The organism is Atlantibacter subterraneus, assembly GCF_007570865.1.
GTDB classification, from domain to species: domain Bacteria; phylum Pseudomonadota; class Gammaproteobacteria; order Enterobacterales; family Enterobacteriaceae; genus Atlantibacter; species Atlantibacter subterraneus.
Genome location: NZ_VLPS01000003.1, coordinates 461,374 through 692,059 on the forward strand (window position 1 = coordinate 461,374; position 230,686 = coordinate 692,059).

At 56.1% G+C, this 230,686-nt stretch carries 194 protein-coding genes, 1 pseudogene and 1 riboswitch (2 of these 196 running past the window's edge); of the genes and pseudogenes, 116 read left to right on the forward strand and 79 right to left on the reverse strand.

Annotation, left to right across the window (positions count from 1 at the left end; genetic code table 11):
• Positions 1-625: the 3' portion of a catecholate siderophore receptor CirA gene (cirA, locus tag FND52_RS07900; protein ID WP_144130364.1), read on the forward strand. It extends 1,340 nt beyond the left edge of the window; 625 of the gene's 1,965 nt are visible here — the last part of the coding sequence; its start codon lies off the left edge, out of view; the stop codon is at positions 623-625.
• A gap of 52 nt (positions 626-677) precedes the next feature.
• Here cirA and fghA read toward each other — a convergent pair whose 3' ends face one another.
• Positions 678-1,520, reverse strand: coding sequence for an S-formylglutathione hydrolase (gene fghA, locus FND52_RS07905; protein ID WP_144130366.1), 843 nt, complete (start codon positions 1,518-1,520; stop codon positions 678-680).
• Positions 1,521-1,645: 125 nt separating this feature from the next.
• Between fghA and FND52_RS07910 the strand changes: the two genes are divergently transcribed.
• The 7 genes from FND52_RS07910 (at position 1,646) to mglC (ending at position 9,816) form a co-directional block, all read left to right on the forward strand.
• The gene (locus FND52_RS07910) at positions 1,646-2,794 is read left to right on the forward strand and encodes a YbfB/YjiJ family MFS transporter (protein ID WP_144130368.1); all 1,149 of its coding nucleotides are present in this window, start codon (positions 1,646-1,648) and stop codon (positions 2,792-2,794) included.
• 103 nt (positions 2,795-2,897) lie between these two features.
• Positions 2,898-3,566 (forward strand): GTP cyclohydrolase I FolE, encoded by a 669-nt coding sequence (folE, locus tag FND52_RS07915; RefSeq protein ID WP_125291632.1) that lies wholly within the window; start codon positions 2,898-2,900, stop codon positions 3,564-3,566.
• A 15-nt stretch (positions 3,567-3,581) separates the two neighbouring features.
• Positions 3,582-4,739, forward strand: coding sequence for a DUF418 domain-containing protein YeiB (gene yeiB / locus FND52_RS07920; RefSeq protein ID WP_144130371.1), 1,158 nt, complete (start codon positions 3,582-3,584; stop codon positions 4,737-4,739).
• 153 nt (positions 4,740-4,892) lie between these two features.
• Positions 4,893-5,918 (forward strand): HTH-type transcriptional regulator GalS, encoded by a 1,026-nt coding sequence (gene galS / locus FND52_RS07925; protein ID WP_125291634.1) that lies wholly within the window; start codon positions 4,893-4,895, stop codon positions 5,916-5,918.
• A gap of 272 nt (positions 5,919-6,190) precedes the next feature.
• Entirely contained in the window at positions 6,191-7,186 is a 996-nt protein-coding gene (gene mglB, locus FND52_RS07930) for a galactose/glucose ABC transporter substrate-binding protein MglB (RefSeq protein ID WP_144130373.1), read from the forward strand.
• Positions 7,187-7,269: 83 nt separating this feature from the next.
• Positions 7,270-8,790 (forward strand): galactose/methyl galactoside ABC transporter ATP-binding protein MglA, encoded by a 1,521-nt coding sequence (mglA, locus tag FND52_RS07935; RefSeq protein ID WP_125291636.1) that lies wholly within the window; start codon positions 7,270-7,272, stop codon positions 8,788-8,790.
• 15 nt (positions 8,791-8,805) lie between these two features.
• A complete protein-coding gene (gene mglC, locus FND52_RS07940) occupies positions 8,806-9,816 on the forward strand; it encodes a galactose/methyl galactoside ABC transporter permease MglC (RefSeq protein ID WP_125291637.1) in 1,011 nt (336 codons plus the stop codon).
• Between the two features lie 45 nt (positions 9,817-9,861).
• Here the strand turns inward: mglC and FND52_RS07945 are convergent, their stop codons facing one another.
• The 5 genes from FND52_RS07945 to FND52_RS07965 form a co-directional block, all read right to left on the reverse strand.
• The gene (locus FND52_RS07945) at positions 9,862-10,977 is read right to left on the reverse strand and encodes an AI-2E family transporter (RefSeq protein ID WP_144130375.1); all 1,116 of its coding nucleotides are present in this window, start codon (positions 10,975-10,977) and stop codon (positions 9,862-9,864) included.
• Between the two features lie 140 nt (positions 10,978-11,117).
• Positions 11,118-11,831, reverse strand: coding sequence for an outer membrane permeability protein SanA (gene sanA, locus FND52_RS07950; protein ID WP_125291639.1), 714 nt, complete (start codon positions 11,829-11,831; stop codon positions 11,118-11,120).
• A gap of 118 nt (positions 11,832-11,949) precedes the next feature.
• Entirely contained in the window at positions 11,950-12,834 is an 885-nt protein-coding gene (cdd, locus tag FND52_RS07955) for a cytidine deaminase (RefSeq protein ID WP_144130377.1), read from the reverse strand.
• Positions 12,835-12,965: 131 nt separating this feature from the next.
• Positions 12,966-13,661 carry a CidB/LrgB family autolysis modulator gene (locus FND52_RS07960; RefSeq protein WP_144130379.1) on the reverse strand — a complete coding sequence of 232 codons (696 nt, stop codon included), beginning with the start codon at positions 13,659-13,661 and terminating at the stop codon, positions 12,966-12,968.
• Positions 13,658-14,056 carry a CidA/LrgA family protein gene (locus tag FND52_RS07965; protein ID WP_125291642.1) on the reverse strand — a complete coding sequence of 133 codons (399 nt, stop codon included), beginning with the start codon at positions 14,054-14,056 and terminating at the stop codon, positions 13,658-13,660. The genes FND52_RS07960 and FND52_RS07965 overlap by 4 nt, the downstream gene beginning before the upstream one ends.
• Before the next feature lie 272 nt (positions 14,057-14,328).
• On the opposite strand from FND52_RS07965, the gene dusC reads away from it, so the two are divergent.
• Positions 14,329-15,285 (forward strand): tRNA dihydrouridine(16) synthase DusC, encoded by a 957-nt coding sequence (dusC, locus tag FND52_RS07970; protein WP_144130381.1) that lies wholly within the window; start codon positions 14,329-14,331, stop codon positions 15,283-15,285.
• Positions 15,286-15,294: 9 nt separating this feature from the next.
• Here dusC and yohP read toward each other — a convergent pair whose 3' ends face one another.
• Positions 15,295-15,378: a small membrane protein YohP gene (yohP, locus tag FND52_RS22085; RefSeq protein ID WP_085949451.1), complete on the reverse strand. Its 84-nt coding sequence runs from the start codon at positions 15,376-15,378 to the stop codon at positions 15,295-15,297.
• Positions 15,379-15,552: 174 nt separating this feature from the next.
• Between yohP and FND52_RS07980 the strand changes: the two genes are divergently transcribed.
• Complete coding sequence (locus tag FND52_RS07980; protein ID WP_144130383.1) at positions 15,553-16,320, forward strand: SDR family oxidoreductase; 768 nt, start codon at positions 15,553-15,555, stop codon at positions 16,318-16,320.
• Here FND52_RS07980 and FND52_RS07985 read toward each other — a convergent pair.
• Positions 16,311-16,883 carry a DedA family protein gene (locus tag FND52_RS07985; protein ID WP_125291646.1) on the reverse strand — a complete coding sequence of 191 codons (573 nt, stop codon included), beginning with the start codon at positions 16,881-16,883 and terminating at the stop codon, positions 16,311-16,313. The genes FND52_RS07980 and FND52_RS07985 overlap by 10 nt on opposite strands.
• Before the next feature lie 202 nt (positions 16,884-17,085).
• On the opposite strand from FND52_RS07985, the gene FND52_RS07990 reads away from it, so the two are divergent.
• Entirely contained in the window at positions 17,086-17,673 is a 588-nt protein-coding gene (locus FND52_RS07990) for a Yip1 family protein (protein ID WP_125291647.1), read from the forward strand.
• Between the two features lie 173 nt (positions 17,674-17,846).
• A complete protein-coding gene (pbpG, locus tag FND52_RS07995) occupies positions 17,847-18,791 on the forward strand; it encodes a D-alanyl-D-alanine endopeptidase (protein WP_125291648.1) in 945 nt (314 codons plus the stop codon).
• Here the strand turns inward: pbpG and FND52_RS08000 are convergent, their stop codons facing one another.
• Both FND52_RS08000 and dld read right to left on the reverse strand, forming a co-directional pair.
• Positions 18,792-19,346 carry a GNAT family N-acetyltransferase gene (locus tag FND52_RS08000; protein WP_144130385.1) on the reverse strand — a complete coding sequence of 185 codons (555 nt, stop codon included), beginning with the start codon at positions 19,344-19,346 and terminating at the stop codon, positions 18,792-18,794.
• A 106-nt stretch (positions 19,347-19,452) separates the two neighbouring features.
• Entirely contained in the window at positions 19,453-21,198 is a 1,746-nt protein-coding gene (dld, locus tag FND52_RS08005) for a D-lactate dehydrogenase (RefSeq protein ID WP_144130387.1), read from the reverse strand.
• 199 nt (positions 21,199-21,397) lie between these two features.
• Between dld and bglX the strand changes: the two genes are divergently transcribed.
• The 5 genes from bglX to FND52_RS08030 all read left to right on the forward strand — a co-directional run bounded on the left by bglX (position 21,398) and on the right by FND52_RS08030 (position 27,579).
• Entirely contained in the window at positions 21,398-23,695 is a 2,298-nt protein-coding gene (gene bglX / locus FND52_RS08010; RefSeq protein WP_125291651.1) for a beta-glucosidase BglX, read from the forward strand.
• Positions 23,696-23,839: 144 nt separating this feature from the next.
• Complete coding sequence (gene osmF / locus FND52_RS08015) at positions 23,840-24,748, forward strand: glycine betaine ABC transporter substrate-binding protein OsmF (protein WP_144130389.1); 909 nt, start codon at positions 23,840-23,842, stop codon at positions 24,746-24,748.
• A 24-nt stretch (positions 24,749-24,772) separates the two neighbouring features.
• Complete coding sequence (locus FND52_RS08020; RefSeq protein ID WP_280114064.1) at positions 24,773-25,936, forward strand: ABC transporter permease; 1,164 nt, start codon at positions 24,773-24,775, stop codon at positions 25,934-25,936.
• Complete coding sequence (locus FND52_RS08025; RefSeq protein ID WP_144130391.1) at positions 25,923-26,864, forward strand: ABC transporter ATP-binding protein; 942 nt, start codon at positions 25,923-25,925, stop codon at positions 26,862-26,864. Before FND52_RS08020 ends, FND52_RS08025 begins: the two co-directional genes overlap by 14 nt.
• A complete protein-coding gene (locus tag FND52_RS08030; protein ID WP_125291655.1) occupies positions 26,848-27,579 on the forward strand; it encodes an ABC transporter permease in 732 nt (243 codons plus the stop codon). Before FND52_RS08025 ends, FND52_RS08030 begins: the two co-directional genes overlap by 17 nt.
• Here FND52_RS08030 and FND52_RS08035 read toward each other — a convergent pair.
• The 3 genes from FND52_RS08035 to metG form a co-directional block, all read right to left on the reverse strand.
• Entirely contained in the window at positions 27,557-27,667 is a 111-nt protein-coding gene (locus FND52_RS08035; RefSeq protein WP_125291656.1) for a protein YohO, read from the reverse strand. The genes FND52_RS08030 and FND52_RS08035 overlap by 23 nt on opposite strands.
• Before the next feature lie 77 nt (positions 27,668-27,744).
• The gene (gene mlrA / locus FND52_RS08040) at positions 27,745-28,488 is read right to left on the reverse strand and encodes an HTH-type transcriptional regulator MlrA (RefSeq protein WP_125291657.1); all 744 of its coding nucleotides are present in this window, start codon (positions 28,486-28,488) and stop codon (positions 27,745-27,747) included.
• A gap of 150 nt (positions 28,489-28,638) precedes the next feature.
• Entirely contained in the window at positions 28,639-30,669 is a 2,031-nt protein-coding gene (gene metG, locus FND52_RS08045) for a methionine--tRNA ligase (protein WP_144130393.1), read from the reverse strand.
• A gap of 155 nt (positions 30,670-30,824) precedes the next feature.
• On the opposite strand from metG, the gene apbC reads away from it, so the two are divergent.
• Entirely contained in the window at positions 30,825-31,934 is a 1,110-nt protein-coding gene (apbC, locus tag FND52_RS08050) for an iron-sulfur cluster carrier protein ApbC (RefSeq protein ID WP_125291659.1), read from the forward strand.
• Positions 31,935-31,939: 5 nt separating this feature from the next.
• Here the strand turns inward: apbC and FND52_RS08055 are convergent, their stop codons facing one another.
• Complete coding sequence (locus FND52_RS08055; protein ID WP_144130395.1) at positions 31,940-32,437, reverse strand: GNAT family N-acetyltransferase; 498 nt, start codon at positions 32,435-32,437, stop codon at positions 31,940-31,942.
• Between the two features lie 62 nt (positions 32,438-32,499).
• Here FND52_RS08055 and FND52_RS08060 point away from each other — a divergent pair, with 62 nt between their 5' ends.
• From FND52_RS08060 to FND52_RS08075, 4 genes are all read left to right on the forward strand, one after another.
• Positions 32,500-34,188: a sensor histidine kinase gene (locus tag FND52_RS08060; protein ID WP_144130397.1), complete on the forward strand. Its 1,689-nt coding sequence runs from the start codon at positions 32,500-32,502 to the stop codon at positions 34,186-34,188.
• On the forward strand, positions 34,182-34,901 hold the full coding sequence (gene btsR, locus FND52_RS08065) for a two-component system response regulator BtsR (RefSeq protein ID WP_144130399.1): 720 nt from the start codon (positions 34,182-34,184) through the stop codon (positions 34,899-34,901). The genes FND52_RS08060 and btsR overlap by 7 nt, the downstream gene beginning before the upstream one ends.
• A 75-nt stretch (positions 34,902-34,976) precedes the next feature.
• Positions 34,977-35,450 (forward strand): YehS family protein, encoded by a 474-nt coding sequence (locus FND52_RS08070; protein ID WP_144130401.1) that lies wholly within the window; start codon positions 34,977-34,979, stop codon positions 35,448-35,450.
• Between the two features lie 112 nt (positions 35,451-35,562).
• Positions 35,563-37,362, forward strand: a complete 1,800-nt coding sequence (locus FND52_RS08075; RefSeq protein ID WP_167509342.1) for a carbon starvation CstA family protein — start codon at positions 35,563-35,565, stop codon at positions 37,360-37,362.
• Between the two features lie 68 nt (positions 37,363-37,430).
• Here FND52_RS08075 and allS read toward each other — a convergent pair whose 3' ends face one another.
• Positions 37,431-38,351, reverse strand: coding sequence for an HTH-type transcriptional activator AllS (gene allS / locus FND52_RS08080; RefSeq protein WP_144130403.1), 921 nt, complete (start codon positions 38,349-38,351; stop codon positions 37,431-37,433).
• 201 nt (positions 38,352-38,552) lie between these two features.
• Between allS and FND52_RS08085 the strand changes: the two genes are divergently transcribed.
• The 9 genes and pseudogenes from FND52_RS08085 (at position 38,553) to FND52_RS08125 (ending at position 49,168) form a co-directional block, all read left to right on the forward strand.
• Positions 38,553-39,035 (forward strand): ureidoglycolate lyase, encoded by a 483-nt coding sequence (locus FND52_RS08085; RefSeq protein ID WP_144130405.1) that lies wholly within the window; start codon positions 38,553-38,555, stop codon positions 39,033-39,035.
• 124 nt (positions 39,036-39,159) lie between these two features.
• A complete protein-coding gene (allR, locus tag FND52_RS08090; protein ID WP_125291667.1) occupies positions 39,160-39,975 on the forward strand; it encodes an HTH-type transcriptional repressor AllR in 816 nt (271 codons plus the stop codon).
• A gap of 126 nt (positions 39,976-40,101) precedes the next feature.
• Positions 40,102-41,883, forward strand: coding sequence for a glyoxylate carboligase (gcl, locus tag FND52_RS08095; protein WP_144130407.1), 1,782 nt, complete (start codon positions 40,102-40,104; stop codon positions 41,881-41,883).
• Positions 41,884-41,894: 11 nt separating this feature from the next.
• On the forward strand, positions 41,895-42,671 hold the full coding sequence (gene hyi, locus FND52_RS08100) for a hydroxypyruvate isomerase (protein WP_125291669.1): 777 nt from the start codon (positions 41,895-41,897) through the stop codon (positions 42,669-42,671).
• Between the two features lie 80 nt (positions 42,672-42,751).
• Positions 42,752-43,630, forward strand: coding sequence for a 2-hydroxy-3-oxopropionate reductase (gene glxR, locus FND52_RS08105; protein ID WP_144130409.1), 879 nt, complete (start codon positions 42,752-42,754; stop codon positions 43,628-43,630).
• Positions 43,631-43,738: 108 nt separating this feature from the next.
• Complete coding sequence (locus tag FND52_RS08110; protein ID WP_144130411.1) at positions 43,739-45,208, forward strand: allantoin transporter; 1,470 nt, start codon at positions 43,739-43,741, stop codon at positions 45,206-45,208.
• 72 nt (positions 45,209-45,280) lie between these two features.
• Positions 45,281-46,642, forward strand: a complete 1,362-nt coding sequence (gene allB / locus FND52_RS08115; RefSeq protein WP_125291672.1) for an allantoinase AllB — start codon at positions 45,281-45,283, stop codon at positions 46,640-46,642.
• A gap of 64 nt (positions 46,643-46,706) precedes the next feature.
• Entirely contained in the window at positions 46,707-48,008 is a 1,302-nt protein-coding gene (locus FND52_RS08120; protein ID WP_144130570.1) for a uracil/xanthine transporter, read from the forward strand.
• 25 nt (positions 48,009-48,033) lie between these two features.
• Positions 48,034-49,168 (forward strand): annotated as a pseudogene (locus tag FND52_RS08125) (glycerate kinase).
• A gap of 73 nt (positions 49,169-49,241) precedes the next feature.
• Here FND52_RS08125 and allE read toward each other — a convergent pair.
• Genes allE through allD form a run of 3 tightly spaced genes read right to left on the reverse strand, consistent with a single transcriptional unit; the run spans position 49,242 to position 52,335 of the window.
• Complete coding sequence (gene allE / locus FND52_RS08130) at positions 49,242-50,024, reverse strand: (S)-ureidoglycine aminohydrolase (protein WP_144130413.1); 783 nt, start codon at positions 50,022-50,024, stop codon at positions 49,242-49,244.
• Between the two features lie 6 nt (positions 50,025-50,030).
• Complete coding sequence (gene allC / locus FND52_RS08135; RefSeq protein ID WP_144130415.1) at positions 50,031-51,269, reverse strand: allantoate deiminase; 1,239 nt, start codon at positions 51,267-51,269, stop codon at positions 50,031-50,033.
• A gap of 16 nt (positions 51,270-51,285) precedes the next feature.
• Entirely contained in the window at positions 51,286-52,335 is a 1,050-nt protein-coding gene (gene allD, locus FND52_RS08140) for an ureidoglycolate dehydrogenase (protein ID WP_144130417.1), read from the reverse strand.
• Between the two features lie 314 nt (positions 52,336-52,649).
• On the opposite strand from allD, the gene fdrA reads away from it, so the two are divergent.
• The 3 genes from fdrA to FND52_RS08155 all read left to right on the forward strand — a co-directional run bounded on the left by fdrA (position 52,650) and on the right by FND52_RS08155 (position 56,544).
• Complete coding sequence (gene fdrA / locus FND52_RS08145; protein ID WP_144130419.1) at positions 52,650-54,308, forward strand: acyl-CoA synthetase FdrA; 1,659 nt, start codon at positions 52,650-52,652, stop codon at positions 54,306-54,308.
• Between the two features lie 9 nt (positions 54,309-54,317).
• Entirely contained in the window at positions 54,318-55,577 is a 1,260-nt protein-coding gene (locus FND52_RS08150) for a YlbE family protein (RefSeq protein WP_144130421.1), read from the forward strand.
• A gap of 67 nt (positions 55,578-55,644) precedes the next feature.
• Positions 55,645-56,544 (forward strand): carbamate kinase, encoded by a 900-nt coding sequence (locus FND52_RS08155; RefSeq protein ID WP_144130423.1) that lies wholly within the window; start codon positions 55,645-55,647, stop codon positions 56,542-56,544.
• Positions 56,545-57,079: 535 nt separating this feature from the next.
• Here the strand turns inward: FND52_RS08155 and FND52_RS08160 are convergent.
• Entirely contained in the window at positions 57,080-58,066 is a 987-nt protein-coding gene (locus tag FND52_RS08160) for a YadA C-terminal domain-containing protein (RefSeq protein WP_144130425.1), read from the reverse strand.
• Positions 58,067-58,820: 754 nt separating this feature from the next.
• Positions 58,821-58,918, forward strand: a riboswitch (TPP riboswitch).
• 34 nt (positions 58,919-58,952) lie between these two features.
• Between FND52_RS08160 and thiM the strand changes: the two genes are divergently transcribed.
• The 3 genes from thiM (at position 58,953) to FND52_RS08175 (ending at position 61,351) form a co-directional block, all read left to right on the forward strand.
• Positions 58,953-59,738: a hydroxyethylthiazole kinase gene (gene thiM, locus FND52_RS08165; RefSeq protein ID WP_144130427.1), complete on the forward strand. Its 786-nt coding sequence runs from the start codon at positions 58,953-58,955 to the stop codon at positions 59,736-59,738.
• The gene (gene thiD / locus FND52_RS08170; RefSeq protein WP_125291683.1) at positions 59,738-60,538 is read left to right on the forward strand and encodes a bifunctional hydroxymethylpyrimidine kinase/phosphomethylpyrimidine kinase; all 801 of its coding nucleotides are present in this window, start codon (positions 59,738-59,740) and stop codon (positions 60,536-60,538) included. Before thiM ends, thiD begins: the two co-directional genes overlap by 1 nt.
• A gap of 66 nt (positions 60,539-60,604) precedes the next feature.
• Positions 60,605-61,351, forward strand: a complete 747-nt coding sequence (locus tag FND52_RS08175; protein WP_125291684.1) for a GntR family transcriptional regulator — start codon at positions 60,605-60,607, stop codon at positions 61,349-61,351.
• Here the strand turns inward: FND52_RS08175 and FND52_RS08180 are convergent.
• From FND52_RS08180 to FND52_RS08190, 3 genes are read right to left on the reverse strand one after another with little or no spacing between them, the layout of a single operon-like run.
• Positions 61,325-62,302 (reverse strand): PfkB family carbohydrate kinase, encoded by a 978-nt coding sequence (locus FND52_RS08180; protein ID WP_144130429.1) that lies wholly within the window; start codon positions 62,300-62,302, stop codon positions 61,325-61,327. The genes FND52_RS08175 and FND52_RS08180 overlap by 27 nt on opposite strands.
• Entirely contained in the window at positions 62,299-63,303 is a 1,005-nt protein-coding gene (locus tag FND52_RS08185) for an ADP-ribosylglycohydrolase family protein (RefSeq protein WP_144130431.1), read from the reverse strand. The genes FND52_RS08180 and FND52_RS08185 overlap by 4 nt, the downstream gene beginning before the upstream one ends.
• Positions 63,300-64,577 carry a nucleoside permease gene (locus FND52_RS08190; protein ID WP_144130433.1) on the reverse strand — a complete coding sequence of 426 codons (1,278 nt, stop codon included), beginning with the start codon at positions 64,575-64,577 and terminating at the stop codon, positions 63,300-63,302. The genes FND52_RS08185 and FND52_RS08190 overlap by 4 nt, the downstream gene beginning before the upstream one ends.
• A 243-nt stretch (positions 64,578-64,820) precedes the next feature.
• Between FND52_RS08190 and fbaB the strand changes: the two genes are divergently transcribed.
• From fbaB to FND52_RS08230, 8 genes are all read left to right on the forward strand, one after another.
• Positions 64,821-65,873, forward strand: coding sequence for a class I fructose-bisphosphate aldolase (gene fbaB / locus FND52_RS08195; protein ID WP_125291688.1), 1,053 nt, complete (start codon positions 64,821-64,823; stop codon positions 65,871-65,873).
• A 450-nt stretch (positions 65,874-66,323) separates the two neighbouring features.
• The gene (locus FND52_RS08200; protein ID WP_144130435.1) at positions 66,324-66,878 is read left to right on the forward strand and encodes a fimbrial protein; all 555 of its coding nucleotides are present in this window, start codon (positions 66,324-66,326) and stop codon (positions 66,876-66,878) included.
• A 21-nt stretch (positions 66,879-66,899) separates the two neighbouring features.
• Positions 66,900-67,622, forward strand: coding sequence for a fimbrial biogenesis chaperone (locus tag FND52_RS08205; protein ID WP_244290558.1), 723 nt, complete (start codon positions 66,900-66,902; stop codon positions 67,620-67,622).
• Between the two features lie 2 nt (positions 67,623-67,624).
• Positions 67,625-70,138: a fimbria/pilus outer membrane usher protein gene (locus tag FND52_RS08210; RefSeq protein WP_244290559.1), complete on the forward strand. Its 2,514-nt coding sequence runs from the start codon at positions 67,625-67,627 to the stop codon at positions 70,136-70,138.
• Positions 70,135-71,481 (forward strand): fimbrial protein, encoded by a 1,347-nt coding sequence (locus FND52_RS08215; protein WP_144130437.1) that lies wholly within the window; start codon positions 70,135-70,137, stop codon positions 71,479-71,481. Before FND52_RS08210 ends, FND52_RS08215 begins: the two co-directional genes overlap by 4 nt.
• Positions 71,453-72,157 carry a fimbrial biogenesis chaperone gene (locus tag FND52_RS08220; RefSeq protein WP_144130439.1) on the forward strand — a complete coding sequence of 235 codons (705 nt, stop codon included), beginning with the start codon at positions 71,453-71,455 and terminating at the stop codon, positions 72,155-72,157. Before FND52_RS08215 ends, FND52_RS08220 begins: the two co-directional genes overlap by 29 nt.
• A gap of 54 nt (positions 72,158-72,211) precedes the next feature.
• Positions 72,212-72,985 (forward strand): winged helix-turn-helix domain-containing protein, encoded by a 774-nt coding sequence (locus FND52_RS08225; protein WP_125291692.1) that lies wholly within the window; start codon positions 72,212-72,214, stop codon positions 72,983-72,985.
• The gene (locus tag FND52_RS08230) at positions 72,972-73,445 is read left to right on the forward strand and encodes a hypothetical protein (RefSeq protein WP_244290560.1); all 474 of its coding nucleotides are present in this window, start codon (positions 72,972-72,974) and stop codon (positions 73,443-73,445) included. Before FND52_RS08225 ends, FND52_RS08230 begins: the two co-directional genes overlap by 14 nt.
• Here FND52_RS08230 and yegS read toward each other — a convergent pair.
• From yegS to FND52_RS08270, 8 genes are all read right to left on the reverse strand, one after another.
• Positions 73,442-74,341: a lipid kinase YegS gene (yegS, locus tag FND52_RS08235; protein WP_144130441.1), complete on the reverse strand. Its 900-nt coding sequence runs from the start codon at positions 74,339-74,341 to the stop codon at positions 73,442-73,444. The two genes, FND52_RS08230 and yegS, sit on opposite strands and share 4 nt — an antisense overlap.
• A gap of 253 nt (positions 74,342-74,594) precedes the next feature.
• Entirely contained in the window at positions 74,595-75,956 is a 1,362-nt protein-coding gene (gene trhP / locus FND52_RS08240; protein WP_125291694.1) for a prephenate-dependent tRNA uridine(34) hydroxylase TrhP, read from the reverse strand.
• Positions 75,957-76,092: 136 nt separating this feature from the next.
• On the reverse strand, positions 76,093-76,815 hold the full coding sequence (gene baeR, locus FND52_RS08245; protein WP_125291695.1) for an envelope stress response regulator BaeR: 723 nt from the start codon (positions 76,813-76,815) through the stop codon (positions 76,093-76,095).
• On the reverse strand, positions 76,812-78,218 hold the full coding sequence (gene baeS / locus FND52_RS08250; RefSeq protein ID WP_125291696.1) for an envelope stress sensor histidine kinase BaeS: 1,407 nt from the start codon (positions 78,216-78,218) through the stop codon (positions 76,812-76,814). The genes baeR and baeS overlap by 4 nt, the downstream gene beginning before the upstream one ends.
• Positions 78,218-79,624, reverse strand: coding sequence for an MFS transporter (gene mdtD / locus FND52_RS08255; RefSeq protein WP_144130443.1), 1,407 nt, complete (start codon positions 79,622-79,624; stop codon positions 78,218-78,220). Before mdtD ends, baeS begins: the two co-directional genes overlap by 1 nt.
• A gap of 3 nt (positions 79,625-79,627) precedes the next feature.
• Complete coding sequence (gene mdtC, locus FND52_RS08260; RefSeq protein ID WP_144130445.1) at positions 79,628-82,717, reverse strand: multidrug efflux RND transporter permease subunit MdtC; 3,090 nt, start codon at positions 82,715-82,717, stop codon at positions 79,628-79,630.
• Entirely contained in the window at positions 82,718-85,840 is a 3,123-nt protein-coding gene (locus FND52_RS08265) for an MdtB/MuxB family multidrug efflux RND transporter permease subunit (RefSeq protein WP_144130447.1), read from the reverse strand. It lies immediately after the preceding gene.
• Complete coding sequence (locus tag FND52_RS08270) at positions 85,840-87,066, reverse strand: MdtA/MuxA family multidrug efflux RND transporter periplasmic adaptor subunit (RefSeq protein WP_144130449.1); 1,227 nt, start codon at positions 87,064-87,066, stop codon at positions 85,840-85,842. Before FND52_RS08270 ends, FND52_RS08265 begins: the two co-directional genes overlap by 1 nt.
• 227 nt (positions 87,067-87,293) lie before the next feature.
• Here FND52_RS08270 and FND52_RS08275 point away from each other — a divergent pair, with 227 nt between their 5' ends.
• Positions 87,294-87,647 (forward strand): type II toxin-antitoxin system RelE/ParE family toxin, encoded by a 354-nt coding sequence (locus tag FND52_RS08275; RefSeq protein ID WP_144130450.1) that lies wholly within the window; start codon positions 87,294-87,296, stop codon positions 87,645-87,647.
• Positions 87,644-87,940, forward strand: a complete 297-nt coding sequence (locus tag FND52_RS08280) for a helix-turn-helix domain-containing protein (RefSeq protein WP_144130452.1) — start codon at positions 87,644-87,646, stop codon at positions 87,938-87,940. The genes FND52_RS08275 and FND52_RS08280 overlap by 4 nt, the downstream gene beginning before the upstream one ends.
• Positions 87,941-87,962: 22 nt before the next feature.
• On the opposite strand, the gene yegD is transcribed toward FND52_RS08280, so the two are convergent.
• Positions 87,963-89,315 carry a molecular chaperone gene (yegD, locus tag FND52_RS08285; protein WP_144130574.1) on the reverse strand — a complete coding sequence of 451 codons (1,353 nt, stop codon included), beginning with the start codon at positions 89,313-89,315 and terminating at the stop codon, positions 87,963-87,965.
• Between the two features lie 131 nt (positions 89,316-89,446).
• Between yegD and alkA the strand changes: the two genes are divergently transcribed.
• On the forward strand, positions 89,447-90,301 hold the full coding sequence (gene alkA, locus FND52_RS08290; protein ID WP_144130454.1) for a DNA-3-methyladenine glycosylase 2: 855 nt from the start codon (positions 89,447-89,449) through the stop codon (positions 90,299-90,301).
• On the opposite strand, the gene FND52_RS08295 is transcribed toward alkA, so the two are convergent.
• Entirely contained in the window at positions 90,283-93,612 is a 3,330-nt protein-coding gene (locus FND52_RS08295) for a diguanylate cyclase (RefSeq protein ID WP_125291703.1), read from the reverse strand. The two genes, alkA and FND52_RS08295, sit on opposite strands and share 19 nt — an antisense overlap.
• A gap of 339 nt (positions 93,613-93,951) precedes the next feature.
• On the opposite strand from FND52_RS08295, the gene udk reads away from it, so the two are divergent.
• From udk to asmA, 3 genes are all read left to right on the forward strand, one after another.
• Positions 93,952-94,593, forward strand: a complete 642-nt coding sequence (udk, locus tag FND52_RS08300) for a uridine kinase (protein ID WP_125291704.1) — start codon at positions 93,952-93,954, stop codon at positions 94,591-94,593.
• A gap of 89 nt (positions 94,594-94,682) precedes the next feature.
• Positions 94,683-95,264 (forward strand): dCTP deaminase, encoded by a 582-nt coding sequence (gene dcd / locus FND52_RS08305; RefSeq protein ID WP_144130456.1) that lies wholly within the window; start codon positions 94,683-94,685, stop codon positions 95,262-95,264.
• Positions 95,265-95,287: 23 nt separating this feature from the next.
• The gene (gene asmA, locus FND52_RS08310) at positions 95,288-97,132 is read left to right on the forward strand and encodes an outer membrane assembly protein AsmA (RefSeq protein WP_144130458.1); all 1,845 of its coding nucleotides are present in this window, start codon (positions 95,288-95,290) and stop codon (positions 97,130-97,132) included.
• Between the two features lie 38 nt (positions 97,133-97,170).
• Here the strand turns inward: asmA and FND52_RS08315 are convergent, their stop codons facing one another.
• Complete coding sequence (locus tag FND52_RS08315; RefSeq protein ID WP_144130460.1) at positions 97,171-99,537, reverse strand: glycoside hydrolase family 31 protein; 2,367 nt, start codon at positions 99,535-99,537, stop codon at positions 97,171-97,173.
• A gap of 14 nt (positions 99,538-99,551) precedes the next feature.
• Entirely contained in the window at positions 99,552-100,853 is a 1,302-nt protein-coding gene (locus FND52_RS08320; protein WP_144130462.1) for an MFS transporter, read from the reverse strand.
• Between the two features lie 299 nt (positions 100,854-101,152).
• On the opposite strand from FND52_RS08320, the gene FND52_RS08325 reads away from it, so the two are divergent.
• Positions 101,153-102,223 (forward strand): LacI family DNA-binding transcriptional regulator, encoded by a 1,071-nt coding sequence (locus FND52_RS08325; RefSeq protein WP_144130464.1) that lies wholly within the window; start codon positions 101,153-101,155, stop codon positions 102,221-102,223.
• Here the strand turns inward: FND52_RS08325 and moeB are convergent.
• Complete coding sequence (gene moeB, locus FND52_RS08330) at positions 102,220-102,969, reverse strand: molybdopterin-synthase adenylyltransferase MoeB (protein ID WP_144130466.1); 750 nt, start codon at positions 102,967-102,969, stop codon at positions 102,220-102,222. The genes FND52_RS08325 and moeB overlap by 4 nt on opposite strands.
• A 2-nt stretch (positions 102,970-102,971) precedes the next feature.
• Positions 102,972-104,204: a molybdopterin molybdotransferase MoeA gene (moeA, locus tag FND52_RS08335; RefSeq protein WP_144130468.1), complete on the reverse strand. Its 1,233-nt coding sequence runs from the start codon at positions 104,202-104,204 to the stop codon at positions 102,972-102,974.
• 206 nt (positions 104,205-104,410) lie between these two features.
• Between moeA and iaaA the strand changes: the two genes are divergently transcribed.
• The 5 genes from iaaA to gsiD are packed head-to-tail and all read left to right on the forward strand — an operon-like array spanning position 104,411 to position 110,673.
• The gene (iaaA, locus tag FND52_RS08340; protein ID WP_144130470.1) at positions 104,411-105,373 is read left to right on the forward strand and encodes a beta-aspartyl-peptidase; all 963 of its coding nucleotides are present in this window, start codon (positions 104,411-104,413) and stop codon (positions 105,371-105,373) included.
• Positions 105,318-107,216, forward strand: coding sequence for a glutathione ABC transporter ATP-binding protein GsiA (gsiA, locus tag FND52_RS08345; RefSeq protein WP_167509345.1), 1,899 nt, complete (start codon positions 105,318-105,320; stop codon positions 107,214-107,216). The genes iaaA and gsiA overlap by 56 nt, the downstream gene beginning before the upstream one ends.
• 38 nt (positions 107,217-107,254) lie before the next feature.
• Positions 107,255-108,793 (forward strand): glutathione ABC transporter substrate-binding protein GsiB, encoded by a 1,539-nt coding sequence (gene gsiB, locus FND52_RS08350; RefSeq protein ID WP_144130473.1) that lies wholly within the window; start codon positions 107,255-107,257, stop codon positions 108,791-108,793.
• 45 nt (positions 108,794-108,838) lie between these two features.
• Positions 108,839-109,759 carry a glutathione ABC transporter permease GsiC gene (gsiC, locus tag FND52_RS08355; RefSeq protein WP_125291715.1) on the forward strand — a complete coding sequence of 307 codons (921 nt, stop codon included), beginning with the start codon at positions 108,839-108,841 and terminating at the stop codon, positions 109,757-109,759.
• A gap of 2 nt (positions 109,760-109,761) precedes the next feature.
• Positions 109,762-110,673 carry a glutathione ABC transporter permease GsiD gene (gene gsiD, locus FND52_RS08360; protein WP_125291716.1) on the forward strand — a complete coding sequence of 304 codons (912 nt, stop codon included), beginning with the start codon at positions 109,762-109,764 and terminating at the stop codon, positions 110,671-110,673.
• Between the two features lie 41 nt (positions 110,674-110,714).
• On the opposite strand, the gene rimO is transcribed toward gsiD, so the two are convergent.
• Entirely contained in the window at positions 110,715-112,040 is a 1,326-nt protein-coding gene (rimO, locus tag FND52_RS08365; protein ID WP_125291717.1) for a 30S ribosomal protein S12 methylthiotransferase RimO, read from the reverse strand.
• A gap of 194 nt (positions 112,041-112,234) precedes the next feature.
• Between rimO and FND52_RS08370 the strand changes: the two genes are divergently transcribed.
• Positions 112,235-112,435, forward strand: coding sequence for a hypothetical protein (locus FND52_RS08370; RefSeq protein WP_125291718.1), 201 nt, complete (start codon positions 112,235-112,237; stop codon positions 112,433-112,435).
• On the opposite strand, the gene FND52_RS08375 is transcribed toward FND52_RS08370, so the two are convergent.
• Positions 112,432-113,466, reverse strand: a complete 1,035-nt coding sequence (locus FND52_RS08375) for a LysR family transcriptional regulator (RefSeq protein ID WP_244290561.1) — start codon at positions 113,464-113,466, stop codon at positions 112,432-112,434. The genes FND52_RS08370 and FND52_RS08375 overlap by 4 nt on opposite strands.
• Before the next feature lie 164 nt (positions 113,467-113,630).
• Between FND52_RS08375 and FND52_RS08380 the strand changes: the two genes are divergently transcribed.
• Both FND52_RS08380 and FND52_RS08385 read left to right on the forward strand, forming a co-directional pair.
• Positions 113,631-114,014: a biofilm formation regulator BssR gene (locus tag FND52_RS08380; RefSeq protein WP_125291719.1), complete on the forward strand. Its 384-nt coding sequence runs from the start codon at positions 113,631-113,633 to the stop codon at positions 114,012-114,014.
• Between the two features lie 101 nt (positions 114,015-114,115).
• On the forward strand, positions 114,116-115,225 hold the full coding sequence (locus FND52_RS08385; protein WP_144130475.1) for a PQQ-dependent sugar dehydrogenase: 1,110 nt from the start codon (positions 114,116-114,118) through the stop codon (positions 115,223-115,225).
• Here FND52_RS08385 and FND52_RS08390 read toward each other — a convergent pair whose 3' ends face one another.
• Positions 115,226-115,852, reverse strand: coding sequence for a glutathione S-transferase family protein (locus FND52_RS08390; RefSeq protein ID WP_144130477.1), 627 nt, complete (start codon positions 115,850-115,852; stop codon positions 115,226-115,228). It lies immediately after the preceding gene.
• Between the two features lie 259 nt (positions 115,853-116,111).
• Between FND52_RS08390 and dacC the strand changes: the two genes are divergently transcribed.
• On the forward strand, positions 116,112-117,323 hold the full coding sequence (gene dacC, locus FND52_RS08395; protein WP_125291722.1) for a serine-type D-Ala-D-Ala carboxypeptidase: 1,212 nt from the start codon (positions 116,112-116,114) through the stop codon (positions 117,321-117,323).
• Between the two features lie 41 nt (positions 117,324-117,364).
• Here dacC and deoR read toward each other — a convergent pair whose 3' ends face one another.
• Positions 117,365-118,129: a DNA-binding transcriptional repressor DeoR gene (deoR, locus tag FND52_RS08400; RefSeq protein ID WP_125291723.1), complete on the reverse strand. Its 765-nt coding sequence runs from the start codon at positions 118,127-118,129 to the stop codon at positions 117,365-117,367.
• Positions 118,130-118,209: 80 nt separating this feature from the next.
• A complete protein-coding gene (ybjG, locus tag FND52_RS08405; protein ID WP_144130479.1) occupies positions 118,210-118,818 on the reverse strand; it encodes an undecaprenyl-diphosphate phosphatase in 609 nt (202 codons plus the stop codon).
• 282 nt (positions 118,819-119,100) lie between these two features.
• Between ybjG and FND52_RS08410 the strand changes: the two genes are divergently transcribed.
• Positions 119,101-120,336, forward strand: coding sequence for an MFS transporter (locus tag FND52_RS08410; RefSeq protein WP_144130481.1), 1,236 nt, complete (start codon positions 119,101-119,103; stop codon positions 120,334-120,336).
• A gap of 29 nt (positions 120,337-120,365) precedes the next feature.
• Here the strand turns inward: FND52_RS08410 and FND52_RS08415 are convergent, their stop codons facing one another.
• Positions 120,366-121,178, reverse strand: coding sequence for a Cof-type HAD-IIB family hydrolase (locus FND52_RS08415; RefSeq protein ID WP_144130483.1), 813 nt, complete (start codon positions 121,176-121,178; stop codon positions 120,366-120,368).
• A complete protein-coding gene (locus FND52_RS08420) occupies positions 121,175-122,386 on the reverse strand; it encodes an MFS transporter (RefSeq protein WP_125291727.1) in 1,212 nt (403 codons plus the stop codon). Before FND52_RS08420 ends, FND52_RS08415 begins: the two co-directional genes overlap by 4 nt.
• An 88-nt stretch (positions 122,387-122,474) precedes the next feature.
• Between FND52_RS08420 and FND52_RS08425 the strand changes: the two genes are divergently transcribed.
• Positions 122,475-123,035 (forward strand): TetR/AcrR family transcriptional regulator, encoded by a 561-nt coding sequence (locus FND52_RS08425; RefSeq protein ID WP_125291728.1) that lies wholly within the window; start codon positions 122,475-122,477, stop codon positions 123,033-123,035.
• A gap of 162 nt (positions 123,036-123,197) precedes the next feature.
• Here FND52_RS08425 and FND52_RS08430 read toward each other — a convergent pair whose 3' ends face one another.
• Complete coding sequence (locus FND52_RS08430) at positions 123,198-124,886, reverse strand: aspartate:alanine antiporter (protein WP_125291729.1); 1,689 nt, start codon at positions 124,884-124,886, stop codon at positions 123,198-123,200.
• Between the two features lie 290 nt (positions 124,887-125,176).
• On the opposite strand from FND52_RS08430, the gene ybjM reads away from it, so the two are divergent.
• On the forward strand, positions 125,177-125,539 hold the full coding sequence (ybjM, locus tag FND52_RS08435; protein ID WP_125291730.1) for an inner membrane protein YbjM: 363 nt from the start codon (positions 125,177-125,179) through the stop codon (positions 125,537-125,539).
• 41 nt (positions 125,540-125,580) lie between these two features.
• Here the strand turns inward: ybjM and FND52_RS08440 are convergent, their stop codons facing one another.
• Entirely contained in the window at positions 125,581-125,847 is a 267-nt protein-coding gene (locus FND52_RS08440; protein WP_125291731.1) for a GrxA family glutaredoxin, read from the reverse strand.
• 196 nt (positions 125,848-126,043) lie between these two features.
• Here FND52_RS08440 and FND52_RS08445 point away from each other — a divergent pair, with 196 nt between their 5' ends.
• The 10 genes from FND52_RS08445 (at position 126,044) to rlmC (ending at position 134,897) form a co-directional block, all read left to right on the forward strand.
• Positions 126,044-126,334, forward strand: coding sequence for a DUF1418 family protein (locus FND52_RS08445; protein WP_125291732.1), 291 nt, complete (start codon positions 126,044-126,046; stop codon positions 126,332-126,334).
• Complete coding sequence (gene nfsA / locus FND52_RS08450; RefSeq protein WP_125291733.1) at positions 126,318-127,040, forward strand: oxygen-insensitive NADPH nitroreductase; 723 nt, start codon at positions 126,318-126,320, stop codon at positions 127,038-127,040. The genes FND52_RS08445 and nfsA overlap by 17 nt, the downstream gene beginning before the upstream one ends.
• Before the next feature lie 77 nt (positions 127,041-127,117).
• Entirely contained in the window at positions 127,118-128,020 is a 903-nt protein-coding gene (gene rimK / locus FND52_RS08455; RefSeq protein ID WP_125291734.1) for a 30S ribosomal protein S6--L-glutamate ligase, read from the forward strand.
• Between the two features lie 134 nt (positions 128,021-128,154).
• The gene (locus FND52_RS08460; RefSeq protein ID WP_125291735.1) at positions 128,155-128,634 is read left to right on the forward strand and encodes a type III secretion system chaperone family protein; all 480 of its coding nucleotides are present in this window, start codon (positions 128,155-128,157) and stop codon (positions 128,632-128,634) included.
• 371 nt (positions 128,635-129,005) lie between these two features.
• Positions 129,006-130,118: a spermidine/putrescine ABC transporter substrate-binding protein PotF gene (gene potF / locus FND52_RS08465; protein WP_125291736.1), complete on the forward strand. Its 1,113-nt coding sequence runs from the start codon at positions 129,006-129,008 to the stop codon at positions 130,116-130,118.
• 119 nt (positions 130,119-130,237) lie between these two features.
• Positions 130,238-131,371, forward strand: coding sequence for a putrescine ABC transporter ATP-binding subunit PotG (potG, locus tag FND52_RS08470; protein ID WP_125291737.1), 1,134 nt, complete (start codon positions 130,238-130,240; stop codon positions 131,369-131,371).
• 9 nt (positions 131,372-131,380) lie between these two features.
• Positions 131,381-132,334: a putrescine ABC transporter permease PotH gene (gene potH, locus FND52_RS08475; RefSeq protein WP_125291738.1), complete on the forward strand. Its 954-nt coding sequence runs from the start codon at positions 131,381-131,383 to the stop codon at positions 132,332-132,334.
• Positions 132,331-133,176 carry a putrescine ABC transporter permease PotI gene (gene potI, locus FND52_RS08480; protein ID WP_125291739.1) on the forward strand — a complete coding sequence of 282 codons (846 nt, stop codon included), beginning with the start codon at positions 132,331-132,333 and terminating at the stop codon, positions 133,174-133,176. Before potH ends, potI begins: the two co-directional genes overlap by 4 nt.
• Positions 133,177-133,257: 81 nt before the next feature.
• Positions 133,258-133,728: a YbjO family protein gene (locus tag FND52_RS08485; RefSeq protein WP_144130485.1), complete on the forward strand. Its 471-nt coding sequence runs from the start codon at positions 133,258-133,260 to the stop codon at positions 133,726-133,728.
• A 41-nt stretch (positions 133,729-133,769) separates the two neighbouring features.
• Positions 133,770-134,897 (forward strand): 23S rRNA (uracil(747)-C(5))-methyltransferase RlmC, encoded by a 1,128-nt coding sequence (gene rlmC, locus FND52_RS08490; protein WP_144130487.1) that lies wholly within the window; start codon positions 133,770-133,772, stop codon positions 134,895-134,897.
• Between the two features lie 355 nt (positions 134,898-135,252).
• Here the strand turns inward: rlmC and FND52_RS08500 are convergent, their stop codons facing one another.
• The 7 genes from FND52_RS08500 to FND52_RS08530 all read right to left on the reverse strand — a co-directional run bounded on the left by FND52_RS08500 (position 135,253) and on the right by FND52_RS08530 (position 140,131).
• Positions 135,253-135,444 carry a hypothetical protein gene (locus FND52_RS08500; protein ID WP_144130489.1) on the reverse strand — a complete coding sequence of 64 codons (192 nt, stop codon included), beginning with the start codon at positions 135,442-135,444 and terminating at the stop codon, positions 135,253-135,255.
• A 118-nt stretch (positions 135,445-135,562) separates the two neighbouring features.
• Positions 135,563-136,297 carry an arginine ABC transporter substrate-binding protein ArtJ gene (gene artJ, locus FND52_RS08505; protein ID WP_125291743.1) on the reverse strand — a complete coding sequence of 245 codons (735 nt, stop codon included), beginning with the start codon at positions 136,295-136,297 and terminating at the stop codon, positions 135,563-135,565.
• A gap of 209 nt (positions 136,298-136,506) precedes the next feature.
• A complete protein-coding gene (gene artM, locus FND52_RS08510; protein ID WP_144130491.1) occupies positions 136,507-137,175 on the reverse strand; it encodes an arginine ABC transporter permease ArtM in 669 nt (222 codons plus the stop codon).
• Positions 137,175-137,891 (reverse strand): arginine ABC transporter permease ArtQ, encoded by a 717-nt coding sequence (gene artQ, locus FND52_RS08515; RefSeq protein ID WP_125291745.1) that lies wholly within the window; start codon positions 137,889-137,891, stop codon positions 137,175-137,177. Before artQ ends, artM begins: the two co-directional genes overlap by 1 nt.
• Positions 137,892-137,898: 7 nt before the next feature.
• Positions 137,899-138,630, reverse strand: coding sequence for an arginine ABC transporter substrate-binding protein ArtI (gene artI / locus FND52_RS08520; protein WP_144130492.1), 732 nt, complete (start codon positions 138,628-138,630; stop codon positions 137,899-137,901).
• Between the two features lie 20 nt (positions 138,631-138,650).
• A complete protein-coding gene (gene artP, locus FND52_RS08525) occupies positions 138,651-139,379 on the reverse strand; it encodes an arginine ABC transporter ATP-binding protein ArtP (RefSeq protein ID WP_125291747.1) in 729 nt (242 codons plus the stop codon).
• A 215-nt stretch (positions 139,380-139,594) separates the two neighbouring features.
• Positions 139,595-140,131 carry a lipoprotein gene (locus FND52_RS08530; protein WP_125291748.1) on the reverse strand — a complete coding sequence of 179 codons (537 nt, stop codon included), beginning with the start codon at positions 140,129-140,131 and terminating at the stop codon, positions 139,595-139,597.
• 168 nt (positions 140,132-140,299) lie between these two features.
• Between FND52_RS08530 and FND52_RS08535 the strand changes: the two genes are divergently transcribed.
• Together FND52_RS08535 and FND52_RS08540 are read left to right on the forward strand one after the other, a co-directional pair.
• Positions 140,300-140,623, forward strand: coding sequence for a heavy metal-binding domain-containing protein (locus FND52_RS08535; protein ID WP_125291749.1), 324 nt, complete (start codon positions 140,300-140,302; stop codon positions 140,621-140,623).
• Positions 140,620-141,450, forward strand: a complete 831-nt coding sequence (locus FND52_RS08540) for an N-acetylmuramoyl-L-alanine amidase (protein WP_144130494.1) — start codon at positions 140,620-140,622, stop codon at positions 141,448-141,450. Before FND52_RS08535 ends, FND52_RS08540 begins: the two co-directional genes overlap by 4 nt.
• Here the strand turns inward: FND52_RS08540 and FND52_RS08545 are convergent.
• From FND52_RS08545 to poxB, 4 genes are all read right to left on the reverse strand, one after another.
• Complete coding sequence (locus FND52_RS08545; protein ID WP_144130496.1) at positions 141,447-142,457, reverse strand: NAD-dependent epimerase/dehydratase family protein; 1,011 nt, start codon at positions 142,455-142,457, stop codon at positions 141,447-141,449. The two genes, FND52_RS08540 and FND52_RS08545, sit on opposite strands and share 4 nt — an antisense overlap.
• Before the next feature lie 87 nt (positions 142,458-142,544).
• Positions 142,545-143,993, reverse strand: coding sequence for an SDR family oxidoreductase (locus FND52_RS08550; RefSeq protein ID WP_144130498.1), 1,449 nt, complete (start codon positions 143,991-143,993; stop codon positions 142,545-142,547).
• A 12-nt stretch (positions 143,994-144,005) separates the two neighbouring features.
• Positions 144,006-145,007, reverse strand: coding sequence for a low-specificity L-threonine aldolase (gene ltaE / locus FND52_RS08555; protein ID WP_144130500.1), 1,002 nt, complete (start codon positions 145,005-145,007; stop codon positions 144,006-144,008).
• Between the two features lie 38 nt (positions 145,008-145,045).
• Complete coding sequence (gene poxB / locus FND52_RS08560) at positions 145,046-146,764, reverse strand: ubiquinone-dependent pyruvate dehydrogenase (RefSeq protein WP_144130502.1); 1,719 nt, start codon at positions 146,762-146,764, stop codon at positions 145,046-145,048.
• A 145-nt stretch (positions 146,765-146,909) separates the two neighbouring features.
• Between poxB and FND52_RS08565 the strand changes: the two genes are divergently transcribed.
• Positions 146,910-147,338, forward strand: a complete 429-nt coding sequence (locus FND52_RS08565) for a DoxX family protein (RefSeq protein WP_144130503.1) — start codon at positions 146,910-146,912, stop codon at positions 147,336-147,338.
• A 36-nt stretch (positions 147,339-147,374) separates the two neighbouring features.
• Here FND52_RS08565 and hcr read toward each other — a convergent pair whose 3' ends face one another.
• The 4 genes from hcr to aqpZ all read right to left on the reverse strand — a co-directional run bounded on the left by hcr (position 147,375) and on the right by aqpZ (position 151,865).
• Positions 147,375-148,343 carry an NADH oxidoreductase gene (gene hcr, locus FND52_RS08570; RefSeq protein WP_144130504.1) on the reverse strand — a complete coding sequence of 323 codons (969 nt, stop codon included), beginning with the start codon at positions 148,341-148,343 and terminating at the stop codon, positions 147,375-147,377.
• 9 nt (positions 148,344-148,352) lie between these two features.
• Positions 148,353-150,005, reverse strand: coding sequence for a hydroxylamine reductase (gene hcp, locus FND52_RS08575; protein WP_125291757.1), 1,653 nt, complete (start codon positions 150,003-150,005; stop codon positions 148,353-148,355).
• 141 nt (positions 150,006-150,146) lie between these two features.
• Positions 150,147-151,046, reverse strand: coding sequence for a LysO family transporter (locus FND52_RS08580; protein WP_125291758.1), 900 nt, complete (start codon positions 151,044-151,046; stop codon positions 150,147-150,149).
• 123 nt (positions 151,047-151,169) lie between these two features.
• Entirely contained in the window at positions 151,170-151,865 is a 696-nt protein-coding gene (gene aqpZ, locus FND52_RS08585; RefSeq protein WP_125291759.1) for an aquaporin Z, read from the reverse strand.
• Positions 151,866-152,247: 382 nt separating this feature from the next.
• On the opposite strand from aqpZ, the gene FND52_RS08590 reads away from it, so the two are divergent.
• On the forward strand, positions 152,248-153,906 hold the full coding sequence (locus FND52_RS08590) for an ATP-dependent endonuclease (RefSeq protein WP_125291760.1): 1,659 nt from the start codon (positions 152,248-152,250) through the stop codon (positions 153,904-153,906).
• Here the strand turns inward: FND52_RS08590 and FND52_RS08595 are convergent.
• Positions 153,903-154,862 carry a VirK/YbjX family protein gene (locus FND52_RS08595; protein ID WP_144130505.1) on the reverse strand — a complete coding sequence of 320 codons (960 nt, stop codon included), beginning with the start codon at positions 154,860-154,862 and terminating at the stop codon, positions 153,903-153,905. The two genes, FND52_RS08590 and FND52_RS08595, sit on opposite strands and share 4 nt — an antisense overlap.
• A 153-nt stretch (positions 154,863-155,015) precedes the next feature.
• Here FND52_RS08595 and macA point away from each other — a divergent pair, with 153 nt between their 5' ends.
• Both macA and macB read left to right on the forward strand, forming a co-directional pair.
• Positions 155,016-156,131, forward strand: coding sequence for a macrolide transporter subunit MacA (gene macA, locus FND52_RS08600; RefSeq protein ID WP_144130506.1), 1,116 nt, complete (start codon positions 155,016-155,018; stop codon positions 156,129-156,131).
• The gene (gene macB / locus FND52_RS08605) at positions 156,128-158,068 is read left to right on the forward strand and encodes a macrolide ABC transporter ATP-binding protein/permease MacB (RefSeq protein WP_144130507.1); all 1,941 of its coding nucleotides are present in this window, start codon (positions 156,128-156,130) and stop codon (positions 158,066-158,068) included. Before macA ends, macB begins: the two co-directional genes overlap by 4 nt.
• 72 nt (positions 158,069-158,140) lie before the next feature.
• Here macB and cspD read toward each other — a convergent pair whose 3' ends face one another.
• On the reverse strand, positions 158,141-158,365 hold the full coding sequence (cspD, locus tag FND52_RS08610; protein ID WP_125291764.1) for a cold shock-like protein CspD: 225 nt from the start codon (positions 158,363-158,365) through the stop codon (positions 158,141-158,143).
• A gap of 325 nt (positions 158,366-158,690) precedes the next feature.
• Between cspD and clpS the strand changes: the two genes are divergently transcribed.
• Together clpS and clpA are read left to right on the forward strand one after the other, a co-directional pair.
• Positions 158,691-159,011 (forward strand): ATP-dependent Clp protease adapter ClpS, encoded by a 321-nt coding sequence (gene clpS / locus FND52_RS08615; RefSeq protein ID WP_002463110.1) that lies wholly within the window; start codon positions 158,691-158,693, stop codon positions 159,009-159,011.
• Between the two features lie 28 nt (positions 159,012-159,039).
• Positions 159,040-161,313: an ATP-dependent Clp protease ATP-binding subunit ClpA gene (gene clpA / locus FND52_RS08620; RefSeq protein ID WP_125291765.1), complete on the forward strand. Its 2,274-nt coding sequence runs from the start codon at positions 159,040-159,042 to the stop codon at positions 161,311-161,313.
• Between the two features lie 91 nt (positions 161,314-161,404).
• On the opposite strand, the gene infA is transcribed toward clpA, so the two are convergent.
• From infA to trxB, 5 genes are all read right to left on the reverse strand, one after another.
• Positions 161,405-161,623: a translation initiation factor IF-1 gene (gene infA, locus FND52_RS08625; protein ID WP_001040187.1), complete on the reverse strand. Its 219-nt coding sequence runs from the start codon at positions 161,621-161,623 to the stop codon at positions 161,405-161,407.
• A 264-nt stretch (positions 161,624-161,887) separates the two neighbouring features.
• Positions 161,888-162,595, reverse strand: a complete 708-nt coding sequence (gene aat, locus FND52_RS08635; protein WP_125291766.1) for a leucyl/phenylalanyl-tRNA--protein transferase — start codon at positions 162,593-162,595, stop codon at positions 161,888-161,890.
• Between the two features lie 31 nt (positions 162,596-162,626).
• A complete protein-coding gene (gene cydC / locus FND52_RS08640) occupies positions 162,627-164,360 on the reverse strand; it encodes a heme ABC transporter ATP-binding protein/permease CydC (RefSeq protein WP_144130508.1) in 1,734 nt (577 codons plus the stop codon).
• Positions 164,361-166,127 carry a heme ABC transporter permease/ATP-binding protein CydD gene (cydD, locus tag FND52_RS08645; protein WP_144130509.1) on the reverse strand — a complete coding sequence of 589 codons (1,767 nt, stop codon included), beginning with the start codon at positions 166,125-166,127 and terminating at the stop codon, positions 164,361-164,363.
• Between the two features lie 114 nt (positions 166,128-166,241).
• On the reverse strand, positions 166,242-167,210 hold the full coding sequence (gene trxB / locus FND52_RS08650; RefSeq protein ID WP_125291769.1) for a thioredoxin-disulfide reductase: 969 nt from the start codon (positions 167,208-167,210) through the stop codon (positions 166,242-166,244).
• Positions 167,211-167,775: 565 nt separating this feature from the next.
• On the opposite strand from trxB, the gene lrp reads away from it, so the two are divergent.
• The 5 genes from lrp (at position 167,776) to serS (ending at position 175,621) form a co-directional block, all read left to right on the forward strand.
• Entirely contained in the window at positions 167,776-168,270 is a 495-nt protein-coding gene (lrp, locus tag FND52_RS08655) for a leucine-responsive transcriptional regulator Lrp (RefSeq protein WP_000228469.1), read from the forward strand.
• Positions 168,271-168,390: 120 nt separating this feature from the next.
• Positions 168,391-172,128, forward strand: a complete 3,738-nt coding sequence (locus tag FND52_RS08660; RefSeq protein WP_144130510.1) for a DNA translocase FtsK 4TM domain-containing protein — start codon at positions 168,391-168,393, stop codon at positions 172,126-172,128.
• A gap of 147 nt (positions 172,129-172,275) precedes the next feature.
• Positions 172,276-172,887, forward strand: coding sequence for an outer membrane lipoprotein periplasmic chaperone LolA (gene lolA / locus FND52_RS08665; protein WP_125291771.1), 612 nt, complete (start codon positions 172,276-172,278; stop codon positions 172,885-172,887).
• Positions 172,888-172,895: 8 nt separating this feature from the next.
• The gene (rarA, locus tag FND52_RS08670; protein ID WP_144130511.1) at positions 172,896-174,239 is read left to right on the forward strand and encodes a replication-associated recombination protein RarA; all 1,344 of its coding nucleotides are present in this window, start codon (positions 172,896-172,898) and stop codon (positions 174,237-174,239) included.
• An 89-nt stretch (positions 174,240-174,328) separates the two neighbouring features.
• Complete coding sequence (serS, locus tag FND52_RS08675) at positions 174,329-175,621, forward strand: serine--tRNA ligase (protein ID WP_144130512.1); 1,293 nt, start codon at positions 174,329-174,331, stop codon at positions 175,619-175,621.
• 47 nt (positions 175,622-175,668) lie between these two features.
• Here serS and ycaC read toward each other — a convergent pair whose 3' ends face one another.
• Positions 175,669-176,292: an isochorismate family cysteine hydrolase YcaC gene (gene ycaC, locus FND52_RS08680; RefSeq protein WP_125291774.1), complete on the reverse strand. Its 624-nt coding sequence runs from the start codon at positions 176,290-176,292 to the stop codon at positions 175,669-175,671.
• A gap of 301 nt (positions 176,293-176,593) precedes the next feature.
• On the opposite strand from ycaC, the gene FND52_RS08685 reads away from it, so the two are divergent.
• Positions 176,594-177,742 (forward strand): MFS transporter, encoded by a 1,149-nt coding sequence (locus FND52_RS08685; protein ID WP_144130513.1) that lies wholly within the window; start codon positions 176,594-176,596, stop codon positions 177,740-177,742.
• A gap of 51 nt (positions 177,743-177,793) precedes the next feature.
• Here FND52_RS08685 and pflA read toward each other — a convergent pair whose 3' ends face one another.
• The 4 genes from pflA to ycaO all read right to left on the reverse strand — a co-directional run bounded on the left by pflA (position 177,794) and on the right by ycaO (position 184,091).
• A complete protein-coding gene (gene pflA / locus FND52_RS08690) occupies positions 177,794-178,534 on the reverse strand; it encodes a pyruvate formate lyase 1-activating protein (RefSeq protein ID WP_125291776.1) in 741 nt (246 codons plus the stop codon).
• A 198-nt stretch (positions 178,535-178,732) separates the two neighbouring features.
• Entirely contained in the window at positions 178,733-181,015 is a 2,283-nt protein-coding gene (gene pflB, locus FND52_RS08695) for a formate C-acetyltransferase (protein ID WP_125291777.1), read from the reverse strand.
• Positions 181,016-181,066: 51 nt separating this feature from the next.
• Complete coding sequence (gene focA, locus FND52_RS08700) at positions 181,067-181,924, reverse strand: formate transporter FocA (RefSeq protein ID WP_125291778.1); 858 nt, start codon at positions 181,922-181,924, stop codon at positions 181,067-181,069.
• Between the two features lie 403 nt (positions 181,925-182,327).
• Entirely contained in the window at positions 182,328-184,091 is a 1,764-nt protein-coding gene (gene ycaO / locus FND52_RS08705) for a 30S ribosomal protein S12 methylthiotransferase accessory factor YcaO (RefSeq protein ID WP_144130514.1), read from the reverse strand.
• Between the two features lie 138 nt (positions 184,092-184,229).
• Here ycaO and FND52_RS08710 point away from each other — a divergent pair, with 138 nt between their 5' ends.
• The 13 genes from FND52_RS08710 to FND52_RS08770 all read left to right on the forward strand — a co-directional run bounded on the left by FND52_RS08710 (position 184,230) and on the right by FND52_RS08770 (position 199,015).
• Positions 184,230-184,922: a DUF421 domain-containing protein gene (locus FND52_RS08710; RefSeq protein ID WP_144130515.1), complete on the forward strand. Its 693-nt coding sequence runs from the start codon at positions 184,230-184,232 to the stop codon at positions 184,920-184,922.
• Positions 184,923-185,083: 161 nt separating this feature from the next.
• Entirely contained in the window at positions 185,084-186,169 is a 1,086-nt protein-coding gene (gene serC, locus FND52_RS08715; RefSeq protein ID WP_125291781.1) for a 3-phosphoserine/phosphohydroxythreonine transaminase, read from the forward strand.
• A gap of 71 nt (positions 186,170-186,240) precedes the next feature.
• Positions 186,241-187,527 (forward strand): 3-phosphoshikimate 1-carboxyvinyltransferase, encoded by a 1,287-nt coding sequence (gene aroA / locus FND52_RS08720; protein ID WP_144130516.1) that lies wholly within the window; start codon positions 186,241-186,243, stop codon positions 187,525-187,527.
• Positions 187,528-187,701: 174 nt separating this feature from the next.
• Positions 187,702-188,388 carry a (d)CMP kinase gene (gene cmk / locus FND52_RS08725; RefSeq protein WP_125291783.1) on the forward strand — a complete coding sequence of 229 codons (687 nt, stop codon included), beginning with the start codon at positions 187,702-187,704 and terminating at the stop codon, positions 188,386-188,388.
• A 110-nt stretch (positions 188,389-188,498) separates the two neighbouring features.
• A complete protein-coding gene (gene rpsA, locus FND52_RS08730) occupies positions 188,499-190,172 on the forward strand; it encodes a 30S ribosomal protein S1 (protein WP_125291784.1) in 1,674 nt (557 codons plus the stop codon).
• Between the two features lie 90 nt (positions 190,173-190,262).
• Entirely contained in the window at positions 190,263-190,547 is a 285-nt protein-coding gene (gene ihfB, locus FND52_RS08735; protein ID WP_125291785.1) for an integration host factor subunit beta, read from the forward strand.
• A 200-nt stretch (positions 190,548-190,747) separates the two neighbouring features.
• Positions 190,748-193,009: a ComEC family protein gene (locus FND52_RS08740; RefSeq protein ID WP_144130517.1), complete on the forward strand. Its 2,262-nt coding sequence runs from the start codon at positions 190,748-190,750 to the stop codon at positions 193,007-193,009.
• 36 nt (positions 193,010-193,045) lie between these two features.
• The gene (gene msbA, locus FND52_RS08745; protein ID WP_125291787.1) at positions 193,046-194,794 is read left to right on the forward strand and encodes a lipid A ABC transporter ATP-binding protein/permease MsbA; all 1,749 of its coding nucleotides are present in this window, start codon (positions 193,046-193,048) and stop codon (positions 194,792-194,794) included.
• Positions 194,791-195,768, forward strand: coding sequence for a tetraacyldisaccharide 4'-kinase (gene lpxK, locus FND52_RS08750; protein ID WP_144130518.1), 978 nt, complete (start codon positions 194,791-194,793; stop codon positions 195,766-195,768). The genes msbA and lpxK overlap by 4 nt, the downstream gene beginning before the upstream one ends.
• 29 nt (positions 195,769-195,797) lie before the next feature.
• On the forward strand, positions 195,798-197,021 hold the full coding sequence (locus tag FND52_RS08755) for a winged helix-turn-helix domain-containing protein (protein WP_144130519.1): 1,224 nt from the start codon (positions 195,798-195,800) through the stop codon (positions 197,019-197,021).
• A gap of 47 nt (positions 197,022-197,068) precedes the next feature.
• Positions 197,069-197,251: a Trm112 family protein gene (locus FND52_RS08760; RefSeq protein ID WP_125291790.1), complete on the forward strand. Its 183-nt coding sequence runs from the start codon at positions 197,069-197,071 to the stop codon at positions 197,249-197,251.
• Positions 197,248-197,994 carry a 3-deoxy-manno-octulosonate cytidylyltransferase gene (gene kdsB / locus FND52_RS08765; protein WP_144130520.1) on the forward strand — a complete coding sequence of 249 codons (747 nt, stop codon included), beginning with the start codon at positions 197,248-197,250 and terminating at the stop codon, positions 197,992-197,994. The genes FND52_RS08760 and kdsB overlap by 4 nt, the downstream gene beginning before the upstream one ends.
• Positions 197,995-198,121: 127 nt before the next feature.
• Positions 198,122-199,015, forward strand: a complete 894-nt coding sequence (locus FND52_RS08770; protein WP_125291792.1) for a YcbJ family phosphotransferase — start codon at positions 198,122-198,124, stop codon at positions 199,013-199,015.
• On the opposite strand, the gene elyC is transcribed toward FND52_RS08770, so the two are convergent.
• Positions 198,992-199,771, reverse strand: coding sequence for an envelope biogenesis factor ElyC (gene elyC, locus FND52_RS08775; protein ID WP_144130521.1), 780 nt, complete (start codon positions 199,769-199,771; stop codon positions 198,992-198,994). The genes FND52_RS08770 and elyC overlap by 24 nt on opposite strands.
• A gap of 133 nt (positions 199,772-199,904) precedes the next feature.
• On the opposite strand from elyC, the gene cmoM reads away from it, so the two are divergent.
• The 7 genes from cmoM (at position 199,905) to FND52_RS08810 (ending at position 210,652) form a co-directional block, all read left to right on the forward strand.
• On the forward strand, positions 199,905-200,684 hold the full coding sequence (cmoM, locus tag FND52_RS08780) for a tRNA uridine 5-oxyacetic acid(34) methyltransferase CmoM (RefSeq protein WP_144130522.1): 780 nt from the start codon (positions 199,905-199,907) through the stop codon (positions 200,682-200,684).
• A 3-nt stretch (positions 200,685-200,687) separates the two neighbouring features.
• The gene (mukF, locus tag FND52_RS08785) at positions 200,688-202,010 is read left to right on the forward strand and encodes a chromosome partition protein MukF (RefSeq protein ID WP_125291795.1); all 1,323 of its coding nucleotides are present in this window, start codon (positions 200,688-200,690) and stop codon (positions 202,008-202,010) included.
• A complete protein-coding gene (gene mukE / locus FND52_RS08790; RefSeq protein ID WP_144130523.1) occupies positions 201,991-202,701 on the forward strand; it encodes a chromosome partition protein MukE in 711 nt (236 codons plus the stop codon). The genes mukF and mukE overlap by 20 nt, the downstream gene beginning before the upstream one ends.
• Positions 202,694-207,142, forward strand: coding sequence for a chromosome partition protein MukB (gene mukB / locus FND52_RS08795; RefSeq protein ID WP_144130524.1), 4,449 nt, complete (start codon positions 202,694-202,696; stop codon positions 207,140-207,142). The genes mukE and mukB overlap by 8 nt, the downstream gene beginning before the upstream one ends.
• Positions 207,143-207,409: 267 nt before the next feature.
• Positions 207,410-209,242: a L,D-transpeptidase gene (ldtD, locus tag FND52_RS08800; protein WP_144130525.1), complete on the forward strand. Its 1,833-nt coding sequence runs from the start codon at positions 207,410-207,412 to the stop codon at positions 209,240-209,242.
• 178 nt (positions 209,243-209,420) lie between these two features.
• A complete protein-coding gene (mepK, locus tag FND52_RS08805; RefSeq protein WP_125291799.1) occupies positions 209,421-209,969 on the forward strand; it encodes a peptidoglycan L,D-endopeptidase MepK in 549 nt (182 codons plus the stop codon).
• A 35-nt stretch (positions 209,970-210,004) separates the two neighbouring features.
• Positions 210,005-210,652 carry an MBL fold metallo-hydrolase gene (locus tag FND52_RS08810; protein WP_144130526.1) on the forward strand — a complete coding sequence of 216 codons (648 nt, stop codon included), beginning with the start codon at positions 210,005-210,007 and terminating at the stop codon, positions 210,650-210,652.
• Positions 210,653-210,696: 44 nt separating this feature from the next.
• Here FND52_RS08810 and aspC read toward each other — a convergent pair whose 3' ends face one another.
• The 4 genes from aspC to pncB all read right to left on the reverse strand — a co-directional run bounded on the left by aspC (position 210,697) and on the right by pncB (position 216,539).
• Positions 210,697-211,887, reverse strand: a complete 1,191-nt coding sequence (aspC, locus tag FND52_RS08815; RefSeq protein ID WP_144130527.1) for an aspartate transaminase — start codon at positions 211,885-211,887, stop codon at positions 210,697-210,699.
• 184 nt (positions 211,888-212,071) lie between these two features.
• Complete coding sequence (locus tag FND52_RS08820) at positions 212,072-213,184, reverse strand: porin (protein WP_280114065.1); 1,113 nt, start codon at positions 213,182-213,184, stop codon at positions 212,072-212,074.
• 580 nt (positions 213,185-213,764) lie between these two features.
• Positions 213,765-215,165: an asparagine--tRNA ligase gene (asnS, locus tag FND52_RS08825; protein WP_144130528.1), complete on the reverse strand. Its 1,401-nt coding sequence runs from the start codon at positions 215,163-215,165 to the stop codon at positions 213,765-213,767.
• 171 nt (positions 215,166-215,336) lie between these two features.
• The gene (gene pncB / locus FND52_RS08830; protein WP_144130529.1) at positions 215,337-216,539 is read right to left on the reverse strand and encodes a nicotinate phosphoribosyltransferase; all 1,203 of its coding nucleotides are present in this window, start codon (positions 216,537-216,539) and stop codon (positions 215,337-215,339) included.
• Positions 216,540-216,806: 267 nt separating this feature from the next.
• Here pncB and pepN point away from each other — a divergent pair, with 267 nt between their 5' ends.
• A complete protein-coding gene (gene pepN, locus FND52_RS08835; protein ID WP_144130530.1) occupies positions 216,807-219,419 on the forward strand; it encodes an aminopeptidase N in 2,613 nt (870 codons plus the stop codon).
• A gap of 37 nt (positions 219,420-219,456) precedes the next feature.
• Here the strand turns inward: pepN and ssuE are convergent, their stop codons facing one another.
• Entirely contained in the window at positions 219,457-220,032 is a 576-nt protein-coding gene (ssuE, locus tag FND52_RS08840; protein WP_144130531.1) for an NADPH-dependent FMN reductase, read from the reverse strand.
• A gap of 235 nt (positions 220,033-220,267) precedes the next feature.
• Here ssuE and pyrD point away from each other — a divergent pair, with 235 nt between their 5' ends.
• The gene (gene pyrD / locus FND52_RS08845) at positions 220,268-221,278 is read left to right on the forward strand and encodes a quinone-dependent dihydroorotate dehydrogenase (RefSeq protein WP_125291806.1); all 1,011 of its coding nucleotides are present in this window, start codon (positions 220,268-220,270) and stop codon (positions 221,276-221,278) included.
• A 162-nt stretch (positions 221,279-221,440) separates the two neighbouring features.
• Positions 221,441-221,983: a cell division protein ZapC gene (locus tag FND52_RS08850; RefSeq protein WP_167509346.1), complete on the forward strand. Its 543-nt coding sequence runs from the start codon at positions 221,441-221,443 to the stop codon at positions 221,981-221,983.
• Here FND52_RS08850 and FND52_RS08855 read toward each other — a convergent pair.
• Positions 221,980-223,092 (reverse strand): YcbX family protein, encoded by a 1,113-nt coding sequence (locus FND52_RS08855; protein ID WP_144130532.1) that lies wholly within the window; start codon positions 223,090-223,092, stop codon positions 221,980-221,982. The genes FND52_RS08850 and FND52_RS08855 overlap by 4 nt on opposite strands.
• 112 nt (positions 223,093-223,204) lie before the next feature.
• Between FND52_RS08855 and rlmKL the strand changes: the two genes are divergently transcribed.
• The 5 genes in view from rlmKL to pqiC are tightly spaced (at most 16 nt apart) and all read left to right on the forward strand, a layout consistent with a single transcriptional unit that may run on beyond the window.
• Positions 223,205-225,322: a bifunctional 23S rRNA (guanine(2069)-N(7))-methyltransferase RlmK/23S rRNA (guanine(2445)-N(2))-methyltransferase RlmL gene (gene rlmKL, locus FND52_RS08860; protein WP_144130533.1), complete on the forward strand. Its 2,118-nt coding sequence runs from the start codon at positions 223,205-223,207 to the stop codon at positions 225,320-225,322.
• 6 nt (positions 225,323-225,328) lie between these two features.
• Positions 225,329-227,236, forward strand: a complete 1,908-nt coding sequence (locus FND52_RS08865) for an ABC transporter ATP-binding protein (RefSeq protein WP_144130534.1) — start codon at positions 225,329-225,331, stop codon at positions 227,234-227,236.
• A gap of 16 nt (positions 227,237-227,252) precedes the next feature.
• Positions 227,253-228,524: a membrane integrity-associated transporter subunit PqiA gene (gene pqiA, locus FND52_RS08870; protein ID WP_144130535.1), complete on the forward strand. Its 1,272-nt coding sequence runs from the start codon at positions 227,253-227,255 to the stop codon at positions 228,522-228,524.
• A complete protein-coding gene (pqiB, locus tag FND52_RS08875; protein WP_125291812.1) occupies positions 228,511-230,151 on the forward strand; it encodes an intermembrane transport protein PqiB in 1,641 nt (546 codons plus the stop codon). The genes pqiA and pqiB overlap by 14 nt, the downstream gene beginning before the upstream one ends.
• Positions 230,148-230,686 carry the 5' portion of a membrane integrity-associated transporter subunit PqiC gene (gene pqiC, locus FND52_RS08880; RefSeq protein WP_125291813.1) on the forward strand. The gene runs 28 nt beyond the window's last position, so only the first 539 of its 567 coding nucleotides appear in the window; it begins with the start codon at positions 230,148-230,150; the stop codon falls past the right edge of the window. Before pqiB ends, pqiC begins: the two co-directional genes overlap by 4 nt.

Below are 230,686 nucleotides of genomic sequence, written 5' to 3' on the forward strand. Positions count from 1 at the left end.
AACCAGCGAAAGCTACGAGCTCGGCCTGTACTACGCAGGAGAAGAAGGGTGGCTGGAAGGCGTCACCGCCAGCGTCACTACCTTCCAGAACGATATTGACGACATGATCAACATCGACCGTACGCAAAGCCGCACGCTGGCACCGAGCTACAGCAACTTTGTAGGGTTCAACAGCGACGGCGAACCGATCTTCCGCTATTACAACGTCAACAAAGCACGGATCCGCGGCGTGGAAACCGAGCTGAAAGTGCCGTTCAACGACCAGTGGAAACTGACCCTGAACTACACCTACAACGACGGGCGCGACCTGAGTGGCGGCGGCAACAAACCGCTGTCATCGCTGCCGTTCCATACCGCCAACGGCACCGTGGACTGGACGCCGCTGGAAGACTGGTCGTTCTATGTGTCCGGTAACTATACCGGCGAGCAGCGCGCCACCACGACCGCCACCACTGCAACCGGCGGCTACGTGATCTGGAACGCGGGCGCGGCCTGGCAGGCCACAAAGAACGTCAAGCTGCGTACCGGCGTGATGAACCTCGGCGATAAAGACCTGAGCCGCGAAGACTACAGTTATAACGAAGATGGCCGTCGCTACTTTGTAGCGATGGATTACCGCTTCTGATGGGTAGCTGAGAAGTGAGAAGGGTATCCCGGGCGGGATACCCTTTTTTTACTTATGCCTCAGCAAAAAGATGCTCAGCGTGAAAACGCAGGTGATCTTCAATAAACGAGGCAATAAAGAAGTAACTGTGATCGTAGCCCGGCTGAATGCGCAGGGTTAACGGCCAGCCGGTCTGGCGCGCCACTTCCGCCAGCTGCGCTGGCTGGAGCTGATCGGCAAGGAACTGATCGTTATCGCCCTGATCCACTAAGGTCGGGATCTGCTGTTCGGCGCTTGCCTGCGCCATTAGCGCACAGCTGTCCCATGCCGTCCACTGGCTTTGATCTTCGCCCAGATACGCGCTGAACGCTTTCTGGCCCCAGGGTACGCGCACCGGGTTCACAATGGGCGCAAACGCCGAAACCGACGTAAAGCGTCCCGGATTTTTCAGCGCCATGATTAACGCCCCGTGGCCGCCCATCGAGTGGCCGCTGATAGCGCAACGATTGCTGACGTTAAAGTGCTCCTGCACCAGCGCCGGTAGCTCATCGCGCAGATAGTCGTACATCCGGTAATGCGCCGCCCACGGTGCCTGAGTAGCGTTCAGGTAAAAGCCCGCGCCTTTGCCCAAATCGTAGCCTTCGGCATCCGCCACATCGTCGCCGCGCGGGCTGGTGTCCGGCATCACCAGCACAATGCCGAGTTGCGCCGCGATGCGCTGGGCGTTGGCTTTAGTGGTGAAGTTTTCATCATTGCAGGTCAGGCCCGAGAGCCAGTACAGCACCGGCGGCGGATTGGCGGAAACCGGCGGCGGCAAAAATACGCTCAGGGTCATGGTGCAGTTGAGCACCTCTGAATGATGACGCCAGCGTTGTTGCCAGCCCTCAAAACAGCGGTGCTCTTCAATCATCTCCATAATGGCTCCTTGGTGTATCGAAAGGGTACGCAGGTTATTCATTTTACAGTGAAGAAATTTCAGTTCAGCTTTATTCGGCTATCCTGCATCATCAATATAACCGAATTGTAACAAATGGAGTGACCGTGGCGCTGCGAATTGCGATAACGGGTTTTCTGGTTTTAGTGGTGGCAATGGGTATTGGCCGTTTTGCCTTTACGCCACAGGTGCCGTTAATGATAGCTGAAGGGCAGCTCACCCTGACCAGCGCGGCGCTGGTGGCGGCCATTAACTATCTGGGCTATCTGGCAGGGGCATGGGACGCGATGCGCGCCCACCGCCACGTAGAGTGCCGGTTGCACCTCGGCGTCTGGGGCGCGGTAGGGCTGACGTTACTCTCTGCGCTGGCCCCGGAGGCCTGGAGCCACGCGATAATTCGCTTTGTGATTGGCGGTATGAGCGGCTGGGCGATGGTATTAATCGCCGCCTGGACCAACGAACAGCTGGCGCATTTCGGTAAACCGGGGTTAAGCGCGGCGGTCTTCGCCGGGCCGGGCGCGGGTATCGCCATCAGCGGGTTGCTGGCCGTCGCCATTCAGGCGGGGGATTTGCACGCCTGGCAAGGTTGGCTGGTGTACGGCGTACTGGCGCTGGTCCTGATTGGCCTTATCGCGCGTAATTTGCCCCGCAAAGGGCAGCTCCATCGCCCGGAGAGCCAGCCGCAGCCGCTGACGCTGACGCCTGGCCTGAAACGGCTGGTCTGGAGCTACAGCCTTGCCGGTTTCGGCTACATTCTGCCCGCCACGTTTCTTTCGCAAATGGCGGCGGCGCGCTTTCCCGGCAGCTTTATGGCGCAGTTTGTCTGGCCGGTATTTGGCATCGCGGCGGTGTGCGGCATTGCGTTAAGCATCGCTCTGCGCCATGTGGGCTCCAGCAATCAGCGGCTGGCGGTGGTGCTGTTTTTACAGGGCATCGGGGTGCTGGGCGCGGCGTTATTGCCTGCGATGGCGGGGCTGGTGGTCGGTGCATTGCTGGTGGGCGGCGGGTTTTTATGCGCGGTGCAATTGTCGCTGCTGTACGGACGCGAACTTGCGCCCCAGCATACGCGCTATATGGCGGGGCTATTAACCACCGGCTATGCCGTTGGGCAGTTGGGGGGACCGATCACTTCGGCGCTGTCCACCGCCTTTACCGGCAGGCTGGAGCCCGCGCTGTGGATTGCCGGCGTGGCGCTGTTTATCGCCGCCGGGCTGGTCTGGAAGCGTGAGCCTGAAAGGCCAGACCAATTTCAATAATTATCATGGTGAATACTGGATTATGTGCACCGGCTCACGCACAATGAATGCGCACTTTGCCCCTGGAGGGCAGAGGTACGCCACACCTGCAGGAGAAAAATAAATGTCATCACTCAGTAAAGAAGCCGCCCTGGTTCATGAGGCGCTGGTCGCCCGCGGTCTGGAGACGCCGCTGCGTCCGCCATTGCGCGAACTGGACAACGAAACCCGCAAGCGCCTCATTTCCGAACATATGAGCGAAATCATGCAGCTGCTCAATCTGGATCTGAGCGATGACAGTTTGATGGAAACGCCGCACCGCATCGCCAAAATGTATGTCGATGAGATTTTCTCCGGGCTGGATTACGCCAATTTCCCGAAAATCACCGTCATTGAAAATAAAATGAAGGTTGATGAAATGGTCACCGTGCGCGACATCACCCTGACCAGTACCTGCGAACACCACTTTGTGACCATCGACGGGAAAGCCACCGTGGCCTATATTCCCAAAGAGTCGGTGATCGGCCTGTCGAAAATTAACCGTATCGTGCAGTTCTTCGCCCAGCGCCCGCAGGTGCAGGAGCGTTTGACCCAGCAGATCCTGGTGGCCCTGCAAACCCTGCTTGGCACCAACAATGTCGCGGTGTCTATTGATGCGGTGCATTACTGCGTGAAAGCGCGCGGCATTCGCGACGCGACCAGCGCGACGACCACGACCTCACTCGGCGGGCTGTTCAAGTCCAGCCAGAATACGCGTCAGGAGTTCTTGCGCGCGGTGCGTCACCACAGCTAACAGAAGGCCGGATGCATGGAACGAAATGTCACGCTTGACGCGGTTCGTGGCGTTGCCATTCTTGGCATCCTGCTGTTGAATATTATGGCTTTCGGCCTGCCGAAAGCCGCCTATCTGAATCCCGCCTGGTATGGCGATATCACCTCCCGCGACGCCTGGACCTGGGCGCTGCTTGACCTGTTTGCCCAGGTAAAATTCCTGACCTTATTTGCGCTGTTGTTTGGCGCGGGCCTGCAATTGCTGCTGGCGCGCGGTAAACGCTGGATCCAGTCGCGTCTGACGCTGTTAGTTTTACTCGGCTTCGGCCACGGCCTGCTGCTGTGGGATGGCGACATTCTGCTGGCTTACGGGCTGGTGGGGCTGATTAGCTGGCGGCTGATCCGCGACGCGCCCAGCGTCAGGTCGTTATTCAATACCGGCCTGATGCTGTTTCTGGTGGGGCTTGGGGTATTGATATTGCTGGGCCTGATTTCCGGTGATCAGCTTAACCGCTCCTGGATCCCTGACGAGTCGGCCCTCCAGCTGGAACAGTTCTGGCGAACAGAAGGGGGAATGACCACCATTCGCTACCGGGCGGATTTACTCTCCTCCACGCTGCTGGCTTTGGGCGCGCAGTACGGTTGGCAGCTGGCGGGTCTGATGCTGATCGGCGCGGCGCTGATGCGCAGCGGCTGGCTGAAAGGGCAGTTTAGCCTGGGGCATTACCGGCGCACCGGCGTCATTCTGATCCTGATTGGCGTGACGATTAACCTGCCGTCGATTCTTCTGCAATGGCATCTCAACTGGGCCTACCGCTGGTGCGGTTTCCTGTTACAGGCTCCGCGTGAGCTGAGCGCGCCGTTTCAGGTGCTGGGCTACACCGCGCTGATTTACGGCTTCTGGCCGCAGCTTTCCCGCTGGCGCATCACCGGCGCGGTGGTCTGCGTCGGGCGGATGGCGCTCAGCAACTATCTGCTGCAAACTCTGATCTGCACCACGCTGTTCAACCGCTTCGGTCTGTTTATGAAATTCGACCGCCTGCAGCTGCTGGCCTTTGTCCCGGCGGTATGGGCCGTGAACCTGCTGTTCTCCGTCTGCTGGCTGCGCTATTTCCGCCAGGGACCGGTGGAATGGCTGTGGCGGCAATTAACCGCACGGGCATCAGGGGTTAGCCTTTCCCGCACAGACAGATAACGATCCAGATCACAATCATTAACATTTTGGATGTAACCGTTTTCAGCGGTGTGATGCGCTTCACGCAGCATCTATTCACGCGCTGACACAATATCCTGAGCTTAACACAGGGGGTATTCGTGAGTTGCTGCCAAAATAAACAGGATGAGGGTTATGATCACCATTCGTGATGTCGCACGTCAGGCGGGTGTATCCGTCGCCACCGTTTCCCGGGTTCTGAACAATAGCGCGCTGGTCAGCCCAGAGACGCGCGAACTGGTGCTACAGGCCGTAAACCAGCTGGGATACCGCCCGAACGCTAATGCCCAGGCGCTGGCTACCCAGGTCAGCGATACTATTGGCGTGGTAGTCATGGACGTCTCCGACCCCTTCTTCGGCGCACTGGTAAAAGCGGTGGATACCGTGGCCCAGCAGCATCAAAAATATGTGCTGATCGGCAACAGCTATCATGAAGCGGAAAAAGAGCGCCACGCTATTGAGGTGCTGATTCGCCATCGCTGTAACGCATTGATTGTACATGCAAAAGAGCTGTGTGACGACGAGCTGGCGCAGTTTATGGATCACATTCCCGGCATGGTGCTGATTAACCGTATTGTCCCGGGCTATGAGCACCGTTGCGTCGGGCTGGACAACATCACTGGCGCGATGATGGCGACGCGGATGCTGCAAAGCAACGGTCATCAGCGCATCGGCTATCTGGCTTCAAGCCATGCCATTGAAGATAACGATCATCGCCGTGAAGGCTGGCAGCGCGCGCTGGCGGAGCAGGGGATTGTCGCCCCGGAAAGCTGGGTCGGCACCGGTTCGCCAGATATGCAGGGCGGTGAGGCGGCAATGGTGGAGCTGCTGGGCCGCAATCTCCAGCTCACGGCGGTATTCGCCTATAACGACGGGATGGCGGCGGGGGCGTTAACGGCACTGAAGGATAACGGCATTGCGGTGCCGCAGCATTTGTCACTGATTGGCTTTGACGACATTCCCATGGCCCGTTACACCGACCCGCAACTAACCACCGTGCGTTACCCGATTGTTTCAATGGCGCGGCTGGCGACAGAGCTGGCGTTACAGGGTGCGCAGGGGCTGCTCGATAATGCAGCAACCCACTGTTTTATGCCGACTTTAGTGCGCCGCCATTCGGTAACCGGGCGTCAAATTGTGGCTCCGATCACTAGTTTGTAAATATGCGTGATGTAACCGCTTTCAATCTGTGAGTAAATTCACAGTATCTTAACAAGCCGCTGACTATGATGTCAGCGGTTTAGGGGCTGAAACACTATGTAACGATAACCATAGACGACAAGCCCGAAAGCGCAAATAACACGCAGTACTGGAGCGTTACCTGTCACGGAAGAAATTTTTCATAAGTGAACTTAGGCAGTCAGTAACGTGAACTCCACGCTGTCCTGCCGTCCATTATTCACAAGAACTACCCTGCAAATACCGGAGATACCATGAATAAGAAGGTGTTGACCCTGTCCGCTGTGATGTCGTGCATGCTGTTTGGCGCTGCTGCTCAGGCAGCCGATCGTATCGGCGTGACCATCTATAAATATGACGATAACTTCATGTCTGTAGTACGTAAGGCGATTGAGAAGGAAGCTACCGCCTCTCCGGATGTTCAACTGCTGATGAACGACTCGCAGAACGATCAGTCCAAACAGAACGACCAAATTGACGTCCTGCTGGCGAAAGGCGTGAAGTCTCTCGCTATCAACCTGGTTGACCCGGCTGCTGCGGGCACCGTGATTGAAAAAGCGCGCGGCCAGAACGTGCCAATCGTATTCTTTAACAAAGAACCGTCCCGTAAAGCGCTGGACAGCTATGACAAGGCCTTCTACGTCGGTACTGACTCCAAAGAATCCGGCATCATCCAGGGCGACCTGATTGCCAAACACTGGGCGGCTAACCAGGCCTGGGATCTGAACAAAGACGGCCAGATCCAGTTCGTACTGCTGAAAGGCGAGCCGGGCCACCCGGATGCTGAAGCGCGTACCACTTACGTGATCAAAGAGCTGAACGATAAGGGCATCAAAACCCAGCAGCTGCAGCTTGATACCGCAATGTGGGATACCGCAATGGCGAAAGACAAGATGGACGCATGGCTGTCTGGTCCGAACGCGAACAAAATTGAAGTGGTTATTGCCAACAACGACGCCATGGCAATGGGCGCGGTTGAAGCGCTGAAAGCCCACAACAAATCCTCTATTCCGGTGTTCGGCGTTGACGCCCTGCCAGAAGCCCTGGCGCTGGTTAAATCCGGTGCGATGGCTGGTACCGTGCTGAACGACGCCAACAACCAGGCGAAAGCGACTTTCGATCTGGCGAAAAACCTGGCAGCAGGTAAAGGCGCCGCCGACGGCACTAACTGGAAAATCGACAACAAAGTTGTGCGTATTCCTTACGTCGGTGTTGATCAAGCCAACCTGGCTGAGTTCACTAACAAATAATAAGCCGTACTTAAAGGGCGCAAGCTGCGCCCTTTTTTAAACTCGTCATACGCCGTCAACCTATTACGCCACCAGGTATAACTATGGTCAGCACGAACACGCAATCCTCAGGCGAATACTTGTTAGAAATGAGCGGTATCGACAAGTCATTCCCGGGCGTTAAGGCACTGGATAATGTTAATTTGAAAGTACGCCCACATTCTATCCATGCATTAATGGGTGAAAACGGGGCGGGTAAATCGACATTATTAAAATGCCTTTTTGGGATCTATAAAAAAGATTCCGGCAGCATTCTTTTTCAGGGGAAAGAGATCGATTTCCAGTCAACCAAAGAAGCGCTGGAAAATGGCATCTCAATGGTTCACCAGGAATTAAACCTGGTATTACAACGTTCCGTGATGGACAACATGTGGTTGGGGCGTTACCCAACTAAAGGCGTGTTTGTCGATCAGGATAAAATGTACCGCGATACCAAAGCGATTTTCGATGAGCTGGATATTGATATCGATCCACGCGCTCGCGTAGGGACGCTTTCTGTATCGCAGATGCAGATGATTGAAATCGCCAAAGCGTTTTCCTATGACGCTAAGATCGTGATTATGGATGAGCCCACTTCTTCCTTAACGGAAAAAGAGGTTAATCATCTGTTCAAAATTATTCGTAAATTGAAAGAGCGCGGCTGCGGCATCGTGTATATCTCCCACAAAATGGAAGAGATCTTTCAGTTGTGCGATGAAATAACCATTCTGCGTGATGGTCAGTGGATTGCCACCCAGCCGCTGGAAGGGCTGGATATGGACAAGATCATCGCCATGATGGTGGGTCGTTCCCTGAACCAGCGCTTCCCGGATAAAGAAAACGTCCCGGGTGAAGTGATCCTCGAAGTGAAAAACCTGACCTCCCTGCGTCAGCCGTCGATTCGCGACGTCAGCTTCGATCTGCACAAAGGCGAAATTTTAGGTATTGCCGGGCTGGTGGGTGCCAAGCGTACCGACATCGTGGAAACCTTATTCGGCATCCGCGAAAAATCCGCCGGGACCATTAAGCTGCACGGCAAGCAAATTAATAACCATAACGCTAATGAGGCAATTAACCACGGTTTCGCCCTGGTCACCGAGGAGCGACGCTCTACGGGTATTTATGCCTATCTGGATATCGGCTTTAACTCGCTTATTTCCAACATTCGCAAATACAAAAACAAAGTCGGGCTGCTGGATAATTCCCGCATGAAAAGTGATACCCAGTGGGTTATTGATGCCATGCGCGTAAAAACGCCGGGCCATCGCACCCAGATCGGTTCGCTTTCCGGTGGTAACCAGCAAAAGGTCATTATCGGGCGCTGGCTGTTAACCCAGCCAGAAATTCTGATGCTTGATGAACCGACCCGCGGTATTGACGTCGGCGCGAAGTTTGAAATTTATCAGCTGATTGCTGAACTGGCGAAAAAAGGCAAAGGGATCATTATTATCTCCTCCGAAATGCCAGAGCTGTTAGGAATAACCGACCGTATCCTGGTTATGAGCAATGGTCTCGTTTCCGGAATTGTTGACACCAAAACGACGTCGCAGAATGAAATTTTGCGTCTTGCGTCTTTGCACCTTTAATATCAGGGGCTCCTCATGAGTGCGTTAAATAAGAAAAGTTTTCTCACTTATCTGAAAGAAGGCGGTATTTACGTCGTCCTTTTAGTTTTGCTGGCCATTATTATTTTCCAGGACCCGACATTCTTAAGCCTGTTGAACTTAAGTAACATTCTGACCCAGTCTTCGGTGCGTATTATCATCGCGCTGGGCGTGGCGGGCCTTATCGTCACCCAGGGTACTGACCTGTCTGCCGGTCGTCAGGTTGGCCTGGCGGCGGTTGTGGCGGCAACCCTGTTACAGTCGATGGAAAACGCCAACAAAGTGTTCCCGGAAATGGCGACCATGCCGATTTTCGTGGTGATCCTGATTGTCTGCGCTATCGGCGCGATCATCGGCCTGATAAACGGCATCGTTATCGCTTACCTGAACGTGACGCCGTTTATCACCACTCTGGGCACCATGATCATCGTGTACGGTATTAACTCCCTGTACTACGACTTCGTGGGCGCATCGCCGATCTCCGGTTTTGACAGCGGCTTCTCGACGTTTACCCAGGGCTTTATCGCGTTGGGCAGTTTCCGGCTCTCATATATCACCTTCTATGCGCTGATTGCGGTGGCCTTCGTCTGGATCCTGTGGAACAAAACCCGCTTTGGTAAAAACATCTTCGCCATTGGCGGCAACCCGGAAGCGGCGAAAGTGTCGGGCGTAAACGTGGCCCTGAATCTGCTGATGATTTATGCGCTGTCCGGCGTGTTCTATGCCTTCGGCGGTTTGCTGGAAGCGGGCCGTATCGGCTCCGCCACTAACAACCTCGGCTTTATGTACGAACTGGATGCGATTGCCGCGTGCGTGGTGGGTGGCGTTTCCTTCAGCGGCGGCGTGGGGACGGTGATTGGCGTGGTAACCGGTGTGATCATCTTTACGGTTATCAACTACGGCCTGACCTACATCGGCGTGAACCCGTACTGGCAGTACATTATCAAAGGCGCAATCATCATTTTCGCGGTTGCCCTGGATTCCCTGAAATACGCCCGTAAGAAGTAATATTGACCTGCTTTGTCCAGCCCCCGGTTTCGGGGGCTTTTTTTATTAGCGTTTTGTTTCGGTCACTTCCTGCTGCGCAGGCACCTTCGAATCATCCCCGTTCAGCCGTCGTTTCTCCTGGTCGGCCTGGTAGAAATAATTCCAGCAGGTAACAAACAGCGCCGCGACCATCGGGCCGATTACAAAGCCGTTGATGCCGTAAATGCTCAGCCCGCCCAGCGTGGTGATCAGGATCAACCAGTCCGGCATGCGGATATCTTTACCCACCAGCAGCGGGCGCAGAATATTGTCCGACAGGCCCACCACCACCACAAACCACAGCGTCAGCAATAAGCCTTTAATAATCATCCCGGTGGCAAACAGGTAAATCGCCGCCGGGATCCACACCAGCGCCGTACCCACCGCCGGGATCAGCGACAGGAACGCCATCAGCGCGCCCCACAGCAGGCTGGCTTCAATGCCCGCGAAGTAAAATGCGATACCCCCCAGCGCGCCCTGAACCACCGCGACGACCACGGTGCCTTTCACCGTGGCGCGCGCTACGGCGGCGAAGCGGGCGAACAGGCGGTATTTCATGTTGTTTTCCAGCGGGATGGCTTTAAACGCCAGCTCCACCAGCCGTGCGCCATCTTTCAGGAAGAAGAACAGCAGATACAGCATCACGCCGAATCCCACCGCCAGGCCGAAGGTGTTTTTACTGATCAGCAACACGCTGCCAGCGGCATACTGGCTGCCTTTCATGGCGACTTCAGAGAGTTTGCTGCGGATGTCGGTAAGGTTATCGAGCTGATATTCCGCCAGCAGACCGCGCGCCCAGTCCGGCAGATAGCCAAGATATTCGTAAAACAGCCGCGCGATATTGGCGTTATCGGTTTGCAGGTTCTGGTAGACGGTATTAAATTCCCGCGCCAGCGAAGAGGCGATAATTGCCAACGGGGTGAAAACGATTAAACAGATCACCAGCAGCGTCAGCAGCGCAGCCAGCCCGTTGCGGCCACCGGTGGTGCGGCTCAGCCAGATTTTGGTTTTATAAAAAATAACGGCGAGGATAACGGCCCACAGCAGTGAGGAGAACCAGGGACGTAAAATGCTGCACAATGCCAGCGTGACCAGCGCCAGAATCAGCGCGAAAAGTATTTTCGAAGTTTTTCCCATCAGCATAGTTATTCCCTTTTGACGGCGTGAGAGACACGCGTTGCGCATAAGTCAGTGTAGACGCTGTATAAACGAGGACAGTTTCCGCGAACGCCGGAAGTGAAGAATTCAGAATGGAGGAAGACGGTGCGGTTAACAAAACGCCGTTATTTCGCCTTTTGCAGTTCGAGCAGCTGTTCCGCCGTCACTGCCGGGTAGCCCTGCGCATCGTCCGGCACGTCATGCAGCGCCGGGATAGGCACTAATGGCCCTAAGAAGCGGGGTTCACGTTTGAAAATATACAGATCGGCAAGCGCGCCCAGCCGCGCGCCGAATTCACGAACCCGCACCGTCAGCATATCTTTCGGCGAAGGCACTGCGTAGCACTGGGCCTGGATGCCCATATGCAGGGCGATAAACAGCGCGCGCTCGCAGTGGAAGCGCTGGGTGATAATAATAAAGTCGTTGGTATCGAACACCTTGCGGGTGCGAACGATGGAATCCAGAGTGCGGAACCCGGCGTAATCCAGCACGATGTCTGCCGGATCGACGCCCGCGGCAATCAGATCCTTACGCATGGTCATCGGCTCGTTATAGCTTTGCAGCGCGTTATCGCCGCTCAGCAGCAGATAGTTCACTTTGCCGCTGTTATAAGCGTTAATCGCGCCCTGAATGCGGTAGCGGTAATACTGGTTGATCACCCCGGTGCGGTAATACTTGGCGGTGCCCAGCACCACGCCTACCTGGCGATAGGGCAGGTCCTGCAATTCGTCATAGACGTAGGGGGCGGTTCTCCAGCTTATCCAGCGATCGAGAAGCAGCGCCGCTAACAGCAGTAAGCCGATAAACACAACCAGGCTGTACAACAGGCGCTTCAACATGCAGGTGGCTCAGAACAGGAAAATTGTCACCAAGGCTACTTTACCCGCCAGGCGAGCGCAACCGGTGACCGTGCGGGTGGATTAAAATTAAGCATTCCGCACGGTGCAGCGCAAAGCATCAGGCCAGCAGCACCCGATCGACATTCTGGCAGCCCAGGCCATTGAGAGTGGAAACCGTCGGTGCCCACTGGCTGATATTGCCATTCGGCAGCTCAGCGAGGATAGCGCGCTGGATATCCGCAAAGCCGTAGCCTTTCAGGATCACCAGATTCAGCGTCGCCTGCAACGGCGGCAGGGACGGGTTGAAGGCGGCGTTTTCGGCATAGCTACCGGTCAGGATGGTGCCGTCGCGCAGTTCCATCGCCAGGCCGCACGGCGACTGGGTATATGGCGCGTGGCTGCGGTTGGCCGCTTTAATCGCCTGCTGGCTCAGCTCATCGCCTTCCAGCGCGAAACCGTGATCTTCGGCATCGAAAATGGTGGTTTTGATATCCAGATCGCGCGGGCCAAAGGCGTCAGGCAGATAGTCTTTCAGCCTGGCGGCGGCGCGGCCCGGTAAATGGATGTGCAAATCGAGGCCGCTGTTTAGTTCGTTCATAAACTGGCGGCAGTGCCCGCATGGCGTGTAATTAACGGTAATCGCCCGCAGGCCCGTTTCACCGCTCATCCACGCGTGGGTAATAGCGCTTTGTTCGGCGTGGACAGTTTGTTGCAGCGCGATGCCGGGGTACTCCATATTCGCGCCAAACCATAAATTGCCGCTGATGCCGCGCGCGATAGCACCGACGTTAAAATGGGAAATAGGGGTTTCTGCATACGCCGCCGCGAGCGGCAGTAAGGCGAACGCCAGTTCGTCTTCGTTAAGCCCGCACTGGCGTTGGATCTGTTGCGACTGCTCGGCAGTCAGCATCGCCGGAAAATGTTCGTCATCCAGCAGGGGAGCAAGCGCGGTTTGCAGAGGCTGAGAAAGCCCGGCAAAGGCGGTATGAAATCGTGAATGCATGGCAAAGCCTCTCTATATCGGTTACTGGATCCGTAGTTTACGGAGCCAGTAAGGCCCGATATGTGATGAGTGTCTCGTTATTTATGCAACGAATTTTCTTTCATACAAATTTGCGCGACATCTCGCAAATTTTACGCCCAGAACGCCAGAATTAACGGGAATAAAAACGGCGCGATCAGCGAAGTGATAATCCCGCAGATCACCAGCGCCAGCGAACTGAACGCCCCTTCCTGATAGTCCAGCTCCGCGCAGCGGGCGGTGCCGAGGGCGTGGGACGCGGTGCCCATCGCCAGGCCGCGTGCCGATTTAGTATGGATACGCATTACATTCAGCAGGCTATGGCCAAATACCGCGCCGAGAATGCCGACAAAAATCACGCATACCGCGCTGATCGCCGGAATACCGCCGAGGCTGCCGCCCACCGCCATGGCAATCGGCGTGGTCACGGATTTCGGTAATATCGATGCGGCGATTTCTGGCGACGCGCCCAGCAACAGCGCGACCGACGTGCCGGTTAACATCGCCACCATGCTGCCGATAAAACAGATGGTAATAATCGATTTCCAGCGGGCGCGGATCTGATGGAGCTGCTCATATAGCGGAAACGCCAGCGCCACCACGGCGGGTTGCAGCAGGTCATTAAGGATTTTGCTGCCCTGGAAATAGTGCTCATAAGGTGTATGGGTAAACACCAGCAGCGGGATAATCACCACCATCGACACCAGCAGCGGGTTTAACAGCGGAGTTTTTAACTTTGCCGCCAGTTTGCGGGCCGCAAAAAATACCACCAGGGTTAACGGCAGCGACCACCAGATATTCTCAATCATTGTTTTGGCTCCTGCTGCCCAATCACTTTGCGCTGGCCGTGTACCAGATGCGAACTCCAACTGACCACCAGAAACACCACCAGGGTGCTGATAAAACATGACACCACCACCGGGCCAAACTGCGCTTTCAGGACGTCGACATACTGCATCACGCCAATCCCCACCGGCACAAACAGCAGCGCCATATAGCGGATCAGCACATTACAGCCGGGCTTAACCCATTTCGCCGGCAGGATTTGCAGCGACAGCAGGATAAACATAATCAGCATACCGATAATACTGCCGGGAATGGTGATGGGCAGCAGCGCCGCCAGGGCGATACCCGCATACAAGCAGGCATAAATCAGGATAAACGCACGGACAAAGTGCCAGAGGGTGGTCAGCATAGTGCTCATATCAATAACCTTGTTGGAATGCATTCATCATACAATTAATGAAAATTGTGTGCTACAGATCACATCATGATTTTATGGCATCAAAAGTATGCCTGACGTGCACAGTTGCAAGCCTTATCAGGTATGAGAAAGAGTGAAAGCAGGTGCGGCATATTCTATTTTTTTGCCAGCATACCCGGCGTGGCGAGCGGGCTCAATGGCAGCACGTAAAATGCGTTTCCCTTATTGCCGCCAGGCGCTACCATAGCGCCTCTTTTTTACTGAGGTCGGCTATGCGTGTGTTACTGGCGCCAATGGAAGGCGTACTGGACTCTCTGGTGCGTGAACTGTTAACGGACGTGAATGATTACGATCTGTGCGTCACGGAATTTCTGCGCGTGGTGGATAGCCTGCTGCCTGCCAAATCCTTCTATAAACTTTGCCCGGAGCTGCATCATCAGAGCCGCACCCCGTCGGGCACGTTAGTGCGTATCCAGCTTTTAGGCCAGCATCCGCAATGGCTGGCGGAAAACGCCGCGCGCGCGGTGGAGCTGGGCTCCTGGGGCGTTGACCTTAACTGCGGCTGCCCGTCGAAGCTGGTTAACGGCAGCGGCGGCGGGGCGACGTTGCTGAAAGATCCCGATTTGATTTATCGCGGCGCAAAGGCGATGCGTGAAGCGGTCCCGGCTGAGCTGCCGGTGACGGTGAAAGTGCGCCTCGGCTGGGACAGCGACGCTCGCCAGTTTGAAATCGCCGATGCGGTACAGCAGGCCGGCGCGACGGAGCTGGTGGTGCATGGCCGTACCAAAGAGGATGGCTATAAAGCGGAACGCATCAACTGGGCGGCGATTGGCGAAATCCGCCAGCGCCTGTCGATCCCGGTGATTGCTAACGGTGAAATTTGGGACTGGCAGAGCGGCCAGTCCTGTCTTCAGGCCACCGGTTGTGACGCGCTAATGGTCGGGCGCGGCGCGCTTAATGTGCCGAACTTAAGCCGGGTCGTGAAGTACAATGAAGCGCCAATGTCCTGGCACGAGGTAGTGGAATTGCTGCAACGGTATACGCAGCTGGAGAAGCAGGGCGATACCGGAATGTATCACGTCGCGCGCATCAAGCAGTGGTTGGGGTATTTACGCAAGGCCTATCCGCAGGCGACTGAACTGTTTACCACTATCCGTACCTTAACGGATTCGCCGTCGATTGCCGCGGCGATTGACGGGTACGCCCGACGGGCGTACCACGCGGTATAACGCGGCGATTTAGAAAATCGCTTTAAACACACCCGTAACCACCAGCAGCCCAATCAGGAAGATAATCAAAACGGCCCATAGAATAATTTTCATCGCTTTCCCTCTGTTTAGTAACCAGTACATCCGTTACTGAGTATAGGAAAGATTGTGAAAGTGGCGAGGCAGTTTCCCGCTTCGCCGATCTCTCCCCGGCTTTACCCTTGCTTACGCTGCTCTCTGGTTCCTTTTCTATACTTACCCTTTCTTCGCATCCAGAGAGGACGACCTATGACCCAACGAGTTGCAATAGTGACGGCTTCCGATTCCGGCATCGGCAAGAAATGCGCGGAATTACTGGCGCAGCAGGGTTTCGATATCGGTATTACCTGGCACAGCGACGACAAAGGGGCCAAAGAAACCGCCGAACAGGTGCGGTCGTTTGGCCGCAAAGCGGAGTTAATCCAGCTTGATCTGGGCAATCTGCCTGACGGCGCGAACGCCATTCAGGAGCTGATTGACCGCTTCGGGCGCGTTGATGTGCTGGTGAACAATGCCGGGGCGATGTCGAAAGCAGCGTTTCTGGATATGCCGTTTGAGGACTGGCGCAACGTCTTCACGGTCGATGTGGACGGGGCGTTTTTATGTTCGCAAATTGCCGCGCGCGCGATGGTGAAGCAGGGCGAGGGCGGGCGCATCGTCAATATCACTTCGGTCCACGAACATACGCCCTTGCCGGAAGCCAGCGCCTACACCGCTGCCAAACACGCCCTCGGCGGCCTGACGAAATCAATGGCGCTGGAGCTGGTGAGCCACGGGATCCTGGTGAACGCCGTTGCGCCGGGGGCTATCGCCACGCCGATGAACGATATGGATGAAGGGGACGTCAAGCCTGGTTCGCTGCCAACGGTGCCGCTGGCGCGCCCGGGCAGAACCGAAGAGATCGCCAGCCTGGTGGCCTGGCTGTGTTCTGAGCACGCGGCTTACGCCACCGGCCAGTCGTTTATCGTCGACGGCGGCTTTATGCTCGCCAACCCGCAGTTTAAGCCTCAGGAGTGAGGTTTCTTGCGCTGGCGGCGTTTAAAGCCGTAGCGCAGCAGCGCCACAAATCCCACGGCCAGCGCCAGCCAAATCCAGTGTTTCAGGTGCTGGTCGAGGGAGTGCAGCCACGGCGCAATCACTTCGCCGCCGACGTAGCCCAGCGCGGTAAACAGCGTCGCCCACACCAGTGCGCCGAGGATATTCAGCGGCAGAAAAACCTTCGGCGGCACGTGACTGGCACCGATCAGTAGCGGCCCGATAATGCGAAACCCGTACATAAACCGGCAGCCAGGCACAAACAGCAGCGGATGGCGGGCGATTAACTTTTGCGCCGAGGCGATTTTGTCCTGATGCTTATTAAAGCGTTTCAGAATCCCGTTACCATAGCGCCGCCCCAGTAAGTAGAGCACCTGGTCGCCAATCATCCCGCCCAGCGCCACCACCAGCACCACCAGTGGGAACGACAGTAAACCCTGGTGCGCCGACACGCCCCCCAGCAGGGTGATGGTTTCTCCCTCTGCCATGCTGCCCACCAGCAGCGCGGCATAGCCATATTGCGAAATGAGTGCTGAAACATCCATCGTGGGTCTGTTCACTCCATGTTATTCATTGCATTAAGAATACACCCCGATGCCGGGTTCGCCTCGTCCGGCGGTGATTTTCACGGGGTTCGCTAAATCGTGCTGTTCAATAATTAATCATTCGACCTGCGTTATACTTACTGCATCCTTCCGGGAGCCAGCGTCGCCGCTGGCGTGAGCGTGTTACCAAACAGGGGGCGTTATGAACCATGTCTGGGGGCTTTTTTCCCATCCTTATCGTGAAATGCAGGTTATTAAGGGCGAAAACGAAACCGTTTCGCATCATTACACCCACCACGTGCTGATCATGGCCGCCATTCCGGTGATTTGCGCGTTTATCGGCACCACTCAAATCGGCTGGGATTTTGACGATGGCAACGTGGTGAAACTGTCGCTGTTTACCGGCTTCGCGCTGGCGATCCTGTTTTACGGCCTGATGCTGGCGGGCGTAGCGGTCATGGGCCGCGTGATCTGGTGGATGGCGCGCAACTATCCGCAACGTCCGTCATTAACTAACTGTATGGTGTTTGCCGGCTACGTGGCGACCCCCCTATTTTTGAGTGGTATCGTCGCGCTGTATCCCATCGTCTGGCTGTGCGCGCTGGTGGGGACGCTGGCGCTATTTTATACCGGCTATCTGCTGTACGTCGGGGTTCCGGCGTTCCTTAACATCAATCGCGAAGAGGGGTTGAGCTTCTCCAGTTCGACGCTCGCCATTGGTGTTTTAGTGCTGGAAGTGCTGCTGGCGTTGACCGTTATCTTGTGGGGTTACGGATATCGTCTATTCTGATGAAGGTACATTGCCGGTTAAATCTGGCGCAATGTACTCTTAAATCACGATTCTCCTGTAGCGATAAAGCTGGACGCCGGAGTATCATCCCGGCGCCAGCTTCCAAATATTCATTGAGCGTATGGAAGCGGTGTGCGTCACAACGTGCGTGAATAATTTTCTGAAGTAAAACCATGCCGACTACAATCCGTCATTCACTCCTGAGCCTTGCGCTCATGCTGGCAGTACCCTTTGCGCCCGTAGCCATCGCGGCGAAAACAGCGGTCGCGCAGACCGCCGCCCAACCGGAAATCGCTTCCGGCAGCGCCATGATCGTCGACCTGCAAACTAACAAGGTACTTTATTCCAGCCATCCCAATCTGGTGCGTCCCATTGCTTCTATCACCAAAGTGATGACGGCGATGGTGGTGTTAGACGCCAGCTTGCCGCTGGATGAAATATTGAAAGTCGACATCAGCCAGACGCCGGAAATGAAAGGTATTTATTCGCGGGTACGGTTGAACAGTGAAATCAGCCGTAAAAACATGCTGCTGCTGGCGCTGATGTCCTCGGAAAACCGGGCAGCGGCCAGCCTGGCGCACCATTATCCCGGTGGATATAACGCATTTATCCGCGCCATGAACGCCAAAGCGAAATCCCTTGGCATGACCCACACCCGTTTTGTTGAGCCGACCGGACTGTCGATTCAAAACGTTTCTACCGCCGAGGATCTCACTAAACTGCTGATCGCCACCAAACAGTATCCGCTGATTGGCCAGCTCAGCACCACCCGTGAAGATATGGCGACCTTCGCTAAACCGGCCTATACGCTGCCGTTTCGCAATACCAACCATCTGGTCTACCGCGATAACTGGAACATTCAGCTGACCAAAACCGGCTTTACCAATGCGGCGGGCCACTGCCTGGTGATGCGCACCGTGATCAATAACCGTCCGGTGGCGCTGGTCGTGATGGATGCATTCGGCAAATATACTCACTTCGCCGACGCCAGCCGTCTGCGTACCTGGATGGAAACCGGTAAAGTCACCCCGGTTCCGGCCTCTGCGCTGAGCTATAAACGGCAAAAAGCGGCACAAATGGCCGCGAACAGTACTGCCAACGATGCACAAAACGATTAATTAATTCGGTAGCGCCCAATCGCCCTGGTTGAGCGGGCGCTGCATAATTAACGTGTCCCGCCAGTTACCCAGTTTAAAACCCACGCTGCGCAATTGACCCACCACTTCAAAGCCCAACTGCCGGTGCAGGCGCTGCGAACCGGGGTTGTTTTCTCCGTCGCCGATAATCGCGATCATCTGCCGCCACGGCCCCTGTTCGCAGCGGGCAATCAGTTCCTCCAGCAGCGCCCGGCCAATACCGCGCCCGGTCATACTGGCATCGACGTAGATCGACTCTTCAACGGTGTACCGATAAGCGGGTCGCGAGCGGTAGGGCGCGGCGTAACAGTACCCCACCACAATGCCGTGCCATTCCGCCACCAGCCATGGATAGCCTTTCTCGCAAAGGTGCGCGATGCGCTGCGCCATTTCTTCGGCATCCGGCGGCACTTCTTCAAACGAGGCGCGGCCATGCTGGACATGCCACGCGTAAATGGCGGCGATAAGGGCGGTATCATCAGGCTGGACGTCACGGACAGCTATAGCAGGGACAGGAACCACTTCGACTGCTGACATTTTCCATTCCTCGGGCTGGCTCAGGCCAGCGCGATGCTGGCCTTGTAAACACTTTAATCGGAATTTTCTTAGCCTGATAGCGATTCGCTGGCTATTAACCAAAAATTCACAACTTAGCCTGGTCGCGAACGCTTTCGCTAACCGGTTCCGCCCAATTTTTCAGCTTGCTTGTCTTACCAATACCGGGGTTCATGCTGTTTGTCGGGTCATTTTGCTTATAAAAGCGTTTTAATTGCGGGGGCGCTTCATATAAATGCCCTACATTATGCTCCGCCGGGTATTGCGCCCCGCGCGCCCGCAGCAACTCAAGCATTTCATCCTTCAGCGCATGGGCATCCACGCCTTTTTTAACAATGTAATCCTGATGGAACACATAGCAGAAGAAGTGGCCGTAATAGAGCTTGTGTACCAGCTTGCTGTCGATTTCCGCAGGCAGGGTTTCGAACCACTCGGTATCGTTGCGGCGTAGCGCAATGTCTAACGCCAGGATGTCTTCCACCTCATCGGAATGCACGGCCTGATAGCGGATTGCCGCGCCCGCCGCTGCAAAGCGATGCAAAAAGGCCTTGCTGCCTTCTTCCGGGGTACAGGCGAAAAACGCGCCGTCCGCGTCGTTGAAGAAGTGGTTCAGCCAGCTGCGTGCTTCCTCAATGCCGTCGCCCGCCATTTTCAGCAGCAGATGATGCTCGTACTTATCGCGCCATTGCTTCATGCGCGGCGGCAAATGGCCGGGGAATATTTTGCCCAGCTTTTGCATGGCCCGGTCGGTAAAGTGCGGTTTAAACACGCTGACTTTATCCAGCAGCGCGTCGGTGCGGCCTTTAAGGGTAAAGAATAACGGCATTTTGTCGGTGCCGAGTTTATCGATCATTAAAAACGTGTCTTTGCCGTAGCGCTCGGCGATGTCGTAAATATCGCGATGCATATATTCGCCCGCCACCGGCAGGTTTTCAAAATTCGCCAGCATATGGCGGCGAATCTCCGTCAGCACCGCCGCGTCGTTGGTGCCGATGTAAAACACCTGCTGGTTCTTTTGCGCAGGGAAGGTGTCGAGACGCACCGCGAACACCGCCAGTTTACCCGCGCAGCCGGAGGCTTCAAACAGCCGGTCCGGATCGGCGTTATAGCGCGCCGGGGAATCGGCGTTGATATCGCGCACCCGGCTGATGTAATCGCTGTCTGAGGCGTTGCGGCCATCGTGACGCACGTCTTCAGGTTTAAGACGCTCGTCGTCCAGTTTGCCGAGGATCTGCTCTGGCGTTTGCCCCAAATCAATGCCCAGATGGTTTACCAGCGTCAGTTTGCCATCTTCGTTGATGCGCGCGTACAGCGCCATCTCGGTATAGGCCGGGCCGCGCTGGATCAGCGCGCCGCCGGAGTTATTACAGATGCCGCCCACCACCGATGCGCCAATGCACGATGAGCCGATCACCGAGTGCGGCTCGCGGCCCAGCGGTTTGAGCGCTTTTTCCAGGGTGTAAAGCGTGGTGCCGGGGAAAGCCAGCACCTGCTCGCCCTTATCAATCAGCTGTAATTTATCCAGCCGCAGGGTGCTGATAATCACGATCTGGCGGTCATAATCGTTGCCGTTTGGCGTGGAGCCTTCCGTCAGGCCGGTATTGGCGGCCTGCATTAAAATAATCTTATCGGCGTTAACACAGGCTTGCAGCACGCGCCACAGTTCCAGCAGCGAACCGGGAAACACCACGGCCAGCGCGTCGCCCTGGCCTGAGCGAAAGCCCTTGCGATAGCGGGCAGTTTTCGCGGGATCGGTCAGCAGGTGGCTCGCGCCGACCAGCCGGGTCAGTTCAGCAATAAAGGCAGAATTATCGTTATGCGAGGTGAGGGACATGCTCCACTCCTTGTGGTATGACAAATGTAGACGGAGTTAATCATAGCCCTGCCTTTGCGAGAAAACTCGGAAAGTGCCGAAAAATCAGAGCGCAAACACATTGCGCCTCTTCTTACCGATTTATCCCTGTGGCACACTGCACACCAAATCTGCATGGGCGGCTATGCTTACTAGCCGCATGACTGAGAGAGTAAATGGCATGAAATGGCTTTGTTCTGTAGGGATGGCAGTCAGCCTCGCGCTGCAACCTGCTTATGCGTCATCGACCTTTGGTGAACACCCGCTGACCCCCGAGGCGCGGGATGCGTTTGTCACCGATCTGCTCAAACAAATGACCGTGGATGAAAAGATCGGTCAGCTGCGGTTAATCAGCGTGGGGCCTGATAATCCCAAAGAAGCGATCCGCGACATGATCCAGCAAAGCCAGGTAGGTGCCATCTTTAACACCGTTACCCGCCAGGATATCCGCGCCATGCAGGATCAGGTGATGGAACTGAGCCGCCTGAAAATCCCGTTATTCTTCGCCTACGACGTGCTGCACGGCCAGCGCACCGTGTTCCCGATAAGCCTCGGGCTGGCGTCCTCATTTAATCTTGAGGCGGTTAAAACCGTGGGCCGGATTTCCGCCTATGAAGCGGCGGACGACGGGCTGAATATGACCTGGGCACCGATGGTGGATGTCTCGCGCGATCCGCGCTGGGGCCGCGTGTCGGAAGGCTTCGGGGAAGATACCTATTTAACCTCCATCATGGGTAAAACCATGGTGGAAGCGATGCAGGGCAAAAGCCCGGCGGATCGCTACTCGGTGATGACCAGCGTCAAACACTTCGCCGCCTACGGCGCAGTGGAGGGTGGTAAAGAGTACAATACCGTGGATATGAGCCCGCAGCGTCTGTTCAACGACTACATGCCGCCGTACAAAGCGGCGCTCGATGCGGGCAGCGGTGGCGTGATGGTGGCGCTAAACTCGCTGAACGGCACCCCGGCCTCTTCGGACAGCTGGCTGCTGAAAGATCTGCTGCGCGATGAGTGGGGCTTTAAGGGTATCACCATCTCCGATCACGGGGCGATCAAAGAGCTGATCAAACACGGCACCGCGGCGGATCCAAAAGACGCGGTGCGCGTGGCGCTGAAGTCCGGCATCAACATGAGCATGAGCGACGAATACTACAGCAAGTATTTGCCGGAGCTGGTGAAAAGCGGCGACGTCACCATGGAAGAGCTGGACGATGCGACCCGCCATGTGCTGAACGTCAAATACGATATGGGGCTGTTTAACGATCCGTACAGCCACTTAGGGCCGAAAGAAACCGACCCGCAGGACACCAACGCTGAAAGCCGCCTGCACCGTCAGGAAGCGCGTGAAGTAGCCCGCGAAAGCATGGTACTGCTGAAAAACCGTCTTGATACGCTGCCGCTGAAAAAATCCGGCACGATTGCGCTGATCGGCCCGCTGGCGGACAGCCAGCGCGACGTGATGGGCAGCTGGTCGGCGGCGGGCGTGATAAAACAGTCCGTCACCCTGATGAGCGGTATCAAGAGCGCCGTAGGCGATAACGCCAAAATTCTTTATGCCAAAGGGGCCAACCTCACTAACGATAAAGGCATTATTGAGTTCCTGAATCAGTACGAGCAGGGCGTCGCCGTTGATGAACGTACCCCCCAGGCGATGATTGACGAAGCCGTGGAGACCGCGAAGCAGGCCGACGTGGTGGTTCTGGCGGTGGGTGAGGCCCAGGGCATGGCCCATGAGGCCTCCAGCCGTACCGATCTGACGCTGCCGCAAAGCCAGCGCGACCTGATCGCGGCGATTAAAGCCACCGGCAAACCGCTGGTGCTGGTGCTGATGAACGGGCGTCCGCTGGCGCTGGTGAAAGAAGACCAGCAGGCCGATGCGATTCTGGAAACCTGGTATGCGGGCACCGAAGGGGGCAACGCCATCGCCGATGTGCTGTTTGGCGACTACAACCCGTCGGGCAAACTGCCGATGTCTTTCCCGCGCTCGGTGGGGCAAATCCCGGTGTATTACAGCCATCTGAACACGGGCCGTCCGTACAACCCGGAAAAACCGAACAAATACACCTCGCACTACTTCGATGAAGCTAATGGTCCGCTGTATCCGTTTGGTTACGGTCTGAGCTACACCACCTTTAGCGTATCGGATGTGAAGCTCTCTTCGCCGACGATGGCGCAAAACGGCAGCGTGACCGCCAGCGTGGAGGTGACCAACACCGGCAAACGCGAAGGTGCTACGGTGGTGCAGATGTATCTTCAGGACGTGACTGCGTCCCTGAGCCGCCCGGTGAAGGAGTTGAAAGGGTTTAACAAGGTCCACCTGAAACCGGGTGAAACCCAAACCGTCAGCTTCCCAATCGATGTCAATGCACTGAAGTTCTGGAACCAGAAGCTGCAGTACGTGGCCGAGCCGGGCAAATTCAACGTGTTTATTGGCCTGGATTCCGCCCGCGTGAAGCAGGGTGAGTTCGAACTGCAATAATTTTTCATCACGTAACAGGCCGGGCAACCGGCCTTTTTTATTTCCGTCGCGCTCGGGTTAATCCTCCATCCATAATGCGCAGCGCCTGATTCTCAACTACGCTTTTCCCTTGAACCCCGCGTTTGGGTGTGATGAGGAAAATCAATGAAAACGAAAATCTGGAGTGCGGCAGGCTTACTTTTATTGGCGACAGGGGCTCAGGCGGCGGACCCGGTAAAAGTCGGTTCGAAAATCGACACCGAAGGCGCGCTGTTGGGCAATATTATTATTCAGGTGCTGGAAAGCCACGGTGTCAAAACCGTGAATAAAGTGCAGCTCGGCACCACGCCGGTGGTGCGCGCCGCCATTACCTCCGGCGAGCTGGACATCTACCCGGAATACACCGGTAACGGCGCGTTTTTCTTCAAAGATGAAAACGACCCGGCATGGAAAAACGCCAAAGCGGGCTACGAGAAAGTCAAAAAGCTCGATGCAGAGCAAAATAAACTCATCTGGCTGGCCCCCGCTTCGGCGAACAATACCTGGACTATCGCCGTGCGTAAGGATCTGGCTGAAAAGAACAAACTCACCTCGCTGGCGGATCTCAGCCGCTATCTGAAAGAAAAAGGCGAGTTCAAACTGGCGGCCTCAGCAGAGTTTATTGAGCGTCCGGACGCGCTGCCCGCTTTTGAAAAAGCCTATGATTTTAAACTCAACCAGCCGCAGCTGCTGTCGCTGGCCGGAGGCGATACTGCCGTGACGATCAAAGCCGCTGCGCAGCAAACTTCCGGCGTGAATGCCGCCATGGCCTACGGCACCGATGGCCCGGTTGCCGCGCTGGGCCTGCAAACCCTGTCCGATCCGAAAGGCGTACAGCCGGTGTATGCGCCTGCGCCGGTGGTGCGTGACGCCGTGCTGAAGGCCTATCCGCAGATGGGCGAGTGGCTCGACCCGGTATTCGCCTCGCTGGATGAGAAAACCCTTCAGCAGCTGAATGCTTCCATTGCCGTTGAAGGTCTGGACGCGAAAAAGGTCGCTGCCGATTATCTGAAGCAAAAAGGATTTGTGAAGTAATCACGCCTGGAAAAGGGATGTCTTTTGACAATACGCTGTCATAACCGGGTGATGCTGCTGCTGGCCATCTTGCTGGCAGCAGCGCTCCTGCTGCCGTTTATAAACTACGCGCCTAACCGTCTGGTTTCAGGCTCGCCGATGAGCGTGTCGGCGCTCTCCCCGCTGACGCTGTATGGGCTGCTCGCCGCTGCGCTGCTGCTGGTTATCCTGTCATTGTTACCCGGACGCGCCGCGCTGGTTGCCGGCCTGGTCAGCGCGGAAGGGCTGTTTATCGCGCTGTTGTTGCTGGTGGGCTATGCCGCCACCCATCTGGCCCAGCAGGGCAGTCCGCTGGCGCGCACCTCGCCAGGTAGCGGAGCCTGGCTGATGGCGGCGCTGGCGCTGCTGTTGATGAGCGATACCATCAGCCGCCTGACCCGGAAGCCGCTGTGGCGCTGGCTGCTGCTGGCGCAGCTGTGGATTGTGCCGCTCTGGCTGCTGCTGACCGGCTACTTCAACGATATCTCGCTGCTTAAAGAGTATGCCAACCGCCAGGACGTGTTTAACGACGCGTTCAGCCAGCATCTGACGCTGCTGCTGGCGACGCTCGGCATCGCCCTGGCCATCGGTATCCCGCTGGGCTTGCTGTGCCACCGGTACGCCCGTTCGCAGCCTGCGGTATTTTCCGTGCTTAACGTCATTCAAACCGTACCGTCGATTGCCCTGTTCGGGTTGCTGATCGCGCCGCTTGCCGCGCTGGCGGCGCTGTTCCCCTGGCTGGGGCGATTAGGCGTTTCCGGCATCGGGATGGCACCGGCGCTGATCGCGCTGGTGCTTTACGCGCTGTTGCCGCTGGTGCGCGGCGTGGTGGCGGGCCTCGGCCAGGTGCCGGAAAACGTGCTGGAAAGCGCGCGTGGCATGGGCATGACCGATCGCCAGCGCTTCTTCAAAGCTGAAGTGCCGCTGGCGCTGCCGGTGCTGTTACGCAGCCTGAAGGTGGTGGCGGTGCAGACCGTCGGCATGGCGGTGATCGCCGCGCTAATTGGCGCAGGCGGCTTCGGCGCGCTGGTGTTTCAGGGGCTGTTAAGCAGCGCGCTGGACCTGGTGCTGCTGGGCGTAATACCGGTGATCGCCATGGCGGTAGCGGTAGATGGACTGTTTAACCTGCTGATTGCAGCGCTGGAGGCGCAACGACATGATCGAATTTGATGGCGTGACCAAATATTACCAGGGACGCGCTGCGGTAGAAGATCTCAATCTGAACTTCCGCAAGGGCGCGTTTTCGGTATTGATCGGCACCTCCGGCTCCGGTAAATCCACCACCTTAAAGATGATCAACCGGCTGGTGGAGCATGACGAAGGGCGCATTCGCTTTGCCGGAGAAGAGATCCGCAACTTTTCGCCGCAGGATTTACGGCGGCGTATGGGCTACGCCATCCAGTCTATCGGGCTGTTCCCGCACTGGGACGTGGCGCAAAACATCGCCACCGTTCCGCAACTGCTGAAGTGGCCGAAGGCGCGGATTAACCAGCGGGTGGATGAACTGCTGGCGCTGCTTGGCCTGGACCCGGCGCAGTTTCGCCGCCGCTATCCGCATCAGCTTTCCGGCGGCCAGCAGCAGCGGGTCGGCGTGGCGCGGGCGCTGGCGGCGGACCCGGAAGTGCTGCTGATGGATGAACCCTTTGGCGCGCTCGATCCGGTAACCCGCGAGGCGTTGCAGCAGGAGATGATGCGCATTCATCAACTCCAGGGGCGCACCATTGTTCTGGTCACCCACGATGTGGATGAGGCGCTGCGTCTCGCGGATCATCTGGTGGTGATGGACGGCGGCAAAGTGGTGCAGCAGGGCGCGCCGCTGGCCCTGCTCAGCCAGCCGGAAAACGCGTTTGTGCGCGATTTCTTTGGCCGCAGCGAGCTGGGCGTGCGGCTGCTGTCGATGCGCCAGGTGAAAGATTACCTCACGGTGGGGCATTGCGAAGGCGTGCCGGTTAGCCGCGATACCACGCTGCGTGAGGCGCTGTCGCTGTTCGTGGAGCGGCGCTGCGACGAACTGCCGGTGGTGGATGAACAGGGCAACCCGTGCGGTGTGATCCGCTTTGATACTCTGCTGGAGGGCGACCGTGCGTCTGCTTCGTGATCCTCTGCTGTGGCTGATCCTGCTTTATGGTGCGCTGCTGGTGGGCCTGCCTTATAGCGCGGGATTGTTTAGCTGGTTATTTCCGCAGCTGCCGCGCCCGCTGTATCAGCAGGAGAGTTTCTGGGCGTTGACCGTGGCGCATTTTTATCTGGTGGGCGTTTCGAGCCTGGTCGCTATCGTCCTCGGCATCGGGTTAGGAATTGTGGTGACGCGCCCGTTTGGCCTGGAATTCCGCGCGCTGGTAGAAACCATCGCGGCGGTGGGCCAGACGTTTCCCCCGGTGGCGGTGCTGGCGGTGGCGGTACCGGCGATCGGCTTCGGCAAAGAGCCAGCGATTATCGCACTGATTTTATACGGCTGGCTGCCGGTGTTGCAGGGCACGTTGGCGGGTATTGGCGCGGTGCCGGGCAGCGTTAAAGAGGTGGCACGCGGCGTGGGGATGAGCGGCTGGCAGACCTTATGGAAAGTGGAGATGCCGCTGGCCGCGCCGGTGATCCTCGCGGGCGTGCGCACTTCGGTGATTATCAATATTGGCACGGCGGCTATCGCTTCGACGGTGGGCGCGAATACCCTCGGCACGCCGGTGATTATCGGCCTGAGCGGCTTTAACACCGCGTATGTGATTCAGGGGGCGATTCTGGTGGCGCTGGCGGCGATTATCGTCGACCGCGCCTTCGAGCGTTTACAGCAGATTATGACCCGGCATGCAGGATAACAGTGTAGCCCGCCAGCATCACGCCGCCGATCCCGCCAATCGCCATCAGTAACATGCCGGTGACGATCGCTATTCTGGTTAATTTCATGGACTGCTCCTTGGGTTAACCCGACGATTATACCCGTCTGCGCTCAGGTTGCACCTTTGTTATTTTTGTTACGTCGTTTACAGCGCTTCCGGCGCGTTTAAATCGATGATGGCCCGGCCTTCCGTGCGCCACTGCGCCAGTTGGGTTCGCTGTTGAGAGGTGGGGTTATCGCCGCACCACACCAGCAGCGTCTGGCCCTCGAAAATTTCCGGGCGCAGCTGCGCCACCGGATGCGCCAGAATACTCACACGCCAGCCTCGTTGAGTGGCGCTCCAGCCCGCCAGCCACAGGCGCGTGGTGTCGGTAATATTCCAGCCGATTACCAGCGCGTCTTTGCCGCTTTTTTTGCGCGCCGACGACAGGCACAGGGCGATGTAGTTGATCAGCACGCCGTCAAGGATGCTCAGGAGTGTGGCGAGGGCGGCCTGCTGGCTTTGCAGGCGATGGCGAAGGGGAATAAACAGCTTGTCGACCAGGGTTTGAGCGGGGTAGTCGCGGCCAGTTTCACTGACCCAGTTACGTACCCGGTTAATATTCCCGGCGCGCAGCAGGCGCAATAGCGTTTCCTGCATTTGATACCACTGGGAACCCGGGTCCTGCGCGTCCGTCAGCAGCAGCGATTTAACCTTGCTGACCTGAACGCCGTTATCGATCCACTGTTTGATCTCGCGGATCCGGTCGATATCAGATTCGTTGAATAAGCGGTGCCCGCCATCGGTGCGTTGCGGCTTAACCAGCCCGTATCGCCGCTGCCATGCCCTGAGTGTGACAGGGTTAATATCACACAACTCCGCCACCTCACCGATGGTGTAAAGCGCCATACCACCCTCACTATGCGCGTAAAAATCCCCACTTAACTGTAGTCGGTAGCAGGCTAACCAGGCAAAATGTATTGTGTATTTTTGCACAGATACTCGGCGGTCGGATTGCCAGATCAAAAAAAAAATGCCCTCGCGAGGAGGGCATCATGATTATTTGACCTGTTGGCCGGGCTTAGCGCCGTCGTCAGGGCTTAACAGGAAGATATCTTTCCCGCCAGGGCCTGCCGCCATCACCATGCCTTCAGAAACGCCAAAGCGCATTTTGCGCGGTGCCAGGTTGGCGACCATCACCGTCAGACGGCCAATCAGCACCTGCGGATCCGGATACGCGGAGCGGATGCCGGAGAACACGTTGCGTTTCTCGCCGTCCAGATCCAGCGTCAGGCGCAGCAGCTTGTCGGAGCCTTCAACGAACTCCGCGTTTTCAATCAGCGCCACGCGCAGATCGACTTTGGCGAAATCATCGAAGCTGATGGTTTCATGAATCGGATTATCCGCCAGTTCGCCGGTTGCCGGCGCGGCTGCCGCTTTCACTTCCTCTTTCGATGCTTCAACCAGCGCGTCAACCTGTTTCATCTCGATGCGGTTGTACAGCGCTTTAAAGGTATTCACTTTATGGCCGAGCAGCGGCTGCTGGATAGCGTCCCAGGTCAGCTCGGTGTTCAGGAAGGCTTCGGCGCGTTCGCTCAACTGCGGCAGCACCGGCTTCAGCCAGGTCATCAGCACGCGGAACAGGTTGATGCCCATTGAGCAGATCGCCTGCAGGTCGGCATCGCGGCCTTCCTGTTTCGCCACCACCCACGGAGCCTGCTCGTCAACATAGCGGTTGGCCACGTCGGCCATCGCCATGATTTCGCGGACGGCTTTACCGAACTCACGGCTTTCCCACGCTTCGCCGATGCTTTGGGCCGCGTCGGTAAAGGTCTTGTACAGCGCCGGATCGGCCAGCTCTGCCGCCAGCATGCCGTCGAAGCGTTTGGCGATAAAGCCCGCGTTGCGGGACGCCAGGTTGACCACTTTGTTGACGATGTCGGCATTTACACGCTGGACGAAATCTTCCAGGTTGAGGTCGATATCATCAATGCGTGAGGAGAGCTTGGCGGTGTAGTAATAGCGCAGGCTGTCGGCGTCGAAATGGTTCAGCCAGGTGCTGGCTTTGATAAAGGTGCCGCGCGATTTAGACATCTTCGCGCCGTTCACCGTCACATATCCGTGGACGAACAGATTGGTCGGCTTGCGGTAGCCGCTGCCTTCCAGCATCGCCGGCCAGAACAGGCTGTGGAAGTAAACGATGTCTTTACCGATGAAATGATACAGCTCGGCGTCAGAGTCTTTTTTCCACCAGTCGTCAAAGTTGAGATCGCCACGCTTGTCGCACAGGTTTTTGAACGAGCCCATGTAGCCGATCGGCGCATCCAGCCAGACGTAAAAGTATTTGCCCGGCGCGTTGGGGATCTCAAAGCCGAAGTACGGCGCATCGCGAGAAATATCCCACTGTTGCAGGCCGGATTCGAACCACTCCTGCATTTTGTTCGCCACCTGCTCCTGCAACGCGCCGCTGCGGGTCCACGCCTGTAGCATTTCGCTGAACGACGGCAGGTCGAAGAAGAAGTGTTCGGATTCACGCATCACCGGCGTCGCGCCGGAAACCACTGACTTCGGCTCGATCAGCTCGGTCGGGCTGTAGGTCGCGCCGCACACTTCGCAGTTATCGCCGTATTGATCCGGGGATTTGCATTTCGGGCAGGTGCCTTTGACGAAACGGTCCGGCAGGAACATGCCTTTTTCCGGGTCGTACAGCTGCGAAATGGTGCGGTTCTTGATGAAGCCGTTCTCTTTCAGACGGGTATAGATAAGCTCCGACAGCTCGCGGTTTTCGTCGCTGTGCGTGGAGTGATAGTTATCGTAGCTGATGTTAAAGCCAGCAAAATCGGTCTGATGCTCCTGACTCATCTCGCCAATCATCTGCTCCGGCGTGATGCCAAGCTGTTGCGCTTTCAGCATAATCGGCGTGCCGTGGGCATCGTCGGCGCAGATGAAGTTGACGTTGTGGCCGCGCATTCGCTGGTAACGAACCCAGACATCAGCCTGGATATGCTCCAGCATGTGGCCGAGGTGGATCGAGCCGTTCGCGTAGGGAAGGGCACAGGTTACCAGTATTTTTTTCGCGACTTGAGTCATAGTGAGAATTACTTCTTCCAGGTAAAAAGGGGGTTCGATATTACCAAATGGGTACTTATTTGGTAACCCAAAAGCGAAGGCTGGGGGAATTATTCCCTTTTTGGTATGCTTAACGCTTCGAACCCTTATCAAAACACAATTACAAAGGAGTCGGGATGAGTCCTCAATCCCAGGCCAAATCTCCGGAAGCTTTGCGAGCCATCGTTGCCGGGACACTGGCGAATTTCCAGCACCCCACCCTGAAACATAACCTGACCGCCCTGAAGGCGCTGCATCATGTGGCATGGATGGACGATGTTATCCATATCGAGCTGCAAATGCCGTTCGCCTGGCAGAGCGCGTTCGAGGAGCTGAAAGAGAGCGCCAGCGCGGATCTGCTACGCCTTACCGGCGCGAAAGCCATCGACTGGAAACTGACTCACCAGATCGCCACCCTGAAGCGTGTGAAAAACCAGGCGGGCATCAACGGCGTGAAAAACATCATTGCCGTCAGTTCCGGCAAGGGCGGGGTGGGTAAATCCTCTACCTCGGTCAACCTGGCGCTGGCGCTGGCCGCCGAAGGGGCGAAAGTGGGCATTCTGGATGCCGACATCTACGGCCCGTCAATCCCGACCATGTTGGGCACTGAACATGAGCGCCCGACCTCCCCGGACGGCACCCATATGGCACCGATTGTCGCTTACGGACTGGCCAGCAACTCTATCGGCTATCTGGTTACCGACGATAACGCCATGGTGTGGCGCGGCCCGATGGCCAGTAAAGCGCTGATGCAAATGCTGTCTGAAACCTTATGGCCGGAGCTGGATTATCTGGTGCTGGATATGCCGCCGGGCACCGGTGACATCCAGCTGACGCTGGCGCAGAACGTGCCGGTAACCGGCGCAGTGGTCGTCACCACGCCGCAGGATATCGCGCTGATCGACGCCAAAAAGGGCATCGTGATGTTCGAGAAAGTGGACGTGCCGGTGCTGGGCATCGTGGAAAACATGAGCATGCACGTGTGCAGCCAGTGCGGCCACCACGAGCCGATTTTCGGCACCGGCGGCGCGGAGAAACTGGCGGCGCAGTACAACACTTCGCTGCTCGGCCAGCTGCCGCTGCATATCACGCTACGCGAAGATCTCGATCGCGGTCAGCCGACGGTGGTGAGCCGCCCGGACAGCGAATTCACCCAGATTTACCGCCAGCTGGCAGGACGCGTTGCGGCGCAGCTCTACTGGCAGGGCGAAGTGATCCCGAGCGAAATCTCGTTCCGCGCGGTGTAAATTCCCTAAGGCAGACGTGAGTCTGCCTTTTTTTGCTTCCAGTGCATTAAGTAATATTCCCCTTCCGGGCTGTCGCCCGTCGACTCAATTTCCCAACCGTGACGCTGATAAAACCTTACTGCCGGTTCATTTTTCACCAGGCATTTTAGCGCCCCGGTGCTGGTGAAGTTTTCCTGTGCCTTCTGCAACAGCGCGCTGCCCGCGCCTGACCCCTGGTATTGCGGGTCGATAAACAGATTGTGCAGAAAGTTATCGTTTTCCAGCAGTGAGGCAAAGCCGACGCGGTGGCCGTCCTGTTCCGCTACCCAAATGGTTTCGCCGAGCGTGGCGGCATCGAAATCTTCCAGTTGCCACTGGCTGGCATCCAGCCATGGCCAGGCTTCGCGACGGGCGTGCAGATAAATCGTGCGTAAAAAAGGCCGATCGGCTTCCTGCCACGGGCGGAGGGTCAGGTCTGATTTTTTATCCGGGTCTGAAATTGTCACTTTTTTGTGCATCTTCATAGAAAGTCGTTAGTGCGCCGGGTATCTTACGCGCTTTCAGTTGAAAGGCCGGTGTGTGGAGTATGTACGAGTTTAACCTGGTGTTGCTGTTGCTCCAGCAAATGTGCGTGTTTTTGGTCATCGCCTGGCTGATGAGCAAGACGCGGCTGTTTATCCCGTTGATGCAGGTCACCGTGCGTCTGCCGCATAAGCTGCTGTGTTACGTTACGTTCTCGATTTTCTGCATTCTCGGCACCTATTTCGGTTTACACATTGAAGACTCCATCGCTAATACCCGGGCGATTGGCGCAGTGATGGGCGGGTTACTGGGCGGCCCGGTGGTGGGCGGCCTGGTAGGGCTGACCGGCGGTTTGCACCGCTACTCGATGGGCGGGATGACCGCGCTAAGCTGCATGATATCGACCATCGTCGAAGGGCTGCTGGGCGGGCTGGTGCACAGCCTGTTAGTGCGCCGTGGCCGCAGCGATAAGCTGTTCAACCCTTTTACCGCCGGGGCGGTGACTTTCATCGCCGAACTGGTGCAAATGATGATTATCCTGCTGATCGCCCGGCCTTATCAGGATGCGCTGAAGCTGGTGGAAAGCATCGCCGCGCCGATGATCGTCACCAACACCGTCGGCGCGGCGCTGTTTATGCGCATCCTGCTGGATAAGCGCGCTATGTTTGAAAAATACACCTCGGCGTTTTCCGCGACCGCGCTGAAGGTAGCGGCGTCTACCGAGGGGATATTGCGTCTCGGATTTAACGAAGAGAACAGCGCCAAAGTGGCCCACGTTATCTGGAAAGAGCTGGATATCGGCGCGGTGGCGATCACCGATCGCGAAAAGCTGCTCGCCTTTACCGGCATCGGCGACGATCACCATTTGCCGGGGCGGCCCATTTCCTCGTCCTATACCTGGCGGGCGATTGAGTCCGGCGAGGTGGTGTATGCCGACGGCAATGAAGTGCCGTACCGCTGCTCGCTGCATCCGCACTGTAAGCTGGGTTCGACGCTGGTGATCCCGCTGTACGGCGAGAATCAGCGGGTGATCGGCACCATCAAACTTTACGAAGCCAAAAACCGCCTGTTTAGCTCCATTAACCGCACGCTGGGGGAGGGGATTGCGCAATTGCTGTCCGCGCAAATTCTGGCGGGCCAGTACGAGCGGCAAAAAGCGCTGCTGACCCAGTCGGAAATCAAGCTGCTGCACGCCCAGGTAAACCCGCACTTCTTGTTTAATGCGCTAAATACCCTGATGGCGGTGATCCGCCGCGACAGCGAACAGGCCGGACAGCTGGTGCAATACCTGTCGACCTTTTTCCGTAAAAACCTTAAGCGCCCGTCAGAAATCGTCACCCTTGCCGATGAGATAGAGCACGTTAACGCCTATCTGCAAATCGAGAAGGCGCGCTTTCAGGCGCATCTGCAGGTCACCCTGACGCTGCCCAGTGAACTGGCGCACGTCAGTTTACCGGCGTTTACCCTGCAACCCATCGTTGAGAACGCCATTAAACACGGCACTTCCCAGATGATGGAGACCGGAAAAATCCAGCTTAGCGCTCGCCAGCAGGGCGATCGGCTGGTGCTGGAAATCGAAGACAACGCCGGGCTGTATCAACCAAAACCGCAGACGAACGGTTTGGGGATGAGCCTGGTGGAAAAACGGCTGCGCGCCCGGTTCGGGGACGACTGTTCCATGACCATTAGCTGCGAGCCGGACCATTTTACCCGTATAACCCTACAACTACCGATGGTGGATTCCCCATGTTAAAGGTGCTTCTGGTTGATGATGAACCGCTGGCGCGCGAGAATTTACGCTTTCTGCTCCAGGAACACAGCGATATCGACATTGTCGGCGAGTGCGCCAATGCGGTAGAAGGCATCAGCGCGGTCCACCGGCTGCGCCCGGACGTGCTGTTTCTTGATATCCAGATGCCGCGTATTTCCGGGCTGGAGATGGTCGGCATGCTCGACCCAAGCCACCGGCCCGGCATCGTGTTTCTCACCGCCTATGACGAGTACGCGGTAAAAGCTTTTGAAGAGCACGCCTTTGATTATCTGCTGAAACCCATTGAGGCCGGGCGGCTGGCGAAAACTCTCGACCGCCTGCGCCAGGAGCGCGCGCCGCAGGATGTGTCGCTGCTCAGCGCCAACCAGCAGCATTTGAAATACATCCCCTGCACCGGGCACAGCCGTATCTGGCTGCTGCAAATGGAAGACGTGGCGTTTGTCAGCAGCCGGATGAGCGGGGTGTTCGTCACCAGCGCCCAGGGGCAGGAGGGCTTTACCGAACTGACGCTGCGCACCCTGGAAAGCCGCACGCCGCTGCTGCGCTGTCATCGGCAGTATCTGGTGAATATGGCGCACCTGAAAGAGATCCGCCTTGAAGAGAATGGCCAGGCGGAGCTGCTGCTGCGCGACGGACAGACCGTGCCGGTCAGCCGTCGCTATCTGAAAAGCCTGAAAGAGGCGCTGGGGCTGTAGCGCGTTTTTATCGTCAGTCGGCCAGTGGAAAATGGTACACTGGTCTTTTCCCGCTGTACTAAAGAGAACACGCCAGTGCTGAATAACGATATTTTACGTAGCCTTCGCTACACCCTGAAAATGAACAATAACGACATCATCTCCACCCTGGCGCTGGCGGATGTGGAAGTGAGCGCCGCTCAGGTGGTGCAGTACATCAAAAAAGAAGAAGACGAAGGCTTTGCGCGCTGCCCGGATCTGATCCTCTCCTCGTTTCTCAATGGCCTGATCTACCTGCGCCGCGGCAAAGACGAGAGCCAGCCGCCGCTGAAGGCTGACCGCAAAATCACCAACAACATTATCCTTAAAAAACTGCGCATCGCCTTTGAGCTGAAAACCGACGATATTCTGGCGATCCTCACCGAGCAGAAATTCCGCGTTTCGATGCCGGAAATCACCGCCATGATGCGCGCCCCGGAGCATAAGAACTATCGCGAGTGTGGCGACCAGTTTCTGCGGAATTTCCTTAAAGGGCTGGCGAGCCGCTTTAACCCCTCCGCCGCTCAGTAACCCTTTTTGACCGCTTAGATTGCAATACGACCGCTGAAGCAAATCCCGCCCTCTTGTGTGACATCGCCATGCCAGGATAGCGCTGAAAACTTTCTTATCCCTGGAGTTGGCTATGTCACACGCACTGACGTTTGTTATTGCGACCCTGTGTATCCTTGCCATTTGCTACCGTCTGTACGGCGTATTTTTCGTCCGTAAAGTGCTGAACGCAGATGACAGCGAGGTTACCCCTTCGCATGTTTATGAGGACGGCAAAGACTACGTCCCGACCAAAAAATGGGTGAACTTCGGCAGCCACTTTGCCGCTATCGCTGCCGCTGGCCCGCTGGTAGGGCCGGTGCTGGCTGCCCAGTACGGTTATTTCCCCGGTTTCCTGTGGCTGCTGGTGGGCTGTGTGGTTGGCGGCGCGGTACACGATACCGTGGTGCTGTTCGCCTCCATGAAGCATCAGGGCAAATCCCTTTCAGAAGTAGCAAAATCCGAGCTTGGCCCGGTAGCGGGCTGGTGCACCGGCCTGGCGATGCTGTTCATCATCACCATTACCATGGCGGGTCTCTCAATGGTGGTGGTTCACGCCCTTGAGCGTAACCCGTGGGGCACCTTCGCGGTGTTTATGACCATCCCGGTGGCGATTGGCGTGGGTCTGTGGGAGCGCTTCACCGGTAGCATGCGCGGCGCGACCTGGGTCGGCATTCTGGTGATTTTCGGCTGTGTGATTGCCGGTCCTTACATCCAGGCCTCTGCGTTTGGCGAGTGGCTGAGCCTGAAAGCCTCCACCGTGAGCCTGGTGCTGCCGTTCTACGCTTTCTTTGCCACCGCGTTGCCGGTATGGATGCTGCTGACCCCGCGCGGTTACCTGTCCAGCTTTATGAAAATCGGCGTGTTCGGCGCGCTGGTGATTGGCGTGGTATTTATCAACCCGGAAATCCAGTTCCCGGCGGTGACGCAGTTTATCCACGGTAATGGCCCGGTACTGGCCGGTCCGGTCTGGCCGTTTATCTCGATCACCATCGCCTGTGGCGCAATCTCTGGTTTCCATGCCTTTATCGGTTCCGGCACCACGCCGAAGCAGATCGACAAATGGAACGACATCCTGCCGGTGGCCTTTGGCGCAATGTGCGCGGAATGCGTGGTGGGCGTGATGGCCCTGATCGCTGCCACCGCGCTGCATCCGGCGGACTACTTCGCCATCAACTCCGCACCGCAGGTGTTTGCCGGCCTGGGGATGGATGTGGTTAACCTGCCGAAACTGAGCGAAGAGATCGGGCTGGATCTGTACGGACGTACCGGTGGGGCCGTAACCCTGGCGGTGGGCATGGCGGATATTTTTACCCGCATTCCGTGGTTCAGCAACCTGGCGTCTTACTTCTTCCAGTTTGTGGTGATGTTTGAGGCGGTATTTATCCTCACTGCCGTGGACTCCGGCACCCGCGTGGCGCGCTATTTGCTGCAGGATTTCTTCGGTGATCTGTGGGCTCCGCTGAAACGCACGAACTGGATGCCCGGCGCGATCGGTTGCAGCATCGTGGCCTGCCTGCTGTGGGGTTACCTGCTGAACTCCGGCGATATCAACTCGGTCTGGGCGCTGTTTGGCGTTTCTAACCAGCTGATGGCGTCGATTGGCCTGATGATTGGCGCGACCATCATCATGCGGATGTCGAAAAAACGCTGGTACGCGCTGACCTGCCTGGTGCCGCTCTCTTACCTGTACGTTACCGTGAACTACGCGGCGTACTGGATGGTGAAAAACGTGTATTTCAACTCTGCGGCCAAGGGCTTCAACATCTTCAACGGCACGATTTCTATTATTATGGTGGTGCTGGGGCTGGTGATTATGATTTCCTCTATCCAGCGCTGGATTGTGCTGTGGCGCGCCCGCGCGCAGCCGGAGCCGGTTGAGGCGCTTTCTTAAGCGTTAGCTCTGTAGATTCAAAAAAAACCGGAGGAAACTCCGGTTTTTTTATGCCGTAATCTGGCGGCTCAGCCAGCGCTGAATAATTTATTAAATCCCGCCACTTCGGGGGCCTGGCGCTGAAACAGCTCAATGATAAATTCAACGGCTTTTCCGGTTTGATACGTCGGCCATGCCAGGCAAAGGGGGGAAGGCGCGCGCATAAACGGGACGGTATGGGCAACTAATTCTCCGCTTTCAAGGTAGTGCCGACACAAGGCTTCAGGTAAGAAACCGATACCGACGCCCGTAAGATGTGCAGCAAGCTTTGTTGATAAGTCGGCAACCTGGATCTGCCTCTGGCCCGGCAGCCGCCATGCCACACGTTTGGTTAAGTGGCGAGCGCTGTCTTCAATATTGATAACCGGATACTGCCTGAGAAGGCTTTCCGTAATTGGGCCATCAAGCGCATTAAGCGGGTGGTGGGCCGCGATGGCAAATCGCCACTCCACTTCGCCTAACGGATGAATAGCAATACTCTCAGAGAGGGTTTCCCGACCGGACACCCCGATCGCCAGCGAATAATTATCGTGTAATAGCGTATCCCAGACGCCCATATATATTTGCCGGGCAAAGGTGAATTGGGTCAGAGGAAAGTGTTTAGCCAGCGCTTTAAGCAATTGTGCAATCGCCTGAGGTTCATAGAGTAAGTTATTCACCACAATATTCACCTGGCGTTCAACGCCATCATGTACCTGACGCAACTCGCCGGGCATGGCCTCCAGCCAGCTTAGCCATTCCTTTGAACGCTCGACAAGATGTGCGCCCGCAGGGGTTAGCAATACGCTGCGGGTAGTGCGGTGAAATAGCGCCACGCCCACGTTCTCTTCCAACAGTTTAATGCGATAGCTAATCGTGGCCGTGGTTTTGTGCAATTTTTCAGCGGCGTTTGAGAAGCTGTTGCACTCAGCGACCATCAAAAACGTCCTGAGCGTTTCATGATCCAACATTTCTTGCCTGCCCGTTACTCTATGAATTTGATGAATATTCTCATTTAAGGCATTCCATTAGTATGGGCTTTGTCATGTTTTTAGAAAATTTTTCCAACTTTTTATTGCCCTGTTCCCCGGATGGTTTTAAATTGTTCAGCAAGAGTTCAGAAATCAGGCGAAAACGCGTATGCGATACTCGCATCAGAAAAGGATGAACGAATGAAATTAAAGGTATTACCGCTGGATGCGGAAAGCTTTGCTCCCTATGGCGACGTCATCGAAACCGCAGGACGCGATTTTTTCCATATCAACAATGGGCTGGTCGAGCGTTATCACGCGCTGGGAAAAGCTGATATTTTAAAACAGGATCAAGCGCTTATTAGCATTAACCGCGCTGAGCCGCTTCCGGAACCGTTAATGATCAACGTGCTGGAGCGCCATCCGTTAGGCTCCCAGGCCTTTTTTCCTCTCAACGGCGAGTCGTTCGTGATGGTTGTGGCGACCGGTGAACAGGAACCGGACCCGGAGAGCATCAGAGCCTTCATCACCAATGGCCGTCAGGGCGTTAATTACTATCGCAACGTCTGGCATTATCCGCTTTTTGCATGGCAAACAACTACCGACTTTTTAACTATCGACCGGGGCGGCAATGACAATTGTGACGTCGCGACAATCGCCACTCGGGAACTGGTTTTTAGCTGATCAGAGATTGCGGTACAGGATAAATGCCGTGACGCTTTAAGACATCTTCCATAAGATGTGCATACGCTTATTTGTTGCGCAACATATTGTTAGCCAGACAATATTTATGGGAGATAGTTAGAGCATGACTGAATTAAGACGCCGTGGACGGCCAGGACAGGCTGATGCGGGCGCACAGAAAGGGGCGCAAGCGCTGGAGCGTGGCATCGCGATTCTGGAATATTTAGCGAAAAGCGGTGGTAGTTCTTCAGTAACTGATATTGCCGAAAGCCTTGAACTTCCGCTTTCGACCACTTTCAGGTTATTGAAAGTATTAGAAAACGCGGATTTTGTTTATCAGGATGTGCAACTTGGCTGGTGGCATATTGGTCTCGGGGTTTTCAACATTGGCGCGGCCTATATCCATAACCGCGACGTGCTGTCAGTTGCTGCCCCCTTTATGCGCCGCTTGATGTTGATGTCCGGCGAAACGGTGAACGTCGGTATCCGTAACGGCGCAGAAGCGGTACTTATCGGGCAGCTTGAATGCCAGTCAATGGTGAGAATGTGTGCACCGTTGGGAAGCCGGATGCCGCTACATGCCTCCGGGGCAGGTAAGGCGTTGATTTATCCGCTGCCTGAAGACGAACGCGTAGAATTGCTATTAAAGTCGGGTCTTAAACGCTTCACGCCCGGCACCCTGGCAGGCTTACCGGAGCTTGAAAAAGATTTAAAGCTGTCTCAGCAGCGTGGCTATGTCATCGATCAGGAAGAGCATGCTGAAGGACTGAACTGTGTCGCCTCGCCGGTATACGACAGCTCAGGAACAGTGGTTGCAGCGATTTCAATTTCCGGCCCCAGCACGCGATTATCCAGCGATCGCTTTGAAAGTTTAGGGGAATTAGTACGCGATACCGCGCAAGATATCAGTATGGCGTTAGGCATGCGTTCCGCGAAGTAAACGAGATTGCCGGTTCTCAGCCCGAACGTGAAATAGCGCATCTCCCGCCCTGTAGAGTGCGGGATTTTTTTGAAGGATTTTAAAATTGGAATATTTTTCCAATATCTATCTGTAAGGAGAAGTAGCATGGCCCGTATGAGAGCTGTAGACGCAGCAATGTATGTTTTAGAAAAGGAAGGCATCAACACGGTGTTCGGTGTGCCGGGTGCAGCAATCAACCCGTTCTATTCGGCAATGCGCCAGCACGGCGCAATCCGGCACGTGCTGGCTCGTCATGTTGAAGGTGCGTCGCATATGGCGGAAGGGTATACCCGCGCCAGAGCCGGGAATATTGGCGTTTGCCTGGGGACATCCGGCCCGGCTGGCACGGATATGATTACGGCGCTGTATTCCGCTTCGGCCGATTCCATTCCCATTCTGTGCATTACCGGCCAGGCTCCGCGCGCAAAATTACATAAAGAGGACTTCCAGGCGGTGGATATTGAGTCTATCGCTAAGCCAGTCAGCAAAATGGCGGTAACGGTACGCGAGCCCGCGCTGGTACCGCGCGTGTTGCAACAGGCATTCCACGTGATGCGCTCGGGGCGGCCAGGCCCGGTACTGGTTGATTTACCTTATGATGTGCAGGTGGCGGAAATTGAATTTGATCCTGACAGCTATGCGCCGCTGCCGGTCTATAAGCCGACCCCGACGCGTATTCAAATCGAAAAAGCCATCGCGTTGCTAAATGCGGCGGAACGCCCAGTGATCGTAGCTGGCGGTGGAGTCATTAACGCCGACGCAGCGGCGCTGTTACAGCGCTTCGCTGAAATTACCCACGTTCCGGTTATCCCAACCTTAATGGGTTGGGGCGTGATTGCGGACGACCATGAACTGATGGCTGGGATGGTGGGCTTACAGACGGCGCATCGTTACGGAAACGCCACGCTGCTTGCTTCGGACATGGTGTTCGGGATTGGTAACCGCTTCGCTAATCGCCATACCGGTTCGGTTGAGAAATACACTGCCGGGCGGAAAATTGTTCATATCGATATCGAAGCCACGCAAATTGGCCGCGTGCTGTGCCCGGACTTAGGCATTGTCTCCGATGCTAAAGCCGCGCTTGAGATGCTGATTGACGTAGCGGAAGAGATGAAGCGCAGCGGTAAACTGGTGAACCGTGAGGCATGGGTCGCTGAGTGTCAGCAACGTAAACGCACGCTGCTGCGCAAAACGCACTTCACTGAGGTGCCGGTTAAGCCGCAACGCGTCTATGAAGAGATGAATAAAGCGTTTGGCCGCGATGTTTGTTATGTCACTACCATTGGGCTTTCGCAAATCGCCGCCGCGCAAATGCTCCATGTATTTAAAGAACGCCACTGGATCAACTGCGGACAGGCAGGCCCGTTAGGCTGGACGATACCGGCAGCACTGGGTGTTTGCGTCGCCGATCCGCAACGTAAAGTTGTGGCAGTCTCGGGAGACTATGATTTCCAGTTTATGATCGAAGAACTGGCGGTAGGCGCGCAATTTAATATTCCTTATATCCACGTACTGGTTAACAACGCGTATCTCGGGCTGATTCGCCAGTCGCAACGCGCCTTCGATATGGATTACTGCGTGCAGTTAGCGTTTGAGAATATTAACTCCAGTGAAGTCAATGGGTATGGCGTCGATCACGTCAAAGTGGTTGAGGGCCTGGGCTGTAAAGCGATTCGGGTATTTAAACCTGAAGATATCGCTCCCGCGTTTGCGCAGGCAGAAGCATTAATGAAAAAACACCGTGTTCCCGTGGTAGTGGAGATAATTCTCGAGCGGGTGACCAATATTTCTATGGGTAGTGAGCTTGATAATGTCACTGAATTTGAGGCAACTACCGATAACGCCGATGATGCCCCGACAGAAATCTGCTTTATGAAATATGAATAAGGAGAGGCAAAATGCTACGTTTTTCAGCTAATTTATCGATGCTTTTTCTGGAATATGATTTTCTTGACCGCTTTGAGTATGCAGCAAAGTGCGGGTTTCGCGCCGTGGAATTTATGTTTCCTTATGACTATGCGCCAGAAGTATTACAGGAAAAATTAGCGCGCTGGGAATTAAAGCATACGTTACATAATTTACCTGCCGGCGACTGGGCAAGCGGCGAACGCGGTATCGCCTGCATTCCGGGCCGTGAAGCCGAATTCCGCAACGGTGTCGCCCAGGCTATTGAATACGCAAATGCGCTGGGCAATAAAAAAATTAACTGTCTGATCGGCAAAGTTCCGCAGGATGCGTCGCCTGAGGCAGTCCATCAGACCGTGGTGAATAACCTGCGCTATGCCGCTGGCGAGCTTGAAAAACAGGGACTAATGCTGCTGATTGAGCCAATTAATCATTTTGATATCCCCGGATTTTTCCTTACCGGAACGGCTCAGGGGTTGGCGTTAATTTCAGAAGTTGGATATGGCAATGTACGCCTGCAATATGATATTTACCATATGCAGCGTATGGAAGGAGAATTAACCCAGACGCTGATTAACCAACTGCCGAAAATAGGCCACATTCAGATTGCGGATAATCCAGGGCGTGGCGAGCCGGGAACCGGAGAAATTAATTTCGATTATCTTTTTAACGTAATTAAAGCGTCTGATTATGATGGCTGGGTCGGGTGTGAATATAAACCCGTCTCGACCACTGAAAATGGGATTAGCTGGTTAACCCACGTACAATAATCTTATTTTCTCATCGTTGTTAATGGCTTCCTGATTCAGGAACGGGCAACTATTGCTCAAAAAAGCAAAAGGAAGGTTACATGAATATTGGATTCATTGGTCTTGGTATTATGGGTGCGCCCATGGCTTTACGCCTTGCACAGGCAGGGCATCAACTCTACGTGAGTAATTTAGGGCCGGTTGCCGCTGAGCTGCTAAATCTTGGCGCGAAAGTTTGCCCGACACCTCGGCTGGTCACTGAAAACGCCGACATCATTATTATTATGGTCCCGGACACGCCTCAGGTTGAAGATGTCCTGTTTGGTATGGAGGGGTGTGCCGAAACCAGCCTCAATGGAAAAACAATCGTTGATATGAGTTCGATATCGCCTGTCGAGACCAAACGTTTCGCGTTGAAGGTGATTGAGCTCGGCGGTGAATATCTTGATGCGCCGGTATCAGGCGGTGAGATTGGCGCACGCGAGGGGACTTTGTCCATTATGGTTGGTGGCAACCCGGATGTTTTTGACAAGGTCAAACCGCTTTTCGAATTAATGGGTAAAAACATCACCCTGATTGGCGGTAATGGGGACGGGCAAACCTGTAAGGTGGCGAACCAGATTATTGTCGCGCTGAATATTGAAGCCGTCTCGGAGGCGCTACTGTTTGCATCGAAGGCGGGTGCCGATCCTGGCCGGGTTCGTAAAGCGTTAATGGGCGGTTTTGCCTCTTCGCGTATTCTGGAGGTGCACGGCGAGCGAATAATCAAACGCACGTTCGCGCCCGGCTTTAAAATCGCTCTGCATCAAAAAGATCTTAATCTGGCATTACAGAGCGCTAAGGCGTTAGCGGTTAATTTACCCAATACCGCAACCTGCCAGGAATTATTTAATACTTGTGCCGCCAATGGCGGCAGTCAGTTGGACCATTCAGCGCTGGTACAGGCGCTGGAGTTAATGGCGAACCATAAAATCGCATAATAATAAGGGATGGCTCACGGGCCATCCTGACAAAAAAATAACAAATTTATTTTAACCGACAAGCTAAAGCTCATTGATGTTTTCCGATACGTGAAATTAGAGGGATTTATGGAAAATCAGGAACTAAAGCAAAGAGAGCTGTATCGTAGCAGAGGTTATAACGACGATCTTCTTCCTAAAACTGAACAGCAACGCACCTGGCGTGCAATAAACTACTTCACTTTGTGGATGGGATCGGTTCATAACGTACCAAATTATGTCATGGTCGGTGGTTTTTTTATTCTGGGGTTGTCAACGTTAAGTATTATGCTGGCTATTATTGTCAGCGCTTTTTTTATCGCTTTCGTCATGGTGATGAATGGCGCAGCCGGAACACGTTACGGCGTGCCGTTTGCCATGATATTACGCGCCTCCTATGGAATTAAAGGCGCGTTATTACCCGGGATTCTCAGAGGCGGTATTGCCGCTATTATGTGGTTTGGCCTGCAATGCTATGCCGGGTCACTGGCATTCTTAATTCTTATTGGCAAGATATGGCCCGATTTTTTAAGCCTCGGAGGCGATTTCAGTATTCTCGGGTTAAATTTACCGGGTTTAATTGCCTTTATTATATTCTGGGCCATCAACGTGATGATTGGTTTTGGCGGCGGCAGCGTATTGAATAAATTTACCGCTATTCTGAATCCGTGCATTTATATCGTGTTTGGCGGGATGGCGATCTGGGCGGTTAACCTGGTAGGGATTACCCCGATACTTGAGTACATACCCACCGGGGTAACGCAAAACGGCAACAGCGGGTTTTTAGTACTGGTGGTGATCAATGCCGTCGTTGCCGTATGGGCCGCGCCTGCGGTGAGCGCATCCGATTTTACCCAAAATGCCAAAGACTTTCGCCAGCAGGCGATTGGCCAGACGCTGGGGCTGGTGGTTGCCTATATTCTGTTTGCCGTTGCCGGGGTCTGTATTATTGCCGGTGCCAGCATTCATTACGGGGTAGACACCTGGAACGTGCTGGATATTGTGCAGCGTTGGGACAGTTTATTTGCATCCTTCTTCGCGGTACTTGTTATTCTGATGACCACCATCTCAACCAACGCCACCGGGAATATTATCCCGGCAGGTTATCAAATTGCGGCAATCGCACCGACTAAGCTGACCTATAAGAATGGCGTTATGATTGCCAGTATTATTAGTTTACTGATTTGTCCCTGGAAGCTCATGGAGAATCAGGACAGTATTTATTTATTCCTGGATATTATTGGCGGGATGCTGGGTCCGGTTATTGGTGTGATGCTGGCGCATTACTATATCGTTATGCGCGGTAATATTGATTTAAATGTCTTATACACTAAACCCGGCGATTACAAATTTTATGAGCATGGGTTTAATACCACTGCATTTGTTGTCACGGTTATTGCTGTCATTATCTCACTGGGCGGGAAGTTTATTCCGCTGTTAGAGCCGCTTTCACGTGTTTCCTGGTTTGTCGGCGTCATTGTGGCCTTTGGTTTATATGCTCTTTTCAAAGGAAAAACGCCGCGGGCGTCAATTGAAAAAAAACCGGCAGGACAAAATTAACGAAGTCACAAAAGTAGCAGTTGTAAGCAATATCTGTCTCAAACATCTACTCTATAAAACATGGAGAGTCTTATGTCATTCGATCTGATTATTAAAAACGGCACTGTTATTTTAGAGAATGAAGCCCTCGTTACCGATATCGCAATAAAGGATGGAAAAATTGCGGCGATTGGTGAAGGGTTGAGTGGCGCGGCAAACGTCATGGACGCCACCGGCCTGGTGGTATCTCCGGGCATGGTTGATGCGCACACCCATATTTCAGAACCCGGTCGTACGCACTGGGAAGGCTATGAAACGGGCACGCGTGCGGCGGCGAAAGGGGGTATAACGACGATGATCGAAATGCCGCTTAACCAGCTTCCCGCTACGGTAGACCGTGCTTCAATCGAAATGAAGTTCGATGCGGCAAAGGGCAAACTAACCATCGATGCCGCACAGCTCGGCGGGCTTGTGTCATACAACCTTGACCGTCTGCATGAGCTTGATGAGGTGGGGGTTGTCGGCTTCAAATGCTTTGTTGCCACCTGCGGCGATCGCGGTATCGACAACGATTTCCGCGACGTAAATGACTACCAGTTCTGGCGTGGCACAAAGACCTTAGCAGAGCTGGGTCAGCCGGTGCTGGTACATTGTGAAAACGCGCTGATCTGTGACGAACTGGGTGACGTGGCGAAGAAAGAAGGGCGGCTGACCGCGCACGACTATGTCGCTTCCCGTCCGGTCTTTACCGAAGTAGAAGCCATTCGCCGCATTTTGTATCTGGCCAAAGTCACAGGTTGCCGCCTGCATATTTGCCATGTCAGCAGCCCTGAAGGCGTCGCTGAAGTGACGCGTGCCCGTCAGGAAGGTCAGGACGTAACCTGCGAATCTTGCCCTCACTATTTTGTCCTCGATACCGGTATGTTTGAAGAAATCGGTACGCTGGCAAAATGTTCCCCGCCAATCCGCGATAAAGCAAATCAGCAGGGCATGTGGGAAAAATTACTGAATGGCGAAATTGACTGCCTGGTGTCCGATCACTCTCCATGCCCGCCGGAAATGAAGCAAGGCAATATTATGCAAGCCTGGGGCGGAATTGCGGGTTTGCAAAGCTGCATGGATGTGATGTTTGACGAGGCCGTGCAAAAACGCGGGATGCCGCTAACGCAATTCGCGCATTTGATGGCAACTAATGCAGCCGATATTTTTGGCCTGAAAAACAAAGGGCGTATTGCCCCTGGGAAAGACGCCGATCTGGTGTTTATCCAACCCAACTCTTCATATGTGCTGAAAAATGAAGATCTGGAATATCGTCATAAAGTCAGTCCTTACGTCGGGTTTACTATCGGCGCGCGGATCATGAAAACCATTTTACGTGGCGAAGTGATCTATGACATTGAGTCTGGTTTCGCCAGCAAACCGATCGGTAAATTCATTCTTAAACATCAGCAGTAGCCCTCACTGATAAAGCTGTGCTCATTATTGTGGGCACAGCATTTTTCGTTTTATGAAGGTAAGGATATTTAACGTGCTTAAGCTTAGCCGGGATAATGGGTTGTCAGGCTTTCAATGGTTATTTTTTATATTCTGCAATACGGTCGTCGTACCCCCGACGCTTAAATCCGCGTTTCATTTATCCGATCAATCCACTTTTATGCTGATGCAATACGCTTTTATCAGCACCGCGCTTGCCTGTCTGGTTCAGGTTATATGGGGTCATAAACGGGCCATCATGGAGGGCCCGACGGGTCTGTGGTGGGGGACGATCCTTAGCGTTACTTTTGCCGAATCTTCGCAGGGTACGTCGCTTGCCGATATCGGCGGAAGTTTTGCCGTGGGGATTTCTTTGGCGGGTTTGCTTACGGTGCTGGTGGGGATCAGTGGCCTTGGCCAGCGTTTTTCGCGGCTGTTCCGCCCGTCGGTGATGGTGGTCTTTATGTTTCTGCTAGGGGCGCAATTAGTCACAATTTTTCTTAAAGGCATGTTGGGATTGCCATTTGGCGTAGTAACCGGAAGCATCTCCATTAAGTGGTTACCCTTTACGTTAGCGTTAGCGGTTGTCATGTTAATTATTGCCATCATTGTATTTACCCCCCGTAGAATCGCAAAATTTGCCATTCTTATCGGCACTCTGATTGGCTGGATGTTTTATAAACTTTGGTTTGCTTCACCCGAACTGCTTTCAACCGCCGCCCCATGGCACTGGTTTCCACTTGGCGCACCAGAAAATATTAAGCCCGGCATTGTGATCACCGCTGTGTTGACCGGACTGGTCAATATTTCAAATACCTTTGGCGCTATTCGAGGGACCGATGTTTTTTATCCTGCGGCAGATGAGCAGGTTATTTATCGACGCAGTTTTATCGTTTCCGGTGCCATGACGATATTCACCGCGCCTTTAGGCGTGGTGCCCTTTTCGCCCTTCGTTTCCTCGGTAGGATTGATAACCCAGACTGAAGATGCCAGCCGTCGGTCATTTATCCTCGGTAGTCTGTTTTTTCTGTTAATTGCGGTGGTTCCATGGTTAACGCAGTTTTTTTGCGCTATTCCGCTCACCATTAGTAGCGCGGTGATGCTGGTAGCCTATTTGCCCTTACTCTGGTCAGCCTTACTGTTTGCCAAAATGGCAGAGTTAAGCCCGAGAACGATTTATCGAATCGCCATTCCCCTGTTTGTTGGTCTGTTTTTAATGAACATTCCGCCTGTGTTTTTATATGACATCCCTCTTACCCTGCGTCCGTTATTAAGCAACGGATTATTAATGGGCATATTACTGGCGGTACTGCTGGAAAATCTGTTGCCCTGGGACCGCTTTAAATAATGAGCTTTTAATTAAGGATGAACCAATGAAAATTGTCATTGCTCCCGATTCATTCAAAGAAAGTCTGAGCGCGCAGCGCTGCGCCCTGGCGATTAAAAAAGGGTTTAAAGAAATATTCCCGGATGCGCAATACCTGTGTTTGCCGATTGCTGACGGAGGAGAAGGAACGGTGGACGCTATGGTTGCCGCTACCCATGGCCGTACGGTTAGCGTTAACGTCACCGGGCCGATGGGGCTGCCAACGTCAGCCTGTTATGGCGTTACCGGCAATGGCGAAACCGCGATTATCGAAATGGCTTCTGCCAGCGGATTGATGCTGGTTAAGCCGGAACAGCGCAACCCGCTACTCGCGACAAGTTATGGCACCGGCGAGCTTATTGCGCACGCGCTGGACAGTGGCGTGCGCCATATCATTCTGGGGATTGGCGGGAGCGCGACGGTGGATTGTGGAATGGGTATGGCTCAGGCGCTGGGCGTGCAGCAGAGGTCAGTCCCTGGGCTTTGGCGGCGGTGAGTTAATCCGCCTGGCAAAAGTCGATATGAGCCAATGCCATCCGTTACTGGCCGGGTGTCGTATCGATGTCGCCTGCGATGTTGAAAACACCCTGACCGGGCCGAACGGCGCGGCGGCGGTATTTGGCCCTCAAAAGGGCGCAACGTCGGAAATGGTCGCGCAGCTTGAAGCGGGGTTGTGCCACTTCGCCAGCCAACTGGCTGCCCTAACCGGGATTGATATCCATAATCTCAAAGGGGGCGGCGCGGCGGGTGGCATGGGCGTGGCCGCCTGCGTATTTCTGCATGCCACCCTCACGCCGGGTATTGATATTATTATGCAGGCCGTTGGCCTGGAGCAGGCGCTGCGCGATGCGGATTTAGTGATTACCGGAGAAGGGCGTCTCGATAGTCAGACCGTGGGCGGCAAAGCGCCGATTGGCGTTGCCCGGCTGGCGCGCCGCTATCAGGTACCTGTAATCGGTATTGCCGGGGTGTTGGGTGAAGGTGTGGAAATGGTATACCCGCACGGAATCGACGCGGTATTCAGTATTCTTCCCCGGCTTGCACCGTTACCGGTGGTGCTGGCTGAAGGGGAAATTAATCTGGCGCAGAGCGCGCGTAATATTGCACAGGCGATAAAACTCGGCCAGACATTCGCCCGTTAATTCCCTTTCTGACTTTACGATAAAAAAGACCACGGTTTTCACCGTGGTCAAACCGACTTGCTAAAAGAAACGTTTAAATTTCGACGTCACGGTGACAATCTTTTGAATAAATATAACTGAATGTTTCGCTACCAACGCCATAGCCTGCCTGTAATGAATAAGCACCCATGAATATGTAATCGCCTTTTTTCACCGGCACCCACTCATTATCAAGATTGTACATCCCCTGGCCGCTAAGAATATAAGCGCCGTGCTCCTGAACATGGGTTTCGATATAGCCATGCGATGCGCCAGGTTCAAAGGAAAGAATATGCATGTTCATATCAAAATCGATTTCTTTCGGCAGGAAGTCCTGCAGTATGACGTTGCTCATTCCTTCATACTGAATACGTTCCAACTGGCTGGTGTTGCCGCTAACGCGCCATGGTGCCCGACCCTCAATGCCTGTATAACGACGCTTGTATAAAAAGAGCTGGCTCGTCCCGCTACTGGCATTGGTGAAGGTCATTTTCTCCCCTGGCGGGCAATACAGATACCCCCCCTGCGTCAGCGAGTATCGCTCATCGCCCGCGCAGGCGCTGATTGCGCCGCTAATCACATATAAGAAGGTTTCAATGCCAGGTGCGCCAAAGCCCTGAGCATTGCCGCCGCCCGGATGCAGAGTAACTAAATAATCGACAAAGGTTGCACCCAGTTTGGGAGTAGACAGAATAGTGACATCACAATTTTCAAAACCGGGAATAATGTTTTTGACCAGTCCGTCTGGCGTGATTAACGCGTAATTGCCACGCTTAACAATCGCCCGTGACATCAATAAGTCCTGGGGATAGCCCGTATTATTATTTAAATAACCCATTCGCTGTTACTCCTCTGGTTTATACGCTAATTCATAAAGCATCATGGCCAGGGTTTTTACCCCCAGCGCCAAATCGTTAATATCCGTTGCTTCTGCCGGGTTATGGCTGATGCCCTTAATACTCGGCATAAAAATCATGCAGGTTGGCACCGCCTCGGCAAATATCTGCGCATCATGACCCGCGCCGCTGTGCATCAGGCGATAGCAAATATCTTGCTGGCGGCACACGCGCTCAAGCTTTGACACCAGACCGGCATTCATCGGAATGGGGGCTTCATCCATCCACAAGTCGATATCGATTTCGATATTCATCTCGCGGCAAATAGCCTGCATATCCCGTTCGAGTTGCCCGGTAAACGCGATCAGTTGTCGACCGTCAGTGTGGCGACAATCAATGGTAAACACCGTTTTACCAGGTACCACGTTTACCGTGTTGGGCTGAGGCTCCACCTTACCGAAGGTCAACACCAACGGGTCTCCTGCCAGGCGAGCTTTGCCAATCGATTCCACGCAGATACGACTAAATGCCTGCACGGTATCGCGCCGATAGCTCATTGGTGTACTGCCCGCGTGATTGGATTCGCCGCTGAGCGTCACGGTATAACGGCGCTGCCCGACAATGGCGGTGACCACGCCAATCGACTGTTGGTTAGTTTCCAGTACCCGGCCTTGTTCGATATGCAGCTCGACAAAGGCTTTGATATCGTTACGCGGCTTCAGCGGCGCGTTCGGCAGGGTAAAGCCGCACTCCCGCATCGCATCCACAAAACGTATCCCCTGCGCATCGCAGATTTCGCGTACATCGTCCGGGTTGGCATGGCCGAGAATATTTTTGCTGCCCCAAAAAACATAGGGGAAACGGCTGCCTTCTTCTTCCGCCAGTGACACCACTTCCAGGGTGCGTAAAGGGGCACCGTAAGTTTCATTGAGCCAGCGGATCGCTATCCACGCGGCCAGCGCGCCGAATTGGCCGTCAAGATTGCCACCGTTCACCACGGTATCGATATGCGAACCGCTTAGCACCACCTCATCGGGATAACGGCTGCCTACTACGCGGCCAAACAGGTTTCCTACCGCGTCAAAGTAAGTTTCGAAACCGCTTTGCGCCATCTGCTTGCGCAATTCACGTTGGGTTTCAAGCCAGGCGGGTGAATAGAGCAACCGGGTAATTCCGCCATCAGGATCGGCACCGATTGCCGACAGCCAGGGCAGCTCACGGGCGACGGCGTCTTTAAAAACATTCATTGTTTTGCCTCACTGTTTATTGTGCGAAAGGCGTCCCTGTTTGATAAGAACGGGTATATAACGCATCGGAAATTAAGTAGTCGTAAATTTCATCTACGACCTCTATACCGTTTTTAAGCGATTCTTTTTCATATAGATCGAGGTTTTGTCCCGGATAATACACCTGGCTAAATCCCGGCGCGGGCGTGATGGCATTCAGTTCACGTAATGTGTCGCTGATATGGCGGCGGAACAGATCCTGGGCTGAGAAAAATGCCGGATTAATCACCAAATGCAGTTGGCCAAGATTGCGCCCGGCGGTTAAATCTTCATACATGGAACTGACATGCTTGCCGAAGGGTAAACCCAGCAGGATGCCAGACAGCATGTCGATCATCATCATCAGCCCATAACCTTTGGGGCCTGCGGCGGGAAGAAGCGCATTGACGGCAAACGGGTCGGTTGTCGGTTTGCCCTGGCTGTCTACGGCCCAGGTGTCGGGGATGGTTTCATGCCTGCTACGCGCATCAAGAATTTTTCCCCACGCCTGCACCGTGGTCGCCATATCAAACGTCACTATTTCATCGCCTTCGCCGGGAGCGGCAAAAGCGAGAGGGTTGGTGCCATAATAGATTTCAGCGCCACCGAACGGCACCACCATCGGGTCAGACTGACACACCGATAACCCAATCAACCCCGCCCGGGCGGCTTGTTGCACGAACCAGGACAACGCGCCGCTGTGGCCCATTTGGCGAATACCCACCACCGCCACGCCATTTTCCCGCGCCATGGTGATGGCGTGCTCCATGCCCAGCTTTGCTGCCACCTGGCCTGAGGCATTATCCGCATGTAACACGGCGCTGCACGGGCCGGTTTGTTCAAACCTGAACTCAGGGTGGCAGTTAGTGCCGCCGCGCGAGATGCGCTCCGCGTAGTATTCAACCCGCACGGCTCCGTGGGAGTGGATGCCTCTGGCATCAGCAAATACCAGCACCTCTGCGACGATAGCGGCATGTTTGTCCTGCAGACCAGCAGCCGTTAATTTTTTTTTAATTAGCTCGTGAAGTATTTCCCGACTGACTTTCATCTGTCTTCCTTTTTTACGGTGAGAGCCTTAATAAGGCCAGCATACGTAATAAACTGACTGAAATTGTGATCCAGATAAATAAAGCGTCATCGTTAGAATTAATTTAATAATCGACCTGATTTCTGTAAGTAAATTTAATTAATCAACGCCTTTAAATAAATTGCTTCAATAAGGGATGGACTGTTTGAATTTATTTGTCAATCCGCCGGGTGTGATGACTGTCACCAAAAATAATAGCCTGGCGATTAGATTGATAAAAAGCCTGTCCGTGAATGAAATTTGTTTGCAGTATTTATGTTAATGAGGAATAGATAATGATTCATGCCTTTATTAAGAAAGGATGCTTCCAGGATTCCGTTAGCTTAATGATTATTTCTCGCCAGTTAAGTGAATCAGACGATGTTGATGATGTTTCAATCATGATGGGAACGCCAGCCAATAAGTCGCTGCTGGAGAATACCGGTTTTTGGCATCCGGACTTTTTAACTGCCACGCCAAACGACGTTTGCGTCGCTATTCGTACCCGCTATGACGATGGCGTAATGGTAGAGACGGTTCGCCAAAAGTTCGAGGAGGCGCTGAAGACGTTAGCGCAGGGCAACGCTGGCGGTAGCCGCCTCGTTCAGGCGCGCCGTTGGGAAAGCGCATGCCAAAAATTGCCTCAGGCCAATTTGTTGCTGATTTCCGTGGCCGGGGAATACGCAGCGGAGCTGGCACAGCAGGCGCTGGATAACCAAAAGAACGTCATGATTTTTTCCGATAACGTGCCGCTGGAACAGGAGATCGCCTTAAAAACGGCGGCACAAAAAAAGGGGCTTATCGTGATGGGGCCGGACTGCGGTACCGCAATCCTGGCCGGGACCCCGCTGGCTTTTGCCAATGTGATGCCCCAGGGCGATATTGGCGTTATTGGCGCATCGGGTACCGGTATTCAGGAGTTGATCTCCCAGATTGCTCTGGCGGGCGAGGGAATAACTCATGCCATCGGCCTGGGCGGGCGCGATCTGAGTGCTGAGGTTGGAGGAATTAGCGCATTAAGCGCGCTGGATATGCTGAAAGCCGATCCTGAAAGTCGCGTACTGGCTTTTGTCTCCAAACCTCCCGCCGATGCCGTGCGTCTCAGGATAATGGAGGCGATGCACGCCACCGGTAAGCCTGTGGTCGCGCTATTTCTTGGGCACCCGGTAACACAGCGCCGGGTCGGTAATGTCTGGCTCGCCAGTACCCTCGACGAAGCCTCGCGCCTGGCGTGCCTGTTAGCCCGCGTAGCGCGCCGGAGTGCTGAGCTGTCCTGTATTCCCGGCGGGAAAATTTGTGGGCTGTATACCGGCGGTACGCTGGCCGCTGAAGCCGCGATGCTTCTGGCAGAACAGCTTGGCGTTACGCTCAATCCAGCCCACCCACAAGGCACCATGCTGAAGGCCGATGGTCACCGGATCATCGATTTAGGAGATGATTTTTACACCGTCGGCAAACCCCATCCGATGATTGATCCCACCCAGCGTAATCACCTGATTGAAGGGCTGGCGCAGCGTCCAGAAATCGGGGTGCTGTTGCTGGACATCGTCATCGGTTATGGCGCTCAGGCCGATCCTGCAGGGGCGCTGGCCGCATCGCTGGAAATCTGCCGCCGCCGGGAAACGCCGCTCGCCATCATCGCAACCGTCACCGGTACTGAACAGGACCCTCAGGGCCGTTCGGCGCAAATCGCTGCGCTGCGCACTGCAGGAGTGACGGTGGTCGATAGCCTGGTTGAGGCCGTACTGCTGGCTTATTCATTGATTCAGTCACCGCCAAAACCCTGCCATGCCGAACTGCCGGCGTTATTACAGCAGGTTTCGGTAATTAACGCCGGGCTGCGTAGCTTCGCGCAGGATCTTCAGAAGTCAGGTTGTCCGGTGGTTCATTACCAGTGGGGCCCCGTTGCGGGTGGCAACAAGAAACTGGCTCATCTATTAGCGCGTTTAAAATAAGAGGTTGATATGTACACATCTGTTGCACTTGCCAATGCTGCTGTAATTGAAAAAATTCGCAACGCCCGTCCTCACTGGCTGGATGTTCAACCCGCAGGTTGCGTCATAGACGATCTTAATCAGGGAATGACGCTGCTGCACGCCGGCCCGCCGCTACGCTGGGACGAGATGACCGGCCCGATGCAGGGAGCCTGCGTGGGTGCCTGCCTGTTCGAAGGATGGGCAAACGATGAGACTGCGGCCCGCCGTCTGCTGGATAACGGCAACGTGCGGTTCGTGCCTTGCCATCATGTTAATGCCGTCGGGCCTATGGGAGGGATTACCTCGGCCAGTATGCCGGTACTGGTGGTTAAAAACCTGACTGACGGGAATTACGCCTACTGCAACCTGAATGAAGGTATAGGCAAAGTGATGCGCTTTGGCGCTTATGGCGAGGACGTTCAGCAACGCCTGCGCTGGATGCGCGACGTCCTGTCGCCGATACTGAGTATGGCGCTGGGCACCCTGGAAGAGGGACTCGATCTGGGTGCGATGATGGCGCAAGGCATTACCATGGGAGATGAATTTCATCAGCGCAATATTGCGACCTCCGCGCTGCTCATGCGCACCCTGGCTCCCATTATTGTGCGCCTGGATTGCCCGCGCCAACAGTTAGCCGAGGTGCTGGATTTCCTCAAAGTCACCGACCAGTTTTTCCTCAATATTGCGATGGCCTACTGCAAAGCGGCGATGGACGCGGGCGCGCAAGTCAAAGCCGGTAGCGTGGTCACGGCGATGACCCGCAACGGAAAAATGTTTGGCATTCGCGTCAGCGGCCTGGGCGATCGCTGGTTTACTGCGCCGGTGAATATGCCGCAAGGACTTTTTTTCACCGGTTATTCCCAGCAACAGGCGAATCCTGACATGGGAGACAGCGCCATAACCGAAGCGTTTGGCATCGGCGGCGCGGCGATGATTGCCGCGCCGGGGGTGACGCGTTTTGTCGGTGCTGGAGGAATGGATGCCGCGCAAAGCGTTTCTGACGAGATGGCGGAAATCTACCTGGATCGCAATAGTCAGCTCGCCATTCCAGGGTGGGATTTCCAGGGAGCCTGTCTGGGCCTGGACATTCGCCGCGTCGTTGAAACCGGCATTACGCCGCTTATCAACACCGGTATCGCCCATCAGCAAGCGGGTATCGGCCAGATTGGCGCGGGCACCGTACGTGCGCCGCTGGCCTGTTTTGAACAGGCGCTGGAAGCGCTTGGCGAGTCGATGAATGTCTACTGATAACACCAGCCTTCCGGGCGCAGCCGCTGCGCCCGTTTTTCTCTCATTCATTTAACAAGGATCGCGGATGAAAACATTGGTTATTGCACTCGGCGGCAACGCGCTGCTTCAGCGTGGAGAAGCGCTGACATGGGAAAATCAATACCTCAATATTGATAAAGTTGCCGCATCGCTTGGTCGGTTAGCGCAAAAATACCGCCTGGCGTTAGTTCACGGTAACGGCCCGCAGGTGGGGATGCTGGCGTTACAAAATGCCCAATGCCAGCACGCGGAACCCTGGCCGCTGGATGTACTGGTTGCGGAAAGCCAGGGCATGATTGGCTATATGCTGGCACAGCGCCTGGCGGCCCAGCCGGGCATGCCGAACATCACCACCGTATTGACGCGTATTGAAATCGACCCCAACGATCCCGCCTTTGACGATCCGGGTAAATTTATCGGTCCGGTATACGCCCGGGAGCAGCAGGATGAACTGGAGCAGCGCTACGGCTGGCAAATGAAAACCGATGGCCACTGGGTGCGTCGGGTTGTCCCTTCGCCGCGCCCGAAAAAAATCCTCGACAGTGATGCCATCAAGCAACTTCTGGAAAGCAAGCATATGGTGGTGTGTTGCGGGGGTGGCGGTATTCCCGTGGCAAACGGCGCGCACACCGAAGCGGTCATCGATAAGGATCTTGCCGCAGCGTTACTGGCGCAGCAGTTGAATGCCGACGGGCTGATTATTCTCACCGATGCGGACGCGGTATATGCGCACTGGGGTACCGAAAAACAATACGCTATTCGGGTGGCGACGCCGGAGCAACTTGCGCCGCTTGTCAAAAATGACGGTTCGATGGGGCCAAAAGTGGCCGCTGTCAGTGATTTTGTCCGCAGCCAAAAGAAAAGTGCCTGGATTGGCGCGCTGGATCAAATCGATTTGATTCTCGCAGGGCGGGCGGGAACCTGTATTCGTTATGCCCCTGACTAACGGCGTAAGCAGGCCAGCGGAGCGGGCAAATGCGCCGCTCCGCTCCTCGTCATCGCTTGCTTTTAAAAAGGTGCTTCCTTATCCTTCATGCGTAATTTGACTCGGGGTGCCCTGCATCAAAGAAGGCTGAGAAATACCCGTACCACCTGATCTGGATAATGCCAGCGTAGTTTTGGGGGCATCAACGGATGTAAAAGCAGTCACCAGGCAGGATATTAAGCAGGTGAATAAAGAAGCCGATAGCGCCAGATTGTGTATGGTGGTTACTTCCCCATATGGCGATGTTATCCCTACAACCGATCTCACCATTTGCAGGATCAAGATATATTTTCTAAGAAGATAATCCCTGCTAAGTGAGTGATTTTCATTTCTTAAAATCTTTCAATAAAGAAAAAATTTCAACTATTTTAAAATTTGGATACAACGTAGCATCCGGCCAAAACAATATGATAATTTTTTCAAATTTACCGATAAGAGAATAATAAATTTTAACAAAACTCCCTCGTCAGTGAAGGAGCAGAATTAAAATTAGTAATCAAAAGCCAAATCCAACACCTGCGCCCAGAGCAAGATCATCGTTAGTGCTTTCGCTTATACCTGCTTTCACTGTAGCGCTACCAGCATGGAAAGAAGCACCTACGCTAACAGCTTGCTCATCTTTAAAGCTACCTACGCCAGCAGAGAACATGAATTTTTGACCTGCTTCCACTTGAGGCATAGAGGCGATGGCGACAGCAGAAGCTACACCGCTACGCGCTTCTTTCTTATTACCTTCTACTTTATCGCTCAACGATTTGAATCGTGCATTAGATGCTGTTTGCTGTTTAGCAAATACGCTCTTAGCATCTTGCAGATCTTTAGCTACACTTGCAGCCTGGTTAGTGGTGGTGCTGATTTGCTGGCTATTGGCTGCTACTTTAGCTTGAGTAGCCGTGTCTACTTGCACTTTATTAATGGTGGTGGTAATTCCGTCTTTCCCGTCTAACCCATCTTTACCATTATTACCATCTTTACCCGCTACGCCTTGCGCCCCGTCTTTCCCATCTTGCGGCTTAGGCGCATTCTCAAGCGCTGCAATCCGGCTATCTTGACGGGATTGATCAGTATCAAACTCAGGCTTACTAACCTTTGTGTCAATATTACGCTGTAAAACCAGGTCAGCGACATGACGCTGATTTGCCTCACCAGTAATAGCTGAGGTGTTATTATCGACTTTCCCTTGCATGGTGATAATGTCAGAGCCGTTTTTAACTACCCCTTGCAAAGCAGCATCAGCTTTATCATCTGCGGTTTTAATCTGATCATCACGAAGTAAGTTTTCCTGATTGGTTTTGAGGATAGCACTACGGTTATCAGCAATGCGATCCTCATGGTCGATTGCAACAGCATTTTGTTGCTGGTTTACTGTTTCCAGATCCCAACCGTTAGAGAATTTAACATCAGAAGCCGCTACATCAGCAGCTTTTACAGAACCAGAGCAAACAGCACCAAACACAACCACAGCCAGAATTGAACGTTTCATTTTTTAATTAATTCTCTAGATTAGAAAGACTTACCTTCTTTAAGCCGAATGAAACCTCATTGATGTATAACATCAATGTCAGGTTGTATCTTTTTTAGTAACGCGAAGTAAGTATCCCGGAGAATAGTCATTAAAAGTTTGATGTAGATCACATAAAGCACGAATAGCTAAACAGGTAGGATGAGACAAACTGGCATTATCCAAAATTAATCAAATAGATACGTTAACAAGTGGTAGATGGATGAGAGGAAAAAATATATCTCCCTATAATTTTAAAAAAATAAATTGCAAAAATTACTCAATTCAATTCTATGTGAAGTAACTTAAAGTTATTCTTATTCCGCAATCCTGAATTAGATAATAAAGAGAATTGCAAGCAGCCATACAAAATCACCTATGATATAAGCCTGGCTATTAAGTAAATGTTGATGATTCTCTTTGCTGTATGAATTCAAAGCCATTTGAATTTGTTTTATTGTTAAATGCTAACAATTCGACATTATACAATTCTACGATATCAATCACTCCCTTCTAGCCATTTGTAAGCCGGACTGTACATCTGCAATGATACTGGATTAGCTTACCCTTACGTATCTCTCTCACGTCATACAGGCCGGATAATCCCTTCTTTCTCACGTCAATATAGCTTGTGGTAATTCTTACGGTAAATATGTGGTAATTGTTTATTGCACGCTCAATTCATTGTATCAAAATTAACACTCGGTTATAATCCGCTAAACACTTGAATCTTGTGTAATTTGACTCGGGGTGCCCTTCATCAAAGAAGGCTGAGAAATACCCGTACCACCTGATCTGGATAATGCCAGCGTAGGGAAGTCAGATACCTGCCGGGTATCCCTTCTTCACAGCCTGGCAGGAGCGAAACATGCAACCTGACCTGCTTTCCCCCGCGCATACCGCGCACGTCGCCAGCCAGCTGGCTACCCACTCGCCGCTTATTCACTGTCTGACCAATCAAGTCGTGCAGTCTTTTACCGCCAACGTGTTGCTGGCGGTGGGCGCGTCGCCCGCTATGGTGGTCGATCACGAAGAGGCGCTGGCGTTTAGCGCCATTGCCGATGCGCTGCTGATCAATATCGGCACCCTGACCCGCGAGCAGGCGCTGGCGATGCGGGCGGCGATTGACGGCGCTAACCGCGCGGGCAAACCCTGGACGCTCGATCCGGTCGCCGTGGGCCCGCTGGCGTTTCGCAGCCGCTTCGCCCGGGAAATCCTTGCGCAAAAACCGGCGGCGATCCGCGGCAACGCCTCGGAAATCCTCGCCCTGGCCGGCAACGGCACAGGCGGGCGCGGCGTGGATACCACTCAGGCCGCACAGGAAGCGGTGAGCGCGGCCCGCGAACTGGCCCAGCAAACCGGGGCGATAGTGGCGGTGACGGGCGAGGTGGATTACGTTACCGATGGCGATCGTACCCTGACCATTAACGGCGGCGATCCGCTGATGACGCGGGTAGTGGGCACCGGCTGCGCGCTATCCGCCGTGGTCGCAGCGGCCTGCGCCTTGCCGGGCTCCCGGCTGGAAAACGTCGCGGCGGCATGCGGGATTTTCGCGCTGGCGGGCAAGCGGGCGGCAGCGCAAAGCCAGGGGCCGGGCAGCTTCCCGTCTCTCTTTCTCGACGCGCTGTACCAGCTGCATATGGAGGGGGCATGATGAAACGCATTAACGCTCTGACCATTGCCGGTACCGATCCCAGTGGCGGCGCGGGTATCCAGGCGGATTTAAAAACCTTCTCCGCGCTGGGAGCCTATGGCGCGACGGTGATCACCGCGCTGGTGGCGCAAAACACCTGCGGCGTGCAGTCGGTGTATCGCATCGAGCCGCATTTTGTGGCGGCGCAGCTTGATTCCGTGTTCAGCGACTTACGTATCGATACCGTGAAAATCGGCATGCTGGCGGAGACGGACATTGTTGATGCAGTCGCCGAACGGCTGGCGCATTACCGGGTCGCCAACGTGGTGCTGGACACGGTGATGCTGGCGAAGAGCGGCGATCCGCTGCTGTCGCCGTCGGCGGTGGCGACCCTGCGCGAGCGGTTGTTGCCTCATGTCGCGCTGATCACCCCCAACTTACCCGAAGCCGCCGCGCTGCTGGATGCGCCCCACGCCCGCAATGAGCTGGAGATGCATCATCAGGGCGAAGCGCTGCTGGCGCTCGGCTGCGAAGCAGTGCTGATGAAAGGCGGCCATCTTGATGATCCGGAAAGCCCGGACTGGCTGTTTACTCGCGACGGCGCAACGCGCTTTACCGCGCCGCGCATCGCCACTAAAAACACTCACGGCACCGGCTGTACGCTCTCGGCGGCGCTGGCGGCGTTGCGCCCGCGTCATCAAAACTGGGCGGATACGGTGGTGGAAGCCAAAGCCTGGCTCTCGGCGGCGCTGGCGGCAGCGGATTCGTTAGAGGTGGGGCAGGGCATCGGTCCGGTACACCATTTCCACGCCTGGTGGTAGCAGGGTTCGCCAGGCTAATACCACTGGTATTATACTGGCGATATTCTTCCTCAGGATGAGAGACGTATGGAACCCGCTCATAATCATTTGATTGAACAGCTTATCGCGCGGTTTGCGTTGCCCGATAATACCCCGCTATACCTGAAATTCGCCCAAACGGTCAAAGACGCCGTGCGCAGCGGCGCGCTGGAACATGGCAATATCCTGCCCGGCGAACGCGATCTGAGTCAGTTAACCGGCGTATCGCGAATTACCGTGCGTAAAGCGATGCAGGCGCTGGAGGACGAGGGCGTGGTCACGCGTTCGCGCGGCTACGGTACGCAAATCAATAATATTTTTGAGTATTCGTTAAAAGCGGCGCGCGGCTTTTCTCAGCAGGTGATGCTGCGCGGCAAAAAGCCTGACACGTTGTGGGTTAATAAACGCGTCATTCCCTGCCCGGAGGACGTGGCGGCGGAGCTCAACGTGGCGGCAAAGAGCGACGTGTTTTTGCTTAAGCGCATTCGCTATGTGGATGATGATGCCGTGTCGATTGAAGAATCCTGGGTTCCGGCTGCGTTAATTGATGACGTGGACGCCATCGGCGTTTCGCTGTACGACTATTTTCGCAGCCGCCAGATCCACCCGCAACGCACCAAAAGCCGGGTCAGCGCCCGGATGCCGGATGCGGACTTTCAGGCGCATATTCAGCTCGACAGCAAAGTGCCGGTGCTGGTGATTAAGCAGGTGGCGCTCGATCAACAAAACCGGCCGGTCGAATACAGCATCAGCTACTGCCGCAGCGATCTATACGTCTTTGTCTGCGAGGAGTAGCTGTCGGGTAAGTTCCGCGCGGTCCGGCGCGCAGTCGCCGCCGCGGTGGCTGACCACATACGACGCGACCGCATTGCCGAGCCTGACAGCCTGCGCCAGCGTCCAGCCCGCCGCCAGCCCGGCCAGCGTACCGCCAGCATGGCTGTCTCCTGCGCCGATAGTATCTACCACCCTGGCGCGAAACGCCGCCACATGGCAGGCGTCAGCACCGTCAAAACACCACGCGCCTTCTTTATCAAGACGGATAATCAGCGGGGCCGCGTAGCGTTCAAACCAGGCGCGGCCAAGCGTTTGTGGATCGGCGGCGACATTGAGATGCTCCGCCGCGATGGCCGCCTCCTGGCGATTCAGCGACACGATGGGGCGGCAGGCCATGATTCGCTGGAGCAGGTCCGGCGGAATATCGGCAATGCGCGGACCAAAGTCGATAAACGGCGTCACGTCTTTCAGCTGTTCCAGCCAGGCAACCAGCCGTTCGCCGCAGGGCGCGGCAAGCTGATAACCGGAAAGCGAGACCAGGCTGCGGGCGGGAACGCACAGGCTGTCCAGCCATTGCGCCCGCCACTGATTCTCGACGCCGCTGAACGACATAAACGTCCGTTCGCCATCCGGCTCCACCAGCGCCAGGCACCAGCCATTATCGCCCTCGTCGGTATTGATGGCGCTGACGATGCCGCGCGCCGTCAGCGACTGGCGAATGATATCGGCCCATACTCCCCGGCCCAGAGGCAACGCGTTTTGCGCCGTCACCCCCAGACGGGACAGCGCCACGGCGATATTCAGCGCGCAGCCGCCGATGTTGACGCTCTGCTGTTGCAGTTCGATATCACAGCCGCGCCACGGCAGAGCGTAGGCATCGGCGATCACGTCGATCACCGCCGCGCCAATCACCGTGACCGGCCTGGCGGCGGTTAACGTTTCCAGCGCATCCGTCAGTTCGCGGGCGTTCATTGCGCCTCCCGGCGGGCACGATAACCCAGCAGCGCTTCGCTGTAGCGACTGAAATCAAGCTGGTTGGCATCGTCCAGTTGACGTTTAAGATCGCTGTCGATGCCCGCCATGCCGTGCAGCGCGCCGCAAATTGCCGTCGCCATTGCGCCAATGGTATCGGTATCGCCGCCAAGGTTGGCGCACAGCACCGCGCAGCGCTGCGGATCGGTCTGCGCCAGTTCCACCATCGCAATGGCGCAGGCGACGGATTCAAGGGTGCTGGTGCCCGCGCCGATGACCTGATACAGCCGCTCGGAAATGGATTCGCTGCCGGAACCTTCTCTTACGATCTGTAACGCCAGTTCGATACGCGCCGCCAGCGATGCGCTAAAGGTGGTGATCCGCTGTTCCTGGGCGTAGCGCGCCACGCAGGGCAGGGCATCGACGATGGTTTGCCAGCTTGCGCCGTCAATCGCGCGTGATACCGCCCAGGCAATCACCGTCGCCCCCGCGATCGCCAAATCCGATTTATGGGTCGGACTGGAGGCGAGACGCACGTTAGCGACAAAATCCTCCAGCGGAGCCGCAGGCAGCAGGCAGCCCAGCACCGAGGCGCGCATCGCTGCGCCGTTGGTCACGCCGTTGTTCTCCAGTTCGCTGACCGGCGTGCCCTGGCGGATAGCGTTGAGCGCGATTTTTGATGTTGGCCCCAACACGTTTTTATTAAAAGCATCGAAACCTTCCGCCCAGCGCAGAATATGCCGGCCAATCACATCGGGATTGATATCGCCGTCGCATTCCAGCAGCGCATCGGCAACCGCCAGCGTCATCGCGGTATCGTCAGTGAATTCCGCGCGTTTGAAGTAGCAGGCGGCATTATTTTCCGCCGGGCCGGGTAAAAATCGGTCAATCCAGCCAAAGTGCGTTTTCACGCGGCTACGCGGCCATAATTCGGAGGGCATGCCCAGGGCATCCCCTAAAGCCTGGCCATATAAGGCGCCGAGAATACGCGTTTGTTTCATTTTGCTTCCTCTGTCTGTAGTGCGGTGGTGTCGCTTTCCACGGCGATGGGGCGGATCTCGCGATCGGATTCACGGAAAAACAGCATAAACAGTATCGTGATGACGGCGATCATCGCCGCGCCGAATCCCCACATCCCTGCCCAGTTGAAGGTCAGGCCGTTGACGGGCGGATTATAAGCGAACATTTTTTCCATCATCACGCCGCCCAGGCGATAGCCGAGCAGGCTACCGAAGCCCTGGCAGCACAGGGTAATCAGCCCCTGCGCGGCGGTGCGCATATGTACCGGCGCTTTTTTGTCGACGTAGATATAGGCGGTCACGTAGTAGAAGTCATAGCTGACCCCGTGCAGCAGAATGCCGAGGAACAGCAGTCCGTAAGTCAAGTAGTGGTCCGCGCCGCCATAAACGAAGAAGCCATAGCGGATGGCGGCAGTGATTAAGCCCAGCAGCAATACCTTCTTAATACCAAAACGTTTGGTGAAGAAGGGCAGCGCCAGCATAAAGAAAATTTCGGAGAACTGGCCCAGCGTCATCCAGCCGGTGGCGTTTTGCATCCCGACTTCGGTCAGATAGCCGTTGGCGAAGATGTAATAGAAGGCCAGCGGCATCGCGAACAGGAATGAGCAGAAGAAAAACACCAGAAAATTTCTGTCGCGCAGCAGGATGATGGCATCCAGACCGAGCATGACTTTCAGGCTCAGTTTGCCGGTGCTCTTCGGCGGGGTATTGGGTAAAAACAGGGCGTAAACGCCCAGCAATGCGGAGCTGGCGGCGGTAATCAACAGAGGAATATTGGTTGGCGAGATATCGTCATAGCCGATCAATTGCGGCAGAAAACCGCACACCAGGCCAGATGCGATCCAGCCAATCGTGCCCATCACCCGGATGCGTGGAAAATCACGTTCAACATCACCGACATTAGAAAACGCGATGCTGTTGGTCAGGGCGATGGTCGGCATATAGGTCAGGGAATAGGCCAGCAGCAGCGGAAAGAACAACGCGAACTCCGTCTGCTGCGCCGCCAGATACATCAGGATCGCCCCGGCGAACATCAATACCGCCAGCACTTTCTGGGCAGCGAAAAAGCGATCGGTCAGCGAGCCGACCAGGATGGGCGACAGGATGGCTGCAATGGCGGTACAGGCATAAGACCAGCCGATTTCACCGGCGCTGAATCCGCTTTTACTTAAAAACAGCCAGAGCGGTACAAACCAGGCGCCCCAGATAAACCATTCAACAAACATCATGAATGAGAGTTTCAGATTGGTTTTCATTGTTTATGTTTCCTGCGTTGTAGGGTACACCTTGAAGATACCATTCAATAATACCTTTGAAATACCTTTGAGCTTTTTTTTTGAGCAGGGTAACAGTTTTCAAGCTTAGCGTGCAGAAAGGCGACAGGCGAAAAATGCGCCAGCTGGTGGAAAATAGTTCGGTTGAGTATCAGACTTAGTGCTGCCCGCAACCCTGCGGGCACAGAATATTTCACCATATTGAGGAACTTACGGGAGCGTATTATGACTGATATTGCGCAGTTGCTTGGCAAAGATGCCGATAGCCTGTTACAGCATCGTTGTATGACCATTCCGGCAGACAATCTCTACCTGCCCGGCGCGGACTATGTCGACAGAGTGATGATTGACAATAACCGTCCGCCTGCGGTGCTGCGAAACATGCAAACCCTCTACAACACCGGGCGGCTGGCGGGGACAGGTTATCTGTCGATTCTGCCGGTTGACCAGGGCGTAGAGCATTCGGCAGGCGCCTCGTTTGCTGCCAACCCGCTCTATTTCGATCCGAAAAACATCGTGGAACTGGCGATTGAAGCGGGCTGTAACTGTGTTGCCTCGACGTATGGCGTGCTGGCATCGGTGTCGCGCCGCTATGCTCACCGCATCCCGTTTTTAGTGAAACTCAACCACAACGAAACCCTGAGTTACCCGAACACCTATGACCAGACGCTATACGCCAGCGTTGAACAGGCTTTTAATCTCGGCGCGGTTGCCGTCGGTGCGACCATCTATTTCGGCTCTGAAGAGTCGCGTCGCCAGATTGAAGAAATCTCTGCGGCATTTGAGCGCGCCCATGAACTGGGTATGGTGACGGTGCTGTGGGCTTACCTGCGTAATTCCGGCTTTAAGAAAGACGGCGTCGATTACCACGTCAGCGCCGATCTTACCGGCCAGGCTAACCATCTGGCGGCCACCATCGGCGCGGATATCGTGAAGCAGAAAATGGCGGAAAATAACGGCGGCTATAAAGCGGTAAATTACGGTTATACCGACGAGCGCGTGTACAGCAAATTAACCAGCGATAATCCTATCGACCTGGTACGTTATCAGCTGGCGAATTGCTATATGGGCCGCGCCGGGTTAATTAACTCCGGCGGCGCGTCAGGCGGTGAAGCCGATTTAACCGATGCGGTACGTACCGCAGTGATTAATAAACGCGCCGGGGGCATGGGGCTTATTCTGGGGCGTAAAGCCTTTAAGAAATCCATGGCTGATGGTGTGAAATTAATTAATGCGGTTCAGGATGTTTATCTGGATAGCAAAGTCACCATCGCCTGATAATGATATCGCCGGACGGAACTCAGCGCCGTCCGGTCACGGCATGCTACCTCTGAAATAGCGCTCGTGCATTCTTAACTGCGCCATATAAGAAAAATAATTTTCACTCCTTCCCGCATGCTTCTGTCTGCTGTTAATGTTTTAATTTATTTAAAAACATAAAGTTACCTTCATTAAGCGGTGACGATAAGAGCGTTTTCCTTAATTAAGCCCTTCCATGTATAGCCTTAATAAAATAAAGGTTTAAATTGCTAAGAAAATTCCTATCATAAAAAACGGCACCAGGGAAAATATATCCAACATCATGACCTCTCAGGGTTTCTGGTTACCTTAACGGGCATAACGTTAATGAGATCCACAGATATCGCCATGCTTATTTTAGGCATGGCGCAGGACGGTGCTTTTTATAAAAACAGATGCGCTGAGTCGCTAATTAAATAAGGATTATCAATGAAAAAGATCGGTCTGATTAAAAAAGGGTTCGCGTTAAGCGGCGCGATGAGTTTATTCGTGGCGTGTTCTGCGATGGCGGATTCCGCCAACACCATTACTTTTCGTGGCGAAGTGACGGAGCAAACCTGTTCCGTCACCGTTAACGGTTCGGCAGCGCGTCCGGTGGTATTACTGCCGACGGTAAATAAAAACGAGCTGGCGAATTTAGCGGATACCGCCGGGCTCACCACCTTCACTATGGGCGTAAGCGGCTGTGCCACCGGCAGTGCGGATATGCAGCTTAAAACGCTGTTTATCGGCACCAATGTGACCACCAGCGGCAACCTGGCCAACTCGGGCGATGCGCAAAACGTTGAACTGCAACTGCTGACCGACAGCACCGGCACCACGGCGATTGATCTGCGCACCCTGCAAGCCGTTGACGGCATTGTGTTACGTGCAGGCGAGACGGCGGGCGAGCACGATTTCGCGGTTCAGTACTTCACGCCAACCGGCAGCGCAACGGCGGGTACCGTGGTGGGTGCCGTGCAGTACGCGATTTCCTACCTTTAAGGCGTAACACGGGAGCAGGTGATGATTCCAGGGAGAAGTCTGTTGTTGTGGGGGCTGTTGCTCACCAGTTTTACCAGTGTTGCCAGCGTAGTGATGACCGGAAACCGGGTAATTTATCCGGCCTCATCCCGCGAAGTGAGCGTCCAGTTAACCAACAAAGACGCCTTTCCCAATGTGATTCAGGCGTGGGTGGATCAAGGCGATGAAGCCTCCACGCCGCAGACGGCGCGCGCGCCCTTTATGCTGACGCCGCCGATGTTTCGCCTTGCTCCCCACAGCGGCCATACGCTGCGGCTGCGCTATACCGGCGCAGCTGCCCCGACCGACCGCGAATCGCTCTACTGGCTGAATATTCTGCAGATCCCGCCCAGCGATCCGAATCAGGCCAAAAATCAGCTGCTGGTGGTGCTGAAAACCCGCGTCAAGGTGCTGTATCGCCCGGCGAATCTCAAGGGCAATCCGACAAAAATGGAAGACACCACCCGCATCTGGCTGGAAAACCAGGGTCAGAAGCGCGTACTGCATCTTCATAACGACAGCGGCTACTATCTGGCGCTTTCCAGCCTGAATCTGGCCGGGCCGGGTAGCAAAGCGCAGATTGCGTCACGCACCGTGGCACCCTTTGAGACCCTGCGGGTTCCGGTGACGCTCAACCGCATTGAGCCGGGTGCGACCATGACCTGGATTAACGATCAGGGATCGGTGGTGACCCGTCCGGTGGCTAGCGCCCGTCAGGCCGATTAATCATGAAGCCGGCAAAAATCGCCGCCTGCGTATTATTGGGCATGATTAACGCTCATCAGGCCAAAGCCGCCGCGCAGGGAGAGGTGTTTACATTTGACCCTTCGCTATTTTTAGGCAGCGGCTTCGGTGAAGGCATTGAGCGCTTTAATCAGGAAAACGCGGTAGTCGCGGGGCGCTACAGCGTGGATATCTGGCTGAATAATCAGTTTGTCCAGCAGGATGAGATCCCGTTTCGCGCATTACCCTCGGGTGAGGTGGTGCCCTGCCTGAGCGCGGCATTCTGGCAAAACCAGGGGGTGAGCCTTAAGCCTGAAACCGATGCGCAATGCCTTTATCCGCAGGCGGTAGTGGAAGGCGCGCGTTGGGAACTGGCTACCGCCGAGCTGAAATTATCATTATACGTGCCTCAGGCGGCGCTGCGTAAAGGGCCAGCGGATGCGGTTCCCGCTTCCCAGTGGAATGCCGGGGAAAGCGTGCTGTTCACCAACTACAACGCCAACTTCTACAGCAGCAGCGGTAACGGCAGCCGCAGCGACTACGGCTGGCTGGGCCTCAATTCCGGGATCAACCTGGGCTTATGGCAGTTCCGCCAGCAGTCATCCGCCAGCATCAGCCGCTTTAACGATCGGCAAACCCAGAAGTGGGACAACCTGCAAACCTGGGTGCAGCGCCCGATTGCCGCGCTCGGCAGCACCTTAACCCTGGGGGAAAGCTATACCGCCGGGAATTTGCTCGGCAGCGTGGCGTTTACCGGCGTCAAGCTCCAGACCGACGAGCGGATGCAGCCGCAGTCGCGGCGCGGCTATGCGCCGGAAATTCGCGGCACCGCAACCAGCCCGGCGCGCGTAGTGGTGAGCCAGAATGGCCGCAAGATCTATGAAACCAGCGTACCTGAAGGGCCCTTTCTGATTGATACCCTGGCGAACAGCGCCTGGGAAGGCGATTTGCAGGTGGATGTCATCGAGGCTCAGGGCAAACGTAGCCAGTTCACCGTCCCGTTTGCCTCGGTACCGCTCTCGATGCGTCCCGGTACATGGCGCTACAGCAGCGTGCTGGGCGCGGCGCGGGACTATCCGCAGGTGAATAATCGTTTTGCGGACTTCACGCTGGAGCACGGCTGGTCAAATACCCTGACGCTGAACAGCGCCGCCCGGGTGGGTGAAAAGTATCAGGCGCTGGTGGCGGGCGGCGTGGTGGCGACCCGTTTTGGCGCGTTTGGCAGCGATGTTACCGCATCCCGCGCCAGTATTGCCGGTCAAACTGAACAGGGCTGGCGCTGGCAAACTAACTGGAGCCGCACCTTTGCGCCAACCGGCACCCATGTGGCGCTGGCGGGTTACCGCTATTCCACCGCGGGCTACCGCGATTTCAGCGATGTGCTGGCGCAACGCCGCTGGCAGCATGACGCCAGCTGGCGCTCCGATACCTTAAACCAGCGTAATCAGTTTACCGCCACGCTCAACCAGTCGCTGGGCGAACTCGGTAATCTGTGGTTTTCCGGCTCGACGATGGATTATTACGACAACCGGGGCCGTTCCACCCAGTTGCAGATGGGCTATTCCACACAAATTGGCCGGGCGAATCTCAATTTTACCGTCAGCCGTCAGCAATCCTGGTGGATGATGCGCAGCGGCGACACCCGTGCGCGGCAGCGTGACGGGCAGAAAGAAAACCTGTTTACCCTGACGTTGTCCCTGCCGTTGAGCATGGGCCAGCACGAACATTACGCCTCCTGGTCCGCCAGCCGTGGGCAACAGGCCGGGGCGGCCAGCCAGCTGTCATTAACCGGCCCGCTGGATAAGCAAGAGACGCTCAGCTATGCCGTTTCAGCAGGCTGGCAGCAGGGTAAAGACGGCAACGCCGCCCAGAATAACTGGAGCGCGACGCTACAAAAGATGAGTAATTTCGGCACCCTGAATGGCAGCTATGCCCGGGCCTCGAATTATCAACAGTGGTCCGGCGGGGTGCGCGGCGCGGTGGTGCTGCACGGCGGCGGGCTCACGGTCGGGCCGTGGCTTGGCGAAACTTTTGCGCTGATCGAGGCCGATGGCGCGCAGGGCGCTCGCGTCTCCAGTACCCAAAATGCGGTGGTGGATGGCAATGGCTATGCGCTGGTGCCGTCCCTGACGCCCTATCGCTACAACACCATTAGCCTCGATAGCCAGGCGCTGGATAACCAGACCGAATTGCAGGAGAGCCAGCAGCGCATCGCGCCCTGGGCCGGTGCCGCGGTGAAGCTGAAATTCGCCACGTTGCAGGGCCACGCGCTGCTGATATCCCTGAAACCGCAAAGCGCGCAGGGCATTACGTTAGGCGCGGAAGTAAAAGACAGCCGGGGTGCAATCGTCGGCATGGTCGGGCAAGGGCTACAGGCCTATGCCCGGGTCACGCAACCGCAGGGGCGCATTAGCATCGAGCGTGACGGCGGCCAACCCTGTCTGGTGACATATCGCCTGGTGCCCGCGCAAATCAACCAGCCGCTGATCCCGCTAACCGGAGCCTGTGAGTCGCCATGAAAACATTGATAATTGCTACGCTACTGATGGCGGCATCAGGAGCCGCGACGGGTGCCTGCGAATACATTATTTACCCTTACAGCGCCAGTGCGTCCGGCGCGATTGGCACCCACCGGCTGAGCAGCCCCAGCGACGGCATCGGCAGCGACTGGCGCGGCACGGCGGCTAACGATGCGCAGAATGGACTGCTGCCTGGGCTGTCGAAATCCATCGATATCTCAAGTAACCATACGTTCCAGCCGCCCGGCACGATTTTGTCGTCGGCTGGCGGCATTCCCTATACGGTGTTTGCCCATCGGGGCGGTTACGATCCGGAGCAGGTGTTTTTCCGCTGTACCCCGGATACCGCCGGGCAGCTGTTCGAGGCCTGGTCCACTAATGGTGATGACACTTACGGCGGAATGTATGAAACCACCGATGTGCCCAACGCCTATCTGACGCTGGCGAAAAACGTGGCGTTGCGCCTGACGCATGAAGAGACCGGCTTGCCGTTTCGCAGCGAGTGGCAGCAGCGGCCCATGACTAATCTGGATACCGATGCCAACGGCAACTACCTGATTAAAGCTAAAAACTTTTCGCCGATCCGTGCGGAGTTGATTAAAACCGCCGATGAACGTTATTACGCCAACGCCGCTGCCAGCTTTAATTACAATGCCGTGGTGACGCCCACGGGCTATCAGGTATTCCGTGGGCCTGGCACCCTGAGCTGGAGCATTAAAATTGGCGAGAAACACCTCGGCGGCAACTGGTCTGGCTGGCCCAATGACTGGCCGGGCATCGTATCGCTGTACAGCAACGGCATCGTGGTGCGGCGTTCAGCGATCTGCCAGATCCAGGATTTTACGCCGCTGGTGCTGTTTACCAAAATCACTGTGGCGGAACTCCGTTCCGGCGGTTCGCGTAGCGCCAACTTCCAGATAAATTTCGCCTGCGAATCAGCGGTAGTCTCCGGCGTGGCGACCAATAAAAACAACGTTGCGCTGGGCTTCCTTGCGCCAGCCAGCAGCGTGGCGGCTGCCCGGCAGTTCAACCTGGTCAGCGGCAGCGCGGTGAGCTGGCTGCTGGATGAAAATTACGGTAAAGCCGGTCGCGCGAAAGGGATTGGCGTGCGAATTTATCGCAACGGCAGCGCGATGAATTTGCTTACCAGCGATACATCAGGCAGCGGCAGCGCAGCCGGCTGGACGCCGGTTTTTGCCGGCGCGCAGTCCCTGGTCAGTAGCCAGAACGGGGTCAATTATTATCAGGAAACCTTCGAGGCGCGGCTGGCGAGTTTTGGTGCCGATACCCTGAGTGCGGGAGCCTATCAATCACATGCTCAAATCCTGTTACGCCTTCAGTAGCCTGCTGGCGCTGTGGCTGTTGGTTAGCGCAGCCGGACACGGCGCGGTCAACGTTAATGCGTCGCGGGTGATTTTCAATCAGGGCGCAACCCAGGCGGCGGTGTCGTTGATCAACGACGGCGATTATCCCGTGGTGGTGCAGGCCTGGATGGACAATGGCGATCCGCGCAATACGCCGGACAACGCCAGTGCGCCGTTTGTGGTGTTGCCACCGGTATTCCGGTTAAACAGCGCTGAAAGCAAACTGTTGCGGATACTGACCCACGGCGCGGGGTTGCCCGGCGATCGGGAATCGCTATTCTGGCTCAATATTTATCAGATCCCCCCGGAAAGCCGTGCCGAACCCGCCGGTGAAAAATTGCGCCTGGCGCTGCGTACTCAGTTAAAAGTGATGTGGCGACCCAAAGGCGTGGGGCCGCTTGAACGAAAAACAGTCGAAAAAATCACATTTATCCGGCAAGCTGGTTCCATAATCGCCATAAATGATTCGCCATGGAATATTTCTCTTATTGATGTTCGATATTCAAAATATTCGTTACGCGCAGGGGTGATTCCCGCCTTCTCGCAAACCGTGTTAGTACCAGCCATGTCTCCAGAGCCGTCGCAAAATAAGATAAACTTCTCGGTAATTAACGATGACGGCAATACGTGGGAATTTACGGCCAGCGTAAAGTAATGCCCGCGTATGACGTCATGGTTATAGATTTTGATTTGCTAATCAGGGATTAAGATGACACAGGTCTATTTACTGAATGGAACCGTGGCCTTCTGGCCACAAAAACATAAACTCGTCTCACTGGCAGAAGAGGGGAAAACGCTTGCCCTCAGTAATCCCGCCAGCCGCTGTCTGGATTTACTTATTCGCCATCATGGCGAAGTCATATTACGCGACACCTTTTTTCAACAGGTGTGGATTAATAATGGCGCGCAGGTCACCAACAATACTTTCTACCAAAATATCTCGTTGTTACGCCGGGCTTTTAAAGAATTTGGCCTAAATGAGGAATGGATTGTCACGGTGCCAAAGGTCGGTATTAAACTCGAAGCGCAACTGCCCATTGATATTCGCGACGTTGAGGATGAGCCGGTGTCGCCGGTGGTGGAACCGGCGCAAGTTCCCCCTGTCGCCGCCGCCATGAATAAGCCTCCCGGGATATGGCGCAAGGCTGCCGCTGCGCTGGTGGCGCTGAGCGTGTGCGCCGCTGCGGGGTTTTTTACCTGGCACAGCGATATTGATAACCGCCTACAGCATTTCGTGTTGTTAGAGAATCTGAACGGTTGCCAGTTTTTTGTTAATCCCGATGCGGTCGATTTTAAAAAGCATCAGGACTTTGCGCAGCGATTTACCGAGGATTGCCGCACCCGCCCCTGGGTCTATTTATCCGCCTATAAAAACTTTTCGCGCCTTTCGGCATTAAGCTGCCGCGAGGCATTTCAGGTATGGGGAAAAAACCAGTGCGTGACGCGCTATATATTTTTGGGTGTTAACAATGACAATACGTAAAATTTTTATTTATCTTCTGGCGTTATTTTTACTGGCGGGCGTCACGGCGGGCACGGTATATGGCTGGCAATACTGGCAGCGCGCGCATTTTAATTGTACTGGTGAAACGTTTATCGAGCGGCCGCCCATGAAGGCGAATATGGTGGTGAAGTATATATTTAACGGCGACAACGGCGTGGCGGTATTGCGAGGGGAGATCCAGCCGGAAAACGCCGAGCCGATAGCGGTCAACCACAATGTATTTTTTACTTTTACCCGTAAAGGAAACGATTATTTCCTGATCTCAAAGGAAGTGGTCTCGTCGACCGGGGGAATGACCGATACACCGTTGCTGCTCGCGACGCTGCCACAGTTCTATCTGCGTGCCAACGTCACGTTTTATCTGAATATCAATAAGGTCAACCATGACGGCTGGATGTTCTATACCAGCCGTACGCCTTCGCTTTACTGCCGGGGTTAGCGCAACAGCGGGCAATCTGGCGGCAGGCGGCAACGCAGCGCGCCGGGCTTCACTTCCAGCCGGAACTGCTGGCCGCTGAGCGGTTCGCCGTCAAGGTTAAAGGTCATTTCGTGGGGCGAGGTGATTTCAAACCACGAAGAGATGCCATCGACAATATTCGGGCTGTCGTCCGGGCGGGTCAGGGTGGTAAACAGCGCGGGCAGCAGCTCGTCGCCGGTAAAAATCCGCACCCGGAGTTGCCCGTCGTTGATCAGCGCGTCAGGGCACAGCTGCTGGCCGCCCCCCGCCTGACGCCCGTTGCCAAAACCGATTACCAGCGCGTCACCCTGCCAGTGAAAATTCTCCCCGCGAATTTCGCAGCGGTCCGGTTGCAGGGTATCCATGCGCAGCAGACCGTGCAGCAAATATGAAACGCTGCCCAGCGCGGCCTTGAGTTTTTCCGGCGTTTCAGTGGTGATGCGGGTGCCGAAGCCGCCGGTCGCCATATTGATAAATGCCGCTTCGTTATTCACTTCCACCAGATCGATAGACGTGGCTTTACCGGCAATGGCGAGCTTCAGCGCTTTATCCAGTTCATCCGGAATGCCGGTGCTGGTGGCGAAGTCATTGGCCGTGCCGAGCGGCATGATACCGAGCGCCGGACGTACCGCCGTATCAATACGCGACAGCGCGGTCGCCACTTCGTTAATGGTGCCGTCCCCGCCGCCTGCAATCACCGTTTCCACGCCCAGCGCCACCGCTTCCTGGACGAAACGTTCGGCATCGCCTTTTTCCCACGTAACGCGAATGTGTAGCGTAATGCCTTCTTCGCGCAGCAGTTTGACTGCGCTTCGCAGCAGGTCATTGCCTGCGCCTTTGCCATTAAGAACGATCAGTGAAGCGGGGATGCTGTCCATGGGGTGTCCTGAAATGAGTCAATCTTCAGGAAGTTTATCCTGGAAAGGAAAATTGCGTGTCAGAACGCACTGAAAGAGAGAGAAAAAAATAAGCCTGCGTAAGGGAGATTACGCAGGCTAAGGAGGTGGTTCCTGGTACAACTAGCATTTATGGGTTATGTTTTTCAGCGAAACGAATCATACCCGGATCAATCGTGGCGGTATGTGATCTCTTTCTAAGAATCATCCCATAAGAAAAAATAACTCAAATGAATTACTTACCGTGAGGATTACGGGTACTCTGACCAGTGAAATTCCGCATCAGCAGGGCAAATTCCAGCGCTAAATCCTGAGGAACTGGCATCCAGACGGTATAACCATCTCCCGGTGCGATGTCCATTTTCTCTCCTTTAGGGTTTTCCAGATGCTCCAGCGTAAAGTTGATGTTGCCCTGCGGGGTCATCAGCTCCAGGCTGTCGCCGAGAGAGAATTTGTTTTTCACTTTCACTTCCGCCAGTTCGCCACGACGCTCGCCGGTAAATTCCCCGACGAACTGCTGGCGATCCGATACCGAGAACCCGTATTCGTAGTTCTGGTAATCATCATGGGTATGGCGACGCAGAAACCCTTCGGTATAGCCGCGATGCGCCAGGCCTTCCAACGTTTCCAGCAGGGTTGGGTCAAAGGGTTTTCCTGCGGCGGCGTCATCAATCGCGCGGCGGTAAACCTGGGCGGTACGGGCGCAGTAGTAGAAGGATTTAGTACGGCCTTCGATCTTCAGTGAGTGCACGCCCATTTTGGTCAGGCGTTCAACATGCTGGATGGCGCGCAGATCTTTGGAGTTCATGATATAGGTGCCGTGCTCGTCTTCGAACGCGGTCATGTATTCACCAGGGCGCTGGGCCTCTTCCACCATAAACACTTTATCGGTTGGCGCGCCGATGCCCAGCGTCGGCTCGACGGTTTGCACCGGGATCGGCTCGTGGACGTGCACGATGTTGCCCACGTCATCCTCTTTGCCTTCTTTAACGTTGTATTCCCAGCGGCAGGCGTTGGTGCAGGTGCCCTGATTCGGGTCGCGCTTGTTGATATAGCCGGAGAGCAGGCAGCGGCCAGAGTAGGCCATGCACAGCGCGCCGTGCACGAAGATTTCAATCTCCATATCCGGCACCTGTTCGCGGATTTCCGCGATCTCTTCCAGCGACAGCTCGCGGGATAAAATCACTCGCGTCAGGCCCATTTGCTTCCAGAACTTCACCGTCGCCCAGTTCACCGCGTTGGCCTGCACCGACAGATGGATATCCATCTCCGGGAACGCTTCGCGTACCATCATGATCAAACCCGGATCGGACATAATCAGCGCATCCGGGCCCATATCGATCACCGGTTTCAGGTCGCGGATAAAGGTTTTCAGCTTGGCGTTATGCGGCGCGATATTCACCACCACATAGAATTTTTTACCCAGCGCGTGGGCCTCGTTAATACCGAGCTGTAAATTCTCGTGGTTAAATTCGTTATTGCGCACCCGCAGGCTGTAACGCGGCTGGCCCGCGTACACGGCGTCCGCGCCATAGGCGAAAGCGTAACGCATGTTTTTCAGCGTTCCCGCCGGGGAAAGGAGTTCAGGTTTAAACATGGTGTTCTCGTTCTGATGTCAGGTCAGAACCGCCTCACCGGGTGGGGCGGCTTGGGGAGAGGGTTATCCCCCACATTGAAGGCGGGAATTGTAGCCTTGAGGGGCAGAGGTGTAAACCGATTCAGCCAGCCAGACGCTAAACGATCCGGCAGGCGTCCGCTTCCCAGCGATACCCCACGCCATACACCGCACGGATAAACGACTGCTCTTCGTCGAGGGCTTCCAGCTTGCGGCGCAGGTTTTTGATATGGCTGTCGATGGTGCGGTCGGTCACTACCCGGTAATCGTCGTACAGCTGGTTCAGCAGTTGCTCGCGGGAAAATACTTTGCCCGGTTCGTGCGACAGGGTTTTCAGCAACCGGAATTCGGCGGGCGTCAGGTCTAACACTTTTTTGCGCCAGCTGGCCTGAAAACGCCCTTCGTCCACCACCAGCGGGCTTTCGGCATCCTGCTTCGCCAGCTCTTTTTGCGGCTTGCAGCGGCGCAGTATAGTTTTTACCCGCGCCACCACTTCCCGTGGGCTGTAGGGTTTGCAGATATAATCGTCTGCGCCGATTTCCAGCCCCAGCAGACGGTCGATCTCTTCGATTTTGGCGGTGACCATCACGATCGGCACTTCGGAAAAGCGGCGGATTTCCCGGCACAGCGTCAGACCGTCGACGCCGGGCAGCATCAAATCCAGCAGGATCAGCGACGGCGGCGTCTGGCGTACATAATTCAATACGTTATCGCCATGATCGATCAGCGTCGGCGCATAGCCTGCCGCCCGCAGATAGTCGATTAACAGTTGTCCCAGCTTAGGCTCGTCTTCCACGATCAGAATGCGTGGCGTGTTTTCATCAATCGGTAGCTCTGTCATGCGTCTCTCGGTAATTCGTCGTCGAGGGGTAGCGATACAGTAACGCTAATCCCGCCTGAAGGGGAGTGGTCGGCGCGCAGCGTGCCGTTATGGGCCGCGACGATATTGGCGCAGATTGCCAGCCCCAGCCCGGAGCCGCCGCTGGCGCGGTTGCGCGATCCTTCGGCGCGGTAAAAGCGTTCAAACAGCTTGCCGAGCTGGGCGTCAGTTACGCCGGGAGCGCTGTCGGAAAACGCCAGCGTCAGGGTGTCAGCATCGATGCGCCCGTGGATCTGCAATCCGCCGCCCGCGTCGGTATAACGCAGGCTGTTTTCCAGCAGATTATTAAACAGCTGCATCAGGCGATCGCCGTCGCCGAATACCACCGCATGATCGGGCAGCGACAGCGAGATCGTCAGTCCGCGCGCCACAAAACGTTCGCGAAACGCGCCAGCCGCCACTTCCAGCAGGTTGACAATGTCCACCGGGGCTTTCTGGTACGCCAGCGCGCCTTCATCGGACAGCGACAGCTGATGCAGGTCGTCCACCAGCTTGGTAAGCGTACCGACCTCTGCCTGAAGCGATGCCACCGACTCCGGGGTAAACTGGCGCACGCCGTCCTGGATTGCCTCCAGCTCGCCGCGCAGCACCGCCAGCGGGGTCCGCAGCTCATGGGAGATATCTGCCATAAAGTCGCGACGCATCTGCTGGTTTTTCTCCAGCGTGCTGGCGAGCTGGTTAAAGTCCTGGGCCAGTTTACCCAGTTCATCCTGGCTGTTCGTGGTCACGCGCGTAGAGAAATTCCCCGCCGCCAGCTGGTGGGTGCCTTCCACCAGCCGTTTAACCGGCGCCAGCAGGCCGCGCGCCAGCAGCAGCGTAGCCGCCGCCGCCAGCAGCGTTGACAGCGCGACAATCAGCCAGCTGGTGCGCCGCTGCTGTTTATCAAAATTGATGTCGGTGGAGCGGGTCAGGCGCTCCACCGGCGAGGCGATCACCCAGCCGACGCTGGCGTTATTCACGGTGATCGCCCGGCGCATCCCGTCCGGCGGCACCGGCGAGCGCGGGCCGACCAGTACGGTCTGGTTTTCATCAATCACCCAGAACTGGGTGCGCCAGCCGTGGGGCGGCAGGCCGTTCGGGCGATGGCGATCTTCGTCGGAGTCCCGTTCGAGCGAACGCAGGATTTGAAACACAAAACGGTCGTTATGGCGTAAAAATTGCCAGTTACCGTGCAGGGCGTACTGCTCGCCCAGGGCGTCGCTCAGCAGTTCAAGCCGCTGGGCGTTACCGTGTTTGATGTAATCAATAAATCCGCGCTCGAAACTAAACCTCACCGCCCAGTGCATGGTGATCAGCAACAAAATGCAAGTGGCGAAAATCGCCAGGAACAGCTTTCCCGTGATGCCGGGCCGCCACAACTTCATTACTCGCTCCTTCTGCGTCGCGCGATCACCTCGTTTTTACGGGTGTCTTCGGGGACGCGGGTAAACACCAGCGCGGGCAGCGCGATAATCACCGCCATGCTGAGATAGGTATAGAGAAACACGCTGTGCGCCGACTCCGGCGTCAGATGCTGATGGCCGAACGCGCCGAGCAGCAGCCCGGCAACGGTAACGCCGAGGCTCATGGAAAGCTGCATCACCATCGACAGCAGGCCGTTGCCGCCGCTGGCGAGTTGGTCGGGCAGGTCTTTCAGCGTCAGGGTATTCATAGTGGAGAAGCGCACCGCGTTGACCACGCCCTGCAACAGCAGCACCACCGGCAACACCCAAATCCAGCCCAGCAGCGCGGTGCCCATAAACAGCAGCGTTACCAGCGCCAGCGCGAGGGTGGAGAACACCAGCACCCGGCGATAGCCGAAGCGGTTAACGATCTGCACCACGATACGCTTGATGCCCATGCTGCCGAGCACCATCGGGATCATCATTAACCCGGCGTGAAACGGCGAAAACCCCAGGCCAATTTGCAGGAATACCGGCGTCATAAACGGCAGCATCCCGCTGCCGATGCGCCCGACTAAACTGCCCAGAAGCCCGATAGAAAAACTCGGCGTCTGGAACAGCTTCAGCCTGAACAGCGCCCGCTCGTTGCCTTTGGCGTGTTTGATATACAGCGCCAGCGCCAGTAAACCGCCTGCCACCATCAGGCCGATCCAGGGAACGGATATGCCGAGGGTTTTTTGCCCGTCCAGCGCCAGGGTCAACGCCGCCATCCCGAAGGCCAGCATCAGGAAGCCTGAGAAATCGAAGCGCCGGGTTTGCATGGTGTAGTTGGGCATCAGCCACAGCGTGGCGATGGCACCAACAATCCCCACAGGCAGGTTGATCAAAAAGATCCAGTGCCACGAGGCGTATTCCACCAGAATCCCGCCCAGCGCCGGGCCGAGCAACGGGCCGATTTGCCCCGGCAGGGTGACGAAGGTCATGGCCGCCATATACTGCTCGCGCGGCACGATTTTCATCACCGTCAGCCTGCCTACCGGCACCATCATCGCGCCGCCGATCCCCTGCACCACGCGCGCCATAATCAGCCCGTCGAGGGTGCTGGCCTGGGCGCAAAACAGCGAGCCAAGGGTAAACAGCACGATGGCGCTAAAGAAGATATTGCGCACCCCTACGCGGTCGGCCAGCCAGCCGCTGGCGGGCAACATCACCGCCACGGTCAGCACATAGGAGACAATCACCATATGCATGTGCAGCGGATCTTCGCCGAGGCTCCGCGCCATCGAGGGCAGGGCGGTGTTCACAATGGTGGTGTCCAGCGTTTGCATAAAGAAACCAAACGCCACAATCCACAGCTGCCAGCGCACGCTTTTGGGCAATTCCGTCATTGGCTATTCACTCGTCGTTATGGCTTCACCTCCACGACGTTGACGCGTAAAGCGCAGTCGCAGTCGGTCGAAAAACAGATAAACCACCGGCGTGGTGTAGAGCGTCAACAGCTGGCTCATCACCAGACCGCCGACAATGGTGATGCCCAGCGGCTGGCGCAGTTCCGCGCCGTCGCCGCTGGAGATCACCAGAGGCAGCGCGCCAAACAGCGCCGCCAGCGTGGTCATCATGATTGGACGAAAGCGTAGCAGACAGGCCTGGAAAATTGCCTGCTCCGGCGACAACTCGCCTTTACGCTGCGCTTCGATAGCGAAATCTACCATCATGATGGCGTTCTTTTTCACGATCCCGATCAACAGCATAATGCCGATCAGCGCAATCAGGCTGAACGGCGCGCCGAACAGCTCCAGCGCCAGCAGCGCGCCGACCCCCGCCGAGGGCAGGGTAGACAAGATGGTCAGCGGATGTACATAGCTCTCATACAGGATGCCCAGCACGATATACACCGTGGCGATGGCCGCGAGGATCAGGAACACCTGCGAGTTCATGGTGTCCTGGAACACCTGGGCGGTGCCCGCATAGCTGCCGCGTACCGTGGAAGGCACGCCGAGCGAGGTCATGGTGCGGTCGATGGCATCGCTGGCCTCGGATAACGACACCCCGGTGGGCAGGTTAAACGCGATGGTCGAAGCCGCCGACAGACCCTGATGGTTGACCGACAGCGGCGCGTTCGCCGGCTGCCAGTGGGCGAAGCTGGACAGCGGGATCGGCTTGCCGTCGCTGTTGATGACAAACATCTGGTTCAGGGCGCTGATATCCTGGGTGTAGCGCGGATCGACCTGCATCACCACTTTGTACTGGTTCAGCGGCTGATAAATAGTGGAAATCTGCCGCTGGCCGAAGGCGTTATTCAGCAAGCCGTTGGCGTCCTGCACGCTGATCCCCAGCCGCGCCATGGTTTCGCGATCGTAAATCAGGCTCATTTCCGCGCCGTTGTCCTGCTGGTCAGAGTTAACGTCCGCCAGTTCAGGCAGTTTGGATAGCGCCTGGCGGATCTTCGGCTCCCACTCGCGCAGCGCGGCTAAATCGTCGGAGAGTAACGTGTACTGATAGCTGGCGTTGGACTGCCGTCCGCCGACCCGGATATCCTGCACCGCCATTAAAAACAGGCTGGCACCCGGCTCCTTCGCGAGCTTTTTACGCAGCCGGTCAATCACCTGCTGCGAGCTTTCATGGCGCTCGCCCAGCGGTTTCAGGGAGATAAACATCATCCCGCTGTTTACCCGCGAGCCGCCGGTAAAGCCGGTGACGTTATCCACTGCCGGATCGTCGCGAATAATCTTCATAAAGTCTTCCAGCTTGCCGCGCATCGCCTGGAAAGAGATGCTCTGATCCGCCTGGATGCCGCCCATCAGACGACCGGTGTCCTGCTCCGGGAAAAAGGTTTTCGGGATGGCGATATACAGCCAGATATTGAGCGCAATGGTGGCGAGCAGCACCACGCCCACCAGCCGGGTATGGCGCAGCACCCATTGCAGGGATTTAGCGTAACCCTCCTGCAGGGCGATGAGCACGCGGCCAACGCCGCGCTTGCGCGGCTGGGTATGCGGTTTATTGGCTTTCAGCAGCCAGCCGCACATCATTGGCGTTAAGGTCAGAGACACCACCAGCGAGATGCCTATTGCCACCGAGAGCGTGACGGCAAATTCCCGGAACAGCCGTCCCGGCAGCCCGCCCATTAGCAGCAGCGGCAGGAACACCGCCACCAGCGACAGGCTCATAGACAAAACCGTAAAGCCGACTTCCCGCACGCCCTGGAGCGCCGCCTGAAGCGGTTTTACTCCGGCTTCAAGATGCCGGGAGATATTCTCCAGCACCACGATGGCGTCATCCACTACAAACCCGGTGGCGATAGTCAGCGCCATCAGCGACAGGTTATTCAGGCTGAAGCCGCACAGGTACATCGCGGTAAAGGTGCCGATTAACGACACCGGCACCGCAATGGCCGGGATAAAAGTCGCGCGCCCGGAGCGTAAAAACAGAAACACCACCAGGATCACCAGCGCCACTGAAATCACCAGCGTTTGCTCCACCTCTTCGAGAGATGCGCGAATGGTCGGCGAGCGATCCTGGGCAATTTGCAGATCGATAGACGCCGGAACAATCTCGCGCAGCTCCGGCACCCGGGCGCGAATGCGATCCACGGTTTCGATAATATTGGCTTCCGGCGCTTTACGGATCATCAGCAAAATCGCCGGTTTGGCGTTGGTCATCCCGGCGTTGCACACGTCCTGCACCGAGTCGGTGACCGTCGCCACGTCCTGAAGCTTCACCGCCGCGCCGTTGCGATAGTGAATAATCAGCGGCTGGTATTCCGCCGCGGTTTTCAGCTCGTCATTGGTCTGGATCTGCCAGCGCCGGTCGCTGTCTTCCAGCGCGCCCTGCGGGCGGCGCACGTTAGCGTCGCTGATGGCGGTGCGCACCGCGTCCAGCGACACACCCTGGTTAAACAGCGCCTGTGGGTTGAGATCGACGCGTACCGCGGGCAGGGAGCTACCGCCGACGTCCACGTCGCCGACGCCGTCGATCTGCGCGATGGTCTGCGCCAGCTGGGTCGAGGCATAGTCGTACAGCGCCCCTTGCGACAGGGTATCGGAGGTTAGCGTCAGAATGATGATCGGCGAATCGGACGGGTTGGCCTTGCGATACGTCGGGCGGCTCGGCATTCCGCTTGGCAACAGGCTCTGGGCCGCGCTGATTGCCGCCTGCACGTCACGCGCCGCGCCGTTGATATCGCGGTCAAAATCAAACTGCAAAATAATCCGCGTACTGCCGAGCGAGCTGGACGAGGTCATCTCATTGACCCCGGCAATGCGCCCTAACGCGCGCTCCAGCGGTGTCGCCACCGACGAGGCCATGGTCTCCGGCGACGCGCCGGGCAGCGAGGCGCTGACCATAATCACCGGGAAATCCACCTGCGGCAGCGGGGCCACCGGCAGCAGGCGAAACGCCAGCACGCCGCACAGCGTTACCGCCAGCGTTAGCAGGATGGTGGCAACAGGCCGATAGATAAACAGGGCGTAAAATCGCACTTACGCCTCCTCGGTTTTGCGGCCAAAACGCGCCCGGGTGTAGTGCGACAGGCGGTCAAACAGCAGGTAAATCACCGGGGTGGTGAACAGGGTCAGCACCTGGCTCACCAGCAGCCCGCCCACCATGCCAATGCCCAACGGACGGCGCAGCTCCGCGCCGACCCCGGTACTCAGCATCAGCGGTAGCGCGCCAAGCAGCGCCGCCAGGGTGGTCATCAGGATCGGACGAAAACGCAGCAAGCAGGCCTGGTAGATGGCGTCATAAGGGGATAGCCCCTGTTCACGTTCCGCCGCCAGCGCGAAGTCGATCATCATGATGGCGTTTTTCTTGACGATGCCGATCAGCAGGATGATGCCGATAATCGCAATCACGTCCAGTTCGCTGCCCGCCAGCATCAGCGCCAGCAGCGCGCCGACGCCTGCGGTTGGCAGCGTGGAGAGGATAGTAATGGGGTGAATAAAGCTCTCATACAGCACGCCGAGTACGATATACATCGCCACTACCGACGCCAGGATCAGCCAGATGGTGTTGCCCAGCGCCGACTGGAAGGCGAGGGTGCTGCCCTGGAACGAGGTGGTGATATCCGCCGGGAATTCGAGGGTTTTCTCGGCGTCAAGAATCGCGTTCACCGCCTGCTCCAGCGAATAACCGTCGGTCACGTTGAACGAAATGGTGGTGGACGGGAACTGGTCGAGATGGTTAATCGACATCGGCCCATGGCGCTGCTCAACTTTCGCGATAGCGCTTAACGGCACGATGCCGCCGTCGGCGCTGGTCAGGCGAACAGTGTCCAGCCCGCTGATGCCCGGCGTGGTGCGGGTGTCGTGCTCCAGCACCACGCGATACTGGTTCGCCTGGGTATAAATCGTGGAAATCAACCGCTGACCAAAGGCGTTATACAGCGCGTTATCCACGTCGCTCATGCTGATGCCGAGACGGCTGGCGCTGTCGCGGTCAACATTCACATACGCCACCAGCCCCTGATCCTGCCAGTCGCTGCTCACGTCCGACAGCGCGGGCAGGGTGGCGAGTTTGTCCATCAGCGTCGGAACCCAGGTGCTGAGCGCCTCCAGCGAGTTGCCCTGTAACGTAAACTGATACTGGGTGCGGCTCACCTGGGTATCAATGGTCAGATCCTGTGTCGGTTGCAGATACAGCGCCACCCCCGGCACGTTTGCCACCGCCTGCTGGAGCCGGGCAATCACCGGCTGAATACGGTCGTCGCGCTCGTCCAGCGGTTTGAGATGGATTTGCAGCCGGGCGCTGTTCAGCGAGGCGTTAGTGCCGTCCACGCCGACGAACGAGGTCAGGCTTTCCACCGCCGGATCTTTTAAAATCACGTCCGCCACCCGCTGCTGACGCTCCGCCATACTGGCGAACGACGCCGACTGCGGGGCCTGCAAGGTGCCCTGAATAATACTGTTATCCTGCACCGGGAAGAAGCCTTTGGGGATTAGCATCCACAGCAGCACCGTCAGCGCCAGGGTAGCGAACGCCACGCCGAGCGTCAGCCACGGGTGGTTCAGGACCCGCTTTAATCCGCGACCGTAACTGGCAATCACCCGCTCGAAAAAGCGCTCGCTGGCGCGGGAGAAGCGGTTCTGCTTGCGCAGCGATTCGTGGCTTAACATGCGGGCGCACATCATCGGCGTGAGCGTCAGGGAAACCACGGCGGAAATCAAAATCGCCACCGCCAGGGTGATGGCGAACTCGCGGAACAATCGGCCAACGATATCGCCCATAAACAGCAGCGGGATCAGCACCGCGATAAGCGAGAAGGTCAGGGAGATAATAGTAAAGCCGATTTCTCCCGCGCCTTTTAGCGCGGCGGCGAGCGGTTTCTCGCCCTTTTCGATATAGCGCGAGATGTTCTCGATCACCACGATGGCGTCATCCACCACAAACCCGGTGGCGATTGTCAGCGCCATCAGCGTCAGGTTATTGATCGAGAAATCAAAGAACACCATCACCGCAAAGGTGCCAACCAGCGACAGCGGCACCGCCACGGCGGGAATGATGGTCGCCGGCACGTTGCGCAGGAACAGGTAGATAATCATCACCACCAGCGCGATAGCCAGCATCAGCTCGAACTGGGTGTCGGTCACCGAGGCGCGAATATTGGTGGTGCGGTCGGCCAGCAGCTTCACCTCCACCGATTTCGGCAAACTTTGCGTCAGCGTGGGCAGCATCTGCCGCACGCTGTCGGCAGTGGCAATGATATTTGCGCCGGGCTGGCGCTGAATATTCATCACGATGGCCTGCTGCTTGTTGGCCCATGCGCCGAGCCAGCGGTTTTCCGCGCCCTGTTCGATGGTCGCCACATCCCCCAGGCGGATCGCCGCGCCGTTCTGGTAAGCGATAATCAGGTTGCGGTATTCATCCGCCGATTTCATCTGGTCGTTGGCCGAGAGAGTGATGGCGCGCTCCGGGCCGTCGAGACTGCCTTTCGCTGAATTGACGTTGGCATTGCTGATGGCAGTACGCACGGTTTCGCTGGTCACCCCGAGAGCGGCCAGCGCCTGGGCGTTAAGTTTGACCCGCACCGCCGGACGCTGCCCGCCGGACAGCGTAACCAGCCCGACGCCGGAAACCTGGGAAATTTTCTGCGCTACCCGGGTTTCCACCATGTCTTCCACCTGGGTCATCGGCAGCGCGCTTGAGGTCACCGCCAGGGTCATGATCGGCGGGTCCGCCGGGTTGACTTTGCTGTACACCGGCGGGTTCGGCAAATCGTTGGGCAGCAGGTTGGTGGCGGCGTTAATAGCCGCCTGCACTTCCTGTTCCGCGACGTCCAGCGCTAATGAAAGCTGGAACTGGAGGGTGATCACGCTGGCCCCACCGGCGCTTTGTGAGGCCATCTGCTTCAGGCCGGACATCTGGCCGAACTGGCGTTCCAGCGGCGCGGTAATCGCCGAGGTCACCACATCCGGGCTGGCCCCGGGATACAGCGTCACCACCTGGATGGTGGGGTAGTCCACTTCCGGCAGCGCCGAGACCGGCAGAAAACGGTAGCCCAACACGCCCGCCAGCATAATGGCGATCATCAACAGCGTAGTGGCGACCGGGCGCAGGATAAATAGCCGCGACGGCCCGCCGGTGGCGCTCGGAGGTAACACCTGCATCAGGACTGCGCTCCCTGTGATTTCTGCGAAGGTGCCTCAGTTTGAGCGTTATGCGCTTCCACCACTTCCACGCTGGCTCCTTCGGTCAGGCGGTCGATCCCGTCGGTCACCACGCGATCGCCTGCCGACAGCCCGGCGGCAATCACCACTTTTTCGCTGTCCTGAATCCCGGTGGTCACGGTGTGCTTACTGACTTTGTTATCGCTGTTCAGCACCCACACGAAGTGACCGTCGTTGCCCATTTGCAGCGCAGCGGTGGGGATAACGATGGCATCCTGTTGAGTGTCTACCAGCATGCGTGCGTTAACGAACTGGTTGGGAAACAGGGCGTCGTCCTGATTCTCGAAACGGCCCTTAAGCTTAATGGTGCCGGTGGTGGCGTCGATTTGGTTATCCAGACTCAGCAAGGTCCCGGTGCTGAGCTTCTGCTTGTTAGTGCGATCCCAGGCTTCCACCGTCAGGGTTTTCCCGGCTTTTTGCGCCTGTACGATGGTGGCGATATCGCTCTCCGGCAGGGTGAACAGCACGTCGATAGGATGGGTCTGGGTCAGCACCACAATACCGTTAGTGTCGCCGCTGGAAATCTGATTGCCGATATCCACCTGCTTAAGGCCGACGCGCCCGTCCACCGGCGCGGTGATGCGGCTCCAGGTCAACTGTAACTGCGCGCTGGCGACAGCGGCTTCATCGGCCTTGATGGTGCCGAGAGTTTCATTAACCAGCGCCTGCTGGGCATCCAGCTCCTGGCGCGAAACCAGGTTGGTTTTGCTCAACTGCTGATAGCGCGCTAAATCGCGCCGGGCATTGGCGAGGGTGGCTTTATCGCGGGCCAACTGGCCTTCGGCCTGGGCTAATGCAACCTTAAACTGGCTGGGATCGATTTCCGCCAGCAAATCGCCCGCTTTCACCTGCTGCCCTTCCTGAAAGTGCAGCGCCATCAACTGCCCGTCAACACGGCTGCGCACGGTAACGGTATTGGCGGCGGTGATGGTGCCCAGCCCGGAAAGATAGCGGGGAACCGCTGCGCTGACGGCGGTTGCCGCCTGTACTGGCGCGAGCGCACCGCGCATGCCGGGGCGACCACCGCCCGCTTTGCGCTGCTGGCCGGAAGCCTGCTGACCCGACGGCGCGTCTGGCTTCTGAGCGTGCCAGTACCACACGCCCGCTACGATGGCGATAACAATAACGATGAGCCACATCCAACGCGATAAACCAGTACCTTTCATAAGTTAAACGTCTTCTTATCCTGAAACGATTAGGCGTAATGATACTAGTTTAGAGATCAGCGACGGGGGAAAAATGGAGGAAATATGGAACAGCGTCAGGATTCCTCCGAATCAACGCTTTTGTTCGAGATTTCTCGCAGGATCGAGACGGGAATCAGCCGTACAAATTTCGACAGTATAGAGTGTGGTTTAGGCACTAAATATAAATTACACTTTATGAGGTGGTTATGACATGGACGGTTGTCTTTACGCCAGAGTTTGAACAATGGCTGTATGACCAGGAACCGGGATTGAAGAATCGCGTTAATGCCGCGTTATTAACCCTTGAGTTAACCGGCCCGGCGTTGGGTCGACCACGCGTTGATACGCTTTTTGGTTCCTTTTACCCCAATATGAAAGAGTTACGCCTGCAATATGCTGGCGACCCGTGGCGGATTTGTTTCGCTTTTGATTATAGCCGGCAAGCGATAATGCTTTACGGTGGGAAGAAAACGGGGCAGAAGCGCTTTTATACAACATTGATCACGCGGGTTGACGCGATTTTTGCGCGCTACCTTGCCCGCAAAAAGGATCGGGAATGAAAACATTACAGCAACACCTGGCAGAGCTTACCCCTGAACATCGGGCCGAAATTGAGCGTTTGGCTGAAGAGTTCGCTGCCGAAAATGGCTTACCGAGCATCAGAGAAATGCGCGCCATGTCGCAGCAGGAGCTTGCCGAAAGGCTGGGCGTAACCCAGCCTGCGGTGGCCGCCATGGAGCGGCGCGGAGATGATATTAAAGTCTCGACGTTGAAACGTTACGCAGAAGCCCTGGGCGGTGAATTGAAGATCAGCATCGAACTGCCCGAAGGAAGCAGAGTGATTTCACTCTGAACTTCCCCAGACAACTCAGCTATTACCGAAACACCACGTTCGCCCAGCGTGCCAGCCCGGCGGTGACCGAGCCGAAATCGTCGCCGCCACGAATCGGCGTCCCGGGCAAATACGCGGCCAGCAGATTGCGGATCAGCGGCGAGCGGGCGCTGCCGCCGGTGAGATAAATCACCTCCGGTGTGATATGGCTGGCTTCCAGCGCTAGCGTCACCTGTTCGATAATGCGTTGCAACGGCTGGGTCAGCGCTGCTTCCAGTTCGGTTTGCGAAATGGCGGCCTGCAGGTCGTCAGTGATAAACGGCATCCGCGCCAGGTGGTTATCCCCGGCAGAGAGCGCGATTTTGCTCTCCTCGGCGACCCGCACCAGACGGTAGCTCAGACGCTGCTGCCACACTTTACGCAGTCTGGCGACGTCGTCAGGCGCTTTGGCATCGCGGATCAAATCCAGCAGCAACCGGCCATTGGCTACGCTGTAAAAATCGCTTTGCGCCGGGACATCGTTGATGGCCACCGCGTTCCACCAGGGCAGCGTCGGCAGGGCGATACCTTTCTGGGTTTCGCCACCCATGCCTAACAGCGGCATCAGCTGTTTAAATGCCAGAGCGATATCCAGATCGTTACCGCCGATGCGGCAGCCGCTGTGGCCTAACAGGCTGGCTTCGCGATCGGCTTTCATCGCCCACTGCGGCCCCATTAACAGTACCGAGCAGTCGGTGGTGCCGCCGCCGATATCCACCACCAGCACGCGCGTTTCCTGGGTCAGGGTGGATTCAAAATCCAGTCCGGCGGCGACGGGTTCATATTGAAATACCACATCGCGAAAACCAGCGCGCTGCGCCGCGCGTTCGAGAATGCCCTGCGCCTGGGCGTTGGCGTCATCGCCGCCCAGCCCCTGGAAGTTAATCGGACGGCCAATAACCGCCTGGTCGATGGCCTCGTGGGTTTGTGCGGCGGCGGTGTTGCGGATATGCAGCATCATGGCGCATACCAGATCTTCAAACAGCGCTACCTGCTGCGGTTTCAGGCCGCTTGCGCCGAGAAACGACTTCGGCGATTTAACAAACCAGACCTCTTCCGGGTCGTCCATATAGTGCTGCAACGCCGCCAGCCCAAACTGCACGCTGGCGTCGCTAACCCGAATATCTTCTTCGCGGTTAGCGTTAATCGCCCGGCGAAGCAGCGCTTTGTTTTCATCGCCCGGCGTCGGGACATCGTGACAGCGGTACAGCCATTCGCTCACCGCCTCGCGGGTGGGCGCACACAGCATCGACGGCAGCAGCGGCGAATCGTTTTCCAGCGTCAGCATCTGCGGCGTGCCGTCGCGCATCATCGCCACCGAACAGTTCGCGGTGCCGTAATCAAAACCAATAAACATTTTCATCCCCATGCCTGTGAAGAAGGGGGGCGACTTTAGCTGAATGTGGTGCGGGCAGCAATCGGAATAGTAAAGCAAGGCGAAACGGGCAGGAAACGGCTACCCTGAATCCAGTCATTCAAGGAGATAGCATGTTTATAATTGACTACCGCGGCCCGTACGACTGGGCCTGGATGTGCGGCTTTTTACGCCACCGTACCGTCGAGGGCGTCGAAATCATTAACGATGACAGCCTGCAGCGGGTGATGGCTATTGGCGATGCCCGGGGGCTGGCCACCATTCACATTGCCGGTAATAACCAGCTGCACGTCACCCTGAGCGACGGCCTGCTGCCGGTTGCCGACGAGGCGCTGGCGCGGCTGCGCGGCTGGCTGGATTTAGAGACCGACCCACAACCCATTATCGACACCCTGGGCGAACTCGCCGCCCCGATACCGGGTTTACGGCTGCCTGGCTGCGTCGATCCGTTTGAGCAGATGATCCGCGCGGTATTAGGCCAGCTGGTGAGCGTCGCTATGGCGGCGAAACTGACCGGTAAACTGGTGCAGGCGTACGGTGAACCGCTGGATGGTGAACCGGGCTGGCGCTGTTTTCCGGATGCGCAGATCCTGGCCAGTGCTCGCTGGGAGGCGTTAAAAGCGCTGGGCATGTCGAAAATGCGGGCAGACACTATCATCAACCTGGCGCAGCTGTGTCTGGACGGACAGCTGATGCTGTCCCGCCCGGAAAACGTCGAGCAGGGCATCAAAACGCTGATGAAACTGCCGGGGATTGGTCGCTGGACCGCCAGCTATTTCGCGTTGCGCGGCTGGCAAAGCCCCGACGTGTTTTTGCCGGATGACTACGCCATCAAACTGCGCTTCCCCGGCATGACCCCCGCACAAATTCGCCGCTACGCCGAGCGCTGGTCGCCCTGGCGCTCGTATGCGTTATTGCACATCTGGTATAACCACGGCTGGCAGCCGGATCAGTTAATCGCGAAGTAACCCTGGTTAAGCAGCATATCCAGCGGCTGGGTCTGGGCGATGGTATCGCCCCAAATCATATCGATGCCGATGCCGGAAAGCGTGTCCATAATCAGCGCCTGATCGGCGGGGCCGGCGATGCACTTCAGCCCCAGGCGCTGGGCGTGCCCCTGGATGATGGTCACCATCATCTCATCCATCAGGTTGGTGTGAACATCCGTGACCAGCTCCGGCTCAATCATCACGTAATCGCACATCTGGCGCGTCAGTTGGTTAAAGATCTCCATATCGCGCCCAACCTGGCTGACAATAATGCGGCAACCGGCATTGCGCAGCTTGATCATATTGTTTTTGGCACGCTCGTCCTCCGCCAGCAGCACGTCGCTATGAAGAGTGAAGTGCAGCAAGCGCGGCGGCAGCGCGCTGGTGCTCAGCGCCGCCAGTATCTCGTTAATGGTCTCATCGCTGGCGATGCCCTGAGGCGATAAAGGCAGAGCGACACCAAACCCTTTCAGCGTGATAGCGGTGGCGTGGTTGTGCAGAAAATCAGTAAACACGCGGCGGTCAAGCGCGCATGAGAGCGCGGGGTCAGTGAGGCCCGAGCGAAACGACGCTTCCTCCAGCACATTGCCTTCGCTGGTCCACAGTCGCAGCGACAGGATCCAGAAGTTTATGGATTCCGGTATGCGCGGCGACGCCACGGCGCGCGCCAGTAGCATCATATGATTGTCGTTAATAATCCGCGCCTGTTCTTCATGGGCCAGTAACGTGCGCTGCTGCTGTAAGTGCTGCTGCTGCGGTTCGTACACCGTAACCATGCCGCGCCCTTTGTTTTTTGACGCGTAGCAGGCGATATCCGCCTGTGACATCACTTCTGAAGCCAGATTATTACTGGCGTCGATCAGCGTGATCCCGGCGCTGGCACCGATGCGGTGCAGGCGGCCTTCCCACATAAAGTGGTAGTCATTCACCGCCTGAATCAGCCGGGTTGAGATGGTATACGCGTTTTCGATGCCGCAGTCCGGCAACAGCAGGCCGAATTCGTCGCCGCCGAGGCGCGCCAGAATATCGGTGGTGCGCAGCATGCCCAGCATCAGCGATGCCAGTTCGCGCAGTAGGGCATCCCCCGCTGCATGGCCTGCTGTGTCGTTTACCGCTTTAAAGCGGTCGAGGTCGATGCACACCAGCGCATGGCGCTGATGGTTTTCGCCCACGCTTTGCAGCAGGCGTTTGAGATGATTTTCGAAACTCACGCGGTTCGCCAGATGGGTGAGTGCATCGTGCGAGGCGCTGTAGCTCAGCTGGCGCAGCATTTTGCGTGATTCGGTGACGTCCTGAATCACCAGCACCGAGCCGATGTTTTGCCCATCCAGGGTGCTGAGCGGCGTCACGGTGTAGTGAATATCGTAGCTTCCACCGTTGCGGCAGTGCAGCACCACGTCCTGTTCGATGGCGGTGCGGCTGACGTCTCCGCTGTGGATATTTTCCATCAGCGGCCCTTTGTCGCCGAAGGTAATGCGCAGCACCGACAGCAGCGGTTGGCCCATAGCCTGCTCCTGCGACCAGCCGCTCATGGTCTCCGCGACCGGGTTCATAAAGGTCACGTTCATATCGACGTCGGTACAAATTACCGCTTCGCCGATAGAGTCGAGCGTAATATGCAAACGCTCTTTTTCCTGGAATAGCGCCTCGTTAAGCTGTTTAACTTCGGTCATATCCATATTCACGCCCAGCAGCCGCTCCACATCGCCCTGCTTATTAATGACGCGATTGGCAAGGGCGCGAATATGGCGGATGCCTTCACTGACCTGAATGCGGAATTCGATTTTAAACGGGATGCGCGCTTTTAGCGCATCGTTGATCGTCATCTCGACTGAACCGAGATCTTCTTTTACCACTCTGGACGCCCAAAGTTGGTAGGTGGGCTTGATGTGAGGTGGAATATCGTACAGCTCGAACATCCGCTTATCCCAGCTAATAATGTCGGGCCCTAACTCCCATTCCCAGATACCGATGCCGCCCGCCTCGTTAGCCAGCGTAATGCGCTCCATCAAGCGTTTATTCATCCACTCGGTATGTTTGAGATCGTTAATATCTTCAATCTGGGCAATAAAATAGAGCGGCGCACCGTTATTATCCCGCACCACCGAAACCGACATCAGCGCCCAGACCACTTCACCGGCATGGTTGAAGTAGCGCTTTTCCATGGAATAGCTGTTGATATCGCCTTTAATCAGGCTCTCCAGCTGTTCCAGATCGTCATGTAAATCTTCCGGCCAGGTGATTTGCTGGAATGTCATGCCGCACATTTTTTCCGGGGGATATCCCAGAAACTGGCACAGGGATTTATTGACCTGTAGCCAGCGGCCATCAATCGACACCAGCGCCATGCCGATTGAAGAGTACTCCATGGCGTTACGAAAGCGGGTTTCGCTCTCGGAAATATGCTTACGCTCTTCGCGAAACGCATACATCACCATAGTCATTACATTAGCGGGCAGCAGGATCAGCAAGAACGGCAGCCAGGGCGCATTCACCATCACCGAAGGATGCGGCGCGGTGAGCATTTCCGGGTTGCGGGTGAGCGTCAGGGAGACCACCATCACCGTTGCCAGGAAAATCGTGAACGCCTCCAGACGCGGCAGCCGAATGGCGCTCCACATCAGCAGGACGATGATAAAGGTAAACGGCCAGGGCAGATAATGCAGCGCCAGCCAGCTCAGCGCCAGCGTCAAGCACAGCGATCCCAGCGTTTCGACCAACAGCCGTGGATTGCGATGGCGTAGCAAATAGTGGGATTTAAACAGCAGACCAATCGGTACCAGCGCGATGGCGGCAATCGTCTCGGATAATACCCATACAAAAAACGTTCGTAGATTTTCGTCGTTCGGCGTAAAAATAACCGCCAAAACCGCACCGAATAACGGGGGAATAACCGCGCTGCCGATCGCCAGCTTTACCCAGTTGTTGAGATTTTGTAATGGATTGGCAGAGGGCAGAAGTTTGCGCAGTAATATTGCCCCGAGCAGGGCTTCAAGAATATTGATTAGCGGAAAGGTTATTACAATATGGTTTGAGGGAAATAAAACCAGTGACGCAAGTAAATTACCGGCCACGCACGCCGCGGCGATAGCGGGCCAAAAAGAGGCCGGATGCCGATAAAAAGCCACCATCATAATGGCGGTGGGAAACCACAGCGGCGCAAGGGATGAACCTAACAGCGTCAGCTCAAGAGAAAAAAGGGTAAATAAAAAACTTAATAGCCCCAGGCTTAGCAACCGTAATACGGGATGAGGCGTAGAAACTTCAACGCGCATGTTCTTTTTAATCATTACCGCTAATCCGTTATGGCATTGCCGCCAGGAGCAAAGCCCGGACGCATTATTCGACGTATCGGGCTATGCTAGTACAAACAATTTACAATTCCTATGCCGCCGACTGATAAATTCTCATTGCAGCAAGCTTTATTGTTTTAATCGCAATAGCCTGAATTATTAACTGAGATTATGGTTAAAAAAATGCGTTCCGGTGCCACTCTTTAAAAAAAGTTATTCGCAACCGGATGTCGGCGCACCTGTGACTGGTATCGGGGGGGCGAAATCCCTATAATTGCCGCGTTTGGCGCTGCGGCGTCGTCCTTCCCCTCATTCAAAAACCAGGTCGCTACATTTATGACTGACAAGTCTCATCAATGCGTCATCATCGGCATCGCCGGCGCATCCGCTTCGGGCAAAAGCCTTATCGCCAGCACACTTTATCGGGAACTGCGCGACCAGGTCGGTGACGAACACATTGGTGTCATTCCGGAAGACAGCTATTACAAAGATCAGACCCACTTGTCCATGGAAGAACGGGTTAAAACCAACTATGACCATCCCAACGCCATGGACCACAGCCTGCTGTTCCAGCATCTGCAAACGCTGAAGTCCGGCAAGCCGATTGAACTGCCCGTCTATAGTTATGTCGAACATACGCGTACCCAGCAAACGGTCCACATCGAACCGAAAAAAGTGATTATCCTCGAAGGGATCCTGCTGCTCACGGATGCGCGCCTGCGCCAGGAGATGAACTTCTCGATTTTCGTCGATACGCCGCTGGATATTTGCCTGATGCGCCGCATCAAGCGTGATGTAAACGAGCGTGGCCGTTCGATGGATTCGGTGATGACTCAGTACCAGAAAACGGTACGCCCGATGTTCCTCCAGTTTATTGAGCCATCGAAACAGTATGCCGACATCATCGTGCCGCGCGGCGGCAAAAACCGCATTGCGATTGATATTCTCAAAGCGAAAATCAGCCAATTCTTTGAATAACACGCAGTTAGCGTGTACCGTTCTAAGAGTCATAATGTATTTCCCGGCCCGCAGCGGTCGGGAATTCAAGCACAACAGAGGAGCGTGCGATGCGTCTTTGCGACCGTGATATTGAAGCCTGGCTTGATGATGGCCGTTTAGCGATTACCCCGCGTCCTCCGGTAGAGCGCATTAATGGCGCGACGGTGGATGTGCGTCTGGGCAACAAATTCCGCACCTTCAGCGGCCATACCGCCGCGTTTATTGATTTAAGCGGACCGAAGGCGGAAGTCAGCGCCGCGCTGGATCGCGTGATGAGTGATGAAATCGTGCTGGCGGACGGCGATGCGTTTTTCCTGCATCCGGGCGAACTGGCCCTGGCGGTAACGCTGGAGTCGGTGACCTTACCGGCGGATCTGGTAGGCTGGCTGGATGGCCGTTCCTCACTGGCGCGTCTGGGGCTGATGGTCCACGTGACCGCGCACCGCATCGATCCCGGCTGGCAGGGCTGCATCGTGCTCGAATTCTATAACTCCGGCAAACTGCCGCTGGCACTGCGTCCGGGGATGGTGATCGGCGCGCTGAGTTTTGAGCCGCTGTCCGGGCCTGCCGCGCGCCCTTACAATCGTCGTGAAGATGCCAAGTATCGGGATCAGCAAGGTGCGGTAGCCAGCCGCATCGATAAAGACTAATCCGGTTACTGACTGAGGATGCCATGAGACGACTTCTGACGACGCTAATGATATTGCTGGTGGTCATCATCGCTGGCCTGTCCGCATTAGTGCTGTTGGTCAACCCCAACGATTTTCGCGACTATATGGTTCGCCAGGTTGAGGCGCGCAGTGGATACCAGCTTAAGCTGGAAGGGCCGCTGCGCTGGCACGTCTGGCCTCAGTTAAGTATTCTTTCCGGGCGTATGAAACTTACTGCTCCGGGCGCGTCACAGCCGATGGTCACCGCCGATAATATGCGCCTTGACGTTAAGCTGCTGCCGCTGCTGTCGCACCAGCTGCACGTCCGCCAGGTGATGCTGAAGGGCGCAGTGGTTCAGTTAACGCCTGAGAGCGAGGCGCGCCGTCCCAAAGATGCGCCAATAGGCCCACAGGGCGGCGCAACGCCTCCCGATACCGAGCGCGGCTGGAGCTTTGATATCTCCCGTCTGAAAGTGGCCGACAGCGTATTGGTTTTCCAGCATGAAGGCGATGAGCTGGTCACGGTACGCAACCTTAATCTCCAGATGGAACAGGATGAGAAGCGGCAGGCGCAGATTGATTTCAGCGCCCGGGTGCTACGTGACCAGCGCACGCTGGATCTCTCTTTTAACGCTGCGCTTAACGCCGCGGACTATCCCGACAACCTGACGGCCAGCGTCACCAATTTACAATATCAGCTGCGGGGCGCAGATCTGCCGCGCCAGGGCATCACCGGGCAAGGTGTGTTTAATGCCAACTGGCAGGAGGGGCAGAAAAAGCTCAGCTTCAGCGAGCTGCAACTCACCGCAAATGACAGCCAGTTAAGCGGCGATGGCAGCGTGATGTTGCAAAAGCAACCTGACTGGTTGCTGAATCTGGCCTTTAACAAACTCAATCTGGAAAATCTGCTGCCGACGCAAGCGCCATCCACCACGCCAGTCGCCCAGCAGGCGCAAAGTCAGCCCGTACTGCCGCGTCCGGTGATTGCCGACAATGCCTCTGAGCAGGATTATTCGGCGCTGCGCGGCTTTAACGCCCGGGCCAATATCAGTGCCGAAAGCGTGCTGTGGCGCGGCCTGAATTTCACTAAAGTGCGCGCGGCGCTGGCCAATAACAGCGGATTACTGACCATTTCCACGCTGGATGGCAACTTAGGCGCGGGCCATATTTCCCTGCCGGGCAGCCTGAACACCAAACAGCAGCCGGCGCAGGTGAAGTTCACCCCAACCATTCAGAATATCGAAATTAGCCAGGTGCTTAAGGCGTTCGATTATCCGATTGCCCTGAGCGGTGCGCTGTCGATGACCGGCGATTTTTCCGGGGCGCAAATCGATGCCAACGCATTTCGTCAGAACTGGCAGGGCAGGGCCAGCGTCGAGATGACCAACTCGCGTCTTGAGGGGATGAACTTCCAGCAAATGATCCAGCAGGCGGTGGCGCGTAATAACGGTTCGGTGCAGGCGCAGCAGTTCGAAGAGAACGCGACCAAACTGGAACAGTTCACGACGGACGTGTCGCTCGACCACGGCAAGCTGACGCTAAACAAAATGGAAGGGCGTTCCTCCATGCTGGCGATGAATGGCGAAGGCACTATGGACCTGGTCACTGAACAGTGCGATACCCTGTTCCAGGTGCGGGTGGTCGATGGCTGGAAAGGCGAGGGCAGCCTGGTAGAATTCCTCAGGCAAACGCCGATCCCGCTGCGGGTCTATGGCTCCTGGAAGCAGTTGAACTACTCGCTGCAGGTTGACCAGGTGCTGCGTAAGCATCTGCAGGAGGAAGCTAAGCGGCGGCTGAACGACTGGGCCGAGCGCCATAAAGACAGCAGCAAGTCGAAGGACGTGAAAGAGTTGCTGAAAAAGCTGTAATAAAAAACGGGGCCAAATGGCCCCGTTGGTTTATCCGCTTAGCGCGCTTGCCAGCTGCGGCTCGCGTCGCCGTTGATCAGCAGCGTGCGGTGTTCGCCGGGCGGCAGGCTAACGGTAAGTTCACGCCACGCAGGCTGATAATCGCCACGGGTCGAGACTTCCAGACGAAGGGTGTTAGCATCGCAGGTCAATTCCCACTCCAGCCACAGCGCATTGCCGTCCTGATAGCCCCAGCTCTCGCCGTCGTCTTCAAACAGCAGGCCACGACTGGTCCCGCAGCCCTTCAGCGGGAACAGCTTCAGCTCGCGACAGGTGTCGTCTTTCGGGCTGGTATGCGCCAGCCGCGCGCTCATCGGCAGGCCCGCGCCCGCACGCACCAGCAGCGGTAGCGTTTCCAGCGGTGCTGCCAGGGTGATCCATTGCCCGCCGCTGTACCAGTTGCCGGTGTAGAAGTCATACCAGCCGTCGGTATTGGCGGGCAACCACAGCGTACGCTCGCGTGCGCCAGGCTCAACCACGCTGGCGACCAGCAGGTCCTTGCCGAGGATAAACTCATCGCACTCTTCAAAGGTCTGCGCATCGTGTTCGTGATCGAGGAACGTCGGGCGCAGTATCGGCTCGTCATCGGCGTGGGCCTGCCACAGCAGGGTATAGAACCACGGCAGCAGACGGTAGCGCAGTTCGATGGCGCTGCGGATGGCGGGCGTGATGGCCGGGTACATCCAGGGTTCGTTAACCGTATGGTCGTCATTCCAGGAGTGGATAGTGAAACGCGGGTGCATTACGCCGTTTTGCACCCAACGCACAAACAGCTCCGGGTCTGGACGATCGCCGGAAAAACCGCCCACATCGTGGCCGACGTTATACAGCCCCGAAAGGCTCATGCCGACGCCCATGCGGGTGTTAAAGCGCAGCGTTTCCCAACTGGTGCGGTTATCGCCGCTCCAGGTTTGCACGTAGCGCTGCATACCGGCGCAGCCGGAACGGGAAATCAGGTACGGGCGTTTTTCCGGCGCGAAGCGCTGCTGGGCTTCCAGCGACGCGCGCATCATCAGCAGCGGCATCACCGGGCGAATATATTTGATGGCGATGGGATTGCCGAAGCCGTGGCAGCGCGCTTCGCCATCCCACACTTCAAACTCGTTGTTATCGTTCCAGGTGGAGTCAATGCCCATTTCCAGCAGCTGGGTGGTGACGCCGTTCTGCCACCATTTGATGGTATCCGGGTTGGTGAAATCGAGGTTGGAGCCTTCGTCATCCCAGAAGCTTGAACGCTCCGGCTTATCCGACTCTGAATCACGAATAAACAATCCCTGTTCCGCCACTTCGTTATAGCGCGGATGGTCCTGCAACAGGCAGGGCTTGATATTGGCCGCCAGCCGCAGCCCCGCATCATGAAATGCCTGGCTCATCACTTTTGGCTGCGGCACTTTGTCGTAGTTCCAGTTGAACACGTAGCGCTTGTTGTTGATGGAGGTATAGCCGGACGACAGCTGGAACGAATCGCAGGGAATGGCGTGCTCTTTGCACAGCCGGATAAAATTCATCAGCTGCTGCTGGGCGTCCGGCGCGTCGGTGTAGTGCATGGTTGAGCCGCTATAGCCCAGGCTCCATTTCGGCCCGAAAATCGTTTTGCCGGTCAGCCGCACAAAGGCTTTGGTGATATCCAGCACCCGCTTGCCGACGAACAGGTAATAATCGATATCCCCCGCCTCCGCCTGCCAGCGGCGATAGGGGCGATGGTAGTTGTCGATCTCTTTACCCATGTCGAACCAGCAGCTGCTCAGGTTATCGTAAAACAGCCCGAAGCTGACGCCGGGGCGCTGGGTGATGGTAAACGGAATATGCTTGTACAGCGGATCGGTATGGGCGGCGTTATAGCCCATGGCGTCCAGGTTACGCATTTCGTAGCGCTTGCCGTTGCGCTGTAGCGGCCCGGCCTTTTCCCCCAGCCCGTAATAACGGTCGCCTTCCAGCCGGTGCTGATAGTGCGCCACGCCGTCGCCGTGGGCGTTGATCAGATAGGCGCTGGTCGCGCGGTCGCTGGCCAGTAGCTGCCACTTGCCCTGGTCATCCCGGTAATGCCACTCCAGCCACAGCGGCTGATGCACCGTCACGCGTAAGGTGTCGGTGGCGACCACCAGGCGATCGTCTTGCTCCTCAACGCTGAAGCCCGGCAGGGTAAATCCGCTCAAATCATCGCGGCTACGACCTTCCCAGGGCACGTCCTGTCCGGGCGCGATGCTCCAGGTTTTATCCAGCGCCCAGCCGGTATTGCGGGAGATTGCCACCCGAAACAGCCCCTTTTCCAGTACGTACAGCGCCAGGCGATAACGTTGATCGAGTTGCAGCGTAACATGGCTTTGGTCTGCGTTAAGCAGGGTCCAGTTTTTCAGTGTTTTCATAACGTCCCTTATCTTCAGGCGCGACGCGCGCGGCGTTCAGCGATAAATACCACCAGGAAGAAGGCCCCGATGAGATCGAAGAAGCCCATGGCGATAAACAGCGGGTTAAAACCGATCTTGTCGGCGGTGACGCCGATAAGCAGTGAGAACAGGAAGCTGGCGATCCACGCGCAGGAGCCGCGCATGCCGTTAACGGTCGCCATCTGGCCTTTATCGAACGACTCCACCACCAGCGCGCTGAGCATGCAGGAGATAATCTGGTGCCCGAAGCCGCCGATGGAGATCAGGATGATGGTGATATAGGGATCGCGAGTCAGGGCGACGATAGCCAGCGACACCATTAAAAACGCGCCGGTGACCGAACTGGCGACCACCGAGTTGACCCGGCTACAGCCAAACAGGCGGGTATACAGACGAGTTAAATAGCCGCTGGCGACGCTACCGAGATCGGCGGCCAGGAACGGCAGCCAGGCGAACATGGCGATCTGCTTCAGGTCCATGCCGTGTTCTTTAGCCAGATACAGCGGCACCCAGAAGCTCATCACCGCCCAGGCGGGTTCGGCCATAAACGCCGGAATAGCGATACCGTAAAAGCGTCTGTTTTTGCCGACGGTTTTCAGGGCGGTAAAGAAAGGGAGTTTGACCGCGGGCGGTTCGTTATCCTGCTGGATATAGGCCAGCTCGTCTTTGCTCAGATTGGGGTGCTTCTCCGGGTTATGGTAAAACAGCCACCACAGCAGCACCCACAGCAGCGCCAGCACGCCGGTAAACATAAATGCGCCCTGCCAGCCGAACGACGCGTGGGCAAAATAGATAATCGGCGGTGCCAGCATCGCGCCAATCGAAAAGCCCACGCCCGCCCAGCCAGCGGCGACCGGGCGCTCCTTTTTCGGGAACCATTCGCCGAGGGTTTTGGCGTTAGCGGGGGTGGCGGCGGCCTCTGCGCCGCCCATCACAAAGCGCAGCAGCGCCAGCTGTAGCCAACTGCCCGCACCGGCATGAAAAATACAGGTCAGCGCCCAGATCGAGGCGCAAATCAGAAAGCCGATTTTCAGGCCGATGACGTCAATCAGCCAGCCGCAAATCGGCTGGAAAACCGTATAGGCCAGCTGGAATGCGCCAACAATCCACGAGTACTGCTCGGTGGTGATGCCCAGGCTCTCTTTCAGTTCCGGGGCGAGGATCCCCAGCGAGTTACGGGTGATGTAGTTAACCGTCACCCCCATCAAAAACAGGACCAGCACCCACCAGCGCAGGTTTTTCACAACGCGCCGGGTTTTTCCGGTCGCTAACGGCTCGTTCACACCCTGACTCATAACGGTCTCCAGACAGCGTTAATACGGTTGATTGGTATGACAACTCGCGGAACGGGGTTAACCGGACGGCACCGCGCGGATTTCATATTCCTTTGAAATAGTGTTGGTATCGATACGGCTTACGGCGTATTGGTTGACCAATCTGAGACTAGTTAAGGGTCTGGCGTGAAAAAAGTGGAAAGTGTGCAAACTTTCTCATTAATCCGCACATTTTGACGTTACGCTGATTTAACTGATGAAATTATTACTGTTTATCTCATGAAAATTTTTTCATTTCGCGATTGGGCGTAGATCACACAATGAGCAAAAACCTAAAAATCAGCCTGATTGCTGAGCAAACGGGCCTGTCGATCAGCACGGTTTCCCGCGTACTGGCGGGGAAGTCGAACACCAGCGATGCGGCGCGGGCGCGCGTGATGGCGTGCGCTCGCCAGCTTGGGGTGCTGGACGGGATGGCGGCAGGGCGGCTGCTGCTGAATAACCTGCTGGTGTTCGCGCCGCAGCGCGCCTTTGACGAGCGTTCCGATATTTTTTATTACCGGGTGATCCAGAGTATTAATAAGGCACTGGCCCCCCATGACGTGCGGTTGCGCTACTGCGCGCTGGAAGAAGAAGACAGCGACGCCAACCTGTTTTTGGCGCGGATCAACGAGCCGGATAGCCAGGCCGCGATCCTGCTGGGTATCGACAGCGCGCATATCCACGATCTGGCTGCCGATATCGGCAAGCCCTGCGTGCTGATTAACTGCCGCGATCCAAAAATGCGCCTCCCGGCGGTCGCGCCGGATCACCGTTCCATCGGCGAGGCCGCTGCCCGCTATCTGTTTGAGATGGGGCATAAGCAGGTGGTTAACCTGTTGTGCTTGCGGCGCTACACCATGGACTTGCGGCTGGCGGGGATTAAAGAGAGCTGGGAAGCGCACAATCTGGCGTTTGATGAATCCCGCCATCTCATTGCCGCCAGCAGCTTTAGCGCAAAAGAGAGCGAGGCGCTGATCGGTGATTTTCTGGCAAACGCTGACGGCCCGCTGCCCAGCGCGATTCTGGCGGGCGGCGATTTTATGGCGGCAGGGGCGGTCACCGCGCTGCAAAAAGCCGGTTTGCGGGTGCCGCAGGATATCTCAGTGATGAGCATCGATGCCTTTAATCTGGCAGCGATTCAGGATGTGCCGCTCACGGCGATGCACGTGCCGCGCGATGAGTTGGGGGAAGAAGCGGTATTGATGCTGCAACAGCGTCTGATCCGGCCCCACGCGGCCTGCGGTACGCTGCTGTTGCACGGCACCCTTGCAGTCAGGGAGTCGGTGCGCCGCATCCGCAGCGGTAAACACGCTGCCGGGGTACGGCACAACGGTTTATATGACGATTAGTGACCGCAAACCTCGCACTGCGGGTTGCGCGCCAGCTTCATCTCGCGGAACTGACAGGTCATGGCGTCATACATAACGATTTTGCCCGCCGCGGCTTTGCCGTACCGGGCGAGGATTTTGATCGCTTCCATGGCCTGCATCGCGCCAATCACGCCAACCAGCGGGGCCATCACGCCCGCCTCCACGCAGCTTAACGCGCCGTCGCCGAATAACCGGCTCAGGCAGCGGTAGCAGGGTTCGTCGTCCCCCCAGGTAAATACCGTGATTTGCCCTTCCATGCGGATCGCCGCGCCGGAAACCAGCGGGATTTTTTCGGCAAACGCCAGCCGGTTAAGCTGATTGCGCACCTCGACATTATCGGTGCAGTCCAGCACCAGATCGTGGGCGGCAATCTGCTGTGCCATCGCCGCGTCGTCCAGCAGGGTGGCGACACTATCAATAACGGCGTTGGGATTGATGGCGGCGAGCTGTTCCCGCGCCGAATCCACTTTCAACAGCCCGACAGTCGCGTCGCGGTGCAGCGTCTGGCGCTGCAGGTTGGAAACGGAAACCGTGTCGAAATCGACCAGCGTTAACTGCCCGACGCCCGCCGCCGCCAGATACTGGCTGGCGGCGCAGCCCAGCCCACCGAGGCCGACAATCAGCACCCGCGCGGCTTTCAGACGCTCCTGGCCGTCAAAATCAAACCCGCGCAGCACGATTTGCCGGTTATAGCGCATCATCTCCTGGTCGGTGAGCTGCTCCATGGTTAGCCTCCAAACAGGTGATTAAACGGCTGAACCTCGACCCATTCGCCGGCTTCAACATTGCCGCGCTCGCGCTCCAGCACCACAAAACAGTTGCCCTGGCTGAATGAGCTGAAAATATGCGATCCCTGATGGCCGGTGGTGACCACTTCCGGCGTACCGTCCGCGCCGCGCTGCAAAATGCCGCGCTGGAAGTCGAGGCGGCCCGGAGATTTTTTAAAGCGACCGCCCGCACGCACCCGCAGCGTTTGCGGCAGGGAGAGGGTGTGTTGGCCGTTAAGCTTCGCCAGCAGCGGGATCGCCAACTGGTAAAAGGTCAGCGCCGCAGAGACCGGGTTGCCCGGCAGGCCGCAAAACCAGCTATTCGGCAGGCGGCCAAACGCGAAGGGTTTGCCCGGCTTGATCGCCAGCTTCCAGAAGGTGATTTCACCCAGTTCTTCCAGCAGGGTTTTGGTGAAATCCGCTTCGCCTACCGAGACGCCGCCCGAACTGAGTACCACGTCCGCCTGGCTATCGGCCTGAATAAACGCGGCGCGCAGCGCATCCGGATCGTCAGGGATTATCCCCAGATTGATCACCTCGCAGCCGAGCTGCTCCAGCATCACATGCACCGCGAGGCGGTTGGTGTCATAAATCTGGCCGTCGCCGAGCGGCTGACCCGGCAGCTGTAGCTCATCGCCGGTGGAGAAAATCGCCACTCTGGTTTTGCGCACTACCTCGACATGGGGGATGCCAAGCGACGCCAGCATCGGCAGTTCGCCCACGGTGAGTCGGGTCCCGGCGGTGAGCACCGCCGCATCGCGCTGGATATCTTCCCCGCGCAGGCGAATGTTTTGCCCCGGACGCACCGGATGCGGAAAGCGCACGCCCGCGTCGTTGGCGTCGGCTTCTTCCTGCATGATCACCGCGTCGCAGCCCGCCGGAACCGGCGCGCCGGTCATGATGCGGATGCAGGTACCCTGCGGCCATTGGCCCTGGAACGGTTGCCCGGCGAACGCTTTGCCTGCCACCGGCAGCACCGCGCCGTCTTTCACATCGCCCAGGCGCACCGCGTAACCGTCCATCGCCGAATTATCGAATCCGGGAACGTCCATGGGCGACGTGACATCGCGCGCCAGCACCCGGCCAAAAGCCTGTTGCAGCGGTAAGGTTTCGGTATCGGTCAGCGGCGTGATACGGGCAAGCATCTGTCCAAGGGCGTCATCAAGCGCCATCAGTCCAGCGGTGAAATCCATGAGCTCTCTCCTGGCGGGAAATAAAGGATGCATTATGTCAGAAATCGCACTTCAGCGGGATGCCCCATCTGGGGGTAGGGAAGCCGGGGCGCTTTACATCACATGTGGCACTTTCTATATTCAAATTCGATATGAATAAATTGCAACGATAATGATATTTATAAAGAAAACGTGGCAATACCTTATTGATGCAGGATAAAGAGAGCATGGGAAAAGCGGTTATTGCCATACACGGCGGCGCAGGGGCGATTGCCCGGGCCAGCATGAGCGCGGAGCGGGAGCGCCAGTATATCGCCGCGTTGGCCACGGTGATTGAGGCCGGGCAGGCGATTCTGGCAGCGGGCAGCAGCGCGCTGGATGCGGTTACCGAAGCCGTGCGTTTACTGGAAGAGTGCCCGCTGTTTAATGCCGGGATCGGCGCGGTGTTTACCCGGGATGCCACCCACGAACTGGACGCCTGCGTGATGGAAGGCCATACCTTAAAGGCGGGCGCGGTAGCGGGCGTCAGCCATCTGCGTAACCCGGTACTGGCGGCGCGGCTGGTGTTGGAAAAAAGCCCCCACGTGCTGCTGATTGGCGACGGGGCGGAAGCCTTCGCCCATCAGCACGGCATGGAGAGCGTCTCGCCGGATATTTTTTCCACCCCGGAGCGGCTGGCGCAGCTGCATCAGGCGCAACAACACAATGCGGTCCAGCTTGATCACAGCGCGCCGCTGGATGAGCGGCAAAAAATGGGCACCGTCGGCGCGGTGGCGCTGGATCGCCACGGCAATCTTGCGGCAGCAACCTCCACCGGCGGGATGACCAATAAACTGCCGGGCCGGGTTGGGGATTCCCCGCTGCCGGGTGCGGGGTGCTATGCCAATAATGCCAGCGTGGCGGTCTCCTGTACCGGCACCGGCGAAGTGTTTATCCGCGCGCTGGCGGCCTATGATATCGCCGCACTGATGGAGTACGCCGGGCTGAGTTTACCCCAGGCGGCGGAGCGGGTGGTGATGGAGAAGATCCCGGCGCTCGGCGGCAGCGGCGGGCTGATAGCCATTGACCGGGAAGGCAACGTGGCGATGCCGTTTAACAGCGAAGGCATGTATCGCGGTTATGGCTACGTCGGCGATGCGCCCACGGTGGGCATTTATCCGGAAGCAGGAGGCCCTGGTGTCACAGAATGAATTACTGGCGGACGACGAGGTACTGGCGGTTGAGGATCTCACTATCGCGTTCCGTCAGGAGCAGGGCGTTACCCAGGCGGTCAGCGGGCTGAACTTCTCGCTGCGGCGCGGCGAAACGCTGGCCATTGTCGGCGAATCCGGCTCCGGAAAATCAGTGACCGCGCTGGCGCTGATGCGCTTAATCGAACAGGCGGGCGGCGAAGTGACCAGTGGCCCGATGCGGCTGCGGCGGCGCAACAGACAGGTGCTGGATCTCGCTACCGCCAGCCAGGGGCGGATGCGCGAAGTGCGCGGCGCGGATATGGCGATGATTTTCCAGGAGCCGATGACCTCCCTGAATCCGGTGTTTCCGGTGGGCGAGCAAATCGCCGAATCTATTCGTCTGCACCAGGGCTTGAGCCATAAAAGCGCGCTGGCGGAGGCGAAGCGGATGCTCGATCTGGTGCGTATTCCCGAAGCCCAGGCGATTTTATCCCGCTATCCGCACCAGCTTTCCGGCGGGATGCGCCAGCGGGTGATGATCGCCATGGCGCTCTCCTGTAAACCGGCGGTGCTGATTGCCGACGAACCCACCACCGCGCTGGACGTCACTATTCAGGCGCAGATCCTTCAGTTGATCCGCGTGTTGCAGCAGGAAATGTCCATGGGGGTGATTTTTATCACTCACGATATGGGCGTGGTGGCGGATTTGGCGGACCGGGTGCTGGTGATGTACCAGGGCAAGGCGGTAGAAACCGCCCCGGTTAACGACATTTTTAGCCATCCTCAGCACCCTTATACCAAAGCGCTGCTGGCGGCGGTGCCGCGCCTCGGCTCGATGAAAGGCCATGCGCTGCCGCGTAAATTCCCGCTGCTCAATGACGCCGCCGGGGATGAGAAGCGTCCGGTGCGCGACACGGTGATTACCGATGAAGGCCCGATTTTGCAGGTGCGCGACCTGGTAACGCGCTTTCCGGTACGCAGCGGCATTCTCAACCGCGTTACCCGGGAAGTACACGCCGTCGAGCACGTCAGTTTTGATCTGTGGCCCGGTGAAACGCTGGCGCTGGTGGGCGAATCCGGCTGCGGGAAATCCACCATCGGGCGCTCACTGCTGCGGCTGGTGGAAAGCGAGTCCGGCAGCATTACCTTTGAGGGCAAGCGCATTGACCAACTGTCCCCGTCGGGAATGCAGCCGGTGCGCCGGGATATCCAGTTTATCTTCCAGGATCCTTACGCCTCCCTCGACCCGCGCCTGACGGTGGGCTATTCGATTATGGAGCCGCTGCTGGTGCATGGCTTGATGAAGGGCGAGGCCGCCGAGCAGCGCGTCGCCTGGCTACTGGAGCGCGTCGGGCTGAAGCCTGAACACGCCTGGCGCTACCCGCACGAGTTTTCCGGCGGTCAGCGCCAGCGGATTTGCATCGCCCGGGCGCTGGCGCTCAATCCGAAAGTGGTGATTGCCGATGAATCGGTTTCCGCGCTGGATGTGTCGATCCGCGCGCAAATCATCAATCTGCTGCTCGATTTGCAGCGTGAATTCGGCATCGCCTTTTTATTTATTTCCCACGATATGGCGGTAGTGGAGCGCATCAGCCACCGCGTGGCGGTGATGTATCTCGGGCAGATTGTCGAGATTGGCCCCCGCCAGGCGGTATTTGAGAACCCGCAGCACCCGTATACCCGGAAACTGATGGCTGCCGTCCCGGTGGCCGACCCGGCGCACCGGCGTCGCCAGCCGGTGCTGTTATCCGATGAAATACCCAGTGCCACCCGCAGGCGCGGCGATAACCCCTTCGTTGCCCCGCTGGTATCGGTCGGGCCTGACCATTTTGTGGCGCGCCATACCGTCGGCAACGCCTGAATCCAACAATAAAAATGCAGGGATAATGAGGAAATAACATGACACAACCTATCACTCGTAAGTTACTGGTCGCGGCCAGCATTAGCGCGGCGCTGTTCGCCGGTTCCGCCTTCGCGGCAAAGGATGTCACCGTGGCGGTGGCATCGAACTTTACGACGCTCGACCCGTATGACGCCAACGACACCCTGTCCCAGCAGGTCGCCAAATCGTTTTATCAGGGGCTGTTCGGCCTGGATAAAGAGATGAAAGTGAAAAACGTGCTGGCGGAAAGCTACACGGTTTCCGATGACGGGCTGGTGTACACCGTAAAACTGCGCCAGGGGGTAAAATTCCAGGACGGCACCGACTTCAACGCTGCTGCGGTGAAAGTAAACCTCGACCGCGCCAGCAACCCGGATAACAAACTCAAGCGCTACAACCTGTACAAAAATATCGCCAGCACCGAGGCGGTCGATCCGACTACCGTGAAGATCACCCTGAAGCAGCCGTTCTCGGCGTTTATTAATATCCTCGCCCATCCGGCGACGGCGATGATCTCCCCGGCGGCGCTGGAGAAATACGGCAAAGAGATCGGCTTTCATCCGGTGGGCACCGGGCCTTACGCGCTGGAAACCTGGAACCAGACCGATTTCGTCAAGGTGAAGAAAAACGCCAGCTACTGGGAGCAGGGGCTGCCGAAGCTCGACACCATCACCTGGCGTCCGGTAGTCGACAACAACACCCGCGCGGCGATGTTGCAAACCGGCGAGGCGCAGTTCGCCTTCCCGATCCCTTACGAGCAGGCCGCGGTGCTCCAGAAGAACGACAAACTGGATCTGGTGACTACGCCGTCGATTATGCAGCGCTACATCAGCATGAACGTTACCCAGAAACCGTTCGACAACCCGAAAGTACGTGAAGCCATTAACTACGCCATCAACCGCGATGCGCTGGTTAAAGTGGCCTTTGCCGGATTCGCGACGCCGGCTACCGGCGTGGTGCCGCCCGCTATCGCCTTCGCCGAGCCATTTAAAGCCTGGCCTTACGATCCGGCTAAAGCGCGCGAATTGCTGAAAGAAGCCGGTTATCCGAACGGATTTGAAACCACCCTGTGGTCGTCCCATAACCACAGCACCGCGCAAAAAGTGCTGCAGTTTACCCAGCAGCAGCTGGCGCAGGTGGGCGTGAAGGTGAAACTCACCGCCATGGACGCCGGGCAGCGCGCGGCGGAAGTGGAAGGCAAAGGCCAGAAAGAGAGCGGGGTGAGAATGTTCTATACCGGCTGGTCTGCGTCAACCGGCGAGGCCGACTGGGCGCTGTCGCCGCTGTTCGCTTCCCAGAACTGGCCGCCGACGCTGTTTAATACTGCGTTCTACAGCAATCCGCAGGTGGATAACGATCTCACCGAAGCGCTGAAAACCACCGACAACGCGCAGAAAGCAAGCCTTTATAAAAACGCCCAGGAAATCATCTGGAAAGAATCCCCGTGGGTACCGCTGGTGGTGGAAAAACTGGTTTCTGCGCACAGCAAATCCCTGAGCGGGTTTTACATGATGCCGGACACCGGCTTTAGTTTCGAAGAAGCGGATATTAAATAACGGCGCTCCCCCGGCAACGGGGGAGACGCACGCTAAAGGATCGCGATGTTCAGTTATGTGGTGAAACGCCTGCTGGGACTCATCCCGACGCTGTTTATTGTGGCGGTGCTGGTGTTTTTATTTGTTCACCTGTTGCCCGGCGATCCGGCGCGGCTGATTGCCGGGCCGGAGGCCGACGCGCAGGTGATTGAAATGGTGCGTAGTCAGTTGGGTCTCGATAAACCCCTGTGGTCGCAGTTTTTGAGCTACATGGGCAACGTGCTACAGGGCGATTTCGGCACTTCGCTGGTGTCACGCCGCCCGGTATCCGAGGAGATCGCCAGCCGGTTTATGCCCACGCTGTGGTTAACCATCGCCAGTATGGTCTGGGCGGTGCTGTTCGGCCTGGCAGCGGGTGTGATTGCGGCGGTATGGCGCAACCGCTGGCCGGATCGGCTGAGTATGACCCTGGCGGTATCCGGCATCTCTTTCCCGGCATTTGCCCTGGGGATGCTGCTGATGCAGGTGTTTTCCGTGGAGCTGGGCTGGTTGCCCACCGTGGGTGCGGATAGCTGGCAGCACTACATTCTGCCGTCCATCACCCTGGGCGCGGCGGTGTCGGCAGTGATGGCGCGCTTTACCCGCGCGTCGTTTGTCGATGTGCTGGGGGAGGATTATATCCGTACCGCCAGGGCCAAAGGCGTTACCGAACGCTGGGTAGTGATGAAACACGCGCTGCGCAACGCCATGATCCCGGTCGTCACCATGATGGGCTTGCAGTTCGGCTTCCTGCTCGGCGGCTCGATAGTGGTGGAGAAAGTGTTCAACTGGCCGGGGCTGGGGCGCTTGCTGGTGGATTCGGTGGAAATGCGCGACTACCCGGTGATCCAGGCGGAGGTGCTGCTGTTTTCGCTGGAATTTATTCTTATCAACTTAGTGGTGGACGTGCTCTACGCCGCCATTAACCCGGCTATCAGGTACAAGTAAGGATGCGACTTTTTAACTGGCGCCGACAGGCGGTACTCAACGCGATGCCAACCCTGCATCCTCATCAGGTGCGAACCCCGTGGTCGGAATTCTGGCGTCGGCTGAAGCGCCAGCCGGTGGCGATGATCGCTGGCGGCTTTGTGCTGTTGCTGATCCTGCTGGCGGTGGCGGCCCCCTGGCTGGCCCCGTTTGATGCGGAAAACTATTTCGATTACGACCGGCTTAACGACGGCCCGTCGCTGATGCACTGGTTCGGCGTGGACTCTCTGGGGCGCGATATTTTCAGCCGCGTACTGGTGGGATCGCGCATTTCGCTGGCCGCCGGGGTGCTGGCGGTGCTGGTAGGCGCGGCCATCGGCACGGTGTTCGGGCTGCTGGCGGGGTATTACGAAGGCTGGTGGGATCGCATCATCATGCGCATCTGCGATGTGCTGTTCGCGTTTCCGGGCATTTTGCTGGCGATTGCCGTGGTGGCAGTGATGGGCAGCGGGATGACTAACGTGATTATCGCGGTGGCGATTTTCAGCATCCCGGCGTTTGCCCGCCTGGTGCGTGGCAATACGTTGGTACTCAAACACCAGACCTTTATCGAATCGGCGCGCAGCATTGGGGCATCGGATTTCACCATCCTGTTCCGCCATATTCTGCCGGGCACGGTATCGTCGATTGTGGTCTATTTCACCATGCGTATCGGCACCTCGATTATTTCTGCCGCCAGTCTGTCTTTCCTCGGTTTAGGGGCGCAGCCGCCAACGCCGGAGTGGGGGGCGATGCTCAACGAGGCGCGCGCGGATATGGTGATAGCCCCGCACGTGGCGCTGTTCCCAAGCCTGGCGATTTTCCTGACGGTGCTGGCGTTTAATTTATTAGGCGACGGCCTGCGCGACGCGCTGGACCCGAAAATAAAAGGATAAAAAAAGGCTGCCGCTGGCAGCCTTTTACACAGCAAGCGCGCTTAAACGCGGCTGCCCCACAGATCGTATTCGTCGGCGTTTTCCACTTTGACGCGGATAATGTCGCCCGGCTTAACGCCGGTTTCGCCGTTCAGGTAGACCGCGCCGTCGATTTCCGGGGCGTCCGCCATGCTGCGGCCAATCGCGCCTTCTTCGTCCACCTCATCGATGATGACCATGATTTCACGGCCCACTTTTTCCTGCAGGCGTTCGGCGGAAATCTGCTGCTGGAGCTGCATAAAGCGGTTCCAGCGATCTTCTTTTACCTCTTCCGGGATTTGCTCCGGCAGTTCGTTAGCGCCAGCGCCTTCAACCGGGCTGTATTTAAAGCAGCCCACGCGGTCCAGACGGGCCTCTTTCAGGAAGTCGAGCAGCATCTGGAAATCTTCTTCGGTTTCGCCTGGGAAGCCGACGATAAAGGTCGAGCGCAGGGTCAGTTCCGGGCAAATCTCGCGCCACTGCTTGATGCGTTGTAGCTGGCGATCCACCGAACCTGGGCGCTTCATCAGCTTCAGGATGCGCGGGCTGGCGTGCTGTAACGGGATGTCCAGATAGGGCAGCACTTTGCCTTCGGCCATCAGCGGGATCACATCGTCGACGTGCGGGTACGGGTACACGTAATGCAGACGCGTCCAGATACCCAGTTTCGCCAGCTGTTCACACAGGCCCACCATGCTGGTTTTTACCGGCTCGCCGTTATGAAAGCCCATACGGTGTTTTACATCGACGCCGTAAGCGGAGGTATCCTGGGAGATCACCAGAATCTCTTTCACACCCGCGTCGGCCAGGCGTTTGGCTTCAGACAGCACCTCGCCAATCGGGCGGCTGACCAGATCGCCGCGCATCGACGGGATAATGCAGAAGGTGCAGCGGTGGTTGCAGCCTTCGGAAATTTTCAGGTACGCGTAGTGGCGCGGAGTTAGCTTGACGCCCTGTTCAGGCACCAGGCTTAAAAACGGGTTGTGCTTCGGCTTCGGCACATAGTGATGCACATGTTCCAGCACCTGCTCGTAGCTGTGCGGCCCGGTGATTTCCAGCACCTTCGGATGCACTTCGCGGATTTGATCTTCTTTCGCGCCAAGGCAGCCGGTCACAATCACCTTGCCGTTCTCGTTTAACGCTTCGCCAATGGCTTCCAGCGACTCCTGCACCGCGCTGTCGATAAAGCCGCAGGTATTGACGATCACCATATCGGCGTTATCGTAACTCGGCACCACGTCATACCCTTCGGTACGCAGTTCAGTCAGGATGCGTTCAGAGTCCACCAGGTTTTTCGGGCAGCCCAGGGAGACGAAGCCGATTTTCGGCTGGTGTGATACATTGCTCATAAGGTCAAAAAATAGTCAGTTATCGAATGGTCAGGGCAAGGATTGTACGGATTTCCTCGGGGAATTTATACACATCTGTGCGTAAATTACGTCGCCATTAAGTAATACTAATCCCGGCTTTGCGTTTCACTAATGGGTTAACAGGGATTAACAGGATACTTTGTATTCAGTCACTCACTGTTACGAGGTATTCAATGAAAGATTTAGATTTGCTGGCGAAATTAGAAATGGCGAAAACGCTCCATAATCATGGCGTTGATTTGATTCAGATTGCCACCGCTACCGGGCTAACCCGACCGGAATTAATCGCTGCGCTTAAGATTATTTTCCGGGATGAAATTGATAATCACCGTAAGCGGGTTTCTCGTACCGGATCGGCTGCCAGTCTGATTTAGTTTTTAATCGCTGTTAATAACCACTGGAGCGTTTTGTTAGTTTCTTTACGGGAGGATGAAAAGATACTGAATTGCGGTAATGAAAAGGGCGTTTCCAGTTTTTTTAGCTGATACATTTCTCGATAGGTTGAAAATAATTTTTCCGGAATAATTCCCAGGCAATTGGTTTTAGAAACGATTAACAGTAGAGAGGAGAATGAGGTGGTCAAGAGACACCGTTCGCTCGATCTGAATTTTTTATCAACAATACTCCGGTGATAAATGATTTTTTCGTTTTTCGTGTTGTAGCCGATTAGGTTAGCATCTTTAAATAATGCCTCAGTAATGGTATCGCCATAAATTTCATTATGTTGTGAAACAATCAGCACCAGTTTCATCTCTTCAACTTTCTGGCAGATGATATTACTGTTCGCAACCGAAAACGTGGAAAATACGACGTCAGCCTGGCGCAGGTTTAACAGTTCCGTGATGCTATGTTCATTCAAATCTGCGGTGCGATGCAGCAGGCTGATGTCGGATTGCGATGTAATGATTTTTTCTGTTAAGTCGGGGATGACCAGCGGTGATATATAGGGTTCAGTATACAGAGTTAATCTTTTCTTTTTTACCAGCGCCGACAGAGGAAGTAAACTGGAAAGCGTATCTAAAACGGGGAGGATATTATCGTAAAGTTCATCCGCGTATACGGTGGGTAAAAGAGCATTCCCGCTGCGAACAAATAAATTATCGTCCATGAGCTCACGTAATTTTTTCAGTGACTGACTCACGGCGGAAGCGGAAATGTCCAGCATATCTGCAACCTTGCTAATGCTGCCCATACTGTAAATTAAACAGAAAATGGCCAGCAGGTTCAGGTCTATTTTTGTTAACGCGCAGGTTTTTTCTGAAACTGAATTGATGGACATAGATCCCTCAGAATCAACTTTACTATACCGCCTGGCCTGTTTTTCAACATAGCAGAGAAAACCGTTCCCGGCGGCATGGGCAACTAAAACAGTTATCTTGCTTAAATAACTGACAGTTTCATCCATTCCTGGTATTGACCTGGGGTGCCTCCCTCTGCCGCTTCGCTGCCGTTGTGTCAATGTAAATAATGTTAATGTGTGATGGAAGATTGATTTAAAACATGTGAACGCTCAGAAATTAGCCATACTCTGTCTGTGCATGTTAGATGTCGCACAGGGAGGATACCGTTATGTCCGTTGCCAGACTCAAACACGATCTCTACCAGAAGCTGATCGTGGCCAGAAATGCACTTTCTGCGTACCTGAAGTTGAGAAAAGCGAAGGGATATATGTCGGTGGCTGAGAGCAATCATCTGCGCGATAGTTTGTTTGATTTATGCGCCTTCTGGCGGGAAAAACACCCGCGTTTGAAACTGGCGCTACGCGAAGATGAGCTGGCGGCATTGCACCGCGGGCTGGATGCGATATCCAGCGCGGCGGTGTGTTTAATGACCGGCAGCCACGATTGCCCGCTCTATATTACGGTGGATGCCGATAAGCTGGAGCGCGCCATTGCCACATTGAACCTGAGCATTCGTCAACTCACTCACCATCAGGCTCCCGCAGAGGCCTGAACCCGGGGGAGCTTAGCTCCCCCGATTTGTTAAAGGTTTTGTAAAATTCCCGTCATCCGCCGGCGCGCTGGCTAACCTTATCGAAAACTGAGGAGAGAGCCATGAAACCGCGCGTGTCCCTTGTTGCCGCTCTGTTATTCGTCAGCGTTTCCGTCCAGGCGCAGGACGTCAATGTCGAGGTCCTGCAAAGCAAGCTTGACCACCCCTGGTCGCTGGCGTTTTTGCCGGACAACCAGGGCATGTTAATCACGCTGCGCGACGGCCAGCTTAAGCGCTGGCAGCCTGGGGAAGGTCTCTCTGACCCCATCGTCGGCGTGCCGGATGTCTGGGCCGAAGGGCAGGGCGGGCTGCTGGACGTGGTGCTGGCACCCGATTTCGCCCAAAGCCGCCGGGTGTGGCTGAGCTATTCTGAAGTGGGCAACGACGGCAAGGCGGGCACTGCCGTGGGCTATGGTCGCCTGAGCGATGACGTCAAACGGCTGGAAAATTTCACCGTGGTGTTCCGCCAGCATCCGAAGCTCTCTACCGGCAACCACTTCGGCGGGCGTATGGTGTTTGACGGCAAAGGCTATCTGTATATCGCGACAGGCGAGAACAACCGGCGGCCCACCGCGCAGGATCTGGATAAGCATCAGGGTAAACTGATCCGTCTGACCGATCAGGGCAAGGTGCCGGACGATAACCCGTTTGTAAATCAACCGGGCGCGAAACCGGAAATCTGGGCTTACGGCATCCGTAACCCGCAGGGGCTGGCGATGAACCCGTGGAGCAACGCGCTGTGGCTTAACGAACACGGCCCGCGCGGCGGCGATGAGATTAATATTCCCGAGCGCGGCAAAAACTACGGCTGGCCTCTTGCTACCTGGGGCATCAACTACAGCGGGTTAAAGATCCCCGAAGCCAAAGGCGGCAAAGTAGCGGGCACCGAGCAGCCGATTTTCTGGTGGGAGCACTCTCCGGCGCTCAGCGGTATGGCGTTCTATAACGCTGACACCTTCCCGCAGTGGAAAAACAAACTGTTTATTGGCGCGCTGAAAGATAAAAACCTGATCGAAATGACCGTTAACGGCAACAGCGTGAAAGAGGATGGGCGCTTGCTGGACTCGCGTAAACAGCGTATCCGTGATGTACGCGTCGGGCCGGATGGCTATCTGTACGTGCTGACCGACGAATCCGACGGCCAGCTGTTAAAGGTCTCGCCGAAAAGTTAATCAGCTTACCGGGATCATCACAACTTTACGGTACGCCGGGCGCTCGCTGAGCTGCTGATACCAGCGCTGCAAGTTAGGGCGCGGCGTTAATTGAATATCAATATTCCACAGGTTGTAGACATAGGGCGCAACGGCGATATCCCCCGGTCCGAACTGATCCCCGGACAGCCACTGCAGGTGGGCCAGCTCGGCGTCCAGCATCCCTAACAGCTTATCGCACTGGGCAACGGCCTCGTCAATTTGCGCCATGTTGCGCTGCTCCGGCGGGGTTCTCACCAGGCCAAACAGCACCACGCGGTGCGCGGGCGGTAACGTCGATGCCGCCCAGTCCATCCACTTTTCACCCTGGGCGCGTACCGCAGGCGAATCAAACCAGATGCGGTTTTGCCCGTACTGCGCGGCAAGGTAGCGCACGATGGTGTTGGATTCCCACAGGGTAATGCCGGTTTCGTCGTCACGCAGGCAGGGGATCAGCCCGTTAGGGTTCATCGCCAGATATTCCGGCTCGTTATTCAGGCCAAATTTCCCGCCAGCGGGAATAACCTCAAAGGGAAGCTCCAGTTCTTCAAGACACCACAGGACCTTTTTTACATTGGTGGAATTATCTCTGCCCCAAACGGTAATCATGGTTCGCTCCTTATTCGTGTAATAAAGTGGCTCCATCATACGCTGCTAATAAGTTGCCGGACATGTTATTGCGTTAACCGGTGTTCAATAACGCGTAAAAATATGGCGTTAAAACTGACCGGGCCACGGCAAATCGCATAAACTTTAAAAACTTTACCAACACAGTGTTTCTTTACGTGGATGAGTGCGGGACACTCACCGCTCATTGCGATGCATTTGATTTAACTTGTTTTGTTGAAAGGATATTCGGGTGGTACCTATGAACCAGAAAACGCGACTGACAACTCTGCGTGTATGGGCCGCAGGCTCTGCACTGTTATTGATTTCTACCACGGCAGCCTATGCCGCAGAACAGGTTCAAACACCCGATGCGCCGCCAGTAGAAGCCCGGGCCTGGATCCTGATGGATTACGCCAGCGGCAAAGTGCTCGCCGAAGGCAACGCCGATGAAAAGCTCGACCCGGCCAGCCTCACCAAGCTGATGACCAGCTACGTGGTGGGCCAGGCGCTGAAGGCGCAAAAAATTCATCTTAACGATATGGTCACCGTGGGCAAAGACGCCTGGGCAACGGGCAACCCGGCGCTGCGCGGCTCCTCGTTGATGTTCCTGAAGCCAGGCGATCAGGTCTCGGTGGCGGATCTCAATAAAGGTGTAATTATCCAGTCGGGCAACGACGCCAGCATCGCTATTGCCGATTATGTAGCCGGTAGCCAGGATTCGTTCGTCAGCCTGATGAACAGCTATGCTGCCAAACTTGGCCTGACCAATACCACCTTCAAAACGGTACACGGCCTGGATGCGCCGGGCCAGTTCAGCACCGCGCGGGATATGGCGCTGCTGGGCAAGGCACTGATCCACGATGTGCCGGAAGAGTACGCGATCCACAAAGAGAAAGAGTTCACGTTCAATAAGATCCGCCAGCCGAACCGCAACCGTCTGCTGTGGAGCACTACCATGAACGTCGATGGGATGAAAACCGGCACCACCGCCGGGGCCGGTTATAACCTGGTGGCCTCTGCGACCCAGGGCGATATGCGTTTAATTTCCGTGGTGCTGGGCGCGAAAACCGACGGCGTGCGCTTCCGTGAATCGGAAAAGCTGCTGACCTGGGGCTTCCGCTTCTTTGAAACCGTGACGCCGATTAAGCCGGACGCCGCCTTTGTTAACCAGCGCGTCTGGTTTGGCGATAAATCAGAGGTGAAGCTCGGCGCGGGGGAAGCGGGTTCAGTGACCATCCCGAAAGGCCAGCTGAAAAATCTCAAAGCGACATTTACCCTCACCGAGCCGCAGCTCACCGCGCCGCTGAAAAAAGGCCAGGTGGTCGGCAATATTGATTTCCAGCTCAACGGCAAATCGATTGAACAGCGTCCGCTGATTGTCATGGAAGCAGTAGAAGAGGGCGGTTTCTTTAGCCGGATGTGGGATTTCGTGTTGATGAAATTCCACCAGTGGTTTGGCGACTGGTTTTAACTTCTGAATGCTTCCCGCTTTCCGGCGGGAAGCCCCGTCAGTTACCACACCAGCGTGATGTTTTTTTCCTGAGCGTAACGCACAAACTCGTCATCCGGGCGGCTGTCGGTAATCAGCGTATCGAAAGACGTCAGCGGGCCCATGCAGGCCGAACGCACTTTGCCGAACTTACTGGCATCCGCCACCAGCACATGACGCTGGGCCATCTCCAGCGCCCAGTGTTTCACCGGCAGTTCATCCAGATTAAAACAGGTTGCCCCGTGGCGAATATGGATGCCCGCTGCCGAAAAGAAGGCGATATCCGGGCACAGATTGCGCAGGGTCTCATGGAAATTTAGCGGCTTGAAAATGGCGTTGCTGGCGTGGAACTCGCCGCCGCACAGGATCACCCGGCACAGCGGTTTTTCCTGTAGCGCCAGGAACGTATTCAGCGAGTAACAGACGCCGGTGAAGGGCAGATCGTCATCCAGCGCGTCGATAATCCACGGCGTGGTAGTGCCGCAGTCGAAAAACAGCGTGTGGTGTGGACGAACCAAATCTGCGGCGTGACGGGCGGCCTTGCGTTTTTCTTCTACCAGACGGGTTTTCTGGTCGCTCAGCAAATAGTGACTTACGGCAGAACTGCGCGGTTCCAGTACGATATAGCCGCCCAACAGCACCACCGGCGCGTTATTACCGCTCAGGTCGCGGCGGATAGTCATTTCCGAGACGCCCAGCAGCGCCGCCGCTTCTTTGAGATGGAGTTTGTCGCTGCGCTTTAACGCCTGCAGCAACTGCCCGATTCGATCGCCACGCCGTGTTTCCATATCACCTCTGTTATTGTGTTTACCCTGTCTGTGGGCCACGGCCTCACCGCCAGCGGGCAATTTTACGCGTCGATGCTGCGTTAGTCACGCACCCAACCTTTGCGGATGGGTAGCGCGAAGCAGAATCGATAAACCCGGCACAAAAATCGGTACAGCGCAGCGCCGCACAGATTCCAGACGATCTGAGTCGTGAGGCAGGCCAGCAGGCCGACCAGCAGGCCGCCCAGCATATCGAGTGGCCAGTGTACCCCAAGGTAAACCCGTGACCACGCCACCGCGCAGGCGATAATAAACAGCGCCGTGCCTGACCACAGGCGATGCCAGAACAAAAACGCCAGCGCGAAGGTAAAAATCACCGTGCCGTGATCGCTGGGCCACGAATAATCCGGCGCATGGTGCAGGAAGTTATAGCCGATACCCTCGGCGAACGGGCGTTCATGGGGAAAGGTCTGCCCCAGCAGCCAGGAAACCGACATGCTGATAGCCAGGGCGATGGCGGTGCGGATCACCAGATGACGCTGGTAATCCACCTGATGACGCGGCCCCCACAGCCAGAGCGCCACAATCAGCACCGGCACAATGTGGATTAAATCTTTGGCGATAAAAATCGCGGCCTGAATAAGCCAGGCAGGGGACGCCGGCGTGGCGTTGATCAGGTCAAACAGTGACAGGTTCAGGGTTTCCATCATAATCCAGTCCTTAACGGTCCCGCGATTGTCGCCAGGGTGCGGCGCGAAAGGAGATAAACATAAAAGCGCAGCGCTGGTCGGTAAAGGGGTATTGTCTTAGTTATCGGTATGTTGTGTAACAATGGATAACCTCACTCAGTTGATTTAAAACCCCCGCTCCTGAATAAAACCTTAACGCCGCGCGAAAACGTGCGTTTTCCGGTCCTGTCGCGCACAATTCACTATCTGAATCGCCGCTGTTTCATTACACTCTGCGCGATTTTTAATGGATGACTTTCACGCATGCAAACAACAACTTCTTCAACCAAACGGCTGGGGCGGCAGGCGCTGCTGTTCCCGCTCTGTCTGGTGCTTTACGAATTCTCGACTTATATCGGCAACGATATGATCCAACCCGGCATGCTAACGGTAGTGGCGCAGTATCAGGCGGGCGTGGAGTGGGTGCCGACCTCGATGACCGCCTATCTGGCGGGCGGGATGTTTTTACAATGGCTGCTGGGGCCACTCTCCGATCGCGTGGGTCGCCGTCCGGTGATGCTGTGGGGCGTGGTGTGGTTTATCGTGACCTGCCTGGCGACGCTACTGGCGCAAAATATCGAACAGTTCACTGTGCTGCGGTTTCTTCAGGGGATCAGCCTGTGCTTTATCGGCGCGGTGGGATATGCGGCGATCCAGGAGTCGTTTGAAGAGGCGGTGTGCATCAAAATTACCGCGCTGATGGCGAACGTGGCGCTGATTGCGCCGCTGCTCGGCCCGCTGGTGGGCGCGGCCTGGATCCACGTCGCGCCCTGGGAAATGATGTTTGTGCTGTTCGCGGTGCTGGCGGCCATCTCCTTTTTTGGGCTATGGCGCGCGATGCCGGAAACCGCCACCCGCCTTGGCGACAAACTGTCGATGAAGGAGCTGGGGCGCGATTACCGTGAAGTGATGAAGAACGTGCGGTTTGTGGCAGGGGCGCTGTCGATTGGCTTTGTCAGCCTGCCGCTGCTGGCCTGGATAGCCCAGTCGCCGGTGCTGATCATCAACGGTGAAAAGCTCAGCACCTACGAATATGGCCTGCTCCAGGTGCCGATTTTCGGCGCGCTGATTATCGGCAACCTGGTGCTGGCGCGCTTAACCTCGCGCCGCACCGTGCGGGCGCTGATTATCATGGGCGGCTGGCCGATTATGCTTGGCCTGGCGGTGGCCGCGCTGGCGACAGTGGTCTCGTCCCACGCCTATTTATGGATGACCGCCGGGCTGAGCATTTACGCTTTCGGGATTGGCCTTGCCAACGCCGGACTGGTGCGCCTGACGCTGTTTGCCAGCGACATGAGTAAAGGCACGGTTTCCGCCGCTATGGGGATGCTGCAAATGCTGATCTTCACCGTCGGGATTGAGCTCAGCAAACACGCGTGGCTGCTGGGCGGCAATGGCCTGTTCAGCCTGTTTAACCTCGCTAACGGGCTATTGTGGCTGGGGCTGATGGTGATATTCCTGAAGGATAAATCGGTCGGCAGCGGGTTACAGCCGCAGTAAAAAAATCGCCCTCTGTTGAGGGCGATGTCTTAGTTGAAGGGCGCTTCGCGATTCAGCACCTTATCAATCACATCAAGCACCGCCTGATGGTTATTATGCCCGGCCTGATAATGGGCGAGGGCGCGAATATTTTCCGGCGCGTTTTGCATCGCAAACCCATACCCGGCCTGGGTGAGCATTTCGATATCGTTGCCGCCGTCGCCAAACGTCACCACTTCATGATCTTCAATGCCCCAGCGTTCCTGAACAATCCGCAGACCGTTGGCTTTGTGCAGGCCGGGGATAATCAGATCGATAGAGCCGTGTCCGCTGGTTACCGGCACCACGATGCCCTCCAGCGATTCGCCCAGCGCGATCATGGTTTCGGCGAGAATATCGTCCGGCAGGTTCAGCGCGAATTTAAAAAATACGTCGTCAATACCGGTAAAGCTGTCCACCTCTTTCAGGCGGTGGTAATAGCGCGCCGCCAGCAGCTTAAACGACGGATGGTAGCTTTTCAGAATATAGCCCCACTGCTTGCCGCAGGCGATGATTTCGATATCCGGCAGGGTCAGCAGGTGATCCACCACGGTGTTGTATTGCTGCACGGTGAATTCGCCATTGAACATATCGTCGCCCTCGCACACCACCCACGCGCCGTTATCGGCAACAAAGGCGATCTCCTGGGCGATCTCCGGGAAGAAGGAATACAGCTGGTAGTACTGGTTGCCGCTCGCCACCGCAAAGCGGATGCCCTGCTCTTTCATCCGGGCGTACTGCGCTAAAAAGCGCGGGCGGTTGTACTGCTTTACGTCATCCAGAAAGGTGCCATCCATGTCGACAGCGATCAGTTTCACGCTCATCTGCATTGCTCCGTTGAACTTTCAATTTGAGATTCAGGTTTCGCCACCGCGCGAGCCACCAGCGCGGCGATAATCACCAGCGACAGCACTACGATCATCGCGCTGCGCAGCCCGTAATGCTCCCCCAGGAAACCTAACAGCGGCGGTCCTACCAGGAAGGCCAGATAACCGGTGGTAGCCACTACGCTAACGCGTGATGCGGCATCCGGGCCGGTATCGCTGGCGGCGGAAATAGTCAGCGGGAAGCCGAGCGACGCGCCAAGCCCCCAGAGTAGCACCGATGCGCCCGCCAGCCAGGGATTATCGACAAACACGATAATCGCGATGCCCAGCGCGCCCATCACGGCGCTGGCGCGTACCACCGCCACGCGGCTGTAGCGGTCAATAAACCAGCCGCCGGTAAAGCGGCCTATCGTCATGCCGAGGGTAAATCCGGCATAGATAATCGAGCCGGAAGTGGCGCTAAAACCGTGGCCGTCTACCATCAACAGCGGCAGCCAGTCGTTAGCCGAGCCTTCAGCAAAGGCCATTGCCAGCACGATCACGCCAATAAGCAGCAGCTGGAAATCCTTATAAAACGGCACTCGCTGCTGGGCGTTAGCCTGTTTTTCCTGCTTTGATTCTTTGCCCACGCCGTCAGGTATGGCGCGCATGGCGTAGATCATCGGCGCGACGGTGACCAGCCCGGCCAGCAGAATATGCCCGTCGGCGCGTATATTGATTGCGGTCAGCGCCATACCGACGCCCGCGCCCGCCAGCGTGCCGAGGCTGTAGAAACCGTGCATCATCGGCAGAATGGTTTTATGGCTTTCACGCTCAACCACCGCGCCTTCTATATTCAGCGCCACTTCAGACGAGCCAAGACCTGCGCCAAACAGCGCCAGACCACTGGCAAAGACAAAAGCGGTGGAGATGGCGAGCCCGCCGCTCATCAACATAATCCCGGCAATCGCCAGGATCATGCTGTTACGGATCACGATGCGGGTGCCAAAGCGTTTCACCAGCCAGGCGGAGCTCAGCACGCCGCTCATGGAACCAATCGACAGCCCAAACAGCACCACGCCCATTTCTGCGGTGGAAACGGCAAGACCGTCGCGGATAGCGGGAGTGCGGGTGGCCCAGGAGGCCATCAATAAGCCGGGTAAAAAGAAGAAGATAAACAGTGCCCAGGTGCGGCGACGCAGGGCCTGGCGTGCGGTTAACGGCATTTACTAACCTGGTTTCCGGAAAAGGTAAGACAACACTAGCAAGGAAGTGTACATTTGTACATATCACTTTTATGACCCCGAGGATGGGATGAGTAAAGCAGAATCCGCCCCCAGCGGGCGGCGAGACATTATTTTAGACGCCACGCTGGATGCCGTCGCGGAGCATGGTATTAACGGCGTCACCCATCGCAAAATCGCGGCGCTGGCTGGGGTGCCGCTGGGGTCGATGACCTACTACTTCACCGGCATCGACGATCTGCTTGAAGAGGCGTTTTGCCGGTTTGCCGACCGGATGTCGGAAAGTTTTATTCATCATATAGGGCAGGCAACCAGCCCCGCGATGGCCTGCGATGCGCTGGCTGACCTGATTTGCGGCGCATACATGACCACGCCGCGCAATATGGAACTGATGTACCAGCTGTACGCTTACGCCGCACGGCGTCCCGGTTTAAAGCTGGTGATGCAGGCCTGGATGCGACGCAGCCAGACGCTGCTGGAACACTGGTTCGACCCGGTCACCGCGCGGGCGCTGGACGCATTTGTCGAAGGGATGACGCTACACTACGTAACCGATAGCGCGCCGCTGGGACGTGAACAATTGCGTGAGCTTTTGGGAAGGATTGCGGGGGAAGAAGGGCGCGTAAGCTGAATTTCAGGCAACAAAAAACCCATCAACCTTGAACCAAAACGGCGGGGTTGATGGGCTCCACAAATTGGGGACATCAAAGAAAAGCAGTGGCACTAATTCAGACTACGCACGCCTTCAAAAGTTCGCCCCTAAGTTAAAAAAATCACAAAAATTTTTAACGTCCTACCAACCCAGGCCCGGCCAGATGATGACAATCAGCGTTCCTGCCAATGTTAACAAGACGTTAGCGATAGCGTAGGTGCCTGCATAACCCAGCGCCGGGATATTGCTACGGGCGGTATCGCTGATAATTTCCATGGCTGGCGCACAGGTGCGTGCGCCCATCAGGGCACCAAACAGCAGCGCGCGGTTCATTTTCAGCACCCAGACGCCGAACATAAAGCTGATGACCACTGGCAACAGGCTGACGATAAGCCCGGCGATCAGCATTTGACCGCCCACCGCGCCCAGGCTGTGGCCGATGCCGCTACCTGCGCTTAATCCCACGCCCGCCATAAACACCATCAGGCCGAACTCTTTCACCATCATCAGCGCGCCCTGCGGAATGTAGCCGAAAGTCGGGTGGTTGGCACGCAAGAAGCCCAGCATAATTCCGGCGAACAGCAGACCGGCCGCATTACCGATGCCAAAGCTGAACGAGCTGAACTGGAAAGTGATCATCCCAATCATCAGGCCGATGATAAAGAAGGCGCAAAAGGCCAGCAGATCGGTAACCTGGCTGTGAATCGAGATAAACCCGATGCGGTCAGCGATGGTTTTCACGCGCCGCGCGTCGCCGCTCACCTGCAACACATCCCCTTTGTTGAGCACGATATTGTCGTCGATCGGCATTTCAATCTGGCTGCGGATCACGCGGTTCAGGAAGCAGCCGTGATCGGTGAGCTTCATCTGACCAAGCCGGCGGCCCACCACGTTATGGTTTTTCACCACGATCTCTTCGGTCACGATACGCATGTCCAGCAAGTCGCGGTCAAACACTTCTTTACCGTTGCGGAAACTCGGGTCGAGGCGGGCGTGAGCGTCCGGATAACCCACCAGCGCGATTTCATCCCCCACCTGCAATACCGCATCGCCATCCGGGTTCGCCAGAATGCCGTTACGGCGAATGCGTTCGATATAGCAGCCGGTCTGGCGGTAAATCCCCAGTTCGCGCAGATTTTTGCCGTCGGCCCACGCCACCAGTTCTGGCCCAACGCGGTAGGCGCGGATCACCGGCAGATAAACTTTGCGGTTGGAATCGGTATCCAGCCCGCGCTCGCGGGCGATTTGCTGGGCGCTGGTCTGCAGATCCTGGTGCTGCAATTTTGGCAGATAGCGCGCGCCGAAAATCAGGCTGACCAGGCCAATCAAGTAGGTGAGGGCGTAACCGAGGCTAAGATGATCCAGTGCGGTGCTGAGCGTAGTGCCCTCCATCCCGGAATGGCGCAGCGTATCCCCCGCGCCAACCAGCACTGGCGTCGAGGTCATTGACCCCGCCAGCATCCCCGCCGTGAGGCCGATATCCCAGCCGAAAAGTTTGCCAAGGCCGAGGGCGATCAGCAGAGCGCTGCCCACCATCACCGTGGCTAACATTAAATAATTCTTACCATCGCGAAAAAAAATAGAGAAAAAGTTAGGCCCGGCTTCCACGCCAACACAAAAAATAAACAGCATAAAGCCCAAATTCAGCGCGTCGGTGTTAATTGAAAAATTATGCTGGCCTAATAATAACGAGACGACTAAAACGCCAATAGAATTACCCAGTTGGACAGAACCGAGCCGTAATTTGCCAAGACAGAGTCCTAAAGCCAGTACAACAAATAATAACAGGATGTAATTCCCGCTTAACAAATCTGCGACGTTTATATTCACGGCGGCTAACTTCTCGTTTACCAGTAACCTATTGAAATGGGTGATGTTTTACGCTACTGTTTTGGCCCATAATCGAAGATATGCTGATTGTTCATTCATCACATTAATATCTCGGGCAAAAACACACGATGGCCGGTAGTTTAATCGGATTACCCGTGGTCGGCTAGCGAGAAATAGTGTCATGAATCGTTTTAGGCAGGGATTGCCGCAGTGCTTATTCTAACTGGGTAACCCGTATTTCCGGGTGATTGTTTTTAGTTTGATATGGGCAATGTCAGGGGATATCGGTGATGAAAGCTCCTTTTTGGCCGGGTACAGTATGCAGCTTCATACTCTTTCTGGTCGTATTTATTCTCCATAAGCTTTCGGTGTCGGGATATTATCCCGTGCAGAAGCATCTCGATCTCGGCATGCTGTGTTTTCTTCTGCCGGGAATGATTGCCAGTTTCTTCTCTCGCGACGATCGCCTGTTTAAACCGCTGCTGGGCGCGATGCTGGCGGCGCCGTTATGTTTGCTGCTGGTGTTTATTACGCCTATTCCTGAGCGGTCGCTGTTTCAGGAGGTGGCCTGGCTGTTTGGCGCGGTATTCTGGTGCGGGCTGGGTGCGCTCTGCTACCTGTTCGCGCGAAAGCTGTTAAAATTGTCAGAATAAAAAAACCGGCTCAGCGAGCCGGTTTTTTTATGAACGATAAATCAGGCGGTATAAAGCGATAGATTGGCTTTCGCCCAGGCTTCAAAATCGGTGCAGCCGCCGATGTGGGTAGAGTCCACGAAGATCTGCGGTACGGTTTCTACCGGTTTGCCGACGGTTTTTTCCAGGTCAGCTTTGGTGATGCCTTCTGCGTGAATATCAACGTAGCGGAAGTTGAAATCGTCGCGCTCGGCGGTCAGTTTCTCAGCCAGTTCTTTAGCGCGAACGCAGTAAGGGCAGCCCGGACGACCAAAAATAACTGCAAACATGATAACTCCTTGATAACGATTGCCTGTCGGCGAATGCGGCTATCATGCCATAACGCTAAGTAATGAAAAGCAGGTTACGCCTCTTAGTTTGATACCTGTCATCTTTCATTGGCTATTTTTTATCGCGCCGTTATGGCTAAAAAGGGCGGCGTGGTTTTCAGGTTATACTCCCTTTTTTAACCGCAGGAGAAACCCAATGCGCTCACTGGGTGCTTTACCCAAACCGGTGCTGATCCTGGAGGCCGTGGGCATGGTCGTACTGGGCACGGCCTGGCTATCCCTGAAAGGGTATGTCGACTTGCCTGCGCCGTTTAACAATGCCAGCTGGGGCATCGTCATGGTGTTCCTCGGCGTGCTGCTGATGTTACCCGCCGCCGTGGCGCTGGTGTGGAACATGGGCCAGAATATGGCGCCGCTGCTGTTTAAATCATCTGCCAAATCAAAATCATCGCCAGAAAAGGACTCTCATCATGACGCCAACCATTGAGCTGCTCTGTTCGCACCGCTCGATCCGCCATTTTACCGACCAGCCGATTACCGACGCGCAACGCGAGGCGATCTTTGCCGGGGCCCGCGCGGCGTCCAGTTCCAGTTTTTTACAGTGCAGTTCGATTATCCGCGTTACCGATCCGGCGCTGCGTGAAAAGCTGGTACCGCTCACCGGCGGCCAGAAGCATGTGGCGCACGCCCCGGAATTTTGGGTGTTCTGCGCCGATTTTAACCGCCATCTGCAAATTAGCCCGGACGCGCAGCTCGGCCTTGCCGAACAGCTGCTGTTAGGCGTGGTGGATACCGCGATGATGGGACAAAACGCCATGGTGGCGGCAGAATCGCTGGGGCTGGGCGGCGTATATATTGGTGGTATCCGTAACAATATCGAGGCGGTAACTGAACTGCTGGGTCTTCCGCAACAGGTGCTGCCGCTATTCGGCCTGTGCCTCGGCTGGCCTGCTGATAACCCGGACGTAAAACCGCGTCTGCCGACCGCCATTGTGGTGCATGAAAATCGCTACCAGCCGCTGGATCGCGAGGCGCTGGCCGCCTATGACGAGGAGCTGGCGCGCTACTATCTCACCCGCGACAGCAATAACCGCCGGGATACCTGGAGCGACCATATCCGCCGCACCATCATTAAAGAAAACCGCCCGTTTATTCTCGACTTTTTACATAAACAGGGGTTCGCCACGCGTTAATTGTCCAGGCTCGCTACGCAGTTGGTAACGGGCCGTGTATGATGTGCCGGTCAATACCAGTGAGAGCGAGGTGAAGGATGAAAATCGCCGTTTTATCCCGGGATGGAACCTTGTGGTCGTGTAAGCGACTGCGCGAAGCCGCGATGCGGCGCGGACATTTTGTCGAAATTCTCGACCCGCTCTCCTGTTATATGAATATCAATCCGCTGTCGCCCTCGATGCACTACAAAGGGCGCAAGCTGCCCCATTATGATGCGGTGATCCCGCGCATTGGTTCCGCCATCACCTTTTACGGCACCGCCGTGCTGCGCCAGTTCGAAATGATGGGCAGCTATCCGCTGAATGAATCCGTCGCCATTACCCGCGCCCGCGATAAGCTGCGCTCCCTGCAACTGATGGCGCGCCAGGGGATTGATTTGCCGGTTACCGGCATTGCCCATTCGCCGGACGACACCAGCGATTTGATCGAAATGGTGGGCGGCGCGCCGCTGGTGGTGAAACTGGTGGAGGGCACTCAGGGGATTGGCGTGGTGCTGGCGGAAACGCGCCAGGCGGCGGAGAGCGTGATTGATGCGTTTCGCGGCCTCAACGCCCATATTCTGGTGCAGGAATACATCAAAGAAGCCAAAGGCCGGGACGTGCGTTGCCTGGTGGTGGGCGATCGGGTGGTCGCCGCCATTGAACGCCAGGCGAAAGAGGGGGATTTCCGCTCCAACCTGCACCGCGGCGGCGTGGCGCGGGTAGCGGATATTACTCCACGCGAGCGGGAGATCGCTTTACGCGCGGCCAGCACGATGGGGCTGGACGTGGCGGGGGTGGATATCCTGCGTTCCGACCGCGGCCCGCTGGTGATGGAGGTTAACGCATCGCCAGGCCTGGAAGGCATCGAAAACACCACCGGCATTGATATCGCCACCCTGATGATCCAGTGGATTGAAAAAAACGCCAGGCCGGGTTTTTGTCTAAAAATTGGTGGTTGAAGCGCCCCACAGGTTTGCGTCAGATTAAAGGATGCGCCCTAAAACGTAGTATCGGGGGGGCTTTTTGCGTAAGCTATCGGCCAGCTATCATTCACCGCATATCGCGAACCGCGAATTAAGAGGGTTCAGTTTTTATGGATTCACTCGTCGTCCCCAGTCTGGACACACTGCGCCACTGGCTTGAACAGTTAGAGGTGAGTTTTTTCGAGTGCGATACCTGCCAGGCGTTGCATTTGCCCCACATGCAAAATTTTGACGGCATCTTCGATGCTAAAGTCGATTTGCTGGATAACACCATACTGTTCTCGGCACTGGCGGAAGTAAAACCGTCTGCACTGCTGCCGCTGGCCTGCGATTTGTCGGCGATTAACGCCAGCTCCCTGACGGTGAAAGCCTTCCTGGATATTCAGGACGATAACATGCCGAAAATGGTGGTGTGCCAGTCGCTGTCCGTCAGCGTGGGCGTGACGTTCGAACAGTTCGCGGCGTTTTTCCGCCAGAGTGAAGAGCAGATTTCGATGGTGATTCTGGAAGCGGGATCGCATCATTTACTCTTTACCGCCGAAGACGAAGAGAAAAATAGCGTCGAAATGCATACCCATTTTCTTCACTAACGGCGCTGATTCCTGCCGCAGTCGCTGCCAGGGCGACTGCGTATCACATTTAATTATTCTGCCGTTAACCGCCTGATAAAGAATATTTCACTACCTTTATCCCCTTTTTAGCCGAGGTGATAGAGCGATTCAGTCTAAAAAATTGATAAAACGCATTTTTTCTACCGGGCTATAGTCCTGGACATATCCTACAGTTATTCTTGCGAAGCGAAAAAAGCCTGCATTGTCTGCCGAAGAATGGTCGATCCTTTTTCTGCGCAGCATGACCAAATATGCACGAAAATTGCATATGTTTCATTGCAGATGTGTAATTGCGTAAATTTAGCTCGGAAAACAACGAGTTTTTACCCTTTATTCAGAAGGAAACAGATATGTTCACCCAAAGAAAAAAATGGTTGTCGGGTGTGGTTGCCGGTGCGCTGATGGCAGCCTCTGCAAGCGTCATGGCTGCCGAACAAAAAACACTGCACGTGTATAACTGGTCAGACTATATTGCCCCGGACACCATCGAAAACTTCACCAAAGAAACCGGCATTAAAGTGGTTTACGACGTGTTCGATTCCAACGAAGTGCTGGAAGGCAAACTCATGGCGGGCAGCACCGGTTTCGACCTGGTGGTGCCGTCTGCCAGCTTCCTTGAGCGCCAGCTGGCCGCCGGCGTGTTCCAGCCGCTGGATAAAAGCAAGTTGCCGAACTGGAAAAACCTCGACCCTGAACTGCTGAAGCTGACGGCAAAACACGATCCGGAAAATAAATATGCCATGCCGTATCTCTGGGCCACCACCGGCATCGGCTATAACGTTGATAAAGTGAAAGCCGCGCTGGGCGGCGACGTGCCGCTGAACAGCTGGGACCTGGTGCTGAAGCCGGAAAACCTTGAGAAGCTGAAAAGCTGCGGCGTCTCTTTCCTTGATGCGCCTGAAGAGGTGTTCGCCACCGTGCTGAACTACCTGGGCAAAGATCCGAACAGCGAAAAAGCCGATGATTACACCGGCCCGGCGACCGATCTGCTGCTGAAGCTGCGTCCGAATATTCGTTACTTCCACTCGTCCCAGTACATTAACGACCTGGCGAACGGCGATATCTGCGTAGCCATCGGCTGGGCAGGGGACGTATGGCAGGCGGCGAACCGCGCCAAAGAAGCCAAAAACGGCGTCAATGTCTCCTACACCATTCCTAAAGAAGGGGCGTTGGCCTTCTTTGACGTCTTCGCCATGCCGACTGACGCTAAAAACAAAGAAGAAGCCTATCAGTTCCTGAATTACCTGATGCGTCCGGACGTGATCGCCCACATCAGCGATTACGTGTTCTACGCCAGCGCCAACAAAGAAGCGACTCCACTGGTCAGCGCGGAAGTGCGCGACAACCCGGGCATTTACCCGCCTGCGGATGTAATGGCGAAACTGTTCACGCTGAAAGTGCAGGATCCAAAAATCGACCGCGTCCGCACCCGTGCCTGGACCAAAGTGAAAAGCGGCAAGTAATTACCGCCAGTGATGCCAGGACTGCCCTGGCGTGGGGCAGAGGCGAGCCGGTCTCTGCCCCGTTATTAGTGCGACAACCGGGCCGCACAGGTATTCATGCTTTTGCCGGAGAGCAATAATTGAACGACGCTATCCCCCGCCCACAGGCGAAAACCCGCAAAGCGCTCACCCCGCTGCTGGAAATCCGCAACCTGACTAAATCCTTTGACGGCCAGCATGCCGTGGACGACGTCAGCCTGACTATCTATAAAGGCGAAATTTTCGCCCTGCTCGGTGCCTCCGGGTGCGGTAAATCAACCCTGCTGCGGATGCTGGCGGGTTTTGAGATCCCCACTCAAGGCCAGATTTTGCTGGATGGCGTGGATTTATCCCGCGTACCGCCGTACCAGCGCCCAATCAATATGATGTTCCAGTCCTACGCGCTGTTCCCCCATATGACGGTGGAGCAGAATATCGCCTTTGGCCTGAAGCAGGACAAACTGCCGCGCGGTGAGATCGCCGCGCGGGTCGAAGAGATGCTGACCCTGGTGCATATGCAGGAGTTCGCCAAACGCAAGCCGCACCAGCTTTCCGGCGGCCAGCGCCAGCGCGTGGCGCTGGCGCGCAGCCTGGCGAAGCGCCCGAAACTGCTGCTGCTCGACGAGCCAATGGGCGCGCTGGACAAAAAACTGCGCGACCGGATGCAGCTTGAAGTGGTGGATATCCTGGAGCGCGTCGGCGCGACCTGTGTGATGGTCACCCACGATCAGGAAGAGGCCATGACCATGGCCGGACGTATCGCCATTATGAACCGCGGTAAGTTCGTGCAGATTGGCGAGCCGGAAGAGATTTACGAGCATCCCACCACCCGCTACAGCGCGGAATTTATCGGCTCGGTGAACGTGTTCGACGGGCTGCTGAAATCCCGCGAGGAAGACGGTCTGGTGATCGACTCCCCAGGTCTGATGCACCCGCTGAAGGTCGATCCGGATGCCTCGGTGGTGGACGGCGTACCGGTACACGTGGCGCTGCGCCCGGAAAAAGTCATGCTCTGCGAAGAGCCGCCTGCCGACGGCTATAACTTTGCCGTGGGTGAAGTGGTGCATATTGCCTATCTGGGCGATCTGTCGATCTATCACGTGCGCCTGAAAAGCGGGCAGATGATCACCGCCCAGTTGCAGAACGCTTATCGCTACCGCAAAGGCGCGCCAACCTGGGGCGACGAAGTGCGTCTGTGTTGGGACGCCGACAGCTGTGTGGTTCTGACGGTTTAAGGAGGCGTGATGAGTAGTTTACCTGAACGCCGCGAGGTCCAGCACGTCACCGGCTTTAAGGCCTGGCTGGCGCGGATGCAGATGGCTCATGGCCGCAAGCTGGTGATCGCGCTGCCGTACCTGTGGCTGATCCTGCTGTTTATGCTGCCGTTCCTGATTGTGTTTAAAATCAGCCTGGCGGAAATGGCGCGAGCGATCCCGCCGTACACCGATCTGGTGAGCGTCGAGGATTCGCAGTTGTCGATCATGCTGAATCTCGCCAACTTCCTGCAGTTAACCGACGATCCGCTCTATTTTGAAGCCTATTTGCAGTCGTTGCAGGTGGCGGGGATCTCGACGCTGTGCTGTTTGCTGCTGGGTTATCCGCTGGCCTGGGCGGTGGCGCACAGCAGCCCGTCGACGCGCAATATCCTGCTACTGCTGGTGATCCTGCCGTCATGGACCTCGTTCCTGATCCGCGTGTATGCCTGGATGGGCATCCTCAAGGAGAACGGGGTGCTGAATAACGTGCTGCTGTGGCTGGGAGTTATCGATCAGCCGTTAACCATCCTGCACACCAACCTGGCGGTGTACATCGGCATTGTCTATGCCTATCTGCCGTTTATGGTGCTGCCGATTTACACCGCGCTGACGCGAATTGATTACTCGCTGGTGGAAGCGGCGCTGGATCTGGGCGCGCGCCCGTTGAAAACCTTCTTCACGGTGATTGTGCCGCTGACCAAAGGCGGGATTATCGCCGGATCGATGCTGGTGTTTATCCCGGCGGTCGGAGAGTTTGTGATCCCTGAACTGCTGGGCGGCCCGGACAGCATCATGATTGGCCGCGTGCTGTGGCAGGAGTTCTTTAACAACCGCGACTGGCCGGTAGCCTCGGCGGTGGCGATCACCATGCTGGTGATCCTGATTGTGCCGATCATGTGGTTCCACAAGCATCAGAATAAATCCACGGGAGATCACGCATGAATAATTTACCCGTCGTGCGCTCCCCGTGGCGCATTTTGATTTTGCTGATCGGCTTTACGTTCCTGTACGCGCCGATGTTGATGCTGGTGATCTACTCCTTTAACAGCTCCAAACTGGTAACGGTGTGGGCCGGCTGGTCGACCCGCTGGTACAGCGAACTGTTCCAGGACAGCGCAATGATGAGCGCGGTTGGGCTGAGCCTGACCATCGCTGCCCTGGCTGCCACCATGGCGGTAGTGCTGGGAACGATTGCTTCGGTGGTAATGGTGCGTTTTGGGCGTTTTCGCGGAGCCAACGGCTTTGCGTTTATGCTGACCGCGCCGCTGGTGATGCCGGACGTGATCACCGGGCTGTCGCTGCTGCTGCTGTTCGTGGCGCTGGGCAATGCCATTGGCTGGCCGTCAGAGCGCGGTATGCTCACCATCTGGCTGGCACACGTCACTTTCTGTACCGCCTATGTGGCAGTGGTGATCAGCGCCCGCCTGCGCGAACTGGATCGTTCTATCGAAGAGGCGGCGATGGATCTGGGTGCCACGCCGGTGAAAGTGTTCTTCGTGATCACTTTGCCGATGATCATGCCGGCGATTTTGTCTGGCTGGCTGCTGGCATTTACTCTGTCGCTGGATGACCTGGTGATCGCCAGCTTTGTCTCCGGCCCGGGGGCGACAACTCTGCCGATGCTGGTGTTCTCCAGCGTGCGCATGGGGGTCAACCCGGAGATCAACGCCCTGGCGTCGATCATCCTCGGGGTGGTGGGAATTATCGGTTTAATCGCCTGGTATCTTATGGCGCGCTCCGAAAAACAGCGCCAGAAAGACATCCAGCGTGCAAGAACCGGTTGAAGACTCTAAAATCTGAGATTATTAGCTAATAGTGCCGCGTTCGTCGCGGCACTATGATTCAGGGATGCCAGAAACATAGCGATGATCTTTACCCGATCACACCATAATCACGCCCGCCTCAATGTACCCACGCTGGTATATATTGCGGCTATTGCCATTATCACCACCCGCTGTGTCGATCTGCTGATGGTGTTTAATATGCTGGGGCTGCGCGGCGCGATGGATTTTATTCACCGTAGCGTCCAGACCTGGAGCCTGACGCTGGTGTTTCTCTCCAGTCTGCTACTGTTATGCATCGAGTTTCGCTGCGCTTTCGCCATTATCAAAGGGCGAAACTGGGGACGCTGGATTTACCTGCTCTCGCAAATCGCCGCCAGCGGCTATCTGTGGGCCGCATCGCTGGGCTGGGGTTACCCTGAGCTGTTCAGCATCGCCGGGGAAACCAAACGGGAGATCCTTCATTCTCTGGTGATGCAGAAAACCCCGGATATCATGATCCTCGTCCTGCTATTTTTACCGGTGCAGAGCCGTCGGTTTTTCCAGTTGCAATAACGGTGGTACAATCCTGCGCCCTCCGTTTCTAAGGTTTTACTATGCAGTGCGCTCTCTATGATGCCGGGCGCTGTCGCTCCTGCACGTGGATTGAAAAATCCCGGCAGCAACAGCTCCAGGACAAAATGACCGATCTCCGCCAGTTGCTTGGCGATCTCCCCGTTGGCCAGTGGTGCGACCCGGTGGCGGGGGAGGAGCGCGCGTTTCGCAATAAGGCCAAAATGGTGGTCAGCGGCAGCGTGGAGAAACCGCTGCTCGGCATTCTGAACCGCGACGGCAGCGCGGTGGATTTAACCGACTGCCCGCTCTATTCCGACGCGTTCCGCCGGGTGTTTGCGGTGCTGAAGCCGTTTATCGCCCGCGCCGGATTAACCCCCTATAACGTGGCGCGCAAGCGCGGCGAGCTGAAATATCTGCTGCTTACCGAAAGCACGCTCGATGGCGGCATGATGCTGCGTTTTGTGCTGCGTTCTGACGCTAAATTTCCCCAGCTTGAAGCGGCGCTGCCGTGGCTGCGGGAACAGCTGCCCCAGCTCAGGGTCATCTCCGCCAATATCCAGCCGGTGCATATGGCGATTATGGAAGGGGAGCAGGAGATTGTTTTCACCGCAGATCGTGCGCTGGAGGAGAATTTTAACGGCGTGCCGCTGTGGATCCGTCCGCAAAGTTTTTTCCAGACCAATCCGCTGGTTGCGAGCCAGCTGTACGCCACCGCTCGCGACTGGGTACGCGCCTTGCCGGTGACGCATATGTGGGATCTGTTTTGCGGCGTCGGCGGGTTTGGGTTGCACTGCGCCACGCCGCAGATGCGTCTCACCGGGATTGAGATTGCGCCCGAGGCTATCGCCAGCGCGACGCAGTCCGCCGCGATGTTGGGCCTGACCGACGTGCATTTTCAGGCGCTGGATTCGACCCGTTTCGCCACTGGCCAGCAGGATATTCCTGATCTGGTGGTGGTTAACCCGCCGCGCCGTGGGATTGGCGCTGAGCTGTGCGAGTTTTTATCGGCGATGGCACCGGAGACGATTCTTTATTCCAGCTGTAATGCGCAGACGATGGCGAAGGATATTCGCATGCTGCCGGGGTATCGGATTGTCAGGACTCAGTTGTTCGATATGTTTCCGCATACCGGGCATTATGAGGTGCTGACGTTGTTACAGAGGGGGTGAGGGGGTTTTGGTATTGTGGAATTGTTCCGTTCGGTGGAATTGTTCCGTTCGCCTGGGCTTTCGAGTCAGTCTTCAGCGCCAGTGTACGCGAACGGGCCAGGTGGGCTCGCCGCCGCCCCCCTGGCGACCCCGGCTCCCCCGCGCGAAATCGCCGCTTCGCGGTACCCTCGGCTTATCGCGTCCGGCTCCGGGTCGGGCGAGATACGGCATCCTGCCTTTCTCGCCCTCAAGCCGCATCCCTGCGGCTTGCCCCGGCCTCCCGCGAACGCCTCGGCGATTTCGATGGGGAGTGAAAACCCTCGCTGTAATCCCGAAGACTGGCAGAGACAATGTTGTCGCTGAAAAACAAATCCGCTTACAGTTGGGGGTGTTGGTCCGGCATCAAAATCGCCGAGGCGTAATTGACGAGCCAGGTCAGACCCGCAGGGATGCGGGTCTGAGGTCGTGAGCTACAGGATGTAGCATCACGACCGACCTGAAGCGAGGAGATGGAGCCGAGGGCAGCGGCGAAGCCGCCGATTTTGCTGGCCGGGAGCGGGGATTGCAAAGGGGGATGCGGAATCCCCCTTTGCCCGTTCGCGTGCTACGGAGTCACGTTGAGCCACGAACGCCTGGCGAACGGAACAATTCCACTAAATGCGGAACCCTTCCACCAAATGGAAAAATTACTGTGCCGGGAACCACTTATCATTAATCTGCTGATAAGTACCATCCGCTTTAATCGCCGCCAGCGCATCATTAAACTTCTTCAGCAGCGCCACATTATCCGGACGCACCGCGATCCCCAAACCCGTCCCAAAATACTGCGGGTCGGTCACTTTCGGCGTCGCCACACCCAGCTGTGGGTTGGTTTTCAGCCACTCGTTCACCACGGCGGTGTCGCCAAAGACGCCATCAATACGGCCATTTTTCAGGTCGATAATCGCATTCTGATAGCTGTCATACGCCACGGTTTTCACTTCCGGGTGCTTATCCTGCAGGTATTTCTGGTGCGTGGTGCCGTTTTCCATGCCGATACGTTTGCCTTTCAAATCATCAAAAGATTTGTAAGTGTCTTTCTTCGCGATCACCAGCGCGGAGTTGGCGTAGTACGGCTCGGTAAAGGCCACCTGCTTGCTGCGCTCAGGCGTAATGTCCATACCAGAAATCACCGCGTCGTATTTTTTGAATTTGAGGGACGGGATCAGGCTGTCAAATGCGTGGTTAGTGAAAGTACACTCCGCCTGCATTTGTTTGCATAACGCTTTGGCGAGATCGATATCAAAACCGACGATCTGGTTGTTGGCGTCCAGCGATTCAAAAGGCGGGTAGGTGGCCGAAGAGCCAAAGCTGATTTTCTCTGCTGCACCCGCAGAAATCGCCACCGTAGAGAGGATTGCCGCCAAAAGTAACTTTTTCATTGTATAGCTCCCGTCTGTCAATTTTTATTCTGGATCGCCGTTTACCCGGCGTGAATACACCATGCCAGCTAATGAATTTATATGCAATAAAAATGTATAATTATATTTTAAGGCGCGAGGGGGTACGAAAGGGAAAGGGCCAATAACCGCAGGGAAAAATTATCCATAAACCGGCCCGCGACAGAGTGCCGCGGGCCGGATGTTTAGCATCAGTTACGGCGTTCAAACGCCAGCGCGCGACGCTCGATCAGACGCATCATCAGCGTCAGTAAACCGTTAACGATCAGGTAGATAACGCCAGCTGCGCCAAACACCATCACATCATAGGTTCTGCCGTACAGCAGTTGGCCGTGGCCCATCACTTCCATCAGCGTGATGGTGTAGGCCAGCGAGGTACTTTTGAATACCAGCACCACTTCGTTGGAGTAGGACGACAGGGCGCGCTTAAATGCATAAGGAAGCAAAATCGCCAGCGTGTCTTTCTTGCTCATCCCCAGCGACTGGCAGGACTGCCATTGCCCTTCCGGGATAGCGCGAATCGCCCCGTAGAACAGCAGCGTAGTATATGCCGCCGAGTTGAGCGACAGCGCCAGCAGCGCGCACAGCCATGGTTCAGACAGCAGATGCCACAGCCCCGGATATTCCTGCAGCGTCGGGAATTGCCCCGGACCGTAGTAAATCAGGAAGATCTGCACCAGCAGCGGAGTGCCGGTAAACAGCGTAATGTAACCGCGCACCACCCACGACAGCACTGGCGTTTTCAGGGTCAGCACCACGGTGAACAGCAGCGCGAGGATCAGCGCCACAATCAGCGACGCCACGGTAAGCGTCAGGCTGGTTTGCAGGCCTTTGAGGAGTTCGGGTAAATATTCCAGCATCAGCCTGGTCTCCGCTCAAAGCGCGTGGCGCGCCGATCGATCTGTTTCAGGATGTACTGGCTGATAAGCGTAATCACTAAATAGATTGCCGCCGCCACGATGTACCAGGTAAACGGCTCCTGAGTACGGGTAGCGATGCTTTTGGTTTGCAGCATTAAATCGTTCACGCTAATTAACGACACCAGCGCGGTGTCCTTGAGCAGCACCAGCCACTGGTTGCCGAGGCCGGGCAGGGCATGACGCCACATCTGCGGCATCACCAGCCGGAAGAAAATCGCGACCTTTGACAGACCCAACGCCTGGCCGGATTCCCACTGGCCTACTGGCACCGCTTTCAGCGCGCCGCGCAGGGTTTGCGAAGCATAGGCGGCATACAGCAGCGACAAGGCAATCACGCCGCACAGGAACGGGCTGACGTCAAAATTCTCGATCTCCATTTGCACCGGGATTTGCGCAAAGCCGAGATTCAGGGTGAAGCCATCAGAAAGCAGGAGCAGCAGCTGTGACGAGCCAAAATAGATAAACAGCACCACCAGAATTTCCGGCAGCCCACGGAACATCGTGACCAGGCCGGTGGCGATCCAGGCGAGAGGCCGCCATTTAGCAGACTCCCAAACCGCGAAGATCATCGCCAGCACCAGGCCGATGATCAGCGCGCAAACGGCAAGGCCGACGGTCATCCCGGCGGCGCTTGCTAAAGGAAACATTTCGTTCATTCAGATATTACTTCTGGAACCATTTGTTATAGATAGTTTCGTAGGTGCCGTCTTTCTTCACCTTGTCCAGCGCGGTGTTAAATTTCTGCTGGAGTTCGGTGTTGCCCTGACGAACCGCGATGCCCAAACCGGTGCCGAAGTAATCTTTGTCGGTCACTTTATCGCCAACGGCAGCCAGTTTGTCGTTGCTCTTCAGCCACTCGGTCACCACGGCGGTATCGCCGAATACCGCGTCAATACGGCCATTTTGCAGATCCAGCTTGGCGTTCTGGTAGCTGTCATACGGTACGGTGGTGATTTCCGGGTGCTTATCGTTAATGAATTTCTGGTGGGTGGTGCCGTTCTGGACGCCCACTTTTTTGCCTTTCAGCTGGTCAATGCTGGCGACTTTACCCTGCTGGCCCACAAACAGCGCGGAGTTGTCGTAATAAGCATTGGTAAACAGCACCTGCTTTTCACGCTCAGGGGTGATATCCATACCCGCCATCACCGCGTCGAAACGGCGGAATTTCAGGCTTGGGATCAGGCTATCAAACGCCTGGTTAGTGAAGGTACAGGTGGCGTCGATCTCTTTACACAGCGCATTCGCCAGATCCACGTCAAAACCGACGATCTCGTTTTTGTCGTTCATTGATTCAAACGGAGGGTAGGAGGCTTCCGTAGCAAAACGAATGGTCTGCGCCGCCGCGGCGGACAGGCTCATGCTGGCAAGCAGCGTGGCAATCAGTACTTTTTTCATTGTCATTGTCCCGATCAACATCAGTGAGATAAGTAGTATTTAAACGCGTCGGTCTGCGGGTGGGTAAAGCAACTCGCATCCCCTTGCTCGATGATATGGCCGTTTTCCATATACACCACGCGGCTCGCGGTTTTGCGCGCCACTTCAACTTCATGGGTGACGATAACCTGGGTGATCCCGGTTTGTGAAAGTTCGCGGATGATACTGACGATTTGCGCGGTGATTTCTGGATCCAGCGCCGCGGTTGGCTCATCAAACAGCAACACCTGCGGCTCCATCATCAGGGCGCGGGCAATCGCCACGCGTTGCTGCTGGCCGCCGGAAAGATGCAGCGGATAGCGATCCACATACGGCGTTAAGCGCAGGCGCTCCAGCAGTTTATCGGCGCGGGCGCGGGCGTCTGCTTTGCTAAGGCCCAGCACGCGGCACGGCGCTTCAATCAGATTTTGCAGCACCGTCAGATGGGGCCACAGATTGTACTGTTGAAAGACCATGCCTACGTTCTGGCGCAGTTCGCGGATCGCTTTATCGTCCGGCGTTTTGACAAAGTCAAAGTGGTTACCGGCGATAGTGAGCTGCCCGGAGCGCGGCATCTCAAGCAAATTGAGTACGCGCAGCAGCGAGCTCTTTCCCGCGCCGCTTGGACCAAGCAGCACCAGCGTTTCGCCCTGAGGGCAATGTAGGGTGATGTCAAACAGCGCCTGATGTGCGCCGTAGAAGCAATTAATGCCGTTTAGTTGAATACTCATGCGAAACTGTTGAATAGCAATTGAGACCGCGAATAGTAACGTTAGCAGAATAGTTATGCAATATTTGTGGGTTAAAACTTAAAAATATCCCCTGTTGCGCCTTAAACTTAGCACAAAATAACGGGGCAGGAGGGAGGCGAGAATAAAAATCCAGTTTATGCAGTAAAGTCAGACTATTTTCAAACCCGCCGTTCCCATCCCGCTGGCAGCGCCTGTCAGGTACGCAGATCGTTCTCAATCGACTGGCGCAGCGTACCGGCCGGGGCATGCACCGAGCCGCCAAGATAGCGCACATCGTCCACCGCCCAGCACTGGCCTTCGCGGATCATCAGCACTTCATCCTGCCAACGCTCGCTACCCTGGTTTAACGCCACGCGTAGCGGAATATTTCGTGCATCGGTATTCGGGATAGTCGAGGCGCTGGACACACTGGCCTGAGATGGCGCGATGGTGCGGCTGGAGTAAATATCGCTGCGCAGGAACGCGCTGTTGGTACTGTCGGTGCTGGCTTTTTGCAGTTCCGCGTATAAATCGTCACTCAGCCAGGGGCGCAGCGCGCCGAGATTGCTGGTGCCGACAGCGGGATTCGCGATGCGATAGTCATAGAATTTTTGCGCGACGCTGTCCGGGCCGCCTTCAACACAAGGGCCGCTGCGGGTGCCGATATCCTTAAATGCCGTGGTCGAGTCGGTGGCGCAGGCGCTGAGCAACAGCGCGCAGGGCAAAACAAGAGTCAAAGCTAATGGGCGCATTTTATTTCCTTATCTTCTCTGAAGGACTACGGTATTTGTCAGAGCATTGCTTAGGTTGACCCCGCCAGTGCTGGCGCGCCAGCGGGCCTCAGGTAAGCATAGCGTATCGATTGATACCCGTGTCTGATAATCTGTGCTAACGCATTGATAGCCAAAGAAGGAGCGATTATGCAGTTTTCTACTACCCCGAATCTTGAAGGGCACGCCATTGTCGAGTACTGCGGCGTGGTGACCGGCGAGGCGATCCTCGGCGCTAATATTTTCCGCGATTTTTTTGCGGGCATCCGCGACATCGTCGGCGGGCGTTCCGGCTCCTATGAAAAAGAGCTGCGCAAAGCGCGGGAAATCGCCTTTCGCGAGCTGGAAGAGCAGGCCCGGGGTTTAGGGGCCGATGCGGTGATCGGCATTGATATCGATTATGAAACCGTGGGCAAAGACAGCAGCATGCTGATGGTCAGCGTCACCGGAACGGCGGTGAAAACCCGTCGATGAGCATGCGTGCGCTTCTGATTATCCTGGCGGCGCTGCTGGCGGGCTGTGCAGGGGAGAAGGGTGTCGTCGACCGGGGCGATTACCAGGTGGATCTTCGCCGCCCGGCCCAGGCGGCGTATCCGCGCATCAAAGTACTGGTGATCCATTACACCGCCGATGATTTTGACAGTTCCCTCGCCACGCTCACCGACCGCAACGTCAGCGCCCATTATCTGGTGCCGGATAACCCGCCGGTACGCAACGGCAAGCCGGTGATCTGGCAACTGGTGCCGGAACAGGAGCTGGCGTGGCATGCGGGCATTAGCTACTGGCGCGGCACCAACCGGATCAACGACACCTCGATTGGCATCGAACTGGAAAACCGCGGCTGGCGGCGGCAGGGCGGCCAAAAGCAGTTTGCGCCGTTTAACCCGGCGCAGATTGCGGTGCTGGCGAAACTGGCGCGGGATATCATTAATAGTTACAACATACTCCCGGTGAACGTGGTTGCGCATTCCGACATCGCCCCCCAGCGCAAAGACGATCCTGGCCCGCTGTTTCCGTGGGCGGAGCTGGCGAAGCAGGGCATCGGCGCATGGCCCGATCCGGCGCGGGTAAATTTCTGGCTGATGGGCCAAAGCCCTTATCAGCCGGTAGACAGCGGCGAGCTGCTGGCGCTGTTGGCCCAGTACGGGTATGAAGTGACGCCGGAGATGACGCCCGCCCAGCAAAAGCGGGTGATCGAGGCCTTCCAGATGCATTTTCGGCCCGCGCGCTATGACGGCGTGGCCGATGCCGAAACCCTGGCCATCGCCCAGGCGTTACTGGAAAAATACGGACGGGGTTAACGCAGCGTACCGTGATCCTTTAGCCACAGCGCGGTGCGGGTGATGCCTTCATCCAGGCTGACGATAGGCTGGTAGCCCAGCTCATTTTCAGCGCGGCTGATGTCGAGGGTGAAATCGAAATTGAGCTTGGAAACCCCGTAATGGGTGAGGGCGGGCTCTTTTTCCGACTTGTTGCCCATCCGCTCCAGGCTGCGGGCGATGATATCCAGCATCGGATACGGCACGGAACGGATGCGGCAGCGAATACCCAGTTCGGCAATCAGCTGCTCAACAATCTGGCGCAGCGGTCGCGCCTCGCCGTTAGTGATGTTAAACGCGCGCCCGGACGGCAATGCATCGCAGCTTGCCGAACTGGCCAGCCACATCGCATGCACGGCGTTTTCGTGATAGGTCATATCCACCAGCGCATCTCCGCCGCGCGGCAGTAAAATGCTGCCGTAGTGACGCATCATCTGCACCAGCCGCGGAAAAAACACCTTATCGTGCGGCCCAAACAGGCTTTGCGGACGCAGAATGGTAAACCGGGTATGGGGGTTGGCCTGCGCCAGCAGCTGAATGACCTCTTCCGCCGCGGCTTTACTGCGGGCAAACTCATTGGCGAAGCGCACCGGGCGGAACTCTTCGCTGATATCGCGATGGTGATGATAATCGAAATAGAGCGACGGCGAGGAGATATGCACCACGTTGCGCACGCCCCAGGCGACGGCCCATTCGCCAAGCCGACGGGTCGCGCGCACGTTAGCCATATCAAACGCCTGCTGGGTGCCCCACGGCGAGGTAAAACCGGAGCAGTGCCACAGGGTATCAATGCCCGCCAGCATCTGTTTGGCCTGAGAAGAGACCAGCTCGGTTAAATCAGCGTGGATAAATTCCGCGCCCATTTTTTGCAGCAGCTTGCCCATGGCCTCATTGCGGCCGGTGGCGCGGACGCTTACCCCTTTGTGGCGTAAATATTCGACCGCGTTTCGGCCTAAACCGCTGGTGGCGCCCGTGACCAGTACCTTCATTGCTGCCCGCTCTGTCAGAGAAAATAACGCCGCGCATTCTTTCGTGAAATCAACGGCTATGCAATCAGAATAGCGAAAGATTCAGAGTTAGCGCCGGAGTTTTTGCTCTTCCTGCTCGGCAAGGCGGCAAATCTGACGCGCCATGCCGCGAAAGATAAACAAATGCGCTGGGATCATCACCAGCCAGTAGAATAAACCGGGCGTGCCGTGCGGGTGCCACCAGGCGCGAACGTCCAGCGATCGCTCCGGCCCCAGATCGCGTAAATTAAACGACAGCCGCCCCAGCCCCGGTGCCTTCATGCCGAACAGCAGCGTTAGCTGGGCTTCCGGCTCGACGATAATCACCTTCCAGCTGTCCACGGCGTCGCCGACCTGCAACAGGGCATTTTCCGGGCGGCCTTTCGCCAGCTTATGGCCGAGCAGCAGATCGATGCCCGCGCGGGTGCTCCACAGGTAGTTGCCGAAGAAGTAGCGCTCTTTTTTCCCGCCGATGCGGTTGACGACGTTCCACAGCGACTCAAGGCTGGCGGAGGTTTTCAGCGTAAAACCCGCCTGTTTTGGGTAGTAGCCGTACTCAGGCCGCCAGCGGGCGAACGCCTGGGCGTCATAGCCCCAGTCGCTGGAATTCACCAGCTTGTCCTCTTCTTTCAGCGTTTCGCGAACCGCATCGTCAAAGGAAATCAGCCGTTGGGGGATTAATTCGCGCAGGGCGCTGTCGTCTGCCAGCAGATCGTGCTTCAGCCCCTGGATCAACGCCCGGGCGATAGCAGGCGGCACTGAGGTGATCATGTTAAGAAACCACACCGAGATCCAACTGGTGGGGAAGGGGATCGGGATCAGCGGGCGATGGCGGCCGCTGATCTTCATAAACCGCTCAAACTGTTCCTGATAGCTCAGCACCTCTGGCCCGGCGGCCTCCAGGATGCGGTGCCCGGTGGACGGGTGATCGAGCAGCTTCAGCAGATACACCAGCAGATTTTCCAGCGCGATGGGAGTAGTGCGCGAGCGCACCCAGCGCGGCGGCGTCAGCACCGGCAGGTTGTAAACCATATCGCGCATGACTTCAAACGCGGCGGAGCCTGCGCCGATGATAATGCCCGCCCGGAGTTCAGTTACCGGCACGCCGGAATCGCGCAGCGTGTCGGCGGTTAACTGGCGCGCCCGCAGATGATCCGACGGCGCGTCTTTACTTTGCAGAGAGCTTAAAAATATCACCTGGCGCACCGGAGTCTGGCGCAGCGCATCGCGCAGATTGAGCGCCGCCTGGCGCTCTTTCTCCACGAAATCGCGCCCGTCGCCCATGCTGTGGACCAGATAATAGAGCGTGTCGACGCCTGCCAGCAGATCGGGCAAGTTTTCCGGCCACAGTAAATCCAGGGAGCGGCAGGTCACGCCCGGCAGCTGGCGCTTTTCCAGCCGTTCTACGCTGCGCGCAGCGGCAATGACCTGATGCCCTTCGGCGCTTAGCCTCGGGAGTAAATGTTGCCCGATATACCCGCTGGCCCCAAGAACCAGTATCCGCTGCGGCTCGCTCATCCCTGCTCCTCGTTACCGTTGTTGAAACTGCTGCCAGCTGTCGACCACTTCCGCGAGCTGCTCGCGGCTGACGTCCAGATGCGTTACCAGACGGGTCACCGGTGCGGCGCTGATCAGAATATTGCGGCGCTTCATAAACTCGCCCAGCGCGGCGACGTCCTGCTGCGGCACGCGCACAAACAGCATATTGGTCTCCTGACGCCGCACGTCTGCGCCAATGCCTTTTAGCGCATCGGCCAGCCAGGCAGCGTTATCGTGATCGTCCTTCAGGCGATCTACGTTGTTCTGCAACGCGTAAAGCCCCGCCGCCGCCAGGATCCCGGCCTGGCGCATCCCGCCGCCGACCATTTTCCGCCAGCGGGTAGCGCGTTTGATGTAATCGCGGCTACCGACCAGCAGCGATCCCACCGGCGTACCCAGGCCTTTAGACAGGCAGATGGTGAACGAATCGCAGTAGCGGACCACCTCTTCCAGCTGGCAGCCGTAAGTCACCACGGCGTTAAAAATACGCGCGCCGTCGACATGCAGCGCCAGGCCGCGCTCGCGGCTGAATTCCCACGCTTGCTGAAGGTATTCGCGCGGCAGCACTTTGCCGTTGTGGGTGTTTTCCAGCGCCAGCAGGCGGGTGCGGGCAAAGTGGATATCGTCAGGTTTAATTTTAGCGGCCACCTTATCCAGCGCCAGCGTACCGTCCAGCTCTGCTTCAATCGGCTGCGGCTGAATACTGCCCAGCACCGCCGCGCCGCCCGCTTCAAACAGATAGTTATGGGCCGCCTGGCCGACAATGTACTCTTCGCCGCGCTCGCAGTGGCTCAGTAGCGCGACAAGGTTGGCCTGGGTGCCGGTAGGAAGGAATAAAGCGGCTTCTTTTCCGCTGAGTTGGGCTGCGTAAGCCTGGAGTTCATTAACGGTCGGGTCGTCCCCGTAGACGTCATCCCCAACCGGGGCCGCCATCATCTGTTCCAGCATGGCGCGCCCTGGCCGGGTTACGGTATCACTGCGTAAGTCAATCACGGCATATCCTTTTAATTATCGAGGAGATGCCCTACTTTTTACCGGAACCAGTTGGTTTTAGCCAGCTCCAGAACTTCGTCGCCGCGCCCGCTGATAATGGCGCGCAGCATATACAGGCTGAACCCTTTAGCCTGCTCAAGTTTGATTTGCGGCGGGATGGCTAATTCCTCTTTCGCCACCACCACATCCACCAGCACTGGACCGTCGGTTTTAAACGCCTGGTTCAGCGCCGCGTCCAGCTCCTCGGGTTTTTCTACCCGGATCCCGGTGATGCCGCAGGCGTTGGCGATAGCGGCGAAATTGGTTTGATGCAGGTCGGTGCCGTCGGTCAGATAGCCGCCCGCTTTCATCTCCATCGCCACAAATCCCAGCACGCTGTTGTTAAACACCACGATTTTGATCGGCAGATTCATCTGCACCACCGACAGGAAATCGCCCATTAGCATGCTGAACCCGCCGTCGCCGCACATGGCAATGACCTGACGCTGCGGCGCGCTGGCTTTCGCGCCCAGCGCCTGTGGCATGGCGTTAGCCATCGAGCCGTGGTTGAACGAACCGAGTAACCGGCGTTTACCGTTCATTTTCAGATAGCGCGCCGCCCAGACGGTTGGCGTGCCTACATCGCAGGTAAAGATGGCGTCGTCGTCGGCAAACTGGCTGATCTGCTGGGCCAGATACTGCGGGTGAATTTGCTTGTCGCCTGGCTTCGCCAGATCGTCCAGCCCTTTACGCGCCTCCTGATAATTCTCCAGCGCCTTATCAAGGAACTTACGGTCGGTTTTCTCTTCCAGCAGCGGCAGCAGGGCGGTAAGCGTGGCGCGAATATCACCCACCAGCGCGATATCGACTTTGCTGTGTGCGCCGATGCTGCCCGGATTGATATCAATCTGGATGATTTTGGCGTCGGTAGGGTAAAACGCCCGGTAGGGGAACTGGGTGCCGAGCAAAATCACCGTGTCGGCATTCATCATGGTGTGATAGCCCGATGAAAAGCCGATCAGCCCGGTCATCCCCACATCGTAAGTGTTGTCGTATTCGACGTGCTCTTTGCCGCGCAGCGCATGGACGATGGGTGCTTTCAGTTTTTCGGCGAAGGCAATCAGCGGTTGATGCGCCCCGGCGCAGCCGCTACCGCACATCAGCGCAATATTGCTCGAATAACGCAGCACCTGGGCCAGTTTTTTCAGTTCGCTCTCTTCCGGTACCACAACCGGCTGCGGAGCCGGATACCAGTGGGTGCTGGCGGTTTCCGGCGCGGGCTGTAGCGCCACGTCCCCCGGCAAAACCACCACCGATACGCCGCGGTTCAGCACCGCTTTGCGCATGGCAATCGCCAGCACCTGCGGGATTTGCTCTGGATTAGACACCAGTTCGCAATAGTGGCTGCATTCGCGAAACAGCTCCTGGGGATGGGTTTCCTGAAAATAGCCGCTGCCGATTTCGCTCGACGGGATATGCGCGGCGATCGCCAGCACCGGCACGTGGTTGCGGTGGCAGTCAAACAGCCCGTTAATTAAATGGAGATTACCCGGCCCGCAGGAGCCAGCGCACACCGCCAGTTGCCCGGTAAGCTGCGCTTCCGCGCCCGCCGCAAATGCCGCGACCTCTTCGTGGCGCGTCGGCATCCAGTCAATAGTGCCCATGCGGTTTAAGCTGTCACTCAACCCGTTTAATGAGTCCCCGGTTACCCCCCAGATACGCGACACGCCAGCCTGCTCCAGGGTTTTGGCGATATACGCCGCAACGGTCTGTTTCATCGGATCTCCTTTTATACTTTCTGATTTCGCTTAAAGCGTAGTCCATTACCGGATGCAGACCGGATAACCTCTCATTTTCAGCAGCTCACTGCCGATAAAAATTAAGTGTAAATTATTCTCATCTCACACAAATCATGGGGGTTTTATGGTGGCGAAGGCGATGGGCGCGGTTAACAGCGCATTGAGTAAGGACGATCTGGGTAAGCTGCTGTTACGGCTGAGCGTGGGCGGCCTGATGCTGTTTCACGGCCTGCATAAGCTGTTTGGCGGCGTGGACGGGATCGCGGGCATGCTGGCCGCGCACGGCATTCCGGGGTTTGTCGCCTATGGCGTGCTGCTGGGGGAGGTACTTGCGCCGGTGCTGATTATCCTCGGCATCCTGACGCGGCTGTCCGCGCTGGGTCTGGCGTTTACTATGGTGGTGGCGTGGCTGCTGGTGGGGCTGGATAAAACCTTTATGCTCGATAAAGTGGGCGCATGGGCGATTGAAAGCCTGGTCTACTTCTTCGTGGCGGCGCTGGCGGTGGCGTTTCTCGGGGCGGGACGTTACGCGTTGGGCGGGCAGTGGCGGTAAAGAAAAAGGCGCTTTTCAGCGCCTTTTTTAACTCAATCAAGCCAGTACTAAATCCCCTTGCGGGTGGCACGAGCAGGCCAGCACATAGCCTTCAGCGATTTCCCGCTCGGTGAGCGTCATGGTGCTGTTAACCGTGTACTCGCCGGAAACCACGCGGGTTTTGCAACAGCCGCATACTCCGGCGCGACAGGCGGCGTTGACCGGCACTTTATTGCTTTCCAGCGCTTCCAGCAGCGTGGTGCCCACCGGGCTGTAGAATTTACGGGCTGGGGTCAGCGTGGTGAATTTCAGGCCGCTGGTGGCCGCTTCGGCAACGGGCGTAAAGAATTTCTCTTTAAAGAACTGGGTCACGCCCAGCGCTTTGACGTTCTCTTCAACCGCGTCCATGTACGGCGCGGGGCCGCAGGTCATCACGGTGCGCGATGCGATATCCGGCACGGCGGCCAGGATCTCGCGGGTCAGGCGGCCTTCGATAAAGCCCGGCTGGTTGGTGACTTCCGCCACCAGGGTAACCGGGTAATTTTTCCACTCTTCGGCGAAAATCACGTCTTTCGGTGAACGGACGTTATAAATCACCTGCACGTCCGCCTGCGGGCGGTTTTTCGCCAGCCAGCGGCGCATCGACATAATCGGCGTCACGCCGCAGCCCGCCGCCAGCAGCAGGAAGCGGTCGGTGGTTTTATCTTCGCAGATAAAGTCGCCCTGGGCGTCCGACAGCCAGATATAGTCGCCACGTTTTACTTCACCGGTCAGCCATTGCGAGCCAACCCCCTCGTCGATGCGGCGGATGGTCAGCGTAATAAACGGGCTGACGCCAGGCGTTGACGAAATCGTATAGGCGCGCAGAGTGTCTGCACTGTTACGGATACTCACCAGCGCATACTGTCCGGCCTGGTACGAATAATGATCGTGGCAGAACAGCGACAGGGTCCAGACATCCGGGGTTTCCTGTTGGATGTGGTGTACCTGCATCCGCCACGGGCATTGAGTGGTTGGCATCGTCATAGGTTCTCCTTACGCGCTCAGCAGCTGCTGCATATCTTCTTCAACGGTGGTCACGGAACGCAGACCAAACTTCTCGTTAAGCACAGCCAGCAGATCCGGCGTCAGGAAGCCTGGCGCAGTCGGGCCGGTGACGATGTTGGTCACGCCCAGCGACAGCAGGGTCAGCAGGATCACAATCGCTTTCTGTTCGAACCAGGAGAGCACCAGCGACAGCGGCAGATCGTTCACGCCGCAGCCGAGTTTTTCCGCCAGGGTCACGGCGAGGATGATGGCAGAGTAAGCATCGTTACACTGACCAGCATCCACCAGACGCGGCAGGCCTTCAATGTTGCCGAAGTCGAGTTTATTGAAACGGTATTTACCGCACGCCAGGGTCAGTATCAGGCAATCCTGCGGGACGCTGGTGGCGAAATCAGTGAAGTAGTTACGCTCGCCGCGCGCGCCGTCACAGCCGCCGATCAGGAAGATATGGCGCAGCTTTTCACGGCTTACCAGGTCGATCAGGGAATCGGCAGCGCCCAGCAGGGTTTCACGGCCAAAACCCACGGTGATCAGGTGTTCGATTTCGCTGTAAGTGAAGCCAGGCAGCTGTTGCGCCTGCTCGATTACCGGGCTGAAATCGTCGCCTTCCAAGTGGTTCACGCCCGGCCAACCGACAATGCTGCGGGTCCAGATGCGGTCGTCGTAGCTACCGACAGTCGGGTCGATGATGCAGTTAGAGGTCATCACGATCGGGCCAGGGAAGCGGGCGAATTCGGTTTGCTGGTTTTGCCAGCCGCTGCCGTAGTTACCGACTAGGTGTTTGAATTTACGCAGCTCCGGGTAGCCGTGGGCCGGCAGCATTTCACCGTGGGTATAAACGTTAACGCCGGTGCCTTCGGTCTGCTCCAGCAGGTTGTGCAGATCCAGCAGGTCGTGACCAGAAATCAGGATACATTTGCCAGCAACCGGTTTGACGTTAACCTGGGTCGGAGTCGGGTGGCCGTATTTGCCAGTTTCGCCCGCGTCCAGGATGCTCATCACTTTAAAGTTCATCTGGCCGATGCCCATGGAGCATTCCAGCAGCGCGTTCATATCGGAAGGCCAGGTGCCCAGCCACGCCATAAACTGGTGGTACTGCGCATAAATTTCATTGTCGTACTGGCCGAGCACGTGGGCGTGCTCCATGTACGCCGCCGCGCCTTTCAGGCCATACAGGCACAGTAAGCGCAGACCGAGAATGTTTTCGCCGATGTCGGCTTTGTCGCGGTTCGGGGTAAATTCCGCCGCCTGACGCTGTAAATCGCCCAGATCGGCGCTGACCAGTTGCAGGTCCGCCATTGGGTTGTCAACGGTGGCGTTGGCATCCACTTCCAGACAGCGCGCTTTCAGCGCTTCGCGTTTTTCGATGGCTTCGCGGGCATAGCCAACGATGCGTGGGGAGTCGAAGTTAACGTTGGTCAGGGTAGAGAAGAACGCGCGCGGGGCGAAGTTATCGATTTCATGATCGATAATACCCAGTTCACGTGCTTTGACCGCCCATGCGGACAGGCCTTGCAGTGCGGCAATCAGTAAGTCTTGCAGGTCGGATGTTTCGGCAGTTTTGCCGCACATACCCTGAGCGTATGAGCAGCCGTTGCCGGCAGGAGTACGGATGGTTTGTTCACATTGCACACAAAACATAATGATACCTTAAAGTTATATTTAATATACATGTTTAAGATTATGCGTCTGTGTAAGGGGTTAAAAGTGATTTTTACTGCAATTTGAAGGGAGATTGATTTAGCGCAATTTTGGCGGTACGAGCGTACCGCCACAGAGGTATCAGGCGGCGAAAAATGCCATCAATAACGGTACCAGCAGGCTAAGAATAAAGCCGTGCACAATCGCGGCAGGCACCATCTCCAGCCCACCGCTGCGCTGCAGGACGGGGAGGGTGAAATCCATTGAGGTCGCGCCGCATAATCCCAGCGCTGCCGAACGGCTGCGGCGCACCAGGCCGGGGATCAGCATAATTGCCACCAGCTCGCGGGCCAGATCGTTAAAGAAGGTGGCGCTGCCGATAACCGGGCCATAGGATTCGGTCATTAATATTCCCGACAGGGAATACCAGCCAAATCCCGACGCCATCGCCAGACCGGTGCGGATCGGCAGGTCAAGAATAAAGGCGTTAATCACGCCGCCCACCAGTGAACTACCCACTACCAGCACCGCTACAATCATCCCCCGGCGATTAAGCACGATTTGCCGCAGCGTCATGCCGTTATTACGTAGCTGAATACCGATCAGGAACAGCAGGAAGATAAGGGTATATTCGCTGGCTTCGGTGGCGTGAATAAGAAAATTCATCCCGGTTAAGCCGAGTGCGAAACCCAACACCACCACGCCGCACAGCTTAAGCGACTCCAGCGCCATGGCGATACGCGAGGGGAGTTTTTCCTGATGATGGTTATGCCGCCAGGGCAGGGATTTATCGAGCCAGAACAGCGCCGCGCAGTTACATAATAAAATCACCACCACACTGACGGCGGAGTAGTGGAAAATCGCCAGCAGATTGCTGCTTAAATTATCGAGAAAGGCCAGGCTTATCCCCATAAAAAACAGGATCACGTAGACAATCCAGCTCAGCAGGCGGTTAATGGTTTTTAACGCGGCGGTATTTTTGAGGGGAATAAGGTAACCGGCGATGAGCGGCACTAAAATAATCAGTAATCCTGACAACATGGGAAATCGAGGTCCTTGCAGAAAGTGAGCCTCTTAACACTACCCAAAGCCAGTAAGTGAGTAAAGCAGCAAAAAATAGAGATTTTTATGCAAAAGGCCTGCAATGAGCAGGCCTTTTCATTATTAAGCGCGTTTTTCCAGCAGCGTGCGGTAAATTACACCGCCGAGTATGCCGCCGATAATCGGCATGACCCAGAACAGCCAGACCTGCTCCAGCGCCCAGCCGCCCTGGAATACAGCGACAGCCAGACTGCGCGCCGGGTTTACCGAGGTATTGGTCACCGGGATGCTGATCAAGTGAATAAGCGTTAGCGCCAGACCGATGGCAATCGGCGCGAAACCGGCCGGGGCGTTTTTATCCGTCGCGCCGTGGATAATCAGCAGGAATGCACAGGTTAATACAATCTCAATAATAATGGCGGACTGCATTGAATATCCACCCGGCGAATGTTCGCCATAACCATTAGAGGCAAAACCGCTGGCGACAGCATCGAAACCGACTTTTCCGCTGGCAATTAAATAGAGCACGCCTGCGCCGAGAATACCGCCGATAACTTGTGCAATAATATAACCGAAAATATCTTTCGCCGGGAAACGACCCCCTGCCCATAAACCCAGGGTGACAGCCGGATTAAAATGGCCGCCGGAAATATGACCCACCGCATAAGCCATGGTTAATACCGTTAAGCCAAATGCCAGCGCCACGCCGCTAAAACCAATTCCTAATTCCGGAAATGCCGCCGCCAGCACCGCGCTACCGCAGCCGCCAAATACCAGCCAAAAGGTACCAAATCCTTCAGCCATTAATTTTTTAAACATACCCACCTCAGTATTTAAAAGATAAATATCATTAATCAGTTTTGATGATTATTTTGATTATGAATTAGACTATTCAGTCTTTACCTGATAGTTAAAGCGGATATATTTTAAAGAGTGCGCTTCTATGATTGCCAGATAAATAAATGCGTTTAATTTGACTAAGGGCAATGAGGGTATTTAGTGTTTAAGTTATTTCCTATTGAGGAGAAAAAACTTTGGTATTTTTCTTAATCGAAAATCAAAAAATTAACCTATGGATAATAATATAACAATGCACGGGTATAAATTATTCAACCTGTGTTGCGCGTTTCGATGACAGGGGCGAAAACCTGCCGCTATACTGCCATGTTATAAAGGATAGAGAACAAAATCGGGAGAGAATATGTTCCTTGAGCGTGTAGAGATTGTAGGTTTTCGCGGCATCAACCGATTGTCGTTAATGCTGGAACACACCAATGTGCTGATTGGCGAAAACGCCTGGGGTAAATCGAGCCTGCTGGATGCGCTGACGCTGCTACTGGCTCCCGGTGCCGATCTCTACCATTTTAGCCGCGACGACTTCTGGTTCCCGCCCGGTGATATTCATGGTCGTGAACACCACCTGCATATCATTTTGACCTTCCGGGAGACCCAGCCGGGCCGCCATAACGGACGGCGCTATCGTCATCTGAACGACGTCTGGGATCGCGGTGATGATGGCTATGCGCGAATTTATTACCGTCTGGAAGGCGAACTGGCCGACGATGGCACAGTGATGACGCTGCGCAGCTTTCTTAACAGCAGCGGCGAGCCGCTGGATTTGGATGACATTGATAACCTGGCAAGCCATTTAATCCGCCTGAATCCGGTGCTGCGCCTGCGGGATGCGCGTTTTATGCAGCGTATCCGCACCGGCACCTTGCCTGGCGCGCCGGAGGTAGAGGTCACTGCGCGCCAGCTCGATTTTTTGGCTCGCGAACTGGTGGCGCGCCCGCAAAATCTTACCGATGGGCAGATCCGCCAGGGGCTGTCGGCAATGGTCCAGTTGCTGGAGCATTACTTCGCCGAGCAGAGCAGCGACCAGGCGCGCCACCGTTTGCTGCGCCGTCGTTCGCATGATGAACAGCGCAGCTGGCGCTATCTGGATGTGATCAACCGGATGATTGACAAACCCGGCAGTCGCACCCATCGGGTGATCCTGCTCGGCCTGTTTTCCACGTTGTTGCAGGCAAAAGGCACCGTAAAACTCGATCGTGACGCGCGCCCGTTGCTGCTGGTGGAAGATCCGGAAACCCGGCTGCATCCGATCATGCTCTCGGTAGCCTGGCAACTGCTGAATCTGCTGCCGCTGCAAAAAATTACCACTACTAACTCCAGCGAACTGCTGTCGCTTACGCCGGTTGAACAGGTTTGCCGCCTGGTGCGTGAATCCGCGCGGGTTTCCGCCTGGCGTCTGGGGCCGGGGGGGCTGAACGCCGAGGACAACCGCCGCATTGCGTTTCATATTCGCTTTAACCGCCCGGCGGCGCTGTTTGCGCGCTGCTGGCTGCTGGTTGAGGGCGAAACCGAAGTCTGGGTGATTAATGAACTGGCGCGCCAGTGCGGCCACCATTTCGATGCCGAAGGCGTCAGGGTGATTGAATTCGCCCAGTCCGGGTTAAAACCGCTGATTAAATTTGCCCGACGCATGGGCATTGAATGGCATGTGCTGGTGGACGGCGACGAAGCCGGGAAAAAATATGCCGCCACGGTGCGCAGCATCCTGAATAACGACCGCGATCACGAGCGCGAGCATTTAACCGCGCTGCCCGCTATGGATATGGAGCATTTTATGTATCGCGAGGGCTTCGCTGACGTATTTTATCGCGTGGCGCAACTGCCGGAAAATATCCCGATGAATATGCGCCGGGTGATCGCCAAAGCGATTCACCGCTCCTCTAAACCGGACCTGGCGATAGAAGTGGCGCTGGAAGCAGGGCGGCGGGGCGTGGACGCCGTACCGCACCTGCTGCGTAAAATGTTTTCCCGCGTGTTGTGGCTGGCGCGGGGTCGTGCCGATTAATGCGTGCGGATAGTGGAGATAACCTGCGCCGCGAGGCTATCCAGTAGTTCATAGCGGCGGCGGTATTCGGCGCGCTTCTTACTGGCGATTTCCTCCATCGGCTTACGGGTAATTACGTCAGGCAGGGTAAAATAGCCATCCTTGCCTGGCTCGCCGCCCATCGACAGCCAGAAGCTGTCGTAATCGGCGTGCAGTTTATCTTTTTTCTTTTTGGCGTAGCGCCAGTTGCGATAGATGTGAGTGTCATTGCCCACCGCCTGAATCTGTGACGCCTGCAGCAAGGGCGCTAAATGGCAGATCGTTTCCAGTAGCAGGCGTTTTGGGAACAGCCCATGACAGGCTTTGGTCGCATTCTGGATCCTCTCATGAGGCACCCAGTTCTTTGCGCCCTGTAATCCGCCAATGAACAGCGTCGGTTTTCCGTTGCGCTGGCACAGTGTAAAAGTCATTTCAGCCAGTACGGTGTCATTTTCATCAAAAAATACCAGCGTAGCCTCACCCTCTTTATCCAGCATCGACAGCGAGGCGAGCTGAATGCGATATTGCTCGCCGTTTTTACCGGTTAGCTGCGCCAGATTCGCTCCGGTTGCTGACCAGTGCGACAGCAAAAGCGTTGCGGGTAAAAGGCGGATTAATTGTTTATAGTGAAAATCCAGCGCTGACAGCGCCTGAGTGCTGCGGGTATTCACTGACAGGTAAGGGCGATGTAACCGGCAGGGCAAGCCAGGCTGAGCCTTCAACAATGTTTCCAGATTTGGCTGTTTTGATAATGAGTTCAGTAGCCTGCTGGTAACTAACGGCGAAGCTAACGAGCGCAACAGAAATTTTTGGCGATAGCCTGAGTTTTGCCATGCGCTGCCGGGCATCCACTGGCCGGTTGCGAGCATTTTAAAAAGCTGCCAGCCATTGCGTGGCGCAGGGTGTTCGACGTGAGTGGTTTCAATAAAAGTGGACATGGCAGTCGCTCGGTAGTTAAACGAGCCTGTATTTGAGCAGAGCGTTATTCAATGAAAATTCAATAAGCGCGGGCGTAGCAGGGTAGAATCATTCTTGTTGAGGGTGCGTTTAGATAAACGCAATGGACAGATTTCTGAAGAGACCTGGGATTTATGCGTTTTAAGGGAAAAGTTAAAAAGCGGTATTGGGTTCTGGCAGTCATTGTGTTGATTGCCGCGTTATGGGCGTGGCGAACGTTAACGGCACCCCAGCCCCAGTACCAGACACTGATCGTACGAAAAGGCGATCTGGAGCAGACCGTGCTGGCGACCGGCAAACTCGACGCGCTGAAAAAGGTCGACGTGGGGGCGCAGGTTAGCGGTCAGCTGAAAACGCTGTCGGTAGAAATTGGCGATAAAGTTAAAAAAGACCAGCTTTTGGGGGTTATCGACCCTGAACAGGCCGAAAACCAGATTAAAGAGGTAGAAGCGACGCTGCAGGAGCTTCGGGCCCAGCGCCAGCAGGCGATGGCAGAGATGCAGCTGGCGAAAGTCACCCTGAGCCGCCAGCAGGCGCTGGCTAAAACCCAGGCCATCTCGCGACAGGATCTGGATACCGCTGCCACCGAACTCACCGTCAAACAGGCGCAGATCGGCACCATCGACGCGCAAATCAAGCGTAACCAGGCGTCGCTGGATACCGCCAAAACCAATCTCGATTTCACCCGGATTATTGCCCCGATGGCGGGGGAAGTAACGCAAATCACCACGCTGCAGGGCCAGACGGTGATCGCCGCTCAACAGGCACCGAATATCCTGACGCTTGCCGATCTCAGCACCATGCTGGTGAAAGCTCAGGTGTCGGAAGCGGACATTATCCACCTGCGACCCGGGCTGAAAGCATGGTTTACCGTCCTCGGCGACCCGTTAACCCGCTATGAAGGCGTGCTGAAAGATATCCTGCCGACGCCGGAAAAAGTCAACGACGCGATTTTCTATTACGCCCGCTTTGAAGTGCCGAACCCGCAAAGCGTGCTGCGGCTGGACATGACCGCCCAGGTGCACATCCAGCTCAGCGGGATGAAAAACGTGCTGATTATTCCTCTGTCGGCGCTGGGCGATCCTGTCGGCGATAACCGTTACCACATCACTATTATGCGTAACGGCGAGACCCGTGAGCGCGAAGTGACCATCGGCGCGCGCAACGATACCCAGGTGCAGATTATTAAGGGTCTGGAAGAGGGCGAAGAAGTGGTCACCGGCAAAACCACGCCCGGGGCGGCGCAATGACGGCACTGCTTGAATTGACCGATATCCGCCGCCAGTATCTTTCCGGCGGCGAACCGGTAGACGTGCTGAAAGGCGTGACGCTGAGCATCAATGCCGGGGAGATGGTGGCGATAGTCGGTGCCTCCGGTTCGGGCAAATCCACCCTGATGAACATCCTCGGCTGCCTCGATAAGCCGACCTCCGGCAGCTATAAAGTGGCGGGCGTCGATGTGTCAACGCTCAACGGCGACCAGCTGGCGCAGCTGCGTCGTGAGCATTTCGGTTTTATCTTCCAGCGCTACCACTTGCTGTCGCACTTAACGGCGGCGCAGAACGTCGAGATCCCGGCAATCTATGCAGGCGCGGGCCGTAAAGCCCGCCAGCAGCGCGCCAGGGAACTGCTGGAGCGGCTGGGGCTGGCGGCGCGCGTGGATTATTCGCCATCGCAGCTGTCCGGCGGCCAGCAGCAGCGCGTCAGTATTGCCAGGGCGCTGATGAACGGCGGCCAGGTGATTCTGGCCGATGAACCCACCGGGGCGCTGGACAGCCACTCCGGCGAAGAGGTTATCACCACCCTGAAACAGCTGCGCGATCGCGGCCATACGGTGATTATCGTTACCCACGATCCGGCGGTTGCCGCCCAGGCGGAGCGGGTGATTGAGATCCGCGACGGGGAAATCGTCAGCAACCCACCCGCCGTGGCGGGACGAGCGGCGGCGAAGATTGAGCGCACGCCGGGGGAAGGCGGCTGGCAGCAGTTTACCAGCGGCTTTCGTGAGGCGTTCACCATGGCGTGGCTGGCGATGGCCGCCAATAAAATGCGCACCCTGCTGACCATGCTGGGGATAATCATCGGCATCGCCTCGGTGGTGTCTATTGTGGTGGTGGGCGATGCGGCGAAACAGCTGGTGCTGGAAGACATCCGTTCCATCGGCACCAATACCATCGATATTTATCCCGGCACCGATTTTGGCGATGACGATCCGCAATACCAGCAGGCATTGAAATACGACGACCTGGTGGCGATTCAGAAGCAGCCCTGGGTCAGTTCAGCCACGCCCGCGCTGTCGAGCAACCTGCGGGTGCGCTATGCCAATAAAGACGTGGCGGCCAGCGCCAACGGCGTCAGCGAGCAGTATTTCAACGTCTACGGCATGACCTTTAGCGAGGGCGGCACCTTTAACCAGGCGCAGCACCAGGGCCGCGCTCAGGTGGTGGTGATTGATGATAATACCCGCCGCCAGCTGTTCCCGGATAAGCGCAACGTGGTGGGTGAGGTGATTCTGGTGGGCAATATGCCCGCGACGATTATCGGCGTGGCCCAGGAGAAGCAGTCGATGTTCGGCAGCAGTAAAATTCTGCGCGTCTGGCTGCCTTACTCCACCATGTCTGGCCGGGTAATGGGCCAGTCCTGGCTGAACTCCATCACCGTGCGCGTAAAAGAGGGTTACAACAGCCAGGAGGCCGAGCAGCAGTTGACGCGCCTGATGTCCCTGCGCCACGGCAAGAAAGATTTCTTTACCTGGAATATGGACGGCTTCCTGCAAACGGCGGAGCGAACTACCCGCACGCTGCAGCTGTTTTTAACCCTGGTGGCGGTGATTTCGCTGGTGGTCGGCGGTATCGGCGTGATGAACATCATGCTGGTGTCCGTTACCGAGCGGACGCGGGAGATCGGCATCCGCATGGCGGTGGGCGCACGCGCCAGTGATGTGCTCCAGCAGTTTCTCATCGAGGCGGTGCTGGTCTGCCTGGTCGGCGGCGCGCTGGGCATTGGGCTATCCTTACTTATCGCCTTTACCCTGCAGCTGTTCCTGCCCGGCTGGCAAATTGGCTTCTCGGGGCTGGCGCTCATCACGGCGTTTGTCTGCTCTACGGCGACCGGGGTTCTGTTTGGCTGGCTGCCTGCGCGCAATGCTGCGCGGTTAAATCCGGTGGATGCGCTGGCGCGTGAGTAATGCCTGAAAAGTAAAATGCCAGCGCGGAGGCTGGCATTTTAGGTGTGGGATGTACACAATAAAACAGACGCGTTAAGCGACTGCCGTCTCTGCTTCCAGAGGAACGATGAGGCTGGCATGATTGCCTTTGGGCCCCTGATGTACATCAAACCTGACAGTTTGTCCGGCTTTGAGCGTACGGTAGCCATCCATCTGGATGGTGGAATAATGGGCGAATATGTCTTCGCCGCCGCCTTCAGGGCAGATGAAACCAAACCCTTTGGCATTATTGAACCACTTAACAGTACCCGTCTCCATGCTTCGACATCCTTCATGAATCTTATAAGTAAGATGGAATGAACCGGTGGGTGAGGGTGCGCTGTTCAAAACCTCGCCAACTCACGCCTGTACAATTTAGAGAAATCAGGCAACGCGTCAAGCGTCTGACGGGGTGAAATGGACAAGAATCAGTCAAAATTTTGAAGCAGTTAACGCTATTGCCATTAATGTGACAATGTTCGCGGATAGCAACGATAGATGATAGTTATCTGTAAGTTAAGGTAGATTCAAATGGCGTATAACTGGATGAGCAGCGGGCTGACAGCCTGCTTACTGTTTGGTTAACCAGCGATGAAAGTGGGCAATGGGTAAGACGAACGATTGGTTGGATTTTGAGCGACTGGCGGAAAATAAGCTCGACGAGGGGCTAAAACCGCCATCTATGTATAAAGTTATGTTAATGAACGATGATTACACGCCGATGGAATTTGTTATTGACGTGCTACAAAAGTTCTTTTCTTATGATGTAGAGCGTGCAACACAATTGATGCTGACGGTTCACTATCAAGGGAAAGCCATCTGCGGCATTTTCACCGCAGAAGTCGCTGAGACCAAAGTGGCGATGGTGAATCAATATGCCAGGAAGCACGAGCATCCGTTGCTGTGTACGCAGGAACTAGCCTGAACGGCGAATTATATTGAGGGGGGTGCCTATGCTCAACCAGGAACTGGAACTCAGTTTAAACATGGCTTTCGCCAGAGCGCGCGAGCACCGACATGAGTTTATGACCGTCGAGCATCTGTTACTGGCTTTGCTCAGTAACCCATCGGCCCGTGAAGCGCTGGAAGCGTGTTCAGTGGATCTGGTGGCGCTGCGACAGGAACTTGAAGCCTTCATCGAACAAACTACGCCCGTGCTCCCGGCGAGCGAAGAGGAGCGCGATACCCAGCCGACGTTGAGTTTTCAACGTGTGCTGCAACGCGCCGTATTCCACGTACAGTCGTCAGGCCGTAGCGAAGTCACAGGCGCTAACGTGCTGGTGGCGATTTTCAGCGAGCAGGAATCCCAGGCCGCCTATCTGCTGCGTAAACATGAAGTCAGCCGTCTCGACGTGGTGAACTTCATTTCACACGGCACGCGCAAAGATGAGCCGCATCAGTCCAGCGGTTCAGAAAATCCAGTTAACGAAGAGCAAGCAGGCGGGGAGGAGCGTATGGAAAACTTCACCACCAATCTCAACCAGCTTGCGCGCGTCGGCGGAATTGACCCGCTGATTGGCCGTGATAAGGAGCTGGAGCGGGCAATCCAGGTGCTGTGCCGCCGCCGGAAAAACAACCCGCTGCTGGTGGGCGAATCCGGTGTCGGTAAAACCGCCATTGCCGAGGGCCTTGCCTGGCGTATTGTGCAGGGCGACGTGCCGGAAATCATGGCCGACTGCAATATCTATTCGCTGGATATCGGCTCGCTGCTGGCGGGCACCAAATACCGTGGCGATTTTGAAAAACGCTTTAAAGCCCTGCTGAAACAGCTGGAGCAGGATACCAACAGCATCCTGTTTATTGATGAGATCCACACCATCATCGGTGCGGGCGCGGCGTCTGGCGGGCAGGTTGACGCCGCTAACCTGATCAAACCGCTGCTCTCCAGCGGCAAGATCCGCGTGATTGGCTCTACCACCTATCAGGAATTCAGCAATATTTTCGAAAAAGACCGCGCCCTGGCGCGTCGCTTCCAGAAAATCGATATTACTGAGCCGTCGGTAGAAGAAACCGTACAGATCATTAATGGCCTGAAGCCGAAATACGAAGCGCATCACGATGTGCGTTATACCGCCAAAGCGGTGCGCGCCGCCGTGGAGCTGTCGGTCAAATACATCAATGACCGCCATTTGCCGGATAAAGCTATCGACGTCATCGACGAAGCGGGTGCCCGTGCGCGTTTAATGCCGGTGAGCAAGCGTAAGAAAACCGTCAATGTGGCGGATATTGAATCGGTGGTGGCGCGTATTGCGCGTATTCCGGAGAAAAGCGTCTCGGCCAGCGATCGCGATACCCTGAAGAGCCTCGGCGACCGGCTGAAAATGCTGGTGTTCGGCCAGGATAACGCTATCGAGGCGTTAACCGAAGCCATCAAGATGAGCCGTGCCGGTCTGGGCCATGACCACAAGCCGGTGGGGTCATTCCTGTTCGCCGGGCCGACCGGGGTAGGGAAAACCGAAGTCACCGTCCAGCTGGCAAAATCGCTGGGTATTGAACTGCTGCGCTTTGATATGTCCGAGTATATGGAACGTCATACCGTCAGCCGTTTGATCGGTGCGCCTCCGGGCTACGTTGGGTTCGATCAGGGCGGTCTGCTGACCGATGCCGTCATCAAACATCCACATGCGGTGCTGCTGCTTGATGAGATCGAAAAAGCGCATCCGGACGTGTTCAACCTGCTGCTGCAGGTGATGGACAACGGGACGCTGACCGACAACAACGGACGCAAGGCGGATTTCCGCAACGTGATCCTGGTGATGACCACCAACGCCGGCGTGCGTGAGACCGAGCGTAAAACGATTGGCCTGATCCATCAGGACAACAGCACCGACGCGATGGAAGAGATCAAGAAGGTGTTTACGCCGGAATTCCGTAACCGTCTGGATAACATCATTTGGTTCAACCATCTCAGCACCGACGTTATTCATCAGGTGGTCGACAAGTTTATCGTCGAACTGCAGGTGCAGCTGGATCAGAAAGGCGTTTCGCTGGAAGTTAGCCAGGAATCGCGCGACTGGCTGGCAGAGAAAGGTTACGACCGGGCGATGGGCGCACGACCAATGGCACGCGTTATCCAGGATAACCTGAAAAAACCGCTGGCCAACGAACTGCTGTTCGGGTCGCTGGTGGATGGCGGACAGGTAACGGTGGCGCTGGATAAAGAGAAAGGCGAATTGACCTATCACTTCCAGAGCGCGCAAAAGCACAAGCCGGAAGCGGCGCACTAAGCGTCACGCGATAAAATAAAAGGCCGGGTGATTCACCCGGCCTTTTTGTATTCAACGCGCCGCAAGCCCGCAGCGCCGATTCGATTAATGCTTAGCGACTACGGAAGACAATGCGGCCTTTGCTCAGGTCGTACGGGGTCAGTTCAACAGTCACTTTGTCGCCCGTCAGAATGCGGATGTAGTTTTTACGCATTTTACCGGAAATATGAGCAGTAACCACGTGACCGTTTTCTAACTCAACGCGGAACATGGTATTAGGCAACGTTTCCAGAACGGTACCCTGCATTTCAATATTGTCTTCTTTGGCCATCTAATCCTCTGGGGTATCACTACCAATGTTTTGAACCGGCAAGATAATGCCCAAGTTCACCAAATATGTAAAGATTTTGCGGTGGATAAACCGGCAAAGTTGATTCTGCGCATGACCCGATGACACGGGATTAACCGCATCCAGAACGCAAACGTAAAGGGGAAGTAGAGCCTAAACAGTGGATCCTAAACGGCGGCGGGTAATGTGAAGAGTTTTCTCTGCGGGCAAGAGTATAGCACTCTCCCATAAAATATGCGGAAAACATTATTTATTGCCGGTATCAAACAGCACTTTAGGTACCCAGCAGTGTGACGGCAGCGGCTGTGGTTTCAGCAGGCTGAGGTAGTTCAGGTAATCGCGCCGGGCAATCTCCACCGCGCCCAGCGACGCGGTATGGTTATTCAGTACCTGGCAATCAATCAGCTTGCCGCCCTGACGGATAAAATAGTCGCAGAATACCAGCAGCGCGGTTTTAGACGCATTCTCGCGGCGACTGTACATCGACTCGCCGCAAAACAGAGCGCCCTGCGCCACGCCGTACATGCCGCCCACCAGCCGATCCTGATGCCATACTTCAATCGAATGCGCATGGCCGAGTTCGTGCAGCCGTACGTAAGCGGCCAGCACCTCCGGTGTGATCCAGGTGCCTTCGCTGCGATCGCTGGCGCAGGCGTCGATCACTTCCCCAAAAGCGTGATTGAGCGTCACCCGATAGGGCGAATGGTTGTGAAAGCGCCGCATGCTGCGGCTAAGATGAAACTGGTCGGGAAACAGCACGGCACGGGGATCGGGCGACCACCACAAAATCGGATCGCCCGGCGAAAACCACGGGAAAATACCGCGCTGATAGGCCATTAACAGACGCGCAGGGCTGAGATCGCCTCCGAGGGCCAGCAGGCCATTCGGCTCCCGCAATGCACCTTCCGGCGACGGGAAGGTGATTGACTCACGAGAAAGCTGAACCAGACGCATCTTACCAGGCTCCACCGCAGGACGTTATCGTTCAATCATAGACTACGGAGGATTGGCGAAACTGGTAATATCGACCCTGTTTCGCCATCAATTCGTCATGATTTCCACTTTCAATAATTTGGCCATTATCCATCACCACGATTTGGTTGAAATCAGCCAAACCGCGCAGACGATGGGTGATCATTAATACGGTTTTATTGGCCGTCACCTTATCCAGCAGGGCTAAAATTTGCTGTTCGGTTTCGGCGTCCAGCCCTTCCGTGGGTTCGTCCAGTAGCATCATTGGCGCATCGTGGAGCAGGGCGCGGGCAATCGCCAGACGGCGCAGCTCGCCGCCGGACAGCTGGCGGCCACCTTCGCCCAGCCAACTGTTTAAGCCGCTGTCTTCCAGCAGTTTATCCAGGCCAACCTGGCGCAGGGTATCGGCCAGCCTGGCATCGCTGGCCTGAGGCGCGGCAAGCAGCAGGTTATCGCGCAGGGTGGCGCTAAACAGATGCACACGCTGCGGCACCACGCTCATACTGGCGCGCAAGGCGTCTTCGCTGTATTGCGCTAGCGGGCGGCCCGCGAGGGTGATTTCGCCCGACTGCGGGTCCCACGCGCGGGTGAGCAACTGCAACAGCGTTGATTTCCCACAGCCGGTACGGCCCAGCAGCGCCACGCGCTCCCCGGCGTTAAGGGTCAACGACACCCTATCCAGCGCCGGTTGCGCCTGTTGGGAGTAACGGAAGCTAACGTTATTGAAGGCCACTGCCGCAGGTGCCGGCGCGGCGGTCGCCGTATCGGTAAAGACAACGTCGGGCTGCTGTTCGGTTAAATCGGTTACCCGCTGGGCGCTGGCGATCACCTGGCCTAAATGCTGGAATGCGCCGGTTACCGGTGCCAGGGCTTCAAACGCCGCCAGCGCACAGAAAACGAACAGCGCAATCAGCGCGCCGGGTTGGGTATTGCCGCCTACGCCGCCCGCCGCCATCCATAGCATCAGCACCACGGTCATGCCGCTGATCAGCATCATCACGCCCTGGGACAGCGCCGTTAGCCCCGTCTGACGGCGCTGGGCTTCCTGCCACTCGCTTTCGGTGGCGTCCAGCGTTTCGCGATAGCGATCGGCGGCGTTAAAAATGGTCAGCTCCGCATGGCCGATTAACCATGCCGTCAGCTGCTGCCGATACTGCGCGCGCAGCGCGGTGAGCGCCGCGCCGGTGCCCTTACCAGCGCGATAGAACAGCGGAGGCAGCAGGAGCACCGTCAGGAACATAATCCCGCCGAGCGTCAGCGCCAGGGTCACGTCCAGCACCGACAGCCCAACGGCGACCACCAGAATCACCACCAGCGCGCCCACCAGCGGGGAAATGACTCGCAGGTAAAGATGGTCGAGCGTGTCCACATCCGCGACCAGGCGGTTCAGCAGTTCGCCCTGGCGAAAACGGGCAATGCCGGAAGGGGAGAGCGGCAGCACTTTGGTAAAGGTGTAAACCCGCAGATGGGCCAGCACCCGGAAGGTAGCGTCGTGGCTGACCAGGCGTTCAAAGTAGCGGCCTGCGGTACGGGTAATGGCCGCGCCGCGTACACCGGCGGCGGGGAGCATATAGTTGAAACTGTAAACGCCGGCTACGCCGACCACGGCGGAGGCGGATAAAAACCAGCCCGACAGCGTCAGCAGGCCGATACTGGCAAGCAGGGTGATAATCGCCAGCACCACGCCGAGGCTGAGCATCCATTTGTGACGCTTATACAGCGCCAGGTAGGGAAGTAACGCGCGCATTTAAATCTCCTCCTGACGATGGGCCAGTAGCGCCGCAAAGTGACTGTTGCCGCTGGCGAGCGCGTCGAAACGCCCCTGTTCCACGATGTGGCCGTTACGCATTACCCAGATTTCATCCCACTCGCTGATGTAATCGAGCTGATGGGTCACCAGCAGGGTGCTTTGGTGACGTGAGGCGGCATTCAGCGCCTGCATCACTTTCATTTCACTGTGAGCGTCAAGGCTGGCGGCGGGTTCATCCAGCATCAGCAGTTTGCACGGCGTCAGCAGCGCGCGCGCCACCGCGACACGCTGGGCCTGGCCCACGGAAAGCCCTGCGCCCTGGTCGCCAATTGGCGTGTCGATGCCCTGAGGCAACTGGCCGATAAACTCGGTCACCGAGGCGTGCTCCAGCGCGCTTTGCAGCGCTTGCTCGCTGGCATCCGGTGCAGACAGCAGCACGTTGTCGCGCAGCGTCGCGGCGGGTAACTGCGGGTTCTGCCCAACCCAGCTTAAAACCTCGCGCCAGACCTGCGGATCGAGATCGCGCAGTTCAATATCATTTACCGTCAGCGAGCCTTCATAAGGCAAAAAGCCCGACAGCACATTCAGCAACGAGCTTTTACCCGCGCCGCTTTGGCCAACTATCGCGACCCGCTTGCCCGCGTCGAGGGTAAAGTTGAGCGGGCCAGCCAGCGCGCTGCCCTCCGGCGAAAGCACGATGAGATTATGGGCACGCAGCGTAACCGGATCGTTAGTGCTGAGTTTGAAGGTGCCGCGCGTCGCGCTTTGCAGCGGCGCTTCAAGGAAGGTTTTCAGGCTGTCTGCCGCGCCTACCGCCTGGGCTTTGGCATGGTAGAACGTGCCCAGGTCGCGCAGCGGCTGGAAAAACTCCGGTGCGAGGATCAACGTTAAAAAGCCAGCGAACAGCGTGACGCCGACGCCGTAATGACCGAAATTGAGTTCGCCAAGGTAGGAGAAGCCGAAGTAGACCGCGACCAGCGCAATCGACAAAGAAGTAAAAAACTCCAGTACGCCAGAGGATAAAAACGCCAGCCGCAGCACTTCCATGGTGCGACGGCGGAAATCCACCGACGCCTCGCGAATGTTTTCGGTTTCCGCCGCGCCGCGATTGAATAACCGTAGCGTTTCCAGGCCGCGCAGGCGGTCAAGGAAATTGCCGCTCAGACGCGCCAGCGCGGCGAAGTTGCGGCGGTTAGCGTCGGCGGCACCCATACCGACCATCGCCATAAACATCGGGATTAATGGCGCAGCGCCCAATAAAATCAGTGCGGCGGCCCAGTTCACCGGGAAAATTACCAGCACGATCAGCAGCGGAACCGCCGCCGCCAGCGCCATCTGCGGCAGATAGCGGGCGTAGTAATCATGCATATCGTCAATTTGTTCGAGGATTAATGTCGCCCAGCTGCCGGCAGGTTTGCCGCTGATCCAGGCCGGGCCCGCCTGCTGGAGACGATCCAGCACCAGACGTCGCACTTCCCGACGTATATGCACTCCGGCGCGAAAGCCCACCTTTTCTCGCACCCACACCAGCCAGGCGCGCAGAATAAAGATCAGCACCAGCAGGGCGAACGGCAGCAGCAGCGCCTCTCGCGGGATGTTTTCCATGATCATATGGTTAAGGATGCGGGCCAGGATCCAGGCCTGGGCGATAATCAATAGCCCGGTCACGACGCCCAGCAGACGCGAAAGATTCAGCCAGCGACGGGAAATTACACTTTGCTGTTTTAACCAGCGGTTCAGTTCTTGTTGGCGGGATTTATTCATCGAGTTGTAAGCAGGCGAAAGTCCAGTGAACTAAGGGTGTGAAAGCGCGCAGCCATGTTACAACGACAAAAAAAGAAAGGCGACTTATTCAGTCGCCTTATTTAACTTGCAGAATTATTTATTGTTTTCCGCCAGTCCGTCCAGGTAGCGTTCGGCATCCAGCGCCGCCATACAGCCGGTTCCGGCAGAGGTGATCGCCTGGCGGTAGATGTGGTCCATGACATCGCCAGCGGCGAATACGCCCGGTACGCTGGTCTGAGTCGCGTTGCCGTGGATACCCGACTGCACTTTGATATAGCCGTTTTCCAGCTCCAGCTGGCCTTCAAAAATCCCGGTGTTCGGGCTGTGGCCGATAGCGACAAACAGCCCGGCGACGTCGATAGATTCAACGTTATCGGTATGCAGGGTGTCGCGCAGGCGCACGCCGCTGACGCCCATCTGATCGCCGGTCACTTCTTCCAGGGTGCGGTTGGTGTGCAGCACGATATTGCCGCTGGCAACTTTATCCATCAGGCGTTTGATCAGGATTTTCTCCGCGCGGAAGCTGTCGCGGCGGTGGATCAGGTGAACTTCAGAGGCGATATTCGCCAGATACAGCGCTTCTTCCACTGCGGTGTTACCACCGCCGATCACCGCGACTTTCTGATTGCGGTAGAAGAACCCGTCACAGGTCGCGCAGGCGGAGACGCCGCGGCCTTTATACGCCTCTTCGGACGGCAGGCCGAGATAACGCGCCGATGCGCCCGTCGCGATAATCAAGGCATCGCAGGTGTACTCGCCGTTATCACCGAACAGACGGAACGGTTTGTTCTGCACATCAACTTTATTAATGTGATCGAACAGAATTTCGGTTTCGAATTTGGCGGCATGCTCGTGCATGCGTTCCATGAGCGCAGGGCCAGTCAGGTCGTGCGGGTCGCCAGGCCAGTTTTCCACTTCGGTAGTGGTGGTAAGCTGACCGCCTTTTTCCATACCGGTGATCAGTACCGGATTCAGATTCGCGCGCGCGGCGTAGACGGCAGCGGTATATCCCGCCGGGCCGGAGCCGAGAATTAGCAGCTTACTGTGTTTCACTGTGCCCATGAGGTCCTCATTGTAGTTGGCAAACAATGGGCAGGATTGTAGGGAATTTGCCGGGCTAATAAAAGAGTGCAGCGATTTTGTTAACGATATGTGTAATAGCTTAAAACAATCTTATGTATCTGCCTTATGCCGCAGAGTATTAGGGATGCGAATGAAATCCGGTCGGATATAAGGTGATAAAATGAGGAATAATCCCCAGCCGTAATCAATATCTGGCACGTTCTACTAAAAATCGATGTTTTGCTTTGACAATCCCCTGCGCATTTGCGAAAACATTCGAGGAAGAAAAAAAGCATTTGCGCGGGTAGACCCTTTTTACCTTCTTCAGCTTATGTATTTTTACCGGGCAATTGAAATCTACGCATGGCGTGGACAGACGCCATGCGTGATGTCGATAGCTGCCTGACGGCAACGGGCTTCTCAAAATATATACCCTATCTCATTCGTGTTGCAGGAAGGCGGCCAACGCATCTGCAATGTGAAATATGACGGGTAAGAGACCCTGGACAATGATGTTTTACGGGTAGTGGCAGGTGTAGGGAAGGAATAGAGAGAGACAATAATAATGGTAGATAGCAAGAAGCGCCCAGGCAAAGATCTCGACCGCATCGATCGTAACATTCTTAATGAGCTGCAAAAGGATGGGCGTATTTCCAACGTCGAGCTTTCTAAAAGAGTGGGACTTTCACCGACGCCTTGCCTTGAGCGTGTGCGCCGACTGGAACGTCAGGGTTTTATTCAGGGCTATACCGCTCTGCTGAACCCACACTATTTAGACGCATCACTGCTGGTTTTCGTTGAGATTACTCTGAATCGTGGCGCGCCGGATGTGTTTGAACAATTTAACGCCGCTGTGCAAAAACTTGAAGAAATTCAAGAGTGTCATCTGGTATCAGGCGATTTCGACTACCTGTTGAAAACGCGTGTGCCGGATATGTCTGCATACCGTAAATTGCTCGGTGAAACCTTGCTGCGTCTGCCGGGTGTGAACGACACCCGTACCTACGTGGTAATGGAAGAAGTGAAACAGAGCAATCGTCTGGTAATTAAGACTCGCTAATGCGGAACAGGTGCAAAGTCGCTGTAGTTTGATTACACTCCTGTTAATCCATACAGCAGCAGTGCCGGGGCGACCCGGCGCTGCTGTCCGTTTTAGCTCGAAGAACCTGGAGAGCCTTTCTTGAGCCAGGAATACACTGAAGACAAAGATGTTACCCTGACAAAGCTGGATAGCGGTCGTCGACTCCTGGAAGCTTTGCTGATTCTGGTTGCCCTTTTTGCCGTCTGGTTGATGGCGGCGTTACTCAGTTTTAATCCTTCCGATCCCAGCTGGTCGCAAACGGCCTGGCATGAGCCTATCCATAATTTAGGCGGCGCGCCCGGCGCATGGCTGGCTGATACTCTGTTCTTCATTTTCGGCATCATGGCCTATACGCTGCCCGTAATTATGATCGGCGGCTGCTGGTTTGCCTGGCGACATCGCGCCAATGAAGATTACATCGATTATTTCGCCGTCGCGCTGCGCCTGATTGGCGTGCTGGCGTTGATCCTCACCTCCTGCGGGCTGGCGGCTATTAACGCCGATGATATCTGGTATTTCGCCTCTGGCGGGGTGCTGGGCAGCTTATTAAGTACCGCCATGATGCCGCTGTTGAACAGCAGCGGTGGTACTATCGCGCTGCTGTGCGTCTGGGCCGCCGGATTAACGCTGTTTACCGGCTGGTCCTGGGTGGGCATCGCCGAGAAAATCGGCAGCGTGGTGCTAAGCATTTTAACCTTCGCCACCAACCGCACCCGTCGTGACAATACCTGGCAGGATGATGACGAATACGAAGACGACGAGTATGAAGACGATCAGGATGAGGTCGTTGCTAAAGACTCCCGTCGCGCGCGCATCCTACGCGGCGCGCTGGCGCGCCGTAAACGTCTGGCCGAAAAATTCGCCAACCCGGTGGGGCGCAAAACTGACGAGGCGCTGTTCTCCGGCAAGCGCATGGACGAGCCTGATGACGTCCACTATCGCGCGGGCGGCGTTGAGCTCGATCCGGATGATGTGCTGTTCTCCGGGCAAACGGCGTTAGCGCCGGAAGCGGAAAACGATCCGTTATTAAGCGGTTATTCCGTGGTGCCGACTGCAGTGCCGGCAGCGGTTCAGCCCGTTGCCCCCGCTGCAGCGACCACGCCGCAGCCCGTCCAATACACCGCCGCGCCGCAACCGCAGGAGCCGGTGGTGGAATGGCAACCCGTGCCGACAATGCAAACCCCCGAAGCGACCATTGCGCCTGCGCCTGAGCACTATGATCATGTGCCGGTAACGCCGCCGGTGGATATGCAGGCTCAGGCGGCTTACCAGCCTTATTCCGAAACGCAAAGCGAACATTACCCGCCGACGCAAACATGGGCTGAAGAAGCGCCTTATTCTGCCCCGGCATATGAAGAAGCGCCTTATTCAGCGCCAGCTCACGAAGAAACGCCTGCCGTTGCGCCAGAACCTGCCGCGCCGGAAGTGAAGCAAACCCGTCCGCCGCTTTACTACTTCGAAGAAGTGGAAGAGAAGCGTGCCCGGGAGCGTGAACAGCTGGCGGCATGGTATCAACCGATCCCTGAGCCCGCTCAACCGGCTTACGAGCCGAAACCGGCCGTTGCGCCGGCCATGCCGACGGACAATATCGCGCCGCCTGATATGACGCCAGCCCCTTCACAGGTGCAGGCAGCAGCGCAGGCGGCAACCGCTGCCACGGCCTTTACGCCGGTATTTAGCATTGCCAGCGATGCGCCGCGCGCCCAGGTAAAAGAAGGTATTGGTCCGCAATTGCCGCGTCCGAATCGCGTTCGCGTTCCCACGCGCCGCGAACTGGCTTCTTACGGCATCAAGCTGCCTTCCCAGCGCATGGCGGAGCAGCAGGCACGTCACGCGCAACAGCCGTTTAGCGATGATGAAGCAGATGCCCAGCAGCAGGATGAACTGGCCCGTCAGTTTATGGCCCAACAGCAGCAGCGCTATCAGGATGAAGACAGCCTGCCGCAGGGCACGGACGAGACGGATGAAGAACAAGCGGAACTGTCGCGTCAGTTTGCCGCACAACAGCAGCAGCGCTACGCGGGTGAACAACCCTCTGGCGCGATGCCGTTCTCGCTGGATGACTTCTCGCCAATTAAAGCACTGGTTGACGATGGCCCAAGCGAGCCGTTGTTTATGCCGAGCCCGGTAGTGGATGAACCTCAGCCGGTCCACGTTCAACCGCAGCAGTCGTACCACCAGCAGCCTCCCGCTTACGCTGCGCCAGCGCAGCCGCAGCCGCAGCCGCAGCCGCCTGTGCAACAGCAACATCCGGCCTACGCCGCACCGGCGCGGCCTGTAGAGCCGCCGCGTGAAAGCCTGATCCACCCGTTATTAATGCGTAACGGCGATAGCCGTCCGCTGCAAAAACCGTCCACGCCGCTGCCGTCGCTGGATCTGTTGACGCCGCCGCCAGCGGAAGTTGAACCGGTGGATACCTTTGCTCTGGAGCAAATGGCGCGTCTGGTTGAAGCGCGTCTGGCGGACTTCCGGATCAAAGCCGACGTGGTGAACTATTCACCCGGCCCGGTGATCACCCGCTTCGAGCTGAATCTGGCACCTGGCGTTAAAGCCGCGCGGATCTCTAACCTGTCCCGCGACCTGGCGCGTTCGCTTTCTACGGTTGCGGTGCGTGTTGTGGAAGTGATCCCCGGCAAGCCTTATGTCGGTCTGGAATTACCGAACAAAAAGCGTCAGACGGTTTACCTGCGTGAAGTGCTGGATAACGCCAAATTCCGTGATAACCCGTCGCCGCTGAGCGTGGTATTGGGTAAAGATATCGCGGGCGATGCGGTCGTGGCCGATCTGGCGAAAATGCCTCACCTGTTGGTGGCGGGTACTACCGGTTCCGGTAAATCCGTGGGGGTCAACGCCATGATCCTCAGCATGCTGTATAAAGCCACGCCGGAAGAAGTGCGCTTTATTATGATCGACCCGAAAATGCTGGAACTGTCGGTGTATGAGGGGATCCCCCATCTGCTGACCGAAGTGGTCACCGATATGAAAGACGCCGCCAACGCCCTGCGCTGGAGCGTCAACGAGATGGAACGCCGCTACAAGCTGATGTCGGCGCTGGGCGTGCGTAATCTCGCCGGTTATAACGAGAAGATCCTCGAAGCCGAACGCATGGGCCGCCCAATCCCGGATCCATACTGGAAGCCGGGCGACAGCATGGACGCCACCCATCCGGTTCTGGAAAAACTGCCGTATATCGTGGTGCTGGTGGATGAATTTGCCGACCTGATGATGACGGTAGGTAAAAAAGTCGAAGAGCTGATTGCCCGTCTGGCGCAAAAAGCCCGTGCGGCAGGCATCCACCTGGTGCTGGCGACCCAGCGTCCGTCGGTGGATGTGATTACCGGCCTGATTAAGGCCAACATCCCGACGCGTATCGCCTTTACCGTATCGAGCAAAATCGACTCACGCACTATCCTTGACCAGGGCGGCGCGGAATCGCTGCTGGGCATGGGTGATATGCTCTATTCCGGACCGAACTCCACCAGCCCGGTGCGTGTCCACGGCGCGTTTGTACGCGACCAGGAAGTGCATGCGGTGGTGCAGGACTGGAAAGCGCGCGGACGTCCGCAATATGTTGATGGCATCACCTCCGACAGCGAAAGCGAAGGCGGCGGTGGCGGCGGATTAGACGCTGGCGAAGAGCTGGATCCGCTGTTCGATCAGGCGGTATCGTTCGTCGTCGAGAAGCGTAAGGCATCCATCTCCGGCGTACAGCGCCAGTTCCGTATTGGCTATAACCGTGCGGCGCGCATTATTGAACAGATGGAAATGCAGGGTATCGTCAGCGAGCAGGGCCACAACGGCAACCGCGAAGTGCTGGCACCTCCGCCGTTCGAATAACATACCGGCACTTTACCGTTCTGTGCAAAGATCGGTAAAGTGCTGAAAATCAGCTTTTTCTTCTTTCGGGATCGCGGTTGCCAGCGCTACAGTTAACGTCACCGGTAGCCCGTGTCGGGCCTGGCGCTTGTTGAGGAATCATAAATAATGAAAAAAATTGCAATGACCTGCGCGCTCGTTGCGGCGTTCGCCACCAGCTCGGTTTGGGCGGATGCAGCGAGCGATTTGAAAAGCCGTCTGGATAAAGTCGGCAGCTTCCACGCCAGCTTTACCCAAAAAGTGACCGATGGCAGCGGTGCTGCTGTACAGGAAGGCCAGGGCGATCTGTGGGTTAAACGCCCGAACCTGTTTAACTGGCATATGACCCAGCCGGATGAAAGCGTGCTGATCTCCGATGGTAAAACGCTGTGGTTCTACAACCCATTTGTTGAGCAGGCGAGCGCCACCTGGCTGAAAGACGCTACCGGCAATACGCCGTTTATGCTGATCGCCCGTAACCAGGCCAGCGACTGGCAGCAGTACAATATCAAGCAAAGCGGCAATGATTTTATCCTGACGCCGAAAACCAGCGCGGGCAACCTGAAGCAGTTCACCATTAACGTTAGCGCGGACGGCACCATCAACCAGTTCAGCGCCGTAGAGCAGGACGACCAGCGCAGCAGCTATCAGCTTAAATCCCAGCAAAATGGCGCGGTGGATATGAGCAAGTTCCGCTTCACGCCGCCGCAGGGCGTTACCGTGGACGACCAACGTAAATAGAGGTGTGAGTGAGTAACCTGTCGCTCGACTTTTCTGATAACGCTTTTCAACCTCTGGCCGCGCGTATGCGGCCAGAAAATTTAGCGCAGTACATCGGGCAACAGCACCTGTTGGCTCCCGGCAAACCGCTGCCGCGCGCGATTGAAGCGGGCCATCTGCACTCGATGATCCTCTGGGGGCCACCCGGCACCGGTAAAACCACTCTCGCCGAAGTGATTGGCCGCTACGCCAGCGCGGATATTGAACGCATCTCCGCGGTGACCTCGGGCGTCAAAGAGATCCGCGAAGCTATCGAGCGCGCCCGGCAAAATCGCAATGCCGGTCGACGCACCATTCTGTTTGTTGATGAAGTCCATCGCTTCAATAAAAGCCAGCAGGACGCGTTTCTGCCGCATATTGAAGACGGCACCATTACCTTTATCGGCGCGACCACTGAAAACCCCTCCTTTGAGCTGAATTCGGCGCTGCTGTCCCGCGCCCGCGTGTATCTGTTGAAATCCCTGACCACCGAAGATATTGAGCAGGTTCTCGATCAGGCGATGAATGACGCGAAGCGCGGCTATGGCGGCCAGGACATCGTACTGCCGGACGATACGCGCCGGGCGATTGCCGAACTGGTTAACGGCGATGCCCGCCGGGCGTTAAATACGCTTGAGATGATGGCGGACATGGCTGAGCTGGATGACGCCGGCAAGCGGGTGCTGAAACAGGAATTACTCACCGAAATCGCGGGCGAACGCAGCGCGCGCTTCGATAACAAAGGCGACCGGTTCTACGATCTGATCTCCGCGCTGCATAAATCGGTACGCGGTTCCGCCCCGGATGCCGCGCTCTACTGGTATGCGCGGATCATCACGGCGGGCGGCGATCCGCTGTATGTGGCGCGCCGCTGTCTGGCTATTGCCTCTGAAGACGTCGGCAACGCCGATCCACGCGCCATGCAGGTGGCGATTTCGGCGTGGGACTGCTTTACCCGCGTCGGCCCGGCAGAAGGGGAAAGGGCGATTGCCCAGGCGATTGTCTATCTGGCCTGCGCCCCGAAAAGCAATGCCGTCTATACCGCCTTTAAAGCCGCGCTTTCCGACGCGCGCGACCGCCCTGACTATGATGTTCCGGTCCATTTACGCAATGCCCCGACGAAGCTGATGAAAGAAATGGGCTATGGGGAAGAGTACCGTTACGCCCACGACGAGCCCAACGCTTATGCCGCCGGGGAAGTCTATTTCCCTCCTGAAATGGCACAAACGCGCTATTACCGACCAACAAACAGAGGTCTTGAGGGGAAAATTGGCGAAAAGCTCGCCTGGCTTACTGAACAGGATCAGAAAAGCCCCACAAAACGCTACCGCTAATGCAGGCGTTGCGGTAAGGTTATCAAGACTCCAGTGGCTGCAGGCTGTGGCCACTTTCTCCCTTTCAATTCGATAAGCACAGGATAAGCATGCTCGATCCCAATCTGCTGCGTACCGAGCCAGACGCAGTCGCAGAAAAACTGGCACGCCGGGGCTTTAAGCTGGACGTAGATAAGCTGCGCGCTCTTGAAGAGCGTCGTAAAGTTTTGCAGGTCAACACCGAAAATCTGCAGGCTGAGCGTAACTCGCGATCGAAATCCATCGGCCAGGCCAAAGCGCGTGGGGAAGATATCGAGCCGCTACGCATGGAAGTGAACAAACTGGGTGAAGAGTTAGACGCGGCGAAAGCCGAACTGGAAACCTTGCTGATTGAAATTCGCGATATCGCGCTGGCAATCCCCAACATTCCGGACGACAGCGTACCGGTGGGTAAAGACGAGCACGATAACGTTGAAGTCAGCCGTTGGGGCACGCCTCGCCAGTTTGATTTCGAGATCCGCGATCACGTCACCCTTGGCGAAATGCATGGCGGACTGGATTTTGCAAACGCGGTTAAACTGACCGGCTCGCGCTTTGTCGTGATGAAAGGCCAGATCGCGCGTCTGCACCGTGCTCTGGCGCAGTTCATGCTGGATCTGCACACCGAAGAGCACGGCTATAGCGAAAACTATGTGCCGTATCTGGTGAACCACGCCACGCTGTACGGAACCGGGCAGTTACCGAAATTCGCTGGCGATCTGTTCCATACCCGTCCGCTGGAAGAAGAAGCGGACAGCAGCAACTACGCGCTGATCCCGACGGCGGAAGTGCCGCTGACCAACCTGGTGCGTGACGAGATCCTCGAAGAAGAATCACTGCCGCTGCGCATGACCGCGCATACGCCGTGCTTCCGTTCTGAAGCGGGTTCTTACGGTCGCGATACCCGTGGCCTGATCCGTATGCACCAGTTCGACAAAGTCGAAATGGTTCAGATCGTGCGTCCGGAAGACTCCATGGATGCGCTGGAAGAGATGACCGGCCACGCCGAGAAAGTTCTCCAGCTGCTGGGCCTGCCGTACCGCAAAGTGCTGCTGTGCACCGGCGATATGGGCTTCGGCGCATGCAAAACCTACGATCTGGAAGTGTGGGTGCCGGCGCAGGATACTTACCGTGAAATCTCTTCCTGCTCTAACGTATGGGATTTCCAGGCTCGCCGTATGCAGGCGCGCTGCCGTACCAAAACCGACAAGAAACCGCGTCTGGTTCACACCCTGAACGGTTCCGGCCTGGCGGTTGGCCGTACCCTGGTGGCGGTCATGGAAAACTATCAGCAGGCGGACGGGCGTATCGCCATTCCTGAGGTGCTGAAGCCGTACATGAAAGGTCTGGAATTTATCGGTTAATCACCGAATCTGAAAAAAGCGCCCTCAGGGCGCTTTTTTTATGCCGTTTATTTGCCCTTCAGCGAATCATAGCTGGTCATCAAATTGCGATAGTCCGGAATATGGTTGGAGAACAGCGTCGCCAGTCCTTCCACGTCGTTGCGCCAGTCGCGATGCAGTTCGCAGGCGACGCCAAACCACGTCATGAGCTGCGCGCCAGCCTGAGACATACGATCCCAGGCCGACAGGCGGGTGAGTTCATTAAAGGTGCCTGACGCATCCGTTACCACAAACACGTCAAACCCCTCTTCAATTGCGGACAGCGCCGGAAAGGCCACGCATACCTCTGTAACCACCCCTGCAATGATCAGCTGCTTTTTGCCGGTAGCCTTCACGGCATTCACAAAATCTTCATTATCCCAGGCGTTAATATTACCTGGACGGGCAATATAGGGCGCATCCGGGAACTGCGCTTTGAGTTCCGGCACCAGCGGGCCGTTAGGGCCGGTTTCGAAGCTGGTGGTCAGAATAGTGGGCAAATTAAAGTATTTCGCGAGATCGCCAAGCGCCAGAACGTTGTTTTTGAATTTATCAGGTTCGATATCTCTGACGAGAGACAGTAATCCGGCCTGATGATCGACAAGCAAAACAGCCGCTTCATTTTTATCGAGACGAACGTAAGGTTTACTCATTTGCGGTTACCTTTACTGGGTGGGATAAAAGCGCGTCGTCACTAAGAATAGATTAAAAAACACTCGATTGAGGGCGCTGCGGCTTCGATGAAATTTTTCGACTGAATTGACAGGTTAAATCTTTGAAAAAAACAGGAAAAACAACGACATAAATCAAGGTGCGCATTTAATATTGATGAGCTAAATGAATAACTTATATCGATAATGATAAAAGCAGATTTTGCCCTTAATAAGCCGATTGACTTTGTTTTTGCCGGTGGCATGATGCGCGTGAATTTTGAACTTCCTCACGGTTTAATCCATGTCCACGTATACCCGGCCAGTGCTGCTTCTGCTCTGTGGCCTACTTTTGTTGACCCTGGCTATCGCGGTGCTTAACACCCTGGTACCGCTTTGGCTCGCCCATGAAAACCTTCCTACCTGGCAGGTTGGGGTGGTCAGTTCCTCTTATTTCACCGGAAACCTGGTGGGGACGTTACTGACCGGCAGCCTGATTAAGCGTTGGGGTTTTAACCGCAGCTACTATTTTGCCTCATTGCTGTTTGCGGCGGGCTGCGTCGGCCTTGGCATGATGGTCGGCTTCTGGAGCTGGATGAGCTGGCGATTTATCGCGGGCGTCGGCTGCGCCATGATTTGGGTAGTGGTGGAAAGCGCGCTGATGTGCAGCGGCACCTCGCGCAACCGGGGCCGCCTGCTGGCGGCCTATATGATGATTTACTACGTCGGTACGGTACTGGGCCAGATTCTGGTGAGCAAACTTTCTACCGAGCTGATGGACGTGTTGCCGTGGGTGACCGGCTTAACGCTGGCGGCGATTTTACCGCTGCTGTTCACCCGCATCGTCAACCAGAACAGCGAGCACCAGGAAAATACCCCGGTGTGGTCGATGTTCAAGCTGCGCCAGGCGCGTCTCGGCGTGAACGGCTGCATCATTTCCGGGATCGTGCTCGGTTCGCTGTACGGCCTGATGCCGCTGTACCTTAATCATCAGGGCGTAAGCAATGCCGGGATCGGCTTCTGGATGGCAGTGATGGTTAGCGCCGGTATTGTCGGGCAGTGGCCGATTGGCCGTCTTGCCGACCGCTTTGGCCGGTTACTGGTGCTGCGCGTGCAAGTATTTGTGGTGATCCTCGGCTGCCTGGCGATGCTCAGTAACGCGGCAATGGCACCAGCGCTGTTTATCCTTGGCGCGGCGGGTTTCACCGTTTATCCGGTGGCCATGGCCTGGGCCTGTGAAAAAGTCGAGCACCATCAGCTGGTGGCGATGAACCAGGCGCTGCTGCTGAGCTACACCATCGGCAGCCTGTTAGGCCCGACCCTGACCGCGATGCTGATGCAAAAGTATTCCGACAATCTGCTGTTTATCATGATTGCCAGCGTGTCGTTTGTTTATCTGCTGATGCTGCTGCGCAAAGCGGGCCAGCATCCGACTCCGGTGGTACACGCCTGATAATAAAAACCCCCGATTTGCGTCGGGGGTTGAGTTAAACTGCGGCGGAATTTAGTACATCACTTTATGACCGTACTGCTCCAGAATGCCTTTTACCCGCTCCATAGTCTCTTTTTTCGGCGGCTTCACGCCATCCAGTTTGTACTCTTCGCCCATCGCCACCCATTTGTGCTTGCCCAGCTCGTGATAAGGCAGTAATTCGATTTTCTCGATATTGCCCATCTCGCGGGTAAACTCACCGAGGCGATGCGCGGAGTCATCATCGTCAGACCAGCCCGGTACCACCACATAGCGGATCCAGGTTTTAATCCCTTTATTGGCGATGTAGCGCGCGAATTCCAGGGTGCGGTGGTTGGAGACGCCCACCAGGTGCTGGTGGATCTCGTCGTTCATCTGCTTGAGATCGAGCATCACCAGATCGGTGACTTCCAGCAGCTCGTCTACCACCGGGTCGTAACGGCGTACAAAGCCGTTGGTATCCAGGCAGGTATGGATGCCTTCTTTACGGCAGGCGCGGAACCAGTCGCGCACGAATTCGGCCTGAAGCATCGCTTCGCCGCCGGATGCGGTGACGCCGCCGCCGGACGCATTCATAAAGTGGCGATAGGTGACGACCTCTTTCATCAGCTCGTCAACGGTGATTTCCTTACCGCCGTGAGTGTCCCAGGTATCGCGGTTATGGCAGTACAGGCAGCGCATCAGGCAGCCCTGGAAGAAGGTGATGAAGCGAATGCCTGGGCCGTCGACGGTACCGCAGGATTCAAAGGAGTGTATGCGACCAATTGCTGACATTGCGGTGTTTTCTCCAGATGTGGCCCATCCGGGGCCTGTGTGCGCACAACTCATAAAGGTTGTGTCGAGTCTGTTTTGGCAGTCACCCATCTCAGTATAGATAGCTGGCAAAGCAGGCTGTGGGGCGGGGTAGTAACTGTTAAAAAGGCCCCACGGATGTGGAGCCTTTATTGTACGCTTATTCAGCCAGACAGTGAATTACATGGTCTGAGTGAAGGTACGGGTAATAACGTCCTGCTGCTGTTCTTTAGTCAGGGAGTTAAAACGCACCGCATAACCAGAAACGCGGATGGTCAGCTGCGGATATTTTTCCGGGTTTTCCATCGCATCAAGCAGCATTTCACGGTTCATCACGTTCACGTTCAGGTGCTGACCACCTTCGATGGACGCTTCGTGGTGGAAGTAACCATCCATCAGACCTGCCAGGTTGGTTTTACGCACTTCGTCGTCTTTACCCAGCGCATTCGGCACGATAGAGAAGGTATAAGAGATACCATCTTTAGCGTAAGCGAACGGCAGTTTCGCAACGGAAGTCAGAGAGGCAACCGCACCTTTCTGGTCACGACCGTGCATCGGGTTAGCACCCGGTCCGAACGGAGCGCCAGCGCGACGGCCATCCGGGGTGTTACCGGTTTTCTTACCATAAACCACGTTAGAGGTAATGGTCAGAACAGACTGGGTCGGGATAGCGTTGCGGTAAGTAGTCAGTTTCTGGATTTTCTTCATGAAACGTTCTACCAGGTCAACCGCCAGGTCATCCACGCGAGCGTCGTTGTTACCGAACTGCGGGTATTCGCCTTCGATTTCGAAGTCGATAGCCAGACCGTCTTCGTCGCGAATCGGTTTAACTTTCGCGTACTTGATGGCAGACAGGGAGTCAGCCGCTACGGACAGACCTGCGATACCACACGCCATGGTGCGGATAACGTCACGGTCGTGCAGCGCCATCAGCGAGGCTTCGTAGCTGTACTTGTCGTGCATGTAGTGGATGATGTTCAGCGCGGTCACGTACTGCTTAGCCAGCCAGTCCATGAAGTGATCCATACGATCCATTACTTCGTCGAATTTCAGCACGTCTGCTTTGATCGGCTCAGATTTCGGGCCAACCTGCATTTTCAGTTTTTCGTCCACGCCGCCGTTGATCGCGTACAGCATGGTTTTCGCGAGGTTTGCACGCGCGCCGAAGAACTGCATTTGCTTACCAACAACCATCGGGCTTACGCAGCAAGCAATCGCGTAGTCGTCGTTGTTGAAGTCAGGACGCATCAGATCGTCGTTCTCATACTGCAGAGAAGAGGTATCGATGGAGACTTTCGCCGCGAATTTTTTGAAGTTCAGCGGCAGTTTTTCAGACCACAGAATGGTGATGTTTGGCTCCGGAGACGGACCCATGGTGTACAGGGTGTTCAGGAAACGGAAGCTGGTTTTGGAAACCAGAGTACGACCGTCAACGCCCATACCGCCGATGGATTCGGTTGCCCAGATCGGGTCGCCGGAGAACAGCTCATCATATTCCGGGGTACGCAGGAAGCGCACCATACGCAGTTTCATCACCAGGTGGTCGATCATTTCCTGCGCTTCGGCTTCAGTGATTTTGCCTGCTTTCAGGTCGCGTTCGATGAACACGTCCAGGAAGGTAGACACACGGCCAAAGGACATTGCCGCGCCGTTCTGTGATTTCACTGCAGCCAGGTAGCCGAAGTAGGTCCACTGTACGGCTTCTTGCGCGTTGGTTGCCGGGCCAGAGATGTCGCAGCCGTATTTCGCTGCCATTTCTTTGATTTGACCCAGTGCGCGATGCTGTTCAGCAATTTCTTCACGCAGACGGATAGTCGCTTCCAGGTTTACGCCGTTTTCCAGATCGGATTGCAGAGACAGGAACTGTGCGTATTTGTCTTTCATCAGGAAGTCGATACCGTACAGCGCTACGCGACGGTAGTCACCGATGATACGGCCACGGCCATAGGCATCCGGCAGACCGGTCAGCACGCCGGACTTACGGCAGTTCAGAATGTCTTTGGTATAGACATCGAACACGCCCTGGTTGTGAGTTTTACGGTATTCGGTGAAGATTTTTTTCAGTGCCGGGTCCAACTCGCGGTTGTACGCTTTGCAGGAACCTTCAACCATTTTGATACCGCCGAACGGGATAATCGCACGTTTCAGCGGAGCATCAGTTTGCAGACCAACAATCTTCTCAAGGCTTTTGTTGATGTAGCCAGCGTCATGAGAGGTGATGGTAGAAGCCAGGTCGGTATCGAAATCAACTGGCGCGTGAGTGCGGTTTTCCAGTTTGATGCCTTCCATAACTTTGTCCCACAGGGAAGTGGTCGCTTCCGTGGCGTCAGCCAGGAAGGATTCGTCACCTTCATACGGGGTATAGTTTTTCTGGATGAAGTCACGGACGTTAACTTCATTCTGCCAGTCACCTTTGGCAAAACCTTCCCAGGCTGTGGCTAACTTTTCATTAAGTTCAGACATTTAACACCTACCTTCTTAAGTGGATTTTTTTCATTCTGCCCGAGCCGACCCCTAGTGGTGGTCGTCGCCGCGCAGATAAATGACCCAGTACGTCAACCCAACTAACAAACCACCACCGATGATGTTGCCGATCGTAACCGGAATCAGGTTATCAACGATGAAATTCATCACAGTCAGATGAGAAAAATTGTCCGGCGAGGAACCGATAGCGGTCCAGAATTCCGGGCTGGCGAAGTTACGAATCACAATACCAAACGGGATCATGAACATATTTGCGATACTGTGCTCAAACCCGCTGGCGACGAACATGCCAACAGGGAGGATCATGATGAACGCTTTGTCGAACAGGCTACGGCCAGAGTAGCTCATCCATACCGCCAGGCACACCATCAGGTTCGCCAGAATACCGAGCGCGACAGCCTCGATAAAAGTATGGTGGAGTTTATGGTCAGCGGTTTGTAAAACATTCAAGCCCCAGCCGCCATTCGCGACCATATGTTCGCCCGCCAGCCACATCAGCAGTACAAACAGTAACGCGCCAATCAGGTTGCCGATATAGACATTCAGCCAGTTACGCGCCAGTTGGCCCCAGGTGATCCTGCCGCTCGCTTTAGCGACCACAATCAGCACCGTGGAGGTGAACAGGTCCGCGCCGCAGATCACGCAAAGGATAAGGCCCAGAGAGAAGCACATCCCACCGATCAATTTCGCGATGCCGTAAGGCATGGCCGCGGTACCGGTGGTGGCAGTGATATAGAAAACAAACGCGATGGAGATAAAGACGCCCGCCGTGATCGCCAGATAAAAGGTCTTCAGCGGCTGTTTCGTAGCTTTATAGACACCCGCTTCTTCGGCAACTTTTGCCATAGCAGCGGGAAGTAATAGATCGAAAGGGTTGTCAGCTTTCACACTAACTCTCTCTATATTTAATCGGCGACGAGATACTAACAAAGCATTATACAGCAAAATTTGATATCGATCATATCTCGCCGGAGTTGTAGACCTGCAAAACGTGGTGTTATTGCAATTTTTTGTGTTAACCTTTTGAAATTAAAGGTAAAAATAATTTTTAAAGTTTATTATTTAAGTTGAATGATACCGCTTCGCCTCATAGCCAACAGTTAATTAATATGGAGTATTTATTAAAATAAGTAACACTTAAAGCCGCTAAAGCCTTTTAATGTTTACTCATATTTAACTTTAAAATTACATTTGAAATAATTAACGCCAAAATAAAAAAAGGGGCAATTAAATCGCCCCGTAATATAGCTGAGGTATGCACAATCGCATACGCTTTTCGAGTTACATCAGGTTATGACACTTTCCAGAAAGCGGCTTTGGCGCGCTGTAACTTCTCGTACGCCGCCAGCAGCGCCTGATGCGCCGGGAAGGCTTTCAGATCGGCGTCTACCGCCTGTAGGCCGTAGAACGGCGCTTCGCCGCTTAACGCCGCGCTGGCGCTTTCCACCGCCTCGACACCGTACATACGCACAAATGCGTTGAGGTACTGCAGCGGCTGGCGCTCTTCTTCCTGCGCCAGCAGTAGCAGGGTTTGCAGGCAGCGGTAGTAGTTAGCGCGCTCTGCGCTGAATACCGAACCGTTAAACTCCATGGTCCATTCGGTCCAGATCAACGCCTGATCCAAATCGCCGCCCGCCAGCGCCAGCATCGCTTTCAGCTCGCCGATGCGCAGGGTGTACCAGCCGTTGTCTTTGCCGGTCGCCAGGCCCAGCAGCTCGCGTACGCGGGTAAAGTCGTCATGGCCTTCTTCGTCCAGTTGAACAATCAGGTTGAGGTAATCCTCTTTTTCCCATTCGCTGCCCGGCAGCGCCAGAATGGTTTCGCGCAGATGCGCGCCCATGCTGTTATTAGCCAGCCACAGGTCTTCCGCCGGATAGATATCCGACATGCCCGGCACGATGATGCGGCAGGCGTAGACGCTCAGGTGCTCATAGTCGGCGATGTACACTTCTTTGTCTTCCGATTTAAAGATAGCCATTAAGGTGGCGAACTCTTCCTCGGTGGTGCCGGCGAAGCTCCAGTCGACGAACGGGTAATCGGCATCCTGCTTAAACATGTCCCAGGAGATCAGACCGCTGGAATCGATAAAGTGGGTTTCCAGGTTCGCGTGTTCCGCCACTTCTTCATCATCAAAGGTCGGCGGGGTGAATACGTCCAGATCTTTCAGGCTGCGGCCCTGCAACAGCTCGGTCACGGTACGCTCCAGCGCCACGCCGAAGTCCGGATGCGCGCCAAAGGAGGCAAAGCAGGTACCGTTAGCCGGGTTGAACAGCACCACGCAGATCACCGGGTATTTGCCGCCCAGCGAACCGTCGTAAGCGAAAATCGGGAAACCTTCGGCTTCGAGTTTAGCAATGGCTTCCACCACGCCCGGGTAGCGTGCCAGCACCTCCTGCGGGATTTCCGGCAGGCTGATGCTTTCAGCGATGATGCGGTTTTTGATATGGCGCTCAAACACTTCAGACAAGCCCTGCACGCGCGCTTCGTTAGCGGTGTTGCCTGCGGACATGCCGTTAGAGACATACAGGTTGCCGACGATATTCATCGGGATATACACGGTGTGCTGGTCGGACTGGCGGGTGAACGGCAGGGCGCACACGCCGCGCGACTCGTTGCCGGATTGCAGATCAATCAGCATGCTGGCGGTCAGTTCATTTTCCGGATCGTAAAAAGCACGCAGGCGATCGTCGAGAATGCCTTGTGGCAGTTCGTCGTCTTCCGGGATCGGGAACCATTTCTCGTTGGGATAGTGAACGAACGGACCGTTAGCAATGGTGTCGCCCAACCAGAAATCGGCAAAGAAATAGTTGGTGGAGAGACGTTCGAAATATTCGCCCAGCGCGGAGGCCAGCGCGGCCTTTTTGGTGGCGCCTTTCCCGTTGGTGAAGCACAGCGCGGAGTCTTTATCGCGAATATGCACCGACCAGACGTGTGGGACCGGGTTCAACCAGGAGGCTTCTTCAATATTGAAGCCGAGATCGGTGAGCTGTTGCTGGAAGCGAGCGATGGAATCTTCCAGCGCAGCATCTTTACCGGGAATGAAGGTTTGAGTCATGAGAGTCACTTTTATCGTACGCAAAGCGCGCAATGATACGGGTTTTGCGTTACGGGTGCCATCTTCCCGCCGTTCCGGGCAAAAATAATTGTTCGCGCTATGCTTACTTTCAGCAAGGTACTGTAAAGGCGAATAAAAATGAAAGCATTTGATTTGCAACGGATGGCTTTTGACAAGGTCCCCTTTGAGTTTCTCGGCGAAGTCGCGCTGCGCAGCTTATATACCTTTGTGCTGGTCTTTATTTTCCTGAAACTCACCGGGCGGCGCGGCGTCCGCCAGATGTCGCTGTTTGAAGTGCTGATCATTCTGACCCTGGGCTCCGCCGCGGGTGACGTGGCGTTCTATGACGACGTGCCGATGATCCCGGTGCTGGTGGTGTTTATCTCACTCGGCGCGCTTTACCGGCTGGTGATGTGGCTGATGGCGCGCAGCGAGAAACTGGAAGATCTGCTCGAAGGCAAGCCAATGATTGTGGTGGTGGAGGGCGAGCTTGCCTGGGACAATCTGCGCAAAGAGAACATGACCGAGTTCGAATACTTTATGGAGCTGCGGCTCAGCGGCGTGGAACAGCTTGGGCAGGTGAAATTAGCCATTCAGGAAACCAACGGACAATTAAGCGTCTATTTTTATGCCGATGAGAATGTGCGCCCCGGTTTGCCTATTCTGCCGGACTCCCACAAACCGGCATTTAAAATCATGCCTCACGCGGCAGACTATGCCTGTATTCGCTGTAGTGAGGTCGTTGCCATGAAAGCCGGGGATAAACTGATGTGCCCGCGCTGCGGGCATCCGGATTGGGTGAAAGCGAGCCGCGCCCGCCGCGTGACCTGAACAGTGAAAATTCCGGCGTTCTGTTCGCTGCCTGGCATAATCTGCCGTGTGATAGAGCGCACATTTTACCGCTGGCGGGGATTAGCCATTGCAGCCGTACTCGCTGAGTGATAAAACCGGTAGCCACAGGAAAAACTTATTGTTATGCGTGGTGAGGGGAAATGACTCAGGTCTACAATTTTAGTTCTGGCCCGGCGATGTTACCGGCAGATGTAATGCTTCTGGCACAGCAGGAATTACGCGACTGGCAGGGATTGGGTACGTCGGTAATGGAAGTCAGCCATCGTGGCAAACCGTTTATCGCAGCCGCAGAAGAGGCGGAAAAAGATTTTCGCGATCTGCTGAATATCCCCTCCAGTTATAAAGTTTTATTCTGCCACGGCGGCGGACGCGGCCAGTTTTCTGCGATTCCGCTCAACCTGCTGGGCGACAAAACCACCGCAGACTATGTGGACGGCGGCTACTGGGCGGCGAGCGCGGTAAAAGAAGCGCATAAATACCTCAAACCGAACGTGATCGACGCGAAAATTACCGTCGACGGCAAACGCGCCATCAAACCGATGAGCGAATGGCAGCTTTCTGAAGACGCCGCTTACCTGCACTACTGCCCGAATGAAACCATCGACGGTATCGCCATTAACGAAACGCCGGATTTTGGCGACGCGATCGTTACCGCAGATTTCTCCTCTACCATTCTTTCCCATCCGATTGATGTCTCCCGCTATGGCGTGATTTACGCCGGCGCGCAGAAAAATATCGGCCCGGCGGGATTAACCATTGTTATCGTGCGCGAAGATCTGCTGGGTAAAGCGCATTCCGTCTGCCCGTCGATCATCGACTACACCGTGCTGAGCGAAAACGATTCGATGTTCAACACGCCGCCGACCTTTGCCTGGTATCTGTCTGGTCTGGTGTTCAAATGGCTGAAGCAGCAGGGTGGCGTTGACGTGATGAACCGCATCAATCAACAAAAAGCGGATCTGCTGTATGGCGTCATCGATAACAGCGATTTCTACCGCAACGACGTGGCCAGCGCCAACCGTTCACGCATGAACGTGCCGTTCCAGCTGGCCGACAGCAAACTTGATTCGCTGTTCCTTGATGAGTCGTTTAAAGCTGGCCTGCATGCGCTCAAGGGCCACCGCGTGGTCGGTGGGATGCGCGCCTCTATCTATAACGCCATGCCGCTGGAAGGCGTCAAAGCGCTGACCGATTTTATGATTGATTTTGAGCGTCGCCACGGTTAATCCTCGTTATTGTTTCTCTTCCCCGCAGCGTGCCTGCGGGGCTTTTATTCCCTCGATCGAGAGTTTTTTGCATGCAGGAATCCCTGACTTTACAGCCTATCGCGCACGTTGAAGGCACCATCAACCTTCCCGGCTCAAAGAGCGTTTCTAACCGCGCGCTGCTGCTTGCGGCCTTAGCCAAAGGCAAAACGGTGTTGACCAACCTGCTGGATAGCGATGACGTTCGCCATATGCTCAACGCGCTGAAAGCGCTGGGCGTTGAGTACGCGCTGTCTGACGACCGCCGCCGTTGCGAAGTCACCGGGCTGGGCGGCGCGTTTAAGGCGCAAGGCGAACTGGAGCTGTTTTTAGGGAATGCCGGCACCGCCATGCGCCCGCTGGCGGCGGCGCTGTGCCTTGGGCACAACGACATCGTGCTCACCGGCGAACCGCGTATGAAAGAGCGTCCTATCGGCCATCTGGTGGATGCGCTGCGCCAGGGCGGGGCGCAGATTGACTATCTGGAACAGGAAAATTATCCGCCGCTGCGCCTGCGCGGCGGTTTTACCGGCGGCAACGTCGAGGTTGACGGCAGCGTCTCCAGCCAGTTTTTAACGGCGCTGCTGATGACCGCGCCGCTGGCGGAGCAGGATACCCTTATCACTATCAAAGGCGATCTGGTGTCCAAACCCTATATCGATATCACGCTGCATTTAATGAAAACCTTTGGCGTTGAAGTGGATAACGGCGGGTACCAGCGCTTTGCGATCCGCGGCGGGCAAACCTATCAGGCACCGGGCGAGTATCTGGTGGAGGGCGACGCGTCTTCTGCTTCCTATTTCCTGGCGGCGGCGGCGATTAAAGGCGGCACCATCAAAGTGACCGGCATTGGCCGCAACAGCGTTCAGGGCGATATCCGCTTTGCGGACGTGCTGGAGAAAATGGGCGCGCAGATTACCTGGGGCGACGATTTTATTGCCTGCACGCGCGGCGATCTCAACGCCATCGACATGGACATGAACCATATCCCCGATGCCGCTATGACCATTGCCACCACTGCGCTATTCGCTAACGGCACCACGACACTGCGCAATATCTATAACTGGCGCGTGAAAGAGACTGACCGCCTGGCTGCGATGGCGATTGAACTGCGCAAAGTGGGTGCGACGGTGGAAGAGGGGCATGATTTCATCACGGTCACGCCGCCGGCGCAGCTGCGCTTCGCAGATATCGGCACCTATAACGACCACCGTATGGCGATGTGTTTCTCGCTCGTGGCGCTCTCGGATACCCCTGTCACTATTCTCGATCCGAAATGTACCGCGAAAACCTTCCCTGACTACTTTGAGCAACTGGCGCGCCTGAGTACGCCTGCGTAAGTTTTTCATCCTGCCTCCTCGGGCTGGTGCCGCGCCAGCCCGCTATACTTGAGCAATTCCTCAACATTCAGATTCATTAACCAAATCATACGCAAGCTTTAGTAACGCTCCGGGTGATTGGCGCGTATAATGCGCGGCGTTTATGAAATGGTTGCCTGGTTTAAGGAGAATAGGATGACGGCAGTAGCCCCCGTGATTACCGTTGATGGGCCGAGCGGCGCTGGTAAAGGCACGCTATGTAAAGCCCTGGCTGAAACACTGCAGTGGCACTTGCTGGATTCCGGCGCTATCTACCGTGTCCTTGCGTTAGCCGCGCTGCATCATCATGTGGATGTGGCTTCCGAAGACGCGCTGGTTCCCCTGGCGGCGCATCTGGACGTGCGTTTCGTGGCGACCAATGAAGAGCTGGAAGTGATCCTAGAAGGGGAAGACGTCAGCGGCGAAATCCGTACTCAGGAAGTGGCCAACGCCGCGTCGCAGGTGGCGGCGTTCCCACGGGTGCGTGAAGCCTTGTTGCGTCGTCAACGCGCGTTTCGCGAAGCGCCGGGACTTATCGCCGACGGGCGTGATATGGGCACCGTGGTATTCCCTGATGCGCCAGTAAAAATATTCCTTGACGCCTCCTCTGAAGAGCGCGCCCAACGCCGCATGCTACAGTTGCAGGAGAAGGGCTTTAGTGTTAACTTTGAACGCCTTTTGGCCGAGATCAAAGAACGTGACGATCGCGATCGAAATCGTTCCGTAGCGCCGCTTGTCCCCGCTGCCGATGCTTTAGTTCTGGATTCCACGAGTTTAAGTATTGAGCAAGTGATTGAAAAAGCGCTACAATATGCGCGCCAAAAACTGGCTCTCGCTGATTAAGCGACAGAATTTGCAGTACCCCCGTTGCAATGGATTGACAGCGGGTATGTGAAACAACCCCATCCGGCATGATGCCAGGTGGACGTTAAATTAAAACCTGAAGATTAAACATGACTGAATCTTTTGCTCAACTCTTTGAAGAATCCCTGAAAGAAATCGAAACCCGCCCGGGTTCTATCGTTCGTGGTGTTGTTGTTGCTATCGACAAAGATGTCGTACTGGTTGACGCCGGTCTGAAATCTGAGTCTGCCATTCCGGCTGAGCAGTTCAAAAACGCCCAGGGCGAAATTGAAATCCAGGTTGGTGACGAAGTTGACGTTGCTCTGGATGCAGTAGAAGACGGTTTCGGTGAAACCCTGCTGTCTCGTGAGAAAGCGAAGCGTCACGAAGCATGGCTGATGCTGGAAAAAGCTTACGAAGAAGCTGCGACCGTTACTGGTGTTATCAATGGCAAAGTCAAGGGCGGCTTCACTGTTGAGCTGAACGGTATTCGTGCGTTCCTGCCAGGTTCTCTGGTTGACGTGCGTCCGGTTCGTGACACCCTGCACCTCGAAGGCAAAGAGCTTGAATTCAAAGTAATCAAGCTGGACCAGAAGCGTAACAACGTTGTTGTTTCTCGTCGTGCCGTTATCGAGTCTGAAAACAGCGCAGAACGCGATCAGCTGCTGGAAAACCTGCAGGAAGGCATGGAAGTTAAAGGTATCGTTAAGAACCTCACTGACTACGGTGCATTCGTTGATCTGGGCGGCGTAGACGGCCTGCTGCACATCACTGATATGGCGTGGAAACGCGTTAAGCATCCGAGCGAAATCGTGAACGTTGGCGACGAAATCACTGTTAAAGTGCTGAAGTTCGACCGCGAGCGTACTCGTGTTTCCCTGGGCCTGAAACAGCTGGGCGAAGATCCGTGGGTGGCTATCGCTAAACGTTACCCGGAAGGCACTCGTCTGACTGGCCGCGTGACCAACCTGACCGACTACGGCTGCTTCGTTGAAATCGAAGAAGGCGTTGAAGGCCTGGTGCACGTTTCCGAAATGGACTGGACCAACAAAAACATCCACCCGTCCAAAGTTGTTAACGTTGGCGACGTAGTGGAAGTCATGGTTCTGGATATCGACGAAGAACGTCGTCGTATCTCCCTGGGCCTGAAACAGTGCAAATCCAACCCGTGGCAGCTGTTTGCTGAGACCCACAACAAGGGCGACCGCGTTGAAGGTAAAATCAAGTCTATCACTGACTTCGGTATCTTCATCGGCCTGGACGGCGGTATCGACGGCCTGGTTCACCTGTCTGACATCTCCTGGAACGTTGCAGGCGAAGAAGCAGTTCGTGAATACAAAAAAGGCGACGAAATCGCAGCGGTTGTTCTGCAGGTTGACGCAGAGCGTGAGCGTATCTCCCTGGGCGTTAAACAGCTCGCAGAAGATCCGTTCAACAACTACGTTGCGCTGAACAAGAAAGGCGCTATCGTTACTGGTAAAGTAACGGCAGTTGACGCGAAAGGTGCTACAGTTGAATTAGCAGATGGCGTTGAAGGCTACCTGCGTGCTTCTGAAGCTTCCCGTGACCGCGTTGAAGATGCAACTCTGGTTCTGAGCGTTGGCGACGATGTTGAAGCGAAATTCACCGGCGTTGATCGTAAAAACCGTGTTGTAAGCCTGTCTGTTCGTGCGAAAGACGAAGCTGACGAGAAAGATGCAATCGCAACTGTTAACAACAAACAGGAAGACGGCAACTTCTCCAACGCAATGGCTGAAGCATTCAAAGCAGCTAAAGGCGAGTAATCGTCCGAGCGCTAAATCAGGGCGGCTGCGGCCGCCCTTGTTCGATTGATAGCTGTAGGCAAATTTTCCTGAATGGAAACCGGAGGAATGATGACCAAGTCAGAATTAATTGAAAGACTTGCAACCCAGCAATCTCATATCCCTGCGAAAGCGGTGGAAGATGCAGTAAAAGAGATGCTGGAGCATATGGCCACGACGCTCGCCCAGGGCGAACGTATTGAAATCCGGGGTTTTGGCAGTTTCTCCTTACACTATCGCGCTCCGCGCACTGGCCGTAACCCGAAAACGGGCGATAAAGTGGATTTGGAAGGTAAATACGTTCCGCACTTTAAGCCGGGTAAAGAGTTACGCGACCGCGCCAATATCTATGGTTAAGCTTGTTTGAGCTTGCCCTGAAGACGACATCTCCGGATGTCGTTTTTTTTTGCTTTTCCCCAGGTTTGCGATAGAACGCGCAAAACGTCCACCTGTTGCTGCAACGCGACAACTTTCTGTGAATACGGCGCGTAATGCGGTGAAAGATACCTCGCGCGACGGTTTATTCCCGGCATACTGCGGCCAGACAGGAGGTCTGCATGCCGCTCATTATCCTTTGCTGGTGCCTGCTTGCAGGAACCGCGCCGTTGCTATGGCTGCCTCAGCTACCGTCCCTGGGGCTGCTTGTAGCCGTCGGCACGGCTGCGATGCTGCTGCTTATAGCGCCAGGTAAGTTCGCTCTCAGGCTGGCGTTAACGCTGCTCTTTTTTTGCTGGGCTGTTCTGGCGGCAAGGCAAACCCTTGCGCCTCTGTCGCTCACAGCGCGCAACCAGAACGTGACGGCGACAATTCTGCAAACCGATGGCGCAACGCGGCATCTGACGCGGATAACTCATCTCGACAGCAAATGGCTTTTTCCGGCAATTACGGTGGATTTACCCGGCAGCTATCTTGCAGGAAAGGTATGCGCAGGGCAGCGCTGGGATCTCGTGGTGCGCCTAAAGGCTATTCACGGACAGCTTAATGACGGCGGATTCGACAACCAGCGCTATGCGTTATCGCAGCAGCGCAGTGTAACGGGTCGGATTATCGCTTCCCAGCCTGTCGATAGCCGGTGTAGCTGGCGCGCGGGCTTTATGGCGTCGGTCACTCAGTCGCTGACATCGCGGCCCTGGCGCGATGTGATGCTGGCCTTAGGGTTTGGCGAGCGGCTGGCGGTGAGTGATGAAATAAAAAACCTGATGCGCGAAACCGGCACCGCGCATTTAATGGCGATTTCCGGGCTGCATATTGGTCTTGCGGGGCTTATGGGGTGGGGGATAGCGCGTTTGCTGCAATTTGCCTTACCGGTCAGGCTCATTAATCACGTTTTCCCGATTATCGCCAGTTTAGTGGCCAGCGGCATTTACACCTGGCTCAGCGGCGCGAATCCACCTGCGCTACGCACCTTTGTCGCCATGATCGTTTGGGGAGCGCTCAGGTTGAGTGGCCGCAACGGGGATCCCTGGCATGTGTGGCTGTGCTGCGTTACAGGCATAGTGTTTATCGATCCGCTAACCGTGCTGTCGGAAAGCTTCTGGCTCTCGGTACTGGCGGTGGGGGCGCTGCTGTTCTGGTACCAGTGGGTGCCCTTTACACTGCCAAAAGTGCCGCGCATGGTTAAACCCTTGCTGGCACTATTGCATCTACAGGCTGGCATGGCATTACTGCTATTGCCGCTACAGGTCCTGCTGTTTCATGGCATCAGCCTGACGTCAGTGGCCGCTAATTTATTGGCTGTGCCGGTGGTGACCTTCATCGCCGTGCCGCTGATCCTGCTGGCGATGACCGCAAATCGCATGGGCATTAATGGAGCGGAATATTTTCTTGAATACCTGGCGGATCGTTCCCTGGCCGGAGTGTTTTACGGATTACAGGCGCTACCGCCCGGTTGGCTGGACATCGATGAACGCTTTCTGGGGCTGGCGCTTAGCCCCTGGTTGCTAATTGTGCTCTGGCGGCTACGCTTTCAATGGTACACGCCACTGTTGCCCGGCATTGTGTTGCTATTACTCAGCGGGCCGCTGTTCCGTCAGCGTCAGGATAACAGCTGGGCCGTGCATATGCTGGATATCGGCCATGGGCTGGCGATCGTGATCGAGCGTAATGGGCGCGCCATGCTCTACGATACCGGCAATGCATGGCCGGGCGGAGACAGCGCCATACAGACAATTATTCCCTGGCTGCGTTGGCATCATCTCGTGCCTGAAGGCATTATTTTAAGCCACGAGCATCTCGATCACCGGGGCGGATTAAACAGCCTGTTGAAAGCCTGGCCGCTGCTGCCGGTGATGAGCTCGCTGGGTTGGGCCGGGCATCAACCTTGCCTGCGCGGCAAGACCTGGCGCTGGCAGGGACTGGTTTTCACCGTGCACTGGCCTTTACAAATCGGCGCTAATAACGGGAATAACGCGTCGTGCGTGGTTAAGGTTAGCGATGGCGAGCAGAGCATCTTATTGACCGGCGATATTGAAGCGGATGCCGAGCGGCAGATGGTTAAACACCACTGGCATGAGCTGCGAGCTGCGGTTTTGCAGGTTCCGCATCACGGCAGCAAAACGTCATCGAGCGTTATTTTGCTGCGTGCGGTAGCAGGGCAGGATGCGCTGGCCTCCGTGGCGCGCTATAACGCCTGGCGATTACCGTCTCGCCCGGTCATGGCGCGTTATAAGCATTATGACTATCAGTGGCAGGATACCGCTCATGCAGGGCAAATCACGGTGAATTTTTCACCAAAATCCAGGTTTATCACGCGCTTCCGGCAACAACTTTCGCCCCGCTGGTATCATCAGTGGTTTGGCGTAGATAAGGATAACGGGTAGAATATGCGGCTATTTCAACGAAAGCTGGTTTTTTGAATGCATACCGATAAAGATCTTTCGACGTGGCAAACCTTTCGCCGCCTCTGGCCAATGATTGCCCCTTTCAAACCAGGCCTCATTGTTGCTGCGATAGCATTAATTCTTAACGCAGCCAGCGATACCTATATGCTATCGCTGCTCAAACCATTACTTGACGATGGTTTTGGAAAGACGGATCGCTCTGTACTGCTCTGGATGCCGTTGGTGGTCATTGGACTGATGATCCTGCGTGGCATTACCAGTTACATCTCTAGTTACTGTATTTCCTGGGTTTCTGGCAAAGTGGTGATGACCATGCGCCGCCGCCTGTTCAACCACATGATGGGGATGCCGGTCGCGTTTTTTGATAAGCAATCCACTGGCACGCTGCTGTCGCGCATCACTTATGATTCTGAGCAGGTTGCCTCTTCGTCTTCTGGCGCACTGATTACTGTTGTGCGTGAAGGAGCGTCGATCATCGGCCTGTTTGTGATGATGTTCTATTACAGCTGGCAGCTGTCGATCATCCTGATTGTGCTGGCACCCATCGTGTCGATTGCTATTCGCGTGGTTTCGAAGCGTTTTCGTAATATCAGCAAAAACATGCAGAACACCATGGGGCAGGTGACAACCAGCGCAGAGCAGATGCTCAAAGGCCATAAAGAAGTGCTGATGTTTGGTGGTCAGCAGGTGGAAACCGAGCGGTTTGACAAAGTCAGCAACAAAATGCGCCGCCAGGGCATGCGTATGGTTTCCGCATCGTCCATTTCCGACCCGATCATTCAACTGATTGCCTCTCTGGCGCTGGCTTTCGTGCTGTATGCCGCCAGCTTCCCAAGCGTGATGGAAACCCTCACCGCCGGCACCATTACCGTGGTGTTCTCAGCCATGATCGCCCTGATGCGCCCGCTGAAATCCCTGACTAACGTTAACGCGCAATTTCAGCGTGGTATGGCGGCCTGCCAGACGTTGTTCAGCATTCTGGACAGCGAACAGGAAAAAGATGACGGTAAGCGGATTATCGAACGTGCAACTGGCGATATTGAGTTCCGTAATGTCACCTTTACCTATCCGGGCCGAGACGCGCCGGCGCTGCGTAATATCAATCTGCGCATTCCGGCGGGCAAAACGATCGCCCTTGTCGGGCGCTCTGGTTCGGGCAAATCCACCATCGCGGGTTTGATCACGCGCTTTTATGACATTGATGAAGGCGAAATCCTGATGGACGGCCACGATCTGCGGGAATATACCCTGACATCGTTGCGTAATCAGGTCGCGCTGGTATCCCAGAACGTACACCTGTTTAACGACACCGTTGCGAATAATATCGCCTACGCCCGTAGCGAAGAGTACAGCCGCGAAGAAATTGAGAAAGCCGCGACGATGGCCTATGCCACCGACTTTATCAAAAAAATGGACAACGGTTTCGATACCATTATTGGTGAGAACGGGGTGATGCTCTCCGGCGGCCAGCGTCAGCGTATCGCTATTGCCCGTGCGCTGCTGCGCGATAGCCCGATTCTGATCCTCGATGAAGCGACTTCAGCGCTGGATACCGAGTCTGAACGTGCTATCCAGGCAGCGCTGGACGAACTGCAGAAAAACCGCACGTCACTGGTGATCGCCCACCGTCTGTCGACCATCGAGAAGGCAGATGAAATTGTGGTGATTGAAGATGGGCGTATTGTTGAGCGAGGCACCCACGACGAGCTGCTGGATCAGCGCGGCGTGTACGCCCAGCTTCATAAAATGCAGTTTGGCGCATGATTGAAAAAATCTGGTCAGGGCAATCGCGCCTGTGGCTGCTGCTGTTACCGCTCGCCGCGCTTTATGGCCTGGTGAGCACTCTTATCCGGCTAAGCTACCGCTTAGGTTGGCGTAAAGTCTGGCGTGCGCCGGTCCCGGTAGTAGTAGTGGGGAATCTCACCGCGGGGGGCAACGGTAAAACGCCGGTGGTAGTCTGGCTGGTGGAACAGTTGCAGCAGCGCGGCATCCGGGTTGGCGTAGTGTCTCGCGGCTACGGCGGAAAAGCGCAACGCTATCCGCTGGTGCTTGATGCCCAAACCTCCAGCGAGCTGGCCGGGGATGAACCGGTTCTCATCTACCAGCGTACCGGTGCTGCCGTGGCGGTCTCGCCGGTACGTAGCGAGGCGGTTCAGGCTTTGCTGGAGCAACATCAGCCGCAAATTATCATCACCGACGACGGGCTCCAGCATTATGCGCTGGCACGTGACCGGGAGATCGTGGTGGTTGATGGCGTAAGGCGCTTTGGCAATGGCTGGTGGTTACCGGCGGGCCCGATGCGTGAACGCGCAAGTCGGCTGCGTGAAGTGGATGCGGTTATCACTAACGGCGGTACGCCGAAATTGGGTGAAATTGCCATGCAACTGGTGCCGTCGCAGGCCGTTAATTTGCTGACCGGCGAAAAACGCGATGCCGCGTCGTTCAGGGATGTGGTGGCGATGGCGGGAATTGGTCATCCGCCGCGTTTTTTTGCCACCCTGGAAAGTTTGGGGGTGACGCCCGTTAAGACGCTGAGCCTGGCGGATCATCAGGCGCTGACCCACGCCCAGGTTTCCGCTTTTGCCCGTCCCGATCAGATCTTATTAATGACCGAAAAAGACGCGGTCAAATGCCGTCCATTTGCTCAGGCAAACTGGTGGTATTTACCGGTAGAGGCGCAGCTGGGATCTCCGGCGGCGGAAAAACTTCTGCTGGATATCCTCTCCCTGGTGCGCTAAACACCACCCGGGCAGAACAAGGATGCACCATGGCTGAACCCGTACTCTCGCTACAAACTGCACGTAATCTTCATCTTGCCGCCCAGGGACTGCTGCGCAAACCGCGCCGTCGCGCCCGTGCTGAAGATATCCTCGCCGCCATTACTCAAATGTCGCTTTTGCAAATCGACACCATTAACGTGGTGGCGCGTAGCCCGTATTTGGTGCTGTTTAGCCGCCTGGGATCGTACCCGATGCACTGGCTTGACGATGCGCTGGCGCGAGGCGAACTCATGGAATACTGGGCGCATGAGGCCTGTTTTCTTCCCCGCAGCGACTTTGAACTGGTACGCCACCAAATGCTCCAGCCGGAAAATATGGGCTGGAAATACCGCGCAGAGTGGATGGCGGAACATGCCGCAGATATCACCGAACTGCTCGACTGGATTGGGCAAAACGGCCCGGTACGCTCGGCCGATTTTGCGCATCCACGGCCTGGGCAACGCGGCTGGTGGGACTGGAAACCTCACAAACGCCACCTTGAAGGCCTGTTCAGCGCCGGAAAAGTGATGGTGATCGAACGCAGAAATTTCCAGCGCGTCTACGATCTCACTACCCGCGTGATGCCGCACTGGGACGATGACAAACACCTTTTGCCGCAGGAGCGCGCTCAGGCCAGAATGCTGGAAAATAGCGCTCGCAGCCTGGGGATTTTTAAAAGCGCCTGGCTGGCCGATTATTACCGCCTGAAAAAGGTTTCGCTGACGGAGCATACAGCGCGCTGGCAGGCCGAAGGGCGGGTGGTGAGCGTGGAGGTCGAGTCGCTGGGGCAAATGTGGCTGCATCAGGATTTGCTGCCGTTACTGGAGTGCGGCAAAAGCCCGCGCGCCACTCACAGCGCCGTGCTATCGCCTTTCGATCCGGTGGTGTGGGATCGTCGCCGCGCCGAACAACTGTTTAATTTTACCTACCGGCTTGAATGCTATACCCCGGCGCAAAAGCGTCAGTATGGCTATTTCACCTTGCCGTTACTGCACTGCGGCCAGCTAGTTGGACGAATGGATGCCAAAATGCATCGTAAAACCGGCGAGTTGGCGATTATCGCGCTGTATCTGGAAGCCGATGTGGCCGTCACGGCATCTCTGGTAACCGGATTACAGCAGGCTATTACCGATTTTGCCCTCTGGCAGGGCGCGACGCGCGTCACCTTTGCCAGCCAGCCGTTATCGTTACAGGCAGCCTGGGGCAGCGGCTGGGAAATCCAGCAGCCCTGAATCCGGGCTGTGGTATTCTGTGGGCATCACATCCATCAGGAGGAAACATGGATCATCGTTTGCTTGAAATCATTGCTTGCCCGGTTTGCAACGGCAAGTTGTATTACAGCCAGGATAAGCAGGAGCTTATCTGTAAAGTGGACAATATGGCCTTCCCGTTTAAAGAGGGCATTCCCGTATTGCTGGAAACCGAAGCCCGAACCCTGGATCCGGAAGAGAGTTTTTCATGAGCTTTGTGACCATTATTCCCGCCCGCTATGCTTCAACGCGTCTGCCGGGTAAACCGCTGGTAGACATCAATGGCAAGCCGATGATTGTGCACGTGCTCGAGCGCGCCCGGGAATCCGGTGCTGACCGCGTAATCGTTGCTACCGATGCAGTCGAAGTTGCCGATGCCGTTCGCGCCGCAGGCGGCGAAGTGTGTATGACGCGTGTCGATCATGAATCCGGTACCGAACGTCTGGCAGAAGTTGTCGAGAAGATGGGGTTTGCCGATGACACCATTATTGTCAACGTGCAGGGCGATGAGCCGATGATCCCACCAGCGATTATCCGTCAGGTAGCGGAAAACCTGGAGAAATGCGATGCCGGGATGGCGACTCTCGCGGTGCCTGTCCATAGCGCAGAAGAGGCGTTCAATCCTAACGCGGTTAAGGTGGTGATGGATAAAAAGGGTTACGCGCTCTACTTTTCCCGCGCCACCATCCCCTGGGATCGCGACCGCTTCGCCCAGTCCCGGGATAAAATCGCCAGCCACTTCCTGCGCCATATCGGCATTTATGGCTATCGTGCCGGATTTATTCGCCGCTACGTGACCTGGGAGCCGAGCGAACTGGAACATATTGAAAAACTGGAGCAGTTGCGCGTGCTCTGGCACGGTGAAAAAATTCACGTCGCGGTGGCGCGTGAGGTGCCGGGCACCGGCGTCGACACTCCCGCCGATCTCGAACGCGTTCGGGTGGAAATGCGCTAAATCAACAATTCTGCAAACCGGCCACTGGCCGGTTTTTTCTTTCTGGCAGCTTATTGATCTCGTCTGATGACATCTGCGAAAAGGACGCCCATTATAAAAGCAGTATGGTTATTAAGGGTAAAAGCGAATGGAGCAACTGCGTGCAGAACTCAGCCATCTGTTGGGTGAAAAATTAAGCCGGGTTGAATGCGTCAGCGAGAAGCCCGATACCGCGCTATGGGCGCTTTATGACAGTCACGGCAACCCGATGCCGCTGCTGGCCCGCAGCTTCACATCGCCAGGGCTCGCCGGGCAGCTTGCCTGGAAAATCTCCATGCTGGCCCGCTCAGGCACCGCACGGATGCCGGTGGTCTACGGCGTAATGACTCATGAAGAGAATCCTGGCCCGGATGTGGTGCTGATGGAGCGGTTACGCGGCGTATCGGTGGAAGCGCCTGCCCGCACGCCCGAGCGTTGGGAACAGCTCAAAGACCAGATCGTCGAATCCCTGCTGGCCTGGCACCGGGTCGACAGCCGGGGCTGCGTGGGCAATGTCGACAGCACGCAGGAAAATATCTGGCCCTCGTGGTATCGCCAGCGCGTTGAAGTGCTGTGGAATACGCTGAATCAGTATCCGCGCTGCGGTTTAACCATGCAGGATAAGCGGATTCTGTTTCGCACCCGGGAATGCCTCGACTCGCTGTTTTACGGATTCAACGATAACTGCGTCCTGATCCACGGCAATTTCACCTTACGCAGCATGTTAAAAGATTCCCGTAGCGACCAGTTGCTGGCGATGGTTAATCCCGGCTTAACGCTCTGGGCACCGCGCGAATATGAACTGTTCCGCCTGTGCGATACCGGCCAGGCGGAAAGCCTGCTGTGGCACTATCTGCAGCGCGCGCCGGTTGCGGAAGCTTTCCTGTCACGGCGCTGGCTGTATGTATTGTGGGACGAAGTAGCCCAGTTGCTGCAAACCGGGCGCATGAACCGCAATAATTTCGACCTGGCGTCTAAATCACTGATCCCCTGGATCGCCTGATACGCCTTTCAGCCACTGCCAGACCCGCCCAAGGGTTTCATAACTGGCCCGATCGCTGTGCATTAACCAGAGCGGAGAGGGAATTGCTCTCTCCCACGGGTTGAGCGGGGAGGTTATCGCGATTTGGTTGGCTGGCGCGGGGAGCGGCTTCAGCCCCTGACGCTGGAAAAAGATCATCGCCCGGGGCAGATGCGAGGCGGACGTCACCAGCAAAAACGGCGTATCGCCAATCATTTTCGCCACGGCTGCCGCTTCTTCTTCGGTATCTTTCGGCGTATCTAGCGTGACGATGGCGTCGCGCGGCACACCTAAACTTTCCGCTACCCGCGCCCCCACTTCTGCGGTGCTTACCGGATTGCCGATCGCTCTGGCCCCGGTAAAGATCAGTTTTGACCCCGGATTGGCCTGCCACAGGCGAATGCCTTCCGTCACTCTCGGCAGGCTGTTATTAATCAGATTAGAGCTTGGCGCCCATTGCGGGTTCCAGGTATACCCGCCACCTAAGATCACGATATATTGCGCCTTCGGCTCGCCTTGCCAGGTGGGATAGCGATCCTCGATAGGTTTTAACAGACCATCGGCGACGGGTTGCAGGCTGAGCAGCAGCAGTGCAAGCCAGCCTGCGGTCAACAGCGTTTTCGCCGTTCTCTGCCAGCGGGTAAACCACAGCAGCAAAATCGCCACACCAATGACGATCAGCAGGAACGGCAGGGGCAGTAACAGACCGCCGATCATTTTTTTCAGGAAAAAGAGCATAAAACCGGGTCCTTTTTAACCATATAACGGGCGCAAAGCGCGGATCTTACACCTGATGGGTTCCTTATCCCTGCGGCTATGCCAAAATAGCGCCTTTGCCCAGATGCTTTCTTTATAAGGTGGAGTTGTATCCATGCAGGATCGCAATTTTGATGATATTGCCGAAAAGTTTGCGCGCAACATTTATGGGACAACGAAAGGTCAGTTGCGCCAGGCCATTCTCTGGCAGGATCTCGATCAACTGCTGGATGCATTACCGCAGCGGCCATTACGAGTACTGGATGCTGGCGGCGGAGAGGGGCAAACCGCCATCCGCATGGCGCAGCGCGGGCATCAGGTTACGCTCTGCGATCTCTCATCAGAAATGTTGACGCGGGCGCAGCTGGCGAGCCAGCAAAATGCGGTGAGCGACACGATGCGCTTTATTCACTGCGCCGCCCAGGATGTAGGGCAACATTTAGAAAGCCCGGTTGATCTGATATTGTTTCACGCGGTGCTGGAATGGGTCAGCGATCCGCAGGCCGTTCTTAAAGCGTTATGGGAAGTGCTGGCCCCCGGCGGGGCGCTTTCCCTGATGTTTTACAATGCAAACGGTTTGCTGATGCATAATATGGTGGCCGGAAATTTCGCTTATGTGCAGCAAGGCATGCCGAAGCGCAAAAGACGTACCCTGTCGCCGGATCATCCGCGCAACCCTGACGATGTGTATCGCTGGCTAGAACAAATCGGCTGGACTATTACCGGTAAAACCGGCGTGCGGGTGTTTCATGATTATCTGCGCGAAAAGCATCGCCAGCGCGACGAATTCGACGTGCTGTTAGAACTGGAAACACGCTATTGCCGGCAGGAGCCGTATATCAGTCTGGGGCGTTATATACATGTCACCGCACGCAAGCCGGAGAACCAAGGATAAACTATGAGTGATTTTTCCCAGACAGTCCCCGAACTGGTTGCCTGGGCCAGGAAAAATGATTTTTCCATCCAGCTTCCGGTAGACAGGCTGGCTTTTTTGCTGGCTATCGCCACGCTAAACGGCGAGCGCATGGACGGCGAAATGAGCGAGGGCGAACTGGTGGATGCGTTCCGTCACGTCAGCGAGGCGTTTGAGCAGACCCACGAAACGGTAACCCAGCGCGCCAACAACGCCATCAACGACATGGTGCGTCAGCGCCTGCTCAACCGCTTTACCAGCGAGATCAATGAAGGCAATGCCATCTATCGCTTAACGCCGTTGGGCATCGGCATTACCGACTATTACATTCGCCAGCGAGAATTTTCCACGCTGCGCCTCTCGATGCAGCTTTCCATCGTGGCGGGCGAATTGAAACGCGCCGCCGATGCCGCCGGCGAGGGCGGGGACGAATTCCACTGGCATCGCAACGTTTATGCGCCGCTGAAATATTCGGTGGCAGAGATTTTCGACAGCATCGATCTGACCCAGCGCATCATGGACGAACAGCAGCAACTGGTGAAAGACGATATCGCGCAACTGCTGAATAAAGACTGGCGCGCAGCCATTTCAAGCTGTGAACTTTTGCTGTCAGAAACCTCAGGCACGCTGCGTGAACTGCAGGATACGCTTGAAGCCGCGGGCGACAAGCTACAGGCCAATTTGCTGCTGATCCAGGACGCGATCCTCGATAAACACGATCTGCACTTTATTGATCGGCTGGTGATCGACCTGCAAAGCAAGCTGGACCGCATTATCAGCTGGGGCCAGCAGGCCATTGACCTGTGGATCGGCTATGACCGCCACGTGCATAAATTCATCCGTACTGCGATCGATATGGATAAAAACCGCGTCTTCGCCCAGCGTCTGCGCCAGTCGGTGCAGAGCTATTTTGACGCGCCCTGGGCGCTGACCTATGCCAACGCCGATCGCCTGCTGGATATGCGCGACGAAGAGATGACGCTGCGCGATGAAGAGGTCACCGGCGAGCTGCCAGCGGATCTGGAATACGAAGAGTTTAACGAGATCCGCGAACAGCTGGCAGCGCTGATCGAAGGCCAACTGGCAGGCTTCAAAAACAGACAACAACCACTAGACCTGGGGCTGGTGATGCGTGAGTATCTCGCGCAATATCCGCGTGCCCGGCATTTCGATGTGGCGCGGATTGTGGTTGACCAGGCCGTGCGCCTCGGTATCGCTGAAGCAGATTTCTCTGGGTTGCCGGCAAAATGGCAGCCCATTAATGATTACGGAGCCAAGGTACAGGCACATGTCATTGACAAATATTGAAAAATTTATGCCGGTTAAACTGGCCCAGGCGCTGGCGAACCCGCTATTCCCCGCGCTGGATAGCCAGTTGCGCTCAGGGCGCCACATCGGGCTTGATGAACTGGATAACCACGCCTTTTTGATGGATTTCCAGCCCGAGCTGGAAGAGTTTTACACCCGCTATAACGTCGAGTTGATCCGCGCGCCGGAAGGCTTTTTCTACCTGCGCCCGCGCTCAACTACGCTGATCCCGCGTTCGGTGTTGTCCGAGCTGGACATGATGGTGGGCAAAATCCTCTGCTACCTGTATCTCAGCCCGGAGCGCCTGGCGAACGAAGGCATTTTTACCCAGCAGGAACTGTATGACGAACTGCTGACCCTGGCGGACGAAAGCAAACTGCTCAAACTGGTCAACAACCGTTCCACCGGTTCGGATCTTGATAAACAGAAACTTCAGGAAAAAGTGCGTTCCTCGTTAAACCGCCTGCGCCGCCTGGGCATGGTGTGGTTTATGGGGCATGACAGCAGCAAATTCCGCATCACGGAGTCGGTATTCCGCTTTGGTGCCGATGTGCGCGCCGGCGACGACGCCCGCGAAGCGCAGCTGCGCATGATCCGCGACGGCGAAGCGATGCCGGTGGAAAACCACCTGCAACTCAATGACGAGCCTGAAGACGCGCAACCGGATAATGCGGAGGAAGACAATGATTGAACGCGGTAAATTTCGCTCGCTAACGCTGGTTAACTGGAACGGCTTTTTTGCCCGGACTTTCGATCTGGATGAGCTGGTTACCACGCTGTCCGGGGGTAACGGGGCAGGGAAATCCACCACCATGGCGGCCTTCGTCACAGCGTTGATCCCGGATTTGACGCTGCTGCACTTCCGTAACACCACCGAAGCGGGGGCCACCAGCGGCTCGCGCGATAAGGGCCTGCACGGCAAACTGAAAGCGGGTGTCTGCTATTCGGTGCTGGACGTAGTGAACTCGCGCCATCAGCGCGTGGTGGTTGGGGTGCGTTTGCAGCAGATCGCCGGTCGCGACCGCAAGGTAGATATCAAACCTTTCGCGATCCAGGGGCTGCCGACGTCTGTCCAGCCGACCCAACTGCTGACCGAAACCCTGAACGAGCGCCAGGCGCGGGTGTTAACCCTTCAGGAACTGAAAGACAAAATCGAGCAAATCGAAGGGGTGCAATTTAAAGCCTTTAACTCGATTACCGATTACCACTCCCTGATGTTCGATCTGGGGATTGTGGCGCGCCGTCTGCGCTCCGCCTCAGACCGCAGCAAATATTACCGCCTGATTGAAGCCTCGCTGTACGGCGGGATTTCCAGCGCCATCACCCGCTCCCTGCGCGATTACCTGCTGCCGGAAAACAGCGGCGTGCGCAAAGCGTTTCAGGATATGGAAGCGGCATTGCGTGAAAACCGCATGACGCTGGAAGCGATTCGCGTTACCCAGTCGGACCGCGATCTGTTCAAACACCTGATTTCCGAAGCCACCGATTACGTGGCGGCGGACTATATGCGCCATGCCAACGAGCGGCGTATCCACCTCGACAAAGCCATTGAATACCGTCGCGATCTGTTCACCAGCCGCCAGCAGCTGGCCGCCGAGCAGTACAAGCACGTAGATATGGCGCGGGAGCTTGCCGAGCATGCCGGGGCGGAAGGGGATCTGGAGACCGACTATCAGGCCGCCAGCGATCACCTGAACCTGGTGCAAACCGCACTGCGCCAGCAGGAAAAAATCGAGCGCTATGACGCCGACTTAGAAGAGCTGCAGGTGCGACTGGAAGAGCAAAACGAAGTCGTGGCCGAGGCGGCGGAACAGCAGGAAGAGAACGAAGCCCGCGCTGAAGCCGCTGAACTGGAAGTGGACGAGCTGAAAAACCAACTGGCGGACTACCAGCAGGCGCTGGACGTTCAGCAGACCCGTGCGATCCAGTATCAGCAGGCGTTAACAGCGCTGGAGCGCGCCCGCGAGCTGTGCCATTTGCCGGATCTTTCCCCGGAATCTGCCGAAGAGTGGCTGGAAACCTTCCAGGCGAAAGAGGAGGAGGCCACCAGCCGCCTGCTCAACCTTGAACAAAAAATGAGCGTCGCCCAGGCGGCGCACAGCCAGTTTGAACAGGCGTTCCAGCTGGTCTGCGCTATTAACGGCCCGGTGGCGCGTGATGAAGCCTGGGACGTAGCGCGCGATTTGTTGCGCGATGCCTCGACCCAACGCCACCTTGCCGCGCAGGTCACTCCGCTGCGTTCCCGTTTGACTGAACTGGAACAGCGCCTGCGCGAGCAGCAGGACGCCGAGCGCCTGCTCTCTGACTTCTGCAAACGCCAGGGTAAACGCTACTCGGCGGAACAGCTCGAAGCGCTGCATCAGGAGCTGGAAGCGCGTATCGCCGCGCTGTCTGACACCGTGGCGCAGGCCGGGGAACAGCGAATGACGCTGCGCCAGGAGCTGGAGCAGCTGCAAAGCCGCATCAAAACTCTGACCCAGCGCGCACCGATCTGGCTGGCGGCGCAAAACAGCCTCAACCAGATTATCGAGCAGTGCGGCGAGAGTTTTGAATCCAGCCAGCAGGTGACCGAATACCTGCAACAGCTGCTGGAGCGCGAGCGCGAGGCGGTCGTTGAGCGTGATGAAGTCGGTGCGCGCAAGCGGACGGTGGATGAAGAAATTGAACGCCTTAGCCAGCCGGGCGGTGCGGAAGACGCGCGTCTCAACGCGCTTGCCGAGCGTTTCGGCGGTGTGTTGCTGTCGGAAATTTATGACGACGTCAGCCTCGAAGACGCGCCCTACTTCTCGGCGCTGTACGGCCCGTCGCGCCACGCAATCGTGGTGCCGGATCTGTCGCTGGTCCGCGAGCAACTGGAAGGGCTGGAAGATACCCCGGAAGATCTGTATCTGATTGAAGGGGACCCGCAGTCCTTCGATGACAGCGTGTTCAGCACCGAAGAGCTGGAAAAAGCGGTAGTGGTGAAAATCGCCGATCGCCAGTGGCGCTACTCGCGCTTCCCGACGCTGCCGCTGTTTGGCCGTGCAGCCCGTGAAAACCGTATTGAAAGCCTGCATCAGGAGCGTGAAACGCTGTCCGAACGCTTCGCGACCCTGTCGTTTGACGTGCAGAAAACCCAGCGTTTACACCAGGCGTTTAGCCGCTTTATCGGCAGCCACCTGGCGGTGGCGTTCGAATCTGACCCGGAAGCAGAAATCCGCCAGCTCAACACCCGTCGTAACGAACTGGAGCGGGCGTTAAGCACCCATGAAAACGACAACCAGCAGCAGCGCGCCCAGTTCGATCAGGCCAAAGAGGGCGTGGCCCAGCTTAACCGGCTGCTGCCGCGCCTGGCGCTGCTGGAAGATGAGACGCTGTCCGACCGCGTGGACGAAATCCGCGAGCGGCTGGACGAAGCCCAGGAAGCGGCGCATTTCATCAACCAGTTTGGCAACCAGCTGGCGAAGCTGGAACCGATGGTGTCGGTACTGCAAAGCGATCCGGAACAGTACGACCAGCTGAAAGAAGATTACGCGTATGCGCAACAGCAGCAGCGCGATTCGCGCCAGCAGGCGTTTGCCCTGACGGAAGTGGTATCGCGCCGCGCGCACTTCAGTTACTCCGACTCCGCCGATATGCTCAGCGGCAACAGCGATCTGAACGAGAAGCTGCGCCGCCGTCTTGAGCAGGCGGAGCTTGAGCGCACCCGGGCGCGTGAAGCGCTGCGCACCCATGCGGCGCAGGTCAGCCAGTATCATCAGGTGCTGGCGTCGCTGAAAAGCTCTTACGACACCAAGAAAGAGCTGCTTAACGATCTCAACAAAGAGCTGAAAGATATCGGCGTGCGCGCCGATGCGGGCGCGGAAGAGCGGGCGCGTCAGCGTCGTGATGAACTGCATACCCAGCTCAGCAACAACCGTTCGCGCCGCAGCCAGCTGGAAAAACAGCTGACCTTCTGCGAAGCGGAAATGGACAACCTGACCCGCAAACTGCGCCGCCTGGAGCGCGATTACCACGAAATGCGCGAGCAGGTGGTGAGCGCCAAAGCGGGCTGGTGCGCGGTGATGCGTATGGTGAAAGACAATGGCGTCGAGCGCCGTCTGCACCGCCGCGAGCTGGCCTATCTCTCCGCCGACGAGCTGCGTTCTATGTCGGATAAAGCGTTGGGCGCGCTGCGTCTGGCGGTGGCGGATAACGAACACCTGCGCGACGTGCTGCGCGGCTCGGAAGATCCCAAGCGCCCTGAGCGTAAAATCCAGTTCTTCGTGGCGGTTTACCAGCATCTGCGCGAGCGTATCCGCCAGGATATCATCCGCACCGATGACCCGGTGGAGGCCATCGAGCAGATGGAGATCGAGCTGGGCCGTCTGACGGAAGAGCTGACCTCCCGCGAGCAGAAGCTGGCGATCAGCTCCCGCAGCGTGGCGAACATTATCCGCAAAACCATTCAGCGCGAGCAGAACCGTATCCGAATGCTCAACCAGGGGCTGCAAAGCGTGTCGTTTGGCCAGGTGAATAGCGTGCGGCTGAACGTCAACGTGCGCGAAACGCACGCCATGCTGCTGGATGTGCTGTCGGAACAGCATGAACAGCATCAGGACCTGTTTAACAGCAATCGTCTGACCTTCTCGGAAGCGCTGGCGAAACTGTACCAGCGCCTCAATCCGCAGATCGATATGGGCCAGCGCACTCCGCAAACCATCGGGGAAGAACTGCTGGACTACCGTAACTATCTTGAGATGGAAGTGGAAGTTAACCGCGGCTCCGACGGCTGGCTGCGTGCCGAGAGCGGCGCGCTGTCGACCGGTGAAGCGATCGGTACCGGGATGTCGATTCTGGTGATGGTGGTTCAGAGCTGGGAAGACGAAGCGCGACGCCTGCGTGGCAAAGATATTTCGCCGTGCCGTCTGTTGTTCCTCGATGAGGCGGCGCGTCTGGATGCCCGCTCCATTGCCACGCTGTTCGAGCTGTGCGACCGTCTGGAGATGCAGTTAATCATCGCCGCTCCGGAAAATATCAGCCCGGAAAAAGGCACCACCTATAAACTGGTGCGTAAAGTGGTGCAGAACCACGAGCACGTGCACGTAGTGGGGCTGCGCGGATTTGCCGCTGCGCAAACCGAGGCGCTGCCAGGCACCGCCGACGCCTCCTGATCGCGTCAGTGATGCGCCCGGACAGTCATTGTCCGGGCGTTCAATTCTGTAAAGCAGTGCGAGCTTCGTTTTCAGGTTCGCGTTGCGCAACCTATTGCCGAGCCGCTTAGCACCTGAACGCCCGGTCTGCCGACTTTTTTTTCAGACTTTCTTTTCTTTAAACTTCTTTACATTTGGCGAGGCAAATGGTTTTTTCTCTTTATATACTGAAGGTAATCCTGAAGCCGAGCTTACGGGAATGATGTAAAAATGATAAGGAGGCAAGGGATGTTGCTTATAAAAGCTCAACGTTATCGGTGGTCCGCAATTCACTTGTGTCTGGCGCTCAGTTTAGCGCCCTTGACCAATGCCTTTGCCGAAGAGCCCGATCTGGTGCCGTCCGATGGTTCGGCGGCGGTTATCGATCAGCCAGGCTCAATGCTGCTCCCGCAGGCGCAATCTCCCGCTACGGCGCTGATGGCCGGGATCGGGCCGCAGATTGACGGTGAGCGTATTGCCCAAACGCGCAGCACGCTTCAGTCCCAGCTTCCTCAGGGATACACGCCCGTTTATATGGATGCGCTGGCCGCGCTGTATACTGCCCGCGACGCCAAACCGATGTGGGATAACCGCGAAGCGGTGCAGGCGTTCCAGCAGCAACTGGCCGAAGTGGCGATCGCTGGCTTTCAGCCGCAGTTCACTACCTGGGTCGAACTACTGACTAATCCGGACGTGAACGGTATGGCGCGTGACGTGGTGCTATCAGACGCCATGATGGGTTACCTCTATTACCTCTCCGGCATCCCGCTTAAAGGCAATCGCTGGCTGTATAGCGATAAACCTTATAAAGCCGAAATCGCGCCGCTGTCGGTGGTGAACCAGTGGCAAGTGGCGCTCGACAACGGTTCGCTGATTGCTTTTGTGCAAAGCCTTGCACCGCAGCATCCGCAGTATCAGGCGATGCATCAATATCTGCTCAGCCTTGCGGCCGATTCGCGCCCGTGGCCGCAACTGACGTCCACCGCCTCACTGCGCCCCGGGCAGTGGAGTAACGACGTCGGCGCGCTGCGCGAAATTCTCCAGCGCAACGGTATGCTGGACAACGCACCCAATATCGTACTGCCGGGGGACCCGCCATCTAAAAACGCCGTGGTAAGCCCCTCGGCGGCCGTGATTGAATCCACGCCGACGCAGAAAAAAACAGCGGCGCGCGGCGTCTATGACAAGACGCTGGTGGAAGGCGTGAAGCGCTTCCAGGCCTCGCAGGGTCTCGGCACCGATGGCGTGATTGGCCAGTCCACCCGCGACTTACTGAATATGTCACCCGATCAACGCGCCGCCGTGGTGGCATTAAATATTCAGCGCCTGCGCCTGCTGCCCCAGAAGCTCACCACCGGCATTATGGTGAATATACCGGCCTATTCGCTGGTCTATTATCAGAACGGCAGCCAGGTACTGGATTCGCGCGTCATTGTTGGACGCCCCGATCGTAAAACGCCGCTGATGAGCAGCGCGCTGAATAACGTGGTGGTCAACCCGCCGTGGAATGTACCGCCGACGCTGGCGCGCAAGGATATCCTGCCGAAGGTGTGGAACGATCCGGGCTATCTGGAGCGGCATAACTATACGGTGCTGCGCGGCTGGAGTGGTAAAGCTGAAGTAATCGATCCCTGGAATGTGGATTGGGGAACCATTACCGCATCGAATTTACCGTTCCGCTTCCAGCAGGCACCTGGCGCGCACAACTCGCTGGGCCGCTATAAATTCAATATGCCGAGCTCTGATGCCATTTATCTGCACGATACGCCGAACCACAATCTGTTCCAGAAAGATGCGCGGGCGCTCAGTTCCGGCTGTGTGCGCGTCAATAAAGCTTCGGAGTTGGCGAATATGCTGTTGCAGGATGCGGGCTGGAACGATACGCGAATTTCCGATGCGCTGAAGCAGGGCGATACCCGTTACGTGAATATTCCCCAGACCATCCCGGTGAATCTTTACTATATGACGGCATTCGTCGGCGCGGATGGAAAACCGCAATTTAGATCGGATATTTACAATTATGATTCCCCTGCGCGATCGGGCGCACAAATCTTGCCAAAAGCTGAACAACTCATCAGGTAACTACAGAATTTCTAACAAATAAGCTGTCAAAATATCGGGTAGAAAACGGGCTTGCTTCGCTGCAAGCCCCGTTTTTACTGGGTTTTGAAGCCTTGACGTGTCGAGATTTGGCGGTTAAGGTGCCTTGCGTGCGCCAGAAGTGCATATAATCACAACACTGACTGTAGACCTGAACATCATGGATAAATTTGACGCTAACCGCCGCAAATTGCTGGCGCTTGGTGGCGTGACGCTCGGCGCCGCCATCCTGCCTGTACCGGCATTTGCTACGCTTTCCACGCCCCGTCCTCGTATTCTTACGCTGAACAATCTCAATACCGGAGAGAGCATTAAAGCGGAGTTTTTCGACGGCAAAGGCTATATTCAGGATGAATTAGCAAAATTAAACCATTTCTTCCGGGATTATCGCGCCAATAAAATCAAAAGCATCGATCCGAAACTGTTCGATCAGCTCTACCGTTTGCAAGGGTTATTGGGAACCCGCAAACCAGTGCAGCTTATTTCCGGCTATCGCTCCCTCGATACCAATAATGAACTGCGCGCCAGAAGCCGTGGTGTAGCCAAACAGAGCTATCACACCAAAGGCCAGGCCATGGATTTTCATATCGAAGGCATCTCTCTGAGCAATGTTCGCAAAGCCGCGTTGTCTCTGCGCGCAGGTGGTGTAGGATACTACCCGCGTAGTAACTTTGTGCATATTGATACCGGTCCTCTCAGGCACTGGTAGAACGAATCCGGTCACTGCCGGATAAAAGGAGCGGTATGAATTACCAAATTATTCCGGTCACGGCGTTCTCACAGAACTGCTCATTAATCTGGTGTGAAGAGACGCGTCTGGCGGCCATTGTTGACCCGGGCGGCGACGCGCCGCGTATTCAGCAGGCCGTGGCGGCGCAGGGCGTGACCATTCAGTCCATCCTGCTGACTCACGGGCATCTCGACCACGTCGGCGCGGCGGCGGAGCTGGCGGCGCATTACGGCGTGCCGATTATCGGGCCTGAAAAAGAAGATGAATTCTGGTTGCAGGGATTACCGGCGCAGAGCCAGATGTTTGGGCTGGAAGAGTGCCTGCCGCTGACGCCAGATCGCTGGTTAAATGAAGGCGACAGCGTAACCGTAGGCAAAGTCGCTCTCCAGGTGCTGCACTGCCCAGGCCACACCCCAGGCCATATCGTTTTCTTTGATGAGCGCGCGCGGCTGTTAATCTCCGGCGACGTGATTTTTAAAGGCGGAGTAGGGCGCAGCGACTTCCCGCGCGGCAACCACGCCACGCTGATTGATTCCATCAAAAGTAAACTGCTGCCGCTGGGCGATGATGTGACTTTTATTCCCGGTCATGGCCCGCTGTCCACCCTCGGTAACGAGCGGTTGCACAATCCTTTCTTACAGGACGAGATGCCTGTCTGGTAATAAAAAGGGCCGCAAACGCGGCCCTTGTTACTTCTTATCGTGGATTACAGCACGGCGACAATCGCTTCGCACAGCGGCGCCATGTTATCCGGCGTCATGCCCGCCACGTTAACGCGGCCAGAAGCGACGGCGTAAACGCCAAACTCTTCGCGCAGGCGCAGTACCTGTTCTTTAGTCAGTCCGCTGAACGAGAACATGCCGTTCTGCTGAATGATAAAGCTGAAATCACGGTTCGCGCCTTTCTCCTGCAGGGTGCTGACAAACAGCAGACGCATGCGCTGGATGCGTTGACGCATATCGGTCAGCTCTTGTTCCCAGATGGTGCGCAGCGCGTCATTGCTCAGAATGGTCGCTACCACAGAAGCACCGTGCGCTGGCGGGTTGGAGTAGTTGGCGCGGATGCAGGACTTCATCTGGCTGAATGCACGATCGACGGTATCCGCATCGCTGGCGACCAGCGTACAGGCACCAACGCGCTCGTTATACAGACCAAAGTTTTTGGAATAGGAACTGGCGACGATCAGCTCTTTATGCAGCGCAGCAAACGCGCGCAAGCCTTCAGCGTCTTCTTCCAGACCACGGGCGAAGCCCTGATAGGCGAAGTCGAACAGCGGCAGCCAGCCTTTATCCAGCGATAGCTGTGCCAGCTGTTGCCACTGTTCCAGCGTCGGATCGATCCCGGTTGGGTTATGGCAGCAGCCGTGGAACAGCACCACGTCGCCTGCCTGGGCATCCGCCAGGCTATTCAGTAACCCATCGAAATCCAGCGTGTGGTTCTGTGCGTCGTAATAGGCGTATTCACGCACTTCCAGACCGGCAGAGTTGAACACGCTTTTGTGGTTCGGCCAGCTCGGGTTGCTTACCCAGACGCGTTTTACGTCAGTGTTTTTAGCGAGGAAATCCGCCGCCACGCGCAGTGCGCCGGTGCCGCCAGGGGTCTGGGCAGTGCGGGCGCGTTTATCGGCGATCAGCGCGTTGCCTTTGCCGAACAGCAGCTCCTGGGTGCAGCGGCCAAATTCAGGAATACCATCAATACCCAGGTAGTTCTTGGTGGTTTCATTTTCCAGCAAATATTGTTCGGCTTTTTTCACGCTGGTGAGAACCGGGGTTTTACCGGTTTCATCTTTATAAACACCAATACCCAGGTTGATTTTAGTCGGACGTTCATCGGCGCGAAACAGGTCCGCCAGACCAAGAATCGGGTCGGCAGGGGCGGCAGTTATGTTCTCAAACATGACGAGGTTCCATTGTGATATCAGAAGGGAAATTCGCTATCAGGTTAACGGGAGTTTTACTAAATGCCAACCGTTTGCCCGCAAAAGATTAGCTGTTTGGTAAATCTGGTGTTTTTCACTTTCGGGCATAAAAAAACAGGGCCGAAGCCCTGTTTTTGTCTTATCGATAACGAGGTTATATCGATTAGAACTGGTAAGTTACGCCCAGGGTAACCTGGTCGTCAACGCCAACCAGTGCGGTTGAAGCGTCGTCGTTGTCCAGCATGTTGATGCGGTAGTCAGCGTATACGTTGAAGTTCTTGTTGAAGTAGTAGTAAGTACCTACGGTGAAGTATTCAGCCAGGTCGCGGTCGTAAGAAGAGCCGGTAACCGGATCAACCAGGTCTTTACCTTTGGTGTAAACGTAAGATACGGACGGACGCAGACCGAAGTCGAACTGGTACTGAGCTACCACTTCAACGTTCTGAGTTTTGTTAGCGATGTCATAGATAGAACGGCCAGTTGCAGTCTGGTTACGGGTTTCTGCATAGATCGCCGCCAGGTAGATGTTGTTGGCGTCGTACTTAGTACCAACAGACCATGCTTCAGCGCGGTCGCCACGACCATCGTCTTTCTGACCGAAAGCACCGTTAAGGCCGGAACCAGAGGTGGTACGGTTAGAGTTGCTGTAGGCACCGATTACGCTGAAACCTTCAGCGAAGTTGTAACCCAGAGAGTAACCAACGCCGTCACCGTTAGCCTGTTTCAGGTTGTCACGGTCGTTTTTACCCTGATACTGCACACCGAAGTTCAGACCATCAACCAGACCGAAGAAATCGCTGTTACGGTAGGTCAGCAGGCCAGTAGAACGGTTGTTCATGTAGTTGTCAGTGTTGCCCGCCCAGGTCTCACCAGAGAAAGACGGAGACACGTCGGTGTAGGATTCTACGTCGTATACGATACCGTAGTTACGACCGTAGTCCAGAGAACCTGCGTCAGCAATTTTGATACCCGCGAACGCCAGACGCGTTACGTTGTCCTGGCTGCCTTCAGCTTTGCTGGCTTTAGCACGGTATTCCCACTGGCCGTAACCGGTCACTTGATCGGTAACCTGAGTTTCGCCTTTGAAGCCGATCTGAGCGTAAGAAGAGTCGCCGTTGGTGGTGTTGTCACCAGAGGTCACGAAACCGTGCTCACCAACTACTTTTCCGTACAGGTCCAGTTTGTTGCCGTTTTTGTTATAGATTTCTGCAGCGTTAGCTGCACCAGCTACCAGCAGAGCAGGGATAACCACTGCCAGAATATTGCGCTTCATCATTATTTATTACCCTCATTGGTTTTTTTTGAACACCTGCCACTGCCGTCAATAATTCTGTACGGAACTATTGATGAGAGTTTGGTGTCTTTCTGTGTCTGGAGGCATCTTTCCATTCATATTAAGGATTAGCTACAGTGAAAGTGCTACAAATATGCAAACACAGTAACCAAAAGCAATAATGTGTAACTAATTGTGTATTTTTGGGAACTTTGTGAACCACATCAAAATAAATCACTCAGCTGAACAATTTTAAGACGTTCCTATTCTATATATATGAAAACCTTATGTTTAATTATGATAAACGGGTTTTCTTCGCCTTAACGACAATTATTCTCACTTTTCAAAAGAGTCGATTCAGATGGCTGGATGTCTGTGTGATATTTAGCCAAATGTGCTATGTCCATCACTTAAAAATGGTGCAAGAAAAGCAGGGATATTTTTTATCGAAAATTATTTCGAGTTAATACCCGGTTACGTTAGGGAGTGAAGAGGGGGTTGAAGCGAACAAATGTTGAATTTATGTAGACAAAAATTGACACAGCACAACGAAAAAAAGCCGGGAAAACCCGGCTTTTTTGGATTAGAAACTGGCGTTGCGTGGGGTACGTGGGAAAGGAATCACGTCGCGAACGTTTTGAACGCCGGTCACATAAGCGATTAAACGCTCAAAACCGAGCCCAAAACCGGAGTGCGGAACGGTGCCGTAACGGCGCAGATCGCGATACCACCAGTAATCCTCTTTATTGAGGCCCATTTCTTCGAGACGCACATCAAGTACGTCGAGGCGCTCTTCACGCTGGGAGCCGCCGATGATCTCACCGATGCCCGGTGCCAGCACGTCCATAGCCGCCACGGTCTTGCCGTCTTCATTCTGACGCATATAAAACGCTTTAATGTCTTTCGGATAGTTTTTGACAACAACCGGCGCTTTAAAATGTTTTTCAGCCAAATAACGCTCGTGCTCGGAAGCCAGATCGACACCCCAGTAAACCGGGTTCTCGAACTTCTCGCCGCAGGCTTCAAGGATTTTTACCGCCTCGGTGTAATCTACCTGGGCGAAGTCAGCGGAGATGAAACGCTCCAGACGGCCAATGGCGTCTTTATCGACACGCTCGGCGAAGAACTTCATGTCGTCCATACGTTCGTCAAGCACCGCTTTGAACACGTATTTCAGCATGCCTTCGGCTAACGCAGCGACATCATCCAGGGTGGCAAATGCCACTTCCGGTTCCAGCATCCAGAACTCTGCCAGATGGCGGCTGGTGTTGGAGTTTTCCGCACGGAAGGTCGGGCCGAAGGTATAGATTTTTGACAGCGCACAGGCATAGGTTTCGCCGTTGAGCTGGCCCGAAACGGTCAGGAAGGCTTCTTTACCGAAGAAGTCTTTATCGAAATCGACTTTGCCCTGATCGTTACGCGGCAGGTTTTCCAGGTCCAGCGTGGAGACGCGGAACATTTCGCCCGCACCTTCGGTGTCAGAGGCGGTGATCAGCGGCGTAGATACCCAGAAGAAGCCCTGCTCGTCAAAATAACGGTGCAGCGCCTGCGCCAGGGTATGGCGAACGCGGGCGACCGCGCCAATCATATTAGTGCGTGGACGCAGGTGCGCCACTTCACGCAGGTATTCAATGCTGTGGCGTTTGGCAGCCATCGGATAGGTGTCCGGATCTTCAACCCAACCGGTCACTTCTACTTTGGTGGCCTGCAGCTCAAAGCTCTGACCCTGGCCCGGGGATTCCACCACGGTGCCGGTCACAATAACCGAGCAGCCGGTGGTCAGGCGCAGAACGTCATCATTGTAATTGGGCAGAGAATTATTAATGACAGCCTGTATAGGATCAAAGCAGGAACCGTCATAGACGGCGAGGAAGGAGATGCCAGCTTTTGAATCTCGACGGGTACGCACCCATCCGCGCACGATGACTTCTAGGTCTTCGGCAACGCGGCCCTGGAGTACGTCGGCTACAGGCACAACGCTCATAATTATCTCTCTGGTTAGTAGTCAATAACAAAAATCGCTTATCCACCCAACGGGGGAGGGTTATCTATGTTACCTGGCGGGCGCTGGCAAACAAGCAGAATTCGTGTCGGGAAATAAAGAAAACACAAAGTGATGGCGTTCAGGGAGCCGAAAAACTCCCTGAACCGGGGATTAGCTGGCTTTTTTGACCTGCGGTAAATCAAAGGCTTTACGCAAAGCGCGCACGAAGGCTTTATCGTGGCAGATGGTTTTACCGGGGCTGTCCGAGAGCTTAGCGACCGGTTTACCGTTGCACTCCACCAGCTTTATCACGATGTTTAGCGGCTGTACGCCGGGAATATCGCAGGTCAGGCGGGTGCCAATACCAAAGCCGAGTTTTACCCGCGACCCGAAATGACGATACAGATCGAGCGCTTTGGTGAGATCGAGATTATCGGAAAACACCAAAGTTTTAGTTAGCGGATCGATATGCAATTTTTCATAGTGGGCGATAGCCTTCTCGCCCCACTGCACCGGATCCCCGGAATCATGGCGCAATCCCTGATAGCGGGTAGCGAACTCCGGCCCGAAATCGCGCAAAAACGCGTCCATGGTAATGCAGTCCGTCAGGGCAATACCCAGTTGGTTGGGATATTCATCCAGCCAGGCCTGAAGCGCCGCGCGTTGGCTGTTGGCCAACACCGGGCTGATTTGCTGATGCGCCTGAAACCACTCGTGCGCCTGGGTGCCCATCGGCGTCAGATTGAGGCTGCGGGCTAAATCATAGTTGCTGGTGCCGACAAACCAGGATTCCTGCTGGAGGCGTTCAACAATGGCTTGCTGCACCTCGCGGGAATAACGGCGGCGGGTGCCAAAATCCATCAGATAAAAGCGATCGAGGGTCAGGTCGGCGGTAAGCGTCTTAAAATCGACCAGTTTGCTTTCAAGGTGATCGAGGGCATTGTCGACGGTGACGTCCGGCGTGCGGAAACGGTGAACCAGCTCGCTGATCACGGCCAGCAGCGGCACTTCCCACATAATCACTTCCAGCCACGGGCCGGAAAGACGAATATCCAGCTTGCCGTTATCGTTCACGATCTCCACCTGCGACGGGTCGTAGCGGAAATTCTTCAGCCACGCCAGATAATCCGCTTTGAAGAACGGCAGTTGCGCGAGCCAGGCATACTCGTCATCGCTCAGCGCCAGATGCTGCATCGCATCCACCTGCTCGCGAATGGCTTGCGCATAAATACCTAACAAATCGTCACCGCGGCAGCGAAACTCTGCGGCGACATGCACGCCCTGATAATGATGGAATACCGCCTGCTGCATATGCAGCTTATAGGCATCGGTATCCAACAACGAGTGCAGAATAGGGGAAGCATATTGTGTCATGGCGCGTAACTGGCATCCTCTAACAGGCGCGTTTCCTGGGATAGCGAAAGCAGATAAAGACGCAGGAGTATACCCTGATTATCGGTTTATTGAAGCAGGATCACAACATAACACACCGGGCTGGTCGAGCGCATTTCGTGCCGCATGTTATATAAATGTAGTGAAAGGCGTTACACCGCCAGAAAAGATAAAGATTCTGCATAGCAACATTTTCGCAACGAGAATAGACTGAAGCACGATACTCTACGGACGATGGATAAGGTTTCTATGACTCAATTGCCACAAGCCAAATACCGCCACGATTATCGTGCGCCGGATTATTTCATCAGCGACATCGATTTAACCTTTGAGCTGGATGCGCAAAAAACGCGCGTCACGGCGATTAGTCAGGTGAATCGCCCGCAGGCGTCGGATGCGCCGCTGCGCCTGGATGGCGAATCCTTAACGCTTATTTCTCTTGAGGTGAATGATGAGGCGTGGCCGCATTATCGCTTAGAAGATAATGCCCTGATTATTGAGCAACTGCCCGCCCGCTTTACCCTGAAAATCGTTAATGAAATCAGCCCGGCGGCGAACACCGCGCTGGAAGGGCTGTATCAGTCGGGTGAAGCGCTGTGTACCCAGTGTGAGGCGGAAGGCTTCCGGCACATTACCTGGTATCTGGATCGCCCGGACGTTCTGGCGCGCTTCACCACCAAAATTATCGCTGATAAAACCAAATACCCCTATCTGCTTTCCAACGGCAACCGCATGGGCCAGGGCGAACTGGAAAACGGTCGTCACTGGGTCGAGTGGCATGATCCGTTCCCGAAACCGTGCTACCTGTTTGCACTAGTGGCGGGGGATTTCGACGTGTTGCGCGATACGTTCACGACCCGCTCCGGGCGTGAAGTGGCGCTGGAGCTGTATGTGGATCGCGGCAATGTCGATCGCGCGTCCTGGGCGATGACGTCGCTGAAGAACTCCATGAAGTGGGATGAAACGCGCTTCGGCCTGGAATATGACTTAGATATCTACATGATCGTCGCCGTTGATTTCTTCAACATGGGCGCGATGGAGAATAAAGGCCTCAATGTCTTTAACTCCAAATTCGTGCTGGCGCGTGCCGAAACCGCCACCGATAAAGATTATCTCAATATTGAACGCGTTATCGGTCATGAATATTTCCACAACTGGACCGGCAACCGCGTGACCTGCCGCGACTGGTTCCAGCTCAGCCTGAAAGAGGGGCTGACGGTGTTCCGCGATCAGGAATTCAGTTCCGATTTGGGTTCCCGCGCGGTTAACCGCATCAATAATGTGCGCACCATGCGCGCCATGCAGTTTGCGGAAGATGCCAGCCCGATGGCGCACCCGATCCGTCCGGATAAAGTTATTGAGATGAATAACTTCTATACCCTGACGGTGTATGAGAAAGGATCGGAAGTGATCCGCATGCTGCACACCCTGCTGGGCGAAGAGAACTTCCAGAAAGGGATGCAGCTCTATTTCGAGCGTCATGACGGCAGCGCGGCAACCTGCGATGACTTTGTGCAGGCGATGGAAGATGCGTCAAACGTTGATTTGTCCCATTTCCGCCGTTGGTACAGCCAGGCCGGTACGCCGGTGGTGAGCGTTCAGGACGACTACAACCCCGAAACCGAGCAATATACCCTGACCATCAGCCAGAGAACGCCGCCCACCGCAGAGCAAACCGAAAAGCATCCGCTGCATATTCCGTTTGATATCGAACTGTACGATAACGAAGGCAAGGCGATCCCGCTGCAATACAACGGTCATCCGGTGCATCACGTACTGAATCTTACCCAGGCCGAACAGACTTTCGTGTTTGATAACGTTTACTTCCAGCCGGTGCCGTCGCTGCTGCGTGAATTCTCCGCGCCGGTGAAACTGGAATATAAGTGGAGCGATCAGCAGCTCACGTTCCTGATGCGCCACGCCCGCAATGACTTCTCCCGCTGGGATGCAGCGCAGAGCCTGCTGGCGACCCATATCAAACTGAACGTCGCCCGCCAGCAGCAGGGCCAGCCGCTGTCGCTGCCGCTGCACGTGGCGGATGCCTTCCGCGCCATCCTGCTGGATGCGCAGATCGATCCGGCGCTGGCGGCAGAAATTCTTACTCTGCCATCGCAAAACGAGATTGCCGAGCTGTTTGATGTTATCGATCCGTTAGCGATTGCCGCCGTGCATGGCGCGTTAACCCGCACTCTGGCAACGGAGCTGGCTGACGAGTTTTTAGCGGTGTACAACGCCAACAAACTCGACGGTTACCGCATCGAACATGCCGATATCGGCAAACGTGCGCTGCGTAATACTTGCCTGCACTATCTGGCATTTGGCGATACGCAGCTGGCCGATAAACTGATCGCCGCTCAGTATCATCAGGCAGACAATATGACCGACGCAATTGCTGCCCTGTCGGCAGCGGTGGTGGCACAGTTGCCGTGCCGTGAAGCGCTGCTGGCGGAGTATGACGAGAAATGGCATCAGGACGGGCTGGTGATGGATAAGTGGCTGATGCTGCAGGCTATCAGCCCGGCGCAAGACGTCCTTGCTACGGTGCGCTCGTTGCTCAATCACCGCTCGTTCAGCATGAGTAACCCGAACCGCATCCGCGCGCTGATTGGTGCGTTCGCTATGCATAACCCGCTGGCATTCCATGCGGCGGACGGCAGCGGCTATCAGTTTATGGTAGAAATGCTCACCGAGTTGAACAGCCGTAACCCGCAGGTAGCGTCACGCCTGATCGAACCGCTGATTCGCCTGAAGCGCTACGATGAAAATCGCCAGCAGCTGATGCGTGCGGCGCTTGAACAGCTTAAAGCGCTGCCCAATCTCTCCGGCGATTTGTTCGAGAAAATCACCAAGGCGCTTGCCTGATAACAAAACGCCCTTCCAGCTGGAAGGGCGTTTTTCGTTATGCCGACAGCGAGTTCTCTGGCCATTTTAACGCCAGGTGAGAGGTGTCGTGACGGTGTAACGCCTGCCAGAACGTATCCAGCGCGTCGTCGAGACGATGCTGCAAATTCGCGCTAAACACCGGCTTATGTTGATAATCCAGCACCTGACTGTCATCGGCATAAACGCCGTGCAGGATCTCCTGCGCTTTCAGCGCGTTTAATACCGGTTTCAGGGCGTAATCCACCGCCAGCAGATGCGCTACGCTGCCGCCCGTTGCCAGCGGTAACACCACTTTTTTCTCCAGCGCCCGTTCGGGCAATAAATCCAGCAGCGTTTTTAACGCGCCCGCAAAGGAGGCCTTATAAACCGGCGTCGCCACGATCAGCCCGTCCGCCTCCGCCAGCTGCGCACTAAAAGTTTTTAACGCCGGGCTGTCGAAGCGGGCATAGATAAGGTCTTCTGGCGCAAAATTTTGCAGATGCCAGTGATAGACCTCCACATCCTGTGCGCTAAGCCGATCGCGGGCATATTCTAACAGCGCGCTGGAGCGGGAAGGAAAGCGAGGGCTACCGGCCAGGGTGATAATGCGCATCACAGCTCCTTATAACCAATGGTTTTCAAGTTGATAACATTAATAACAATTGGCCCAGTGTCGCAGAGGTGATGCCCTGAGCTAACTGATTTTTCCGTCGGAGCAATGCCGAATTTCGCATAAATCACCTTAATGAGCGGAAACGGTTGCTTTATTGCCATAAGTCAATTCACTTTGTGAGCGCATTCACGGATAATAGCGCCCCGGTCTGCATACCGGGAATCCAGGAGAGTTCATGTACTACCCCTTCGTTCGTAAAGCCCTTTTCCAGCTCGATCCAGAGCGCGCTCATGAAATGACATTCCAGCAACTGCGCCGTATTACCGGCACGCCGTTTGAGCGCCTGGTGCGCCAGCGTGTACCGGAAAAACCGGTCTCCTGCATGGGATTGACGTTTAAAAACCCGTTGGGTCTGGCGGCAGGTCTGGATAAAAACGGCGAATGCATCGATGCGCTTGGCGCGATGGGTTTTGGATCGATCGAGATCGGCACCGTAACGCCGCGCCCGCAGCCGGGCAACGACAAGCCGAGGATCTTCCGGCTGGTAGAAGCCGAAGGGTTGATCAACCGTATGGGCTTCAACAATCTGGGCGTCGACAACCTGGTTGAGAACGTCAAGAAAGCCCATTTTGACGGCGTGCTGGGGATTAATATCGGCAAAAATAAAGACACCCCGGTAGAGCAGGGGAAAGACGACTACCTGATCTGTATGGATAAAGTGTATGCGTATGCCGGATATATCGCGATCAATATCTCCTCGCCGAATACCCCGGGTTTACGCTCGCTGCAATATGGCGAAGCGCTTGACGATCTTTTAAGCGCGATAAAAAATAAGCAACAAGAACTGCAAAAACAACATCATAAATATGTTCCTGTGGCGGTGAAGATCGCGCCGGATCTTTCGCTGGAAGAATTGATCCAGGTTGCCGACAGTTTAGTTCGCCATAATATTGATGGGGTTATCGCCACCAATACCACGCTCGACAGATCGCTGGTTGAAGGAATGAAACACAGCCAGGAAATGGGTGGGTTAAGCGGCCGGCCACTGCAATTAAAAAGTACCGAAATTATTCGCCTGTTATCTCAGGAATTAAATGGCCGGTTGCCAATTATTGGCGTCGGTGGGATTGATTCCCTGATGGCGGCGCGTGAGAAGATGGCGGCAGGCGCAACGCTGATTCAAATTTATTCCGGTTTTATTTTTAAAGGCCCGCCGCTGATTAAAGAAATCGTAACCCATATCTAAGCTTTTTGACTTACAGACAACCAGGGCTTTATTTTGAGCCCTGGTTGTTTTATATTCGGGCGCAGTTGCTAATTTAGACATTTTAGTCTTTTCTTTATTAGGGTTATAAACGAAGCGGCAAAAAGGATGATATTTCGTCGCTGGCAGAGGTGGGGAAAAATGATGCGCATTAAACCGGACGATAACTGGCATTGGTATTTTGACGACGAGCACGACAGAATGATGCTCGACCTGGCTAATGGCATGCTATTTCGTTCGCGCTTCGCCCGTAAAATGCTCACACCTGACGCCTTTGCTTCCAGCGGCTTTTGCGTGGATGACGCAGCGCTTTATTTCACCTTCGAAGAAAAATGCCGTGATTTGCAATTATCTAAAGATCAGCGGGCCGAACTGGTATTGAATGCGCTGGTAGCGATTCGCTTCCTGAAACCGCAGATGCCGAAAAGCTGGCATTTTCTTTCTCATGACGATTACTGGCAACCCGTGTGCGGCGACCCTGCCTGCGTCTATTTAAGCGATACCCAGGAGAGCGTGAGCCTGCTGGTGGTGGAGCCGGGCGACAACGCGGCGCTTTGCCTGCTGGCGCAACCGGGATTAACCCTGGCGGGACGCACCATGCAGTTGGGCGATGCGATTAAAATCATGAACGACCGGCTAAGACCGCAGTTAATTACCGAAAGCCTTAGCCTCGATCAGGCCGTTTAGTTTTCCAGCGTAACGGCCCCTACCGGAATACAGCTGCAGCACAGAATGGTGCCATCATCGCCGACGGCGCTCTGTTTTAACGCTTTTACTTCCCCGTCAACTAACCGAATCCGACAGCTTCCACAGATGCCAGCCCGGCACGAATAGGGGACGCGGATGCCCTGTTGCTCAAGCTGTTCCAGCAGGATTTGCTGGTTATTGCCTTTAAAGGTCGTTCCCTGCCAGGTAATGGCTACGGCGCTTTGTGGCGCGGTTTCCACTTCAATCGCTTCCACAACCTCTCCCGGACCGTAAAGCCGCGCCGGTTTAATTTTCAGGATTTCCACTTCATCGCCCACGTGAATAATACCGCTCTCCCGGGCGATCAGGTTCTGGCCGAAATCCACGTCTCCGCTATCGTCCTGGGCGGTGCGGAACGATTGTAACGTCGCCAGCGGTTCCCCTGAAGGATGCTTCATGCCGCGTTCCGGGCTAACGGTGGTAAAAATGCAGCGGCTACAGGGTTTCGCGAGGTCAAAGGTCACGCCGCCGATGCGAATCACCTCCCAGGTATCTTCCTCCCAGGCCTGAGCGCCAGCCACCACGATATTCGGCCTGAACTGGGTCATTTTGACGCTGGCGGGGCAGCGCTGCTGCAAATCGCGCAGCGAGGCTTCATTGGCCAGTAAAAACGGATAACCATCCGCGAAAGAGAGCGGCACCGCCTCATGGCGCTTCACCCGGCGAGTCAGTTCAGGCCCCACCCAGCGCAGCTGTACATCGCGGGAGAAAAATCCGCTCAGCCACTGGTTAATCGCCGGTGGGGCGACCAGCGCCGTGAAGTGATTACCCCATACTTCTGTCGGTTCGGCGGCGGCGGCAAAGTCGCTGTAACGCACCATTGCGCTACTGCCGTCCGGCGCGCGCAGATGCAAACCATCATGCATAATTGCCGGCGTAAACAGCACCATTTGCGGATGCTGGCGCGCGGTAATAAAGGTGCCGTCAGTTTCTGTCACCATGAAAATGCGATCGAACGCCAGTCCGCTTAAACTTACCTGTGCATGAGAGAGTTGAATGCCGCGCATGGATTTAACCGGATGAACTGCAAGACGAGATAAAAAGACCACTGCGCACTCCCTGGAAAGTCATAGAAGATGAAGAAATAGAAGGGCAACTTTATGACATGCGGGGCGGATTGGCTATAATGCGCAACAATTTTCTTAAGTGATAAGTGACGATATGAATGCTTTATTTGCCAGTACGGCGCGCGGCCTTGAAGAACTGTTAAAAACCGAACTGGAAAACCTGGGAGCGCAAAACGCGCAGGTTGTTCAGGGCGGCGTGCATTTTGAAGGTGACGCGCATCTGCTCTATTCGAGCCTGATGTGGAGCCGCCTGGCATCGCGCATTCTGCTGCCGCTGAGCGAGTGCAAAGTCTACAGCGATCTTGATTTGTACCTCGGCGTGCAGGCGATCGACTGGACCGCGATGTTCGCGCCGGGGGCGACCTTCGCCGTTCATTTCAGTGGATTAAACGACTCCATTCGCAACAGCCAGTACGGCGCGCTGAAAGTTAAAGACGCGATTGTCGACGCCTTTACCCGTAAAAACCTGCCGCGCCCCAATGTTGATAAAGATCAGCCGGACCTGCGCATCAACGTCTGGCTGAATAAAGAAACCGCCAGCATTGCGCTCGATCTCAGCGGCGATGGCCTGCACCAGCGTGGCTACCGCGACGCTACCGGCCAGGCCCCGATCAAAGAGACCCTGGCGGCGGCGATCGTTCAGCGCTCCGGCTGGCAGCCGGGCACCCCGCTTATCGATCCGATGTGCGGCTCCGGCACGCTGCTGATTGAAGCCGCGATGATTGCGACCGATCGCGCGCCGGGCCTGCACCGTACCCGCTGGGGCTTTACCGGCTGGGCGAAGCATGATGACGAAATTTGGAAAAGCGTGAAAACGGATGCTCAGGTGCGGGCGCGCCGGGGGTTAAGCGAGTACGAATCGCGTTTTTACGGCTCTGATAATGACTCGCGCGTCATTGAGCGGGCACGCAGCAACGCCCGTCGTGCCGGCCTGTCCGACATTATCTCTTTTAGCGTCAGCGACGTGGCGCAACTGACCAACCCGCTGCCGAAAGGGCCGCTCGGCACCGTCATCAGCAACCCGCCTTATGGTGAGCGTCTGGAAAGTGAACCCGCGCTGATTGCCCTGCACAGCCTGCTGGGCCGTGCCATGAAGCAGCAGTTTGGCGGCTGGAATCTGTCGCTGTTCAGCGCCTCGCCTGAACTGTTGAGCTGCCTGCAACTGCGCGCCGACCGCCAGTTCAAAGCTAAGAATGGCCCGCTGGACTGCGTGCAGAAAAATTACCACCTGGCCGCCGGTGGCAGCGAAGGTGGGCAAGGACGTATCGCGGAAGACTATGCCAACCGCTTGCGCAAGAATCTTAAAAAACTGGACAAGTGGGCAAAACAGGAAGGGATTGAATGCTATCGCCTCTATGATGCTGACCTGCCGGACTATAACGTGGCGGTAGATCGCTACGCCGACTGGGTGGTGATTCAGGAGTACGCGCCGCCGAAAACCGTGGATGCCAATAAAGCGCGCCAGCGTCTGTTTGACGTGATCGCCGCGACAATTCAGGTGCTGGAAATTGCTCCGAATAAGCTGGTACTGAAAACCCGCGAGCGTCAGAAAGGCACCAGCCAGTATCAAAAAGTCGCCCAGAAAGAAGAGTTCATGGAAGTACGTGAATACAATGCGCGCTTCTGGGTCAACCTGACCGATTACCTGGATACCGGCCTGTTCCTCGATCACCGTATCGCGCGCCGTATGCTGGGCCAGATGAGCAAAGATAAAGACTTCCTCAACCTGTTCGCCTACACCGGCAGCGCCAGCGTCCATGCCGGGCTGGGCGGGGCGAAAAGCACCACCACGGTGGATATGTCGCGTACCTATCTCGAATGGGCCGAGCGCAACCTGCGCCTCAATGGCCTTACCGGGCGCAATCATCGCCTGATCCAGGCAGACTGCCTGGGCTGGCTGGCGGAGTCGACGGAACGCTTTGACGTGATCTTTATCGATCCGCCGACGTTCTCCAACTCAAAACGCATGGAGGCCTCGTTTGACGTTCAGCGCGATCATCTGGCGTTAATGAAGGATCTTAAGCGCCTGTTGAAGCCGGGCGGCACCATTATGTTCTCCAACAACAAACGCGGCTTCAAAATGGATCTGCCGGGCCTGGCGGAACTGGGCCTCAAGGCGCAGGAAATTACCGAGAAAACGCTGTCGCAAGATTTTGCCCGTAATCGCCAGATCCATAACTGCTGGCTGGTTACTCACGAGACCGGGAAATAATTATTTATGTCATTGATCAGTATGCATGGCGCGTGGCTCTCCTACAGCGACGCACCGCTTCTTGATAACGCCGAACTGCATATCGAAGACAACGAACGGGTTTGTCTGGTTGGGCGTAACGGGGCCGGTAAATCGACCCTGATGAAGATCCTCAATCGTGAAGTCGGTCTGGACGACGGACGGCTGATTTTCGAGCAGGATTTAGTGGTATCGCGTCTGCAACAGGATCCGCCGCGCAACGTTACCGGCAGCGTGTACGATTTTGTCGCCGAAGGCATCGAAGAGCAGGCGGAATACCTCAAGCGCTACCACGATGTTTCCCATCTGGTGATGGAGGATCCGAGCGATAAAAACCTGGCCGAACTGGCGCGGGTGCAGGAGATGCTCGATCACCACGGCTTGTGGCAACTGGAAAACCGCATTAACGAAGTACTGATGCAGCTTGGCCTGAATGCGGATATGGAGCTGGCGGCGCTGTCCGGCGGCTGGTTGCGTAAAGCCGCGCTGGGCCGCGCGCTGGTCAGCGGGCCGCGCGTGCTGCTGCTCGACGAGCCCACTAACCACCTGGATATTGAAACCATCGACTGGCTGGAAGGGTTTTTAAAATCCTTCCAGGGCTGCATTATTTTTATCTCCCACGACCGTTCCTTTATTCGCAATATGGCGACGCGGATTGTCGATCTCGATCGCGGCAAGCTGGTTTCCTATCCGGGGGATTACGACACATACCTGCTGGAGAAAGAAGAAGCGCTGCGCGTTGAAGAGCTGCAAAACGCCGAATTTGATAAGAAACTGGCGCAGGAAGAAGTCTGGATCCGCCAGGGCATTAAAGCGCGACGCACCCGTAATGAAGGCCGCGTGCGGGCGTTAAAAAGCCTGCGCCGCGAACGCAGCGAGCGCCGCGAAGTGATGGGCAGCGCCAAAATGCAGGTGGAAGAAGCCTCCCGCTCCGGCAAAATTGTCTTTGAGCTTGAGGACGTGAATTACGGCATCAAGGGCAAAACCCTGGTGCGTAACTTCAGCGCTCAGGTACAGCGCGGCGATAAAATCGCGCTGGTAGGGCCGAATGGCTGCGGCAAAACCACGCTGCTGAAACTGATGCTCGGTCAGCTTAATGCCGACAGCGGTCGCGTTCACGTGGGCACCAAACTGGAAATCGCCTATTTCGACCAGCACCGCGCCGAGCTGGACCCGGAGCGCACCGTGATGGATAACCTCGCAGAAGGCAAACAGGAAGTCATGGTCAACGGCAAGCCGCGCCATGTGCTGGGTTATCTGCAGGACTTTTTATTCCATCCGAAACGCGCCATGACGCCGGTGCGCGCGCTGTCGGGCGGAGAACGTAACCGCCTGCTGCTGGCACGTCTGTTTCTTAAACCCAGCAACCTGTTGATCCTCGACGAACCGACCAACGATCTGGATGTCGAAACCCTGGAATTGCTGGAAGAGCTGATCGACAGCTATCAGGGCACCGTGCTGCTGGTGAGCCACGACCGTGAATTTGTCGATAACACCGTGACGGAATGCTGGATTTTCGAAGGCGAAGGACGCATTGGCCAGTATGTTGGCGGCTATCACGATGCGCGGGGGCAGCAGGCATCCTCTGCGCTCGCCCGTGCGCCGGTTGTCAAAAAAGAACCCGACGTTGCGGTTGCTAAAGCAGAGACTGTCAAACGAGCCAGCGGCAAACTAAGCTATAACATGCAGCGCGAGCTGGAGCAGATGCCGCAGCGCATGGAAGAGCTGGAAGCCGCGCTGGAAACCCTGCAGTCGCAGGTCAGCGATGCATCCTTCTTTAACCAACCTCATGACGTCACGCAAAGCGTACTGGAAAAACTGGCTAGCGCAGAGCAGGAGCTTGAGGCGGCTTTCGAACGTTGGGAATACCTTGAGTCGTTAAAAAACGGTGGATAGCCAAAGGGAGGGCGGCATGTGTGAACAGCACCATGCGGCGAAACATATTCTGTGTTCGCAATGCGACATGCTGGTGTTATTGCCAAAGCTGGAAGAGGGCCACAAGGCCAACTGCCCACGCTGCGGCACGACCTTAACAACCCAGTGGGCCGCGCCGCGCCAGCGGCCGACCGCTTATGCGCTGGCGGCGCTGTTTATGCTGCTGCTCTCCAACCTGTTCCCCTTCGTTAATATGAAGGTTGCGGGTATTACCAGCGAAGTGACGCTGCTTGAAATCCCGGGCGTCATGTTCTCTGAAGATTACGCCAGTCTGGGCTCGCTTTTTATGCTGTTCGTCCAACTGGTGCCGGCGTTTTGCCTGGTGACGATCCTGCTACTGGTGAATCGCGCCGCCTTGCCTGAGAGCCTGAAACGGGTCATGGCGCGGATTCTGTTTAACCTCAAAACCTGGGGAATGGCAGAAATTTTCCTCGCCGGGGTGCTGGTGAGCTTCGTTAAACTAATGGCCTATGGCGATATCGGCGTAGGCAGCAGTTTTATTCCCTGGTGTCTGTTTTGCGTACTGCAACTGCGTGCATTCCAGTGCGTGGACCGCCGCTGGCTGTGGGATGACTTAGCGCCGATGCCTGCGCTGGCCACGCCGCCGCGCGTCGGCGTGCCGGGTATCCGTCAGGGCCTACGCTCATGCCCGTGCTGCACCGCCATTTTGCCCGCTGATACCAAGCACTGCCCGCGCTGTGAAACGCGCGGCCACGTGCGCCGCAAAAACAGCCTGCAATGGACGCTGGCGCTGCTGTTTACCGCCATCATTCTTTATCTGCCCGCCAATATTTTGCCGATCATGATCACCGATCTGCTCGGCGATAAGATGCCGTCGACCATCCTTGCTGGCGTAATTTTGCTCTGGAGTGAAGGGTCGTACCCGGTGGCGCTGGTGATTTTTATCGCCAGTATTCTGGTCCCGACGTTAAAGATGATTGCTATTGCCTGGCTGTGTTGGGATGCCAAAGGCCACGGACAGCGCGACAGCGAACGTATGCACCTGATTTATGAAGTGGTGGAGTTTGTTGGGCGCTGGTCAATGATTGATGTGTTTGTTATTGCCGTACTTTCTGCGCTGGTGCGTATGGGGGCTTTAATGAGCATTTATCCCGCTATCGGCGCAGTGATGTTCGCGCTGGTCGTCATTATTACAATGTTCGCTGCGATGACCTTTGACCCACGTTTGTCCTGGGATCGCGAGCCGGAATTGAGCCATAAGGAGTCATCGGAACATGGAAAAGCCTAACGGGGAAGCGCAGGTGCGCAAGGTCAGAAACTGGTCGCCGGTCTGGATATTCCCGATCGTCACGGCTCTCATTGGCGCATGGATCCTGTTTTACCACTATAGCCATCAGGGGCCTGAAGTCACGCTGATCACCACCAACGCCGAAGGCATTGAGGGTGGGAAAACCACCATCAAAAGCCGCAGCGTGGACGTGGGCGTCGTGGAGAGCGCGGTGCTTTCCGACGATCTTCTGCACGTAGAAATCAAGGCGCGCTTAAATGCCGGCATGGAAAAACTGTTGCATAAGGATTCGGTGTTTTGGGTCGTCAAACCGCAGATCGGCAGAGAGGGCGTGAGCGGACTGAATACCCTGTTTTCCGGCGCGTACATTGAACTGAAGCCGGGCACCAAAGGGGCGGTGCCGGATAACTATCAGCTGTTGGATTCACCGCCGCTGGCACCGCCTGATGCTAAAGGGATCCGCGTGGTGCTCGACAGTAATAAAGCCGGCCAGCTATCGCCTGGCGATCCGGTACTGTTCCGTGGCTATCGCGTAGGGTCAGTGGAAACCAGCACCTTTGATACCCAAAAGCGCACCATTAGCTATCAGCTATTTGTCAATGCACCCTATGACCGGCTGGTGACCAGCAACGTTCGCTTCTGGAAAGATAGCGGGATTGCCGTGGATTTAACCTCGGCGGGTATGCGCGTGGAGATGGGCTCCTTAACCACATTGTTCAGCGGCGGGGTTAGTTTTGATATTCCTGACGGCTGGGAACTCGGGCAACCCATTACTGAGAAAACCGCATTCAAACTGTATGACGATCAAAAAAGTATTCAGGATTCGTTATATACCAAACATATTGACTATTTAGTGTTCTTCAACGACTCGATTCGCGGGCTCCAGCCAGGTGCGCCGGTTGAATTCCGGGGGATCCGTCTGGGGACTGTGGCGCAGGCACCGTATTTTGTGCCAGGACTGCGCCAGGCGCTGAGTACGGATTATCGTATCCCGGTGCTGATACGTATTGAGCCTGAGCGTCTGGAAAATCAACTCGGTGAAAGCCCGGAAATCGGTGCTCACTTGCAGGATCTGGTAGCGCGCGGTTTACGGGCCTCGCTGAAAACCGGCAACCTGGTCACCGGCGCGCTGTATATGGATCTCGATTTCTATCCGAAAGCGCCTGCGATGTCGGGTATGCGCAGCTTTGGCGGCTATTCGATTATCCCGTCCGTCAGCGGCGGGCTGGCGCAAATTCAACAGCGCCTGCTGGAAACCCTCGACAAGATCAACAACCTGCCGCTTAACCCGATGATTCAGCAGGCCACCAATACGCTTAACGAGAGCCAGCGTACCATGCAGCGGCTGCAGCAGACGTTGAACAATCTCAATCAGCTTACGGCCAGCAAATCGATGCAGCAGCTGCCTGCGGATATGCAGGGTACGTTGCGCGAGTTGAACCGCAGTATGCAGGGCTTCCAGCCGGGTTCTGCGGCGTATAACAAGATGGTGGCGGATATGCAGCGTCTCGATCAGGTCTTGCGTGAGCTACAGCCGGTATTGCGCACCCTGAACGATAAGAGCAACGCGCTGGTGTTTGAAGCGAAGGATAAAAAAGATCCACAGCCGAAGAGGGCGAAAGAATGAGAAAGTGGCTTCCGGTACTGATTGCGGCGCTGCTGAGCGCCTGCAGCAGCAGCGATGAGGGAAAAACCTATTACCAACTGCCCGCCGGGCCGCAGGCTCTGAGCAGCCAGACCACCAGCCAGGGCCGGCAGCTTCTGTGGGTCGAGCAGGTGACGATTCCGGATTATCTGGCAGGTAACGGGGTGGTTTATCAAACCACCGACGTGCAGTTCAATATCGCCAACAGCAACCTGTGGGCCAGTCCGCTTGATCAGCAGCTGCGTAATACGCTGGTGGCGAATCTGAGCAGCCAGCTGCCAGGCTGGGTGGTTTCCTCTACGCCGCTGGGCAGCGAGCAGCAGGTGCTAAACGTCAATGTCACGGGATTTCATGGCCGTTATGATGGCCGGGTGATCGTCAGCGGCGAGTGGCTGCTCAACAGCCAGGGTGAACTGGTCAAGCGTCCATTTAACATTGAATTGAAACAGCAGCAGGATGGCTATGACGCGATGGTGAAAACCTTAGGGCAGGCCTGGCAGCAGGAAGCGCAGAGTAT

Excerpts from the sequence above, each read along its gene's own strand:
- fghA (WP_144130366.1), bottom strand. The coding sequence starts at position 1,520 with ATGGAGATGATTGAAGAGCACCGCTGTTTTGAGGGCTGGCAACAACGC.
- folE (WP_125291632.1), top strand. The coding sequence starts at position 2,898 with ATGTCATCACTCAGTAAAGAAGCCGCCCTGGTTCATGAGGCGCTGGTC.
- yeiB (WP_144130371.1), top strand. The coding sequence starts at position 3,582 with ATGGAACGAAATGTCACGCTTGACGCGGTTCGTGGCGTTGCCATTCTT.
- galS (WP_125291634.1), top strand. The coding sequence starts at position 4,893 with ATGATCACCATTCGTGATGTCGCACGTCAGGCGGGTGTATCCGTCGCC.
- mglB (WP_144130373.1), top strand. The coding sequence starts at position 6,191 with ATGAATAAGAAGGTGTTGACCCTGTCCGCTGTGATGTCGTGCATGCTG.
- mglA (WP_125291636.1), top strand. The coding sequence starts at position 7,270 with ATGGTCAGCACGAACACGCAATCCTCAGGCGAATACTTGTTAGAAATG.
- mglC (WP_125291637.1), top strand. The coding sequence starts at position 8,806 with ATGAGTGCGTTAAATAAGAAAAGTTTTCTCACTTATCTGAAAGAAGGC.
- FND52_RS07945 (WP_144130375.1), bottom strand. The coding sequence starts at position 10,977 with ATGCTGATGGGAAAAACTTCGAAAATACTTTTCGCGCTGATTCTGGCG.
- sanA (WP_125291639.1), bottom strand. The coding sequence starts at position 11,831 with ATGTTGAAGCGCCTGTTGTACAGCCTGGTTGTGTTTATCGGCTTACTG.
- cdd (WP_144130377.1), bottom strand. The coding sequence starts at position 12,834 with ATGCATTCACGATTTCATACCGCCTTTGCCGGGCTTTCTCAGCCTCTG.
- FND52_RS07960 (WP_144130379.1), bottom strand. The coding sequence starts at position 13,661 with ATGATTGAGAATATCTGGTGGTCGCTGCCGTTAACCCTGGTGGTATTT.
- FND52_RS07965 (WP_125291642.1), bottom strand. The coding sequence starts at position 14,056 with ATGAGCACTATGCTGACCACCCTCTGGCACTTTGTCCGTGCGTTTATC.
- dusC (WP_144130381.1), top strand. The coding sequence starts at position 14,329 with ATGCGTGTGTTACTGGCGCCAATGGAAGGCGTACTGGACTCTCTGGTG.
- yohP (WP_085949451.1), bottom strand. The coding sequence starts at position 15,378 with ATGAAAATTATTCTATGGGCCGTTTTGATTATCTTCCTGATTGGGCTG.
- FND52_RS07980 (WP_144130383.1), top strand. The coding sequence starts at position 15,553 with ATGACCCAACGAGTTGCAATAGTGACGGCTTCCGATTCCGGCATCGGC.
- FND52_RS07985 (WP_125291646.1), bottom strand. The coding sequence starts at position 16,883 with ATGGATGTTTCAGCACTCATTTCGCAATATGGCTATGCCGCGCTGCTG.
- FND52_RS07990 (WP_125291647.1), top strand. The coding sequence starts at position 17,086 with ATGAACCATGTCTGGGGGCTTTTTTCCCATCCTTATCGTGAAATGCAG.
- pbpG (WP_125291648.1), top strand. The coding sequence starts at position 17,847 with ATGCCGACTACAATCCGTCATTCACTCCTGAGCCTTGCGCTCATGCTG.
- FND52_RS08000 (WP_144130385.1), bottom strand. The coding sequence starts at position 19,346 with ATGTCAGCAGTCGAAGTGGTTCCTGTCCCTGCTATAGCTGTCCGTGAC.
- dld (WP_144130387.1), bottom strand. The coding sequence starts at position 21,198 with ATGTCCCTCACCTCGCATAACGATAATTCTGCCTTTATTGCTGAACTG.
- bglX (WP_125291651.1), top strand. The coding sequence starts at position 21,398 with ATGAAATGGCTTTGTTCTGTAGGGATGGCAGTCAGCCTCGCGCTGCAA.
- osmF (WP_144130389.1), top strand. The coding sequence starts at position 23,840 with ATGAAAACGAAAATCTGGAGTGCGGCAGGCTTACTTTTATTGGCGACA.
- FND52_RS08025 (WP_144130391.1), top strand. The coding sequence starts at position 25,923 with ATGATCGAATTTGATGGCGTGACCAAATATTACCAGGGACGCGCTGCG.
- FND52_RS08035 (WP_125291656.1), bottom strand. The coding sequence starts at position 27,667 with ATGAAATTAACCAGAATAGCGATCGTCACCGGCATGTTACTGATGGCG.
- mlrA (WP_125291657.1), bottom strand. The coding sequence starts at position 28,488 with ATGGCGCTTTACACCATCGGTGAGGTGGCGGAGTTGTGTGATATTAAC.
- metG (WP_144130393.1), bottom strand. The coding sequence starts at position 30,669 with ATGACTCAAGTCGCGAAAAAAATACTGGTAACCTGTGCCCTTCCCTAC.
- apbC (WP_125291659.1), top strand. The coding sequence starts at position 30,825 with ATGAGTCCTCAATCCCAGGCCAAATCTCCGGAAGCTTTGCGAGCCATC.
- FND52_RS08055 (WP_144130395.1), bottom strand. The coding sequence starts at position 32,437 with ATGAAGATGCACAAAAAAGTGACAATTTCAGACCCGGATAAAAAATCA.
- FND52_RS08060 (WP_144130397.1), top strand. The coding sequence starts at position 32,500 with ATGTACGAGTTTAACCTGGTGTTGCTGTTGCTCCAGCAAATGTGCGTG.
- btsR (WP_144130399.1), top strand. The coding sequence starts at position 34,182 with ATGTTAAAGGTGCTTCTGGTTGATGATGAACCGCTGGCGCGCGAGAAT.
- FND52_RS08075 (WP_167509342.1), top strand. The coding sequence starts at position 35,563 with ATGTCACACGCACTGACGTTTGTTATTGCGACCCTGTGTATCCTTGCC.
- allS (WP_144130403.1), bottom strand. The coding sequence starts at position 38,351 with ATGTTGGATCATGAAACGCTCAGGACGTTTTTGATGGTCGCTGAGTGC.
- FND52_RS08085 (WP_144130405.1), top strand. The coding sequence starts at position 38,553 with ATGAAATTAAAGGTATTACCGCTGGATGCGGAAAGCTTTGCTCCCTAT.
- allR (WP_125291667.1), top strand. The coding sequence starts at position 39,160 with ATGACTGAATTAAGACGCCGTGGACGGCCAGGACAGGCTGATGCGGGC.
- gcl (WP_144130407.1), top strand. The coding sequence starts at position 40,102 with ATGGCCCGTATGAGAGCTGTAGACGCAGCAATGTATGTTTTAGAAAAG.
- hyi (WP_125291669.1), top strand. The coding sequence starts at position 41,895 with ATGCTACGTTTTTCAGCTAATTTATCGATGCTTTTTCTGGAATATGAT.
- glxR (WP_144130409.1), top strand. The coding sequence starts at position 42,752 with ATGAATATTGGATTCATTGGTCTTGGTATTATGGGTGCGCCCATGGCT.
- FND52_RS08110 (WP_144130411.1), top strand. The coding sequence starts at position 43,739 with ATGGAAAATCAGGAACTAAAGCAAAGAGAGCTGTATCGTAGCAGAGGT.
- allB (WP_125291672.1), top strand. The coding sequence starts at position 45,281 with ATGTCATTCGATCTGATTATTAAAAACGGCACTGTTATTTTAGAGAAT.
- allE (WP_144130413.1), bottom strand. The coding sequence starts at position 50,024 with ATGGGTTATTTAAATAATAATACGGGCTATCCCCAGGACTTATTGATG.
- allC (WP_144130415.1), bottom strand. The coding sequence starts at position 51,269 with ATGAATGTTTTTAAAGACGCCGTCGCCCGTGAGCTGCCCTGGCTGTCG.
- allD (WP_144130417.1), bottom strand. The coding sequence starts at position 52,335 with ATGAAAGTCAGTCGGGAAATACTTCACGAGCTAATTAAAAAAAAATTA.
- fdrA (WP_144130419.1), top strand. The coding sequence starts at position 52,650 with ATGATTCATGCCTTTATTAAGAAAGGATGCTTCCAGGATTCCGTTAGC.
- FND52_RS08150 (WP_144130421.1), top strand. The coding sequence starts at position 54,318 with ATGTACACATCTGTTGCACTTGCCAATGCTGCTGTAATTGAAAAAATT.
- FND52_RS08155 (WP_144130423.1), top strand. The coding sequence starts at position 55,645 with ATGAAAACATTGGTTATTGCACTCGGCGGCAACGCGCTGCTTCAGCGT.
- FND52_RS08160 (WP_144130425.1), bottom strand. The coding sequence starts at position 58,066 with ATGAAACGTTCAATTCTGGCTGTGGTTGTGTTTGGTGCTGTTTGCTCT.
- thiM (WP_144130427.1), top strand. The coding sequence starts at position 58,953 with ATGCAACCTGACCTGCTTTCCCCCGCGCATACCGCGCACGTCGCCAGC.
- thiD (WP_125291683.1), top strand. The coding sequence starts at position 59,738 with ATGAAACGCATTAACGCTCTGACCATTGCCGGTACCGATCCCAGTGGC.
- FND52_RS08175 (WP_125291684.1), top strand. The coding sequence starts at position 60,605 with ATGGAACCCGCTCATAATCATTTGATTGAACAGCTTATCGCGCGGTTT.
- FND52_RS08180 (WP_144130429.1), bottom strand. The coding sequence starts at position 62,302 with ATGAACGCCCGCGAACTGACGGATGCGCTGGAAACGTTAACCGCCGCC.
- FND52_RS08185 (WP_144130431.1), bottom strand. The coding sequence starts at position 63,303 with ATGAAACAAACGCGTATTCTCGGCGCCTTATATGGCCAGGCTTTAGGG.
- FND52_RS08190 (WP_144130433.1), bottom strand. The coding sequence starts at position 64,577 with ATGAAAACCAATCTGAAACTCTCATTCATGATGTTTGTTGAATGGTTT.
- fbaB (WP_125291688.1), top strand. The coding sequence starts at position 64,821 with ATGACTGATATTGCGCAGTTGCTTGGCAAAGATGCCGATAGCCTGTTA.
- FND52_RS08200 (WP_144130435.1), top strand. The coding sequence starts at position 66,324 with ATGAAAAAGATCGGTCTGATTAAAAAAGGGTTCGCGTTAAGCGGCGCG.
- FND52_RS08205 (WP_244290558.1), top strand. The coding sequence starts at position 66,900 with ATGATTCCAGGGAGAAGTCTGTTGTTGTGGGGGCTGTTGCTCACCAGT.
- FND52_RS08210 (WP_244290559.1), top strand. The coding sequence starts at position 67,625 with ATGAAGCCGGCAAAAATCGCCGCCTGCGTATTATTGGGCATGATTAAC.
- FND52_RS08215 (WP_144130437.1), top strand. The coding sequence starts at position 70,135 with ATGAAAACATTGATAATTGCTACGCTACTGATGGCGGCATCAGGAGCC.
- FND52_RS08220 (WP_144130439.1), top strand. The coding sequence starts at position 71,453 with ATGCTCAAATCCTGTTACGCCTTCAGTAGCCTGCTGGCGCTGTGGCTG.
- FND52_RS08225 (WP_125291692.1), top strand. The coding sequence starts at position 72,212 with ATGACACAGGTCTATTTACTGAATGGAACCGTGGCCTTCTGGCCACAA.
- FND52_RS08230 (WP_244290560.1), top strand. The coding sequence starts at position 72,972 with ATGACAATACGTAAAATTTTTATTTATCTTCTGGCGTTATTTTTACTG.
- yegS (WP_144130441.1), bottom strand. The coding sequence starts at position 74,341 with ATGGACAGCATCCCCGCTTCACTGATCGTTCTTAATGGCAAAGGCGCA.
- trhP (WP_125291694.1), bottom strand. The coding sequence starts at position 75,956 with ATGTTTAAACCTGAACTCCTTTCCCCGGCGGGAACGCTGAAAAACATG.
- baeR (WP_125291695.1), bottom strand. The coding sequence starts at position 76,815 with ATGACAGAGCTACCGATTGATGAAAACACGCCACGCATTCTGATCGTG.
- baeS (WP_125291696.1), bottom strand. The coding sequence starts at position 78,218 with ATGAAGTTGTGGCGGCCCGGCATCACGGGAAAGCTGTTCCTGGCGATT.
- mdtD (WP_144130443.1), bottom strand. The coding sequence starts at position 79,624 with ATGACGGAATTGCCCAAAAGCGTGCGCTGGCAGCTGTGGATTGTGGCG.
- FND52_RS08265 (WP_144130447.1), bottom strand. The coding sequence starts at position 85,840 with ATGCAGGTGTTACCTCCGAGCGCCACCGGCGGGCCGTCGCGGCTATTT.
- FND52_RS08270 (WP_144130449.1), bottom strand. The coding sequence starts at position 87,066 with ATGAAAGGTACTGGTTTATCGCGTTGGATGTGGCTCATCGTTATTGTT.
- FND52_RS08275 (WP_144130450.1), top strand. The coding sequence starts at position 87,294 with ATGACATGGACGGTTGTCTTTACGCCAGAGTTTGAACAATGGCTGTAT.
- FND52_RS08280 (WP_144130452.1), top strand. The coding sequence starts at position 87,644 with ATGAAAACATTACAGCAACACCTGGCAGAGCTTACCCCTGAACATCGG.
- yegD (WP_144130574.1), bottom strand. The coding sequence starts at position 89,315 with ATGTTTATTGGTTTTGATTACGGCACCGCGAACTGTTCGGTGGCGATG.
- alkA (WP_144130454.1), top strand. The coding sequence starts at position 89,447 with ATGTTTATAATTGACTACCGCGGCCCGTACGACTGGGCCTGGATGTGC.
- FND52_RS08295 (WP_125291703.1), bottom strand. The coding sequence starts at position 93,612 with ATGATTAAAAAGAACATGCGCGTTGAAGTTTCTACGCCTCATCCCGTA.
- udk (WP_125291704.1), top strand. The coding sequence starts at position 93,952 with ATGACTGACAAGTCTCATCAATGCGTCATCATCGGCATCGCCGGCGCA.
- dcd (WP_144130456.1), top strand. The coding sequence starts at position 94,683 with ATGCGTCTTTGCGACCGTGATATTGAAGCCTGGCTTGATGATGGCCGT.
- asmA (WP_144130458.1), top strand. The coding sequence starts at position 95,288 with ATGAGACGACTTCTGACGACGCTAATGATATTGCTGGTGGTCATCATC.
- FND52_RS08315 (WP_144130460.1), bottom strand. The coding sequence starts at position 99,537 with ATGAAAACACTGAAAAACTGGACCCTGCTTAACGCAGACCAAAGCCAT.
- FND52_RS08320 (WP_144130462.1), bottom strand. The coding sequence starts at position 100,853 with ATGAGTCAGGGTGTGAACGAGCCGTTAGCGACCGGAAAAACCCGGCGC.
- FND52_RS08325 (WP_144130464.1), top strand. The coding sequence starts at position 101,153 with ATGAGCAAAAACCTAAAAATCAGCCTGATTGCTGAGCAAACGGGCCTG.
- moeB (WP_144130466.1), bottom strand. The coding sequence starts at position 102,969 with ATGGAGCAGCTCACCGACCAGGAGATGATGCGCTATAACCGGCAAATC.
- moeA (WP_144130468.1), bottom strand. The coding sequence starts at position 104,204 with ATGGATTTCACCGCTGGACTGATGGCGCTTGATGACGCCCTTGGACAG.
- iaaA (WP_144130470.1), top strand. The coding sequence starts at position 104,411 with ATGGGAAAAGCGGTTATTGCCATACACGGCGGCGCAGGGGCGATTGCC.
- gsiA (WP_167509345.1), top strand. The coding sequence starts at position 105,318 with ATGCGCCCACGGTGGGCATTTATCCGGAAGCAGGAGGCCCTGGTGTCA.
- gsiB (WP_144130473.1), top strand. The coding sequence starts at position 107,255 with ATGACACAACCTATCACTCGTAAGTTACTGGTCGCGGCCAGCATTAGC.
- gsiC (WP_125291715.1), top strand. The coding sequence starts at position 108,839 with ATGTTCAGTTATGTGGTGAAACGCCTGCTGGGACTCATCCCGACGCTG.
- gsiD (WP_125291716.1), top strand. The coding sequence starts at position 109,762 with ATGCGACTTTTTAACTGGCGCCGACAGGCGGTACTCAACGCGATGCCA.
- rimO (WP_125291717.1), bottom strand. The coding sequence starts at position 112,040 with ATGAGCAATGTATCACACCAGCCGAAAATCGGCTTCGTCTCCCTGGGC.
- FND52_RS08370 (WP_125291718.1), top strand. The coding sequence starts at position 112,235 with ATGAAAGATTTAGATTTGCTGGCGAAATTAGAAATGGCGAAAACGCTC.
- FND52_RS08375 (WP_244290561.1), bottom strand. The coding sequence starts at position 113,466 with ATGGATGAAACTGTCAGTTATTTAAGCAAGATAACTGTTTTAGTTGCC.
- FND52_RS08380 (WP_125291719.1), top strand. The coding sequence starts at position 113,631 with ATGTCCGTTGCCAGACTCAAACACGATCTCTACCAGAAGCTGATCGTG.
- FND52_RS08385 (WP_144130475.1), top strand. The coding sequence starts at position 114,116 with ATGAAACCGCGCGTGTCCCTTGTTGCCGCTCTGTTATTCGTCAGCGTT.
- FND52_RS08390 (WP_144130477.1), bottom strand. The coding sequence starts at position 115,852 with ATGATTACCGTTTGGGGCAGAGATAATTCCACCAATGTAAAAAAGGTC.
- dacC (WP_125291722.1), top strand. The coding sequence starts at position 116,112 with ATGAACCAGAAAACGCGACTGACAACTCTGCGTGTATGGGCCGCAGGC.
- deoR (WP_125291723.1), bottom strand. The coding sequence starts at position 118,129 with ATGGAAACACGGCGTGGCGATCGAATCGGGCAGTTGCTGCAGGCGTTA.
- ybjG (WP_144130479.1), bottom strand. The coding sequence starts at position 118,818 with ATGATGGAAACCCTGAACCTGTCACTGTTTGACCTGATCAACGCCACG.
- FND52_RS08410 (WP_144130481.1), top strand. The coding sequence starts at position 119,101 with ATGCAAACAACAACTTCTTCAACCAAACGGCTGGGGCGGCAGGCGCTG.
- FND52_RS08415 (WP_144130483.1), bottom strand. The coding sequence starts at position 121,178 with ATGAGCGTGAAACTGATCGCTGTCGACATGGATGGCACCTTTCTGGAT.
- FND52_RS08420 (WP_125291727.1), bottom strand. The coding sequence starts at position 122,386 with ATGCCGTTAACCGCACGCCAGGCCCTGCGTCGCCGCACCTGGGCACTG.
- FND52_RS08425 (WP_125291728.1), top strand. The coding sequence starts at position 122,475 with ATGAGTAAAGCAGAATCCGCCCCCAGCGGGCGGCGAGACATTATTTTA.
- ybjM (WP_125291730.1), top strand. The coding sequence starts at position 125,177 with ATGAAAGCTCCTTTTTGGCCGGGTACAGTATGCAGCTTCATACTCTTT.
- FND52_RS08440 (WP_125291731.1), bottom strand. The coding sequence starts at position 125,847 with ATGTTTGCAGTTATTTTTGGTCGTCCGGGCTGCCCTTACTGCGTTCGC.
- FND52_RS08445 (WP_125291732.1), top strand. The coding sequence starts at position 126,044 with ATGCGCTCACTGGGTGCTTTACCCAAACCGGTGCTGATCCTGGAGGCC.
- nfsA (WP_125291733.1), top strand. The coding sequence starts at position 126,318 with ATGACGCCAACCATTGAGCTGCTCTGTTCGCACCGCTCGATCCGCCAT.
- rimK (WP_125291734.1), top strand. The coding sequence starts at position 127,118 with ATGAAAATCGCCGTTTTATCCCGGGATGGAACCTTGTGGTCGTGTAAG.
- FND52_RS08460 (WP_125291735.1), top strand. The coding sequence starts at position 128,155 with ATGGATTCACTCGTCGTCCCCAGTCTGGACACACTGCGCCACTGGCTT.
- potF (WP_125291736.1), top strand. The coding sequence starts at position 129,006 with ATGTTCACCCAAAGAAAAAAATGGTTGTCGGGTGTGGTTGCCGGTGCG.
- potH (WP_125291738.1), top strand. The coding sequence starts at position 131,381 with ATGAGTAGTTTACCTGAACGCCGCGAGGTCCAGCACGTCACCGGCTTT.
- potI (WP_125291739.1), top strand. The coding sequence starts at position 132,331 with ATGAATAATTTACCCGTCGTGCGCTCCCCGTGGCGCATTTTGATTTTG.
- FND52_RS08485 (WP_144130485.1), top strand. The coding sequence starts at position 133,258 with ATGATCTTTACCCGATCACACCATAATCACGCCCGCCTCAATGTACCC.
- rlmC (WP_144130487.1), top strand. The coding sequence starts at position 133,770 with ATGCAGTGCGCTCTCTATGATGCCGGGCGCTGTCGCTCCTGCACGTGG.
- artJ (WP_125291743.1), bottom strand. The coding sequence starts at position 136,297 with ATGAAAAAGTTACTTTTGGCGGCAATCCTCTCTACGGTGGCGATTTCT.
- artM (WP_144130491.1), bottom strand. The coding sequence starts at position 137,175 with ATGCTGGAATATTTACCCGAACTCCTCAAAGGCCTGCAAACCAGCCTG.
- artQ (WP_125291745.1), bottom strand. The coding sequence starts at position 137,891 with ATGAACGAAATGTTTCCTTTAGCAAGCGCCGCCGGGATGACCGTCGGC.
- artI (WP_144130492.1), bottom strand. The coding sequence starts at position 138,630 with ATGAAAAAAGTACTGATTGCCACGCTGCTTGCCAGCATGAGCCTGTCC.
- artP (WP_125291747.1), bottom strand. The coding sequence starts at position 139,379 with ATGAGTATTCAACTAAACGGCATTAATTGCTTCTACGGCGCACATCAG.
- FND52_RS08530 (WP_125291748.1), bottom strand. The coding sequence starts at position 140,131 with ATGCGCCCATTAGCTTTGACTCTTGTTTTGCCCTGCGCGCTGTTGCTC.
- FND52_RS08535 (WP_125291749.1), top strand. The coding sequence starts at position 140,300 with ATGCAGTTTTCTACTACCCCGAATCTTGAAGGGCACGCCATTGTCGAG.
- FND52_RS08540 (WP_144130494.1), top strand. The coding sequence starts at position 140,620 with ATGAGCATGCGTGCGCTTCTGATTATCCTGGCGGCGCTGCTGGCGGGC.
- FND52_RS08545 (WP_144130496.1), bottom strand. The coding sequence starts at position 142,457 with ATGAAGGTACTGGTCACGGGCGCCACCAGCGGTTTAGGCCGAAACGCG.
- FND52_RS08550 (WP_144130498.1), bottom strand. The coding sequence starts at position 143,993 with ATGAGCGAGCCGCAGCGGATACTGGTTCTTGGGGCCAGCGGGTATATC.
- poxB (WP_144130502.1), bottom strand. The coding sequence starts at position 146,764 with ATGAAACAGACCGTTGCGGCGTATATCGCCAAAACCCTGGAGCAGGCT.
- FND52_RS08565 (WP_144130503.1), top strand. The coding sequence starts at position 146,910 with ATGGTGGCGAAGGCGATGGGCGCGGTTAACAGCGCATTGAGTAAGGAC.
- hcr (WP_144130504.1), bottom strand. The coding sequence starts at position 148,343 with ATGACGATGCCAACCACTCAATGCCCGTGGCGGATGCAGGTACACCAC.
- hcp (WP_125291757.1), bottom strand. The coding sequence starts at position 150,005 with ATGTTTTGTGTGCAATGTGAACAAACCATCCGTACTCCTGCCGGCAAC.
- FND52_RS08580 (WP_125291758.1), bottom strand. The coding sequence starts at position 151,046 with ATGTTGTCAGGATTACTGATTATTTTAGTGCCGCTCATCGCCGGTTAC.
- aqpZ (WP_125291759.1), bottom strand. The coding sequence starts at position 151,865 with ATGTTTAAAAAATTAATGGCTGAAGGATTTGGTACCTTTTGGCTGGTA.
- FND52_RS08590 (WP_125291760.1), top strand. The coding sequence starts at position 152,248 with ATGTTCCTTGAGCGTGTAGAGATTGTAGGTTTTCGCGGCATCAACCGA.
- FND52_RS08595 (WP_144130505.1), bottom strand. The coding sequence starts at position 154,862 with ATGTCCACTTTTATTGAAACCACTCACGTCGAACACCCTGCGCCACGC.
- macA (WP_144130506.1), top strand. The coding sequence starts at position 155,016 with ATGCGTTTTAAGGGAAAAGTTAAAAAGCGGTATTGGGTTCTGGCAGTC.
- macB (WP_144130507.1), top strand. The coding sequence starts at position 156,128 with ATGACGGCACTGCTTGAATTGACCGATATCCGCCGCCAGTATCTTTCC.
- cspD (WP_125291764.1), bottom strand. The coding sequence starts at position 158,365 with ATGGAGACGGGTACTGTTAAGTGGTTCAATAATGCCAAAGGGTTTGGT.
- clpS (WP_002463110.1), top strand. The coding sequence starts at position 158,691 with ATGGGTAAGACGAACGATTGGTTGGATTTTGAGCGACTGGCGGAAAAT.
- clpA (WP_125291765.1), top strand. The coding sequence starts at position 159,040 with ATGCTCAACCAGGAACTGGAACTCAGTTTAAACATGGCTTTCGCCAGA.
- infA (WP_001040187.1), bottom strand. The coding sequence starts at position 161,623 with ATGGCCAAAGAAGACAATATTGAAATGCAGGGTACCGTTCTGGAAACG.
- aat (WP_125291766.1), bottom strand. The coding sequence starts at position 162,595 with ATGCGTCTGGTTCAGCTTTCTCGTGAGTCAATCACCTTCCCGTCGCCG.
- cydC (WP_144130508.1), bottom strand. The coding sequence starts at position 164,360 with ATGCGCGCGTTACTTCCCTACCTGGCGCTGTATAAGCGTCACAAATGG.
- cydD (WP_144130509.1), bottom strand. The coding sequence starts at position 166,127 with ATGAATAAATCCCGCCAACAAGAACTGAACCGCTGGTTAAAACAGCAA.
- trxB (WP_125291769.1), bottom strand. The coding sequence starts at position 167,210 with ATGGGCACAGTGAAACACAGTAAGCTGCTAATTCTCGGCTCCGGCCCG.
- lrp (WP_000228469.1), top strand. The coding sequence starts at position 167,776 with ATGGTAGATAGCAAGAAGCGCCCAGGCAAAGATCTCGACCGCATCGAT.
- lolA (WP_125291771.1), top strand. The coding sequence starts at position 172,276 with ATGAAAAAAATTGCAATGACCTGCGCGCTCGTTGCGGCGTTCGCCACC.
- serS (WP_144130512.1), top strand. The coding sequence starts at position 174,329 with ATGCTCGATCCCAATCTGCTGCGTACCGAGCCAGACGCAGTCGCAGAA.
- ycaC (WP_125291774.1), bottom strand. The coding sequence starts at position 176,292 with ATGAGTAAACCTTACGTTCGTCTCGATAAAAATGAAGCGGCTGTTTTG.
- FND52_RS08685 (WP_144130513.1), top strand. The coding sequence starts at position 176,594 with ATGTCCACGTATACCCGGCCAGTGCTGCTTCTGCTCTGTGGCCTACTT.
- pflA (WP_125291776.1), bottom strand. The coding sequence starts at position 178,534 with ATGTCAGCAATTGGTCGCATACACTCCTTTGAATCCTGCGGTACCGTC.
- pflB (WP_125291777.1), bottom strand. The coding sequence starts at position 181,015 with ATGTCTGAACTTAATGAAAAGTTAGCCACAGCCTGGGAAGGTTTTGCC.
- ycaO (WP_144130514.1), bottom strand. The coding sequence starts at position 184,091 with ATGACTCAAACCTTCATTCCCGGTAAAGATGCTGCGCTGGAAGATTCC.
- FND52_RS08710 (WP_144130515.1), top strand. The coding sequence starts at position 184,230 with ATGAAAGCATTTGATTTGCAACGGATGGCTTTTGACAAGGTCCCCTTT.
- serC (WP_125291781.1), top strand. The coding sequence starts at position 185,084 with ATGACTCAGGTCTACAATTTTAGTTCTGGCCCGGCGATGTTACCGGCA.
- aroA (WP_144130516.1), top strand. The coding sequence starts at position 186,241 with ATGCAGGAATCCCTGACTTTACAGCCTATCGCGCACGTTGAAGGCACC.
- cmk (WP_125291783.1), top strand. The coding sequence starts at position 187,702 with ATGACGGCAGTAGCCCCCGTGATTACCGTTGATGGGCCGAGCGGCGCT.
- rpsA (WP_125291784.1), top strand. The coding sequence starts at position 188,499 with ATGACTGAATCTTTTGCTCAACTCTTTGAAGAATCCCTGAAAGAAATC.
- ihfB (WP_125291785.1), top strand. The coding sequence starts at position 190,263 with ATGACCAAGTCAGAATTAATTGAAAGACTTGCAACCCAGCAATCTCAT.
- FND52_RS08740 (WP_144130517.1), top strand. The coding sequence starts at position 190,748 with ATGCCGCTCATTATCCTTTGCTGGTGCCTGCTTGCAGGAACCGCGCCG.
- msbA (WP_125291787.1), top strand. The coding sequence starts at position 193,046 with ATGCATACCGATAAAGATCTTTCGACGTGGCAAACCTTTCGCCGCCTC.
- lpxK (WP_144130518.1), top strand. The coding sequence starts at position 194,791 with ATGATTGAAAAAATCTGGTCAGGGCAATCGCGCCTGTGGCTGCTGCTG.
- FND52_RS08755 (WP_144130519.1), top strand. The coding sequence starts at position 195,798 with ATGGCTGAACCCGTACTCTCGCTACAAACTGCACGTAATCTTCATCTT.
- FND52_RS08760 (WP_125291790.1), top strand. The coding sequence starts at position 197,069 with ATGGATCATCGTTTGCTTGAAATCATTGCTTGCCCGGTTTGCAACGGC.
- kdsB (WP_144130520.1), top strand. The coding sequence starts at position 197,248 with ATGAGCTTTGTGACCATTATTCCCGCCCGCTATGCTTCAACGCGTCTG.
- FND52_RS08770 (WP_125291792.1), top strand. The coding sequence starts at position 198,122 with ATGGAGCAACTGCGTGCAGAACTCAGCCATCTGTTGGGTGAAAAATTA.
- elyC (WP_144130521.1), bottom strand. The coding sequence starts at position 199,771 with ATGCTCTTTTTCCTGAAAAAAATGATCGGCGGTCTGTTACTGCCCCTG.
- cmoM (WP_144130522.1), top strand. The coding sequence starts at position 199,905 with ATGCAGGATCGCAATTTTGATGATATTGCCGAAAAGTTTGCGCGCAAC.
- mukF (WP_125291795.1), top strand. The coding sequence starts at position 200,688 with ATGAGTGATTTTTCCCAGACAGTCCCCGAACTGGTTGCCTGGGCCAGG.
- mukE (WP_144130523.1), top strand. The coding sequence starts at position 201,991 with ATGTCATTGACAAATATTGAAAAATTTATGCCGGTTAAACTGGCCCAG.
- mukB (WP_144130524.1), top strand. The coding sequence starts at position 202,694 with ATGATTGAACGCGGTAAATTTCGCTCGCTAACGCTGGTTAACTGGAAC.
- ldtD (WP_144130525.1), top strand. The coding sequence starts at position 207,410 with ATGTTGCTTATAAAAGCTCAACGTTATCGGTGGTCCGCAATTCACTTG.
- mepK (WP_125291799.1), top strand. The coding sequence starts at position 209,421 with ATGGATAAATTTGACGCTAACCGCCGCAAATTGCTGGCGCTTGGTGGC.
- FND52_RS08810 (WP_144130526.1), top strand. The coding sequence starts at position 210,005 with ATGAATTACCAAATTATTCCGGTCACGGCGTTCTCACAGAACTGCTCA.
- aspC (WP_144130527.1), bottom strand. The coding sequence starts at position 211,887 with ATGTTTGAGAACATAACTGCCGCCCCTGCCGACCCGATTCTTGGTCTG.
- FND52_RS08820 (WP_280114065.1), bottom strand. The coding sequence starts at position 213,184 with ATGATGAAGCGCAATATTCTGGCAGTGGTTATCCCTGCTCTGCTGGTA.
- asnS (WP_144130528.1), bottom strand. The coding sequence starts at position 215,165 with ATGAGCGTTGTGCCTGTAGCCGACGTACTCCAGGGCCGCGTTGCCGAA.
- pncB (WP_144130529.1), bottom strand. The coding sequence starts at position 216,539 with ATGACACAATATGCTTCCCCTATTCTGCACTCGTTGTTGGATACCGAT.
- pepN (WP_144130530.1), top strand. The coding sequence starts at position 216,807 with ATGACTCAATTGCCACAAGCCAAATACCGCCACGATTATCGTGCGCCG.
- ssuE (WP_144130531.1), bottom strand. The coding sequence starts at position 220,032 with ATGCGCATTATCACCCTGGCCGGTAGCCCTCGCTTTCCTTCCCGCTCC.
- pyrD (WP_125291806.1), top strand. The coding sequence starts at position 220,268 with ATGTACTACCCCTTCGTTCGTAAAGCCCTTTTCCAGCTCGATCCAGAG.
- FND52_RS08850 (WP_167509346.1), top strand. The coding sequence starts at position 221,441 with ATGCGCATTAAACCGGACGATAACTGGCATTGGTATTTTGACGACGAG.
- rlmKL (WP_144130533.1), top strand. The coding sequence starts at position 223,205 with ATGAATGCTTTATTTGCCAGTACGGCGCGCGGCCTTGAAGAACTGTTA.
- FND52_RS08865 (WP_144130534.1), top strand. The coding sequence starts at position 225,329 with ATGTCATTGATCAGTATGCATGGCGCGTGGCTCTCCTACAGCGACGCA.
- pqiA (WP_144130535.1), top strand. The coding sequence starts at position 227,253 with ATGTGTGAACAGCACCATGCGGCGAAACATATTCTGTGTTCGCAATGC.
- pqiB (WP_125291812.1), top strand. The coding sequence starts at position 228,511 with ATGGAAAAGCCTAACGGGGAAGCGCAGGTGCGCAAGGTCAGAAACTGG.